211 protein-coding genes and 6 pseudogenes (2 of these 217 cut by a window edge) are annotated in these 230,686 nt (G+C 62.9%); 75 read left to right on the top strand and 142 right to left on the bottom strand.

Going from position 1 to position 230,686, the window contains the following annotated elements; all coding sequences use genetic code 11:
• The 20 genes from L0U81_RS18895 to L0U81_RS18800 form a co-directional block, all read right to left on the bottom strand.
• Positions 1-330, bottom strand: partial view of an outer membrane lipoprotein-sorting protein gene (locus L0U81_RS18895; RefSeq protein WP_233805053.1) — the 5' end (the start) only. It extends 495 nt beyond the left edge of the window; only the first 330 of its 825 coding nucleotides appear in the window; it begins with the start codon at positions 328-330; its stop codon lies off the left edge, out of view.
• Between the two features lie 39 nt (positions 331-369).
• Positions 370-840 carry a hypothetical protein gene (locus tag L0U81_RS18890; RefSeq protein ID WP_233805052.1) on the bottom strand — a complete coding sequence of 157 codons (471 nt, stop codon included), beginning with the start codon at positions 838-840 and terminating at the stop codon, positions 370-372.
• Positions 837-8,984: a choice-of-anchor Q domain-containing protein gene (locus L0U81_RS18885; protein WP_233805051.1), complete on the bottom strand. Its 8,148-nt coding sequence runs from the start codon at positions 8,982-8,984 to the stop codon at positions 837-839. Before L0U81_RS18885 ends, L0U81_RS18890 begins: the two co-directional genes overlap by 4 nt.
• A 19-nt stretch (positions 8,985-9,003) precedes the next feature.
• Complete coding sequence (locus L0U81_RS18880) at positions 9,004-10,545, bottom strand: multicopper oxidase domain-containing protein (RefSeq protein ID WP_233807834.1); 1,542 nt, start codon at positions 10,543-10,545, stop codon at positions 9,004-9,006.
• A 67-nt stretch (positions 10,546-10,612) separates the two neighbouring features.
• A complete protein-coding gene (locus L0U81_RS18875) occupies positions 10,613-12,154 on the bottom strand; it encodes a multicopper oxidase domain-containing protein (protein WP_233805050.1) in 1,542 nt (513 codons plus the stop codon).
• 282 nt (positions 12,155-12,436) lie between these two features.
• Positions 12,437-13,117, bottom strand: coding sequence for a winged helix-turn-helix domain-containing protein (locus tag L0U81_RS18870; protein WP_233805049.1), 681 nt, complete (start codon positions 13,115-13,117; stop codon positions 12,437-12,439).
• Between the two features lie 292 nt (positions 13,118-13,409).
• Positions 13,410-14,552 carry a porin gene (locus tag L0U81_RS18865; RefSeq protein ID WP_233805048.1) on the bottom strand — a complete coding sequence of 381 codons (1,143 nt, stop codon included), beginning with the start codon at positions 14,550-14,552 and terminating at the stop codon, positions 13,410-13,412.
• Positions 14,553-14,711: 159 nt separating this feature from the next.
• The gene (locus tag L0U81_RS18860) at positions 14,712-15,923 is read right to left on the bottom strand and encodes an MFS transporter (protein WP_233805047.1); all 1,212 of its coding nucleotides are present in this window, start codon (positions 15,921-15,923) and stop codon (positions 14,712-14,714) included.
• An 81-nt stretch (positions 15,924-16,004) separates the two neighbouring features.
• Positions 16,005-16,808 carry an amidohydrolase family protein gene (locus tag L0U81_RS18855; RefSeq protein ID WP_233805046.1) on the bottom strand — a complete coding sequence of 268 codons (804 nt, stop codon included), beginning with the start codon at positions 16,806-16,808 and terminating at the stop codon, positions 16,005-16,007.
• 58 nt (positions 16,809-16,866) lie between these two features.
• Positions 16,867-17,565, bottom strand: a complete 699-nt coding sequence (locus L0U81_RS18850; RefSeq protein WP_442793454.1) for a maleate cis-trans isomerase family protein — start codon at positions 17,563-17,565, stop codon at positions 16,867-16,869.
• Between the two features lie 130 nt (positions 17,566-17,695).
• Positions 17,696-19,126, bottom strand: coding sequence for an MFS transporter (locus L0U81_RS18845; RefSeq protein WP_233805044.1), 1,431 nt, complete (start codon positions 19,124-19,126; stop codon positions 17,696-17,698).
• A gap of 94 nt (positions 19,127-19,220) precedes the next feature.
• On the bottom strand, positions 19,221-20,516 hold the full coding sequence (locus L0U81_RS18840) for a LysR family transcriptional regulator (protein WP_233805043.1): 1,296 nt from the start codon (positions 20,514-20,516) through the stop codon (positions 19,221-19,223).
• A gap of 84 nt (positions 20,517-20,600) precedes the next feature.
• Complete coding sequence (locus L0U81_RS18835; protein WP_233805042.1) at positions 20,601-21,461, bottom strand: fumarylacetoacetate hydrolase family protein; 861 nt, start codon at positions 21,459-21,461, stop codon at positions 20,601-20,603.
• A gap of 12 nt (positions 21,462-21,473) precedes the next feature.
• Positions 21,474-22,253 (bottom strand): SDR family oxidoreductase, encoded by a 780-nt coding sequence (locus tag L0U81_RS18830; RefSeq protein ID WP_233805041.1) that lies wholly within the window; start codon positions 22,251-22,253, stop codon positions 21,474-21,476.
• Positions 22,254-22,300: 47 nt separating this feature from the next.
• A complete protein-coding gene (locus tag L0U81_RS18825) occupies positions 22,301-23,329 on the bottom strand; it encodes an amidohydrolase family protein (RefSeq protein WP_233805040.1) in 1,029 nt (342 codons plus the stop codon).
• Positions 23,330-23,384: 55 nt separating this feature from the next.
• A complete protein-coding gene (locus L0U81_RS18820; protein WP_233805039.1) occupies positions 23,385-24,323 on the bottom strand; it encodes a VOC family protein in 939 nt (312 codons plus the stop codon).
• A gap of 55 nt (positions 24,324-24,378) precedes the next feature.
• Positions 24,379-25,275 (bottom strand): phosphate ABC transporter substrate-binding protein, encoded by an 897-nt coding sequence (locus tag L0U81_RS18815; protein ID WP_233805038.1) that lies wholly within the window; start codon positions 25,273-25,275, stop codon positions 24,379-24,381.
• Positions 25,272-26,261 (bottom strand): ABC transporter substrate-binding protein, encoded by a 990-nt coding sequence (locus tag L0U81_RS18810; protein ID WP_233805037.1) that lies wholly within the window; start codon positions 26,259-26,261, stop codon positions 25,272-25,274. Before L0U81_RS18810 ends, L0U81_RS18815 begins: the two co-directional genes overlap by 4 nt.
• A gap of 19 nt (positions 26,262-26,280) precedes the next feature.
• Complete coding sequence (locus L0U81_RS18805; RefSeq protein WP_233805036.1) at positions 26,281-27,147, bottom strand: HpcH/HpaI aldolase family protein; 867 nt, start codon at positions 27,145-27,147, stop codon at positions 26,281-26,283.
• Between the two features lie 22 nt (positions 27,148-27,169).
• The gene (locus L0U81_RS18800) at positions 27,170-28,210 is read right to left on the bottom strand and encodes a WD40/YVTN/BNR-like repeat-containing protein (RefSeq protein ID WP_233805035.1); all 1,041 of its coding nucleotides are present in this window, start codon (positions 28,208-28,210) and stop codon (positions 27,170-27,172) included.
• A gap of 230 nt (positions 28,211-28,440) precedes the next feature.
• On the opposite strand from L0U81_RS18800, the gene L0U81_RS18795 reads away from it, so the two are divergent.
• The gene (locus L0U81_RS18795) at positions 28,441-28,590 is read left to right on the top strand and encodes a hypothetical protein (protein ID WP_233805034.1); all 150 of its coding nucleotides are present in this window, start codon (positions 28,441-28,443) and stop codon (positions 28,588-28,590) included.
• Here the strand turns inward: L0U81_RS18795 and L0U81_RS18790 are convergent, their stop codons facing one another.
• On the bottom strand, positions 28,591-28,878 hold the full coding sequence (locus L0U81_RS18790) for a hypothetical protein (protein ID WP_233805033.1): 288 nt from the start codon (positions 28,876-28,878) through the stop codon (positions 28,591-28,593). It abuts the gene before it with no gap.
• A gap of 269 nt (positions 28,879-29,147) precedes the next feature.
• Here L0U81_RS18790 and L0U81_RS18785 point away from each other — a divergent pair, with 269 nt between their 5' ends.
• Both L0U81_RS18785 and L0U81_RS18780 read left to right on the top strand, forming a co-directional pair.
• Positions 29,148-29,684, top strand: a complete 537-nt coding sequence (locus tag L0U81_RS18785; RefSeq protein ID WP_233805032.1) for a thioesterase family protein — start codon at positions 29,148-29,150, stop codon at positions 29,682-29,684.
• Positions 29,677-30,645 carry an alpha/beta hydrolase gene (locus tag L0U81_RS18780; protein WP_233805031.1) on the top strand — a complete coding sequence of 323 codons (969 nt, stop codon included), beginning with the start codon at positions 29,677-29,679 and terminating at the stop codon, positions 30,643-30,645. Before L0U81_RS18785 ends, L0U81_RS18780 begins: the two co-directional genes overlap by 8 nt.
• A gap of 41 nt (positions 30,646-30,686) precedes the next feature.
• On the opposite strand, the gene L0U81_RS18775 is transcribed toward L0U81_RS18780, so the two are convergent.
• A complete protein-coding gene (locus L0U81_RS18775) occupies positions 30,687-31,649 on the bottom strand; it encodes a response regulator (protein ID WP_233805030.1) in 963 nt (320 codons plus the stop codon).
• A 552-nt stretch (positions 31,650-32,201) separates the two neighbouring features.
• Between L0U81_RS18775 and L0U81_RS18770 the strand changes: the two genes are divergently transcribed.
• A complete protein-coding gene (locus tag L0U81_RS18770; protein WP_233805029.1) occupies positions 32,202-32,864 on the top strand; it encodes a hypothetical protein in 663 nt (220 codons plus the stop codon).
• A 12-nt stretch (positions 32,865-32,876) separates the two neighbouring features.
• On the opposite strand, the gene L0U81_RS18765 is transcribed toward L0U81_RS18770, so the two are convergent.
• The gene (locus tag L0U81_RS18765; protein WP_233805028.1) at positions 32,877-33,551 is read right to left on the bottom strand and encodes an HAD family hydrolase; all 675 of its coding nucleotides are present in this window, start codon (positions 33,549-33,551) and stop codon (positions 32,877-32,879) included.
• A 522-nt stretch (positions 33,552-34,073) separates the two neighbouring features.
• On the opposite strand from L0U81_RS18765, the gene L0U81_RS18760 reads away from it, so the two are divergent.
• Positions 34,074-35,234, top strand: a complete 1,161-nt coding sequence (locus L0U81_RS18760) for a porin (protein ID WP_233805027.1) — start codon at positions 34,074-34,076, stop codon at positions 35,232-35,234.
• A gap of 34 nt (positions 35,235-35,268) precedes the next feature.
• Here L0U81_RS18760 and L0U81_RS18755 read toward each other — a convergent pair.
• A pseudogene (locus L0U81_RS18755) lies at positions 35,269-35,448 on the bottom strand (LysR family transcriptional regulator); the annotation flags it as partial.
• 176 nt (positions 35,449-35,624) lie between these two features.
• On the opposite strand from L0U81_RS18755, the gene L0U81_RS18750 reads away from it, so the two are divergent.
• Positions 35,625-36,374, top strand: a complete 750-nt coding sequence (locus L0U81_RS18750; protein ID WP_233805026.1) for a TerC family protein — start codon at positions 35,625-35,627, stop codon at positions 36,372-36,374.
• On the opposite strand, the gene L0U81_RS18745 is transcribed toward L0U81_RS18750, so the two are convergent.
• The 4 genes from L0U81_RS18745 to L0U81_RS18730 are packed head-to-tail and all read right to left on the bottom strand — an operon-like array spanning position 36,371 to position 40,823.
• On the bottom strand, positions 36,371-37,006 hold the full coding sequence (locus tag L0U81_RS18745) for a DUF2894 domain-containing protein (RefSeq protein WP_233805025.1): 636 nt from the start codon (positions 37,004-37,006) through the stop codon (positions 36,371-36,373). The two genes, L0U81_RS18750 and L0U81_RS18745, sit on opposite strands and share 4 nt — an antisense overlap.
• A gap of 22 nt (positions 37,007-37,028) precedes the next feature.
• Positions 37,029-37,682 carry an OmpA family protein gene (locus L0U81_RS18740; protein ID WP_233805024.1) on the bottom strand — a complete coding sequence of 218 codons (654 nt, stop codon included), beginning with the start codon at positions 37,680-37,682 and terminating at the stop codon, positions 37,029-37,031.
• On the bottom strand, positions 37,679-40,036 hold the full coding sequence (locus L0U81_RS18735; protein WP_233805023.1) for a DUF802 domain-containing protein: 2,358 nt from the start codon (positions 40,034-40,036) through the stop codon (positions 37,679-37,681). Before L0U81_RS18735 ends, L0U81_RS18740 begins: the two co-directional genes overlap by 4 nt.
• A gap of 10 nt (positions 40,037-40,046) precedes the next feature.
• Positions 40,047-40,823 carry a DUF3348 domain-containing protein gene (locus L0U81_RS18730; RefSeq protein WP_233805022.1) on the bottom strand — a complete coding sequence of 259 codons (777 nt, stop codon included), beginning with the start codon at positions 40,821-40,823 and terminating at the stop codon, positions 40,047-40,049.
• Positions 40,824-41,077: 254 nt separating this feature from the next.
• Between L0U81_RS18730 and L0U81_RS18725 the strand changes: the two genes are divergently transcribed.
• Positions 41,078-42,310, top strand: coding sequence for an NAD(P)/FAD-dependent oxidoreductase (locus L0U81_RS18725; RefSeq protein ID WP_233805021.1), 1,233 nt, complete (start codon positions 41,078-41,080; stop codon positions 42,308-42,310).
• A gap of 105 nt (positions 42,311-42,415) precedes the next feature.
• Here L0U81_RS18725 and mctP read toward each other — a convergent pair whose 3' ends face one another.
• Both mctP and L0U81_RS18715 read right to left on the bottom strand, forming a co-directional pair.
• Positions 42,416-43,897 (bottom strand): monocarboxylate uptake permease MctP, encoded by a 1,482-nt coding sequence (gene mctP / locus L0U81_RS18720; RefSeq protein WP_233805020.1) that lies wholly within the window; start codon positions 43,895-43,897, stop codon positions 42,416-42,418.
• On the bottom strand, positions 43,894-44,091 hold the full coding sequence (locus L0U81_RS18715; RefSeq protein ID WP_233805019.1) for a DUF3311 domain-containing protein: 198 nt from the start codon (positions 44,089-44,091) through the stop codon (positions 43,894-43,896). The genes mctP and L0U81_RS18715 overlap by 4 nt, the downstream gene beginning before the upstream one ends.
• A 237-nt stretch (positions 44,092-44,328) precedes the next feature.
• Between L0U81_RS18715 and L0U81_RS18710 the strand changes: the two genes are divergently transcribed.
• The 7 genes from L0U81_RS18710 to L0U81_RS18680 all read left to right on the top strand — a co-directional run bounded on the left by L0U81_RS18710 (position 44,329) and on the right by L0U81_RS18680 (position 51,922).
• The gene (locus tag L0U81_RS18710; protein WP_233805018.1) at positions 44,329-45,744 is read left to right on the top strand and encodes a cache domain-containing protein; all 1,416 of its coding nucleotides are present in this window, start codon (positions 44,329-44,331) and stop codon (positions 45,742-45,744) included.
• Positions 45,741-46,394 (top strand): response regulator, encoded by a 654-nt coding sequence (locus L0U81_RS18705; RefSeq protein WP_233805017.1) that lies wholly within the window; start codon positions 45,741-45,743, stop codon positions 46,392-46,394. Before L0U81_RS18710 ends, L0U81_RS18705 begins: the two co-directional genes overlap by 4 nt.
• 50 nt (positions 46,395-46,444) lie before the next feature.
• Entirely contained in the window at positions 46,445-46,987 is a 543-nt protein-coding gene (locus tag L0U81_RS18700; RefSeq protein WP_233805016.1) for a hypothetical protein, read from the top strand.
• A gap of 217 nt (positions 46,988-47,204) precedes the next feature.
• Positions 47,205-49,085: an arylsulfatase gene (locus L0U81_RS18695; RefSeq protein WP_442793453.1), complete on the top strand. Its 1,881-nt coding sequence runs from the start codon at positions 47,205-47,207 to the stop codon at positions 49,083-49,085.
• Positions 49,086-49,092: 7 nt separating this feature from the next.
• Complete coding sequence (locus L0U81_RS18690) at positions 49,093-50,184, top strand: formylglycine-generating enzyme family protein (RefSeq protein WP_233805014.1); 1,092 nt, start codon at positions 49,093-49,095, stop codon at positions 50,182-50,184.
• The gene (locus L0U81_RS18685) at positions 50,181-50,975 is read left to right on the top strand and encodes a MetQ/NlpA family lipoprotein (RefSeq protein ID WP_233805013.1); all 795 of its coding nucleotides are present in this window, start codon (positions 50,181-50,183) and stop codon (positions 50,973-50,975) included. The genes L0U81_RS18690 and L0U81_RS18685 overlap by 4 nt, the downstream gene beginning before the upstream one ends.
• Entirely contained in the window at positions 50,969-51,922 is a 954-nt protein-coding gene (locus L0U81_RS18680; RefSeq protein WP_442793430.1) for a hypothetical protein, read from the top strand. The genes L0U81_RS18685 and L0U81_RS18680 overlap by 7 nt, the downstream gene beginning before the upstream one ends.
• A gap of 49 nt (positions 51,923-51,971) precedes the next feature.
• Here the strand turns inward: L0U81_RS18680 and L0U81_RS18675 are convergent, their stop codons facing one another.
• The 3 genes from L0U81_RS18675 to L0U81_RS18665 all read right to left on the bottom strand — a co-directional run bounded on the left by L0U81_RS18675 (position 51,972) and on the right by L0U81_RS18665 (position 53,897).
• Positions 51,972-52,478 carry a hypothetical protein gene (locus tag L0U81_RS18675; protein ID WP_233805011.1) on the bottom strand — a complete coding sequence of 169 codons (507 nt, stop codon included), beginning with the start codon at positions 52,476-52,478 and terminating at the stop codon, positions 51,972-51,974.
• A gap of 22 nt (positions 52,479-52,500) precedes the next feature.
• Positions 52,501-53,349 carry an H-NS family nucleoid-associated regulatory protein gene (locus L0U81_RS18670; RefSeq protein ID WP_233805010.1) on the bottom strand — a complete coding sequence of 283 codons (849 nt, stop codon included), beginning with the start codon at positions 53,347-53,349 and terminating at the stop codon, positions 52,501-52,503.
• A gap of 209 nt (positions 53,350-53,558) precedes the next feature.
• Complete coding sequence (locus L0U81_RS18665) at positions 53,559-53,897, bottom strand: hypothetical protein (protein WP_233805009.1); 339 nt, start codon at positions 53,895-53,897, stop codon at positions 53,559-53,561.
• Positions 53,898-54,308: 411 nt separating this feature from the next.
• Here L0U81_RS18665 and L0U81_RS18660 point away from each other — a divergent pair, with 411 nt between their 5' ends.
• Positions 54,309-54,560, top strand: a complete 252-nt coding sequence (locus tag L0U81_RS18660; RefSeq protein ID WP_233805008.1) for a hypothetical protein — start codon at positions 54,309-54,311, stop codon at positions 54,558-54,560.
• Between the two features lie 97 nt (positions 54,561-54,657).
• Here the strand turns inward: L0U81_RS18660 and L0U81_RS18655 are convergent, their stop codons facing one another.
• From L0U81_RS18655 to L0U81_RS18645, 3 genes are all read right to left on the bottom strand, one after another.
• Positions 54,658-55,731: a DUF6765 family protein gene (locus L0U81_RS18655; RefSeq protein ID WP_233805007.1), complete on the bottom strand. Its 1,074-nt coding sequence runs from the start codon at positions 55,729-55,731 to the stop codon at positions 54,658-54,660.
• A gap of 279 nt (positions 55,732-56,010) precedes the next feature.
• Positions 56,011-56,472, bottom strand: a complete 462-nt coding sequence (locus L0U81_RS18650; protein ID WP_233807832.1) for a DUF488 domain-containing protein — start codon at positions 56,470-56,472, stop codon at positions 56,011-56,013.
• 104 nt (positions 56,473-56,576) lie between these two features.
• Positions 56,577-56,927 (bottom strand): FKBP-type peptidyl-prolyl cis-trans isomerase, encoded by a 351-nt coding sequence (locus L0U81_RS18645; protein WP_233807830.1) that lies wholly within the window; start codon positions 56,925-56,927, stop codon positions 56,577-56,579.
• A 177-nt stretch (positions 56,928-57,104) separates the two neighbouring features.
• Here L0U81_RS18645 and L0U81_RS33845 point away from each other — a divergent pair.
• The 4 genes and pseudogenes from L0U81_RS33845 to L0U81_RS18620 form a co-directional block, all read left to right on the top strand.
• Positions 57,105-57,800 (top strand): annotated as a pseudogene (locus L0U81_RS33845) (hypothetical protein); the annotation flags it as partial.
• 489 nt (positions 57,801-58,289) lie between these two features.
• The gene (locus L0U81_RS33555; RefSeq protein WP_267957119.1) at positions 58,290-59,771 is read left to right on the top strand and encodes a hypothetical protein; all 1,482 of its coding nucleotides are present in this window, start codon (positions 58,290-58,292) and stop codon (positions 59,769-59,771) included.
• 1,133 nt (positions 59,772-60,904) lie between these two features.
• Entirely contained in the window at positions 60,905-62,293 is a 1,389-nt protein-coding gene (locus tag L0U81_RS18625) for an FAD-binding oxidoreductase (protein WP_233805006.1), read from the top strand.
• Positions 62,294-62,499: 206 nt separating this feature from the next.
• Positions 62,500-63,090, top strand: coding sequence for a BPSL1445 family SYLF domain-containing lipoprotein (locus L0U81_RS18620; RefSeq protein WP_233805005.1), 591 nt, complete (start codon positions 62,500-62,502; stop codon positions 63,088-63,090).
• A 160-nt stretch (positions 63,091-63,250) separates the two neighbouring features.
• On the opposite strand, the gene L0U81_RS18615 is transcribed toward L0U81_RS18620, so the two are convergent.
• Positions 63,251-64,810 carry a methyl-accepting chemotaxis protein gene (locus L0U81_RS18615; RefSeq protein WP_233805004.1) on the bottom strand — a complete coding sequence of 520 codons (1,560 nt, stop codon included), beginning with the start codon at positions 64,808-64,810 and terminating at the stop codon, positions 63,251-63,253.
• A gap of 125 nt (positions 64,811-64,935) precedes the next feature.
• Positions 64,936-65,475 (bottom strand): YbaK/EbsC family protein, encoded by a 540-nt coding sequence (locus L0U81_RS18610; RefSeq protein WP_233805003.1) that lies wholly within the window; start codon positions 65,473-65,475, stop codon positions 64,936-64,938.
• A 153-nt stretch (positions 65,476-65,628) separates the two neighbouring features.
• Between L0U81_RS18610 and L0U81_RS18605 the strand changes: the two genes are divergently transcribed.
• Both L0U81_RS18605 and L0U81_RS18600 read left to right on the top strand, forming a co-directional pair.
• Positions 65,629-66,882 (top strand): YhjD/YihY/BrkB family envelope integrity protein, encoded by a 1,254-nt coding sequence (locus L0U81_RS18605; protein WP_233805002.1) that lies wholly within the window; start codon positions 65,629-65,631, stop codon positions 66,880-66,882.
• Between the two features lie 448 nt (positions 66,883-67,330).
• A complete protein-coding gene (locus L0U81_RS18600) occupies positions 67,331-68,518 on the top strand; it encodes a porin (protein ID WP_233805001.1) in 1,188 nt (395 codons plus the stop codon).
• A 151-nt stretch (positions 68,519-68,669) separates the two neighbouring features.
• On the opposite strand, the gene L0U81_RS18595 is transcribed toward L0U81_RS18600, so the two are convergent.
• The 13 genes from L0U81_RS18595 to L0U81_RS18535 all read right to left on the bottom strand — a co-directional run bounded on the left by L0U81_RS18595 (position 68,670) and on the right by L0U81_RS18535 (position 82,583).
• Positions 68,670-69,542 (bottom strand): proteasome-type protease, encoded by an 873-nt coding sequence (locus L0U81_RS18595; RefSeq protein ID WP_233805000.1) that lies wholly within the window; start codon positions 69,540-69,542, stop codon positions 68,670-68,672.
• 101 nt (positions 69,543-69,643) lie between these two features.
• Positions 69,644-70,444: a transglutaminase family protein gene (locus L0U81_RS18590; RefSeq protein WP_233804999.1), complete on the bottom strand. Its 801-nt coding sequence runs from the start codon at positions 70,442-70,444 to the stop codon at positions 69,644-69,646.
• Between the two features lie 12 nt (positions 70,445-70,456).
• Positions 70,457-71,407 carry an alpha-E domain-containing protein gene (locus L0U81_RS18585; protein ID WP_233804998.1) on the bottom strand — a complete coding sequence of 317 codons (951 nt, stop codon included), beginning with the start codon at positions 71,405-71,407 and terminating at the stop codon, positions 70,457-70,459.
• Between the two features lie 159 nt (positions 71,408-71,566).
• On the bottom strand, positions 71,567-72,976 hold the full coding sequence (locus tag L0U81_RS18580) for a circularly permuted type 2 ATP-grasp protein (RefSeq protein ID WP_233804997.1): 1,410 nt from the start codon (positions 72,974-72,976) through the stop codon (positions 71,567-71,569).
• Between the two features lie 413 nt (positions 72,977-73,389).
• Complete coding sequence (locus L0U81_RS18575; protein WP_062131567.1) at positions 73,390-73,842, bottom strand: HU family DNA-binding protein; 453 nt, start codon at positions 73,840-73,842, stop codon at positions 73,390-73,392.
• A 378-nt stretch (positions 73,843-74,220) separates the two neighbouring features.
• A complete protein-coding gene (gene pdxR, locus L0U81_RS18570; protein ID WP_233804996.1) occupies positions 74,221-75,708 on the bottom strand; it encodes a MocR-like pyridoxine biosynthesis transcription factor PdxR in 1,488 nt (495 codons plus the stop codon).
• Positions 75,709-75,972: 264 nt separating this feature from the next.
• A complete protein-coding gene (locus L0U81_RS18565) occupies positions 75,973-76,272 on the bottom strand; it encodes a hypothetical protein (RefSeq protein WP_233804995.1) in 300 nt (99 codons plus the stop codon).
• Between the two features lie 75 nt (positions 76,273-76,347).
• Positions 76,348-77,283 (bottom strand): 2-dehydropantoate 2-reductase, encoded by a 936-nt coding sequence (gene panE, locus L0U81_RS18560; RefSeq protein ID WP_233804994.1) that lies wholly within the window; start codon positions 77,281-77,283, stop codon positions 76,348-76,350.
• A gap of 175 nt (positions 77,284-77,458) precedes the next feature.
• Complete coding sequence (locus L0U81_RS18555; protein WP_233804993.1) at positions 77,459-78,883, bottom strand: efflux transporter outer membrane subunit; 1,425 nt, start codon at positions 78,881-78,883, stop codon at positions 77,459-77,461.
• Between the two features lie 10 nt (positions 78,884-78,893).
• Positions 78,894-80,465, bottom strand: coding sequence for a DHA2 family efflux MFS transporter permease subunit (locus L0U81_RS18550; protein WP_233804992.1), 1,572 nt, complete (start codon positions 80,463-80,465; stop codon positions 78,894-78,896).
• 7 nt (positions 80,466-80,472) lie between these two features.
• Complete coding sequence (locus L0U81_RS18545; RefSeq protein ID WP_233804991.1) at positions 80,473-81,573, bottom strand: HlyD family secretion protein; 1,101 nt, start codon at positions 81,571-81,573, stop codon at positions 80,473-80,475.
• Positions 81,574-81,655: 82 nt separating this feature from the next.
• Complete coding sequence (locus tag L0U81_RS18540; protein ID WP_233804990.1) at positions 81,656-82,078, bottom strand: MarR family winged helix-turn-helix transcriptional regulator; 423 nt, start codon at positions 82,076-82,078, stop codon at positions 81,656-81,658.
• 82 nt (positions 82,079-82,160) lie between these two features.
• Positions 82,161-82,583 carry a MarR family winged helix-turn-helix transcriptional regulator gene (locus L0U81_RS18535; protein ID WP_233804989.1) on the bottom strand — a complete coding sequence of 141 codons (423 nt, stop codon included), beginning with the start codon at positions 82,581-82,583 and terminating at the stop codon, positions 82,161-82,163.
• A gap of 249 nt (positions 82,584-82,832) precedes the next feature.
• Here L0U81_RS18535 and L0U81_RS18530 point away from each other — a divergent pair, with 249 nt between their 5' ends.
• From L0U81_RS18530 to L0U81_RS18515, 4 genes are read left to right on the top strand one after another with little or no spacing between them, the layout of a single operon-like run.
• Positions 82,833-85,181, top strand: coding sequence for a TonB-dependent receptor (locus tag L0U81_RS18530; protein ID WP_233804988.1), 2,349 nt, complete (start codon positions 82,833-82,835; stop codon positions 85,179-85,181).
• A 21-nt stretch (positions 85,182-85,202) separates the two neighbouring features.
• Positions 85,203-85,826: a MotA/TolQ/ExbB proton channel family protein gene (locus L0U81_RS18525; RefSeq protein WP_233804987.1), complete on the top strand. Its 624-nt coding sequence runs from the start codon at positions 85,203-85,205 to the stop codon at positions 85,824-85,826.
• The gene (locus L0U81_RS18520; RefSeq protein ID WP_233804986.1) at positions 85,823-86,221 is read left to right on the top strand and encodes an ExbD/TolR family protein; all 399 of its coding nucleotides are present in this window, start codon (positions 85,823-85,825) and stop codon (positions 86,219-86,221) included. The genes L0U81_RS18525 and L0U81_RS18520 overlap by 4 nt, the downstream gene beginning before the upstream one ends.
• A gap of 31 nt (positions 86,222-86,252) precedes the next feature.
• On the top strand, positions 86,253-86,966 hold the full coding sequence (locus L0U81_RS18515) for an energy transducer TonB (protein WP_233804985.1): 714 nt from the start codon (positions 86,253-86,255) through the stop codon (positions 86,964-86,966).
• Between the two features lie 49 nt (positions 86,967-87,015).
• Here the strand turns inward: L0U81_RS18515 and L0U81_RS18510 are convergent, their stop codons facing one another.
• On the bottom strand, positions 87,016-87,981 hold the full coding sequence (locus tag L0U81_RS18510; RefSeq protein WP_233804984.1) for a GlxA family transcriptional regulator: 966 nt from the start codon (positions 87,979-87,981) through the stop codon (positions 87,016-87,018).
• Positions 87,982-88,091: 110 nt separating this feature from the next.
• Here L0U81_RS18510 and L0U81_RS18505 point away from each other — a divergent pair, with 110 nt between their 5' ends.
• Complete coding sequence (locus tag L0U81_RS18505) at positions 88,092-88,382, top strand: hypothetical protein (protein WP_233807828.1); 291 nt, start codon at positions 88,092-88,094, stop codon at positions 88,380-88,382.
• Positions 88,383-88,435: 53 nt separating this feature from the next.
• On the opposite strand, the gene L0U81_RS18500 is transcribed toward L0U81_RS18505, so the two are convergent.
• Positions 88,436-89,248: a DUF4377 domain-containing protein gene (locus tag L0U81_RS18500; protein ID WP_233804983.1), complete on the bottom strand. Its 813-nt coding sequence runs from the start codon at positions 89,246-89,248 to the stop codon at positions 88,436-88,438.
• A 273-nt stretch (positions 89,249-89,521) separates the two neighbouring features.
• Positions 89,522-90,055 (bottom strand): hypothetical protein, encoded by a 534-nt coding sequence (locus L0U81_RS18495; protein WP_233804982.1) that lies wholly within the window; start codon positions 90,053-90,055, stop codon positions 89,522-89,524.
• Between the two features lie 99 nt (positions 90,056-90,154).
• On the opposite strand from L0U81_RS18495, the gene L0U81_RS18490 reads away from it, so the two are divergent.
• Positions 90,155-91,087, top strand: coding sequence for a LysR family transcriptional regulator (locus L0U81_RS18490; protein ID WP_233804981.1), 933 nt, complete (start codon positions 90,155-90,157; stop codon positions 91,085-91,087).
• Here the strand turns inward: L0U81_RS18490 and L0U81_RS33550 are convergent.
• From L0U81_RS33550 to L0U81_RS18475, 4 genes are all read right to left on the bottom strand, one after another.
• Entirely contained in the window at positions 91,074-91,199 is a 126-nt protein-coding gene (locus L0U81_RS33550; RefSeq protein ID WP_267957106.1) for a hypothetical protein, read from the bottom strand. The genes L0U81_RS18490 and L0U81_RS33550 overlap by 14 nt on opposite strands.
• A 182-nt stretch (positions 91,200-91,381) precedes the next feature.
• Positions 91,382-92,272 (bottom strand): transglutaminase family protein, encoded by an 891-nt coding sequence (locus tag L0U81_RS18485; protein WP_233804980.1) that lies wholly within the window; start codon positions 92,270-92,272, stop codon positions 91,382-91,384.
• Positions 92,269-94,890, bottom strand: coding sequence for a circularly permuted type 2 ATP-grasp protein (locus L0U81_RS18480; protein WP_233804979.1), 2,622 nt, complete (start codon positions 94,888-94,890; stop codon positions 92,269-92,271). Before L0U81_RS18480 ends, L0U81_RS18485 begins: the two co-directional genes overlap by 4 nt.
• A gap of 29 nt (positions 94,891-94,919) precedes the next feature.
• Positions 94,920-98,405: a transglutaminase family protein gene (locus tag L0U81_RS18475; protein WP_233804978.1), complete on the bottom strand. Its 3,486-nt coding sequence runs from the start codon at positions 98,403-98,405 to the stop codon at positions 94,920-94,922.
• A gap of 282 nt (positions 98,406-98,687) precedes the next feature.
• Here L0U81_RS18475 and L0U81_RS18470 point away from each other — a divergent pair, with 282 nt between their 5' ends.
• Positions 98,688-99,758: a zinc-binding metallopeptidase family protein gene (locus L0U81_RS18470; RefSeq protein WP_233804977.1), complete on the top strand. Its 1,071-nt coding sequence runs from the start codon at positions 98,688-98,690 to the stop codon at positions 99,756-99,758.
• A gap of 16 nt (positions 99,759-99,774) precedes the next feature.
• Here the strand turns inward: L0U81_RS18470 and L0U81_RS18465 are convergent.
• A pseudogene (locus tag L0U81_RS18465) lies at positions 99,775-99,921 on the bottom strand (DUF3443 family protein); the annotation flags it as partial.
• Positions 99,922-99,978: 57 nt separating this feature from the next.
• On the opposite strand from L0U81_RS18465, the gene L0U81_RS33695 reads away from it, so the two are divergent.
• A complete protein-coding gene (locus L0U81_RS33695) occupies positions 99,979-101,406 on the top strand; it encodes a GNAT family N-acetyltransferase (protein ID WP_233804976.1) in 1,428 nt (475 codons plus the stop codon).
• A 103-nt stretch (positions 101,407-101,509) separates the two neighbouring features.
• On the opposite strand, the gene L0U81_RS18455 is transcribed toward L0U81_RS33695, so the two are convergent.
• Both L0U81_RS18455 and L0U81_RS18450 read right to left on the bottom strand, forming a co-directional pair.
• Positions 101,510-102,331 (bottom strand): TSUP family transporter, encoded by an 822-nt coding sequence (locus L0U81_RS18455; protein WP_233804975.1) that lies wholly within the window; start codon positions 102,329-102,331, stop codon positions 101,510-101,512.
• A 246-nt stretch (positions 102,332-102,577) separates the two neighbouring features.
• Positions 102,578-102,826 carry a hypothetical protein gene (locus L0U81_RS18450; RefSeq protein ID WP_233804974.1) on the bottom strand — a complete coding sequence of 83 codons (249 nt, stop codon included), beginning with the start codon at positions 102,824-102,826 and terminating at the stop codon, positions 102,578-102,580.
• A 242-nt stretch (positions 102,827-103,068) separates the two neighbouring features.
• Here L0U81_RS18450 and L0U81_RS18445 point away from each other — a divergent pair, with 242 nt between their 5' ends.
• The gene (locus L0U81_RS18445) at positions 103,069-103,767 is read left to right on the top strand and encodes a response regulator transcription factor (RefSeq protein ID WP_233804973.1); all 699 of its coding nucleotides are present in this window, start codon (positions 103,069-103,071) and stop codon (positions 103,765-103,767) included.
• Positions 103,677-105,626 carry a sensor histidine kinase gene (locus L0U81_RS18440; protein ID WP_233804972.1) on the top strand — a complete coding sequence of 650 codons (1,950 nt, stop codon included), beginning with the start codon at positions 103,677-103,679 and terminating at the stop codon, positions 105,624-105,626. Before L0U81_RS18445 ends, L0U81_RS18440 begins: the two co-directional genes overlap by 91 nt.
• Before the next feature lie 58 nt (positions 105,627-105,684).
• On the opposite strand, the gene L0U81_RS18435 is transcribed toward L0U81_RS18440, so the two are convergent.
• Entirely contained in the window at positions 105,685-106,158 is a 474-nt protein-coding gene (locus tag L0U81_RS18435; protein ID WP_233804971.1) for a YbhB/YbcL family Raf kinase inhibitor-like protein, read from the bottom strand.
• A gap of 950 nt (positions 106,159-107,108) precedes the next feature.
• On the opposite strand from L0U81_RS18435, the gene L0U81_RS18430 reads away from it, so the two are divergent.
• The 4 genes from L0U81_RS18430 (at position 107,109) to L0U81_RS18415 (ending at position 112,065) form a co-directional block, all read left to right on the top strand.
• A complete protein-coding gene (locus tag L0U81_RS18430) occupies positions 107,109-107,750 on the top strand; it encodes a YSC84-related protein (protein WP_233804970.1) in 642 nt (213 codons plus the stop codon).
• Between the two features lie 853 nt (positions 107,751-108,603).
• Entirely contained in the window at positions 108,604-109,893 is a 1,290-nt protein-coding gene (locus L0U81_RS18425; protein WP_233804969.1) for a paraquat-inducible protein A, read from the top strand.
• Positions 109,868-111,478 (top strand): PqiB family protein, encoded by a 1,611-nt coding sequence (locus L0U81_RS18420; RefSeq protein ID WP_233804968.1) that lies wholly within the window; start codon positions 109,868-109,870, stop codon positions 111,476-111,478. Before L0U81_RS18425 ends, L0U81_RS18420 begins: the two co-directional genes overlap by 26 nt.
• The gene (locus tag L0U81_RS18415) at positions 111,475-112,065 is read left to right on the top strand and encodes a PqiC family protein (protein ID WP_233804967.1); all 591 of its coding nucleotides are present in this window, start codon (positions 111,475-111,477) and stop codon (positions 112,063-112,065) included. The genes L0U81_RS18420 and L0U81_RS18415 overlap by 4 nt, the downstream gene beginning before the upstream one ends.
• A 268-nt stretch (positions 112,066-112,333) precedes the next feature.
• On the opposite strand, the gene L0U81_RS18410 is transcribed toward L0U81_RS18415, so the two are convergent.
• Together L0U81_RS18410 and phaP are read right to left on the bottom strand one after the other, a co-directional pair.
• Complete coding sequence (locus L0U81_RS18410; protein WP_326489838.1) at positions 112,334-112,609, bottom strand: hypothetical protein; 276 nt, start codon at positions 112,607-112,609, stop codon at positions 112,334-112,336.
• Positions 112,610-113,300: 691 nt separating this feature from the next.
• Entirely contained in the window at positions 113,301-113,723 is a 423-nt protein-coding gene (gene phaP / locus L0U81_RS18405) for a phasin family protein (protein WP_233804966.1), read from the bottom strand.
• A 352-nt stretch (positions 113,724-114,075) separates the two neighbouring features.
• On the opposite strand from phaP, the gene L0U81_RS18400 reads away from it, so the two are divergent.
• Together L0U81_RS18400 and L0U81_RS18395 are read left to right on the top strand one after the other, a co-directional pair.
• Complete coding sequence (locus tag L0U81_RS18400) at positions 114,076-114,528, top strand: hypothetical protein (protein ID WP_233804965.1); 453 nt, start codon at positions 114,076-114,078, stop codon at positions 114,526-114,528.
• Between the two features lie 663 nt (positions 114,529-115,191).
• Positions 115,192-115,983 (top strand): DUF4410 domain-containing protein, encoded by a 792-nt coding sequence (locus L0U81_RS18395; protein ID WP_233804964.1) that lies wholly within the window; start codon positions 115,192-115,194, stop codon positions 115,981-115,983.
• A 74-nt stretch (positions 115,984-116,057) separates the two neighbouring features.
• On the opposite strand, the gene L0U81_RS18390 is transcribed toward L0U81_RS18395, so the two are convergent.
• The 3 genes from L0U81_RS18390 to L0U81_RS18380 all read right to left on the bottom strand — a co-directional run bounded on the left by L0U81_RS18390 (position 116,058) and on the right by L0U81_RS18380 (position 117,258).
• Positions 116,058-116,195, bottom strand: a complete 138-nt coding sequence (locus tag L0U81_RS18390) for a hypothetical protein (protein WP_233804963.1) — start codon at positions 116,193-116,195, stop codon at positions 116,058-116,060.
• Positions 116,196-116,237: 42 nt separating this feature from the next.
• Complete coding sequence (locus tag L0U81_RS18385; protein WP_233804962.1) at positions 116,238-116,735, bottom strand: universal stress protein; 498 nt, start codon at positions 116,733-116,735, stop codon at positions 116,238-116,240.
• 205 nt (positions 116,736-116,940) lie between these two features.
• On the bottom strand, positions 116,941-117,258 hold the full coding sequence (locus L0U81_RS18380; protein ID WP_233804961.1) for a DUF1840 domain-containing protein: 318 nt from the start codon (positions 117,256-117,258) through the stop codon (positions 116,941-116,943).
• Between the two features lie 291 nt (positions 117,259-117,549).
• On the opposite strand from L0U81_RS18380, the gene L0U81_RS18375 reads away from it, so the two are divergent.
• The 4 genes from L0U81_RS18375 (at position 117,550) to L0U81_RS18360 (ending at position 121,892) form a co-directional block, all read left to right on the top strand.
• Positions 117,550-118,716, top strand: a complete 1,167-nt coding sequence (locus tag L0U81_RS18375) for an HPP family protein (protein ID WP_233804960.1) — start codon at positions 117,550-117,552, stop codon at positions 118,714-118,716.
• Positions 118,717-118,832: 116 nt separating this feature from the next.
• Positions 118,833-119,249: a MarR family winged helix-turn-helix transcriptional regulator gene (locus L0U81_RS18370; protein WP_233804959.1), complete on the top strand. Its 417-nt coding sequence runs from the start codon at positions 118,833-118,835 to the stop codon at positions 119,247-119,249.
• Between the two features lie 2 nt (positions 119,250-119,251).
• A complete protein-coding gene (locus tag L0U81_RS18365) occupies positions 119,252-121,051 on the top strand; it encodes a chloride channel protein (RefSeq protein ID WP_233804958.1) in 1,800 nt (599 codons plus the stop codon).
• Positions 121,052-121,376: 325 nt separating this feature from the next.
• Positions 121,377-121,892 carry a mucin-associated surface protein gene (locus L0U81_RS18360; RefSeq protein ID WP_233804957.1) on the top strand — a complete coding sequence of 172 codons (516 nt, stop codon included), beginning with the start codon at positions 121,377-121,379 and terminating at the stop codon, positions 121,890-121,892.
• Positions 121,893-122,100: 208 nt separating this feature from the next.
• On the opposite strand, the gene L0U81_RS18355 is transcribed toward L0U81_RS18360, so the two are convergent.
• Positions 122,101-122,412: a hypothetical protein gene (locus L0U81_RS18355; RefSeq protein WP_233804956.1), complete on the bottom strand. Its 312-nt coding sequence runs from the start codon at positions 122,410-122,412 to the stop codon at positions 122,101-122,103.
• A gap of 217 nt (positions 122,413-122,629) precedes the next feature.
• On the bottom strand, positions 122,630-123,532 hold the full coding sequence (locus L0U81_RS18350) for a glutamate/aspartate ABC transporter substrate-binding protein (RefSeq protein ID WP_233804955.1): 903 nt from the start codon (positions 123,530-123,532) through the stop codon (positions 122,630-122,632).
• A gap of 262 nt (positions 123,533-123,794) precedes the next feature.
• On the opposite strand from L0U81_RS18350, the gene L0U81_RS18345 reads away from it, so the two are divergent.
• Positions 123,795-124,418, top strand: coding sequence for a LysE family translocator (locus tag L0U81_RS18345; RefSeq protein WP_233804954.1), 624 nt, complete (start codon positions 123,795-123,797; stop codon positions 124,416-124,418).
• A gap of 18 nt (positions 124,419-124,436) precedes the next feature.
• Here the strand turns inward: L0U81_RS18345 and L0U81_RS18340 are convergent, their stop codons facing one another.
• Positions 124,437-125,852, bottom strand: a complete 1,416-nt coding sequence (locus tag L0U81_RS18340; RefSeq protein ID WP_233804953.1) for an aminotransferase-like domain-containing protein — start codon at positions 125,850-125,852, stop codon at positions 124,437-124,439.
• A 187-nt stretch (positions 125,853-126,039) separates the two neighbouring features.
• Here L0U81_RS18340 and L0U81_RS18335 point away from each other — a divergent pair, with 187 nt between their 5' ends.
• The gene (locus tag L0U81_RS18335; RefSeq protein WP_233804952.1) at positions 126,040-127,368 is read left to right on the top strand and encodes an aspartate aminotransferase family protein; all 1,329 of its coding nucleotides are present in this window, start codon (positions 126,040-126,042) and stop codon (positions 127,366-127,368) included.
• 142 nt (positions 127,369-127,510) lie between these two features.
• Here the strand turns inward: L0U81_RS18335 and L0U81_RS18330 are convergent, their stop codons facing one another.
• Positions 127,511-128,035 (bottom strand): DUF6496 domain-containing protein, encoded by a 525-nt coding sequence (locus tag L0U81_RS18330; RefSeq protein WP_233804951.1) that lies wholly within the window; start codon positions 128,033-128,035, stop codon positions 127,511-127,513.
• Between the two features lie 185 nt (positions 128,036-128,220).
• On the opposite strand from L0U81_RS18330, the gene L0U81_RS18325 reads away from it, so the two are divergent.
• On the top strand, positions 128,221-128,472 hold the full coding sequence (locus L0U81_RS18325; RefSeq protein WP_233804950.1) for a hypothetical protein: 252 nt from the start codon (positions 128,221-128,223) through the stop codon (positions 128,470-128,472).
• A gap of 66 nt (positions 128,473-128,538) precedes the next feature.
• Here the strand turns inward: L0U81_RS18325 and L0U81_RS18320 are convergent, their stop codons facing one another.
• From L0U81_RS18320 to L0U81_RS18295, 6 genes and pseudogenes are all read right to left on the bottom strand, one after another.
• The gene (locus L0U81_RS18320) at positions 128,539-129,747 is read right to left on the bottom strand and encodes an ABC transporter substrate-binding protein (protein ID WP_233804949.1); all 1,209 of its coding nucleotides are present in this window, start codon (positions 129,745-129,747) and stop codon (positions 128,539-128,541) included.
• A gap of 84 nt (positions 129,748-129,831) precedes the next feature.
• A pseudogene (locus L0U81_RS18315) lies at positions 129,832-130,074 on the bottom strand (c-type cytochrome); the annotation flags it as partial.
• Between the two features lie 36 nt (positions 130,075-130,110).
• Positions 130,111-130,824, bottom strand: coding sequence for an ABC transporter ATP-binding protein (locus L0U81_RS18310; protein WP_233804948.1), 714 nt, complete (start codon positions 130,822-130,824; stop codon positions 130,111-130,113).
• Positions 130,821-131,633: an ABC transporter ATP-binding protein gene (locus L0U81_RS18305; RefSeq protein ID WP_233804947.1), complete on the bottom strand. Its 813-nt coding sequence runs from the start codon at positions 131,631-131,633 to the stop codon at positions 130,821-130,823. Before L0U81_RS18305 ends, L0U81_RS18310 begins: the two co-directional genes overlap by 4 nt.
• Positions 131,630-133,582, bottom strand: a complete 1,953-nt coding sequence (locus L0U81_RS18300; protein WP_233804946.1) for an ABC transporter permease — start codon at positions 133,580-133,582, stop codon at positions 131,630-131,632. The genes L0U81_RS18305 and L0U81_RS18300 overlap by 4 nt, the downstream gene beginning before the upstream one ends.
• Positions 133,583-133,755: 173 nt before the next feature.
• A pseudogene (locus tag L0U81_RS18295) lies at positions 133,756-134,259 on the bottom strand (amino acid synthesis family protein); the annotation flags it as partial.
• Between the two features lie 295 nt (positions 134,260-134,554).
• Between L0U81_RS18295 and L0U81_RS18290 the strand changes: the two are divergent.
• The 3 genes from L0U81_RS18290 to L0U81_RS18280 are packed head-to-tail and all read left to right on the top strand — an operon-like array spanning position 134,555 to position 135,719.
• The gene (locus L0U81_RS18290) at positions 134,555-134,926 is read left to right on the top strand and encodes a tlde1 domain-containing protein (protein WP_233804945.1); all 372 of its coding nucleotides are present in this window, start codon (positions 134,555-134,557) and stop codon (positions 134,924-134,926) included.
• Complete coding sequence (locus L0U81_RS18285) at positions 134,923-135,312, top strand: hypothetical protein (protein ID WP_233804944.1); 390 nt, start codon at positions 134,923-134,925, stop codon at positions 135,310-135,312. Before L0U81_RS18290 ends, L0U81_RS18285 begins: the two co-directional genes overlap by 4 nt.
• A gap of 14 nt (positions 135,313-135,326) precedes the next feature.
• The gene (locus L0U81_RS18280) at positions 135,327-135,719 is read left to right on the top strand and encodes a hypothetical protein (protein ID WP_233804943.1); all 393 of its coding nucleotides are present in this window, start codon (positions 135,327-135,329) and stop codon (positions 135,717-135,719) included.
• A gap of 464 nt (positions 135,720-136,183) precedes the next feature.
• Here L0U81_RS18280 and pcaC read toward each other — a convergent pair whose 3' ends face one another.
• The 5 genes from pcaC to L0U81_RS18255 all read right to left on the bottom strand — a co-directional run bounded on the left by pcaC (position 136,184) and on the right by L0U81_RS18255 (position 140,424).
• Positions 136,184-136,585, bottom strand: coding sequence for a 4-carboxymuconolactone decarboxylase (pcaC, locus tag L0U81_RS18275; protein WP_233804942.1), 402 nt, complete (start codon positions 136,583-136,585; stop codon positions 136,184-136,186).
• Positions 136,582-137,373 carry a 3-oxoadipate enol-lactonase gene (pcaD, locus tag L0U81_RS18270; protein ID WP_233804941.1) on the bottom strand — a complete coding sequence of 264 codons (792 nt, stop codon included), beginning with the start codon at positions 137,371-137,373 and terminating at the stop codon, positions 136,582-136,584. Before pcaD ends, pcaC begins: the two co-directional genes overlap by 4 nt.
• Before the next feature lie 5 nt (positions 137,374-137,378).
• Complete coding sequence (locus tag L0U81_RS18265; protein WP_233804940.1) at positions 137,379-138,758, bottom strand: 3-carboxy-cis,cis-muconate cycloisomerase; 1,380 nt, start codon at positions 138,756-138,758, stop codon at positions 137,379-137,381.
• Between the two features lie 285 nt (positions 138,759-139,043).
• Complete coding sequence (locus tag L0U81_RS18260) at positions 139,044-139,703, bottom strand: 3-oxoacid CoA-transferase subunit B (protein ID WP_233804939.1); 660 nt, start codon at positions 139,701-139,703, stop codon at positions 139,044-139,046.
• A 13-nt stretch (positions 139,704-139,716) separates the two neighbouring features.
• Entirely contained in the window at positions 139,717-140,424 is a 708-nt protein-coding gene (locus L0U81_RS18255; RefSeq protein ID WP_233804938.1) for a 3-oxoacid CoA-transferase subunit A, read from the bottom strand.
• Positions 140,425-140,795: 371 nt separating this feature from the next.
• Between L0U81_RS18255 and L0U81_RS18250 the strand changes: the two genes are divergently transcribed.
• From L0U81_RS18250 to L0U81_RS18240, 3 genes are all read left to right on the top strand, one after another.
• The gene (locus L0U81_RS18250) at positions 140,796-141,725 is read left to right on the top strand and encodes a LysR family transcriptional regulator (RefSeq protein WP_233804937.1); all 930 of its coding nucleotides are present in this window, start codon (positions 140,796-140,798) and stop codon (positions 141,723-141,725) included.
• Between the two features lie 137 nt (positions 141,726-141,862).
• Complete coding sequence (gene folE, locus L0U81_RS18245; RefSeq protein WP_233804936.1) at positions 141,863-142,501, top strand: GTP cyclohydrolase I FolE; 639 nt, start codon at positions 141,863-141,865, stop codon at positions 142,499-142,501.
• 190 nt (positions 142,502-142,691) lie between these two features.
• Complete coding sequence (locus L0U81_RS18240; RefSeq protein WP_233804935.1) at positions 142,692-143,810, top strand: VTT domain-containing protein; 1,119 nt, start codon at positions 142,692-142,694, stop codon at positions 143,808-143,810.
• A gap of 10 nt (positions 143,811-143,820) precedes the next feature.
• Here the strand turns inward: L0U81_RS18240 and L0U81_RS18235 are convergent, their stop codons facing one another.
• Together L0U81_RS18235 and L0U81_RS18230 are read right to left on the bottom strand one after the other, a co-directional pair.
• Positions 143,821-145,416: a GGDEF domain-containing protein gene (locus L0U81_RS18235; RefSeq protein WP_233804934.1), complete on the bottom strand. Its 1,596-nt coding sequence runs from the start codon at positions 145,414-145,416 to the stop codon at positions 143,821-143,823.
• 105 nt (positions 145,417-145,521) lie between these two features.
• Positions 145,522-146,367 (bottom strand): CHAD domain-containing protein, encoded by an 846-nt coding sequence (locus L0U81_RS18230; protein ID WP_233804933.1) that lies wholly within the window; start codon positions 146,365-146,367, stop codon positions 145,522-145,524.
• A 210-nt stretch (positions 146,368-146,577) separates the two neighbouring features.
• Here L0U81_RS18230 and L0U81_RS18225 point away from each other — a divergent pair, with 210 nt between their 5' ends.
• Together L0U81_RS18225 and L0U81_RS18220 are read left to right on the top strand one after the other, a co-directional pair.
• The gene (locus tag L0U81_RS18225) at positions 146,578-147,171 is read left to right on the top strand and encodes a short chain dehydrogenase (protein ID WP_233804932.1); all 594 of its coding nucleotides are present in this window, start codon (positions 146,578-146,580) and stop codon (positions 147,169-147,171) included.
• A gap of 239 nt (positions 147,172-147,410) precedes the next feature.
• Positions 147,411-148,997 carry an inorganic phosphate transporter gene (locus tag L0U81_RS18220; RefSeq protein ID WP_233804931.1) on the top strand — a complete coding sequence of 529 codons (1,587 nt, stop codon included), beginning with the start codon at positions 147,411-147,413 and terminating at the stop codon, positions 148,995-148,997.
• A gap of 99 nt (positions 148,998-149,096) precedes the next feature.
• Here L0U81_RS18220 and ppk2 read toward each other — a convergent pair whose 3' ends face one another.
• Together ppk2 and L0U81_RS18210 are read right to left on the bottom strand one after the other, a co-directional pair.
• Positions 149,097-150,023, bottom strand: a complete 927-nt coding sequence (gene ppk2, locus L0U81_RS18215) for a polyphosphate kinase 2 (RefSeq protein ID WP_233804930.1) — start codon at positions 150,021-150,023, stop codon at positions 149,097-149,099.
• A 163-nt stretch (positions 150,024-150,186) separates the two neighbouring features.
• The gene (locus L0U81_RS18210) at positions 150,187-150,585 is read right to left on the bottom strand and encodes a VOC family protein (protein ID WP_233804929.1); all 399 of its coding nucleotides are present in this window, start codon (positions 150,583-150,585) and stop codon (positions 150,187-150,189) included.
• A 168-nt stretch (positions 150,586-150,753) separates the two neighbouring features.
• Between L0U81_RS18210 and L0U81_RS18205 the strand changes: the two genes are divergently transcribed.
• Complete coding sequence (locus L0U81_RS18205; RefSeq protein ID WP_233804928.1) at positions 150,754-151,806, top strand: S1C family serine protease; 1,053 nt, start codon at positions 150,754-150,756, stop codon at positions 151,804-151,806.
• A 30-nt stretch (positions 151,807-151,836) separates the two neighbouring features.
• On the opposite strand, the gene L0U81_RS18200 is transcribed toward L0U81_RS18205, so the two are convergent.
• Complete coding sequence (locus L0U81_RS18200; protein ID WP_233804927.1) at positions 151,837-153,240, bottom strand: MFS transporter; 1,404 nt, start codon at positions 153,238-153,240, stop codon at positions 151,837-151,839.
• Here L0U81_RS18200 and L0U81_RS18195 point away from each other — a divergent pair.
• A complete protein-coding gene (locus L0U81_RS18195; protein ID WP_233807972.1) occupies positions 153,182-153,427 on the top strand; it encodes a hypothetical protein in 246 nt (81 codons plus the stop codon). The two genes, L0U81_RS18200 and L0U81_RS18195, sit on opposite strands and share 59 nt — an antisense overlap.
• Before the next feature lie 123 nt (positions 153,428-153,550).
• Entirely contained in the window at positions 153,551-153,982 is a 432-nt protein-coding gene (locus L0U81_RS18190) for a hypothetical protein (protein ID WP_233804926.1), read from the top strand.
• 68 nt (positions 153,983-154,050) lie between these two features.
• Here L0U81_RS18190 and L0U81_RS18185 read toward each other — a convergent pair whose 3' ends face one another.
• Positions 154,051-154,587, bottom strand: a complete 537-nt coding sequence (locus L0U81_RS18185) for a hypothetical protein (RefSeq protein ID WP_233804925.1) — start codon at positions 154,585-154,587, stop codon at positions 154,051-154,053.
• A gap of 667 nt (positions 154,588-155,254) precedes the next feature.
• Here L0U81_RS18185 and L0U81_RS18180 point away from each other — a divergent pair.
• On the top strand, positions 155,255-155,764 hold the full coding sequence (locus tag L0U81_RS18180; RefSeq protein ID WP_233804924.1) for a hypothetical protein: 510 nt from the start codon (positions 155,255-155,257) through the stop codon (positions 155,762-155,764).
• A 140-nt stretch (positions 155,765-155,904) separates the two neighbouring features.
• Positions 155,905-156,417, top strand: a complete 513-nt coding sequence (locus L0U81_RS18175) for a metal-dependent hydrolase (RefSeq protein WP_233804923.1) — start codon at positions 155,905-155,907, stop codon at positions 156,415-156,417.
• Positions 156,418-156,452: 35 nt separating this feature from the next.
• On the opposite strand, the gene epsC is transcribed toward L0U81_RS18175, so the two are convergent.
• The gene (gene epsC / locus L0U81_RS18170) at positions 156,453-157,379 is read right to left on the bottom strand and encodes a serine O-acetyltransferase EpsC (RefSeq protein ID WP_233804922.1); all 927 of its coding nucleotides are present in this window, start codon (positions 157,377-157,379) and stop codon (positions 156,453-156,455) included.
• 150 nt (positions 157,380-157,529) lie between these two features.
• Positions 157,530-157,763, bottom strand: a complete 234-nt coding sequence (locus L0U81_RS18165) for a hypothetical protein (protein WP_008920927.1) — start codon at positions 157,761-157,763, stop codon at positions 157,530-157,532.
• Between the two features lie 284 nt (positions 157,764-158,047).
• Here L0U81_RS18165 and L0U81_RS18160 point away from each other — a divergent pair, with 284 nt between their 5' ends.
• Positions 158,048-158,500 (top strand): DUF3005 domain-containing protein, encoded by a 453-nt coding sequence (locus tag L0U81_RS18160; RefSeq protein WP_233804921.1) that lies wholly within the window; start codon positions 158,048-158,050, stop codon positions 158,498-158,500.
• A 149-nt stretch (positions 158,501-158,649) separates the two neighbouring features.
• Entirely contained in the window at positions 158,650-159,255 is a 606-nt protein-coding gene (locus L0U81_RS18155) for a short chain dehydrogenase (protein WP_233804920.1), read from the top strand.
• Between the two features lie 3 nt (positions 159,256-159,258).
• On the opposite strand, the gene araD is transcribed toward L0U81_RS18155, so the two are convergent.
• The 7 genes from araD to L0U81_RS18120 all read right to left on the bottom strand — a co-directional run bounded on the left by araD (position 159,259) and on the right by L0U81_RS18120 (position 167,337).
• On the bottom strand, positions 159,259-160,995 hold the full coding sequence (araD, locus tag L0U81_RS18150; RefSeq protein WP_233804919.1) for an L-arabinonate dehydratase: 1,737 nt from the start codon (positions 160,993-160,995) through the stop codon (positions 159,259-159,261).
• A 31-nt stretch (positions 160,996-161,026) separates the two neighbouring features.
• Positions 161,027-161,962 (bottom strand): ABC transporter permease, encoded by a 936-nt coding sequence (locus tag L0U81_RS18145; RefSeq protein WP_233804918.1) that lies wholly within the window; start codon positions 161,960-161,962, stop codon positions 161,027-161,029.
• On the bottom strand, positions 161,962-162,840 hold the full coding sequence (locus L0U81_RS18140; protein WP_233804917.1) for an ABC transporter permease: 879 nt from the start codon (positions 162,838-162,840) through the stop codon (positions 161,962-161,964). The genes L0U81_RS18145 and L0U81_RS18140 overlap by 1 nt, the downstream gene beginning before the upstream one ends.
• On the bottom strand, positions 162,837-163,916 hold the full coding sequence (locus tag L0U81_RS18135) for an ABC transporter ATP-binding protein (RefSeq protein ID WP_233804916.1): 1,080 nt from the start codon (positions 163,914-163,916) through the stop codon (positions 162,837-162,839). Before L0U81_RS18135 ends, L0U81_RS18140 begins: the two co-directional genes overlap by 4 nt.
• Before the next feature lie 72 nt (positions 163,917-163,988).
• Complete coding sequence (locus tag L0U81_RS18130) at positions 163,989-165,158, bottom strand: extracellular solute-binding protein (RefSeq protein ID WP_233804915.1); 1,170 nt, start codon at positions 165,156-165,158, stop codon at positions 163,989-163,991.
• Between the two features lie 248 nt (positions 165,159-165,406).
• Entirely contained in the window at positions 165,407-166,351 is a 945-nt protein-coding gene (locus tag L0U81_RS18125; RefSeq protein ID WP_233804914.1) for an SMP-30/gluconolactonase/LRE family protein, read from the bottom strand.
• The gene (locus tag L0U81_RS18120; RefSeq protein ID WP_233804913.1) at positions 166,348-167,337 is read right to left on the bottom strand and encodes a dihydrodipicolinate synthase family protein; all 990 of its coding nucleotides are present in this window, start codon (positions 167,335-167,337) and stop codon (positions 166,348-166,350) included. Before L0U81_RS18120 ends, L0U81_RS18125 begins: the two co-directional genes overlap by 4 nt.
• A 581-nt stretch (positions 167,338-167,918) precedes the next feature.
• Between L0U81_RS18120 and L0U81_RS18115 the strand changes: the two genes are divergently transcribed.
• Positions 167,919-168,623 carry a helix-turn-helix transcriptional regulator gene (locus tag L0U81_RS18115; RefSeq protein WP_233804912.1) on the top strand — a complete coding sequence of 235 codons (705 nt, stop codon included), beginning with the start codon at positions 167,919-167,921 and terminating at the stop codon, positions 168,621-168,623.
• Here L0U81_RS18115 and L0U81_RS18110 read toward each other — a convergent pair.
• Positions 168,607-168,924, bottom strand: coding sequence for a hypothetical protein (locus L0U81_RS18110; RefSeq protein ID WP_013092374.1), 318 nt, complete (start codon positions 168,922-168,924; stop codon positions 168,607-168,609). The genes L0U81_RS18115 and L0U81_RS18110 overlap by 17 nt on opposite strands.
• Before the next feature lie 156 nt (positions 168,925-169,080).
• On the opposite strand from L0U81_RS18110, the gene L0U81_RS18105 reads away from it, so the two are divergent.
• A complete protein-coding gene (locus L0U81_RS18105) occupies positions 169,081-169,674 on the top strand; it encodes an acyl-homoserine-lactone synthase (protein WP_233804911.1) in 594 nt (197 codons plus the stop codon).
• 57 nt (positions 169,675-169,731) lie between these two features.
• Here L0U81_RS18105 and L0U81_RS18100 read toward each other — a convergent pair whose 3' ends face one another.
• Entirely contained in the window at positions 169,732-170,421 is a 690-nt protein-coding gene (locus tag L0U81_RS18100; RefSeq protein ID WP_090807327.1) for a FadR/GntR family transcriptional regulator, read from the bottom strand.
• Positions 170,422-170,704: 283 nt separating this feature from the next.
• Between L0U81_RS18100 and L0U81_RS18095 the strand changes: the two genes are divergently transcribed.
• From L0U81_RS18095 to L0U81_RS18085, 3 genes are all read left to right on the top strand, one after another.
• Positions 170,705-171,172, top strand: a complete 468-nt coding sequence (locus L0U81_RS18095) for a universal stress protein (protein WP_233804910.1) — start codon at positions 170,705-170,707, stop codon at positions 171,170-171,172.
• A gap of 364 nt (positions 171,173-171,536) precedes the next feature.
• Entirely contained in the window at positions 171,537-172,193 is a 657-nt protein-coding gene (locus L0U81_RS18090; protein WP_326489859.1) for a helix-turn-helix domain-containing protein, read from the top strand.
• A 113-nt stretch (positions 172,194-172,306) separates the two neighbouring features.
• Entirely contained in the window at positions 172,307-173,599 is a 1,293-nt protein-coding gene (locus L0U81_RS18085) for an SUMF1/EgtB/PvdO family nonheme iron enzyme (RefSeq protein WP_233804909.1), read from the top strand.
• A 363-nt stretch (positions 173,600-173,962) separates the two neighbouring features.
• Here the strand turns inward: L0U81_RS18085 and L0U81_RS18080 are convergent, their stop codons facing one another.
• The 15 genes from L0U81_RS18080 to L0U81_RS18010 all read right to left on the bottom strand — a co-directional run bounded on the left by L0U81_RS18080 (position 173,963) and on the right by L0U81_RS18010 (position 189,271).
• Positions 173,963-175,093: a porin gene (locus L0U81_RS18080; protein WP_233807825.1), complete on the bottom strand. Its 1,131-nt coding sequence runs from the start codon at positions 175,091-175,093 to the stop codon at positions 173,963-173,965.
• A 361-nt stretch (positions 175,094-175,454) separates the two neighbouring features.
• On the bottom strand, positions 175,455-177,395 hold the full coding sequence (locus L0U81_RS18075) for an NAD(P)/FAD-dependent oxidoreductase (RefSeq protein WP_233804908.1): 1,941 nt from the start codon (positions 177,393-177,395) through the stop codon (positions 175,455-175,457).
• Between the two features lie 133 nt (positions 177,396-177,528).
• On the bottom strand, positions 177,529-179,136 hold the full coding sequence (locus tag L0U81_RS18070; protein WP_233804907.1) for a purine-cytosine permease family protein: 1,608 nt from the start codon (positions 179,134-179,136) through the stop codon (positions 177,529-177,531).
• 188 nt (positions 179,137-179,324) lie between these two features.
• The gene (locus L0U81_RS18065; protein WP_326489837.1) at positions 179,325-180,068 is read right to left on the bottom strand and encodes a maleate cis-trans isomerase family protein; all 744 of its coding nucleotides are present in this window, start codon (positions 180,066-180,068) and stop codon (positions 179,325-179,327) included.
• 4 nt (positions 180,069-180,072) lie between these two features.
• Positions 180,073-180,921, bottom strand: a complete 849-nt coding sequence (locus tag L0U81_RS18060; protein ID WP_233804906.1) for a GntR family transcriptional regulator — start codon at positions 180,919-180,921, stop codon at positions 180,073-180,075.
• 27 nt (positions 180,922-180,948) lie between these two features.
• Complete coding sequence (locus tag L0U81_RS18055; protein ID WP_233804905.1) at positions 180,949-181,212, bottom strand: hypothetical protein; 264 nt, start codon at positions 181,210-181,212, stop codon at positions 180,949-180,951.
• Positions 181,205-182,059, bottom strand: coding sequence for a carbon-nitrogen hydrolase family protein (locus tag L0U81_RS18050; RefSeq protein ID WP_233804904.1), 855 nt, complete (start codon positions 182,057-182,059; stop codon positions 181,205-181,207). Before L0U81_RS18050 ends, L0U81_RS18055 begins: the two co-directional genes overlap by 8 nt.
• Positions 182,060-182,091: 32 nt before the next feature.
• Positions 182,092-183,195, bottom strand: coding sequence for a hypothetical protein (locus L0U81_RS18045; protein WP_233804903.1), 1,104 nt, complete (start codon positions 183,193-183,195; stop codon positions 182,092-182,094).
• Positions 183,196-183,234: 39 nt separating this feature from the next.
• A complete protein-coding gene (locus tag L0U81_RS18040; RefSeq protein WP_233804902.1) occupies positions 183,235-184,248 on the bottom strand; it encodes a hypothetical protein in 1,014 nt (337 codons plus the stop codon).
• A 35-nt stretch (positions 184,249-184,283) separates the two neighbouring features.
• Positions 184,284-185,060 carry an SDR family oxidoreductase gene (locus tag L0U81_RS18035; RefSeq protein WP_233804901.1) on the bottom strand — a complete coding sequence of 259 codons (777 nt, stop codon included), beginning with the start codon at positions 185,058-185,060 and terminating at the stop codon, positions 184,284-184,286.
• 105 nt (positions 185,061-185,165) lie between these two features.
• On the bottom strand, positions 185,166-185,357 hold the full coding sequence (locus L0U81_RS18030; RefSeq protein ID WP_233804900.1) for a ferredoxin: 192 nt from the start codon (positions 185,355-185,357) through the stop codon (positions 185,166-185,168).
• Complete coding sequence (locus L0U81_RS18025; protein ID WP_233804899.1) at positions 185,354-186,625, bottom strand: NADH-ubiquinone oxidoreductase-F iron-sulfur binding region domain-containing protein; 1,272 nt, start codon at positions 186,623-186,625, stop codon at positions 185,354-185,356. Before L0U81_RS18025 ends, L0U81_RS18030 begins: the two co-directional genes overlap by 4 nt.
• Entirely contained in the window at positions 186,622-187,272 is a 651-nt protein-coding gene (locus L0U81_RS18020; protein ID WP_233804898.1) for an isochorismatase family protein, read from the bottom strand. The genes L0U81_RS18025 and L0U81_RS18020 overlap by 4 nt, the downstream gene beginning before the upstream one ends.
• The gene (locus L0U81_RS18015) at positions 187,269-188,717 is read right to left on the bottom strand and encodes an aromatic ring-hydroxylating oxygenase subunit alpha (protein WP_233804897.1); all 1,449 of its coding nucleotides are present in this window, start codon (positions 188,715-188,717) and stop codon (positions 187,269-187,271) included. The genes L0U81_RS18020 and L0U81_RS18015 overlap by 4 nt, the downstream gene beginning before the upstream one ends.
• 17 nt (positions 188,718-188,734) lie before the next feature.
• Positions 188,735-189,271 carry an aromatic-ring-hydroxylating dioxygenase subunit beta gene (locus L0U81_RS18010; RefSeq protein ID WP_233804896.1) on the bottom strand — a complete coding sequence of 179 codons (537 nt, stop codon included), beginning with the start codon at positions 189,269-189,271 and terminating at the stop codon, positions 188,735-188,737.
• Positions 189,272-189,541: 270 nt separating this feature from the next.
• On the opposite strand from L0U81_RS18010, the pseudogene L0U81_RS33840 reads away from it, so the two are divergent.
• Positions 189,542-189,943 (top strand): annotated as a pseudogene (locus L0U81_RS33840) (DDE-type integrase/transposase/recombinase); the annotation flags it as partial.
• Between the two features lie 253 nt (positions 189,944-190,196).
• On the opposite strand, the gene L0U81_RS18000 reads toward L0U81_RS33840, so the two are convergent.
• From L0U81_RS18000 to L0U81_RS17975, 6 genes are all read right to left on the bottom strand, one after another.
• Positions 190,197-190,691: a hypothetical protein gene (locus tag L0U81_RS18000; protein WP_233804895.1), complete on the bottom strand. Its 495-nt coding sequence runs from the start codon at positions 190,689-190,691 to the stop codon at positions 190,197-190,199.
• A gap of 340 nt (positions 190,692-191,031) precedes the next feature.
• Complete coding sequence (locus tag L0U81_RS17995) at positions 191,032-192,318, bottom strand: ABC transporter substrate-binding protein (protein WP_233804894.1); 1,287 nt, start codon at positions 192,316-192,318, stop codon at positions 191,032-191,034.
• A gap of 46 nt (positions 192,319-192,364) precedes the next feature.
• Positions 192,365-193,081 carry an ABC transporter ATP-binding protein gene (locus L0U81_RS17990; protein ID WP_233804893.1) on the bottom strand — a complete coding sequence of 239 codons (717 nt, stop codon included), beginning with the start codon at positions 193,079-193,081 and terminating at the stop codon, positions 192,365-192,367.
• Positions 193,078-193,842 carry an ABC transporter ATP-binding protein gene (locus L0U81_RS17985; RefSeq protein WP_233804892.1) on the bottom strand — a complete coding sequence of 255 codons (765 nt, stop codon included), beginning with the start codon at positions 193,840-193,842 and terminating at the stop codon, positions 193,078-193,080. Before L0U81_RS17985 ends, L0U81_RS17990 begins: the two co-directional genes overlap by 4 nt.
• A 46-nt stretch (positions 193,843-193,888) precedes the next feature.
• Entirely contained in the window at positions 193,889-194,533 is a 645-nt protein-coding gene (locus L0U81_RS17980; protein ID WP_233804891.1) for a branched-chain amino acid ABC transporter permease, read from the bottom strand.
• Between the two features lie 355 nt (positions 194,534-194,888).
• Positions 194,889-195,206 (bottom strand): hypothetical protein, encoded by a 318-nt coding sequence (locus L0U81_RS17975; RefSeq protein ID WP_233804890.1) that lies wholly within the window; start codon positions 195,204-195,206, stop codon positions 194,889-194,891.
• Positions 195,207-195,273: 67 nt separating this feature from the next.
• Here L0U81_RS17975 and L0U81_RS17970 point away from each other — a divergent pair, with 67 nt between their 5' ends.
• Both L0U81_RS17970 and L0U81_RS17965 read left to right on the top strand, forming a co-directional pair.
• Complete coding sequence (locus L0U81_RS17970; RefSeq protein WP_233804889.1) at positions 195,274-197,925, top strand: ATP-binding protein; 2,652 nt, start codon at positions 195,274-195,276, stop codon at positions 197,923-197,925.
• A gap of 215 nt (positions 197,926-198,140) precedes the next feature.
• On the top strand, positions 198,141-198,626 hold the full coding sequence (locus L0U81_RS17965) for a hypothetical protein (protein WP_233804888.1): 486 nt from the start codon (positions 198,141-198,143) through the stop codon (positions 198,624-198,626).
• 339 nt (positions 198,627-198,965) lie between these two features.
• Here the strand turns inward: L0U81_RS17965 and L0U81_RS17960 are convergent, their stop codons facing one another.
• The 7 genes from L0U81_RS17960 to L0U81_RS17935 form a co-directional block, all read right to left on the bottom strand.
• Positions 198,966-199,451, bottom strand: coding sequence for a hypothetical protein (locus tag L0U81_RS17960; protein WP_233804887.1), 486 nt, complete (start codon positions 199,449-199,451; stop codon positions 198,966-198,968).
• A gap of 461 nt (positions 199,452-199,912) precedes the next feature.
• Complete coding sequence (locus L0U81_RS17955) at positions 199,913-200,365, bottom strand: hypothetical protein (RefSeq protein ID WP_233804886.1); 453 nt, start codon at positions 200,363-200,365, stop codon at positions 199,913-199,915.
• A gap of 485 nt (positions 200,366-200,850) precedes the next feature.
• Positions 200,851-202,149, bottom strand: coding sequence for an ABC transporter substrate-binding protein (locus L0U81_RS17950; protein WP_233804885.1), 1,299 nt, complete (start codon positions 202,147-202,149; stop codon positions 200,851-200,853).
• A gap of 47 nt (positions 202,150-202,196) precedes the next feature.
• Complete coding sequence (locus L0U81_RS33835) at positions 202,197-202,532, bottom strand: ATP-binding cassette domain-containing protein (protein WP_442793429.1); 336 nt, start codon at positions 202,530-202,532, stop codon at positions 202,197-202,199.
• Positions 202,430-202,756 carry an ATP-binding cassette domain-containing protein gene (locus tag L0U81_RS17945; RefSeq protein WP_233804884.1) on the bottom strand — a complete coding sequence of 109 codons (327 nt, stop codon included), beginning with the start codon at positions 202,754-202,756 and terminating at the stop codon, positions 202,430-202,432. The genes L0U81_RS33835 and L0U81_RS17945 overlap by 103 nt, the downstream gene beginning before the upstream one ends.
• On the bottom strand, positions 202,753-203,730 hold the full coding sequence (locus tag L0U81_RS17940; protein ID WP_233807819.1) for a branched-chain amino acid ABC transporter permease: 978 nt from the start codon (positions 203,728-203,730) through the stop codon (positions 202,753-202,755). The genes L0U81_RS17945 and L0U81_RS17940 overlap by 4 nt, the downstream gene beginning before the upstream one ends.
• Complete coding sequence (locus tag L0U81_RS17935) at positions 203,730-204,593, bottom strand: branched-chain amino acid ABC transporter permease (RefSeq protein ID WP_233804883.1); 864 nt, start codon at positions 204,591-204,593, stop codon at positions 203,730-203,732. Before L0U81_RS17935 ends, L0U81_RS17940 begins: the two co-directional genes overlap by 1 nt.
• Positions 204,594-205,388: 795 nt before the next feature.
• On the opposite strand from L0U81_RS17935, the gene L0U81_RS17930 reads away from it, so the two are divergent.
• The gene (locus L0U81_RS17930) at positions 205,389-208,139 is read left to right on the top strand and encodes a winged helix-turn-helix domain-containing protein (protein ID WP_233804882.1); all 2,751 of its coding nucleotides are present in this window, start codon (positions 205,389-205,391) and stop codon (positions 208,137-208,139) included.
• On the top strand, positions 208,136-208,306 hold the full coding sequence (locus tag L0U81_RS17925; protein ID WP_233804881.1) for a hypothetical protein: 171 nt from the start codon (positions 208,136-208,138) through the stop codon (positions 208,304-208,306). Before L0U81_RS17930 ends, L0U81_RS17925 begins: the two co-directional genes overlap by 4 nt.
• Positions 208,307-208,447: 141 nt before the next feature.
• On the opposite strand, the gene L0U81_RS17920 is transcribed toward L0U81_RS17925, so the two are convergent.
• The 10 genes from L0U81_RS17920 to L0U81_RS17875 all read right to left on the bottom strand — a co-directional run bounded on the left by L0U81_RS17920 (position 208,448) and on the right by L0U81_RS17875 (position 217,649).
• Positions 208,448-209,407 carry an NAD-dependent epimerase/dehydratase family protein gene (locus L0U81_RS17920; protein ID WP_233804880.1) on the bottom strand — a complete coding sequence of 320 codons (960 nt, stop codon included), beginning with the start codon at positions 209,405-209,407 and terminating at the stop codon, positions 208,448-208,450.
• On the bottom strand, positions 209,404-210,411 hold the full coding sequence (locus L0U81_RS17915; protein WP_233804879.1) for a fumarylacetoacetate hydrolase family protein: 1,008 nt from the start codon (positions 210,409-210,411) through the stop codon (positions 209,404-209,406). Before L0U81_RS17915 ends, L0U81_RS17920 begins: the two co-directional genes overlap by 4 nt.
• On the bottom strand, positions 210,408-211,004 hold the full coding sequence (locus tag L0U81_RS17910; RefSeq protein ID WP_233804878.1) for a cupin domain-containing protein: 597 nt from the start codon (positions 211,002-211,004) through the stop codon (positions 210,408-210,410). Before L0U81_RS17910 ends, L0U81_RS17915 begins: the two co-directional genes overlap by 4 nt.
• A complete protein-coding gene (locus L0U81_RS17905; protein WP_233804877.1) occupies positions 211,001-211,810 on the bottom strand; it encodes a cyclase family protein in 810 nt (269 codons plus the stop codon). The genes L0U81_RS17910 and L0U81_RS17905 overlap by 4 nt, the downstream gene beginning before the upstream one ends.
• 2 nt (positions 211,811-211,812) lie before the next feature.
• A complete protein-coding gene (locus tag L0U81_RS17900; protein ID WP_233804876.1) occupies positions 211,813-213,006 on the bottom strand; it encodes an MFS transporter in 1,194 nt (397 codons plus the stop codon).
• 15 nt (positions 213,007-213,021) lie between these two features.
• Complete coding sequence (locus L0U81_RS17895) at positions 213,022-214,152, bottom strand: FAD-dependent oxidoreductase (RefSeq protein WP_233804875.1); 1,131 nt, start codon at positions 214,150-214,152, stop codon at positions 213,022-213,024.
• Between the two features lie 11 nt (positions 214,153-214,163).
• On the bottom strand, positions 214,164-214,523 hold the full coding sequence (locus L0U81_RS17890; RefSeq protein ID WP_233804874.1) for a Rieske (2Fe-2S) protein: 360 nt from the start codon (positions 214,521-214,523) through the stop codon (positions 214,164-214,166).
• Positions 214,523-215,476 (bottom strand): VOC family protein, encoded by a 954-nt coding sequence (locus L0U81_RS17885; RefSeq protein WP_233804873.1) that lies wholly within the window; start codon positions 215,474-215,476, stop codon positions 214,523-214,525. The genes L0U81_RS17890 and L0U81_RS17885 overlap by 1 nt, the downstream gene beginning before the upstream one ends.
• Positions 215,477-215,508: 32 nt before the next feature.
• Positions 215,509-216,669, bottom strand: coding sequence for an alpha/beta hydrolase family protein (locus L0U81_RS17880; protein WP_233804872.1), 1,161 nt, complete (start codon positions 216,667-216,669; stop codon positions 215,509-215,511).
• Positions 216,670-216,734: 65 nt separating this feature from the next.
• Positions 216,735-217,649: a SphA family protein gene (locus L0U81_RS17875; protein ID WP_233807818.1), complete on the bottom strand. Its 915-nt coding sequence runs from the start codon at positions 217,647-217,649 to the stop codon at positions 216,735-216,737.
• A gap of 329 nt (positions 217,650-217,978) precedes the next feature.
• Between L0U81_RS17875 and L0U81_RS17870 the strand changes: the two genes are divergently transcribed.
• The 6 genes from L0U81_RS17870 to L0U81_RS17845 all read left to right on the top strand — a co-directional run bounded on the left by L0U81_RS17870 (position 217,979) and on the right by L0U81_RS17845 (position 224,413).
• Entirely contained in the window at positions 217,979-218,908 is a 930-nt protein-coding gene (locus L0U81_RS17870) for a LysR family transcriptional regulator (protein ID WP_233804871.1), read from the top strand.
• Positions 218,909-218,931: 23 nt separating this feature from the next.
• Entirely contained in the window at positions 218,932-219,861 is a 930-nt protein-coding gene (locus tag L0U81_RS17865; protein ID WP_233804870.1) for a LysR family transcriptional regulator, read from the top strand.
• Between the two features lie 256 nt (positions 219,862-220,117).
• Positions 220,118-220,975, top strand: a complete 858-nt coding sequence (locus L0U81_RS17860; RefSeq protein ID WP_233804869.1) for an ornithine cyclodeaminase family protein — start codon at positions 220,118-220,120, stop codon at positions 220,973-220,975.
• A gap of 30 nt (positions 220,976-221,005) precedes the next feature.
• Positions 221,006-222,025 (top strand): dihydrodipicolinate synthase family protein, encoded by a 1,020-nt coding sequence (locus L0U81_RS17855; RefSeq protein WP_233804868.1) that lies wholly within the window; start codon positions 221,006-221,008, stop codon positions 222,023-222,025.
• Between the two features lie 11 nt (positions 222,026-222,036).
• Positions 222,037-223,506, top strand: a complete 1,470-nt coding sequence (locus tag L0U81_RS17850) for an NAD-dependent succinate-semialdehyde dehydrogenase (protein WP_233804867.1) — start codon at positions 222,037-222,039, stop codon at positions 223,504-223,506.
• Positions 223,507-223,696: 190 nt separating this feature from the next.
• On the top strand, positions 223,697-224,413 hold the full coding sequence (locus L0U81_RS17845; RefSeq protein WP_233804866.1) for a pentapeptide repeat-containing protein: 717 nt from the start codon (positions 223,697-223,699) through the stop codon (positions 224,411-224,413).
• Between the two features lie 92 nt (positions 224,414-224,505).
• On the opposite strand, the gene ilvD is transcribed toward L0U81_RS17845, so the two are convergent.
• The 5 genes from ilvD to L0U81_RS17820 form a co-directional block, all read right to left on the bottom strand.
• Complete coding sequence (gene ilvD, locus L0U81_RS17840; protein WP_233804865.1) at positions 224,506-226,368, bottom strand: dihydroxy-acid dehydratase; 1,863 nt, start codon at positions 226,366-226,368, stop codon at positions 224,506-224,508.
• A 221-nt stretch (positions 226,369-226,589) separates the two neighbouring features.
• Positions 226,590-227,735, bottom strand: coding sequence for a branched-chain amino acid ABC transporter substrate-binding protein (locus L0U81_RS17835; RefSeq protein ID WP_233804864.1), 1,146 nt, complete (start codon positions 227,733-227,735; stop codon positions 226,590-226,592).
• A 737-nt stretch (positions 227,736-228,472) separates the two neighbouring features.
• On the bottom strand, positions 228,473-229,189 hold the full coding sequence (locus L0U81_RS17830) for a hypothetical protein (protein ID WP_233804863.1): 717 nt from the start codon (positions 229,187-229,189) through the stop codon (positions 228,473-228,475).
• A 612-nt stretch (positions 229,190-229,801) separates the two neighbouring features.
• A complete protein-coding gene (locus L0U81_RS17825; protein ID WP_233804862.1) occupies positions 229,802-230,227 on the bottom strand; it encodes an NUDIX hydrolase in 426 nt (141 codons plus the stop codon).
• Between the two features lie 73 nt (positions 230,228-230,300).
• Positions 230,301-230,686 carry the final stretch of a substrate-binding domain-containing protein gene (locus L0U81_RS17820; RefSeq protein WP_233804861.1) on the bottom strand. It continues 595 nt past the right edge of the window, so the window shows 386 of its 981 coding nt (coding positions 596-981); its start codon lies beyond the right edge, outside the window; its stop codon occupies positions 230,301-230,303.

Genomic DNA, 230,686 nt, shown 5'->3' with positions numbered 1-230,686 from the left:
CCTCACCTTCCAGCCCTGCGTGCCGTCATACGCCTGGTACGCGATCTGGTTGTCGAAATTCACTTCGAAGCGGCTCTTGTGCGGCCGCTTCATCGTCATGACGAACGGCAGCTTGACGGGCTTCTTGCCTCCCACGTCAACCTGTCCGCTCAGCGACATCGTATTGACGGCGTGCCATGCCTGCAGCCCGCCGCGCGCCGTGACATTGCGCTCGACGATCTGTGCCGCGCTCATGCCGCCGCCTGACGCAGCGGCCAGCGCACCCAGCGAGGCGAAGCTCGCGGCCACCGCGGCCGTCATCGAAATTGCGGTCAGAAATCCCCGACTCATGTCGATCTCCTCTATGTGATGCCGCAGACGCCTTGGGCTTTATTCGACCACCAGCCCATCGATGTGGAACGAACCGATCAACACACTGACGCGGTCCCCCGCCTTCACCAGATTGCCCTTGTTCGAAAACACCATCCAGTACTCCTGCCCGGCTTCCAGTTCGCCCGTCTGCCGCAACTGGCCGATGTTGTCCATCACGGGTATTTCAAGCAGCACGTGATTCGCTGTGCCGTACAGATAGGGCGTCGCGTTCTTGTCGCCGAGCAGCTTCGCGTGCGCCGGGTCCGTCACGCGATAACTGAAGCGCAACAGGTTGCCCGACGCCGTGCGGCGGACGTGCATGTGGTCGATGCCCCCTGTCGACTGATAGAACTCGCGCTCATGCTGGGTGAACTTCATCGGCTCATAGCGCGAGACATGCTGCGACACCGGTTGAACCTGCTGGGCCGCCGCCGGCATCGCCGGCAGTGCGGCACAGCAGACCCACGCGACGATCGTTGCGCGTTTCATTGCGGCACTCCAGAGAGCGGCCCGAACAGTTGTTGCAGTTGTTGCAGCAACTGCGCCAAGGTACCCCCCACGTTGCCCGCGAACTGAGTGCTTGGCAGTTCCACTGCGCCGATGTCGTACCCTCCACCCTGCGGCCTCGGCGTGCCGAAGAAGTCATGATTCGGCGCGCCCGCAGCCGTCCCTGTATTGACCGCCGGCGAACCCTGCCGGATCGAGTAGTTCCCAAGCGGTACACCGTAGCCCGTACTGCCTGAGGTGATCGTCATGTTGAACAGCGAAAGCGGCCCGTACGACATGTTGATCCACTGGTTGCCTTCATCCGGTGTGGCCGACGGCAGCAGGCTGAACAGCGGGTTGGGCAGCACGGTATCCGCAATACCGGGCGGCACCGTGAAGCCAATACCACCAGCTTCGGGCGGCTTGCGCGAGCCGTTGCAGTACAGGCTCACCACGGCCGGATTCGTTCCGATGTTATGCGCGGCCGCACTGTTGTAATCGGCGATGTCCGTGATGATCGAATACTGCGGGGCAAGCGTCACGCCTGACGAGTGATCCGCCGGGCCCGTATCGCCATACGCACCGATGTCCCAGTACGCGGCGGCCGGATCGCAATAGCCCGTCGCATGTCCCCCCTGGTTCAACGTCGGGTTCAGCGTCACGACGTTCTGCAATCCCTGAATACCCGTGTCCAACCCGCCCACCGTGATGTGGAACGTGCGGTTATGCCAGAACACGTCGTTGGTCAGCACAGGTATCGAGAACTGGCTGCAGTTCTGTCCGGCCGGGCAACCCGCGTTTCCTGCCGTGAACGCCAACAGGAAGTTCTGCGTATGCTTCGCGGTCTCGAGTCCCGACGGCTGATTCGTCGACGTCGTGATCGGGCTGCACGTCGTTTCCGCACCGACGGTCGTGCAGTTCGGCGGACCGACGTTGGCCTGCGCAGCGAGCGCCGTGTTGAAGAGCACGCCGGCGGTAGCCGTCGAGTCGTTCGAGACCACGGTATTGTTGATGAAGCTCACCCGCACCGCGTCCTGCACCGACACGCCGCCACCCGACCAGCCCGCTACGTTGTTCGCGATGATGTTGTTGATCACGCTCACTGCGTACCAGTGGTTCGGATTGCTCGGACTGCGCTGCACGTCCGTGCCGTTGATGTTCTGCAGCCGCAGGCCACCGCCCTTGCCGCTTTCAGCCGTATTGCCGAGGATCAGATTGCCGTCGATCACGAGGCCCGGTCCGACACCATCTGGAAGCTCCGGCGCGCAATCGGTATCAATCGCCGCGTTCTCGCAGAACGTGCCGTCGGGCGGCACGCCCTGGGCGATCAACCCGCCACCGTAGGTCGGCAGCGTCGGGTTGTTGCTCTGGTTGAACAGGATCCAGTTGTGCGACACAGTGCCGTTGTAGCTGAAGCCGAAGTGCGCGACACCGCCGCCGTCGCCGCTGCTCATGTTGCCGCAGACCCAGTTGTTGTTGAATTTATAGTAGTCCGAGCCCGAGCAGAATGTCACACCCGCTGCCGACGAAGGCGTCGTCGAGTTGATCTCGTCACCGTACGATGCGTTCGACGTCACCGAGTTGTGATGCACATTGACATTCTTGTTGTACAGGTAGGGCAGCTGCGTAAAGCCGTCGGCTGCGATCGTCCCGTCGGGCACTTCCACCTGGCCCACCGTGATCCCGCCCGTCAGCGTACCGGCGTTGGCGAACACGCGGTTGTTCGACACCTCCGTAGAGTGGTTCCAGCCGTGCAGGAAGATGCCGCCGCCGCCCTGCGAGCTGTTCGTGAATGTGAGGCCGTCGATACGCGACGGATTGCACAGGAAATTGCTCGAGTACGCATTGCAGTCCGCATTGCTGTTCGTGAGCGGCGTGCAGATGCCGTTCGCGGTGCAGTTCGGGTCGGCCTGGCCGTTCACATCACGCACGCCCTTGGCCAGCACCGTGATGCCCGCGCCTTCATACGCGCCCATCAGCGCCGGCTCCTGCAGCAGTTCGCCCAGATTGCCGTTGAGCGAGTTGTCCCAGCCGAACGTCGGTTCCAGCGGAATCGGATCCACCTTGCGTTGCATCGCTGTGGTGCAGCTGTACGTACCCGTCGGATCGTACGGATTGCTCGCCGAGATCGCGGCGCCGTTCAGCGCGATGCCGAACAGGCAGTCGACCTGTCTGCGCCACGGGTCGAGCTTGCCCGACGGATGCGTGTTCGCGTTCACGACCACGGAAGGCGCACCCACGCCCTGCAGACGCACCGGCTTCCACATCAGCAGCATTTCGTTGTAGGTGCCCGGACCGACGATGATGAGGTCGCCCGACGTGGCCTTGTCGATGGCTGACTGGATCGCGTTGCTGGTCGCGTTCTCGCCGTTGACATAGGTCGGCGCCTTGCCGCCGATCGTGACCGTGACGGCATCGATCGACTGCTTGCCGTTGCTCGCCGTGACGACCAGCTCGCCGCACATCGGGATCGCGCCGACGCCGCGCTGCTGGATCGTGCAGCCGTTCAGGCCCGGGAACGGCAGCCCCACCACTGGCGTGTCGACGACAATCTGCGTATCCGACCACGAGCGGACGGTCGCATTCACCCCGCCGATCGTGACCTTGCCAGTCCCTTGCGTCGTCCCGAAGCCATAGTGCCGCGTGACGAACTTCTGGTTGTACGGCGCCGTCGTCGCCGACGGTCCACCGTACGCATTGTTCGGCACGGTCTGGTTGCCGAGTGACTTGATGGTCAGCCGGTGCTGGCCGCTCAACAAGGTCGCCTGGCTCACCCACGGACCCGCACCGCCACCGGTAATCGTATCGCCCGTCACCGACGAGATCGCCGGCGTCCCGTCCGGATACGCGCAATCGGGCGGGTTATAGCCGTCGGCGAAGGCGGATACGGGCACGACAGGCGTGTCCATGTACTGTGTCTGACCCGGCATGAACGGAATCTCGTAGCAGAACTGGCTATACGCAGGGTTGTAGAGCGGATCGCGGATCGTTTGCCCCGGATGTGCAGGGTCCGGCATGTCTGGATCGTTCATGCAGGCGACCATCATCGTCGGCGCGTAGCCCGTCGGGTTCGGCGGGTTCACTTGCCACGTCGAATAGTTCAGGCCGTTGAAGATGCCCCACGCATCCGAGTACAAGCGGCTCACTTCGTTGCCCGCAAAGTCCTTGATCGAGACAGGCACGTTCGGCACCGCGAACTTTTCGCCGAATTGCGGCGAGTACGGATCGAACTCGGACGAGAAGTCATCGAGCATGAAGCCCGTGAAATGCGCGCTCACGTGCGTCGAACTGAAGATCCAGAACTTGGCGCGTGCCGTCATCTGGTCGCTCAGCGTGACTTCCTTGCGATCGCACAGATGGCGCGAGGCACCCGCGAACGGCGCGACCTCCTTCGAGCCGGGGAACAGGCTGATGTAGTCCGGCACGACCCGCAGCGCACCCACGCACGGCCACAGCTGTTCATCGCCCTGCTTGCCGGAGTCGGTACGCGGCGGCGAGCCCAGATCGGTCGTCGAGTTCTGCGCGTTGTTGGCGTTGTACGTCGCGTTCACGGCTGCCTGGTCGGGCAGGATGAAAATGTTGCCCAGCGAGCCGAACTGCTGCGTGACGGGCGCGATGTAGTTGTCGCCGATCAGGATGTTCTTGTCTTCCTCCTTCACGAGTTCATAGCCCGGCGGCACGATGACTTCGACCACGTACTTGCCCGGCGGCAGCATCTTCGTGTTGTACTTGGTATCCGTAGGGTCCGCCACGCAGATGGTGCAGTTCGTGCCCGTCACCGCGCCGTTCGACGGATTGCGGCCCGTTACGCTCGGGAACTGGTACATGCCGTCGTACGGTGCAGGCTGCAACTGGTTGAACGCATGCATGCCGTCATAGCACTTGAACTGCGAGTTATTCGGCAGCGCGCGCTTGTTCGGATCGAGCCATTGCGTAGAGTTCTGCAGCGTGAAGAAGAACGGGTCCGTGGTTTCCTGGCCCGGGCAGTTCATGTTCGGCATGCCGTCCGAACGGAAGCCCTGTGCCCAGTCGTCCCAGCTGCTGGTCTTCGTCGTATCGACGAGCGTCAGGCTCTGCGTACCATCGGGCGCCGTGCCCTCCTGGTACAGATTGACCGTCACGCCCGGTACGTTCGGTGTCCAGCTGTTGTGAATGAGCAGGGTCGGGTCGTCGAACGGGCGCGTCGACGCGTACACCACTTCGCCCACAATCCCGCCGTTCTCGCCGGCGGCGAACGGCGCCTTGCCGAACTCGAGGAACGAACTCTGCCCGGAGAAGCCCTGCCAGCCCTCCGTAGTGACCCATGGCGGGTCGATGCGGCCCGTGGACGGATTGGTACCCGAGTGGTCGTTGCAGTCCGCGTCGTTGCAGTAGATCGCGCCCGGCACGCGCAGTGCGGTCGGCAGGTGTGCCGTCGCCGATTCCTGCGTGTTCGCGTAATGCGCGGCGATCGTCGAGCTGCCGCCGCCCGTCGTGCCATCCGGCGGCCCGCCCGCGTCATAGACGGCATGCACGCCCGTCTGCTTGTAGCGCGTCGTGTCGGCCTCTACGACGTACCAGTTGAAGAGCGGGAACACTTCGTTGAACGACGCATAGCCGTTCAGGTCGGTGGAGAGGAAGTTCGAATAGCTGCCGTCGCGGAAGCGGACGTTGGTCGGCACGAGCGCAAGCCCCGCCTCGCTGCCGTTCGACACGCCTGTACCGTTCGAATCGAGATAGGTGCGCGTGTACAGGTTCGTATGCCACTGCAGCACGGAAAGCTCGCCGACATCTGCTGTCTGCCCGCCCTTGACCTGCACCGCCGTCGCGAGACCATCGACGATCTGGTCATTCCACTGGTCGAACACGGTGATACGGTACGTGCCGTCCGGCAGTCCGCTAATGCTGAACGTACCGTCCGCATTGCACTTCGTGAACGCGATATCTTCGCCATCAGGATCGCCGACGCTCACGTAGCACTGCGTGAAGCTCAGCGACTGGCGCGAACCGGTGTGGTACAGGTTCTCATTAGGCGGACGGCTGTAGTGCAGGTTCGTGATCATGCCTTTGATGCCGTTGTTGCAGGTCACGCCCTGGCAGTAGCCCGGCAGCCGGTCGTTGATGATCTTCGGATTGGCGAAGCCGATCGTCACATGGAAGCCCGCCGGACCGAACTCCTGGAAGTACGCGGGACCGCCGACCTTGATGAACGCGTCATGCGCCTTCTGGCCGTCCAGCGTGTTGGTTTGCAGCCATTCCTCGCCGCGCGCGATACGATCGGCGGCCGGGTTCGCGACGACACCATAGCGGCCCGGCATCAGGTTCGCGATGATCGCCTGGCCGACCAGCGGCGAATACGTCTTGCCGTCGGACTCGAACTTCGGGCAGGTCGGAATCATGCCGACCAGACCATCAGTGCTCGTCGTCGAGATCGGGCACGCATTGAGGCCCGTGCTCGGGTCGATCGTGCCGTTCAGCGCGTTCGAGAGCGGCATGTTGAACATATCGTATGACATCTGGCCGGTGGCATCGCCCGTGCCGCCCGCATCGTCGAAGAGCTTGATTTCGAAGCCACCCAGGCCCGGCTCGCGCGCTGTGCCGAATGCATCGGTGCCGCCGCTCACATCCACTTCGCCGTTGACGGGCGCATCGTCTTCGAAGACGAACACGGAGATCTTCGCGGTCTGCAACGGCGTTTCCTGCAGCGGGACGTTGACGGCTGTCTGCGCAGGTGCGATCGGCGCACCGCCCATGGCGTGGCCGCATTTACCGGTGCCGGGCGCGAAGTCCGCGCCACCCGCACCCGACGGGCAATCCTTCGAGATATCGAACTGCCGCGTACCCACCGGCGCGCCCCCGCCGTTCGCGAAGGTATTACCCGCGTCCCCGGGCAGGATCGACAGATAGTAGTGCTTGGTCGGGTCGAGCGCGACCTGCGACGGATCGACGGGAGTCTGTTGGGAGGCGCTGAGATCCATGCGGCATTGGCCATCGCCGATGTCGCATACCGTGTTCACGTGGGCGTTCGTGGCCGGATTGAACACGGTCTGGCCAGACTCGCACGCGACCTTGCCGACGCATCCCGCCGCGACAACGGGCATATAGCTCGTATGGAAATTGGTGCCGAGGCTCGGCACGGGCAGCGGCGGACAAGTCGCCGGACGTGTCGCCGAATTCACCTGGCACGCCGGATCGATCTGGAAGGTACGGTCTTCCTCGATGATCCAGCGGTAGTCGGTGAGCTGAATCGCGGTTTTTCCCGGCAAGGTGCTCGGCGCATCCAGCACCTTCACAGCGAGCCCGCTGCCGCCCTTGAACGTAACGGTGACCGTGGCCGGATTGCTCGCGGTGTTCTGCGAGTTGACAGCCTTGTACTGGAACGTGACCGTCGCCGTCGCAGTGCCTTTGGGCGGCGCCGACGGCACGGCATTGAACGAGCCGTCCGCGTTGAGCGTCACCGTGCCGCCCGTTGCGCTGCCGACGATCGACGCAGTAAGCGGGAGACCCGACGGATCGTGGTCGGGGAGCAGCACACCAGGCGCGCCTTCATGGAATTGCGACGCGATGTTGCTCGTATAGGCGCCATTCACTGCAACAGGCGTGCCGGACAGGCAGTTCGCCGCCGCCGTGCAGGGCGCGAGCGTGACCAGTGCCGTGATCGCCGGATTGCCGTTGGCCTGATAGACGAAGCTGTCCGATGTCGTGCCGGCGTTCGGTACATAGGTGAACGTGCCATTGGCATTGAGCGTGAGTGTGCCGCTCGTCGGCGGGGTCTTGACCTGCACGCCATAGACACCCACGTCGTTCGCGATCACGCCCTTCGCCGGGTCCGAGACCGTGAGCGTATTACCAGCGACAAGGAAATACGTATCAGGATTGGCAACCGCGTTCGCACTGCCGGCAGCCGATGTCGGTGCCGCTGCGCCGTTCACGGCGATATAGCCCTGCATGCCGCCGTCGCGCTGGTTATTCGTCGACAGGCTCAGCTGACGGTCGAACACCGGCAGCGCGAGCGAACCCGTTGGGGGGGTGTAGATCAGGACGTCACTGGTTTTTCCGGCGGCCAGAAACACGGCCGACTGAATGCGCGGATTGCCGGGTAGTACGTTGCCGTCCTCGGCAATGAGCGCGACGCCGGACGTCGATGGACTTCCCGATTGCGCGCCGACGATGGACGGGACATGCATGCGCAGACCCGCGTTCACGAAGCGCACCAGGATCTGGCCAGTGCCGACGGGCGCCGTCGCGGGGAACGCCGAAACGGTCGGGTTCGTACGATCGAATGAAAGGCCGTTGATCAGGTAGTAGCGCGGGTCGTAGTTCACCGCGGGCGGATAGCAGGTGTTGTAGTTCGCCGAAGCGGGATTGCCGCATTGGTTTGCGAGGCCGGACCACACGCGCGTCTCGCTGAAGCCCGGGGTGGCGACGGCGGTTGCGACCGACTGGTTCTGCACGGGGTCGATTTCACTCAGTACGAGGGGCACGTCCGCGTCATAATTGACGCCCGGATAGGCCGTCCCTCTCGTGCTGGTACCGGGAGGCGTCGTGACGACGAGCACGCCATAGAGGCCCATCGGCCCCTGAATCGACGGATGCGTGCCCGATTCGATCAGGTAGGTGCCAGGGTTCAGATTGCTCCAGGTCAGTTGCACGGGCGTGGTATTGCCGTTCGTCACTTCCGTCGCAAACGACTGCACGCGCGGCGGCTGCGCCGGGGGCGTGAAGCTCGCGCCCGTGTTCGAGGCGGCTATCGGCCAGGTCGTCGTGGTCTGCGTCGCGTGAACGGGGCTCGCAGTCGACGTGGCCGTGTTGCCGAGACCGCCGCCCAGTTGCCCGACGATCACGAGCGACGTCGGCACCGGTGCAGGCAGGTTGTTCGTGAGGCTGATGGTCAACGAGCCGGGCGGCGTCGTGATCACGATGGGCGACCAGTTCGCGCCCGCGTTCGGGTTCGTCGACGCACAGGTCGCCGGCGCAACAGCCGCCGCGGAACAGGTGTAACCCCACATCGGCACGGTTTGCCCATCAGGGAGCGTTACCGTCTGCGCCTTCGCGGTCAGGGTTACGCTTTGCGCGGACACCATTGCGCTCGCCGTCATCAGCAACGACGCCACGACGCCCGCCTTCACGACGCGTGCAAGCGTCATTTTGAATTCGTTGGCTCTCATCGCGATTCTCCCCGCCTTCCTAGTTGCCTTCGTTGATCGTGAACGCCTGGGGATCGACGAGCATCATCATCATCATCCCGCCGGGGAACGTGTTGTTCGTCGTAATCTCTCGTTCATTGTGCGAATGCCACATGTAGGCGAATCCGGCTTCCGAGGTCGGCGGATTCGCGACCGTGCCACTCGGCGGCGTCGTGCCCGTAAATGACGTGGCACGCATCGTCGCGTCGGGACCGAGATACGGACTGCCGCCGTACCAGGCCCCATTCGTCAGAATCCGCGCGTCGGGCAGCGTCACCGGACCACCGCTGGCGACGTTGCCGAACGGATGCGCTTCGAGCGCCTTGTCGTGATCGGCGCACCACTCGTAGTAGTTGGGCGCGCTCGGATTGGACGTGTAGTAGCCGTTCGCATCGGGAATGCAGACGCTGCCATCGCCCGGCTTGTGGCCATACACATCCCAACCCAGCCCTTTACCCGTCCAGTAGAAGATGCCGTCCATCGCGATCCCGGGCGTCGTGGTCGTCGTGAAGAGCAGCGGGCCGGCGAGCTTCGTCGGGTCGGTCTTGCTCAGCAAAAGGTTGCCGTCACGAGCGAGCACACGCACGTGATTGCCGTGCTCGTGGAACGGATGCTGCCAGCGGCCCAGGCCAATCACGCGTAACAGCACGAGTTCACCCGGATGCATGTGCGGATTGCCGTTATACGGTTGGTGCGGATACTGCCCCGAGTAGTTCGGATCCATGTCGTCGGGCATCGAGCGGCCGTTGATCATGAAATACGCGGGGTGATACGGCTCGGTCTCGACGGTCATGCAGCCCGTCTGCTGCGTGCAAGGCTTGCTCGCTTCCGTTTCGGCCTCGCTGTGAATGCGCGAATCCATCTCGGAGAACTGGAACAGGTACTCGCGGTCGTAGCACGTCGCCGAATGGTCGTACGCCGAGGCGGCGTTGCGATAGTCTGGCTGTCCGTCGGGCAGGCTCGTCTGCACGGCGCGGCAACCGGTCGGCACCGTGTTCGGCAGCACGATGATCGCGCCCGACAGGCCCATTTCGACCTGCAGGTCGCCCTGTGTCCCGCTGTAGTAGCTATGCGTGCCCGGCGTCGACGCGATGAAGCTGTAGGTCACGGTGCTGCCGTGCGTCGCCTCTCGCGTCAGCAGGCCCGGCACGCCCGTGAGGGTCGTGGGGCATGTGCCGTCCGCATTGAGCACGGCGGCACAGACCTGGAAGCCCGGAAAGAGAATCGACGTATTGCCTGCCGCGACCGGCAGGTTGTTCGTCAGCGTGATCGTGACGACGGCGCCCTCCTTCACGATCAGCGTGGGCCCCGGCACCTGCATGCTCGGACAGGTTGCGCCCGTCACGTTCGCGGGCGAAAAACCGGTCGGGGCCGTGCTGCAGCCATAGCCCCACGCGTACACGCTCGACCCGTCAGGCTGGCTGATGCGGTTGGCTTCCGCGCTAAAGTTGAATGACGTGCCCGTAATGCCAGGCGCAGCGGCATGCGCGTTCACGCAGCAAATGATCGCAATGAGGATCGCGTAGAACAGCGCGAGACGCACGGCGGATCCGCGGCGCACAGGTGTAATGCGCCAGAAGTTCTCGATGATGTTGCCCACGGCTCATCTCCTAGGAACAGGACTTCGTGGTCGGGTCCACCGAATTGCAGATGTGGACCTCGGTCATCAATCCGCCGAAGTTCTCGGCATCGTTCGACAGGTGATCGAGGTTCGGTGTGTACAGGTAAAAGACTGAGCCCGCCGTATAGTTGGTCGCGTCGAGAATCACGTCGACCGATTCGCCGCCACCGAGCGTGACCGAGTTGGTCAGGTACGTCATGTCGTTACCCGCCATGTCACGCAGCAGGCGCGCGTTGACGCCGATCACATGCATCGGAATGCCCAGCGAGGCGAGCGTCTGGAATTCCGTGACGTCGAGATCCGAAATGCGCAGCAATGCCCTGCCGCCTGCCGGAATGTTGATGAGCGCAGGCAGCGGCTGCGAATAGTGCTCCGTGCCGTCCGCAACCGGCGTTTGCATCGGGCCGGGTGTGACGGTGTCCGGATAGCTGCGTCCGTTGAGCAGGAAGTACTTGTCCTTCATGTCGACGAACGGCTCGGGGTTGAACGTCATGCCCACGAAGTGGAAGTTCGGATCGAAGCCGTGTATCTGCACGGGATACTCGACGTCATAGGCCGTCGATCCGTCGCCGTCGTTGTACGCGTAGAGCGTCGGCGTGCCGCTCTTGTTGTTCACGTGAAGCACGCTGTTTGACGGCGGGATCGGCGTCGAGCAGAGAATGTCTGTGCCGCATGCCGTGCGCGGATCCTTCTGCTGCTGCAGCAGCGAGTTGTACAGCGAGGCGCCGCCTGCCACACGGTCCTGGCGCGGTCGCACGTAAATCTGGCCAACCATGCCCATCTGCAGGTGCTCCGGCGGTGTGATGTGGCAGTGCCAGAAGTAGGTGCCGGCATCGGGTGCGACGTAGTAGTACGTGAAGCTCCCACCGATGTTGATCGCCACCGACGCATCCGGCACCCCGTCATAGAACGACGACGCATTCGGATAGCCGTGGAAGTGCACCGTGTGCTGCTCGAACAGGTCGGGGCGCATGATCATCCCGACATTGGTCAGCGTGAGGAAGAACTCGTCGTCTTCGTCGATGGCCATCGTCGGCGCGGGGATGTTGCCGTTCATCACGCCCGTGTTCATGATCTGCCGGGGATCGACGTGGCCGGTTGTCAGCGAATTAGGCGGCGTCGATTCAGGATCGGGTACGAGTCCGATCGCTCCGTTGTTGGTGGACGTCCCCGGGACGTTGAACACCGACGCGAACTCCGTGCCCGGCTGACCATTTTGAATGTCCGCGAGGCCGGACAATGGGCCGAACGAGAACAGATAGGTTTGCGTCCCGTCGGCCATCGTGGCGTAGCCGTCGCCACCCGAGATCTGCTGGCACTTGATGGCGCCGTTGACGACGCCTGTAGACGTCTGCCCGTTGACCGATGGGCCCGTATAGGCAGGCTCGCCAGCGCCTGCCGGCAGCGCGTTCGGGTGCAGGGTGGTGGTCGGCGGGCATTGCACCCGGAACGACTGCGCGAATGATGGCAACGCGAACAGCAGCAGCAACAGTGCCGCTACGCCGTTGCGGTAGGCGAGGGTGCTGAACATAGGACCTCCGCTGAGGTGTCCGTCAGCGCCGGGAGTGCGCTGCCGTCAAGCTCTGCGATCACGAGACCGGGTGCATCGTTACAAATCCCGTATCTGAATTCTGGAGATCGCCTCTTTGGGAGGGAATGGGGCACCTCCCTACACTTGCGGTAGGATTGACCCAACGGGCAAGGGGAACCGTGGTATCGAGCGGTGGTATCGAGCGGTGGGCTCGGCGCAGTGTCAGAGGCTACGGGTTTGAGGACGTGGGTCAGGCTGATGGTTCTATGGCAAACGGAGCACCTACTCTCCCGGCGCCGTATTACGCACATCGTCCATTACGTAGCCGAAGCCCCGTACGGTACGAATCACATCCTCTCCCAGTTTTTTCCTGAGGTTTGCGACGTGCACCGCGACGACGTTGCTTTCGATTTCGTCGCGCCAGCCATACAGGTCTTGCGCGATTTCCGAGGAAGATTGCGGCGAGCCGGCTCGCGATAGCAGCAGCTCGAACAGCGCCCATTCGCGAGCAGTCAGATCCAGCAGCCGACCACCTCGCGTGACGGACTGACGGGCAAAGTCCACGGATATGTCACGCCACGTGACGCGCTCGCTGGCGCGTCCCTGCGCGCGGCGCAGCAAAGCGCGAACTCGCGATACCAGTTCAGTCGAATCGCATGGTTTGCACAAGTAGTCGTCAGCCCCCAGGTCGAGCACGTGGGCCTTCTCGGCCGCAACGTCGCGCACGCTCAGAACAAGAACTGGTATAAGACCCCTCGTTTTGCGAAGCGACATGAGCAACTCGACCGCGGAACCATCCGGGCGATCGAGGTTGAGCAGACACAACGAATACCGGGTCGTTTCCATCGCGATTCTTGCGTGCTGCAGATTCGCGGTTCTGTCGACGCTAAACCCCGCCTTGCAGAGTGCGCTTTCCTCATTGTCACCACCTGACCGGTCGGTATCGATAAAGAGAATTCGCATGGCAGCTCGTTGTATACCCGTATGCGTCGCAGATCAGCGCCCCGACCAGGTGCAGTCTGGCTGGCCCTCCTTGTACACCCTGACTGGGAACGGTCGGTTATATTGCGGCAAGGCGTTGCGCGACAATGTGCGGAACGACACGAACCGCCGAAAGCTCGATGAAGACCCTGAATCCTGCGGTGGTCCGAGTGCCCAATCAGCGGATTGCGGAACCGGAAAAATGGGCGGCTCAGGTGGGTCTGGGCGCAGCGCTCGCCGAATCAGCGGGCGACGCAAACCAGACCCAGCCAGCTCAGAACCGATGCCTGATGCCCGCCTCCACCAGCGTCTGCGATTGGCCGCTCGACGCCTGGGTGGTGTAGATCTGCGCAAACGCGCCGGGGCCGCTCGCGCGCTGATAGATGCCCACGAGGAACAGATCGGTGCGCTTGGACAGCAGGTAGTCGGTCGCCAGCGTCACCTGGTTGTAGTGCGGTGAACGGCCGCCGGAATAATCGCCGGCCGTGTACACGTACGAAACGCCGACCAGCCACGCAGGCGTAAAGCGCTTATAAACGCCCACTTCGCCGTTTTGCAGCCTCAGTCCCGACGAATCCGAGTAGTTGAACAGTACGTTCGTATAACTCGCGAGCATGTTGAAGATGCCGAAGTCGTAGCTCGCCCCTACCCCGATGATGCGCTGCTGGTCCGTACCCGCACCTGTCGGGCTGACCACGAACGGCGAGCTGAAACCCCAACCCGTGCTATCGACCGCGCCGCTCGTCAAGTTCGACGGCGTCGCGTTGCTGCGCCGGTTGAACTGCGTGAAGGCCACACCTAGCTTCAACGGACCGTTCGCGTAGTTCGCGCTACCGCTGAATCCATTGTTGTTCGAGAACTGCGTCGAGTTCGAGAACGCATAGCTGCCGGCGAACGTCAGCCCCGCGAAACTGGGCGATGCGTAGCGAACCGAGTTGTTGAACCGGTTGGTGAAGAACATGTTGTCGTTGTCGCCGATGTGCGCGCCGACACCTGCGAAGAGGTTGGCTGACTCCGCCCACCAGAGGCTTGCCGTCATCTCTTCATACTGACGGCCGGCAGTGATCGTACCGTAGCGTTGATTGCTCAGGCCGACGAATGCCTGGCGTCCGAACATGCCGCCGAGCGACGCGCCGTTGGTGATCGAAAAGCCATTCTCCAGCGTGAAGATCGCGTGCGTTCCGCCGCCGATATCTTCGTCGCCGCGCAACCCCCAACGCGGCGGCATCATGCCACCGTTGGCGAGCGCGAACAGGTGCGAGCCCTTTACGTTGCTCACATATTCGACACCGGTGGAAATGATCCCATACAACGTAACGCTGCTCTGTGCCTGCGCGCAACCGATGCCCGCCGTGCCCAGCGCGACGCAAAACCCCGCACGCCCTGCTGCCTTCCGTGCCAGCCTCCAAACCTTCATGACGTCTCCTTGATTGGCATGACTAATTTTTATTGACTATCCAACGCATTGAATCTGCTACACAGCCCCGTTTGTTTTGCGGGCTGCCGGTCGGTCCTCGCTATCCGGCTGAGCGGATCACGGCGCGTGACCGGCAACGCGCACTGCTTCGCACTGCAGTCAGTTTGGTTCCAGCGCCTGGGCCGGCCCATGCCGCCGCTCGTCGAGACTTTCGGGGCGCCCCCAGCCGAGAATCGGCGCGAGCTGCAACACCACGGCGATCACCACCAGACCGACCCGAACCATCCAGCCGCCTTCGTAGAAACTCGCGAAGATCGCCGGCGGTCCGAGCAGCACGCCGAGATAGGTGGCCTGAGCGACGAGGCCGCTGGTCGCACCCATGCTGCCGATGCTCGGCGACGACGACGGCACCAGGGTCCAGATGTACCCATTGACCGTGCCGATGCCCAGCGAAAACACGCAGACCGCGACGATCGCCGCAACGAGTTCGACCACCGGGAGATACAGGGCGACGCCGCCGCACAGCATCACGATGCCGCCGACGATCACGAGCCGCCCGCCGCGCACGCCGGCTTTCAGTAGATGGCCGACGCTCAGGCAACCGCAGGCGACGAACACTTCGGCCAGCGTGCCAATGCCTGCTGCCGCCGGAATCGGAATCGCGTAGCGCCGCGACAGGTAGACCGTGAGGGCCGCCATGATACCGGTCTGGATGAACGCGGATGCGCCCGACGCCAGCGCCACGCGATACGGCCGCGGGCTTTTCAGCACGAGCCAGATGTCGGCGAGCCGGCGGCTTTGCAGGTTGGCCTGTTTGGCCGGCAGCAGGATCACCGCACAGGCCAGCAGCGCCATCAGGATCGCGTGTCCGCCGAACGCCCAGCGCCACAGTTCACCGTGCTGCGCGAGCGGCGCGACGATGCTCAGCGTGAGGCCGATGCCGACTGCCGTATGCGAGGTCCACAGCCCCAGCGCGATACTGCGCCGCGAGCCGCTAGTGGTGCGCATGATCAGCGTCACCGCGCCGACCGTCAGCGACAGATACCCGACGCCCTGCAGCAGCCGGCCCACGAACAGCGTCGTCACATCGTGCGCGCCGACCACTACCAGATTGCCGACCAGCGCGAACAGCGAGCCGCCGAAAATGACCCGCTTGTCGCCGATCCGGTCGACGAGCCAGCCGCCGAACAAGGCTGCGATCGCAGTGATCAGCGACGGAATGGAGATCACCCAGCCGGCGTTCGCGTGAGACAGGTCGAAGTACTTCGCGATGTCGCCGATGACGGGAACCGACTGCGTCACCAGCGAGGTCGCGACGGTTCCGTAGATGTAAAGCAGAATGATGCAAGGCCAACTGCCTGGGGAAAGCATGGTTGTCTCCTGAAGTTCGCCTGATTTTTTTGTTTATGCTTTTATCAAATTCACATCTGCCGCACTAGCCCCGCAGTACCTCTACTCCCACTCGAGCAGCCGGCATAGATTGCCGCCCATGACCCGTTCGCGATCCGCCGCCGATAGCCATGACAAGGTCTCGCTAAAGTGCGTTACGCACTGGCGGTACGGATGGTGCAGCCGCGACAGCTCACTCGCCCACACGATCCGCTCGGCGCCGAACGCCTCAAAAACGCCGCGCAGCGTAGCGTCGAGAGAGCGGAACGGGTACGGGTCGAGTGCGTAATCGCCGACACCGGCCGCCTTCACGTGCACGTTCGAATGGTCGGCCAGCGCCAGCAACGCGGGCAGATGATCGAACGCGCCTGGACCCGACGCGCCACGCGGCACGCCAAGGTGGTCGACGATGATCTTCAGGCGTGGATGACGCCGCGCGAGATCATCGACGACGTGAAGCGCGTTCGGCACCAGCAGCGCCACCACCAGCCCGGTCTCTTCGGCGATCGGCCAGAGCCGGTCCAGCTCCCCGTCGATGAGCGGCGCGAGCCGCTCCTTCGTGTTGAACAGAAAGCGGACACCGCGCATGTTCGGCTGATCGCGCCACGTGCGCAGCAGCCGCTCGGCGTTGTCGAGCCGGCTGTCGAGCAGGCCCATCACCGCGAAGCGCTGCGGCTCGGCCTCGGCGAGCGCGAGCGAATAGGCGTTGCCATCGGGGTCCCACAGCGGCGGCACGAGCAGCGCGCGGTCGACCCCGGCCTGCGTCATTTCGGCCTTGAGAACGTCACCGGTAATCGGCGTGCGTCGATGGTGCCCGGTCGATACACCGTTGGACCAGGCATGGACTTGTGCGTCTACGATCGGCATGGAAATTCGTCGTCGGATTGTCGTGAAGGTCGGATAAGACTGGTTGGCGGCAGCGGTTTCACTGGCCCTGGAACAACCGGCCGGCGCCACGAATTTCGCCGCGCCAGCCTGCCGCGCCCAGCACCGACCACAGCATTGCCTGGTTGCTCGTGACGACCGGCAGATCCAGCGCGCGCTCCAGCTCGTCGGCGGCTTCGAACGCGCGCACGTTCGCGCACGACAGCAGCACCGCACGCGTATCGCCATCAACCTGCTGACGGACCACTTGCGCGATCTCGGCCGGTTCCATCTGGGCGGCCACTTTGGCGTCGGTGAAGCCCAGCGACACGGTGCGCAAGACGTTGAAACCCGAGTCGATCAGCGACTGCCGTTCCACGCGCGAGAACTCGTCGCTGAACGGGCAGACATGCAGGATGCTGTCGGCTTGCAGTGCAAGCAGTGCCTGCTTGATCGCCACCATCGTGTTGGTCGACGGAATCCCGAGTGCTTCCGACATACGTTGCGCGAGCCGCGCGTCGCAGTCTTTGCCATGCGCGACGCTCGCGCCCGTGCAGTTGAATGCGATCGCGTCGGGCGACAGGTCTTTCAGATAGCCGGCCTCGTCGATCGCTTCGAGGTAGGCTCGCGTGAGACCGTCCATCGTCACGCGCCCCGCTTCCTTGCGCAGACGGATGCGATGCACGTGATACGACACGCCGTCGGGGCAATAGGTGCGGAAGTCGTCCTCTGCAATGGTGTTCAAAGACGGGACAATCATCCCCACACGCAATTTTTTCATCAGTTCCTCACATCTTCCGTTCTGTACTGCTTTGCTCTGTTTGAACCCCGGTTGGTGAAGCCAGTCTATGGGCTTGCGCTTTGCAAGCCCAATCGAAAAACTGCCAGGGTCATCCGTTTTTGCTGTACTCGGGCGTCGGGTTCGACGCGCGCGACGCGTCCTCGGTGCCGTCCATCGACTCGAGCGGCTTGCCGCGTGCTTCAATGCCGATCGTCAGATACGTGATGCCGCACACCAGCAGGCAGAACGCGAGAAACTGAAACGCGGGGACGATCACGGTGACGGTGGCCGACGGCATCACGACATTGCTGGAGCCCGCGGTCAACGCGAGACCGAGCGGCCCGAGAATCTTGCCGACCGATCCGGCCAGCCCGGCGTAGCCCGAGCCGGTGCCACGCAGCCGCGACGGCCAGATCTCCGTCGAATACGCGGCGCAAACCGAAAAGCTGCCGTCGGCGAAGATGAACGCGAGCAGCAACGGCACCCAGAACAGCGAAGGCGTCAACAGATCCCCGTGGCCGATATAACCCGCTGCCAGCAGCGCGACGGCCGCTGCGATCGCGAAGTAGCCGCCGGTCTTGCGACGGCCGATCCGGTCCGCGAGTGCGGCGGCGGCGAGCCGCGACAGCATCCCGAGCAGGCTGAAGCCGATCATCGTTTTCGCCGCGGTCGCGGGCGAGAATTGCTGGATTTGCGCGAGCAGCGTCGGCGCCCACAGCACGATGCCGTAGTAACCGCCGATGAGTCCGACGTTGATCAGCGTGGCCGTGATCACGCTTCGCGGACAGCGCAACAATTCGAACCAGCCGCGCGAGGCGACCGGCTGCGGTGCGTCGATCGGCGCGTCCATCTGCGCGTCAAACGACGCACTGCCGAGCGCCCAGGCAATCGAGCGGCGTGCCTCGGCGTCGCGTCCTTGCAGGCTGAGCCAGCGCGGCGACTCCGGGATATACACCGCGCCGATCAACGCGATCACGGCGGGCGCCGCGCCCAGTGCGAAGGTCCAGCGCCAGCCGATCGCCGGAATCACGTACGCGCCGCTGAACGCACCGAGCAGCAGGCCGCCCGTCGTGATCGCCGAGACGATTCCGGTCAGCATGCCGCGCCGTCGCGGCGGTGTGAACTCGTGGACCAGCGCGATCTGGATGAAATAGCCCGCCGTGCAGAAGCCAATCACGACGCGCAGCACCGCCATGTAGATCCAGCCGCCTTCCGGGGTGAACGCAAGACCTACGCTGGCTGCCGCGAGCAGCAACAGCGAAATCACGAACACCGGCTTGCGGCCGAGTCGATCGGCCATGCTGCCCCACACGACACCGCCGACGATCGCGCCCGCGCCCGATGACAGCAGCACCGCCCCCATGATCCCGTACGTCAACCCCCAAGGCCTGATCAGGTACGCCATGATGAAACCGATCAGATACGCGTCCCAGAACTCCAGCATGCTGCCCACGCCGACCAGGCCCAGCAGAAGCCGCTGGTTACCGGACAAGCGGGTCTGTTCCTGAAAGGGGCTGCGCCCACTATTGAGTTGAAGCATGTTTGTCTCCGTCTCCGATGTTTATTGCTTTAATGTGCATGCCTAATCGTTTACCACTAACCCCGATCCTCCAGCTCCCTTAGGAGCGTGCAATTCAGGAACGCGCCCGGCGGCCGCGCGGCTGCGGCTGCGCCGTTGAGCCAGGCGCGCAATCCACGCCCGACTCGCCGGCGATCGCCGTCGCATTCCTCTTCAGATGATGCAAGAACGCCGCCTGTACGTCATTGGGGCGCCAGTCACGCTTGGTCGTGATGCCGACGATCGGACCGTCCCACGGCACCTCCACCGGCAGCGGCGCGATAAAGCCGAAGCGCCGCTCGCTCAGCACTTCGGTCCAGCTCAGCACCGTCAGCATTTCGGCGTCGTAGAGCGTGATGCGGATGGTCGATAGCGAGTAGGTTTCGATGCTCGCGGGTGGCGGCGTGGTTTCGGCGAAGATATGTTCGTAGGCTTCGCGGCGCGGCGAGCCCTTGGGCGGCAGCACCCATTGATAGCGCGCCAGCGCATCGACGGTGATCGCGTTCTGCCGTGTCAACGGATGCTCACGGCTCGCTACCACGCAATAGCGTTCGTGATACAGCGGCTCCTCGACGAAGTCGAACGCTTTGCCCGGTTGCTTCAGCAGTCCGAGCATGAAATCGATCTCGCCGCGCAGCAGCTTGTTGAGCAACGCCTCGTAGGTGCCGCTCAGCACCACGACACGCGCATCCGGAAACTGCGCGGTGAGCGAGCGGATCGCGTTGACGATCAGGATGGTCGGGTCGAGCAGCAGCACGCCAATCGTGACAGTGCGCTCCTTTGGGAATTCGTACGCGTTGACCGTTTCGACCAGCGCGGCGATCTGGCTCGACACGATTTTCAGACGGCGCGCGAACTCGCTGCCGATCTCCGTCGTGTTGATGCCCGTCGATGTATGGCGGTACAACTGGCCACCCAGATTCTGTTCGAGCGTACGCGCCGCCCGCTGCAACGAAGCCTCCGTAATGCCGAGCATCCGTGCGGCGGCGCGAAACGACCCGCACTCCTCGATGGCAATCAGACAGCGCATCTGCGTGCGCGTGATGCTGCTCGCCAACGCCAGCGGCGACACCTTGCGCGTACTGCCGACCAGTTGCGCGGCCTCCTCGGCGAATTGCAGGATCTTGCGCGTGCGAACCAGCGCCGCGACGCCGACCGGTGTCAGATACGTGCCGGTCGGCGAACGCTCGAACAGCGCGACCCCGAGTATGCCTTCCAGCGCCGCGATGCAGGAGGTCGTCGCCGGCTGCGAGCGCAACAACTCCTGCGACGCTTGCGTGACGTTCTCATGGCGCGCGACAGCCTCGAAGACCCGCAGTTGCCAGATGCCTGGCAGGTCTTTCTCAGTCGCCGTGGTCTCGATTCGTCGCATTGCAAGCTCGAGGGAAGAGTTCGTCACGTTGTTCAGTCGCGCAGTAGCGCCGGCCCGGATAGACACAAGCCGGCGCAGACGGTTTTATTGCCGGGCGACCTCATTGCGCAGCGTGCCGATACTGTCGATCGAGACTTCGCAAACGTCGCCCACCTTCATGAAGACCGGCGGCGTGCGCGAGAAACCGACGCCGCTCGGCGTACCCGTGGCGAGGATGTCGCCGGGGTACAGCGGCGCGATCGTCGACACGTATTCGATGAAACGCGGGATCTTGTGAATCATGCTGCTGACCGGCTCGTCCTGCATCACCTGACCATTCAACGTGGTGCGGATTCGCAGTTGTTCGACGTCCTCGATCTCGCGGCGCGGCACGATCCACGGTCCGATCGATCCGCTGCGATAGAAATTCTTGCCCGGCGTAATCTGCCGCGTGTGGAATTGCCAGTCGCGCACGCTGCCTTCATTCATGATTGTAAAGCCGGCGATATGTTCGAACGCTTCTTCCGCACGAATCCGGTAGCCGGGCTTGCCGATCACGACCACCAATTCGCCTTCGAAGTCGAACTGTTCGCTCACGCCCGGATGCAGCAGCGTCTGGCCATGACCGACCAGCGAGTCGGCGGCGCGCGCGAACAATGCCGGCGACTTCGGCAGTTCCTGCACGCGCCCGGCGTTCTGCACTTCGTTGTGATGCTCGGCGTAGTTCAGCGCGAGGCACCAGATGTGAACCGGCGCCGCGATCGGCGGCAGAAAGTGGATGTTCGCGAGCGGGTAGTCGGCAGGCTCGGAGGCGGCGGCCGCCACGTTTTGCGGAAAGCCCGCCGCGACCAGCGCCTTGAGGTCCGCGTATTCGTCGCCGAAACGCTTGCCGAGGTCCACCACACCATCGCCCACGACGGCGCCGTATGTCGTGCGTCCGTCGATTTCAAAGCTGCAATATTTCACGTCGATTCTCCTTTAGACCAGACCGGCGTATGAGCCGCCGTCCAGTTGCAAGTTTTGTCCCGAGATGTAGCCGGCCTGTGCGCTGCACAGGAACGCGCACGCGTCGCCGAATTCCATCGGGTCGCCGAGGCGCTTTGCCGCGATCGTCGCGGCGATCCGCTGCTTTGCTTCCGCAACCGTGATGCCGTCCTTCTTCACCATGCGCTCCGCCATGTAGCGCTGACGGTCGGTGTCGAAGCGTTCCGGCAACATGTTGTTGATCGTCACGTTATCGACGACGCTATCGCGCTGCACCGATTTGCTCAGTGCGGTCAGTGCCGCGCGCACCGCGGCGGACAGTCCCATCATCGCGCTCGGCGACTTGACCATCGCCGACGTGATGTTGACGATGCGGCCGAAGCGCCGCTCGCGCATGCCCGGCACGAACGCCTTGATCAGGAAGATCGGCGCGAGCATGTTGCCCTCGACCGCACCGAGCCAGTCCTCGCGGCTCCAGTCGCCGATCTTGCCCGGCTCCGGGCCCGCGTTGTTGTTGATCAGAATGTCCGGCTCGGGACAGGCTTCGATCAGGCTGGCGCGCCCCTCGTCCGTGTTCAGGTCCGCGACGACGATGCGCGGACGCCGGCCCGCCACTGCCTCGATCTGCGCGGCGGCGCTCTCCAGTGCGTCGCGATTGCGACCGTTGATAAAGACCTCGCAGCCCTCGCGCGCCAGCGCGGTCGCGCATGCGAGCCCCAAGCCTCGCGACGATGCGCAAACCAGTGCCTTTTTTCCGGCGATTCCCAAATCCATGACGTGTCCTCTGTGACTTCGTTGATTGCGTTGGCCTTTCGCCGTGTTCAGTGAGCTTTTTCGGCCAGCGCCGCGAAGCGTTCCTTCAGGCGCGGATAGAGCGTCAGCGCATTGCCTTCGAGAACCTGCTGGCGGTCGCGATCGCCCAGATGCGGCGTCGCGACGATATAGCGGCCGGTGTCGTCGTAGTGATGACCCGTCTCGGGATCGATACCCTTCACCGCGCCGATCATCTCGGAGCCGAAAATGATGTTGCGATGAGGAATCACCTTGGTCAGCAGATCGATGCCGGCCTGGTGATACACGCAGGTGTCGAAGAACACGTTGTTCAGCAGACCTTGATCCAGCGCCTCGAAGCCCATGTCCTGGGCGAGACCGCGATAGCGTCCCCAGTGATACGGCACCGCGCCGCCGCCGTGCGGGATGATGAAGCGCAGCGTGGGAAAGTCCTTGAACAGTTGCGGCGCGAGCAACAGCTGCATGAATGCCGTGGTGTCGCCGTTCAGGTAGTGCGCGCCGACGTGATGGAAGCACGGATTGCAGGAACTGCTCACGTGAATCATCGCCGGCACGTCGAGCTCGACCATCTTCTCGTAGAGCGGATAGTAGATGCGGTCGGTCAGCGGCTTGTCGGTCCAGTAGCCGCCGGACGGGTCCGGGTTCAGATTGCAGCCGACGAAGCCAAGCTCCTGCACGCAGCGTTCGAGCTCCTCGGCCGACGCTTCGAGCCCGTGTCCCGGCGATTGCGGCAACTGGCACACGCCCGCGAAGTTCTCCGGATACAACGTGCAGACGCGATGAATCAGGTCGTTGTTCAGCCGCGACCACTCGATGCTGTTCTCGAGCGTACCGAGGTGATGGCCCATCTGCCCCGCGATCGGCGAGAACAGCGTGAGGTCGAGACCACGCGCGCGCTGTTCTTTTAGTTGACCGTTTTCGAGCGCGGCACGTAGTTCGTCATCTGAAATATCGAGCGGTGCGCCGTAAAAGCCGCCGCCGTTTTCAAGCTGACGGCGCCGCCATTCGTGCAGTGTTTTTGGCACTGTCGTGAAGTGCCCATGACAATCAATGATCATCGTGATTTACCGTGTTGTTGGATGCGAAAGCCGATGCGTTCATCGACGCGGCGCGTCAGGCGTCAGCCGGCCACTCGACGATCTGCGTGGCCTGTTTGACGAAGCGCTCGGGTGGCTTTTCGCCGGTGTCGTAGCTCATGCCTTCGCCAATCTGGATGCGATTGAAGCGGCTCGCCGCGTTGAGCTGTTCATGCGAGATCCAATGCTCGTGCATCTGCTCGAACGGGCTCATCCAGTAGTCGAAAATCTGACTGCCGAGCGCATGACGGCCGATGCCGCGCACGTGATCGTGCGAACGGTGCGCCATGTGGTCGTATCCGAAGAAGATGTCGTCGACGCCCTCGACCTGATACGACACGTGATGCATGCCAGCGCGTTGCCCGCGCAGCAAAAAGATCACGTGATGATCGACGAGCTCGTCGCCGCGATCGATCCGATTGAACTGGCCGATCACGTTGTTCTTGTCGCCGACGAACAGCTCGTCGGTCGGCAGCAGGCCGAATGTGCGCTGATACCAGCCGATCGTGTCGGTAAGATTCGGCGTCGCGTACGCGGTGTGCGCGATGCGCACCACGCGCGCCGGACCGAGCGAACGGCTTTCGCCCTCGGGACCACGCACCAGTACGCGCGACGGCAGTGGTGTCACGCGATCGCGACCGGTCACGAGTTCGAGCCAGAAGCCGTTCGGGTCCTGCAGCCGTACGCGCTGGCCGCCGCCCGGCACGTCCGGCGATTCGATGCCCTGCGCGCCGGGCAACTTCGCGAGCGCGGCGAGGTCGGCATCTTCGCTGAGTTCGTAGCCGAAGCTGATCGCGCCGGGCGCGCCGAGCTCGGTCACGTGAAGAAATGGCGAGTCGCCGACACCGCGCATATAGAGGCGCTTCGCATCGCGATGCGCGAGCACCATACCGAAGTCTTCGAGAAACGCCTGCATGCGGCCGAGATCCGGCGCACTGAGCCGGACGTATGACATTCCTTTGATCGGTGAAGCCACCGTTGTCTCCTTGTTAAAGCTTTCTGCTCCGACTGCCCTGCTCGCCTGCGCGCTGTCAAGCCAGAATCTTCGCGACGTTGCCGTACAGTTCTTCGACGGTATAGCGCTGCGAGATCAGCTTCTGCTCGAACGCGTACCGGATGACAGTTTCGAGTGCCGGGCGCAGCGCATCGAAACCGACGGGCTGCAAGTCCGGGCCGTTCGCGGGCGGCAGTTCGCCGCTCGCCGCGCGGCTTTTCAGCAGCATATCGAACACTTCGCGCACGAGATCGGCCCGCGTCTCCGCGATTTCCTTGCGAATCGTCACGACGTGATTGATCGGCACGACGTGAGTGCGGCTGTACCATGCCGCGGCCGCTTCCTTCGGCTCAGGAATCAACGTGCGAATGCCAGGATCACCGGACAACGCGCCGCCCGCGATGATCGCGTCGACTTCGCCCGCGCGCAACATATCTTCGAGGCTCAGTGTCGAATCGATACGCGTGACGAACTCGGGGTCGCGAAACTCGGCGACGTGCGCGCCTTCCTGAGTGAGCCAGCGCACCTTGTCGAGTTCAACGCCGTATTCATCGGACAGAATGCCGCGCACCCACGTCGGCGTGGTTTGCGGATACGAGCGCATCGCGACGGTTTTGCCGGCGAGATCCTGCGGCTTCAGATCGTCGGCGGTGCGGCACAGGATGCTCTTGTGGTGGAACATGCCGTTCATCACGAACGGCAGCATCACGTAGGGCTTGCCCGCTTCGTACGCCTGCAGGAACGTGACGACCGCGAGTTCCGCGACGTCGAACTTCAGGCCGCGCACGACGTCCTTGAACGCCTTCTGCGCGGTGTCCACATCGGCGAAATCGAGGCGCACGGCAGGCGAAGCGACGCTGCCGTCCTTCAGCGGCGCGGTCTTCTTGTAAGTGCCCATCATCGCGGTGAGCGTGGTCATGTCGGTCCCTTTCATGTGCGGCTCGCGGTGGCCAGCGCCTCGTGTTGTACGTGGTCGATCGCGGTGTTGATACGCGGATCGTGGAATACGGCCTGCAACGGCGGCAAATTCGGAATCAGCCGCTGCTCATCGGCGTAGCGCACGAGCGCCGCAAGCGATGGCGCGTTTTCGTTGAAACCATACGGCAGTGGATCGCCAACCCATTGCGACAGTCCGCGGTAACGCTTGTCTTCCGCACCGTTCGCCTCGCCGCTACCAATCCGTTCGAGGTAGTTCGCCTTGGCTTGCGTGAATGCGTCGAATAGCGCCGTCGCCAGGGTGGGATGTCGTTCGAGCACATCGTTGCGTACGACGATCATGCCGTGTAACGGATAGATGCCCGTGCGTTCGAACCAGTCGCGCTCGCGCGCGTCGGCATCGTCGACGATCTCGACCAGTTCGTCTTCGAGATCACTGCCCGCGCCCGCCAGTCCGCCGAACGCGGCTTCGAGTTCGCCGCGCTTCATCAGCTCCGCGATTGACTGGCCTTCGGCGAGCCGCTGCACGTTTGGCGGCGTCGCGAAGCTTGCCACGTTCTCTTCCTCTTCGGTGACCCACGTGATCTTGTCGGGATCGACGCCGTATTCGTCGGCGAAAATGCCACGCGTCCAGACGGCCGCCGTGACCGAATACGTGCGCACGCCGACGCGCCGCCCTTCGAGATCCTTCGGTCCGCGAATCGCCGACGAACGCAGCCGTTGCATGCCAGCATGGCGGAAACGTCTCGTCATCGGCAGTGCGAGCGCGGTGATCGGCGCACCGGCCGCGACCGCCATCAGATACGAGGTCGGCGCCATTTCGCAGATGTCATACGGCTGGCTACGCGCCATCTCGCGGTAGGCGTCGGGCATGCGCTTCTTCTCGATGAATTCGAGCTCGAAGCCCTGAACGCCGACGATACCGTCACGCAGATCGCGCACCTGGCCGTGAGGCCCCAGCACGATGGACAGTTTCGCTGTCATGATTCCTCCGTGCTTCGCCTTAAGCCGCCGAACGGCCGGCGAGTTGCAGGCCCTTGTCGAGCGCGGAAAAATCGCGCTTCGGATAGGTCATCAGGAAGCGGTAGCCCTGTTCGATCACGCGGCCCACGTTCTGATTAGTCACATGCGGATGACCGACCGGAATGTCGTAAGCCTTGCCGACTTCGAGCACGTGATCCATCATGCGCAGCAACTCCGGGTTGTCGTACTGACGCGGACAACCAAGCTCCTGCGTCAGGTCGCCCTCGCCGATCAGCAGTACGCCGATGCCCGGCACCTGCTTGACGATCTCCTCGAGGTTTTCGATCGCACGCGTGTCCTCGATCATCAACACGACCAGCACCTCACCTTCCGGCGCGAGCGGCCATACGTCAGCCTTGCGGTAGTACTCCTGCTGCGACACGCCCCAATAGCGGGCCGCGGGCATCGGCGCATCGCCGCGCAAGCCCGCCGGCTCGTAGAGCGGCGCGCTCTTCAGGCGCGGATAACGGCACGCGGCGACCGCGTTGTACGCTTCCTCCGGCGTGCTGATGCGCGGCCAGACGATCCCGTATGCGCCGAGATCGAGCGCCTGCTTCGCGAACCACTGGTTCATTTCGCTGCCGCTGGGCGGAATGCGCACGAGCGGCGTCATCTGGCAGGCAACCGACTGCGCCTTCGCAATGCGCTCGCGCAACAGCAGGAATTGCATCGATTCGCGCAGCGAGCGAATATCCCAGGGGGTGTGCTCGAGCTCGAACACGACGCCATCGTTCGACGACTGCGCGAACGCCACCGCCGATTCCACTTCCGCCTGAATGAACGACGTGAACGCAATCCGGCGTCCGGTCTGCAGCGCGCGGATCACGCCGTTGAGTCTTTGTGTCATGGTTGCATCGTCCTTCGTTCGCTTACAGCATCGCCGCGCAGAACGCATCGCCGGCGCCTTGCGGAAGAGGTTTTTCGGTCCAGTTGTCGCCGCCGTCGGTCGTGAAGAACACCTGGCCGCCGCGCGTGACGCTGATCACGCCGTTCGGGTCACGCGGATGCACGCCGAAGCCGAGCATCGTGCTCGCCGGGTTCACCTGCGCGTCCGCGCGGTACCAGCTCTTGCCGAGGTCGTCGCTCGCGTACAGCGCGCCCGCGTTGCTGCGCGACGAAATGCTGAAGCACGCGTACATCTTCTTAGGATCGTCGCAGACGAAGCGGCAGTCGCGTGCATACGAGAACGGCGCGAACTTGCCGACTTCGAGATCGCGGAAAGTCTTGCCTTTGTCGCGGCTTTCGAAAATGCCGAGGCGGCAGATATAGAACAGCGCGTCCGGATCGGCGCTCGTCGTGCAAACGGAGTGCGCGTCGAACACGCCTTCGGCGTCGTCGTCGGTTTCGATTCTGCTTTTCAGATGCGGCAGTTTCGCCAGTTCGAGCAGGCCTTCTGCTTCGCCGCGCCACGTCTCACCGCCGTCCTCGCTGACGAGGAAACCATTGATCTCCGCGACCGCGTACATCACATCGGGATTGACCGGATGAAACGCGATGCGCATCACCCGCGAATCGCCGAACGAAATCTTGAAGCGCTCCGGATGGTCGGCCTTGCACTTGCGCCAGCTGTCGCCGCCGTCGTCGCTACGATAGATGCTGACCGGGCCGCCCGCCGCAAACAGCGTATCGGGACGCGTCGGATGAATCACCACGCTCCAGAACTGGATCGTCTCGTCGGTCACGTTCAGGCGCGACCATGAATCGCCGCCGTCCTTCGAGCGATACACGCCTTTGCGCGTCGCCGCGAACAGCAGATCGGGGCGCTCGGGATGCGGCGTGATCGCCTGCACCGAAGCGTCGTCGGGGAAGTCGGTCAGTTTTTCCCACTCGCCGCCCGGCTTCAGACGGTACATCGAACCAATGGCATTCGGGCGATTGGCGGCCGTGCCGACCAGCATCAATTCTTTCATAAGGTCTCCAAATGAATTTTTTGTCGAGCGCCGCCGCGTGATTCCGACTCGCACTCAACAGGAGTTCGGAAAGCAGTGTAAGTGCCACCGGCTACGCTTTGTTATTCAAAATATGCGGTGGCAATAGAAATTTGCTTAGTCGGGGAAAACGCGTTTCGCGGCCGTGAAAGGGCTGGCGAATGGGATGGGAAGCAGCTAGGGATTACCCGCAATCGGAGGTGGAGGGGGCGGTGAATGCCGCCGGAGCCGTGAGCGCCAAGGGGCTCGAGCTGATGGCGCCGGCAGCCGGTGCGGGCAAAACGGAGGAATTGATTGCCCGGATCACCGGGCTAGAGGCGGTGGCAGATATTCGGAAGTTGCGTTCGATATATACGGTGTAGTCACCGCGTGTAGTTGACCACCGGCGCGGAATACGAACTCGGCACAAAATCGGCGCGGCCACTGCGCTGCGACGAACCACTCGCGGGCGTTCCGTAGCCGCTATTTCGCGCAGCCTGGGTTTGCGACGCGCCCCTTGCTTCTGCCGCCCGGATATTGGCCGGATCGGCGCCTACCTGAGCACGCGTCATCGGCTTATCGGCCTGATTCGACTGGGCAAACGCCGCGAGCGGCGCGGCAATGAGAACAGCGATAACTCCCGCTTCGACCAGCGACCTGATGGACTTCATGATTCCCAACCTCCAGATATGGCTTCATGCGATTGCCGCGGCGCAACATGTAACCATCAGCTATGCGTAGCGGTGAGGGCAGTTTAGAAGTCGATCAGGCCGCGTATAAAGCCAGGAACCATGAATTCACTGTTGCTATAACGACCACAATCCGATCCACACCTGTCCATTCAATTGCGCCGCCGACGCAGCCTCATCGCGTTGAACTACACTGACGACGCAGTACGACTCTCCGCAGCCAGCGCATTCGATCGAGGAGAAACATGCTCATGTCGTATCCCGTTGCCCTACCCTCCTACCGCGACAGCGTGCGCGCCGAATGGGTCGACTACAACGGCCACATGCGCGACGCGTTCTACATGCTGATCTTCAGTCTCGCGGCCGACCGACTGATCGATCTGATCGGCCTGTCCGACGCCGTGCGCAAAGAGCGGCATCGTTCGATCTATACCCTCGAAGCGCACCTCAACTATCTTCACGAGATCAAACAAGGCACGCAGGTTCGCATCGACATGCGGGTACTTGGGCACGATGCAAAAAGAATTCATCTGTACTTCGAAATGTTTTCGCTGGACACGACGCCAAACCAACCCAGCGGCCCCGTCGCCGCGGGCGAGCAGATGCTGCTGCACGTCGATACCAGCGGACCACGTGGCGTCGCTTTCGATCCGGACGTCGAAGCGCGGATACACGAGCTCGCGCAAGCACATGCGGCGTTGCCACCGGCGCGTTTCGCGGGACGTGTGATCGCTCTGCCGTGCGCCGCGCAACCGGAAACACAACCCGAACGGAGTGGCCATGCTTGAGCCGGAAATCGCCGCCTTTATCGAACGAGCCAGCGCGCTCTATCCGTCGCATCACGCGGCGATGACGCCGCCCGAGCAGCGCGATCTCTACGACCGCTATGCCGCATCGTTGACGCCGCCGCTGCCCAGCGAACTGATCACAGAGGACGCAAGCATGCACATCGACACGGGCCATGCGATCCCGCTGCGGCTCTACCGGCATCCAGCGAAGGCGCGCGAAAACGGCGGTATCCGCGGCACAGTGCTGTATGTCCACGGCGGCGGCTTCGTGCTCGGCTCGCTGAACAGTCATCAGATGGTGACCGCGCGGCTCGCCGCCGACACCGGCCTTGACGTGATCGCGGTCGACTACCGGCTCGCGCCTGAGCATCGGGCGCCAGCCGCGCACGACGACTGCCTCGCGATCACCCGTGCCGCGTTGAACGACCGTCTGCCGTTCGACCTGCCCGACAACGCCACATTGCAGCTCGCAGGCGACAGCGCCGGCGGCACGCTCGCGGCAAGCATCGCGCTGCGCTTGCGCGACGACGGCGTGCGCGGGGTGCGCGGTATCGCGCTCGTTTATCCGATGCTCGGCACCGAGCCGCAATTGCCCGCGCGCGACACCGAGGCCCATGCGCCGATGCTGACGCTCGCGGACGTGCATAAGTTTCGCGACGCTTACTGGGGGAAAAGTGAGGACGGAGGCGAAGCCGCGCCCGCCCCCGCATGGACGATCCCGCTCGCCGCCACCCGCTTCGACGGACTGCCGCCGACGCTCGCCATCGGCGCCGAGCACGACCCGCTACGCGATGACGCGCGCGTGTTCGTCGAACGGATTCGCGCGGCGGGTGGAGATGCCCGGCTCGTGATCGGCACGGGGCTTGTACATGGATGCTGGCGTGCGCTTGAAACGAGCCCGGGCGTGCAGGCCATGCACCGGGCCGTCTGCGATTTTCTCTGCGAACACGCACGCGATTAGCGCGCCGGCACGAACCGCCGCGCCCGACGCGTGAGCGCAGCTCAGCGATTGCGGTCGCTACGCCATTGCGCGAACGTGACGAGATCGAGGCCGACTTCGGCCAGCTCGATGCGGGTCCAGCCGAAGAACGCGTCGTCCCAGCCGGGGATGCTTTGCGGCGTCAGCGAACGGAACTTCATGCCGGAGCGATAGGCGAGGTCAGGCCAGAACAGCGGCATCATCTCGCGCACGGCGAGCTGCCGCAGCAGGTCGGACGGCCCCCCCTCGTCGGCGACGATCTCGCCCTGCGAGATCCAGTCGTTCTCGGCCCACGCGACGAACACGCTCGGGTTGCCCGCGCCGTCGAACATCAGGATCACGTTCTGCTCGGGCCGCCAGTAATACTCGACGATGCCCTGCGCGGCCACTACTTCGTCGAGCACCTTGCGCGTGCGCGGATCGCAGTACGTCATGCCGTTTTCGCCGAGCGCGAGCCAGCCCGACTCCGCGCAATGGCGGCTCTTCGCGTCCCTCAGGAAATGCGTGAGGCGATTGGCCGAATCCGCGTCGGTCTTGCGCAGGTACAGATCGACGATGCCGGCGTTGAACGCCTTCACCGCGACGGTTTCATCCGCGACACCGGTGAGCAACACCTTCGCGCAGCGCAGGTGCGAGATCGACGACAGAAATTCGACGCCGCCGATACCCGGCATGTCATAGTCGACGACGACCGCCGCCACTTCCTCGAAGCGCGACGGCCGCGCGACGATGTCACGCTCCGCCGACGTCTCGACGAAGCGCTCGACGCCCGGCTCGCTCAGGCACACCGAGGCCGCCGCGAACTCGAGTGAATTCTCGCGCGCGTGCTGGCGGATATAGTTGAGCGCCGCTTGCGGACGCGTGAAAAACAGGTTCGAGTAGGTGCCCGGAAAAAACCGGCGCAGCGCATCGAGGTAGCTGTCGTTGTCGTCGACGAAAACCACCGTGGACGGATAAAAAACGGGAGGTCGAATAAAGTTGTTCATATCTTCACGTGTTTCTCACGCTCTCACGCCGCCGCGGCAAACGCCCCGGACCAACCGGTCCGTATGGCGTCTCGCAAAGCGACTGCCCAAGGAATGCCGGGCGATGTCTCGCCCGCGGGTCCGCATGATCAATGGGTTCTTGCCGCTACTTCCGGTCACAGCCTGCCGGCGTTTGCGTTGTGCGCGAGTCGCGGCAGGTCACTTCTACACGCCGGATAGTCGAACGGTGGCTGCCGGTAGTCTCCAACGGTTCGTATAGTACAGGCTCCGCGCATTGGCGGTCCAACTTATGTCGTATTGCCGTCTATGCCAGCCGCATAAATGCGGCGAAATTAATTGAGTCGAAAAAGAAAATCGCGGCGTGCGGAAAAATATCTATTTTCCATAGTGCAAGCGAGTCGCCATCACGGCAGGCGCGCCCTCTTTTGGTGCCAGCTCCATTCGGAAATCCGCCATCGAGAAGCGTCGCGGTATGCAGGGCGGGAAGCGTCGGTTGCGGATCTGTCGTTTATCATCCATTCATCACTGTTGTTGAATGGTAGTTGCTTAGATATGACGAATACCGGCAAGTTGTTGATAGTCGGGCTGCTCGTAGTCGATGCGGGCGTCGCCGGTTATCTGCTTTACCCCAGGGACGATCAGGCGCCCGCTGTGACGGGCACGGTGACTCGCAGCGTCACCGGCGTGGTGGACCCGGAACCGCAGACCGGCGCGACGCGCGCGCCTGGCGGCAGTGTGATGCCGGCGGAACCGGTGAGCCCGGCCGCGCCGCGTGCGGACATCGCGAATCATGTCGCGATCGCGCCGCAATCCGCGCTTCCGCGGACGGATGCGGCACCGACTCCGACTCCAGCTCCCGCTCCGGCCGCAGTCGCGCACGCACGCTCGAAGCCGCAGTCGTACGCCCAGCAAACAGCCCAACCGAAGCCGCAGTCCGGACGGCGCGACGACACGCACCCGAACGGCGCGAACCCCGTCGCCGCGATGCTGACGAACGAACTGGTCAGGGAATCGGCAAAGCCTGACCCGTCGCTGCCGATGCCGTCGGGCGTCACCGTGCCGATGTCGGCCGGCACTAACGCTGGCAATGGCGCTGGCACCGGCAGCGGCACGAATCCGGTCGCCGCGGCGATGACCAATCAGCTCGTCCGGGAATCGTCGAAAGTGACGCCGACGCCCCCTGCGGCGGCGCCGCCGCTCCTCAACAAGCCCTGATCACCGCCGGGCTCACGGCCGCGACGCCACTTCGTCGAGGTGCGCGAGCAGATCGGCCGGATCGTCGTAGACGCGCAACGCCCCCGCGCGCTCCAGTTCGTCGGTGCCGTAGCCGCCCGAGAGCAGGCCGACACCGAGTGAGCGGCAGCGGCGCGCGGCGAGCATGTCCCAGATGCTGTCGCCGACCACGACCGTGTGCTCGATCGGCACGCCGAGCCGCGCGGCAGCGGCGAGGAACAGGTCCGGATCGGGCTTAGCGTATTTGACGTCGTCGCGCGTGACGACGACCGCCTTCGCCGGATCAACGCCCAGCGCCTCCAGATTCAGCGCAGCGGTTTCCATTCGCCCGCTCGTCGCGACGGCCCACGGGGTGCCGGCCTGCGTCAGCGCGTCGAGCAGTCCGCGCGCGCCCGGCAGCGGACAGACCTGCGCGCGCATCCGTTGATAGGCGGCCGCATGCGCGAGCCGCAGTCGTTCTGCGCGTTCGGCATTGATCTCGCCGTGTGTCTCACGCAGCAACTGGTCCGTGAACAGCCCACCGCTCATGCCGATCTTGCGATGAATGCGCCACACGGACAGCGCGATCCCCTCGCTGTCGAGCGCCTCTTTCCACGCCAGCACGTGCTGATAGACGCTGTCGACGAGCGTGCCGTCGAGGTCGAATAGAAAGGATGTCTGGATACGCATGCCGGCCTCCGGTGATGATGAATTCAGCACAATGCCACGTGTCGATGAAGCCGCCAGGGCAAGCCCGACGCCCTCATAGCGCTCATCGCGTCTACTCGATGGTGCGAATCCGCGCAAATTCGGGCTGATTTGCCCCGATTTCGCGCGCTCCCCTCCCGGCGCGCACCGGAACAGGGTAAGCTTCGCCCCCTCGTTGTTTGCGTCGTCAATCGTTTTTCGTTAAATCCCTGCTTTATTCCCCGCTGGACGACCGAAGCGTGAATTCCGCGCCTCGCACCAGACATTGGCACGCCGCTTGCTTTCGACTGGTTCGCCAAATCATCCGAGCACCGGCTCTCTGCTCACGTGCAAAGACATTGGTACGCCGTTATTCGCAATGAAAAGCGAGGAAACAACCGACCTTTTTCGATTATCACAATAGCTCGATATCACACGCAGAACGCAAGCGCTACGGCATTCCGCAAATCGCGCAACGGGCTCAATTCAATCGAAAACACGTTTGTAAATCAAAAGGAACCCGCTATGAAAAAGACCCTACTCGCCGCCGCGCTGTGCGGCGTTTTCACCATGTCCGCACACGCTGAAAGCAGCGTGACGCTGTACGGCCTGTTGGACACCGGCCTCGTCTACACGAATAACCAGCTCGGCCACAGCAACTGGCAGCTCGCGAGCGGCACCACGCAAAACACGGTGTTCGGCCTGAAGGGTACGGAAGACCTGGGCGCGGATCTGCACACTGTCTTCAAGCTCGAGCAGGGCTTCCTGATGAACAACGGCGCGCAGGCATTCGCCGGCAGCGCGTTCGGCTCGCAGGTATGGGCCGGCCTGCAAAGCGATCCGTACGGCACGCTGACGTTCGGCCGCCAGTTCGACGTGTTGAACGACGCCGTCGGCCCGTTGACGGCCGGCTTCAACACGTGGGGCGGCAGCATCGCCGCGCATCCGTTCGACAACGACAACCTCGCGGCGAACTCGGTCGTGGTCAACAACTCAGTCAAGTACGCGAGCCCGGTGTTCCACGGTGTCACGTTCGAATCGATGTACTCGTTCAGCAACAAGGCCGGCAACTTCGCGAACAACCGCTCGTACGGCTTCAGCCTCGCGTACGCGCAGGGCCCGCTGAACCTGGCGGCCGGCTACCTGCAGTTCAGCAACGCGGGCAACGGCAGCGGCGCCGTGACCACCGGCGACACGAGCGCAAACTTCGTCGCCGAACGCCAGCGCATATGGTCGCTCGGCGGCAACTACACGTTCGGAGCGGCGACCGTCGGCCTCGTCTGGAGCCACACGCAGATCGACAACGTCTCGGGCGTGTTCTCGTTCGGCACCGGCACCTATCTCGGCGCGGCCGGCGACGGCACCGGCACGCTCGCCGGATCGCTGCGCCTCGACAACTACGAGGTCAACGCGAAGTACGCGCTGACGCCGGCCTTGAGCGTATCGGGCGCGTACACGTTCACGCATGGCGCGTATAACGGCTCGTCGCCGGCATGGAACAGCGCGATGCTGCAGACCGACTACGCGCTCAGCAAGCGCACAGACTTCTACCTCGAAGGCGTGTACCAGAACGCGCACGGCGCGCCTGCAGATTCGGTGTTGTCGCATGCGATGCTCAACACGCTGTCGCCGTCGTCGACGAGCACGCAGGTCGCTGTGACGGTCGGCATGCGTCACGCGTTCTGATGTTGCGCGGCGCGGGCGTGGCGGCGCGATACCCTCACGACTGCGCCGCCGCGATCACCTGCGACGCGAGCGCATGATGCTGGCCGCGTCGCGAGCGGATCGCGTGAATCTCCTCGATCACACCGTCCGCGCGGCCGAGCCAGCGCAAGCCCCGCAATAACGCAAGACTTTCGGCGCCGAGTTCTGCGAGCGGAAACACGCCGAGCCCGCGCGCGAAGCCGCCCTCCTTCACGACGATCCAGAAAAAGTACAGGTGACGATAGTTGGGCATGCGCAGCGACACTTCGAAAAATCCGAAAGGTCGTTCAGGTTATCACCGGTTCATTCGAACCGCGAACAGGCCCATGATGGCGGTTCCGCCGCCCGCGGCGCAACCGGTTCCGCCACGTCATGGACTCCCTGCTCGCACTCGTTGCCGATCCCGCCGCCTGGGCCGCGCTCGTCACGCTGATCGTGATGGAAGTCGTGCTCGGCATCGATAACCTGATCTTCATTTCGATTCTCAGCAACCGCTTGCCGGAAGCACAACGCGCGCGCACGCAGCGCATCGGGCTGCTGCTCGCGCTGGTGATGCGGCTGATCCTGCTCAGTACCATCGCGTGGATCGCAAAGCTGACCTCGGTCGCGTTCGAGCTGTTCGGTCATGGCTTTTCCTGGCGCGATCTGATCCTCGTCGCCGGCGGCCTGTTCCTCGTGTGGAAGGCGACCAGCGAAATCCGCGAGCACGTGAGCCCCGACGACGAAGACGCCGCGAACGTCAGCTCGGCCGTGCAGCTAACCGTGGCGGCGGCGATCGGCCAGATCATCGTGCTCGACATCGTGTTTTCGGTCGACAGCATCATCACCGCCGTCGGCATGACCGAACACCTGCCGATCATGTTCGTCGCGGTGATCGTGTCGATCATGGTGATGCTGTTCGCCGCGCAGCCGCTCGCGCGCTTCATCGACCGCAATCCGACCATCGTGATGCTGGCGCTGAGCTTCCTGCTCGTGATCGGCATGACACTGATCGCCGATGGCTTCGGCTCGCATGTGCCGAAGGCCTACATCTACGCGGCGATGGCGTTCTCCGCGTTCGTCGAGTCGATGAACATGCTGGCGCGGCGCGCGAAAAGGCAACGTGCGGCAAGCCGCTCTTAGCGCGCTTTCTTGCGAGCGCCCTTGCCGGTGGTCGCGGCGCGCGGCGCTTCCTTCTCGGGCGGCGCGCCGCCGTTCATCTGCTCGAGCCACGACAGCGTATCGACATACGACAGGAACTGCTTCAGATACCCCGGCGACAGCTCACGCATCAACGACAGCGCGCGATGCACGAGGGTGCTCGAATTGAGCGGCCCCGCGTTGCCGGGCACCTGCGCGAGCGACTGGCGCAGCTGCTTTTCGGTGCGGACTTTAGACCAGACTTCGCGGAAGTAGTCGACTGCGCGGAGTTCGGGGTAGGCAGCGGCGTGCGGTGCATCCGCGCGCGCGTGGTGGCGGGCGAGGTGTTCGATCAGTGCCGCGAGCGTGGCGTCGTTGGCTTCGTTGGATTCGTTGGCGGTGGATTGCGACGCGGCCTCATCCGCAGTCGCACGCTCGACCTCGACCGTATATTCGCCCAGCAGTCCCGACAATCTGTATTCGAGCACGCGTCGCGCCTCACCGCTGTGCTGCGCCGCGCGCCGCGCAAGCGCCTCGAGCAGATGAAAGCGCACGGGATCGAGCCGATCCGCACCGCGCGCGCGCCATGCATCGAGCGTCGCGCGAGCCGCCTGGATCGCGTCGTCGTCGGTCATGGCGTTGTCCTCGCGCGCGTCGTCAAGCACCGGACTTCTCCGCTGCCGCCGCGCTCGACGGCCGCGGCACCGGCGCAATTTCGACGCGGCGGTTTTTCGCGCGGCCCGGTTCGTCGCTGTTCGAACTGACCGGCTGCCCGGAGCCGAACGCAGCCGCAAACACCGACGACCCCGGCACGCCCTCATCGATCAGCGCGCGCGTGACCGTCAACGCGCGTTGTGCCGACAGCTCCCAGTTATCGGCGAAACGCCGGTTGCCTTCGCGCAGGCGTTGATCGTCGGTGAAGCCGCTGACCATCAGGATCTGGTCGCTCGCGCGCAGATACGCGGACAGCGGCCCGGCGAGACTCTTCAGCAGCGCGCGGCCCTCGGGCTGCAGCTGGGCGGAGTTCAGCGCGAACAGCACGTTGCCGCTAATACCGATGCGGCCATTGACGAGCGTCACGCGCCCCGCCGCCAGAGGTCCGGCGAGTGCCTGCTCGAGCGTCTTGCGACGCTGCGTTTCGGCCTGACGTTGCTTGACCTCCTGCTCGAGCTTGCTCGACAGCTCGAGTTGCACGCCTATCACGCTCACCAGAATCAGCACGAAGGCGCCGAGCAACACCGACATCAGATCGCCGAACGCGGCCCAGATCGGCGCGGACGCTTCCACGCCGCCGTCGATGTCCTCGCTCATACCGCATCGGCTCCGGCGGTCGCGCGCTGCGCGGCCAACAACTGCAGATCCTCGACGATCTGCTTCTGCGACATCACACTGAGGTCGACCACGTCACGCGCCTGCGCGACGTAGTAGGCGAGCTGTTCGTCGCTGCGTGCGAGCGATTTATCGAGCGCCGCTTCGATGCGTTCGAGATGCGTGACGAGCTTGTCGTTCGCTTCGCCGAACAGGCGCACGGCCGCGCCGAACGCTTCGCCGAGGCTCGCGACCTCGACCGCGCTGCCGGTGACCTGCGCGGCGACCGAGCCCAGCTTGCCGGTCTCGTGCTCCAGATGTTCGGTGAAGCGGTTGCCGACGCGTTCGAGCAGATCCGCCGACGTCGCGACGAGTGCATCGACGGCCGTGCGCTGTTCGGTCGACGCGTGGTTGACCGCGTCGAGCAGCGTCTCCAGCGTGGCGAGCAGACGGCTGCGCTCGTCGAGCATCGCGGTGTCGCGGACCATGCTGTCGGAGAGCTTCTGGCGCAGCTCCGCGACGACTTCGGCAGCGGCCTTTGGCGCTTCCGACGCCGCCTGCACGAGGCGCTCGATCTCGGCGATCGTCGCGTTGGCATGCGTTTGCGTCTGCGCGGAGATATCGCGCGCGGTTTGCGCAAGCGCGTCGCAGATTTGCTGCTGATGGGCCGCGGTTTGCGAACCGGTCTGCTGCCATTGTTCGCTCAGCCTGGTGGTCATTGCGCCGAGCGCTTCGGTCCATGAAGTGAAGCGCTGTTCGTCGCGCGCGGCGAGTTCGGCTTGCAGGTTTGCTGCCGCCTTCGGTGCTTCGGCCGCTGCCTGGACCAGTCGATCGATCTCGGCGATCGTCGCGCTCGCATGCGTTTGCGTCTGCGCAGAGATGTCGCGCGCGGTTTGCGCAAGCGCATCGCAGATTTGCTGCTGACGGCTCGCGGCTTGCGCACCCGTCTGTTGCCACTGCTCGGTCAGCTTCGCGCCCATCGCGTCGAGGGCCTCAGCCCAGGCGCCCAAACGCTGCTCGTCGCGCACGGTCAGTTCCGCCTGCAAGTTCGCATGCGAGCTGCCGACCGCGCTCAGCAACGCGGCCGCATGCTGCTCGAACGTCGCGGCGGCGCGCGCCAGCGCCTGTTCGTTGTTGGCGGCGAGCTTGTCGCCCGCGCTCTGCTGCTGCGCCAACGCCCCGCCCCAAGCCTGCGACATGCCGCTCGCCGTCGCTTCTAGCCGCGCGGACACGCCGTCGAGCAACGCGGCTGAGCGCTGTTCGAACGCTTCGGCGACACGTTCGATCGACGCGCGCTGCTGCGCAGCCAGCTCGTCGCTCGCGTCCCGATGTCCGGCGAGTGCGTTGTTGCAGATTTCGGCCACGTTCGCGCTGGTCGCCGCGAAGCCGCTCGACATGCCGTCGAGCTGGCGCTGCACGGCCTGCGTCACGGCGTCGTGCAACGCCGCGGTTTCGCGCGCAACACCCGCCATCGTCGCTTCGACGACCGGTTGCAGCGCTTTGCCCGCGGCCTGCGCGCTGCCGGCCACGCTGTCCTTCAGCGACTGCTCGATCACGCCGGCCAGGCGCAGATACGCAGCCTCGGTGCGGCCGTAAAACGCGTCGAGGCTCGCAATCTGCCGCTCGTTCGACGCGGCGCTCTGCTGTTCGAGCGCGCTCATCATCGTCTGCAGACGTTCGACCAGCAGCGGCGTCGCTTCGGCCTGGCGTTGCAGCAGCCGCAAGCTTTCCTCGCGCTGATGGCTCTGCGAGTAGACGCGCAACGTCGTCGCGATCTTCACGTCGAGATGTTGCGCTGCTTCGAGCCGCTCGCGGCGGCACAGCGCGGACAGCAGCCCGAGCATCGCCGACGTCGCGACACCCGCGATCGATGTGCCGAACGCGAAGCCCAGCCCCTTGACCGGCGCAGCCAGCGACGCGCGCATTGCCTGCAGGTCGCTCGCGCTCTCCAGCGCGAGGCCGGTGCCGCGCAGCGTCATCACCATGCCGAGCAGCGTGCCGAGCATGCCGAGCAGCACCAGCAGGCCGACCAGATACGGCGTCAACGCGGGTCCCGGCAACGCGACGCGCTCGCCTTCGACGCGCAGCCGCACGCTATTGCGCAAGCTCGGATGCACCGGTTCGAGAAACGCGGCGAGGCTCGGCGGCGGTCCCGACAGCGCGGCGAGCGCGCCCGTCAGCGTGGTGCTCGCCTGGCTGTAGCGGCGCAATTCGAGCGCGCCCAGCACGTAGAAGACGCCGATCAGCAGCGTAACGGCGAACGCGAGCGGATTGGAGACGGCATAACCGACGGCGATCCAGCACGCCGCGGCGAGCCCCGCGAAAAACACAACGAGATCGATACGATATCTGGACATGGGGTCCCGGTTAGCAGGTGCGAAGAGCCGCGAGCAGCCCTTCGATCGGTTGAAAACGAACATCCAGCTCGGCCAGCAAAACGCTCTGCATGTCCTTGCGAAACGCGTCGAGCCACGCGTCGGACGCGGCGGCGTTGGCGTGGACCGAGGCTGGCGTGGGTTGAACGGCTGCGGTTGAGGTTGTGGCCGCGGCTTCAGCGTCGGCTCTCAAGCGCTCGAAGTGTCCGCCGAGCAGCCCCGGCACCGCGCCGAGCAAAGTCCGCTCGCGCTCGCCGAGCGCACGCTCCATCACGGCATCGACGACCGCGAGCCGCGCGAGTGCCGGCGCTTGCGTCGCCAGCAGCGCGCGCAGCCGGCCGCGCAACGTGCCGATCGACGTTTCCATCGACTGCTGAAGCGCGAGATAGCGCTGCCGGAACACCGCATAGTCGGCTTGCGTGTCGACGGCCACGCGCGGCGCGGACATCTGGGCGGACGACGACGCCGATCCACGCCGCCGCGAGCCCGCGAGCACGCTATCGCTGCCGATCGCGCTCACCAGCGAGCGGCGCACGCGCGTGCACTCGTCCTCTTCCGCGCGGCCGAACGCGCGCGCGCCAACGGCGACGGCCGGCGGCTTGCCGTTCAGCGCCGACGACAACGCGATCGCGTCGGTCCAGCCGAGCCACTGGCTCAGGCGATCCGCCAGCGATTGCCGTGATTCGGCGACGTCGGCCTCGGCGAGACGGGCCAGTAAGCGAACGAGCGCGGGCCCGCTGAGGGCGTTGCGCTGAGGGGCTTGCAACATACCACCGGAAGCAAAAAAGTCAGCAGTTTACACGCTGAGGCCAGCGAGTCCGAAGTCGCCCGCTCGAACGCGGGTTTAAAGACAGCATTTCGTCCGAGCGAGCAGGACATTCGCGCGTTTTCCCGATCGCGGTTTTTTTGCCAATGGCGAAGCGGGCCGATCCCTGTATAAGATGAAAGCACGCGCTTCGCCTCCCGCTGGCATACGGCGGAGCGCCGACGAGACACAGAACACACGCAAGGCGGACAGGGAGCATGAAATTCGATACCGTGGTGCTCGGCGCCGGCATTGTCGGTGTGAGCGTCGCAGTGCATCTGCAGAAGCGCGGACGCGCGGTCGCGCTGATCGATCGCAAGCAGCCGGGCAACGAGACGTCGTTCGGCAACGCCGGGCTGATCCAGCGCGAAGGCGTCTATCCGTACGCGTTTCCGCGCGGGCTAGGCACCCTGCTGCGCTACGCGCGCAACCAGTCGCCCGACGTGCGCTATCACGCCGACGCGATACTTGAGGTTGCGCCGTTTCTGTGGCGCTATTGGCGCAATTCGCATCCGGCGAAACACGCGGAAATCGCAAGGTCGTACGCGACGCTGATCGAGCATTGTGTTAGCGAACATCGCGCGCTTGCCGCGGAGGCCGGCGCGAGCGCCCTGCTGCGGCCAATCGGCTGGATCAAGGTGTTTCGCCGTGCCGCTGCGCGCGACACCGAAACCAGGCTCGCGGAGCGATGGCATCGCGAGTACGGCGTCGAGTTCGAGACGCTCGACGCGCCGCGCCTGCAACAGCTCGAACCCGATCTCGACAAGCGCCTGCAAGGCGGACTGCGCTATCCGCAATCCGATTCGGTCAGCGATCCGAATGCGCTCGTCACCGCCTACGCGCGGTACTTCGAAGCGCTCGGCGGACGGTTCTTCTTCGGCGATGCCGATACGCTGCGCGAAGGCTGGCAGGTCGATACGCGGGAAGGGGCGATCACGGCCGGGTCGGCGGTGATCGCGCTCGGACCGTGGTCGGATCGCGCAAGCACGCGGCTCGGGTATCGGCTGCCGCTCGCGGTCAAGCGCGGCTATCACATGCACTACGCGCCGCGCCGGGCCGCACGGCTCAATCATCCGATTCTCGACGTCGAACACGGCTATGTGCTTGCGCCGATGGCGCGCGGCATCCGTCTCACCACGGGCGCCGAAATCGCGCTGCCTGAGGCGGCCAAGACGCCGGTACAGCTCGATGCGGTCGAGCCGATCGCGCGCACCCTGTTTCCGCTCGGCGAGCGGCTGGACGCCGAACCGTGGATGGGACGCCGCCCGTGCACGCCGGACATGATGCCGATCATTGGACCCGCGAAAAAACATCAGGGACTGTGGTTCGCGTTCGGCCATGCGCATCATGGCCTGACGCTCGGACCGGTCACGGGGCGGCTGATCGCCGAGATGATGACGGGCGAGGAGACGCTGGTCGATCCGCGGCCGTTTCGGGTCGAGCGGTTCTAGCGGAACAGTCGGCTACGTCGCTGGACCGAAGATTCCGAAGAAAATAAAAAAAACGCCGCGGGCCAACGGCCCGCGGCGTTCTTCATCGAACCGGACAACCGTCGATCAAGCCGTAACGGCAACCCGTCGCGCCGACACCGCCGACACCGCGAAGCTCACGACGATATTCGCGGCCAACGCGATCAGGCCGATATACAGCGGATAGTTCTCGTGGCCGAAATGCAGCCCATAGATCGGCTTGAGCCCTTGCGAAATCGCGAGGCCCGTGCCGAGCACGATACCGACGAGCCAGCCGAGGAACAGACCCTGCGTGTTCAGACGACGCGTGTACAGCGAGAACACGACAGCCGGGAAAATCTGCAGAATCCATACGCCGCCGAGCAGTTGCAGATCGATCGCGTACTGCGTCGGCAGGAACACGATGAACAGCAGCGCGCCGAACTTGACGACCAGCGAGACGACCTTCGCATTGGCCGCTTCCGCTTGAGGCGTGATATTCGGCGACACCAGCGGACGCCACAGATTACGCGTGAACAGATTCGCCGCGCCGATTGACATGATCGCGGCCGGCACCAGCGCGCTGATCGCAATCGCGGCGGCAGCGAAGCCGACGAACCACGACGGGAACAGCGTGTTGAACAGGGCCGGCACCACATCGCTGGCCGACTTCACGTTGATGCCCGCGGCGATCGCCATATAGCCGAGCAGCGCGATCAGGCCGAGCAGCACCGTATAGGCCGGCAGGAAGATCGCGTTCTTGCGCACCGTCTTCGCCGACGCCGACGACAGCACCGCCGTCATCGTATGCGGATACATGAACGCGGCGAGCGCCGAGCCGAGCGCGAGCGATGCGAACGCGGTGTACTGAGCCGGCTTCAGGAGGATGCCGGTCGCGCCGCCCTTCGCCTGGAAGTGCGCATCGGCCAGTTCGAACACGTGCCCATAGCCGCCGAGCTTCACCGGGATCAGCCATACCGCCGCGATCACGACGATATAGATCATGATGTCCTTGACGAACGCGATCATCGCCGGGGCGCGCAGGCCGCTCGCATACGTGTACAGCGCGAGGATCACGAACGCGACGATCAGCGGCGTTTCGCCACTCACGCCGAGCCCCTTGATCACGACCTGCATACCGACCAGTTGCAGCGCGATATACGGCATCGTCGCGACGATACCCGTCAGCGCGACGGCCGCCGGGAACCACTTGCCGCCGTATTCGCCGTGCACGTAGTCTGCCGCCGTGATGTGGTTGCGCGCGTGCGCGACCTTCCACAGCTTCGGCATCACCGCGAACACGAACGGATAGACGATGATCGTGTACGGCAGCGCGAAGAAGCCATACGCGCCCACCGAATAGACGAGCGCAGGCACCGCGATCACCGTATAGGCGGTGTAGAAATCGCCGCCGACGAGGAACCACGAAATGACCGTACCGAACTGCCGGCCGCCCAGGCCCCACTCGTGCAATTGCGTCAAATCGCCGCGTTTCCAGCGCGCGGCGAAAAAGCCGATCACCGTGACGAGCACGAAAAATGCGATGAAAACCGTCATCGCAACCGGGTTCACAGGATTCAGATCGCTCATTTGAGACCTCGATACACGATGTAAATCAGCAGCGAGGTCAACGGCACCCACAGAAACTGATACCAGTAGAAGAACGGAAAGCCCGCGAGCGGCGGATGCATGTCGTTATAGAACGGTAGCCACAGCAGCGCGATATAAGGGATGAGCAGAATGAGCCAGAGCCATGAACGGCCGGCCGGGGGGGAGGTCTCCACGAACGTCTCCTGAGTATTATCGACAGCACGCGCGAAGGCTCGTGGCCCGACGCGCGGATGCCCAGTTGCCTGAGGGCAGATGGAAAAACGGGGAACGCCGCACACTCGCCCGCCAGGCCTCGCGCAGTGCGGTATACGACGGGGATGTAGTATTCGCCTTCACGCGCTTCCTTACAAGCGCGCAACTACGTAAGCCGACTACGTAATAATACGTAGCCTGTAAGCCGGTTTTCGACGATGAAACTCAAAGCAAAGATAGTGTTGCTCGCGATCGTGCCCTTTCTGGTGTCGATCGTCAGCATCGAGACGGGCGTGCGCCACGAAGCCACGGCGCTCGCCGAGCGGCAGCACGCGACTACCCAGGCCGCGTACATGGCGAGCAAGGAGATCGAGCTCAAGCACTACGTCGAACTCGCAACCACCGCGATCGCGCCGCTCTACGAAGCCGGCCGCGACAACGCGCGCGACGACGCGCTGCTGCGCACGCGCGCGCTCGAGATGCTCGAAAAAATGAATTTCGGCAAGGACGGGTACTTCTTCGTCTACGACATGCACGGCCGCTCGCTGATGCATCCGCGCGAGCCGGATCTGGTGGGCCGCGATCTGTGGTCGTTGCGCGATAGCCAGGGCACGCCGACGATCCAGCAACTGCTCGCCGCAGCCGCGCGCGGCGGCGGCTACGTGCGCTATCTGTGGCATCGGCCGTCGACCGGCAAGGTCGAGTCGAAACTCGGCTACGTGGTGCCGCTCGAGCGCTGGGGCTGGATGCTTGGCACCGGCATCTATCTCGACGACGTGGACACGACGCTCGCGCATATCGACGCCGAGGCCGCGGCCAATATCGATCGGACAATGAAGTGGATCGACGCGATCGCGGTGGCCGGCCTCGCGGTGATCGCGCTGTGCGCGCTCGTGCTGAACGTGACCGAATATCGCAGCGCCGACGCGAAGCTGAAGCGGCTCGCGCAGCAGGTCGTCGAATCGCAGGAAAACGAACGCGCGCGCCTGTCGCGCGAATTGCACGACGGCATCAGCCAGATGATGGTGTCCGTGAAGCTGCTGCTCGAATCGGCACTCGCGCGGCTCGAACGCGGCGACGCGCGCGAGCCCGCCGCCGAAGCCGCATTGTCCACCGGACTCGCGCGGCTCGGCGAGACGCTGCGCGAAGTCCGGCGCATCTCTCACGCGCTGCGACCGTCGATGCTCGACGATCTCGGCGTCGCAGCGGCCCTCGAACAGCTGACGCGCGAATTCGGCGACGAGTCCGGCATCGCGATCGGCTTCACGCAGATCGCGCACACCCATGCGGCCACGTTGCCCGATGGGGTCAACACCGTGCTGTTTCGCATCGCCCAGGAAGCGCTGACGAACATCGTGCGGCATGCGCAGGCGTCGAGCGCGGCGCTGGCGCTCGAAATCTCGCGCGATGCGGTCACGCTGACGATCTCCGACAACGGCCGCGGCTTCGACGCGACCGACGCATTCGTCGGCGGACGCGAAGGTGTCGGGCTGCGCAACATGCGCGAACGGCTGGAAGCACTCGGCGGCACGCTGTCGTTGAGCTCGGAGCCTGGTCACACCGTCGTAACTGCGTGCGTGCCGCTGCCAACGACGCACGCAGCGGTGCCCCCCTTGCAGGAAATCACTTCATGAACGACACGTCCTCTTCTTCCATCGCGCGTCTGCTGCTCGTCGACGATCATCCGCTCGTGCGCGACGGTCTGCGCGCACGCCTCGAAGCCGTGCGCCATTTCGAAGTGGTCGGCGAAGCGGGCGACGCGCAGGAAGCGCTCGCACTGGCCGAACGACAGTCGCCGCATCTCGCGCTGATGGATGTCGGCATGAAAAGCGGCATGAACGGCATTGCGCTGGCCGGCCTTTTTCACGAGCGCTTTCCGGCGATTCGCGTGCTGATGCTCTCAATGCACGACAACCTCGAATACGTCAAGCAGGCGGTGCGCGCCGGCGCGAGCGGCTACGTGCTGAAGGATTCGCCGGCGCTCGAAATCATTCAGGCGATCGGCGCGGTGCTCGACGGCAAGACGTTCTTCAGCGCGGAGATCAGCGCGCGGCTGATCCAGGCGTCGGCGACGCAATCGCCGGTCGAACGGTTGACGCCGCGCGAGCGCGATATTCTCGATGCACTCGCCGAAGGACTGTCGAGCAAGCAGATCGCGCAGCGCACCGATCTGTCGGTGCGGACCGTGGAGACGCATCGGCTGAATCTGAAGCGCAAGCTCGATATTGAAGGCCAGGCCGAGTTGATCAAGTTCGCGGTCGAGAATCGGCGCAACAAGCGCTGAGGGTTGGGGCCGCGCGATAATAGGCGGTCCACGCCTGGAGCGACGACAGCATGAAACGCGTGTTCGAACTGAGCCTCGCCAGTCTGCTGCTTTGCGCGGCCACGGGTCACGCTTATGGCGAACCAGCGCGCGTCAATCGCGGCCACGATCCGTTCATGCAAATCTCCAAAGCAATCGCCAATTGCCCAACGCCGCTTGGTCCATTCGAAACCGAAAAGGAATGGCTCGACGATAGCCATTACCGGATCGAGCGCGGCAATAGCTGCTGGATCGAAGGACGTTGCCGTTTGCCGAACGCGTATCTGTACGACGCGGAAATTGCCGACAGTGTGCAACGGCGTCTTGCGAATCTGAACGTCACGACGCACTGGCGCGAGCAGTCCACGCTGTGGCTCACGCTGCAACGCCGCTTCATTTACGTCGAGGGCTGCATCGCGCCCGGCTTCGACAAAAAGACCTTCCTCACCGAACTCGCGAAAACGGCGGACGTCGAGCGCGTGATCGACAACACGATCAGCGATCCGCATGCCGCGCAACTGCCATACCGCACGCAGGCGGCACCCGATAAGCCCGTGCTGAACCCAGGCAATTGACGGGGTGCGTGAAGGCGTTTTCGCCAATGCAACCTATATCGACAAACGTCGATAGCAACGCAGAAATCGTTCGTTTGGCCTTGACAACGTCATTGCTAACATCAGCGGCCCAACCATACGGTCCGCAATAACAATGACAACATTTCGATTTCGCCGTCCCGACTTTCGCCCTTCATTTCGCGTTGGCCTGATCGGCGCCGCCGTCGCGAGCTTCGTCATGCTTGCCTCGTGCGGCGAAGACAACCTGCCGAGCGCGACCGCCGCGTCCACGGCGGTCGTCGCACAGAAGCGGCCGAACATTCTCTACATCATGGCCGACGATCTCGGCTACTCCGACATCCACGCGTTCGGGGGCGAAATCAACACGCCCAATCTCGATGCGCTCGTACAGAGCGGCCGCATCCTCACGAATCACCACACGGGCACCGTCTGCGCGATCACGCGTTCGATGCTGATCTCGGGCACCGATCACCATCTGGTCGGCGAAGGCACGATGGGCGTGCCGACCGACGAGCGCAAAGGACTGCCGGGTTATGAAGGCTATCTGAACGACCGCGCGCTATCGGTTGCGCAGTTGCTGAAGGACGGCGGCTATCACACGTACATGGCCGGCAAGTGGCACATCGGTTCGGGCATCGTCGGCAGCGCGACGGGCAGCGGGCAGACGCCGGACCAATGGGGTTTCGAGCACAGCTACGCGCTGCTCGGCGGCGCCGCGACCAATCACTTCGCGCACGAGCTGGCCGGCTCGAAGAACTACACCGAAGACGGCCAGTACGTGCAGCCGGGCCAGCCGGGACAACCGGGCGGCGCGGGCGGCAGCCCGGCGGTGTTCTATTCGACCGACTTCTACACGCAGCGCCTCATCTCGTACATCGATTCGAACAAGGGCGACGGCAAGCCGTTCTTCGCGTACGCGGCCTATACGTCACCGCATTGGCCGCTGCAGGTGCCCGAACCTTATCTGCACAACTACGTCGGCAAATACGATGCCGGCTATGACGCGATCCGCGATGCGCGTATCGCGCGGCAGAAAGCACTCGGCATCATTCCACAGGACTTCGTGCCGTACGGCGGCGCCTCGGAGACGCTGGCCGCGAGTCCGGCCACCGCGAACAACGGTACCGCGAACGCGAAATACGTGAGCGCCGTGCACAGCGCCGCCCAGGGTTACACCGACTACGGTCCCGGCTATGTGAACAAGAAGTGGGACAGCTTGTCGCCGGCCGAGAAGAAAGCGCAGGCGCGCTACATGGAAATCTATGCGGGCATGGTCGAGAACCTCGATCACAACATTGGTCTCTTGATCCAGCATCTGAAGGACATCGGCGAATACGACAACACGTTCATCATGGTCCAGTCGGACAACGGCGCCGAAGGCTGGCCGATCGATTCCGGCGCGGACCCGACCGCCACCGACACCGCGAACGCGACGGATCCGACCTACTCGCAACTCGGCACCGACAACGGTCTGCAAAACGCGCAACGCCTGCAATACGGCTTGCGTTGGGCCGAAGTCAGCGCGACACCGTTCCGCCTGACCAAGGGTTATTCGGGCGAAGGCGGCGTGTCGACGCCATTGATCGTGCACCTGCCGGGACAGACTTCGCAGAAGCCGACGCTGCGCGAATTCACCCACGTGACGGACAACACGGCGACATTCCTCGCGGTCGCGCAGATTGCCCCGCCGACCACCTCGGCCCCCGCGCTGATCAATACGCTGACCGGCGTCGATCAGAACAAGGGCAAGGTGGTCTACAACAACCGCTACGTGTATCCGATCACCGGGCAATCGCTGCTGCCGTTGCTCGAAGATCAGAGTACGGCGCCGGTGCATAGCGCGTCGTTCGGCGACGAAGCGTACGGTCGCGGCTATCTGCGCAGCGCCGACGGACGCTGGAAGGCATTGTGGACGGAACCGCCGCTCGGCCCCGTCGACGGTCACTGGGAGCTGTACGACATGAGCGCCGATCGTGGCGAAACGCAGGACGTGTCCACGCAGAACCAGTCGATCATCGACGGTCTCGTGCAGCAGTGGAACGACTATATGACGAGCGTGGGCGGCGTCGAGCCATTGCGTCCGCACGGCTACTACTGAGCACGAGATGGCGTTTTCATCCAAGCTCAAGGGCGGCGTGGCGCTGTATGGCGCATACGCCGCGATCGCGGCGGCCGCGTTCGCCGTCGCGTTTGCCGCGCCTTCCATCAATGCGGCGAGCGTGGCCGTATTTGGCGATGGCCCGTCCAGCGCATTCGACAACCTCAACCGCTCGCGTCCCCTCGCCGCGCTCGGCTCCGAACAACAATGCGAGCGTTACTCGGGCTTGCCCGCGCGCTGGCGCGACGACACACGAGCCGGCATGGTGCATCTGCATGGCGGCGACTTCGTGTTCGGCAGCAAGCTCGGCTACGAAGACGAACGCCCAGCCGGCGACGGCAAGACACATGTCGCCGGTTTCTGGATCGACCAGACCGACGTCACGAATGCGCAGTTCGCCGCGTTCGTGCGCGCGACGGGTTACGTTAGCGACGCGGAGCGCCAGGGCGGCGCGGTGGTCTTTCACACACCGACTCGCGAAGAAATGAATGCGCGCGATCTGGCGTGGTGGAGCTGGGTCAAAGGCGCCGCGTGGAATCATCCGACCGGCCCCGGCAGCAATCTCGACGGCCTGATGAATCAACCGGTGACGATGGTCACACAGGCCGATGCGCTTGCGTACGCGCACTGGCTCGGCCGCGATCTGCCGACCGAAGCTGAATGGGAATACGCGGGCAAAGCCGGCCATGACAGTGCGGATCTCGACACCGCGCCGCGCGACGCGCACGGCAAGCCGAGCGCGAACTACTGGCAAGGCGTGTTTCCGGTGCTCAACACCGGCGAGGATGGTCACGTCGGCCTCGCGCCCGTCGGCTGCTATGCGGCGAACGACTTCAGGCTCTACGACATGATCGGCAATGCATGGGAATGGACCAAGGACCTGTACACCGGTCCGCATCAGTCGCATACGAACGGCGATACCGCGGCCGTCGCGCCGCTCAGCCGCCGGCACGATACGCCGATGGTCATCAAGGGCGGCTCGTTCCTGTGCTCGCGTGACTATTGCGTCAGGTATCGCGCGGCGTCGCGCGAACAGCAGGAAGCCGACTTGCCGGCTTCGCATATCGGCTTTCGCACGGTGTCGAGGGATGCATCATGAAGCGACTTATCGTTGCCGCGCTTGCGCTCGCGGTGTTGCCTGCGCTGTTGCCTGAACGCTCACACGCCGCATCGCAGACGATCAGGGTCGGCGTGAGTTCGGGCGCGCAAGCCGAGATCATGAACGAAGTGCGCCGCGTCGCCGCGACCGAGGGTCTCGCGCTCGACGTCGTCGTATTCGATCAGCCGTCGCGGATCGATGCCGCGCTGGTCGCGAAGCAGATCGACGTCGCGAGCTTCGAAGACGAACCGACACTCGACGCGCAGCGCAAACGGCATGGCTATGCACTGACGAGCGTGGCCACGACCGTCACATTTCCGATCGCGCTGTACTCGCGCAAGCTGACGAACCTCGTGCAACTGCAACGCGGCGCGACGATTGCGATTCCCGACGACCCCGCCGGCATCGCACGCGCGCTAATCCTTCTGCAAAACGAAACGCTGCTGACGTTCCGCGACAGCGCGGGCCTGCATGCGACGCTCGCCGACATCACCAGCAACCGTCTCAAGTTGAAGATTCGTCGGGTGCCGCGCGCGCGTCTGTACGACACGCTGAACAGCGTCGCGTTTGCGGTGATCGACAGCGACACGGCGGCGCGTTCAGGCCTTCACCCCGCCCGCGATGGCCTCAGTCTCGAAGACGCGCGCTCACCGTACGCGAACGTACTGACCGTGCGCGACAGCGATCGCCAGGACGCATGGGTCGGGCAGCTGGTCGCCGCCTATCATTCGAACGACGTCGCGCATTTCATTCTCACGCGTTATCAGGACTCGGTGCGTCGGCCGTGGTGAACACGTTTTCGTTTTCCTGCTCCGCGTGCGGTCGATGCTGCAACAGCCCGCCGTCGATGACGCTGGCGGAACTGTTCCGTCATCCTGACCGGTTTATCGGCTGCATTGCAATCGGACGAGTCACGCGCAGGCGGCCCGGTGAACGGCTGCGCGTCGGCCGGTATGAAGCGTTGCTCGACGAAGCCGACTGCGCGGCGTTCGATGCGCTCGCCGATACGCTGCTGTATCGCTCGGGCGACACCTTCAGCATCGTCGCGCAAGGCTTCGACTATCCATCGCTCGCGCGCTGCCCTGCTCTCGCGGACGACGGACGCTGCGCGATTCATCTGCAAGGCAAGCCGCTGACGTGCGAAGTGGTGCCCCTCGACCCGCTCGTGCCGGACAACCTGCAACATCTGGTACTGGCGGAACGCGGCGACAGTGCCGTCTATCTAGGTAGTGCCTGCATCCAGGAAGGCAGGCGTGACGATGCGGCGCTTTTGGTCGACGAAGGCCGCATTGCCGATCCGCATGCGCAACATGCGCTGGCGCGACGGCGGCGTGCGCTCGAAGAAGAGCGTGCAATCTGGACCCAGGCCGTATTCGACGCATTGCGCGCCGAGCTATTCGATTCGCCCGCCGCGCTCGCACGCATTCCCGCGGGCGGTTTTCTGACCATCTCGCTCGTACCCGCGCTGCTGAGCGTCGCAGCGGCATCCGCGCGCTGCCGCGAGCTGTGTATCGACTATATCGACAGCCAGTTGGCGTTGATCGAACGCAGCATCGCGCAGGCGCTCACGCGACGCCGGCTGGACGACCGTCCGGTTACGCAACAGCTGCGGGGCTTTGCCAATGCCTATCAACACGCAAAAGTGCGGCTCGTCCTTGCGGCCGCCGTTGAACGCGACCACGGCAATCCGGCCGCGCGCACCGACATCGAAGCGTATCTGAGCGGCACCGTTCAGTGACGGCGTGTGCCCGTATCAGGACCGCACCTTGCTTCCCGGTTCTAATGCTTTATCTGACCAGTGCAAATGCCTCGCGACTGGCTATTTCGCCCGCGCCGAAAACGCCGATGATCGTATAGTCGGACGCCACGCATTCGAACGTTGACGCCTGAAACGTGATGACGAAATGCCGCCGCGCAGGAGCCGTGGGACCCATGGCCATCGAGCCTGCCGGCACCGAGGCAATCTCCGCGCACAATGACGAATTGACGACTTCATGCACCGCAAAGCCACTCAGGCCTTGCGCCGCGAGCGGATGAATGGGCAGATCGGCATCGCCCGGCGGCCCGAGTCGATGAAAGACGGCGTCGGCAAACAACACCGCGCAAAAGGGATCGTCGTCGGGATCGAATGGCCCGAACCGTTCGAAGTCCGACTCCGCGATCGGATAAGTCACGATCACGCGGCCATTGCTCGCGACGATGAACGGTTCGGCAGTATCGGCTGCCGGGCGAGGAGCGCAGTCCAGCAGGACGACCTGGTCTTCCTGCTGGGATGCGCCGAACGTGCTAGCCATCTACTTCACGATTCCGCGGCCATTACGCGCTTGCTTGCGCCTCTGGCGTTTGCGAAGCTGCCGCGACGGGCGCGGCCGTGCTCGTTGCAGCAGCCTTGCGCGCCGGTGCTTTTCTTGCGGTCTTCACAGCGCTCTTGCGGCCGGCGGTTTTCTTGACCGCGGCTTTCCGGCTTGCCGGGGTCGCCTTGGTGGCTGCGGCCTTTTTCACGGCCGTCTTGCCCGCTGCCTGTTTCGCCGTTGCTTTTTTCGCTGCGGTCTTCTTGCCTACTGCACTCGCGGTCGCTTTCGCCTGGCCGCTTTTTGCCGCCGCTTTTGCCGCCTTCGGAGCGGCAGTCGTCGCGCCTTCAATCAGGAATTTGCTGCGGTCCTTGACCGCTGCAAGCCACGCCGGTGCCGGACCGCGGCCGCTCCAGGTCGCGCCGGTTTTCGGATCCAGGTACTTCGGCGGCTGTGCGCCTTTCGGCTGACCTTTGCCACGCTTCGCAGCAGGCGCAGCCGCGGATTTGCTTTCGCTCGCAGCGTCGATCAGGAACGCCGTGCGGTCCTTCACGCCGGCAATCCAGCCAGGCGCGCGGCCGTGACCCGTCCATGTCGCGCCGGTTTTATGGTCACGGTACTTCGCCTGCGATGCCGATTTGGCGGCTTTGCTCACGCCGGCGGGTCTTCCCCGACCCTTGCTTACGCTGCCATTCTGACCTTTCGCAGCACGTCGTGCCTTTGCCTGAGCTTCGATATCGGCAGTCGTGAGACCGTGCTTGAGCATCAACTCGCGAATCTGATCGACTGCGGCTTGTGCTTTTCTGGCAATGAGAACGTCAGCCTGGGCCTGGAGCTTCTTAAGCTTTGCTTGGATCTGCTCTAACGAAGGCATTTGATTGCTCCTTATGTGGTAATCGTCGAACTATGCCATGAATGACGGAAGAAGGGCAGTCTATTTACCTATCCTGATCTTCAATTCATCGAAACGAGCGCTGAAGCCGCGTTGAAATAACAAAACTTTCAGGTCTTCTACCCTCTCATCGAAGCCTTCTTCCTTTTCCTTCCCCCCGGGATTCTACTTTTCAATTTCGGTTCCACCACTCAGATAGGCGTAAAAACGACAACCTGGCGATCGGCAATGTACCTCACACTCCGGATAAAGCGGTAGTGTTGACCATCCGCCGTTATCCGGTTCAAGCCAAGGCGGGTGAGCACCAGCATTTCATCTGCCTGAAAAGCATCGACGACACCGGAATCCGTTAAATCCTCCAATGCACCGGATGGATTTCCGACATAAACGCTGCGCAGTTGCGTGCCGATCCGCATCACGACCACGCTTGTTCCCTCGTCGAGCGCCAACTCGAGAAAGCTCGCCAGCGTCCGCAACGACTCCGGCGTGCTAGTTCTGGTCTGATAGATCGCTGCATCCGATGGCGTCATTTGCGTTTCCCCGTCATCCGCATCGGCGACAAAAAGGGCGCCGCCGTGCTTGCTGGCATTAGTCGCTTCTACTATAGGCAAGCATTTCAATATTCAAAGGAGAGTAGTCCACTTTTTATTTGAAAACGGTCGCTTTTCGCGGGCCAGCTATAGTGCACGGATTGCCGCGTGCGCGAAACGCCAGTGACAAACAGGCAAAGACACAGCCGCCGCTCCCGTAACGGGCCGTTACCGATCTTGCAGTACCTGTTGCGCCTGTACCGGCTTCGTCCATTTACACTTCGTGACCGTGCCCGGCAGCAGATGTTGAGCCAATAGAGCCCCTTTGCGAGCCAGCGTGCTCGTAGCGGCTATTGAAAAAGACGCCGGGCCACCCTATTTTCGATCCACTCAAACACGATGGTACTAACCATGAAAGCTGACTTTATTCGGACCGCCCTCGGGGCAATGGCAGTCTCTTTGGCAATGGCCGGCACCGCGAACGCGGCCGGTTGCCTGAAAGGAGCGGTTGTAGGTGGCGTCGCCGGGCACTATGCGGGTCATCATGCGGTGGTCGGCGCAGTCGGCGGCTGTATCGTCGGACGGCATATGGCTAAAAAGCATGCCCAGGAGCAGCAGGCGGCGGCTCAGGCGGCGCCACATCAGCAGGCCGGAATGCAGTAACTGGAGTCATACGGGCGCCGCCGCAAGCGTTCGCGCAAGCGGCGAAGCAAAGATGTTTGAATCCCCGCTCGCGGCAACGCGCCCTGCTCCGGATCGTTCACGCAATGCGCACTCCGCGAGCGGGCAAGATCTCCTGAGTGGTCACGAAACGGTGCTGTTTGACCGCGTCGTGAAAAAGGCGATAGTCGCTGTTCTCGAAGGCGATGGTCCACTCCGGTCTGTCCCCGGTGTCGTCATCGCACAACAAACCGGTGGCCTGGTGCTTCCATGAACCCGGTCCTTTGGCGATATAGCCGGGAACGGATTCTTTCAACCCCGGAATGCGACCGGCTTTCACCCAATCGCAAACGGTTCGCAGACGCAGGTTATCGTCGAGATCGCGGTTCGTATCAAGCAGTTCGGTCAGTGCGTCCTTGACGTCGTCCGGCATGCCTGGCTGGGTTTCGAAATCCTCGCGTCCGGCCAGATAAGCTCGCACGGCACGGCAACTCATGTCCGCCGCCTGCACGAAATCCGGCAAATTATGTCGCGAGATGAAGTGATTGCAGCCGTCGATGTAATGCCAGCGCGCCCATGGCTGGTCGGGGTAGTGCAATGCAGCGCCGTGACCGACCGGCAATGCGATCGTCAGAACATCCTCCTCGACATGCTGGAGTAGATGCGCGACGGCCACTTCCAGGCTCGCGAGCCAACCTTTGCGCGTGCAATCCTGCGCTTCGAGAAGATGCACGCGATTCCACGGGCTTTCGATGCCCGCGAATCCCTGGTGCGCCCATGTATCGACATAGGTATGAAGCGTTACGCCGAGCCGATGCAACGCAGTCTCCGAATCGCGCTGCCGGATCGCGCGACGCACGACCTCGCGCGCGACTTCACTATCGGGGCGACAGATCGCCTTTTCCTCGAGGCTTTCACCAATGCCTGCCGGCAGAAAATGGAACGGCGCCCACACGAGCCGATTCTGGTCGTTCTCGGTATTGGCGTAATCGAATAACTTGTGCGCGGTCGCGAAACGCTCGAATGTCTCGCCGCCTTTGAACCGCAGTATTCCGCTCGTCGTGGCGTCATCGACGTATTGGCACGCATGCGCGACAGTTTCCGCGTCACCGGCCGTCATGCCGCCGACGCGCGCGGCAATGTAGATCACGCCGTAATGGAAGTCGATATTCATGGCAGGCGCTCCTCGCGCGCGTAATCACGACCGGTCTGTTGCCGCCGGCAGGGCGAGACGAATACAGGGAGCTGCGGGTGAGTAGATAGTAGACGAGCGAGCAGCACGCGCCTTGAAAAAACACGCATTCCAGACGTGTTTTTCCACGTTTCGCGCCAGCCAAACGTTTGGGGTACTGAAGGAAGTGATGGCCTGGCCGGCCGCGATGCAACCTGCCGGCACGGAAAACCGCCCGGCAATCAGGAGGAAAAGAGCGTCAGCCGACCTGAGCGGCGCCGCTCAGGTCAGGTGCGTAATGGACAGACGACTATTCCAGTGCTGGTTCAGATATTCGAGCGCGAACATCCTGTGACAATGATGTGGTAAATGTTCACTGCAAAGCAGACACCCAGACTCGAATAGCGCGATATCCAGATTGCTTTCCACGCGGCGGCGCGCAATGAGGTCGAAATATTCCTCGCGAAAGTTCTCCCAGCTCAATTGCTTGCCCTGGTAGCGCTTGAGCAGCTCCGGCTCAGGAGCCAGTTCCGGTATTTCCACGTACGCCGCATCGCACAACTGCTCTAGAAAGTAAGGCAGGTCCTGCTTTTTCGCAAAGCCCGCGAGTTGCGACGTGTTATTGAGGCGAATGTCGAGCACCGTGCGCACATGGGCGTCCTTCAACAAACCGAAGAACTTCTGCGCGCTCTTGCCGGTAAAACCGATGCTTGCCACCTGGACGGCACTTTTGTCACGTTTCATGGTGAATCCCCTGTTGGACGATTGCGCGCCCATAAGAAAGCCTCGCTGCGATGGGCGCAGCGAGGCTCGGGTCTCAGTGCATCTTTAGCGCCGCTCGCGGGCTTTTACTTGACGATGCCGACCAGTTCGACTTCGAAGGTCAGATCGGTATTCGGCGGAATCGGGCCGACGCCGCGATCGCCGTATGCGGTTGCCGCCGGGCACGTGAGCCGCGCCTTGCCGCCAACTTTCATCTTCTGCACGCCTTGGGTCCAGCACGGAATCACGCGATTGAGCGGGAACGTGGCCGGGCCGCCATGCTTGGCCGAACTGTCGAATTCGGTGCCGTTGGGCAGCGTGCCGCGATAGTTGACCTTCACGACGTCGTCCGCCGACGGTTGCGGGCCCGTGCCTTGCGTCAGATGTTCGACGATGACGCCGGACGGCAACTTCTCCGTGGTCGGGGCGGCAGCCATCGCGGTCGAGGACAGAACGGCTGCGGCCAGCAAAGCAACGAGTGATTTCAAGGCGAGTCTCCAGTGGGGTAATCCGGTTGATTGTAACGGATCAGATGTCGGCCGAGGCTCCCGGGTATTGCCCGATGCCGCCGGTCGTTGCGCGCCGTTCCGGCACGTCACTTAACCGTCACGCGAGCCCGTGGTCCACGCAAACGTCCAGCGATCGTGCCGACGCATGCGCTCGAGTTGATCGAAGCGGCGGCCGGGTGTGATGTCGTCGACAAGCGGCAGATCGAAAGCCGCGCCACGTCGCAAAAGGCGTTCGACCTGCTGGTGCAGCACCTCGTCACCGTTGCGATCGGCGGTGGTTTCGACGCACGTGAGCTGCACCGTTAAATTCTGCACACCTATGCATATCACGATATGACTCAGGAATAGTTCGACTGGGCGCCGGGTTTTGTCGAAGGCGACGGCGCGACGCTGACGATGCTCGTGCCCGACGGGCCCGGCACGCTTTCCATTTCGATATACGACTACGGTTCTGAATTTCCGTGCGCGCAGGAATTCGATTGGGACGCGCGACTACAGAGTGGCCTGCTTTCCCCCTGAAGAACTCGATCACGACATTCTCGCGAGCCTCATTTCGTCTGTATTCTCGCTACACCGTTTTCGCGAGATTGCGCGCGCTTGGGGACTCGTGTTTCAGGTGCATCCGGGACAGAAAAAAGAGCGCGGCAATTGCAGGCATCGACCGGGCTAGTCTATGAGATCTTTCGTCAGCACGATCGCGGCAGTCTGCTGTTCGGCCAGGCCGATACCGAAGTACTGCTGCGGGAAATCGACGTGCTGCGCATTCGTATTGTGCTCGAACGAATGAACGCGAGTCGCGTTGCCGCGTTCGTCGGATGTCGAGTCTGTGCCCGAGCCGTGCTTTCGCTTTGGGATCGATCGTGGGGTGCTGCCGGCGTTTGGAAGTTTCACGGGGCCGCGCGTGAGACGGGCCGCGCTGCGGGGGAGCAGGTTTTTCTGGCGGTGCAGCAGAGGGTGATCGAGTTGCGGAGTTGAGTCGACGGTGGGGGCCGTCCACCTTGTTGCCTGGTTGGATCTTTGTTGGATGGTTCGCTTGCTGGTTCCCCGGCTGGTTTCTTCGCCGGCTTGTTCGCTGTCAGTTTCATTCGACGCTCGATCGTGGTCAGTGTGGAGGTCGGGCGGCGCCGGCCTCCACGTTTGGCGGGAGTCCCGCAAGCTTCGCGGCACTCCTGCGACCGGTTAGTGGTTGCCGCCGCCGTGGCCGCCATTGCTGGAGCCACCGCCGCCGTAGCCGCCGCCGTGGCCGCCCTGGCCACCCTGGCCTCCGTTGCCGGAGCTGCTGGTGCTACCGTGACCGCTCGTTCCGGAACCGCCATTGCCGTGACCGCCACCGCCGTCGCCGCCATGGCTGCCGTTTCCGGAGCCGCCCTTGCCTTCGCCACCACTGTTGCTCGGGCCGCCACTGCTACCGTGACCGCCGTCGCCGTGGCCGCTGACACCATGGCCGCCATCGCCGTGGCCGCTGTCACCGTGGCCGGCATCGCCATGACCGCTGTCGCCATGACCGCTGTCGCCATGGCCGCTGTCGCCGTGGCCGCCGGCACCATGACCGCCATCGCCATGACCGCCATCACCATGACCGCCATCGCCATGACCGCCGTCACCATGACCGCCGTCGCCATGACCGCTGTCGCCATGACTGCCATCACCATGGCCACCATCGCCGTGGCCGCCGTCACCATGACCACCGTCGCCATGACCGCCATCGCCGTGGCCGCTGTCACCATGACCGCCGTCGCCGTGACCGCTGTCACCATGACCACCATCGCCATGACCGCCATCGCCATGACCGCTGTCACCATGACCGCCGTCGCCGTGACCGCTGTCACCATGACCGCCGTCGCCGTGGCCGCCGTCGCCGTGGCCGCCGTCACCGTGGCCGCTGTCACCGTGGCCGCTGTCGCCGTGGCCGCTGTCACCATGACCGCCGTCGCCATGACCGCCATCGCCGTGGCCGCTGTCACCATGACCGCTGTCACCATGACCGCCGTCGCCGTGGCCGCCGTCACCGTGGCCGCTGTCACCGTGGCCGCTGTCGCCGTGGCCGCTGTCACCATGACCGCCGTCGCCATGACCGCCATCGCCATGACCGCCGTCACCATGACCGCCATCGCCATGACCGCCATCGCCATGACCGCCGTCACCATGACCGCCATCGCCGTGGCCGCCGTCACCATGACCACCGTCACCATGACCACCGTCGCCATGGCCGCTGTCGCCATGACTGCCATCGCCATGGCCGCTGTCGCCATGACCGCCATCGCCATGACCGCCGTCGCCATGACCGCCATCGCCATGACCGCCGTCACCATGACCGCCATCACCGTGGCCATGTCCATGGCCACCATCCCCGCCGTTATCACCGCCGCCATCGCCACTGGTAGCGCCGGTGCCGCCAGTTCCCGACCCATCACCGCCACCACCACTACCAGCACCGCCGTTACCGTTGCTGCCACCGCTACCTTTGTTGCTAGAACCGCCACTGCCGCTGTTGCCGCCGGTACTGCCCGAGCCCAGCCCGCCCGAGCCGGAACCCGCCGAGCTATTTCCGCCACCGCTGCTCGCGCTCGCGCCCGTCGACGACGTCCCGCTGCCCGCCGACGAGCTGGTGGACGACGTCGAGCCCGTGGACGACGTCGAGCTATGTCCCGCCGCCGCGACGCCGAAGCCGCCCGACCCGGTCTGTCCGCCTCTTTGCGATGTGCAGCCCGGACCGGCGCCCGACGGACATACGCCGTGCGCGCCCAACTCGGCGGCCACCATCATTCCTGAATTCGTTGCCGGCGCTGCGGAACTCCCCGAATTCGTCTGCGCACCCGCCATCGCCGCATAAAGACTGACTGCCACTGCCAAGGCCGCCCGTCGCGTTCCCAATGTCCACGCGTCCCCGTTTTGCCTTTTCATTACAATCTCCTAATTATTTCTTCCAGAACGACCGGCCCAATTAACGAGTGAATCTCCGCTCACCAAGAAAACGAAAATTCAAAGCCTCCGCCCTTCGCTTTATGCGAATTAAAATGAGATCGCATTGAACACTTCTCTCACGAAAAATCCCCGGTCGGATTTGGCGTGCTTCGAGAGAATCGGCTGGCCATGCGCGCACAACATCGTGAAACCCGCACAGCGAGGCTTTATGGACGTTGAAGTTATTCGCAGCGCAATCGCGCGACCGTGCGTTAGGTCACGTAATGCGATATTGCCGATTCGGCCTGCCAGGCGGCGTTGATCGATTAATCACCCGAAAATTCCGTCAATACATATTCTTCAGGCAAGCAGTGAAAACTTATTGCCATCAATGCAATCCGATCGGCACATGAAAATCAGATCATGGTTTTATCCGACAAATTCAAGCCATTTACACACCGGTGTTTTTATTCATGTGTTTATCCGCACATAAAAATAAAAATGCGAAAAGCCGAATGAGCGCAATGCCATAGACAGCGCAATGAAAATCACAGAAACGCGCGCGCGAAACATCGCGGGTCGTTACGCTGCGCGCATACGTCGCGAAATCGCTGTCGCGATGTGCGTTACCTCGCACTTCGTGAAACGCGTGCCTCAGGCGCCGGCAATCACAGCCCAACGCCACACGCAAAGTGTCGCGGCACAACCACCAGTGCGTCAGATAACCAACACATCAGCGCGCTCGCTTTGTCCGGAGCATTTCCACCATCTTCAGCGGTACAGCTTCGCGGCGTCGTTGCTGGGTTCGCAAAAGCCTGTCCTGCGAGCCACAGCACGGAATTGCCCCCAGGCGCGGGTAAACCTTTGTTTGCCTTCGACGCGCCACCCCGTTTACTGCACGCAGCCGAACCTCTCAATCCGCTTTCATTCCCCGCCCGCACTTTGTTTGGTCTGCTGAGCAGTGCTCTGCGAGCGCCTTCCCCTCTCCGATGAGGTACATCATGGTTTCTATTTCCAGCAGCGCGGTAGACGAATTCAAATCCGGCCTACGCGGCCAGCTTCTGCTGTCCGACTCGCCAGGCTTCGACGAGGCGCGCAGCGTCTGGAACGCGATGATCGACCGTTATCCCGCGATGATCCTGCGCTGCGCGGGCGTCGCCGACGTACGCCGCGGCGTCGCGTTCGCGCGCGACAACGGCCTGCCCCTGGCGATTCGAGGAGGCGGCCACAACATCGGCGGCAGCGCGCTGTGCGACGACGGCCTCGTGCTCGATCTGTCCGCAATGAAATCTGTGCGTATCGACCCGCAAGCGCAGCGCGCGTATGTCGAGCCTGGGGCGACGCTGCACGATGTCGATCACGAAGCGCAGGCATTCGGACTCGCGACCCCGCTCGGCATCAACTCGACGACCGGCGTCGCGGGTCTGACGCTCGGCGGCGGCTTCGGCTGGCTGAGCCGCCGCTACGGCATGACGATCGACAACCTCGTCGCGGCCGACATCGTCACCGCGGACGGCGCATTGCGTCACGTGAGCGACACCGAAAACGACGATCTGTTCTGGGCGATTCGCGGCGGCGGCGGCAATTTCGGCGTCGTTACGCTATTCGAGTTCGCGCTCCATGCGGTCGGCCCGACCGTGTATGGCGGCCTCGTCGTGTTGCCGCTCGCCGACGCGAAGAAAGCCCTGATCCAATACCGCAATGCCGCGCCCGCGATGCCCGACGAGCTGGCCGTATGGGCCGTCGCGCGGCTCGCCCCGCCGCTGCCGTTCCTGTCGCCCGACGTGCACGGCAAGCCCGTACTCGTGCTCGCGATGTGCTACAACGGGCCGGTCGAAAACGGCCCAGCGGCGGTGGAAGCCGTGCGGGGCTTCGGCAAGCCGCTCGGCGAGCATCTTGGTCCGATGCCGTATGAAAACTGGCAACAGGCCTTCGATCCGCTGCTCACACCGGGCGCGCGCAACTACTGGAAGTCGCACAATCTCGCCACGATCGACGATGGTCTGATCGACGCGCTGATCCACGCGATCGACACGCTGCCGTCCGCGCAATGCGAAATCTTCTTTGGACTGATCGGCGCGCAAACGCAACGCGTCGCCGTCGACGCGACCGCCTACCCGAGCCGCGAGACACAATACGCGATGAACGTGCACGGCCGCTGGGACGATGCGCGCGACGACGAGCGCTGCATCGCGTGGGCGCGCGAGTTTTTCGACGCGTCGCGGCCCTTTGCGCTCGGCAGCGTGTACGTCAATTTCATGACGCAGGAAGAAGGCGGCCGCATCGCGGACGCCTATGGGCCGAACTATGATCGTCTCGTCGATGTGAAGAACAGCTACGACCCGCGCAATTTGTTCCGCCATAATCAGAACATTCGCCCAACGGTGTAGCGACCAGGCGTGACGCAACGCGACGCCGCTCTGCGGTACGCTCCCGCAACGGACGCCCGCCAAGCGGGCGTTGCGGTACGCCTGCACCGCCAAGACATCCGCGCGCACGGAACCTCCTGCGCACAAATGAGAACAAAGCAAGCGGGCGACTCGTCGCACACTCCCATAACGAACGACAGGCGTGAGAAACGCAAAGGAAAACAGTCATGCGCAGACGACAATTCATCATGACCGGCAGCGCTGCATTGGCCGTCGCAGGCCTGAGCCTCACCGGTTGCACGACGACTTCGCCGTCCTCGGACGCATCGCCATCGGCCAACGCTGGCAAGCGCGACACCATCAACGCCGGCGTCGATCTGACGCTCGCGCGTCTCTACGAAAACGTGGACGGTTCGCGTGAACTCGTTTCGAAAGCGCGCGGCGTGCTGGTGTTTCCGTCGGTGATCGCGGCCGGCTTCTGGGTCGGCGCGCAGTATGGTGAGGGGGCGCTGCGCGTCGGCGGCCGCACGACCGGCTACTACAGCACGGCCGCGGGCTCGTTTGGATTGCAGATCGGCGCACAGTCGAAGGCGCTGGTGTTCCTGTTCATGACGCAGGAAGCGCTCGACGAATTCCTGCGCAGCCAGGGTTGGGCAGTCGGTGCGAATGCGACCGTCGCCGTGCTGAAGGTCGGTGCGAACGGCGCGGTCGATTCGTCGACCGCGACGAGCCCGGTGCAGGCTTTCGTGCTGACCAACGGCGGCCTGATGGCCGGTGTGTCGCTCGAAGGCACGAAGGTGTCGCGGCTGATTATCTGATCTGAGCGGAGCTTTCCGGGCGTCGGGCTCTTCACGCAGCTACTGCATCTGCCGACACCGGATCGCAAGGCGGGCAGGCAGTTGCGCATGAAGAACCTGCCGGAGCGCAACCGCCAATCGTTGAGGCCGCGCGGATATCGGCTCCGCGCGAGAAGTGCGGTTAGCGCTGCTTCGGCAACGTAAACACCGCAATCGCCGCCGACAACTGCCCGGTCTGCGTTTTCAGCACTTCGGCCGCCGCGCTCGCTTCCTCGACGAGCGCCGCGTTCTGCTGCGTCGTCTTGTCCATGCTCGCCACCGCGATATTGACCTGCTCGATGCCCGAAGTCTGCTCGGCCGACGCCGCGCTGATCTCGCCCATGATGTCGTTCACGCGACGCACCGCCTGCACGACTTCCTGCATCGTGTCGCCCGCGCGCCCCACATACTCCGAGCCGCCCGCGATCTGCGCGGCCGATTCCTCGATTAGTGCCTTGATCTCCTTCGCGGCCGCGGCGCTGCGTTGCGCGAGCGTGCGCACTTCGCCCGCGACCACCGCGAAACCGCGGCCTTCCTCGCCCGCGCGCGCCGCCTCGACGGCCGCGTTCAACGCGAGAATATTGGTCTGAAACGCGATCCCCTCGATCACCCCGATGATGTCGCCGATCCGGTGCGACGACTGCGAAATCCCACGCATGGTCTCGATCACCTGGCCGACCACTTCGCCACCGCGCGCGGCAGTGTCCGAAGCGTTGTGCGCAAGCTGGCTCGCCTGCTTCGCGTTATCGGCGTTCTGGCGCACGGTCGCGGTGATCTGCTCCATGCTCGACGCGGTCTCGCCGAGCGCGGCCGCCTGCTGCTCGGTGCGGCGCGACAGGTCCGAGTTGCCCGCGGCGATCTCGTTCGATACGGAGGAAATCAGCGTCGCGCCGCCGCGAATCTGCTCTATCGCCTGCGCGAGGCGCTGCTGCATGCGTTGCATCGCCGCGAGCAGGCTCGTGCTGTCGCCGGCCTTCGCGTCGACGACCACACCGAGATCGCCGTCCGCGATACGCGACGCGATCTGCACCGCGTACGCCGGTTCGCCGCCAAGCTGGCGCAGGATGCTGCGCAGGATCACGCCGATCACCAGCGACACGAGCGCGCACAGAACCAGCGCCGCAATCACGTATTGCACGAGGGTGCGGTAGAACGCGGCGTCGATGTCGTCAGTGAAGACGCCGGTGACGATCGTCCAGTCCCACGGCTTGTAGAGCCGCATGTAGTTGCTTTTCGGCGCGAGCTTGCCGGTGCCGGGCTTCAGGAACTGCAAATGGACGAAGGCCTCGCCTTCGCGCTGCGTCTGCTCTGAACCTTCCTTGAACACATGACGGCCGTCCGGATCCGTGACGTTGGTCATGTCCTTGCCAACGAGGTCGGCACGCGTGGGGTGCATCAGCACGTGCGCGTGGCTGTCTTCGAGCACGACATAGCCGCCGGCACCGTCGTAGCGCATCGCGCGCAGGTCGTCCATCGCGGCGCGCTGCGCGTCCGCGAGCGGCATCGTGCCGGCCGCGACGAGCGCGTTGTAGCGATCGAGCACGCTGTACGCGATGCTGACCACGTTTTTCAGCTCGCCCTCGCGATCGGCGATCATCGTGTCGCGCGTCTCGAACGCGCCCCACAGGCCGATCGCCAGAATGCCCATGCACATCACCGCGAGCGCGAGCCACAGCCGCACTTTCAGGCGAAACCGTTCCATCTTCCGTATCCCTTGTCGTGGTCGGCGGCTGTCCGCGCGAACGGACGCCGCAAACGTTTCATGTCGTAGTGGGGATTAACGGCGCGACGGAGGAAAACTTCAGTGTGGCTTCAGGGTTGCGGGGTTCACTCCGCCGGCAGCGTCAGCGCCGCCACCTCGCACCGCGGCCACTGCCGCAGCACGTCGGGCACGAGCAGCAGCTTCGCCGCGCGCACGCCGGCGCCCATTACGATCTGCGCGCGCTCCATCACCGCGGCGTCGACGAGGACGCGCCAATCGGCCGGCAGACCGAACGCGGTAATGCCGCCGAACTCCATCTGGCTATGCTCGACCGCCGCCTCGCGCTTCGCGAACGACAGCCGCTGCGCGCCGAGCGCCGCCTTGACGGCGCCGTTGATGTCGAGCCGCCGCGAGCCGAGCGACACCAGCGCCGCATAGTGCTCGCCGCCCTCTTTCTTGTAGCGGACCACGATCGTGTTCGCGCAGTCTTCGAGACCGAAGCCATAGCGCGCGCTGAATGCGGCGGTGTCGGAGGCGTCGTCGGTGACGGCGAACACCGTGATCCCCTGCGCCGGCAATTGTTCGATGACGTGCGCGGGCAGATGTGCGCCCCACTGGTCGCGGTCGATGACGTCCAGTTGCTGTACGAGTTCGTGCGAATGCATGATGAGTGGAAATGTGAGAGTAACCCGCTGCATTCTAGCGGCACGGGCGGCCGGTCGCGACGCGCCTCTTAGCTTGTATAGTGACGAGCACAAGCCAGGCGCCAGGCAACGAAGCAAACAACGTGAAGGCGCTGGCTCGATTCAGAGACGATCATGGACATCGACACTCTTTCTCGCGAGAGCCTCCAGCAGGCCGCGCGTCAGCATGCCAACTGGGCGATCGGCGCACTGCGCCAGTTTGCGGAGAATCGCTGCCCGGCGATGGCGGCGAGCATCGCGTTTTATGCAGCGTTCTCGCTTGCGCCGACGCTCGTGATGGTGCTCGCGGTGGCCGGCTGGTTCTTCGGCCCGGCGGCCGCGCGCGGCGAGCTGTTCGGCCACATCAACGGCCTGATCGGCGACCAGGCCGCGGCCGGCGTCCAGACGATCGTCGAGAACGCGCATCATGCGGGCGCCAAAGGCGGCATCGCGACGATCATTTCGTTTTCGCTGGTGGCAATCGGCGCGTCGGCGACGTTCTCTTCGCTGAACAGCGCGCTCAATATCGTGTGGCCGTACAGCGGGCCGCGCACGTCAAGCGTGCTCGCGCTGGTGCGCGTTCGGCTGATTTCGTTCGGGCTCGTGCTCGGTGTCGCGTTCCTGCTGATCGTGTCGCTCGTACTCGATACGGTGATCGTCTTTGTAGGCGACTGGCTGTGGGGCAGTTCGCGGTACATGATGATCGGCAATCTGCTGCAACTTGGCGTCGGGCTGCTCGTGCTCCTGTTCGCATTCGCCGCGCTGCTCAAGTTCCTGCCCGATGCGCCGGTGCTGTGGCGCGATGCGCTGGTGGGCGGCGTCGTCGCGGCCGTGCTGTTTACGGCCGGCAAGAAGCTGTTCGCGCTCTATCTCGCGCATGCGGGAATGGCCAGTTCGTTCGGCGCGGCCGGCTCGCTGGCGGTGCTGATGATGTGGCTGTACTTCTCGGCGGCGGTGCTGCTGCTCGGCGCGGAGTTCTCGGCAGCGCGCGGTCGCTTGCACGATCCGCGTGGCGGCTGGGGCATCCAGGGCGACCCGCCGCCGGGCAGCCGCGCTAAGCTCGCGTCGGTGCTGGCGGCATCGACTTTCACAGCGGATATCGCGCCGTTGGCTCCCACGGCTGTGAGCGTCGCTGGCCAGTCGAGCGCGGCGCCGGCGGCAGGAACAGGTGCGAGCGCGCGTGAATCCGCGGCGGACGTCGCACGCAAGGTGCTCGACGCCGAAGCGCAAGCCACCCGTCTCGCGGCATCGGCGCTGCTCGAAGCGCGCCGCCACGCGACGGCCGCCGACCGCTACGTGCGACGCAACCCGTGGACCTCAGTGCTGCTCGCGGCCGCCGCTGGGCTCACCGCCGCCGCCGTGGCGCGTCGTGTCACCGACGAACGCTGAAACGGGCGCTGCGCGCTGCCCCTCCTCGCGTCGGTGTTGTTATAGATGCGCCGCGGTTGCAACTTTCAGCCGACTGGTTACGCCTGCGCACAACACTCCGATTTCGTCCAGCCTGCCTAGTCATTTCGTCGGCCGTCGTCTCATGCTTTCGCTGCAAAGTCGAGCGGACGTGTAGACGACTAGATTACATTGCGCATTCAAATCGATGCCGATTGTGGGTTCACTGACCCAGTCACTATCAACAAATCAACAATAATGCGCATCAGGCCAATAAATATTGCGCAAATAGAAACAATTGTCGATGGGCTTTAAATACAAGGGTTTGCGACGATTGTCGGTTTTTGGCGACACTCTTTTTTTTCCGTTTCTACCCCGTAGAGCCGGTGAGCTATTCTGCTTCCCGAAACAACAAACAATCCAACAAACAATCATCTGCGTGGAGAATTGGATGAAACGAATCGCATTGTCTACCCTCTCGCTGGCGCTCCTCGGCGTCGCTGGTATCGCGCACGCGCAAAGCAGCGTGACCCTGTATGGCGTGCTGGATGAATCGGTCCAATACGTGAACAACGCTACGCCCAAGGGCGGCAGCCTCGTTCAACTGTTTGCGGGCAACCTGCAAGCTAACCGTTTCGGCCTGAAGGGCACGGAAGACCTCGGTGGCGGCTTGAAGGCAATTTTCCAGATTGAAAACGGCTTTGACCTCAACACGGGCAAGCTGGGCCAAGGCGGCCTGATGTTCGGTCGTCAGGCTTACGTCGGTCTGACGGGCGACTCCTGGGGCACGGTCACGGCTGGTCGTCAGTACGACCCGCTGGTCGACATGATCCAGCCGCTCACGGCTGACAACTACTGGGGCAGCACGTTCACTACGCCGGGCGACGTCGACAACAACGACAACAGCTTCCGTGTGAACAACGCAGTCAAGTACGTGTCGCCGGTCTGGTCGGGCTTCCAGTTCGAAGGCTTGTACGGGTTCGGCGGTGTCGCCGGTTCAACGGGTTCGGGCCAGACGTATGCAGGCGCGGCAACGTATTCGATTGGTGGGTTCAGTGGCGCCGCTGGCTACCTGCGCACGAAAAACGCGAGCACCAACGACCCCGCCCGGTCTGGCTGGAATAGCACCACCACGATCGGTGGGACGTTCGACTTGGCCTCGTCGACCGTCACCGGCATCAACAACGCTTACCAAACGGCAAGCTCGATCGGCATCGCTTCGGTGGTTGTTCAGTACGTGACCGGTCCGTGGACGGGCGCCCTGGGCTACAGCAACGCGCAGTATTACCAAGACTCGCAATCGACCTTCCGTCAGACGCAGAAGTACGAAGTGGGTCGCGCCTATCTGGGCTATCAGCTCACGCCGGCAGCGCTGGTGGGTCTCGGCTACATCTACACGAAGGGCCACGGCGACGCGTCCGCGACGTACAACCAGGTGTCGCTGGGCGGCGACTACAACCTCTCGAAGCGTACGGACGTGTACCTGGTCGGCGCTTGGCAGCATGCCAGCGGCGAACAGCGTGTACCGGGCGCCGGCGGCGGCCTCGAGTCGGCCACTGCTTCGATCGGTTCGTATGGCAACCAGGCGAGCACCAACAACCAGGTCATGGTCAGCCTGGGTATCCGTCACAAGTTCTAATCGGACTTCAAGTCGGACCTGCTACGCAGCTGACAAGCTGCGTAGCCCAAAAAAAACCAGCCAAAGGCGTTGCCGATGGCTGGTTTTTTTCGTCCTGAGGTTTTGCTCGTGGCCCCGGGAGAGCCTGACGTGCGGTCCGAATCCGCCGCAGCTAGCGCCGCTGCGCCTTCCCCTTGTCGGCCTGCGCGAGTATCTGCGCGGGCGGCACATCCTGCTCGTGCTCGATGCCATCGGCGCCAACCGGGGCGCGATACATCACCAGCGCCCGCTCCGCGTGCAGCGATGGCGCATCCTGCGACTGCTGCCAGTCCGGATTGGGAATCTCGGCAAAGATCTGGCGCAGACGCTCGCCCCACGTGCGGTGAATCATGTCGAAGTACGCGTTGTCGCGATCGATCGACACGAACCGCGTGACGCGCAGCGCATCCTTCTCGTACACGAGCAGGTCGAGCGGCAACCCCACCGACAGGTTCGAACGCAGCGTCGAGTCCATCGAGATCAACGCGGACTTCGCGGCTTCGTCGAGCGGCGTGGACGGCGTCAGCACCCGGTCGATGATCGGCTTGCCGTATTTCGACTCGCCGATCTGGAAATACGGATTCACGGCCGACGTCTCGATGAAATTGCCCGCCGCGTAGATCATGAACAGGCGCATCCGGTTGCCCGCGATCTGCCCGCCGAGAATGAAGCTGCAATTGAAGTCGACGCCGAACTTTTGCAGCGCCTCGGCCTCGCGCTGATGCACACGGCGCACCGCGCTGCCGACTACGCGCGCGGCGTCAGCCATCGTTGGCACGGTCCAAAGCGTGGGCTCGCTGGCATCGGCGGGCTCGGACAGTTCGTGCAGCACCGCCTGCGTGAGTGACAGATTGCCGGCGCCAAGCAGCACCAGCAGGCGTTCGCCGGGTTGTTCGAACACCGACATCTTGCGCGCGGTACTGACGTGATCGACGCCGGCATTGGTCCGCGTGTCGGACAGGAATACGAGGCCGTCATTGACGGCCATCGCTACGCAATAAGTCATGAGGAATCCGCAAAAGACAAATGGACGGCGCTAACTATTGTAATGCGGCACGCAGGCGCCCTTCATCCGAGTCTACGGCCTTTTTCGCAGCCTTTTTGCGGCTACTGCGACATCTGCGCGCTGACCCTCACCGCCACGTCGAGCTCCTCTTCGAGCCCGCCGATACGTCGGCCGCGCACCGGTGCCGCCGCTTCGTAATCGCGCGCGACCGCAAGCCGGCAGTAGATCTCGCTCGCAAACGCGGCATGCGTGACGTCGATAGAAATCCAGCCCTTGCCGTCGAGCCATACGTCGACCCACGCGTGACTCGCGCCATGCGGCACGTCGCCCGGTTCGATATAACCGCTCACGTAGCGCGCCGGCACGCCGCGCGCGCGGCAGCATGCGAGCATCAGATGCGCATGGTCCTGGCACACGCCGTTGCCAAGCGCGAGCGCCTCGGCGGCCGTGCTCGTGACCGCTGTCACGCCGGGCCGATATTGCACGCGTTGCACGATCTGCTCGCACAGCGTGATCAGGCTCGCCGGGCTCGCCAGATCCGGCACCGACGCAGCCAGTTCGCGGATCGCGCCGTCGGCTTCGGTCAGGCGCGTCGCGCAGGTGAAATGTTCGAGCGGGATCGGGCCCGGCGGATCGCGCAGCACGCCGTCCACAAGCGGTATCGTGTCCACCTCGCCCGACACGTGCAGATGGATCTCGTCGTGCGGCTTGTTGATGACGAGCGTATGCAGCACGTTGCCGTATGCGTCGAGCGTGACGTCGAGCTTGCCCGGCGCGTCGATGCTCCAGCGCCGCACCGTCTGCCCGGTGCCGCTCGCGGGCGTCAGGCGCAACTGCTGGATCGAATAGTGAACCGTCGCTTCGTAGCGGTAAGAGGTGTCGTGGCGGATCGTCAGGTACATGAGAAAACTCCGTCAGGCCACTGGCAGCATCAGATAGGTGCGCGCCACCAGATTGCCCAGCTCGAACACGCGCGCGAGGAACTGGGTCAGATAGCCATGTAGACCGCTTTCCAGGATCTGCCGGATGTCGGCATACAGCAGCTCGGCGCGCAGCTTGCCGGCGAAGCGTTCGCACTGGTTCGAGCCCGAGGTGCGCAGCATCGCAAGATTGGTGCAGACGCCGTCGAGCGAGGCGAGCAGCGAGCGCGGCATCTGCTGATTGAGGATCATCAGCTCGACCACGCGCGCGGGCGTGATGACGTCGCGATACACCTTGCGATAGATCTCGAGCGCCGACACCGAGCTCAGGATCGAGGTCCAGTAATAGAAATCCTCGAGCTGGCGCGCGGCATCGCGCGAATTCGGCTCGACATTGGCGAAACGCACATCGAGAATCCGCGCGGTGTTGTCGGCGCGCTCCAGATACGTGCCTAGCTGCGTGAAGAAGAACGCGTCGTCCTGCAGCGCAGTGCCCATCGTCACGCCGCGCGACAGATGCGAGCGGAATTTGACCCATTCGAACAGCAAACCCGGATTACTCGCGGCCTGGCCGCTCGAGAGCCGCTCGTTGAATTCGAGCCACGTGTCGTTGATGGTTTCCCACCACTCGGTCGTCAGCGTGCCCCGCACCGCCCGGGCGTTTTCGCGCGCGGCCTGCAGGCACGAATGAATGCTCGACGGATTGCTCGCGTCGGCAACCATGAAGTCGAGCACGTGGTCGCGCGTCGGTTCGTCGTAGCGCTGCTCGAAGGCGCTTTCGAGCTCGGAGATGCGCAGCACCGAGCGCTGCGCGCGGGCCTCCTGTTCGGGCGTCTGCGGCAGCAGTTGCGCCTTCAGGTTGATGTCGAGCATGCGGGCGGTGTTCTCCGCGCGCTCCATGTAGCGGGCCATCCAGAAGAGGTGATCGGCGGTTCGGCTAAGCATGACGGCGTTCCATGGCTGAGATCTGAACGCGCGAGGCCTTCGTCAGCGACGAAGGTCCGCGCTGGTTATCCGTTAAGCGCCAGCGGCGCATCAGGTTGCGTGCGTCGCGCCCTGCTTTGCTCTGTTGCGAGCGAGGCGAGAAACGCGGCGGCGATCGCGTCAGTCGACCATCCAGGTATCCTTGGTCCCGCCTCCCTGCGATGAATTGACGACGAGCGAGCCCTCCTGCAACGCGACGCGCGTGAGGCCGCCCGCCACCATCGTGGTGGTCTTGCCCGACAGCACGAACGGCCGCAGGTCGATATGGCGCGGCGCAATGCCCGACTCGACGAAGGTCGGGCACGCGGAGAGCGCTAGCGTAGGCTGCGCGATATAACCGGCCGGACGCGCGATCAGCCGCTCGCGGAACGCCTCGACTTCGGCCTTGGTCGACGCTGGGCCGACCAGCATCCCATAGCCGCCCGCACCATGCACTTCCTTGACCACCAGCTCCGGCAGATGCGCGAGCGTATAGGCGAGATCGTCGGGCTTGCGGCATTGATAGGTCGGCACGTTGTTCAGAATCGGCTTTTCGCCGAGATAGAACGCGATCATGTCCGGCACGTACGGATAGATCGATTTGTCGTCGGCGATGCCGGTGCCCATCGCGTTCGCGAGCGCGACGCGGCCGGCGCGATACGCGGTGAGCAGACCCGGCACGCCGAGCGCCGAGTCGGGGCGAAACGCGAGGGGATCGAGAAAGTCGTCATCGACGCGCCGGTAGATCACGTCGACGCGCTTCGGCCCCTGCGTGGTGCGCATGAACACGTAGTTGTCGTCGACGAACAGATCCTTGCCTTCGACGAGCTCGACGCCCATCTGCTGTGCGAGGAACGTATGCTCGAAATAGGCGGAGTTGTACATGCCCGGCGTCAGCACGACGACGATCGGATCGTCGACGCCTTCGGGTGCGACCGAGCGCAGCGTATCGAGCAGCAGATCGGGATAGTGCGCGACCGGCGCGATGCGGTTCTGCACGAACAGCTCGGGGAAGAGCCGCATCATCATCTTGCGGTTTTCGAGCATGTACGACACGCCCGACGGCACACGCAGGTTGTCTTCGAGCACATAGAACTCGCCCTCGTCGCCGGCGCGCACCACGTCGACGCCCGCGATGTGCGCGTAAACACCGAGCGGCACGTCGACGCCCTGCATCTCGGGGCGATACTGCGCATTGGTATAGACCTGCTCGGCCGGCACGATGCCCGCACGCACGATGTTGCGATCGTGATAGACGTCGTGGATAAACAGATTGAGCGCCTGCACGCGCTGCCGCAAACCCGCTTCGAGCGTCTGCCATTCGCCGCGCGGAATGATGCGCGGAATCAGATCGAATGGAATCAGCCGTTCGGTGCCTGACAGGTCGCCGTTCACCGCGAAGGTGATGCCGACGCGCCGGAACAGCAGGTCCGCTTCCGCACGCTTGCGTGCGATCGCTTCATTGCCCTGACTGTCCAGCCATCGCTCAAAGCGCGCGTAATGCGGCCGTACGCCATCGTCGTGATGACGCATCTCGTCATAGCATCGCATGTCAGCCCCTGTCTTGTTGTCAAATAGAAGGCGAATGCGCTGCGCATTCGGTACTCGACCTTCAATCTAGCAAGCGCTATGCCATTGAATTTGTCGTGATAGAGCGTGTTGACGTGCACGCTAACGGCGCATCCGCAGGGCAGCGCAATGCCTTGATCGTACTGCCGTGGATCATGATGCGCCAGTCAGGTGCGCACGCGCCATCAGGGAGCGCACTATCAGACGCGCGATGGCTGTTTCGCCAATGGATTCGACGGGTACTACGAAGCGTGCGCATAAAAAAAGTCCCCGTGGATTCGCCTCCACGGGGACTTCGATCACCTGCATGCAGGCGCTAATTCAAGCACTCAAACGTCAGGCATGGTTAAACGCAAAAGCGCCATGCCGACACCTGAGCGGAGCGAGCAACGCGCTTAGGCCGATGCTGCGTCCTTCAGCTTCTTCAGCGCGCGTGCCTTGATGCGCACGCTTGCCGGCTTGGCCGGGAACCAGCGCTCTTCACCCGTGAACGGGTCCTTGCCGAAGCGCTTCTTCTTCGCCGGCACAGCCTGCACGACGATCTTCAGCAGACCCGACAGCGTGAATTCGCCAGCGCCCTTCTTGTGCACCGTGCCGAGGATCGTGTCTTCGAGCGCGGCCAGCACAGCCTTGGCGGTCTTCGGTTCCACTGCAGCGCGTTCAGCGATGTGAGCTGCCAACGAGGCCTTCGTGAAGGTGTCCTTGATCGGCGACGGTGCGCCAGACGCCTTCACGGCGACCTTCTTGGCTGCGACGGCTTTCTTCGCAGGGGCTTTCTTTGCAGCAACCTTCTTGGTCGGTACCGGGGCAGCAGCCTTCTTGGCCACCTTTTTTGCGGAAGTCGGCATGTTTCTCCTACCTGTTGTGGTCAGTGAATTGCTCGAAGCGCACACCGCATGTGCACGCTTCAACGCCGGATTCTACAAGCGCTCAAGCGATTTGCGCGACTCTTTTATGTATTGGGATCAAGTTTTTTGCGCGGCACCGACACTGCCATACGTTTTAGCACCTGTTTTAGCGGGTGAAACGCACGCGGAGAGGTCTCTACTATGCATGCGTAACGCACGTTACAGTTCGTTTCGGCGGCGGCTTCGAGGCGGTTGCCGCGGAGCGGCCTGGCATTTTCGCCCCATGAATCAAGGCATTTTCTTCGTTTGACACGTCAAAGGACGCATGCCCCGCAACGCTTCGACGATGCCTGCGCCTCGCTTGCGGCCCGCTTCGTTTCAGCGTGCAATGCGCGGCAGGATGCCGGCGAGCGTCGTCAGAGCCGAGTCGATATGCTCGGCCGTGATGCTGCCATAGCCGAAGATCAGCCCAGGCTGCGGCGTCACGCGATAGTGAAAAGGCGCGAGTCCATAGAGGCCGATCGACGCTTGACGCGCCGCGGCGACGAGCGCCTCCTCGCCGAGCGAGGCCAACGGCCCCTTCAGCCGCGCGGCCAGATGGATCCCGGCAGTCGGCACGATCGGTTCGAACCAGCGCGCGAGGCCCCCTTGCAGATGCTCGAGCAGCATGACGCGCCGCGCCGCATACGCCTTGTGCATGCGCCGCAGATGGCGCGCGAAGTCGCCATTGAGCATGAACGACGCGAGCGCCGTTTGCGTCAGCGTGCAGCCGTGACCATCGGCGATCTGCCGCGCCTTCAGCAGCGGGCCGTGCAACGACGCCGGCGGCACCACGTAGCCGATCCGCAGCTCGGGGAAGATCGTCTTCGAAAAGGTACCCACGTATGCAACGAGGCCGGCGCGATCGAGGCTCTTCAGCGGCTCCATCGGCCGGCCTTCGAAACGGTACTCGCAGTCGTAGTCGTCCTCGATGATGACCGCGCCGCGCTTTTGCGCCCATTCGAGCAGCTCGACGCGACGCTCGAGGCTCATCGGCATGCCTAGCGGGAACTGATGCGAAGGCGTCACGTAGACGAGCCGCGCCTTGTCCGGCAGCTTACTGACGATCAGGCCTTCGCGATCGACCGGAACCGGCACCACCCGCGCGCCCGTCACCGTAAAGCATGCATGCGCGGGCGGGTAGCCGGGGTCTTCGATCGCCGCAATTTCGCCGGGCCGCAACGTGATGCGCGCCATCAGATCGAGCGCGTGCTGCGCGCCCTGCGTGACGATCACGTCTTCCCAGTTGCTCGACACCGCGCGGTTGAAGGCGAGGTAGCGCGAGATCGCGAGGCGCAGTTGCTGGTCACCGGCCGCCTCGCGATAAGTGCCGGGGCTGCGCGCCTGGCCGCGTAGCGCGTGATTCACGCAGCGGCGCCAGACGTCGAATGGAAACAGCGTCTTGTCGATCACGCCGCCGACGAAGTCGAGCGGCGACGGCACCGACGGCCGAGGCAACGGCAGGCTGTCGGGCATCCGCTCCCACAACGGCTGCGCACGCGCGGCGGCCTTCGCTTGCGCCGCGGCCCGCTCGCGGGTGCGATCCGCCGCGCGCGCCTGCGCGGAGCGCTCCGCGGGCAGGCGTTCGAGCCCGTCGGCGACGAAAGTGCCCGAGCCGGCCCGGGCGCTCAGATAACCCTCGGATAGCAAGCGCTCGAACACGTCTAGCGTGGTCTTGCGCGACACGCCGAGCTGCGTCGCGAGATCGCGCGTGGACGGCAGACGCGTGCCGCCGGCAAGGCGTCCTTCGAGGATGCCCGCGCGCAACTGACGATAAATCTGTCCGGACAGATCGTGATGACCTTCGACCGCGATGTGAATGTCCATTCGGGTGGTTACCTCAAAGAACGGCAAATGGTCATCTTTAACGACCAGTAGCGAACGTAAGCTTACCTCCTCGGACGCCCATCCGGGCGCCCCCGACATTCACGAGGACACTCCTATGCAAGCACGTTCAGCGCGTGCGAATGGACGACGCGCGAATGCATGGAAGCGGTGACGCTGCTGATCGTTGCGATCAACGGCTGGAACCGGATTACGGTGTCGTTCAGGAAGATGCCGGAGTAAGCGGCGCGCGCCTTCGTGGCAGCGTCAGAAGATCACGGAGACAGCCACCGCGAGCCAGATCGCGGTCACGCCCGAGAGAAACAGATGCCGCGCGATGCGCACGCGTGAGTCGCTGTTCTCCGGCTCGACGGGACTCGTCGCCATCCACGGCACGAGGCCGAGGCACGCGAAGCCGGCCAGCGCGAGTACAAAGACCACGATGTCGGCCTTGTGCCAGGCGGTCGGCTCGTACATGCCCCAGTAGCCGAGAAACACGATGCCGATCGAGAACACGGTCGCCGAAGCGGCACTGAGCGCGGGCACCGAACCAGTTGGAGTAGGCATGCTTGATCTCCGATCGTCAGGTTGCGGCGGCACGCCATCCGCCCGATCCGCGTTCGCGCCGGCCGCGGCGAGCCGTCAGGAAGTGCGGGTCTGGCGCGCTTCGTACGTCTTCAGATGACTGTAGGCGATGCGCAGCAGCGACAGGCCGTGCTCGCCCTTCTGCGCGTCGCCGCCGCGCGCGATCAGGTCGCCGAGAATATGATCCGCCTCGGTATGCGAGTGGTTTTCGACGTCGCGCAACATCGATGCGGTCAGCGGCGACGGCGTCAGCAACACCTGGGTGGCGCGCGCGTCGAAGTCCGCGTCCATCGTGAAGCCGTTGTGCTCGGCCACCGCGCGGCATTCGCCGAGCAGATTCTCGATCACGCGCTTGCCGTCAGGCGCAGCCAGAATATCGCCGACCGAACCGCGCATCAAGCACGTACTCCCGGCCAATGTGGCCAGAAACACCCATTTCTCCCACATGCGCAGCAGGATGTTGTCACTCACCGAGACGTCGAAGTTCGCGCCGGACATCGCATCGGCGATCGCCTCGGTCCGCTCCGACATGCCGCCGACGAGTTCGCCGAACGTCATCGCGTGCAAGTCGTTCAGATGCACGATGTGCTGCTCGGCGTTGAGCGTCGCGGCGATCACGCACTGGCCGCCGAGCACGCGCTCCTTGCCGAAGCGTGCGATCAGCACGTCGATATGGCGCATGCCGTTGAGCATCGGCAGAATCAGCGTCTCTTCGCCGACGAACGGCGCGAACGAATCTATCGCGTCGTCGAGGCTGTAGGCTTTGCAGCTAAGCAGCACGAGGTCGAACGGTTCGGCGGCGACACCGGCGAGAATCGTCTTCACGTCGCGCAACCCGAGATTGCCGCGCGGGCTGTTGATAACGAGACCCTCGCGCTGTAGCTTTTCCGCGCGACCGGCGCGTACGAGGAAGGTCACGTCCAGCCCCGCCGCCGCCAGGCGTCCGCCGAAATAGCCGCCTACCGCCCCCGCTCCGACTACCAGAATCCGCATCTTGAGCCTCTTGAAAGATTTCAATGTTGGCGATCATGCGCGTCGCTGGCGGACGCATCCTGAAGGCGCCGCGTACGCGGTGCTTGTGCAGGAATGTAGCAAAGATTGCGGATCGGTTCCGGATAGGATTCACTCCTTGACGCGCATGCGATCAACGCCGCATGTCCTGTTTGCCTCACTGCCCCGCCGCCACCGTTTCCCCCTGATCCCACCCGCCGCCGAGTGACCGGTACAACGCAATCGCCGAAAGCGCGTGCTCGCGGCGCGCCTGATTCAGCGACTCCGAGTCCCGCAGATACGCTTCCTGCGCGTCGAGCACATCGAGGAAGCTCGACGCACCGCCCTTATACAGCTCGGTCGACAAACGCAGCGCGTGATTCGACGCATCGAGCGCACCGCCCAGACGCTGCACCTGCACCGCGCCGCTGACAAGATCGCTGCGGTTGTCCTCGATTTCCTTTAGCGCCTGCAACATCGTCTGCTGCAAGCCGAGCTGCGATTCGCGCATGCGGCTCTCGCTCGCGTCGATGTTCGCGGTGATGCGTCCGGCGTTGAAGATCGGGCTCGTCGCATTCAACGCGGCGCTGAACAGATTGTCGGTCAGCGTCGGCAAACCGAGGTACGACGACGCGAGCAGTCCATTCGTCAGATTGATCTTGAACTGAGGATAGCGCTGCGCTTTCGATACCCCTACTTCCGCCGCGCGCTGCTCGACGAGCGCATACGCGGTGCGCACATCGGGCCGATGCAGCAACGCGTCGGACGGCAACACGAGCGGCGCGCTTTGCGCGGGCACCGGAATCTCGCGCGCGTCGGACAGCACCAGCGTATCGACGCTTTCCGGCGTTCGCCCCGAATACACGGCGATCAGACTCAGTTGATGCTGCACCGCCGATTGCACGCGCGGAATCTGCGCCTGCAAATCCTGTAGCTGATTCAGCGCACGGGAGACGTCGAGCTGCGTCGACAGGCCGTAATGCAGGCGCTCCTGCGTGAGCTTCAGCGCGCGGCTGCGAATCTGCTCGTTGTCGTCGAGGATCTGCAATTGCGCCTGCGCCCAGCGCAGATCGATATACGCGGCTGCCGCGTTCGCGGCGAGCGCGAGCCGCAACTGGTTCAACGCCGCTTCACTGCCCGACACCTGCGCCTGCGAGGCGAGCACCGCGAGCCGTTCGCCGCCGAACACGTCAGGCGTCCAGCTCGCGGCGAGTCCGAATCCGGCCTTCCGCACATAACCGAGAGGCGGCGGCGTGTTCTGCCGCTCAGTCGACGCGCCCGCGTTCGCATCCAGCTCCGGCACGAGCGCCGCGCGATTCTGCGTCACCAGGTCCTGCGCCTGCTTCACGCGCTCGGCCGCGGCCTGCACGTCGAGATTGCCGGTCAACACCGACTCGATCAGTTGATGCATGACCGGGTCGCCGAATTGCGCCCACCACGCGCCGGTGTTCACGCTGTCTTGCGGCGCGTCGACGCTCCACGCGGCCGGCGCGAGCGTCTGCACCGTATGCGGCAAATCCGCGTGCGTCGCGGGCTGCACCGCACAGGCCGCGAGCGTCAGGAACGCCGCGCTCGACACTAACTTCATCATCATTCGTTTCATGGGGGGTCTCCTAATGGGCATCGGGCGGCGGTGCGGTATTGCCGAACGGGCGCGAGAACAGGACGCTCAACAAGCCAACCACGAAGCACAGCGCAACCGCCAGAAAGGCGTCGGAGAATGCCTGCACCAGCGCTTCGCGCATCAATGCCGCGTGCAATTCGGCGAGCCCCGCATTCGCGGCGTTCAGGACATCACCACCAACGGCCGCCAGATACTCGGCCTGCTTCTGCAAGATCGATTCGACGACCGGACGGCCCGCATTCAAATGTTCGTCGAGCCGTTCGTAGTGGAGGTTCAGACGGTCGTTCAACATCGTGCTGCTGACCGCGATGCCAATCGCACCACCGAGATTTCGCATCAGATTGAACAGCCCGCTCGCGGAGCGCAGCCGCGACGGCGGCAAAGCGCCGAGCGCCATCGTCACGATCGGCGGAATACAGAATTGCTGGCCGATACCCCGCAGCGCTTGCGGAATCAGCAACTGCTGCCAGCCCCATTGGTTCGTCAATGGCACGTACAGATAGCAGCCGATGCCAAACAGCGCGAGTCCAAACACCATCAGCATGCGCATATCGACGAAGCGCGCGAGCGTCGAGTAGGCGGCGAGCGCGAGCAACTGGAAGCAGCCGACGGACAGCAGCGCAAGGCCGATCTGCAACGAATCGAAGCCGCGCACGCGCGCTAGAAACACCGGCGTCAGAAACACGGTGCAGAAGATGCCGATCCCGGTGATGAACGACAGCAGGCTGCCGATACCGAAGTTGCGCAACGCCAGTGCGCGCAGGTCGACGATCGGTTCCTTCGCGGTGAACGCATGCACGATGAACAGAAACCCGCAGATCGCCGCGAGCCACGCGCACAGCACGATCACATCGTCGCCGAACCAGTTCTTGCGCGGCCCTTCTTCGAGCACGTATTCGAGGCAGCCAAGAAAGCCCGACATCAGCAGAATGCCGAAGTAGTCACCCTTCTTCAGCAGCGACAGATCGGCCCTGTCGATATTTACGTACTTCGGCACCAGCAGCGTGACGGCAACGCCCGGCACGAGATTCAGATAGAACAGCCAGTGCCACGACCATTGCGACGTGATCCAGCCGCCGATCACCGGCCCGATCGTCGGCGCAAGCGACGCGAGCGCACCGATCGTCGTCGATGCAATCAGGCGCTGCTTGCCGGGAAACAGCACGAACGCGGTCGTGAAGACAGTCGGGATCATCGCGGCGCCGAGCGCGCCTTGCAGACCGCGAAACAGGATCATCGAGTTGATGTCCCACGCTAGGCCGCACAGCATGCTGGTGAGCGTGAAGCCGAACGCGGAGAACGTGAAGACCCAGCGCGTCGAAAACACGCGCGTGAGCCACCCCGACATCGGAATCACGATGATCTCCGCGATCAGATACGAAGTCTGCACCCAGGAGAGTTCATCCTGACTCGCGGACAGTCCGCCGCCGATATCACGCAGCGACGATGCGACGATCTGGATATCGAGCGTCGCCATGAAAAAACCGAGGCACATCAGCGCGAATGCGAAGACCTTGGTGCGGGTCGGCTGGTCGGCGGGGTTGTCAAAAGCGTGAGTCATGACCGGTTCATCCCTGCGCGGCCGGATGGCCCGCATCGACGTGCACTTTCACGGTCGCGGACAGGCCCGGACGCAGTACGCCCTGCATGTCCTTCGGCACGTCGAGGCGCACGCGCACCGGCACGCGCTGCACGATCTTCGTAAAGTTGCCGGTCGCGTTTTCCGCGGGCAAGACGCTGAAGGTCGCGCCGGTCGCCGGTGCAAGACTGTCGACCACGCCATGCAGCTTGGTGCTCGACGCGTCGAGTTCGATATCGACGCTGTCGCCCGAATGCATTTTGCGCAGCTGATCTTCCTTGAAGTTCGCGTCGATCCAAAGACCGCTCGCCGGCACGACGGTCAGCAGCGACACGCCGGTGTTGGCGAGCAGCCCAACCCGCGCAGTGCGATTGCCGACATAGCCATCGATCGGCGAGCGGATCGTCGTGTACTCGACGTTCAACGCGGCGACGCGCTGCGCGGCCTGCGTGGTCGCGATGCGCGCTTTGGCGTCGCCGATCTGCGCGTCGAGCACCGCGATCTCGCGTTGCGCCGCGAGCAGCGCCGCGCTGCTGCGATCGACCGCGGCGCGCGCTTTGGTCAGATCGGCGTCGGCCTTCTCGACGACCTGGTTCGACACCGCGTCGTCTTTCACGAGCTCGCGGTAGCGCGTCTGGTCGGCGGCGCTGCGCGTGAGCTCCGCTCCCGACGCGCGGACCTCGGCGGCCTGCTCGTTGATCGCCGCGAGTTGCAGTGATTTTTTCGCTTCAAGTTCGGTGACGGCGGCCTGCGCGCTCTCCACTTCGGCGTTGGCCTGGGCGAGGCGTGCGTCGTAGTCGCGGGCATCGAGACGCACGAGCACCTGGTTGGCGTGCACGAACTCGTTGTCGTGCACGAGCACGTCGGTGACGAAGCCGTTGACCTTCGGCGCCATCACTGTGACGTCGCCGCCGACGTACGCATCGTCGGTGCTCTCGACGAAGCGGCCGACGAAGAACCAGTACGAGGCGGCCAGCGCCAGCACGACGAGAACGGAGAGGATCGCGAGCAGCATCCACGGAATACGCCGCGCCTGTCTGGCGGGTTGCACCACGCTCGGCGGCGCGACGGTCGAAGGAGTTGTGGACATGATGTCGATATGTGCGTATGCACTCTTCAGATTGAAAAAAACGGCGCAACGCGCCGGCCCTCCGCCATCTTCAGCGTTTATGTCAAAGCGTATCTCGGGTGATCGCAAACAGCTCAGTGCGCAACGCAGCCGCGCGCTCCTCGCCGAAGCGGTGTTCGAATTCGGCCTGCGCGGCATACCAGTGCGCGCGGCCCGCGTTCAGCCGCGATTGCCCTTCGGCGGTCAGCGAGATCAGCAGCGCGCGCGCATCCGCGCCCATCGTCTCGCTCGACACGAGCCCGCCGCGTCGCAGCGGCTGGATCGTGCGGACCAGCGTGGTGCGCTGCATGCGCATGGCCTCGGCAAGCTGCTTCATCGTCATCGGACCGGTGCGCTTCAGGCGCCCCAGCAGCGAATACTGCGTGATGGTCAGCCCGGCATTCGACAGATGCCGGTCGTAGATCTGCGATACGTGACGCGCGGCCTGGCGGATCGCAAAGCAGTCGTCGTCTAAAAGCGCTTCCATTCGCTGCTCTTCCCTTGCTCGTTAGTGCATATGCACATTAAGCGTCGCAATAAACCCGCCGAAGCGGGTTACTACAGGCGATCTAGTCGGTGATGCTGAACAGCTCGGCGCGCAGGGTCTTTGCGCGGGCGCGGCCGAACTTCTTTTCGAATTCGTCCTGCGCGGCGCGCCATGCGACCGCAGCCTGATCGAACGTGGTCTCGCCCTTTTCCGTCAGGCTGAACAGCAACGTGCGGTTGTCGTGGTCCGCCGGTTCGGCCAGCACGAGGCCGTCGCGCTGCAACGGTTTCATCGCGCGGACCAGCGTGGTGCGCTCCATGACCATCGCGTCCGCGAGCTCCGCCATAGGCAGGTTCGGTGTGCGCGCGAGCTTCGCGAGGATCGTGAACTGCGCAGCCGTCAGCCCGACGCTGCCGAGATGGCGCTCGTAGATCTGCGTGACGTGCCGTGCCGCCTGGCGCAGCGCGAAGCAGTTGCATTCGTCGTAGGAGATAGGACGGTTCATGCAGCGAAGTTTATGTGTGCATATGCACGTCGTCAAGTTTTTCTGTTAGCAGCAGGTCAATGCCTCGCCCGTTGCGCTTCGGCGACGGACAGTTTCCGGCTTGCCAGCCGCGAATGATATGTTATAACATTTCTCGAAACTGATGCCCTGGTTCGCCTTTCCTTCCCCTGCCGTTCAGGGGCGAGGTGGGCGAGCTTTTGCCGAACATTTCTATTCATCGACGCATCCTGCACTGAGCGAGCAACAACAATGAAAAAACGCACCCTGGCCGCGCAGGCGGCGATCGTGTTCTGTGCCGGCGTTTCGAGCGCATGGGGAGCGCCCGGCGGCAACGCAGAATTCACGGGCACGGTCTCCGATCCCGCTGGACAGCCCGTCGCTCACGCGAAAGTGCAGGTACAGGACGCGAGCGGCGCCTCCGTCAGCACGTCGAGCACGGACACGGCAGGCCATTTCTCGATCGATGGCGTGGCGCCCGGCACGTACGCGGTCGTCTTCACCGCGGCCGGTTTTGCAAGCGGCAGCAGTATCGCGACCGCCCAGTCCGGCGCCCCGGCGAGCGTCAGCGTGCAACTGCAAAAAAGCGACACGCTCGACGTGCAAGTCAACGCCCAACGTCTGAACGCGGCGCGCAACGGCTTGCTGCCCGAGACGGGCAGCAGCGTCTACCGCTTCACGCAGGCCGATATCGACACGATGCCGGCGGGCGCGAACACGCCGCTCAATCAGGTGCTGCTGCAAGCGCCCGGCGTCGCCAGCGACTCGTTCGGCCAGTTGCACGTGCGCGGCGAGCACGCCAATGTGCAATACCGGATCAACGGCATCATCATCCCGGAGCCGATCAGCGGCTTCGGCCAGTCGCTCGACACGCGCATCATCGATCAGATGAACCTGCTCACGGGCGCCCTGCCCGCGCAGTACGGCTACCGCACGGCCGGCATCGTCGACATCCGCACCAAATCGGGCGACACGGGCAGCGGCGGCTCGATCGACGTATTCGCCGGCAGCCATCAGACCGTCAAAACGAGTGCCGACGTGTTCGGCAGCGAGGGACCGTTCAGCTACTACCTGAGCGGCTCGCTCGGCATGAACAATCTCGGCATCGAGAATCCGACCGCGAGCGCCAATGCGATTCACGATCACACGCGCCAGGGCAATGCGTTCGGCTATCTGTCGTATCTGATCAATCCGCTCACGCGCGTGAGCCTTTTGTTCGGCGCGACCAACAACCAGTTCGAGATTCCGAACACGCCAGGACTGACGCCGAACTTCGCGCTCGCAGGCCATAGCACGTTCGACTCGTCGCAACTGAACGAGACGCAATCGGAGCTGAACAATTTCGCGGCGCTCGCGCTTCAGGGCACCAACGGCGGCGCACTCGATTACCAGGTCGCTTTTTTCACGCGCTATACACGCACGAAGTTCAACCCCGATCCGATTGGCGACCTGATGTTCAACGGCGTCGCATCGGAGGACTTTCATAGCAACACGGCCAACGGCGTGCAGGTCGATACGACCTGGCGCGTCAACGACAGCCACACGGTTCGCGCGGGTATCTTCTTCCAGCAGGAGCACGCGGTATTCGACAACAGCGTGACCGTCTTTCCCGCCGACGCGGACGGCAACCAGTTCTCCAACGTGCCCTTCAACATCCAGGACAACAGCAGCAAGACCGGCTATCTGTACAGCCTGTACGCACAGGACGAATGGAAGCTGACCGACCGGCTCACGCTGAACTATGGATTACGCTACGACCGTATGGACGAGTACACGAGCGCGAGCCAGTTGAGTCCGCGCGTCGGTCTCGTCTACACGGCCACGCCGTCGACGACGCTGCACGTCGGCTACGCCCGCTACTTCACGCCGCCGCCGTTCGAACTCGTGTCCGGCTCGACGATATCGAAATTCGACGGCACCACGAATCAGAGTTCGACGACCCAGAACGATCCTGTACAGCCGGAACGCAGCCACTACTTCGACCTCGGCATCACGCAGAAGCTCGGCTCTGCCGTCACGCTCGGACTCGACGCGTACTACAAGAAATCGACCGACCTGCTCGACGAAGGACAGTTCGGCCCCGCGCTGATCTTCACGCCGTTCAACTACCAGTACGGCAGAACCTATGGCGTGGAATTCACCGCCAGCTACAAACACGACAACATTTCCGCGTATCTGAACCTCGCGTATAGCCGCGCGCAAGGCAAGAACATCAACTCCGCGCAGTTCAACTTCAGTGCGGACGAACTGGCGTTCATCTCGAACCACTGGGTGTTTCTCGATCACGACCAGCGCGTGACGGCGTCGTTCGGCGCGACATACGACTTCCACCAAACCACCTTCACGTTCGACGGTATCGTCGGATCCGGCCTGCGCAGCGGTTTTGCGAATACCGACCGCCTGCCCGTCTATGCGCAGTTCAACTTCGGCGTGATCCAGCACTTCAACGAGCCGACGATCGGCAAGGTCGACGCACGTCTGGTGGTGATCAACGCATTCAATCGCGTCTACGAGTTGCGCGACGGTTCGGGCATCGGCGTCGGCGCGCCGCAATACGGTCCGCATTTTGCCGTCTATGCGGGCGTGACCAAGTACTTCTGATCGACGGCTGGGAGAACCATCATGCAGGAATGGACAGACTTTATCGCGGCGATGCGCACCGGCGGATGGATCATGTATCCGCTCAGCTTGCTCGGCGTGCTCGCATTGACGATCATCATCGAGCGGGCCTATGTATTCGCCCGCTTCGCAAGCGCGCCGGCGCGTCTTTGGCAACCCACGTCAGGCGATGACAACCGTCTCGAAGATCTCGCCCCGCATCACGCGTTCCGGCGCATGGCCGCGCCGTGGCTGCCCGAGTCGGACTCGCCGCTATGGCTGCGCGAGGCGTCGGCACAATCTGTCGCCTCACAGATCGAGCGCGATATGGGCCGCGGTTTGTGGCTGCTCGAGACGATCGTCACGGCGGCGCCGCTGCTCGGCTTGCTCGGCACGATCGTCGGGATGATGAAATCCTTCCAGCTGTTCGGCGGCAATGGGCTCGTCGATCCGGGTGGTGTCACGGGCGGGGTAGCACAGTCGCTGGTAGCGACTGCGATCGGATTGATCGTCGCGGTTCTCGCGCTGTTCGCGTTCAACTATTTTTCACGGCGGCTTGAGCGTCTGATGGATGAACTCGAACTGTTCGCCAACGCGCGCCTCAGCGCGCTGCGCCTGCAACACGAGGCGCGGGGAGAGCGCGGATGAAACTCAAACGCTCGCGCACCTCGCGGCGCGGCCGCATCGAAATCATTCCGATGATCGACGTGATGTTCTTTCTACTTGCGACGTTCATGCTCGCCTCGCTGGCGATGCAGCGGCTGGACGCAGTGCGGATCAACCTGCCTTCGGGACGCGCACAGCCGATCAGCGCGAGCGAGCCGCTGACGATATCGGTAAGTGGCAACGACGAGGTCGCGGTCAATCGCCATGTCGTTCCCGCGGATCAGATCGAGCCCGAAGTAAAGCGCCTTCTGCGCGCGGACGGCAACGTCGTCATCACGGCCGACGATCACGCCGGTCACGGCGCGGTCGTGCAGGCGATGCTCGCGGCCCGACGCGCGGGGGCCGAACACTTTCTGATCGCCGTGCATCGTGATTAAAGGTTGCCGCGAGCCGCTAGAGGAGCACGGGGTGGGGACGCTGCGTACCGCCATCGCTGGTCTGGTCGCGCTAGGTATCTGGCTGCTGGCGCTGGCTGCGCTGTCTTCCGGATTGCTGAAGTCGAACCGGCCGGCCCCGCCGCCTGCCCCACTGGATATGCGCGTGGTCGTGCTCGACGAACCTGCGCCGCCTGACTCTCGTGGGCCGCAAACTCCGGCGGCGGCTCCAGCGGATCAGGCGCTACCTCATGCGCAGACGCCATCGCGCACATCAGGGCATCGCGCGATGGCGCCTGTGCCGACCAGGACACAGACGCTGAAGACGCCCGCCGCCGCGGCGCCGTCCGCGCCGGTCGCACCGGTTGCGAGTTCGACACAACGCCCGTCGCAAGATGAGCCGTCCGAACAAACGGCCATCGCAGGATCGCAGCAATCGACCGCGCAGAACGCCGCGGCGCCGGCGGCTTCGACAACCGCCAACACCGCCGCCCGCTCCATTTCGCAACCGCTACCGTCCCTGCCAGACGACTTGCGCGGGCAGGCCTATCAAACGGTCGCGACCGCGCGCTTCACGATCCACGTGGATGGCTCGGTCGATGTCGAACTCATTCAGGCAACGCCGACCCCCCGCCTCAATCAGCTTCTGCTCGACACGTTGCGGCGCTGGCGCTTTTTCCCCGCGCTGCACGATGGCCGGCCCGTCGAAAGCACGCAGGACATCCGCGTGCATTTCAATGTCAGTTGAGGAGCGTCTCGTGAAAGGATCTCAGCCAATGGCAGCGCGCTGCCAGCCTTCAACGCAAATCCGCACGCAGATCGCGCACGCCTTTGCCGAGCCGTTGGCGCAACAGCGTCCGCAACGTGGCTCCATCGACATAACCAACCTCGGCCGCAATCGCGTCGACGCCGAGGCCGCTGCCATGCAGCAGTGACCGCGCGTACTCGACACGCAGGTCCTGAAAGTAGGCCAACGGCGATTTGCCGAGCACGTCCTGGCAGCGACGCTGAAGTGTGCGCGCGCTCGTCGCCAATGCGGCCGCCGCGTGCTGCAGCGAGAACCCTTCCTTCAGATGATCGCGCGCCCATCGCTCGAAACGCTGAATCAGCGGATCGGCCTGCGCGAGATGGTTGGGGATGATGTACGGCGCCTGCGATGAGCGCAGGTCGGCGAGCAGGTAGCGCGACACCAGCGTGGCCAGCTCGGGGCTCGCACGGCGGATCAACCACAGCGCGAGATCGAGGTGCCCCATCGCCGCGCCCGCCGTCACACCGATATCCGATGGCACCAGCATGCGCGACTCGTTGAGCAATACCGTCGGATAGCGTTGCCGGAACAATGGACCCAGAAACCAGGTCGTGGTCGCTTCGCGATGATCGAGGAGTCCAGTTTCCGCGACGAGGAACGTGCCGATGCACGACGCGGCGATCAGCGCGCCCTGTGCGTGCCACGCCAGCATTTGCGCCCCGGCGTCGCGCACATCCGGCCGTTCGAGCGCCGGCACGAGTTGGTCCGGCGTGCCGGTACTAAGCGCGGGAACGATCACCCAGTCCGGCTTCAGGTCCGGGGTGATCGCTTGCACGGGTATGGCCAGCCCCTGCCCCGAGCGGACCTTCTTGCGCACGCCGACGACCGACAGTTCGAAGTGCGACCGCCCGCCCATCTTCGCGGCCGCGAACCGGTTGGCGAGGGAGAAGGCGTCGAGCATGACGGTGAGGCCAGTGTCGAACAGCCCCTGCAAGGCGAGCACAGCGATTCGCATGGCGTAAATGACCCTAAAGTTGTCATTTCCGACGATACAGCTTTTTCCGGCCGAGGGCTACAGTGAACCCCGTTGTACACCGCAACCGACGTCGACCCAGGAGGTCAATGATGAAAGTTTTCGCCATCGCATCCGCGCAACCGACCCTCACTCCCGACAAGCTCCAGCAGCACCTGCCCCACGAGGTGCCGGCCACGCTCCAGCTTTATCTCGACAGCAAGGTCGAGCAGTTCTGGTTCCGCGACCAGGCCGGGCCCATTTTTCTGATGAACGTCGAGTCGGTCGACGAAGCCAAGGCAATACTCAATGCATTGCCGCTCGTGGCTGACGGGCTGATGAAGTACGAGTACCTGCCGGTGGGACCGCTCGCGCCGCTCGGGCGGCTGATTCATAAGGGATGATGTCGCAGGCGGGGAGCCGTGCCGCCAACGTGGTTGGCGGCACGTTTCAAGCATTACTGCCCCACCTTCTCCGATTCAACGATCAGATCGAGCACATAAGCGATCGACGGCCCGTCGGCAGGCGGGTTCCTGATCGTGAAACGCTTCACGCGCACCACGTTTCGGATACCCGGCGTGTGCGTATAACCTTCGATATCCTGACTCAACGGTTGCCACGGTCCAGGCGTGCCGGTTGCGAGACCCTGCTCGTCGAAGAAGCGTTCGCGCACGAGCAGACATTGCGCGTTGGGCATCGACGGATGGTTGCACGGCACGGGCTGCGCCGCCACTTCAAGAAACGCTATTTGACCGGGACCGCCGTAGCGCATCTCGGCCGTAGGCACGCCGGTGAAGCTCAGCGTGTCGCCGCTATCAGTGACCAGTTGCAAGCTCGCCGCGTTGTCACGCGCAAGCAGGTTCACGTTGACGCTGCCCCGCACACGCTGCGAGATCGCATCGTCGAGTGCGGCTAGCGCGGGATCGGGGCAAGCCATCATCGTGCTGACCATCGGGCCGATCTGCAAATACCCTTTCCTGACGGTGTAACCCGCTCCCATGCTATTGCAGCCATTGACGACGGTGATCCGGTACGGACTGAAGTCGAGTTGCACTGGCTTGTCCGGGCGGACGAACAGCGCATCGATGTGCGTGCCATTGCTATCGATCGCGTTGTTCAGTTGCCAATGGTACCGGGTCAACAGATCGGTGCCGGTCGGCGACGCGGGGTTCGCGGCGGCCGTAGTCGCCGCTGGCGCCGGCGTTGTCACTTCGGGTGTCTGTGCGCAGGCGGCGAGAACGAGCGGCAGCAATAGCATCCAGTATTTCACGTCGGCACCTCGCTGGGTTCGGTGGTTGTTCCGGGCGTCTGCTCTCGTTGCCGGGTGAAGGGACGCGAGAATCAGGTCGCATGCTCGAAAGCCGGAAGTGCCAGTGAAGGGTACCACCCGGCCGCATCAGGCCGGGTTTGCGCACCTGCTTCGTTCAGGCCGCGAGCATCGACTCGACGACCGACAGCATAACGCAGGTGGAAGGCGTAAAAACGTCGCTCGATGTTGATCGGATTCTTCGTTAGGTGGCCGAACTGCGGCAGGTGAAGCAAGCTACATCTGGGAAACGTCACGGCCGAGGGAAGGAACAGCGTGCAACCGCTTCAGCCGAGGGCGCAACATCAGATAGAAGGCGGCAACATGCGTGATCGCCAGCACCGGCACATAAATGATCGGAATCGCGTACAAGGCGCCCAGATCGCCTGGACGTGCAGGCAGATCGACCGCTACCGCGTGGTAGTAGTCGACGACGAGATCGGTCGTACCAACAAGATTGAAAGCAACGACGAACGACCAGAAAAGCGGACGTATCCGGGCCGTCAGCAACGCCAGCAGCGCCAGCACGCCCGTGGCGAAATCCCCATAGGCAGCGAACGCGGCGAAGCTCGCGGACAGCTGCGGACTGACGACACCAGGCAACAGGAAGGCGAGCCCGAAGAAGCGGAAGCTGTGCAACGTGGCGATCGCGCGTTGCGCGTCGAATGGAGCCATCGACTTGAGCTTCGGCCACACGTAGGTGCCGAAGCACAGCAGCCAGGCGACATAGCCCAAAACGAGGTGCAACTGGAACAGAAGCCGCGGTGACATGGTGCCTCCTAATCAAATGTTGGACGCGCGTTGGACACGCAGGTGTTAGGTGTACCATCGTCTCGCGCGAGTGACTATTCCTCACAATGTTGACAGGCTATGAAGCAGAACTTCACGGTCAGGCAGGGCGCGCTCGATGGCGTCGAGGTCTTCCTCAGCGTTGCCGAGCAGCGCAGTTTTCGCGGCGCCGCCGCGCAACTCGGCGTGACGCCGTCGGCCGTCAGTCAGGCGGTGCGTGTGCTCGAAGCCCGCATCGGCGCGACGCTGTTCATCCGCACCACGCGCAGCGTCGGCTTGACCGAGGCCGGCGAGCGCTTTCTGGCTCGCGCCAAGCCGGCTTTCGAGGAACTCGTCGCCGCCAGCGAGGTGGCGCGCGGACTCGGCGAACGACCGTCCGGCCTGTTGCGTCTTTCCGTACCGCGTGCGGTCGTGCCGATCCTGCTGGAGCCGCTGATCGCGTCGTTCTGCAAGGCCAATCCCGAGGTCGAGGTGGAAGTCGCGGCCAGCAAGGAGTTGATCGACCTCGCGACGGAAGGCTTCGACGCCGGCATCCGGCTGGGTCAGTTCGTCGCCGCCGACATGGTCGCGGTGCCGCTCTCGGCGCCGTTCCGCTTTGTCGTCGTCGGCAGTCCCGGCTATTTCGCGTCACGCGGCCGCCCCGAGCACCTGGATGATCTGCGCGAGCATGCATGCCTTCGCTGGCGACGCTCCAGCGGCGCGCTCGCGTTGTGGTCGTTCAACGACAACGGCCAGCCGATCGAGATCGCTGTCTCCGGTCCTTTCATCGCCAGCGATTATCCGAGCATGCTGGGCGCGGCGATCGAAGGCATTGGCCTTGCCCAGCTACCCGAGCCGATGACCGCCGAGGGATTGCGAACGGGAAAGCTGGTGCAGGTTCTGGAGCCGTACGCGCCGATGGTCCCGGGCGTGTTTCTCTACTATCCGAGCCGCCGCCAGATCATGCCGAAGCTGCGTGCGTTCATCGATCATGTGAAGAGCCGCACGACGCGATCGATGCCTAGCGATAGTTGACGAAGTTGATGATGTCGTTGAGGAACCACGGCAGAATCAGTTGCGTGTCGGAATAGCTGGTGCCGACGGTGAGTCTCGGTGGTCTTGATGCGGAGTCGGGAGCGTGCAGCATGTAGGTGTCCGTAGCGTACGCCGTCTGTGGATTCGCCGGCGACGAGGTCGAAGTGCAGCCGGCAGTGAGAACGACGAGAACTGCTGCGAAGCAGAGGGACTTCATAGCGGGGTGAACTCCGGCGACGTTTTCGACATTATGGCCGAACTGAGTCGAATTCCGGGAACGAACCGCATTCGCCATCACAACTCCAGTACCGTGACTCCCACTTCCATGCGATGCGCGCCGCCGCCAAGAATCGTCCCGCGCAGCAACGACACATCGCTGTAATCGCGCCCGATCGCAAGCGTCACATGATCGACATCGGCGAGCACGTCGTTGGTCGGATCGAGATCGATCCAGCCGCTGGCCGGACAATGCACCGACACCCACGCATGCGAAGCATCCGCGCCAATCAGCCGTGGGTGGCCCGGCGGCGGATCGTTGCGCAGATAGCCGCTGACGTAGCGCGCGGGCAAACCGAGCGAACGCAAACAGCCGATCATCACCTGCGCGAAATCCTGACACACGCCGCTCTTCAGTTCGAACGCGCGTTCGGCCGGCGTATCGAACAGCGTTGCCGACGGCTTGTACGCGAAGTCCTCGTGAATCCGACGCATCAGATCGATCGCGCCCGCGACGAGCGGCCGGCCGGGCGTGAAGCTCGGCAACGCATAGGCGCGCAGCGCCGGCCGCAGCGTGATATTCGGCGACGCGAAGCAATACTCCGCCTCCGCACGGAACGCGCCGCCCACGCGAAACCGCAGCGCCTCGGCCACGGTTTCCCACTGGGGGGTGGCCTCGGCATCGAGGTCGGTCCAGCGCGGCGTCAGCGCGACCGTGGTTTCGCTGACGAGCTGCAGGCGCTCGTGCGGTGTATCGAGCGCGAAGTACAGCACGTCGTTGCCGAACGCGTCGATACGGCTATGCTGATACGACGGCTGCGGCTCGATCCGCTCGCTGCGCGAGATCACACGTTGCCACGGACACGCAAGCGGCCGGATCGTCGCCAGATGCTGCGCGGTTTCGACATACGTCGAGTAATGGTAAGTAGTGCGATGCGAGACCGACAGCACCGTCGACGCCTTCTTCATGCCCACACCTGCGAGGCGACCGTGGTCGCGTGACTGAAATAGCGCGCGCTGATCTCATGCGCGGCCGCGTTCGCGAACCCGCCGATCTGATCGCACAGCGCGATCAGCGTGGCATGCGATCCGTGTTCGTCGACCTCGCACAGCGACTCGAGCGACGGCATCAACTCGACGGACGGCAGCAGCTCCGCAAACGGCCGATGCCGCAGGCTGCCCGCCGCAATCGAAATCTCGTCGAGCTTTGTACGCAGCCGCTCGTACACGCCATAAATGCCGCGCGGATTGTGCGGTTCGATCACGAGCAGATCGAGCAGCGCGGGCACTTCGAAACGCCCTGGATACAGCGTTCGGTACGTGAGCGTGCTGTCGAACATTTGCAGCAGCAGATCGAAGCCGGCCGGCGTCGTGAGCTGGCCGTTCGCGGCGACGACGCGCATGAACGCGGCCATGCTCGCGACGCGTTCGATATGACGCCCGACGAACAGCAGCCGCCACGCTTCATCGCGCGTCATGCGGTCGCCCTGCGCGCCGCTGATTGCCGATAGCTGCACCGACAAATGCTCGAGCGCATTCACGAGCGTCACGCGATCGTAACGATCGAACGCACTACCGCCATTCGCGTTGTCATTGCCCGCGCCCACGGCCGGCAGCAACACCTGCAACGCGTCCTCAAAGTCGTTGCGCGCCGCGAGGATCATGCGCCAATGATCATTCGACAAGCGCCCGCGCACCTCGCCGTTCGCGCGCGCCTGGCAATTCAGGTTCTGGCTGATGCTGACGCTGCCCGCACTCTCGCCGAGATTCGAGACGAGCGCGCGCTCGAACGTCTGCGGCGACGCCGGCACGCGCGGCGACGTCAGGTCGCCCGCCTGCACGAGGCCGCACCACGTCGCGAGTTCGAGCAGCGTCGCGAACATCGCGTCGGCGTCGCTGCCTTCGAGCGAGCCGAGAATCAGCCGCAGCAGGCGCACGTTGTTTTCCGCGCGCTCGCCGTAGCGGCCCGCCCAGAACAGGTTCTCCGCGGCACGGCTCGACACCGTGCGATGCTTGCGCGTGAGGTCGGCGGGCTGCATCGGCGAAGGCAGCAGCGTGAACGTCGAGGTCGGCTGGCTCGACAGCACCCATGTATCGACGCTGCTGCCGCCGTACTGCATCGATACCGTGGTTTGCCGCTCGGCGGCCATCCGCGTGAAGCCGCCCGGCATCACGTGCCAGCCGCCGTTGACGTCGGCAATCGCATAGACCCGCAACACCGACGCCCGGCCGCCGATCGTGCCCTCCTCGTAGCGCGGCGTGCAGGAAAAGCGCTGCTCCTGCTGGATCGTGAACGCGTCGGGCACCGCCTCGATGCGCTCGCGCCATGCCGCGACCGGCTGCCTGCCGCCCTCGATGCCGGGCGGGGCGTCGCGTCCGGCGAGCGGCCAGGTCGGCACGATGAACGCCTCGTCGAGATGCGCGAACGCATGCTCGCGCGCGGCCTCTTCGCCGCACCACCAGGTCGGCACGCCGGGCAGCAGCAGTTCCTCGCCGAGCAAGGCTTCTGCGATTCCCGGCATGAAACCATGCAATGCCGGAGATTCGGCGAAGCCCGAGCCCGGCACGTTCGACACGATCACATTGCCCGCGCGCATCACCTGCAACAGCCCTGGCACGCCGATCGTCGAATCGGCGCGCAGTTCGACTGGGTCGCAGAACGCGTCGTCGAGACGGCGCAGCACGACATGCACGCGTTCGAGCCCCGCCAGGGTCTTCAGATAGAGCCGGTCGCCGCGCACGGTCAGATCCTTGCCTTCGACCAGCGTGACGCCGAGATAGCGCGCAAGGAACACGTGCTCGAAATAGGTTTCGCTGTACGGCCCCGGCGTGAGCAGCGCGATATGGGGCGACGCGTCGGTGCCTTCACCGTCGCGCATCGTCGCCTGCGCGGCCTGCACGTGTGTCGCGATCAGTTGCGAATAGAGCGGCGCGAGCCGGCTCACGTGCAGCGAGCGGAATGGCTCGGCGAGCAGCGTCGATACGATCAGGCGGTTTTCGAGCGCGTAGCCGAGGCCGGACGGCGCCTCGGTGCGATGCGCGATCACGCTCCACTCGCCGCCCGGCGTACGCGCGAGATCGAGCGCGACGACCTGCAGATACTGGCCACCCGGCGGCGTAAAGCCCTTCACCGAACGCAGATAGCCGGGATGACCGAACACCAGCGCGGGCGGCAGTTGCCCATATTCCAGCAGCGTCTGCGGTCCGTAGATATCGGCGACGATTGCGTTGAGCAGATGCGCGCGCTGCGCGACGCCGCGCTCGATCTGCGCCCACTCGGCCTCGCTGATCAGGAACGGCAGCAGGTCGAGCGCCCATGGCCGCGACTTGCCGTTGTCCGCGTAGACGTTGTAGCTGATGTCGTTGTCGCGGATCTGCTGCGCGATCGACGCGTGATGGTCCGCGAGCCGCGCGACGCCGCCTTCGCCGAGTTGCGCGAAGAACTGCCGCCACGGCTCGCGCAGCGCGCCCGACGCGTCGCGCAACTCGTCCCAATGTCCGTCATGACCCGGCAGCAACCGCAACATGGACGAAGCGTCCGCCGGCAGCGCGGACGCCTCGAAGGGCAAAGTCGATTGAAAGGCCAAGGTCGTGTGGTGTCAGTGATGCATGTTATTCAACTGTGCCGCAAATCGAGCGTGAACGGAAACTCGAGGCTGCGCTGCGGCGTGCCCACGGCGAGCGGCCCCGGCGTATGACCCGACGCGAAGAAACGCGCGCGCCGCCGGCTTTCCGCCTCGTAGGCGTTGACCGGGAAGGTCTGATAGTTGCGCCCGCCCGGATGAGCGACATGATACTGGCATCCGCCGAGCGAGCGGCCGCTCCATGTGTCGACGAGGTCGAACGTGAGCGGCGCATGCACGCCGATCGTCGGATGCAGCGCCGACGGCTGCGACCACGCACGAAAACGCACGCCGGCCACGTACTCGCTGACGCGGCCGGTGGGCTGCAACGGCACCGGCACGCTGTTGACGCTCAGCACGTGACGATTGCCGTTCAAGCCCAGCGCTCGCACCTCCAGCCGCTCGACCGACGAATCGACATAGCGCACCGTGGCGCCGCTAGCGCCCTCCTCGCCCATCACGTGCCACGGTTCGAGTGCGTTGCGTATCGTCAGATCGATGCCGCTCAAAGACATCTCGCCGACGAGCGGAAAGCGGAATTCGAAGTGCGGCGCGAACCACGCGCTGTCGAATGCGAAGCCCGCTTCGCGCAGCTCGGCGAGCACGTCGTCGAAATCCATTTTCACGAAGGTGCCGAGCAGGAAGCGGTCGTGCAGCTCGGTGCCCCAGCGCGTGAGGCGCTGCGTGTACGGCGTGCGCCAGAATCGCGCGACCAGTGCGCGCAGCAGCAGTTGCTGCACCAGACTCATGCGCGCGTGTGGCGGCATCTCGAAGCCGCGCAGTTCCAGCAGACCGAGGCGGCCGGTCGGCCCGTCGGGCGAATAAAGCTTGTCGATGCAGAACTCGGCGCGGTGCGTGTTGCCGGTCACGTCGATCAGGATGTTGCGCAGCGCTCGATCGATCATCCACGGCGGCAGGTTGCCGCTGTCGCGGCCGCCGAGCAGATCGACCTGCCGTTGCAGTTCGGCGAGCGCGATTTCAAGTTCGTAGAGCTGATCGTTGCGGGCTTCGTCGACCCGCGGCGCCTGGCTCGTCGGCCCGATGAACAAGCCCGAGAACAGATACGACAGCGACGGATGGTTGTGCCAGTACGCGATCAGGCTCGCGAGCAGATCGGGCCGGCGCAGGAACGGGCTGTCGGCCGGTGTCGCGCCGCCGAGCACGAAGTGATTGCCGCCGCCGGTGCCGGTGTGGCGCCCGTCGAGCATGAACTTCTCGCTGCTCAGGTAGCTGTGCGCCGCCGACTGATACAGGTACTCGGTGTGATCGACGAGTTCGTCCCAGTTCGCGGCCGGATGAATGTTGACCTCGATCACGCCGGGGTCGGGCGTGACCTGCAGCACTTTCAGGCGCGCGTCGCGCGGCGGCGGATAGCCTTCGAGCACGATCTGCATCTTCAGCTCATCGGCCGTCGCTTCGACCGCGGCGAGCAGGTCGAGATAATCGTCGAGATCGGTCAGCGGCGGCATGAACACGTGCAGCAGCGTGCGGCCGCTGCCGAACGAATGTGCTTCGGCTTTCGGGCCGGCCGCGCGTTTCGGGTCGCGCGCCTCGACGCACACCGCGGTGCGCAACGTCTCCGGCGACGACTCACCGCGCCCCGGCAATGACGCGTCGCCGCGCGGCGGTGCATACGCGAGCACACCGCCGTGCGGCATGCCGCTCAGCAGATCGGCTGCCGACAACGACAGCGCGGCCGCCTGCTGTGCGCTGGTCTCATCAGCGGCGATCTGCCGGTCCTCGCGCTCGCCCTGGTACTGAACGCGCAACTGCGCGGCCGTGCGCAGCGGCTCGGCCGGCGCGAACGGATCGTGCGCATGCTGATACGGATAGTCGGTCTTCGACACCCACGGCAGCGAATCGAGCGGTAGCCGGTAGCCCATCGGCGAATCGCCGGGAATCAGATACATGCGTTCGTCGCGGAAGAACCAGCGGCCCGTGATCCACGTCGGCGCGATGCCCGGCGCGGCGCGCTCGCGGCCGATCGGCAGCACGTAGCCGGCCGGACTCGCGAGCCCCGCGTCGAACACGCGCCGCAATCGCACGCGTTCAAGTTCGTCGTCGAGGCGCGCGTCGAACGGATCGACGTTGACCGGCAGGCGACGCTCACGCCACAGGTAGTACCAGGTGTCTTCGTAGCCGGGCTGGATGCAGTCCGCGTCGAGCGACAGCTTCGCGGCCAGGTGCGCGATGAAGCGTTGCGCGTCGCCGGCCGTGTAGCGGCCCGGCTCGCGTTCGTCGGCGAACAGCGCCGGGTTGTGCCAGCACGGCTCGCCATCGGCGCGCCAGTACAGCGACATCGCCCAGCGCGGCAACTGCTCGCCCGGATACCACTTGCCCTGCCCGATATGCAGGAAGCCGTTCGCGCCGTAGCGTTCGCGCAGCCGGTCCATCAGCGCGACCGCATAGCCGCGCTTGGTGGGCCCGAGCGCGTCGGTGTTCCATTCGGCGTCGTCGCGATCGCGCACCGACACGAAGGTCGGCTCGCCGCCCATCGTCAGTCGCACATCCATGTCGGCGAGTTCATAGTCGACCCGCGCGCCCATCTTCAGCACGTCCTCCCAGGCGGCTTCGCTATACGGCTTCGTGACGCGCGGCGACTCCAGCACGCGTTTGATCGACATTTCGTGCTCGAACTCGACCTCGCATTCGTCGACCGCGCCCGAGATCGGCGCCGCGCTGCCTGGCTCCGGCGTACAGGCCACCGGAATATGCCCTTCGCCCGCCAGCAGCCCCGAGGTCGGATCGAGCCCGATCCAGCCCGCGCCGGGCAGATAGACCTCGCACCACGCGTGCAGGTCGGTGAAGTCGACCTCGGTGCCGCTCGGGCCATCGATCGATCTGACGTCGGGCGCGAGCTGCAGCAGATAGCCCGACACGAAGCGCGCCGCGAAGCCGAGTTGCCGCAGCGTCTCGACCAGCAGCCAGCCCGAATCGCGGCACGAGCCCGATGCGCTGGTCAAGGTTTCCTCGGGCGTCTGCACGCCCGGCTCCATCCGGATCAGGTAGCGGATTTCATGTTGCAGCCGCTGGTTCAGCGCGACGAGAAAGTCCGAGGTGCGGGCCGGCGTGCGGTCGATGCTCGCGACGAACCCGGCGAAGCGCGGCGTCATCGGCCGCTTCACGCAGTAGGGCGCGAGCTCGGCCGCCAGCTCCGGCGCGTACTCGAACGGAAACTGCTCGGCCGACGGTTCGAGAAAGAAGTCGAACGGGTTGTAGACGGCCATTTCGGCGACCAGATCGACGCTCACCTTGAACTCGCGCGTCTGCTCGGGAAACACGAGCCGCGCCTGATAGTTGGCGAACGCGTCCTGCTGCCAGTTGATAAAGTGCTTCGCGGGCTCGACGCGCATCGAGTACGACAGGATGGGCGTACGACAATGCGGCGCGGGCCGTAGCCGCACAACCTGAGGCGAAAGCGTAACCAGCCTGTCGTAACGGTAATGAGTAACGTGATGCAACGCGACGCGTATGGACACTCCGGACTCCTCGACGAAAAGGGCAGCCTGCTAAAAAAGCAAGCTCTATGCCGTTGCTGGACAAACTCGCGTGAACCGCCTGATGTTGCCTGAGCTGCGTGTGCGTTTTGCGTACCGCTTGCCTTGCCGCTGGCCCGCGCCGGAGCGTGCACCAAAGCGGCGCAGCGTCGTTGCACGATCATGACCGTACTGTGCGTTAAAGCGGTGAAGTCTGGCAATCGCGGCATGAAGATTGCGGCAGGCTTTCGCCGACGACATCGCACTCCTCACGAGGCCCGCCCGATGAAAACCTTTCACTGCAATCGCTGCGCGCAACTCGTGTTCTACGAGAACGTCCGCTGCGAGCGCTGCGAGTCGCTGCTCGGCTATCTGCCTGAACAGCGGGAAATCAGCGCCTTCGAATACGCCGGCAACGGCCGCTGGCGCAGCCTGCATCCGCAGGCGAACGGCGCGCTGTTCCGTCAATGCCACAACTACGCGGTCGAGAACGTCTGCAACTGGATGATTCACGCCGATTCGCCCGACACGCTGTGCCACGCCTGCCAGCTGACCCGCACGATTCCGAACCTGAGCGAACCGGAAAACCGGCTCTACTGGTACCGGCTCGAAGTGGCGAAGCGGCGTCTGCTCTACACGCTGGCGGGGCTTGGCTTCGACGTGCCATCGCGCGACGCGGACCCCGAGCACGGGCTCGCCTTCGAATTTCTCGCCGACGGCGGCGACGGCGAACGCGTGATGACCGGTCACGACAACGGGCTAATCACGCTGAACATCGCCGAGGCCGACGACGCGCATCGCGAGAAAGTCCGCACCGCGATGGGCGAACCGTACCGCACGCTGCTCGGCCACTTCCGCCACGAGACGGGCCACTACTTCTTCAGCCAGCTGATCGAAACCGAGCCGCGCTGGCTCGACCAGTTTCGCCAGCTGTTCGGCGACGAGCAGGCCAACTACGGCGAAGCGCTCGACGCCTACTATTGGAACGGCCCACCGGCCGACTGGCAGGCGTCGTATATCAGTGCGTACGCGACGATGCATCCGTGGGAAGACTGGGCGGAGACCTGGGCGCACTATCTGCTGATCGTCGATGTGCTCGATACGTCGACGTCGTACGGACTCGCGCTGCTGCCCGACGATCCGAGCGAGCCGACGCTGACCGACCGCACGCCGGTCGAGGATGCGAGCTTCGGCAATCTGATGAAGCGCTGGTTTCCGCTGACGTGTGCGCTGAACAGTCTGAACCGCAGTCTCGGCATGCCCGACGGCTATCCGTTCACGCTCGCCGCGCCGGTGGTCGAGAAGCTGCGCTTCGTGCATCGCGTGATCGCGGCGGCGGGAGACAGGCGCGCATAGAAACAACAACGCGACCTCAGTAAGCCACGTAAGGCCCCATCCCACCCGGCGTCGACTGCTGCTCGATCGCTGCATACACGTTACGGCCATAGAAGAACGGGAGCCCCCAGTCGAACGCGGTCGACGTGACGAAGGCCGGTTACGCGAGCAGCGGCGATGCCGATACGGCCCGTCGACGCACGGCCTTCGCCAGATTACGAATTGTCAGGTTCGACACTTCGTGGACCTTGCAACTGCATTGATCCTGGCGGCAACCGTTTGCACTGAAAAGTGTGTCGGTTACCGAACGGACGCTTCCTGTCTCAAGCGTCAAATTCTCGCAAACCGCGAATTCGCACCCGGTAGCCCGCACGCCGAAGCGCGCCGAGCGATACCGTCAGGACAGAGGCGAGAAGACCCACTTGAGACCAGCCTGAGCTACGACATGCAGCGATCAGAAGAAAATGTGAGCAACCAGCAATCCGGCCTCGACATCATTACTGACCCCGATGCTTTCCTCGCGCTTCGAGACGCATGGAATACGCTCTGGTCGAAAGCCGACGGACGCCATCACGAGGCTTTCGACGTCTGCTGGCTGTGCTGGACTCAGGTGGCGAAGCCGCACGGTCGCCGGCTGCACTGCATCGTGTATCGGGAAAACGGTGAACTCGTGCTCGTCTGGCCGCTCGTGAGCCGCCGACAGTTCTTCTGGACCGTGCTCGAACCGCTTACGCCCGGCACCGCTGAATACACCAGCATCCTCGCCGCCGCCGACGCGAGTGGGGCGATCGATGCAGCCTGGCGCGCCGCGACCCGGTACTCCCACGCCGATATCTTCAATGTTCCGTACGTAGGCAAGAACGCGCCGTTCTACGATCTCGCATCGCGACACGCGGGCCTCGTCGCGGCGACGCAGAATGTCTCCGCGATGGCGTTACTGCGCAAGGAGCCGGACTGGACGGCTTACTGCCGCACGCTCGGCACGTTGTCGAAGAAGAAGCCTGGCGCGCGTGAAAGGCGCTTCGAAAAGGAAGGCACCCTGGAAATCCGCGCCCTCGAAGCCAAGGATACGCACGCGCACGCCCAATGGGTGGACTGGATGCTCGCGCGCAAACGCGAATGGGCGGAACGCGTCGAAAAACAAGGGGCCTGGCTTTATTCGCAGGATTATCGGGACTTTCTGATTAATCTCGTCGACGGCACGCACACGCAGCCGATGGGAATACTTTTCGTGATGACTCTCGACGGCACGCCGGTCGCTGCGAGCCTCATAGGCTTGGGGCATACGTGCGTGAACGGTCTGATCGCAGGCTTCGACCCGAAGTTTTCCAGGTTCGCCCCCGGTTCGATCATGATGGAGCGCTGCATCAAGTGGGCATGGGAAAATCGTATGGATGTCGACTTCGGCATCGGCACGGAAGATTTTAAGGCGTACTGGAGCCGGGGCAATGTCCTGCAGAACACCAGCTTTCAGATTGCTACCACGCGGTGGGGAAAAATGGCGCTTTACGCCAAGGGTCTCGCGAAAAAGCTGGCCGATATGCGCGCGGTCGGAGCACGCGCCAGCGCCGACCAGGCCATCACGACCGCCCAGACGGCTGATTCGGAATTCGCAGAGATGCGGCCATCTCTCGCCACCGCGCAACCGCTGGAACCTGGCGAAGCCTGAAACTGACCGGCCATCGGCCGCCACCATTCGAACGCTGCGCTGTTCCTTTTTTGCCGGATGTCGGATTACAGTGCGCTGCGGGCTGACAGTGACAGGAATTCGACTAATGTGCCAGCAGTGCAAGCGCTGCACCGATGCCTAGTGCGCCCAATCCTTTCGAAAAAATTGCGCAACCCGACGTGCCGAGTAGCGTGAAGCAGATGCGGCGAAAATTCATATCTGAAAGCGACTTGTAGATGCGCACCCCCAGCAATGTAGAAGGCAGGACGATCACAACAGCAGTGGCGAACAGGCTCCAGAAACGGGCGTCGAACGTCGAGGGATGTTGTACTGCCAGCAGGCAGAGCGAAACCAGCTGCATGGCAAAGATGTAAGGCTGCACAATGGCTCTTGACTCTTCCTTGGGCAGTCCGCTGCGACCGATCCAGATCACCACCAGTGCGCCAGGAAAGGCCGTGAATCCGCCAATGACGCCTCCCAGCAGTCCCACAAGAACGGATGTCGACCATCCGCCTGTGCTCGGGCGCTGTTTCGAGCGCGTGAGGATCGAGTAGCCTGCGTAAGTCACCAGGAAGGCGCCGAAGCAGACCATCAGCACAGCTGTCGGCAGGGAATGCAAAATCTCGAGGCCGAGAGGAACACCCAGCAGGCCACCGAGAATATACGGAGCGGGACCGTTCGGCCACCACTGCCGTAGCGGCTTCATGTCGCTCTGGATCTGCTTTAGCGACATCAACTGATTGGCCGACGACAAGGCCATCAGTAACGGAATCGCCAGGGTGGGTGGCAGCAGCCATAAGCTCGCAGCGCCTATCGCCGAAAACCCAAACCCCGACAACCCGCTGGTGACCGCGGACACGGAAAGGATAATCATGAGAATGACGACGCTGGTGTGGCTCAACTGAAATAACGCTGAAAGGCTCATTGCGGTCCTGATCTGCTTTTAAAAGTTGGTTCTGGAATCGGTGCCGTCAGGACCAATCATCGTGACGTCAAAAGGCGTGGAGGCGAGGCGCGCGTACTGTGAGCATGAGTGCGCCACAAGTCGTCGAGGATGCCGTACGTGATGGTTTCGGCAACGGCGGGTCTGCGGGTTCGTCTCATGCTTGAGGGCGTTACGGCGCGATGACCGTTCGCGCCGCATCGGCTGAGGTGAACCGACAGTGAAGCGCTAACCGGTCACGCCGCAAGAAAGCGTCGGTTCGGTATCGGCGGGCCTGAGCGCATGCAGCACCTCGATCTGCCGCAACTTCTCCTGCAGGCGATACCAGCGGCGGTGTTGCCCAGCGGCAAGCCTCGCCGTGCCAATCTCATTGACACGCGCGCGCCAGTACGACAACGGGATGCGGTCGGCCGCAGAAATGCGCGTGATCACCTGTTCCAGGTGCGCTATTTCTTTCTCGATGTAGTGATGGTCCATCCACGGCCCCCGTTGCACTGCGTGTTGTGATTTATCATCTGCGACCGGCCGCAGTGTAAGTCCCGCGGATGCGTGCCTTCAATCCCTGAAACCTGGTAACGTGGTGGCGTCTACCAGATTCCAGGTATGGCCCGGGCGCCACGTGCGTGTCATGTTCTTGTGTTCGGCGTTGCGTAGCCCGGCGGCGCTACCTCGGGTTTCGTTGCGGGTTCCATCAACTTTCCGTTTTCCGCATTCAGGTAATGTCCCAGCCTCTTTCACTGTTTCAGGAGCCGGTGCTGCCCGGTCCGGTCGCCATCGTGGAAGACGAGCCGATGATGCAGTTGCGCCTGCGCGCAATCCTCACGACGCTCGGCTACACCGACGACGCTTTGTCGTTCGCCGCGAGCATCGCGGAGGCTCAGGCTATGTTCGACGAGCAGCCGTTCGCGCTCGCGCTCGTCGACGTCGGGCTTCCGGACGGCAACGGCATCGACCTGATCCGTGCGCTGCATCAACGGGACGCCGCACTGCCCCTTTTGGTAATCTCCGCGTGGAGCACCGAGCAAGTGATCGTCTCGGCGTTGCAGGCCGGCGCGACCGGCTATCTGCTGAAAGAGCGCGACGACGTGGAGATCTCGCTGTCGGTGCGCAGCGCGCTACGGGGTGGCGCGCCGATCGACCCGTTCATTGCGAAACGTATTCTCGAGCTGCTCGGCGCCGCCGGCAGGAAGCCGCCCGGCCACGAGGGTCCGCAGGCGGCAGAGGCGCTGCTGACTCGGCGCGAGGCTGAAATCCTGACCTTCGTCAGCAAGGGGCTGACCAATCAGGAAATTTCCAGTTTGCTTTCCTTGTCCAGGCTGACGGTCGAATGTCACATCAAGAATATCTACAAGAAACTGGCGGTCAACTCGCGCACCCAGGCCGTGTTCGAAGCGCGTTCGCGTGGCTTGTTGCCCTGATCGTCGTCATCGGCCTGCTGCATCACGGCGCGGCACGTGCCGCGCCGGTGCCGCCGCCCGCAGCAGAAACCGACGCCATTTCAAGTCTGCATGTCGAAGCGGCGCGCTCGGACTGGCAAGCGCAAGTGCCGCCGCAGGATGGCTGGACCGCGGTGACCCTGCCGGATATCTGGACCCAGCGATGGCCGCATTTCGACGGCGTTGTCTGGTATCGCGTGAGGTGGAACCAGACGCCGGGATCGCACCCGGCCGCTGTTGCTCTCGACTATCTCAACATGGCCGGCGAGATCTGGCTGAACGGCGCGCTGCTGCGCCGCGACGAGCACCTCGCCGAGCCGATCAGCCGGATGTGGAATACGCCGTGGTATCGCGTGCTGTCTACGAGGGAACTGCAGCCTGGCGAGAACACGCTGCTGGTCCGCGTATCCGGCCTCTCTGCCTACCAGCCCGGTCTCGGCCCGCTGACGATCGGCGCTCCGGGCGTCGTGTGGGACATCTACCGGCACGCGCGGCTCGTGCGTCAAGATCTGCAGCTTTTCAGCCTTGCCGTGACCGCGACGCTCGGCTGCTTCTTCCTTGCTCTGTGGTCGATGCGACCCAGGGAGAGCGCCTACGGGTGGTTCGCGATCCTTTCGCTCACGTGGTGGTGCTGGGCCGTCGACGAGATCGTGACGACCACCTGGCCGTTCGCATCGAACGACATGTGGGAGGCGGCCGACGCGCTTCTCTTCTATGTCTTCTGCGTGTCCTTTTCGATTTTCGTGCTGCGCTTTTGCGATCGCCGCGCACCGCGCATCGAGCGCGTGCTGTGGCTCAGCGTGGCTGTGGGCGTCGCAGCGGTCGTCGCGCTGCCGCAAGCGCAACTGGTGACGCTGCGCATTGCGCTGATTCCCGCGGCGGCGTCGATATTTTTCGCGAGCTGCTTCACGTTCCTGTGGCTGGCCGCGAAAAGCCGGCGCACCGACCACCGGATCCTGTCGGTGTGTATCGTGATCTTCATCGCGGCCGGTATCCACGATCTGCTGACGGTGTTCAGCGTGCTGCGCGACAACCACTACTACACGGCATTCACGTCGCAGTTCCTGATGGTCGGCATGGCGTTCGTGCTCGCGTGGCATTTCGTTGCGAACGTGCGTCGCATCGAGCGTTTCAACGACGAGCTCACGGAACGGATCGACGCAGCGCGCGCCGACCTCGCGACCACGCTGCAGCGCCAGCATGAGCTCGAAGTCGTGAACGCGCGGCTCGGAGAACGGCTCGATCTCGCGCACGATCTGCACGACGGGCTCGGCGGCACGCTCGTCAGCAGCATCGCGATGCTCGAGCATACGCCCGAGAGCATTGCGCCGGGGCGCGTCTTGTCGATCCTCAAGGAGCTACGCGACGATTTGCGCATCATCATCGACACCGCATCGAGCCGTCAGCACGGCGAGCGTGCACTGGACGACCTGATCGCACCGCTGCGGCACAGGATGATGCGTCTGTTCGAAGGACGTGACATCGAGTGTGCGTGGCACGTGTCGGGGCTCGAGACCATCGGGCTCACCGCTTCGCAGAATCTCGACGTGCTGCGCGTGCTGCAGGAGAGCCTGACCAACGTGCTCAAGCACAGCGGCGCGACGCGCGTGCGGATCGATCTGCGCCATCTCGACGGCTCGCTGCAGCTCGTCGTGGAAGACAACGGCGCGGGTTTCGATCCTGCCGCGGCCGAGGTGCGCCGCGGCCTTGGCATACGCAGTATGCAGACGCGTGCTGCGCGGCTCGGTGGCAACCTGACCGTCCGCTCGACCGGAGGCGGGACGGTGTTGACGCTCGCCGTCGAGATCCGGCCATCGGCTGTGGCGGCCGAGTGTGTATAGGGTCGGCACCACCGGATTTACTTTGTCCTCAATCCCGACTCATGCGTCGACGCATCGCTCATCGCTTCTGATAGGTGCCGATTAGTTCCGTGTGTGCTATTACGTGCCCCTGCATAGCCTTTTCAAGCGCCGCCTTGCTGGGCCTTTTCAAATCGGGCAGTACAGTGTCAAGCGCATACAGCTTGTGGAAATAACGATGGCGTCCCACGGGCGGGCACGGGCCACCGTAAGCGGCACGCTTGAAGTCATTGATGCCTTCGAGCGTACCGCCCGGCAAAGCCTGCGCAGCAGCGCCATCGGGCAGCCGGGTTGCCGTGGGCGGGATGTTGTAGAGCACCCAATGTACCCAGGTCATTCTCGGCGCGGCCGGGTCCGGCGCGTCAGGGTCGTCGACGATCAGCGCCAGGCTTTTTGTGTTCGCGGGCACGCCGGACCACTCGAGCGGCGGCGACACATCAGCGCCTTGGCAGGTGTGCTGCGCGGGAATCTCTCCGTTCTGCCGGAAAGCTTGCGAGGTTAGGCTCAGGGTCATGGTGCGCTCCTCGGCAACAACGATGGATGGCTGTCGTTGATAAGTATCGCGCACGCGTCGCGCAAGTGCGATAAGCAGGAGAGCCATTGCCGATGAATGTAAGTTCCGACATTTCGCACGAGGCCCCGTTGGAATGCGGGGCGTTTCATTTTGCAATGTCGCATCAATGTTCGTGCCGGTGCAACCAACCCATATGGTACAAATCGAGCCACTGGGCCATCGCCTGTGCAGGGTGATCGCCCCTGTAACGTCGTGCCGCCATGAATCCGGTGACCAACAAGATTGCGAAGCCTACGAAGTGGCGTGCGGCGCCAGCGCGCCGCCGACGCGGAGCGCTGGCGTCCCAACTCGACCCGGGACGGACAGTCGGAAATACGTAGGTCAGTGGCAACTTTCGAGTAGGGAGCGGACAGCTGACCGCCTTGGCTGGCTCACTGCGGAATGTTCCCTCATACCGTCAGAACGTATAGGGAAGCTTCTTCTACAGTCTGAAGAACGAGCGGATGCGCAGCAAGAGATATCGTAGGATTGCGAGGCCGTGGCGGGCTTGTTCGAATACATTGAAATGGTTGATAACCGCAGTCGTCGTCATCCATCGCCGCTTCACGTCGCCCACTCAGTTTATACACGACTGGCCCGCGGTTCGGCGGGCTCAAGGATACGCCTGCATCACCGGGGACCGTCTGGGCGGCGAAAAACCGAGGGAACCTCAGGTGAGGCGATCTTCCTGCAGAGCACCTCACGATGCCAGTATCGCTCAATAGCCACGCGCCGTTTCTTAACAAAGCAGTCTGTGTCGATACTGGCGGGGCGTTGCTATAACCCAGTGCCTGCGTCTAAACGAATAAAGATAATGGATCGAAGTTGGAAGCGTACTAGACTATTCGATGTGAGAAGAGCGTTGAAATTGAGTCCGTGCCTTTCTCAGTTGTTAATTAACGGAGCGCGTCATGTCGAAAATTGGATCTGCGCTAGCCGCGATTTCTGGATTGGCAATCCTCGTGGCATGTACGACTGGTGGTTCGATGAGCGACAGTGTCACGCCGTCATCAACCGCGGCTCAGTCGTCGGAAGCAGTGCCGCCAGCGGTGGCGACGACTGCGCAGACGCAGGGGACAAGCGCGACACGTGTGCTTGACGCGGACTCACAAGCGGCCTTGTCTAGCCTTGCATCAACCCATCCCCAGATGGACGCCTTGGCCCACAAAGCGAAGGCAGTGTTGATATTTCCAAATGTGGTGCGGGCCGGCTTTCTTGCCGGGGTTTCGCATGGGAGTGGCGAATTAATCGAGAGCGGCAAGGTCACGGGATATTACGCCACGACGTCGGTATCCTACGGTCTCCAGGCAGGCGCGCAGCAATACGCATATTTAATGCTTTTCATGACTGATGCCGCGCTAAGTAGTCTAAAAACGAGTAGTGATTTCGAGATCGGCGTCGGACCAACGGTAGTCGTGGTAGATGAGGGAACCGCAAAAAACCTTAACACCGCGACGGCGCAGTCGGATGTCTACGCAATGATTTTCAACCAGCAGGGCTTGATGGCCGGAACAGCGCTGCGAGGAACAAAGATCTCTCGTATCAGTCCATGACGGTTAGGAAGACGAAGAGGTCGTCGCGACCGTTGGACCGGCGTTATTCGCGCCTTTCCATTCATTCAGGGTAATGGTGCGGCTTTCGGTGTCAACGGCGGGAGGGCATGACGTCGCGCCGAACTCTCGTGCCCGCAATGTCTGGTCGAGTACGGCAAGTGGCTCGCGCATCGGGCTAAATGAGACTCTTACCAGTCCGTCAAGTGGTGTGTTCATTTCAACTCAGGGAGATGGCAATCAATGTTGACAGTTTTGGTCCAGGAACGACGAGATAGCGTGCGACCGTCTCCCTGCTTGGATATCGGACCAGAGTCGCATTGTGCTTCATCCGAGTGGCGCGCAGACTTGACCAAGGGTGGCCGCGGCAGCCATGTGGGTTCGCAATCCGCTGACAAATGACACAAGCGAGCCGGCGCCATATTCCGGCCTGTTCGCGACCTGGTGATCTCGGCTCCCCTCGTCTCGTGCGCAGATCCCGGTGCCTCCACGCCGACGACTGAATGAGACGTTGAGTAGGGACGCGGACGGGCGCGCGCTCCGCACCTCTGCCGCGCCCGTGAACTCCTGAGTCAGACTAATGACAATGCGCAGCGCGTCCATTCGTCGAATGTCTGGAAGTCGACGAGCAGATGAACGGTGCAGACAACAAGATATGTAAGTATTAGTTGCGTACATCGATTGGCAACCTGACGCTCAATGTTTTCTTCGAGATTGGCGCGAATCAGGAACTCACGCAGGTGCACGTGCAGAATCGTGTGCCCTTCGCGTTGCCACAACCGCCGCAGCCGGGTCACTCCCACGGCATTCACGCCCAGAAGGGGTCGAACGCATTCATTGTTGTACAGGTACCGCAATGACTCACGGGAAACTCATCGCCTGTCACGAATGCGATCTCCTGCAGCGCGAGGTGACCGTGCCCGAGCGCGGAGCGTTGCGATGCCGGCGCTGCAACGCCGAGCTTTACCGCGAACTCCCCGACAGTCTCGACAGGGCGCTCGCGTTTTCTCTCGCCGCGGTTGTGCTCTTCGCGGTGTCCAACCTCTATCCGATCGTCGGCCTGTCGGTCAGTGGGAACGTCGTCGAAACGACGCTGCTAGGCGCCGTGAGCGTGCTGTATCTGGACGGGAAATGGCCCATCGCGGCGCTGGTATTTGCGACCACGGTCCTGATGCCGATCTTGCAGACCGTGTGCATGCTTTGGTTGCTGATACCCCTCAAGTTCAACCATGTGCCGTGGGGCGGTCCGGCCTTATTCCGGCTTTGCCACCTGTGCCAGCCGTGGGGAATGACCGAGGTGCTGATCCTCGGCCTGCTGGTCGCGCTCGTGAAGTTGTCCGCTATCGCGGGCGTAGTCGTGGGCCCTGCGTTGTGGTCGTTCGGAACCCTGATGTTCGTGCTGGCGGCGGCTGGTTCGGCTTTCGATACACGCAACCTGTGGTCGCGCGTCGCTGCCGTCGAGCACACCGGCCCAGATCCGGAACTGGACGAGGTGTCGCTGCGAGGCGCGGTTACCGCCGCGCAATGCGGCCTCGCGCTGTGTCACGATTGCGGACTGCTCGCGAGCGTGCCGGCTCATGCTCACGCGTTCAACTGTCAACGCTGTGGTTCGGCCATGCATCTGCGCAAGCCCGCCAGCCTGTCGCGCACATGGGCGTTCCTGATTGCCGCGATGGTGATGTACCTCCCGGCCAACATGTTGCCCGTGATGTACACGAATTCCCTCTTCGGGACCGAGAACGACACGATTCTCTCCGGTGTCGTCTATCTGTGGACATCGGGATCGTGGCCGCTCGCGATCGTCGTGTTCATCGCGAGTATCGCAGTACCCATGCTCAAGATCGTCGCACTCGGATACCTGACGATCTCCACACAGATGCACTCGCGCTGGTACGCCGCCGAGCGCACACGCATCTATCGGATGGTCGAGTTCGTGGGACGCTGGTCGATGCTCGACATCTACGTGATCACGATGCTCGTCGCGCTCGTGCAGTTCCAGGCGCTGGCGACGATCCAGGCCGGTAACGCGGCGATCGCATTCGGCGCTGTGGTGGTGCTGACGATGTTCGCGGCGATGGCGTTCGATCCCCGCCTGATATGGGACGAAATGGAGCGAGATCATGCCAGAACTGGAGAAAAAGCCTGATTTCCCCGACGCCGATGCGGTGCCGCGATCACGCTGGCGCCTGCAGGTCGTGTGGCTCGTACCTATTCTCGCGGTCCTGATCGGGGGATGGCTCGCTATCAAGGCGGTCGTCGAGAAGGGACCGACGATTACCATCAGCTTCATGACCGCTGACGGTCTCGAGGCGGGCAAGACGAAAATCAAGTTCAAGAACGTCGATATCGGGCTCGTCAAGACCGTCACGCTCACGCCGGACCACGAACGGGTCATCGCGACCGCCGACATCAACAAGAATGCGACGAACATGCTCGTCGACAGCACGCGCTTCTGGGTCGTGCGCCCTCGCATATCGGGCGGCTCGGTGTCCGGTATCAGCACGCTGCTGTCCGGCTCGTACATCGAGATGGATGCCGGAAAATCGAAGGCCGAACGTCGCGACTTCGTCGGCCTCGAGGTGCCCCCGGTGATCGCGAGCGGTGTGCCAGGGCGCGAATTCATTCTGAAAAGCACCAATATGGGCTCGCTCGACGTCGGTTCGCCGGTCTATTTCCGCAGGCTTCAGGTCGGACAGATCTCCGGCTACAAGCTCGATCCGGATGGGCATGGTGTGACGCTGCGGGTCTTCATCAACGCGCCGTACGACAACTTCGTGCTTGCGGACACGCGCTTCTGGCACGCGAGCGGTGTGGACGTCACACTCAGCTCGAATGGCATTCAGGTCAACACACAGTCGCTCGTGTCGATCATGATCGGCGGCATCGCATTCGAGTCGGCGCCGAACTCGCTCGACCAGCAGGTCGCTGCGAACGAGTCGACCTTCACCTTGTTCCCGGATCGGGCTGACGCGATGAAGGCGCACTATCACATCGTCGCCAAATTCGCTGCCGACTTCACCGAATCGGTCAGAGGATTGACCGTGGGCGCACCGATAGACTTCCGCGGCATCGTGGTTGGCGAAGTGACCGCGATCTATACACACTACGATCCCAAGACCGACCGGTTCACCATTCCGGTGGAAATAGAGCTGTATCCAGAGTTGTTCACATCGCGCTACGAGACCAACGGCGGCGGCCGCCTGACCAACGACCCTCACGATCTGGCGGATCGCCTTGTCGCAAGGGGACTGCGTGTCCAGCTCAGAACGGGCAATCTGCTGACCGGGCAACTCTACCTGGCCATCGACTTCTTTCCCGACGCGCCCAAAGCCACTGTCAACTGGGCGTCGTCGCCTCCCACACTTCCGAGCATTCCCGGTAACCTGCAGAGGCTGCAAGACAACGTCACGCAACTGCTGGCAAAGCTGAACACGATTCCGTTCGATGCAATTGGCAAGAACACGCGGCAGACGCTGGCGAGCGCGACGACGCTGCTCAATGATCTCGACACCGGGGTCGTCCCGCAGGCGCAGGGCACGCTAGCCGCGGCCCATACCGCGCTCGACTCGGCCAACAACGTGTTGCAGCCGGACTCCGCCCTGCAGCAAAACGCGAGCGACATGGTGCAGGAGCTTTCGCGCACTGCGACGGCCTTCCGTACGCTCGCCGACTATCTGGAGCGACATCCGGAGGCGTTGATTCGCGGCAAGCAGCAGGAGACCCACCCGTGACACGTGCCCTTGCGCCCCTCGTGATTGCCCTTCTGGCGATGTGGCTCGGCGGCTGCAGCAGTTCACCGGCCTCCAGCTTCTACCGCTTGAAGCCGGACGCGACACTCACCACCATGGGCGCTGCGGCGCCGCTGAATGTCGTCGTCAACCCGGTCACGATTCCCGCCCTGGTCGACCGGCCGCAGATCGTCGCCAGTCTTCCCGGCAACGAGGTGCGGCCTGAAGAGTTTCAGCGCTGGGCGGAACCGCTGAAGGGCAATATCCAGCGAACGATCGCGGGAGATCTCGCGGCGCTGCTCGGCACCGAGCATGTCACCGTGTATGAGGCGGTTTCGAGCGGCTTCCCGACGTGGCGAGTGCGCGTCGACATCATGCAATTCGATTCGGTACCGGGAAAGGCAGCAACGATCGACGCACAGTGGACGATCTGGCCTCCGGGAAAGGCGACACCGATCGTCGGGCACACGCTCGCGCAAGAGCCTGCGCAAGCGCAGGCCTACGACGCGCTTGTCGCCGCTCACGACCGTGCACTAGGATCCGTAAGCCGTGATATTGCGGCGGCGATCCTGAAAAACCTATCGCGATGACTGGCGCGGGCGCGGCGGCATTCGCGTTATCAAGGTCAAACATGGAATCATCCACCGGGGATCGTCTCCGCTACGACGGCCCGAACGACTCTCCTTCCCGAGTTTTTATCTTGCCGCACCCCCTTTGTAGCTTCAACCTAACGGGAGATCGGGTGCTGCGCTAGCCAACATTCCGCACGTCGAGCGACTCTTCACACCCGGAAAGGCACCGGATGCCTGGCGCATCGGTAGCATCTGCCGATGCCTGAAAGCGAGCGGACGGCGCGATTCACCGCGGCTTCGGTTCGACGGGCGGATCGGCGCGATAGCCGCCGCCCAGTGCCTTCGTCAACGCAATCTCCTGACTGAGCATCTGGCCGTTGAGCGTGAGCAGCGCGACCTTTTCCGCGATCACAGGCTGGCGCGCTTCGAGCGCCGCGAGCTCGCTCGTCAGTCCACGTTGGTAATAGGCCTCGACGCTATCCCGCGTGAACGCGGCCATGTCGATCCGTTGGGTGGCGGCTATCCTCAAGGTCCTGCGGGTAGCGCTAACAGGGCCAGCCAACAGCCCTCCTCCAATGACCTGAACCGAGAAATGCAGAATCGACAGCGAGGTGCAGTCTGGAGCCAACGCCGCTCTTTCTCGCTGTGATGGTCAGTGCGAAGTGGGGATAACCCGGTACCGTGGGCGGTTAAGCAGTTGTATCCGCTGGCCGGACCGGACAAGGGAGGACTGGGCGGCGACACCGGAGCGTTGAGTATGTTGAACCAGGCGTCGGTCAGTTGCCGCTCATTGCCCCAATTGGCGGGGTTTGTGCACGCGGTGGCGGTAGAGCAGAACAGTGCGAGATAGTCGGTGCCCTCGAAGCCGGCAGGTGTGTTCGTGTCGTGACGAAAGTCGTAGTAGGTCGCCGCGATCCTATTGCCGTCGCCCGACGCCACCACCGCAGGGATGAAAGCCTGCTGACGGCGGAGGTTCGTCGCGTTCGCCGGCGTCTTGTTGACCAGCGGCGGGCGGCGCCCCGTTCTTCAAGTTTAATTTCACCGGCCCGAGTTTCTTCTCGTTGACCGGGCCACGACAACCCTGAGCATGCGCGCTGCGCAATTGGGGGAAGAGGAGTCCATCGCATTGTTCATGGCCGATGACAGCCGTCTCCAAGCCGCCTCCCCCGAAATCCGCGAAGCCCCCACAAAAAAAACCGCGGATGGCTTGTCGGCCCTCCGCGGTATCGATCGTTTGGAACGCCTCGCGTGCGTTACTTCTTCTGCTGAAGAAGCGACTTCAGCTCCTGCACGTTCTCCTCGACGCGTTTCGCAATCACCGCATACGACTCCGCCTGCGTCTGATACGCCGCTTGCGCGAGCTGCTGCATGTCGGCAAGCGCCTTGTGCAGGCTCTGCTGGATAAGCTCCGCGGTTTTGCTCGACGGTGTGGCGCCGGCCGCCGTGAGCTGCGCCGTCAGCGACTGTAGCTCGCCCATCGTGGCGCGGAGCATGTCGGCCTGTTTCTGCGCGAGCGACTGCATCCCCTGGAATGCGGTCTGATTCGCCTGAACCAGCGCTTCCATGTCCTTGCGGCGCGCTTCCATGATGGCGGGCACGTCGAAGCCAGGGAGCTTGAACTGCTCCAGCATTTTGGTGAGATCGCCAAACGGATTGGCTGCTTCAGGTCGGTCCATGCGAAATCCTCCTTGCGGTTGAAGACTCATCGCCTCTGCGCCGCCCGGGTAAGGCGCGACGCCGATGCCGGCGGCGGCGTGTGCCGCGCGCGCCGCCACGGCGAGGTGGTTTTGGGGTCGCACGGCACGTCGGACCAATCATGCGCTATCCGGCCGCGTTGCGCCAGTGGGCTCGCCCTGGCGCGAAAGCGCTGCCATGACGTGCCTCGTTTCGACGACTGCGCCACGCGCCGCGCAAGACTCGGTAAGTTACTGAATGGCGTCTGTAACCCGCCGGCTCAGGGTGTCGACTATCGTTTGAAAGGAGCCGGCCCACCGTGGCGCCGGTGCTGTTTTCGATGGGAGCGACATCATGAGAAAAGCATTCTTCAGAGCGGCCGTGGCCGCGGTTCTTGGCATCATCGCGACGGCCGCGCTCGCCGACGACGGCATGCCGCCGCCCCCACCCTCCGCTCTGCACGGTGGCGGCCCGCGCGGCGACGGCCCGCCGGGGCATGGTCCGATGATGGACCACATGAGCCCGACCTTCGCGGTGATCAATGATCTCGAGCAACTGCGCCGTCTGTATGCGCTGAGTGGCCATCAAGGCGAGATCGTCGCGATCTACCACGACGTGTTGAACAAGACTCAGGACCCGATGCTGCGTCACTACGTATACGACTCGCTGGCGCGCGAGCAGCTGAAGCCCGCGAATCCCGAGCAGGCAATCGCGACACTGCGCACGAGTCTCGCCGAGGATCTCGCGACGGTGAACAAGGCGCCGCATGTCGTGCCCCCGGGTCAGCCGCCTGCGCAACCGCAATAATTTTCCATCGCGAATTGCGAACGAAGAGAAGCGTCGCGCCACCGGGCGCTTTTTTTACGCCGAAGCGGGCGGGCGCGCCCGGCGAACCGGCCAGCCGGTTCCGCTCGCCGACCACTGGAAGCGCTCACGCAGCCCCGCCCCGCGCGGCTTTCCGGGACTGCGTGGGCTGTCCCACATTGGCGCTTCACTCGCGCTTTTCATCTTCCGTCAGGAGATTACGATAAGGGCTTCGCAACATCAGGCCGGGGTGAAAGAATGCGCTATCCGATGGACATGGCCATTGCCGCCGCCCTGCTCGTGTTAGTCCTGTGCTGCATCGTCACGCTCGCTCTGAGCTGATCGGCGGCCCGACGTTCGCGTCGTCCCGCCCACGCCCTCTCCTTCGTCGCACTCCCTCGCTGTTTCGCAGCGCATGACGCCGCTCGCGCCCGCACTTCGCGCCTTCATTTCGCCGTGACATCACTCGAAATAATTGTTGAATGGAGTTCGGCGGGCGACTCACCCATACTTCGTTCGCTGCCGGTGCGTGACGAAACACAGACGCATGAGATCGAAAGGCTTCACGTGCGAATCCCTTCGCCGATGATCGACGATCCCACGGTTGCCCGATCATCGGCGATGGACTCGAACAGACTGGCACCGCGTGCCGACGACAGGATCATCATGTTGACTTCAGTGAACTTCATCAAAAAGAACGCCGCCCGTTTCACCTGCATCGCACTCGTCTGCGGCGGCGCGCTGCTGAGCGGCTGCGCTGGCGCCAGCGTCACGAATCTGAGCGCAGCGAGCACGTCCGCGAGCGCCGGCGCAGGCACGCAATCGACGATGCATCCGGACACGATCTACGTGTACACGTTCGATGCCGATCCGCAGCAGGTCAAGCTCGACAACGGCGGCATGCTGAAGAAGCTGAAAACGCAGATGTCGGGTTCGTCGGACGCGCAGAAGCAGGTTGCGGATGCCGCCCAGGTGCGCGAACAGGTCGCCGACGAGATCGTCCATCAGCTACAGGCGAAGGGTCTGCACGCGGTGCGCACTGACGCGCCGGTGCCCGCCGACCAGAACGTGCTGCTCGTGCAAGGCAGCTTCGAGACGATCGACGCAGGCAATCGCCGCCGTCGCACGCTGATCGGCCTCGGCGCGGGCAAGAGCGAGGTGAGCAGCTCGGTGCAGCTCGTCTACCAGCCCGCGGGAGGCGCGCCGCGCGTCGTGCAGAGCTTCACGGCCAACGCGGACAGCGGCAAGATGCCGGGCATGGCCGAAACCGCCGGGGTCGGCGCGGCGGCCGGCACCGTCGCGACTGCGGCCGCGGCGGGCGCGGGCCTGCATGGTGTGGCCGAAACGAAGCGCGCGAGCGTGTCGGACGACGCGAAGCACCTCGGCGATGCCGTCGCGAAGCAGATCGCGCGGTTTGGTGTCGAAGCCGGCTGGATGCAGGCCACGCAGAAGAGCTAAGCGGTTGAGCGGGGCCGGCTGCGAGCCCGGTCAGATAGCGCAGCGGCGTGGAACAGTCTCCACGCCGCTTCGTGTTACTCGACAGGCGGCTCACCTTCGGGTTTTTTCTTGAGCCGCTGCTGATCGTCGTCGCGCGGCGGTAGCTTGCTTTTTTCGTTATCGCTGTGCTTGACGGGCTGGGGATGCCTGAACTGCTCCTCGACGTCTTTCATGGTGTGCCTCCGTGCAAACGCAACACAACACGAACACGACGCTCATGAAGGTTCGGCGGACCGCGCGGTCTCGCCCGTGCCCGTGACCACGGCTGGTGCATCGGCTGCCGCGCCCATCGTCACCAGCACGCTGCACATCACGCGATCGAGCAGCAGCCCGTCGTGGCGGCCACTCCACCAGCGCGCGAGTCCATGACTGCGACGATGCCCGACGACGACCAGATCGGCCTTCAGATCGTTGGCGAAGTACGGAATCTCATCGAGCGGTTCGCCGATCGCGAGATGACCGGTCGCGCGAATTCCGCGTGCGGCGAGTTTCTGCAAGCCCTCGTCGAGCACCGTTTTGGCGGATTCGTTGATGAAATCGACCGGCACCGCGGAGGTGATGTCCGCGCCCTGCATCCAGGCCGTATGGTTGATCACGGAAAGCAGGTGCACTTCCGCCTGCAGATCTTGCGCGAGAGCGGCACCGTCCTTCAACGCGTGTTGTCCTTCGCGTGTTCCGTCGTAACAGAGAAGAATGCGCTTGAAGCTCGACATGAGAACCTCCCTGCGCGGGTGCGCGGCACATCGTTATCAAAGTATATGTCGATTCGCGATATATACCGCACCGCGCCACGCATGCTAGTACCTGCAAAAACGCCGTGGAAAAACGCACTATAAGCGGACCCACGCAAACCTGAATAAGCAGGATTGCGAAACGTGGCCGCGACGCACGTCGTTTCACCGCGACTCTTTCAACGAACTACAGTCCCCAGATAATGTCCGCGTCCGAGGCTCGCGCCGCGCGCATCATGTGCAGAAACGGCCACGCTCGCTGCGATAGCCGGTTCGGCGAATCGCGCTGATTGCTGGCCGAGCAGTGCAATGCTTCGAGCGTCGTTTCCGCGGCAGCGTCTTCGGTGATGGCGGCTTCGAGCCGATCGATCGCATGCGGCAACTCGTCATGGCTAATGACGCCGCGCTCGCTGAGCCGCTTGCCGATCAGGCCGAGCAGATATTGGGCGAGGTCCCTGAGCATGACGACATCCGGCGACGCCGTCGATTGAAATGTGATCATCATGATGGCTCCTTGATAGAAATATCAGACAACGGGCCAACGAATCCCCCTGTCATTATTTTATATCACGCCATGATGGAAAAGAACGCGCGGAAGTCGATCGCGGTCCATGCTGGACGACCTCGGCCGCACTCCCGACTGTCTACGATAGGCGACAGATTTCCCGCGCCGCGAGCCGGGTCGAGAACTTTTTATATCATATTGAAATATAATCATGACCAGAGTGTATTCGCGTTGCCAGGGTTTCCCCGGTAATGTCCGGCCCGGCATCATCGACTACTTTCTGCTCCTATCTTGTCCCGCACATCTGTTTCCGGCTGGCTTGCCAGCTTTCTCCCCGCCCCGGTCACCGTGAAATGGCACGAGCGTGCGCGTTCATGCCTCGGCGCGTTGCTCGGCATCGTGTTCACAGGCGGTCTGATGGTTCTGCTGCTCGGTCCCGCCGCGAACATTCCGCTGCTGGTCGCGCCGATGGGCGCGTCCGCCGTGCTGCTGTTCGCGGTACCCGCGAGCCCGCTCGCGCAGCCGTGGTCGATCATCGGCGGCAACCTCGTATCGGCGACGATCGGCGTGACCTGCGCGATGCTGATCAGCGATCCGACGCTCGCGGCCGCTCTCGGGGTGTCGCTGTCGATCTGCGGTATGTTCGCGCTGCGCTGCGTGCACCCGCCGTCGGGCGCGGTCGCGTTGACCGCGGTGCTGGGCGGCCCGGTCATTCACGCGCTCGGCTATCGCTTCGTGCTCGAACCTATCGCGATCCAGTCGGCCGCGCTGCTGTTCGCGGCGCTCGTCTATCACGCGGCGACCGGCCACCGCTATCCGCATGCGGGCCGCCAGGACCGCCCGACACCGAGCCAGGCCGCCGACGAAGCCGCACGCGTCGGCTTCACGCGCGACGACGTGACGGCCGTGCTCGCACGCCGCGATGAAATGCTCGACATCGACGCGGACGACCTCTATTCGCTGCTGCGCGAAACGCAGCTTCAGGCTTTCTCGCGCAGTTTCGACGAATTGCGCTGCGAAGACGTGATGTCGCGCCATGTCGTGTCGGTCTCACCGGACACGCGCGCCGCCATCGCATGGGAGCTGTTCAAACGCAACAACGTGAAGGCGTTGCCGGTCGTCGACGCCGGGCAGAAATTGCTCGGCATCGTTACGCGCGCCGATTTCGTCGACAGGAAAAGCTTCGGCGTGCTCGCGCCGATCTTGAACTATTTCGACGGCTGGCTGCGCGGCGATGCGCTTCGCCCGCCGAATGTCGGCAACGTGATGACCACCGACGTTTGCAGCGTCGCGGCAAACGCGCCGATCACCGAACTCGTGCCGATGTTCGCGAACTTCGGTCATCACCACGTCCCGGTGCTCGATCACGCGGGGCGCGTGGTCGGCATGATCACGCAGGTAGACCTGATCTCCGGCCTGTATCGACAAACCGCCACCCAAGCCCGCAAGGCGGCCTGACTTTCAATTAAAAGAGCAAGGAGACCTGCCGCGCGATGCCGTTGCGACAGCCGCAATTCACCCATATACATCACGACGTGATATATTTTCGGTTTCTTCACATCGGCGGATATCCCATGAAAGTACGGACTCGCAAGCTCGTCAAGAGCGATTTCGAGCAGTTGTCGAAGTTTCGCTACCAGATGCGGCGCTTCGAGCGCTTCTCGGAGCAGGCCGCGCAGAACGAGGGCATCACGCCGTTGCAATACCTGTTGTTGCTGCATATCAAGGGCTATCCGGAGCGCGACTGGGCAACCGTCGGTGAACTCGCGGAGCGTCTGCAGGCGCAGCATCACGGCGTCGTCGCACTGGTATCGCGCTGCGAGGCACTGAATCTGGTGCGCCGCCAGGTCAGCGAAACCGATCGCCGCCAGGTTGAAGTCCACCTTGAAAAAGCGGGGGAACGGGTACTCGAGAGGCTCGCGGAACTGCACCGCGCCGAATTGAGATCACTCGAAGGCTCCTTCCAGATTCCACAGATCGACCTCGACTAACCATGAGCATGGATTCCCACAAACGCGACTTCGCGGCGAACGCACGGCTGCCCGGCATTTTCGCGCTCGCCGCGTGCATCGGCGTCGTCAGCACATTTGCCGCCTTTGCTCTGCTGAACCTGATTCGCCTCTTCACCAATCTGTTTTTCTTCGGCACGCTGTCGTTCGTCGACCGCTCGCCCGCCACCAACACGCTCGGCCTGTGGGTGATCTGTGTGCCGGTGATCGGCGGCCTGATCGTCGGGTTGATGGCGCGCTTCGGCTCCGAGAAGATTCGCGGCCACGGCATTCCCGAGGCGATCGAAGCGATCCTGTTCGGCAAGAGCAAGATGTCGCCGAAAGTGGCGGTGCTCAAGCCGTTGTCGTCGGGCATCGTGATCGGCAGCGGTGGGCCGTTCGGCGCGGAAGGCCCGATCATCATGACCGGCGGCGCACTCGGCTCGCTGATCGCGCAATGCGTGAAGGTCACGTCGGCGGAACGCAAGACGCTGCTCGTGGCCGGTGCCGCGGCCGGCATGACCGCGGTGTTCGGCACGCCCGTCGCGGCCGTGCTGCTCGCGGTCGAACTGCTGCTGTTCGAATGGCGGCCGCGCAGTTTTCTGCCGGTCGCGGTGGCCTGTGCGGTCGCCGGTTTCGCCCGAGCGATTTTCTTCGGTACAGGTCCGCTGTTTCCGCTGCAGACCGCCGTGCCCGATGGCTGGTCGCTGCTGTCGTGCGCGGTTGCCGGCGTGCTGTCGGGCGCGCTGGCGTCGGGCCTGTCCGCCGCGCTCTACAAGGTGGAAGACCTGTTCGGCAAACTGCCGATCCACTGGATGTGGTGGCCGGCGCTCGGTGGCATCGTGGTCGGCATCGGCGGCTGGCTCGAACCGCGCGCGCTCGGTGTCGGTTACGACGTGATCGGCGATCTGCTGCATCAGCACATTGCGGTGCAGGTCGCGCTTGCGTTGCTGGCCGTGAAGGCGGTGATGTGGGTCATCGCGCTCGGCTCGGGCACGTCGGGCGGCGTGCTCGCACCGCTGCTGATGCTCGGCGCCGGGCTCGGCACGGTGCTCGCGCACTGGTTGCCCGGCAGCGAGCCGGCGCTGTGGCCGCTCGTCTGCATGGCCGCGACGCTCGGCGCGACGCTCGGCGCGCCGCTGACGGCCATCGTGTTCGCGTTCGGTCTCACGCACGATGCCAACGCGCTGCTGCCGCTGCTGACGGCGACGCTGATCGCGCACGGGTTCTCCGCAGTCGTGATGCGACGCTCGATCATGACCGAGAAAATCGCGCGCCGCGGTTATCACATCTATCGCGAGTACGGCGTCGATCCGCTCGAGCGTCACTATGTCGACGAAGTGATGACCGGCTCGGTCGAATCGGTCGATGCCGCCACGACGGTCGGCGCAACACTGCAGACGCTGTTCGGCGCGACCCAGCTGCGCCGCGCCTATCCGGTGGTACGCGACGGCGCGGTGATCGGCGTGGCCGAGCGCATGTTGCTCGAACGTTTCTGCGCCGAAGACCCGGAGCGAAAACACGCAATGACGCTCGCCGACGTGTTCGCGCAGCATAACCCCGCCTTTGCCTTGCCCTCCGAAACATGCCGGCTCGTGGCGACGCGGCTTGCCGTGCTGGGTCTCGAACGCCTGCCGGTGGTCGCCGATAGAAACAGCATGCGTCTGGTCGGTATCGTGTCGCGTAGCGATCTGGTCAAGCCGTCACTGGCTCACTTCGAGGAAGAACACAAGCGGGAGCGCTTTCGTCGCATCGGACCGTCGCTGGGCAAGCGGCGCTTCGCGCCAGTTCGCAAAACCGGCTAAAAAGAGGTTCCTCGCGGTTTTCCGGGGACGGCAACCATCGGCCCTCGAGCGGCGGCATACGGAATCTCGCCTGCGCTTCACCAAGCAGACGTTCGGGGGGAACACACGGGCTTTTTGCGCGAGTCACGCGATTTGTTCGCTTGCCAACAGATCCTAATCAAATGCGTCGATGCTGTGATTCATTGTCGGGCTACCCGTGTGAGACTATGTGCTCTCCCACGCCGGGCAAGCTGCCTGCGATAAAAAAGTCGACCGTTGGCGACGCACATTTCATTGGGAATCCCTGGGGGTTTCTACCAATAACTCGACCTTATGAGGATTTTCGATGACTACGAACGACGACGGCACGGCTGGCGTGCCAGATGAGGTTGTTGCGACGACGACGGAAGAGCCGATCCAGGAGCCCGATGCGTCAGGCGACGTTGTTGATGTGGCGGTAGCCGAGTCAGACGACGCTGCAGATGCGGCGGTAGCTGAGTCGAGCGACATTGCGGATGAGGCGGTAGCTGAGTCAGGCGACGCTGCAGATGCGGCGGTAGCTGAGTCAGGCGACGTTGCGGATGAGGCGGTAGCTGAATCAGCCGACGTTGCGGATGAGGCGGTAGCTGAATCAGGCGACGTTGCGGAAGAGGCGGTAGCTGAGTCAGGCGACGCTGCAGATGCGGCGGTAGCCGAGTCAGCCGACGTTGCGGATTCGGCGGAAGCTGAGTCAGACGACGCTGCGGATGCGGCGGAAGCTGAAAGTGCGGAGGCGGAGGCCGGCGAACCCGCGGATGAGAACCCAACGGCCGATCCAGTAGATCCGGCCGTCGACGAAGACGGCGAAGTCAAGGAAGATTGACGGTCGGCGCCCTGGGCAACCGTTATAGTCATCCGCCCGCAGTCTCGCAGCCGGCGCCGGGAGTGGCGCATCCGGTGCCGGAGCTACAATTGGGAAACCTTTCTGGATTCGCCTTTCCGCGAATTCATGTAGAACCAAAAATGAGCCACGAGAAATAATAAAAGGCCGAGGCCCGTGAGGGACTCGGCCTTTCTATTTGCACAGCCAGTTATTTGCCCGCCCCGCGCGGCTCGACGCAACCGAGCACGAGCGTATCGCCCGATTTCGCGCCGGGACTCAGCGCAGCAGTGTGAAAGTCCGCGTGGTCGCAATGCCATTCGACGTGGAAGTTGCTTGCGCACGCCATTGTCGTGCCGCCTTTGAGCAGGCCAGGCATCGCGTAATCGCAAGTCTCGCGTCCGTTGCAATGACGCGCAAGCTCGCGAGTCAGATTGCCGCGCGGCGCGCCGCAATTCTCGCCATAGGTGCCCGAGACGATCGTAATCGCGCGCATCTCCGCGCCACTGTTCGCAGACACCATGAAAACGCCTGCTAACACGAGCGCGCCGCTGAGAACTCCACTGAGAAAAACCCTTTTGTCCCGCGAAGGTTCGATCGGCCTCATCACTTTGCACCTCCGTTCCCGCCAATTCGGCGACGCGTTCAACCAGAACGCATCGCCTCTTCCTGGTATAGAGGAAAGAACAAAGGATTGCCACACCAACGCGAAACGCTTGCACCGGGCGCGATAAACGCTGCTATTCAAGCGCCTTGTCGTTCGGCTGCGCGTAAAGCTGCTTCAGCGAATCGCTCATCGGAAAGTCGAAGCTGATGTTCTTCGGCGGCACGGGCTTGATGAACCATCTGTCGTACATCGTGTGGATTTCCGGTCCTTTCATCGTCTGTTCGAGCGTGTCGTCGACGAGTTTTCTGAACTCGGGATCATCGCGGCGCATCATGAAGCCATACGCTTCCGACGATTGCGGCGTGCCCGTGATGATCCAGTCCGACGGTTTCGCGGTCAGCGTGCGCGTGCCGGCAAGCAACACGTCATCCATCATGTACGCGACGGCACGTCCGCTCTCGAGCGTGAGGCGCCCTTCGCCGTAATCCTTCGCGCTGATGATCTGCATGTTCATCTTTTTGTCTTCATTCATCTTGCGCAGGATGCGCTCGGACGTCGTGCCCTGATTCGTCACCACCGTCTTGCCCGCGAGATCCGGGAAGTCCTTGATGCCCGAATCCTTGCGCGTCAGAAGACGCGTCGTCGCGACGAAGAACGTGTCGCCAAACGTCACCTGGCTTTGCCGCGCGGCGAGATTGGTCGTCACGCCGCATTCGAGATCGACCGTGCCGTTCTGCACGAGCGGAATGCGATTCTGCGAGGTGACAGGGATGAAGCGCACCTTGAGGTCCGGACGCTTCGCTTTCGCCTTCACCGCATCGATGACCTTGTTGCACAGGTCCTGCGAAAAGCCGATCACCTGGTTGTTCGCGTCGACGTACGAGAACGGTACCGAAGTCTCGCGATGGCCAATCGCGATGACGCCGCTTTGCTGGATTTTCGCGAGCGTGGACGTCGCGTCCTGCGCGAACGCGCCCGGACTCACCGAGGTTGCCGCCACGAGCGCGGCAGCAGCGGACCAATTCATCACTTTCATGGGTTTCTCCGATCGTGCGGTAAGTTCTTGATTGATGGCGGGCATCGTCTTCGCCAGCCGTCTACATATGTTGCCATTAAAAAAATAATTGCAACATATGTTAACTACCGAGTGTTGAAACGCAACGCCGGCAAATGCTTTCCGTCCACTCAGTCACCGGCAATCCGTACCGGGCACCATTCTCAAAACCGTACAGGTACTGTACCGGGCCGTATCGCTAGAATGAGCTTCACCGTTTTCTGTTGGCGACACCGGAGCCCCCATGTCTTTCGTCACTCTCAGCGCGCTGCCAGCCGGCATCCTGTTCGCGCTCGTCACCTCGATCACGCCCGGTCCGAACAACACGATGCTGCTCGCGTCGGGCGTCAATTTCGGCTTTCGCCGCACGCTGCCGCATCTGTCCGGCATCAGCGTCGGGGTGGTGCTGTTGATGCTGTCGGTCGGTATCGGTCTCGGCGAGGCGTTCGTGCACTTTCCTGTCCTGTACACGGTGCTCGAAGTCGTCAGCGTCGCTTATCTGCTGTATCTCGCGTGGAAAATCGGCACATCGGGCGAGCTGAAGCTCAGGAAGGGCGAGCGCCGGCCGATGCGCTTTCATGAAGCGATCGCGTTTCAGTGGGTGAATCCGAAGGCGTGGATGATGGTGCTGACCGCCGCGACGACGATTCATGTCAGCAACAGCTTCGGCATCAACGCGGTCGCGATGGCGGCGGTGTTCTATGTAGTCGGCTTTCCGTGCATCTGCGTGTGGGCGGGTTTCGGCACGGCGATGCGCGAGGTGCTGTCGAGTCCGAAGCGGCTGCGCGTCTTCAACATCGCGATGGCGCTCCTGCTCGTGGCGTCGCTGTATCCGATCGCGCTCAAGCTGGTTGGGCTTGGCGGCTGAGCGCAGGCAAAGCGGCGTCTACCACATGCCCTGCCCGACCCGCTCGATGAAGCGCCATAACGCGTCGTCGGTCGAATACGGCGCGTTGAAGCGGAACCAGCCGCTCGGCGCGTCGTCAGGACGGAAGTAGGAGCCCGGCGCGAGCCAGATACCGTGCCCGAGCGCGGCGGTCGCGACCTCGGCGGCGCGCTCGGCTTCGATCGGCAGGCGCGCCAGCATGAAAAGCCCCGCGCGCGGCCGGTGAAACACTTCGAGCCCCAGCGCGTCGAGCCGTTCTTCGAGCGCCGTGTGCGCGAGCTTCAGCCGTTCGTTGACCGTCTCGACGTGGTGCGCGTAGCGCCCTTCCACCAGCACTTTGTCGACGATCCGCTCGATCGTTTCCGACGACGTCAGCCCCACCGCCATCTTCGTGCGCGCCAGCTCGCGCAGCACCGCCTGTTCGGCGACCACATAGCCGCAGCGCAGCGCCGGCGTCACCGTCTTCGAAAAACCGCCGACGTACAGCACGCGCTGCAGGCCTTCCATCGCCGCGAAGAGCGGCGCACCGGCCGGCGCGAGTTCGCGGCTCACGTCGTCCTCGATCACCCAGATGCGCTCGCGCTCTGCGATCTGCAGCAAGCGGAACGCGGCCGACATGCCGTACGTCGCGCCGGTCGGATTCTGCAGCGTCGTGTTGACGAAAATCGCCTTCGGCTTGTGCCGCTCGACCAGCGTGGCGAGCACATCCGTATCGACGCCGGCAGGTGTGCGCGGCACGCCATGCACGACCAGCCCCGCGAGCTTCAGGATCTGCAGCAGGTTGCAATAACCGGGATCCTCGACGATCACCGCATCGCCCGCGCGCAGCAGCGTACGCACGATCAGATCGAGCCCCTGCGTCGCGCCTTGCGTGAGCAGCACGTTCGCGACGTCGACGGGCAGGCCGCGCCGGTCGAGCTGTTCGGCGATGCGCTCGCGCAGCGGCGCGAAACCGTACGGATGGCCGTAGTCGCCAATGCGCGCGGCCGGCACCCGGCTCAGCGCGCGCAACGCGTGCTGCAGGCCGCTCTCGTTGATCCATTCGCTCGGCAACCAGCCGCAGCCGGCCTTGATCGGCACCGAATGATCGGCGAACACGTCGGACAGCAGCCACGTCGCGGTCAGGCTCGGCGGCTGCCAGTCGGCGACGGCCGCGCGCGTGGCCGCGAGGCGCGCCGCCACGCGATAGCCGGAGCCGCGCCGCGCGACCACGAGCCCCATCGACACGAGCCGGTTATACGCCTCTGTCACCGTGAAGGTGCTCAGCGCGTGGCTTTGCGCGAGCTGGCGCACCGATGGCAGCAGCGCGCCGGCGCGCAGCGACTGCGCGTCGATCGCGCGCGCGAAGCCTTGCACGACCTGTTCGACGAGGGTTGGCGCCGCACGCCGGTCGCGTTGAAGGTCCAGTTCGATCATGATTCGGGCAAAAAACCAGGGGCAAAAAAATGAACCGCGAACCGCCCACCTACCGGCACAGTTCGCGCGAATCCGCCAGCACAGTTGGCACCACACCTGGTCAACTGTTTATGCCGCCATTAAACCTCGGGCGCTACAGTTTTGGCTACGCCAAAAGCCCTCAGCCCCCCAACTTCGAGGAGATGCCATGACTTCGCGCCCCGTCATCGACGATCTGTCGTCATTCTGGATGCCCTTCACCGCCAACCGCCAGTTCAAGGCCGCGCCGCGCCTGCTGGAGTCGGCGAAGGGCATGTACTACCGCAGCACCGACGGGCGCGAGATTCTCGACGGCTGCGCCGGCCTGTGGTGCGTGAATGCCGGCCATAGCCGCGACGAGATCGTCGCCGCGATCACGCAGCAGCTGTCGACGCTCGATTTCGCGCCGACCTTCCAGATGGGTCACCCCCTGGCGTTCGAAGCGGCGACGAAGGTCGCGGAGCTGATGCCGGCCGGTCTCGATCGCATTTTCTTCACGAACTCGGGCTCCGAATCGGTCGACACCGCGCTGAAAATCGCGCTCGCCTACCACCGCGCGCGCGGCGAAGGTCAGCGCACGCGTCTGATCGGTCGCGAGCGCGGCTATCACGGGGTCGGTTTCGGCGGCATTTCGGTCGGCGGCATCGCGCCGAATCGCAAGACGTTTTCGGGCGCGCTGTTGCCGGCGGTCGATCATCTGCCGCACACGCACAATCTCGAACACAACGCGTTCTCGAAGGGCCAGCCCGCGTGGGGCGCGCATCTGGCCGAGGAACTGGAGCGCATCGTCACGCTGCACGATGCCTCGACGATCGCCGCAGTGATCGTCGAACCGGTGGCCGGCTCGACCGGCGTGCTGATTCCGCCGCAAGGCTATCTGCAGAAGCTGCGCGAGATCTGCACGAAGCACGGCATCCTGCTGATCTTCGACGAGGTGATCACGGGTTTCGGCCGCGTCGGCAAGGCAACCGCGAGCGAGTACTTTGGCGTCACGCCGGACCTGATTACGCTGGCGAAGGCGATCAACAACGCGTCGATTCCGATGGGTGCGGTCGCGGCGAGCCGCGCGATTCACGACACGGTCGTAGGTAGCGGCGCACCTGGCGCGATCGAACTGTTCCATGGCTACACGTACTCGGCACATCCGGCCGCGGCCGCGGCCGCGATCGCCACGCTCGACCTGTATCGTCGCGACAAGCTGTTCGAGCGCGCGGCCAGCCTCGCGCCGACGTTCGAAACCGCCGCGCATGCGCTGCGCGGCGCGAAGCACGTAAAGGACGTGCGCAACCTCGGCCTCGTCGCCGGCATCGAGCTCGAATCGCGCGACGGCGCGCCGGGCGCACGCGCTTACGAGGCGTTCGTCAAATGCTTCGAGGCGGGCGTGCTGATCCGCTTCACCGGCGACATCCTTGCGTTCTCGCCGCCGCTGATCATCGACGAAGAGCAGATCGCGCGGATCTTCCGCACGGTTGGCGAGGTGCTGGCGACGGTGCAGTAAAAACGCGCGAAAGCGCGCGATCCGGCGACAACCAAAGAGCGGCGGCACGCGTAGGCGTGCGCCGCTCTTTTCCTTTGCGGGCGTCTTCGCGAACGGCTCAGCAATACCGGCCTCTCACGAAGGCAATCCGCGCGCCCCAACGTCAGTGATGCGCGCGCGACGCGCGTGTTTGTGCGGCCTTCTTCGCGGCGGCGGAGCGACCAGCCGCGCCCTTCGTCGCAGCGGCTCTTTTCGCGGCCGCCGAGCGGCTCGCCGCAGGCCGTTTGGCCGCCGCCGACCTGGCCTGCTTCGACATCGCCGCCGGCGACGCCCCGGCCTTGCTCTCGCGCTTGAGGACGCTGGTGCTCACGCGCGAGCGTTTCGCACTCGACTCCGTGCTCGCGCTCTTCTTCGCGACGCGGTCCTGCTTGCCCGCCGCGCTGTCGTTCTGCGCTTTCTTGCGGGTCGCCTCGCTCGTCGCGCCTTTCTTCGGCGGCTTGACGTCGACGCCCGCGCGGCGCGCCTCGGACAGTCCGATCGCGATCGCCTGCTTCGGCGAACGCACGCCATGCTTGCCGGCGCGCACCTTGTCCACCTGTTCCTTGATGAACTCTCCCGCTTGAGTACTCGCTGATTTGCCGGCTCGTTTATCGGCCGCGGCACGCTTCAAGGTTTTCTGCTCTGGCATGACGATTCTCCGGTTGTGGGGGACTTTATCGTTCAGCAATGAGCGTGCCGGAGCGCCCACCCCGGCCGAAGTTCGGCGCGGCGCGGAGGGACTCGCGTGCATCGGCGGGACGGCGTATGGTTGTGGACAAGGGGCGGCGCAGGGTCTGCTCCGACAGCATTGCTTGCTGTGCAAGGGAGACAGCCATGAAGATAACCACCGTTCGCGCCGGCGCGCATATCGAAGGCGTGCACTGGGTCGCGGAGTACGCCGAAGAGGCCCACGAAATCCGCCTGTTTCGCGAGGGGCAGGAAGTGGACGTACACAACGCGCCCTCCACTCTGTTCGGCGATGAAGAAAACTCCGGCTCGAAAAACACCGCCGATCATCGCGCGATGGAGGCGGCCGTGCTCGCCTATCTGAGGCGCTTCGTCGCCGAGCACGACGCGGAAGAGTAGTTTCCGCCCCGCCAGCAGCAAAACCCATCGCGCGGCAGTCACCACGGACCGCCGCGCGCCACGTCCTCAATCCGCCGGCCGCAGCTTCTTCACCTCGGCATCCGACGGCTGCACGCTCGCGCCATCCACGTACCGGTACGACGTCATCACGCCCTTGCCATCCTTCAGGCCGGTGACCCCGACATACGCGCCCATCGTCGACTGGTTGTCCTGCGCTCGGTACATGATCGGCCCGAACGGCGTCTGAACATTCAGCCCCTTGAACGCGGCGGCGAGCTTGTCCGGGTCGGTCGAACCCGCCTTCCTGATCCCGTCCGCGATCGACATCAGCGCCGAATAGCCGACTACCGAGCCCAGCCGCGGATAGTCGTGATACTTCGCCTGATACGCGTCGACGAATTGCCGGTTCGCGGCTGTATCGATCGAATACCACGGATAGCCGGTCACGATCCAGCCGGTCGGCGCTTCGGCGCCGAGCGGATCGAGATAGTCGGGTTCGCCGGTCAGGAGCGACACCACCGCGCGATCCTTGAAGAGCCCGCGCGTATTGCCCTCGCGCACGAACTTGCCGAGGTCGGCGCCGAACAGCACGTTGAAGATTGCATCGGGCTTCGCATCGGCGATCGCCTGGCTCACCGCGCCCGCGTCGACGTTGCCGAGCGGGGTCGCCTGTTCGACGACGAACTGCACGTCGGGCTGCGCAGCCGTCAGCAGCTTCTTGAAGGTCGCCACCGCCGATTGCCCGTACTCGTAGTTCGGATACACGATCGCCCAGCGCTTTTTCTTCAGCTTCGCGGCCTCGGGCACCAGCATCGCAACCTGCATGTAGGTCGAAGGACGCAGACGGTACGTGTATTTGTTGCCATCGGCCCAGACGATCTTGTCGGTCAGCGGTTCGGCCGCAAGGAAGAAGATCTTCTTCTGCTTCGCGAAGTCGGCGAGCGCGAGGCCGGTGTTCGACAGGTAGCCGCCGAACAGCAGTTGCACCTGCTCGCGCGCGATCAGTTCCTGGGCGACGCGAATCGTGTCGCCGGGGTTGGCGTTGTCGTCGCGCGAAACCACTTCGAGCTGCTTGCCGAGCACGCCGCCCGCCGCGTTCACCTGCTCGAGCGCGAGATTCCAGCCTTGCTTGTAAGGCCCGAGAAAGGCAGGTTGTGCCTTGTAGCTATTGATCTCGCCGATCTTGATGGTCTGCTGGGCGCTCGCGCCGAGCGCGGCGAACGAGCACGCGATCGTCACCATAAGGCGAGAGATCCATCCTGCGCGTGTGGTCATGCGTTTCTCCATTATCAGAAGGAATGGTGGTTTTTGTCAGACGTGTGGACGTGCAAGCGTGCGGACAGATGGGCGATCGGCGGCTCATTGCTCGCGCGGTTGCGCACGAATTCTGGCCACGCTCGCGGCCACGTCCTGCCACACCGGCTTGCCGCCCGCGAACTGCGTGTGCAGGTACGACACGAGTTCGGCGACCTGGGCGTCGTTGAAGCTGTCGCGGTAAGCCGGCATCGTACCGAGTTCGGGCCGGCCAGGCGAGCCGATGCCGTCGAGAATCACGCGAATCAGGTTGTCCGGCGTCGCGCCGAACAGTTGCGGCCCGCTGCCACCTGCCTCTCCTTTCGCCGAGACTACCGGATGCATTCACACGCTCAGATAAGCGCGCCTCACTGATTCGTTCTGTGCGAGTTCGCCGATCGTGCCGCTGAAACGGATCTGTCCTTTTTCGAGCACATACGCGCGGTCGCTGACCAGCTCGGCGAAGTGCAGATTCTGTTCGGATAACAGAATGGACAGCCCTTCGCGTTTCAGTTCGAGAATCATGTTCGCCATCTGCTCGACGATCACGGGCGCAACGCCTTCGGACGGTTCGTCGAGCAGCACCAGATGCGGATTGCCCATCAGCGTGCGCGACACGGTCAGCATCTGCTGCTCGCCGCCGCTCATCTGGCCGCCGGGGCGCTGCGGCATTTCGCCGAGATTCGGAAACAGGCGGAACAGCTTTTCGGGGGTCCATTGCGGCGCGCCTTCGCGCGGCGGCTGGCGGCCCGTGTCGAGGTTCTCCATCACGGTCAGGTCCGCGAACACGCGACGGTCCTCGGGCACGAAACCGACCCCCATGCGCGCGATCTTGTACGGCGCCAGCGCGCTGATGTTCTGGCCGCGAAACGTCACTTCGCCGTGGCGGCGCGGCAGCAGTCCCATTACCGCTTTCATCGTCGTCGATTTGCCCGCGCCGTTGCGGCCCATCAACGCGACCACCTCGCCGCGGCCGACTTCGAGGCCGACGTCGAACAGGATGTGCGCGCGGCCGTAGAACGCGTTGAGGCCGGAGACTTTCAGCATCGGTTCGCTCATTGCAACGTCCCCTGGCCGTTCTGCGCGTTGTCCGCCGCGTCCTGTAGCGGCGCGTGCGGCCGGAATGTCTTCCCCGTGCCGAAATAGACTTCCTGCACGCGCGCGTCGTTGCGGATCGTGTCAGCGTCGCCCTCGGCGATCAGCTTGCCGCGCGCAAGCACGATCATCCGGTCGGCGTACGCGAATACGACGTCCATGCTGTGCTCGGTAAACAGCACGCCGATCCTGTGTTCGGTCACGAGACGTTTGGTCAACGCCATCAATTCGTTGCGCTCCTTCGGCGCCATGCCGGCGGTCGGTTCGTCCATCAACAGCAGCTTCGGCCGGTTCGCGAGCGCGATCGCGAGCTCGACGCGCTTCACGTCGCCGTACGCGAGCACGCCGCACGCACGCTTCGCGTGCGCGCCCATGCCGACCTGTTCGAGCAGCGCGAACGCTTCGTCGGCATAGTGCGAGCGCGCTGGCTTCCACAGGCCGAAGGTCTTCTTCTCGCGCGACACCAGCGCCATCTGCACGTTTTCGAGCACCGTCATCGAGTTGAACGTCGCGGCGATCTGGAACGTGCGGCCGACGCCGCGTCGCCAGATATCGCGCGGCCGCATGCCGACGAGTTCATGACCGTCGAGCAGGATCGACCCCGCCGACGGCTGCAACTGGCCGTTGACCATGTTGAAACAGGTGGACTTGCCCGCACCGTTGGGACCCAGCAGCGCCAGCAGTTGACCGGCTTCGAGTTCGAATGAAACGTCGTCGACTGCCTTCAGTCCGCCGAACGATCGCGACAGACCGCTTACGCGCAGCAGGCTCATAGGCCCTCCTTGACCGCGGCGGTCCGTTGCGACGGCGACGCGGCGCCGCCGTTGGTCTTGTCGGCCTGATCGCCATTCGAATCGCCGAAACGCTCGCGAATGAAGCCGACGATACCCTGCGGAAACGCGATCACCAGCAGCAGGATCGCGAAGCCGAGCAGCGCCTGCCAGTAGTCGGTCTGGCGCGCGACCGTATCCTGCAGCCAGGTGAACACGGCCGCGCCGACGATCGGCCCGCTCAGGGTCTGCAAGCCACCGAGCAGCGCCATCACGAGACCATCGACCGAACGGCTCACGCTGATCACTTCGGGCGAGATGTTGCCCTTCGAAAACGCGTACAGCGATCCGGCAAGCCCGCAGAACAACGCCGCGATCACGAACGACGCCCACTGCACCCGCTTCACGTCGATGCCGATCGCCTCGGCGCGCAGCGCGGAATCGCGCGACGCGCGCATCGCAAACCCAAGCGGCGAGAACAGCATGCGGCGCAGCAGCCACACACCGAGCACCGCGCACGCGAGCGTCAGGTAGTAGAACGCGACCGGCGACGACAGCCAGTTCGACGGCCAGAGGCCGAGAATGCCATTGCTGCCGCCGGTCACGTCGTCCCACTGGAACACGACCGACCAGACGATCTGGGCGAACGCGAGCGTCAGCATCGCGAGATAGACACCGGAGAGGCGCACGCAGAACCAGCCGAACACGAGTGCCCCCACCACCGCGAGCAGCGGCCCGAGCAGCAACGCGGCTTCCATCGGCAGATTCAGTACCTTGAGAAACAGCGCCGCGCCATACGCGCCCAGTCCGAAGTACGCGGCATGGCCAAACGAATGCAGGCCACCCGGGCCCATGATGAAATGCAGGCTCGTCGCGAACAGCACCGCGATCAGGATTTCGACGAGCAGCACCGGCATATACGGAAACGCGTTGGCCGCGAGCGGCGCGAGCACGAGCACCAGCAACGCGGAGGCGGCGAGCCACTTCAGACGCTTGCCCGCCGGGCGCAACGGCGTTTCCGGCGCGCCCATCGCGCGCACCGCGGCGCTCGCGCGGCCGAGCAGCCCCCACGGCCGCACCACCAGCACGACCGCCATCACGACGAATTCGGCCACCAGCGTGAAGCGGCTCAGCGACAAACCAATGCCGAAAATCGTCACGTGCCCGATGCCGATGCACAGCGCCTTGATCTCGGCGATCAGCAACGCCGCGACGAACGCGCCCGGAATCGAACCCATGCCGCCGACCACCACGACCACGAACGCATTGCCGATCGTCTCGAGATCGAGCGACAGGTTCGCCGACATGCGCGGCCCTTGCAGCGCGCCGCCGAGTCCCGCGAGAAACGCGCCGACGAAGAACACGCCGGTAAACAGCCACGCCTGATTGATGCCGAGCGCGCCGAGCATCTCGCGATCCTGGGTCGCGGCGCGCACCAGCGTGCCCCAGCGCGTGCGCGTCAACGCGTACCACAGCAGCAGCAATACGACCGGGCCGATCACGATCAGCGCGATATCGTAAGTGGGCAGCGGATGGCCGAGAAAATCGACCGCGCCCGCAAGATGCGGCGCGCGCGGGCCGAACAGATCGTCGGGGCCCCATAGCCATAGCGCGGTATCGCGAAAGATCAGCACGAGCGCAAAAGTGGCGAGCAGATGGAACAGCTCGGGCGCCTGATAGATCCGCCGCAACACGACGATTTCGACGAGCGCGCCGAGCACCGCAACCGCGAGCGCGGCGGCCAGCACCGACAACCAGAAGCCGCCCGCCGTGTGGCCGAAGCGGCTCGCGATGCTGTACGCGACGTAGATGCCGAACATATAGAACGATCCGTGCGCGAAGTTGACGATGCGCGTCACGCCGAAGATCAACGACAAACCGGCGGCGACCAGAAACAGCGTCGACGCGTCGGCGAGTCCATTGACCAGTTGTACCAGCAGATTCGAAAGCATCGCGACCCTCGGCAGCTCGCCGAACGGCGCTTGCGCAACACGCGCAGCGGCCCGATCGGCGGACGTTGCAGCGCGGACGGCACCATGCGCGCCCGCGTCAACGGCAGGACACTACCAGCGAAACAACCCAGGCAACAAGCGAAGGCAACACAGCGGCGGGACAAAGCGCCCGTTCAGCGCATACCGTCCTCGCCCTTGATCTCGCTCGCCTGCAGGCCGCCGATACGCGGCAGCGGCCGGCCCGACGCGGCCACCGCAAGCGCCACGACGATTTCGTTCGCGCGCGGCGCGTCGGCCACGCGCGTCTCGATCGCGTCGAAATGGCTGCGCACGCAGGCGGCGTCCTGGTGGCCGAGCGGCACGTCGATCGCGGTGCCCAGGGTGCCGATCTTCTTCGCCGACGGCACCAGCACCGCGCCCTTCTCGACCGCCGCGCGCAGCGGTGCGCCGAGCTTCGGATGCAGGATCGCGGCCGCATGTTCGAGCTTGCCCGCCTCGCCGACAATCGCCGCCTTGCCGTAACTTTGCGCCTGCCCCGGCACGATGCCGAGCGCCTCGACGCAGCGCTTGCCGAGCAGCGCGCCGAGTTCCTCGCCGTCTTCGATCAACGCGTCGAGCTTCGGCTCATGGCGGCCCGCATACGGATTATCGATCACCTCGATCGCGACTGCGCGGCGCTTCAGTGCAAGCCATCCTTGCCGACGATCGTCTCTTTCGCGAGGCCCCCACCCGCCGCCAATCGTTGCGGCGTAGTTCTGTCTTCCCCACGAATCGGCCCACCGCAAAGGACGAAATTGAATAACCACACCCTGTGATTTTGACCGTTCGCCGACCCCAAGCGGACCTCGGGAGACCGGGGGCCGTCACACGACACATGGGGATGCAGATCAAACTGACGCACATCTTAAAAATTGTGTGCAACCAGACGGTCTGGTGTAATCGTTGGCTCGTGCAACCAGCGAGGAAAGGACGATGGTGTGGATTTACAAGCATGAGAGCCACTTGTTGTATCACAACGACAAATTAATCACAGATAAGGGATATTCCGGCAAGGGAGAGCACAAGAATAAACACAGTAGCCAGTATGTCCGCGACTGGGGACCAATCCCCGTTGGCCTGTATGAAATTACGGCACCGTTTCCGCACCATAAAACTGGACCGTTCTCGATGCGGCTTAACCCTGTTTGCGGAACGTGCTTAGGCGAACGTTCCGCCTTCATGATCCACGGCGACAGTCAGACCGATCCCGGCAACGCGTCAAATGGATGTATCGTTCTGCACTTGCCATATCGCAAGCAAATCTGGAACAGTGGCGACAGAATGCTTAGGGTGGAACATCCATGAAACGCGCTCTTGCAGCCCTGCTGCTATCCCTCCCCGCGTTATGCCTGGCGCAAGGCAGACCGAACCCGCCATGCGACAGGTGGCCGACCAACATCGCCGAAAACAGCCTAAAAGACGCAGGCATGCTTGGCAATATCGACTATACGAAAACCCAAGCCGTGCAACTCGCGTCCGAAAAAATAGGAAAATATGAGGATGGCGAACAAATGTGGCGTGAGGTCTATCACATTACCTTCCATGAGAAAAACGGAAATAAGGTCAAGGTGATTACTGTGAACGACGCTGGCGAATTTGAATGCTCGATGAGTTCCGTGGAGGTCTTTGTCGTTTCGAAGCATTTGCTGCCAGGAGTCGAGAACGACAGAATGTTCAAGCAGATAGAGTGAGGCCCTTTGAACCCATGAAACACGCTTTTGCAGTCCTGCTGCTATCCCTTCCCGCATTATGCCTAGCGGAAACCGGACCATACCCGCCATGCGGCGACCGGTTCCCAGCCTATTTGGCTCAGATGGCGCTACGAAAAACTGACATCCTCTCCCTGGATTTCGATGCCTCGAAAACAAGGGCCGTGCGACTGGCGTCCGAGAAGATCGGTAAATATGAGGACGGCGAACCCATGTGGCGCGGGGTCTATCAGATTACATTTGAGGAGCGAAACGGAAATAAGATCAAGCTGGTTGCTGTGTACGAGATAGGCGAACGGGAGTGTACGATTAGTGACGAACAGTTTCTTATCGTTTCGAAACAGTTGCAGCGTGCCGGCGCGGACACTCGGTACAGGCAGATCGAATGAGCCGCGCCCGTTCAGACCCAGACCCGAATCGCGCGGGTCTTTTTTGCCTCCGAGCGGCGCGTCGTAGGGCCCCTGCCTCGCTATGACTGATCCCGAAGAAGGCGGGATATGCGGGAGCCTGGTCGCTGCTTGCCTTCATTCCGGTGGTGAACGTCACTCTACTGTGGTTCATTGCCCTGGCCCGCTGACCTGCATTGAACGCAAGACAGTCCCGACCTGTCGCAGCCGGTCGGAACGGACGAACTGAAATGGCCGGCCGCCACCGCAACCCTTCCTACCGCCAGTACCTGCCGCAGGAACTGCTCGTTGAACTGCGCGCGGTGTCGAAGGCGGCCCACTGATTTGAACTGCTGTTGGTCGCGCTGGAGGATGAGCGCGACACCATGCGCGTCGACGCTCACAGCGCGACGGAGAAGTCCGTCGCGCGTTTGCTGAATGAAGCGGAAAACTACAATGCGCAGTCTTTACGACTTCGCCGCCGCGGCCGCCGCATCGTCCTCGCGGAACAGCTTGTCGGCCAGATGGAACGCGGAGTTAGCGGCCGGCACGCCGCAGTAGATCGCCGTCTGCAGCAACACTTCCTTGATCTGCTCGCGCGTCACGCCGTTGTTCTTCGCGGCGCGCAGGTGCAGCGCGAGTTCTTCGCTGCGGTTCAACGCAACCATCATCGCGATTGTCAGCAGGCTGCGCGTATGACGCGGCAGACCTTCACGCGTCCAGATCTCGCCCCACGCATAGCGCGTGATCAGGTTCTGGAATTCCTCGGTCAGCTCGGTGCGGTTCGTGAGCGAACGGTCCACGTGCGCGTTGCCCAGCACCGCGCGACGCACCCCCATGCCAGCTTCGTAGCGGTCTTCGTCGTTCATTTTGTCTCCGTCAGGAAGTCGAGCACGGCCTTCGTGAACTCGTCGACCTTCTCGATGTTGGAAATATGCGAAGCGTTGAGCTCAACGTAACGCGCGCCCGGAATCGCCGCCGCGAGTTCGCGGCCTTGCGCGGGCGTCGCGGCCAGATCGTGCGTGCCGCTGATCACGAGCGTCGGCAGCTTGATACCCGGCGTTTCGGGGCGCAGATCGGCCGCGTCGATCGCGTCGCAGTTCGATGCGTAGCCTTCCTTGTCGGTATGCACGAACACGTCGCGGATCATCGCCAGCACGACCGGCTCGCGCTCAAAGAAGTCTGCCGTGAACCAGCGCGGCAGCACCGCGTCGGCAAGCGCGAACATGCCTTCCTGGCGCGCCTTCGCGGCACGCGGCACCCACACTTCCGGCGAGCCGATGCGCGCGGCCGTATTGCACAGCACGATGCGCTCGAAGCGGTCGCTGTGACGCGCGGCGAGCGCGATGCCGGTCAGGCCGCCCATCGACAGCCCGCAGAAATGCGCGCGCGCGATCTTCAGCGTATCCATCAGGCCGAGCACGTCGCCGCTCAGCTGCTCGATCGTGTACGGACCCTTCGGTGCTTCCGAATGACCGTGGCCGCGCGTGTCGTAGCGCAGCACGCGGAAGTGCTTCGACAACGCCGCGACCTGCGGCGACCACATGGACATATCGCTGCCGAGCGAATTCGACAGCACGAGCCACGGCGCGTGGCCATGACGATCGCCGTCGATACGATAGTGAAGCTCGGTGCCGTTGACTGCGGCGTAGGGCATGCCGGTTACTCCTTGGAATGGGCGCGCTGCGCGCGCGTGGTGTGAAGCGCCAGCGCGGCGTCGACATATGCGTGCGCCTGGCCGACGTATTGAGCGGGATCGAGCAGCTGCTTCAGGCGCTCGAGCGAAAGATGTTCGGTGACGGCCGGGTCGGCGGCGAGCACGTCGTACAGCGTCTTGCCGTCACGGATCGCCGCCTTCGACGCGCGCTCGACCAGATGATGCGCGTCGAGCCGGCCAATGCTGTCGCCGAGCGCGAGCATCACCGCTTCGCCAAGGATCAGGCCGTGCGTGACGTCGAGATTCGCGGCGAGGCGCGCCTCGTTGACGTTCAGACCCGCGACGATCTGTTCGATGTTCGCGAGCGCGCCGCCCGCGAGGCGCGCGAGATCCGGCAGCGCGTCCCATTCGGCCTGCCAGCCGCCGAGCGCGCGCTCGTGCTCCTGCACCATGCCCGCGAACACGGTTGCCAGCAGTCCCGGCGCGCGTGTCGCGGCCGTCAGCACCGCCGCGCAGCCGACCGGGTTGCGCTTGTGCGGCATCGTCGATGAACCGCCCTTGCCGGCCGCGGCGGGCTCGGCGAGTTCGTCGATTTCGGTTTGCATCTGCAGCGAAACATCGCGCGCGATCTTGCCGAGCGTACCGATCAACATGGCGAACAGCGACGCCGTTTCGGCGATGCGGTCGCGCTGCGTGTGCCACGGCAAGGTCGGCACCGCGAGGCCGAGTTCTTTGGCGAGCGACTGCGTGACCTGCGGTGCCGCCTCGCGCAGACTCGCGAGCGTGCCGGCCGCGCCGCCGAATTGCAGCACGAGCACGCGCTCGCGCAGCGCATCGAGCCGCTCGCGATGACGCAACAGCGCGTCGAGCCATTGCGCGAATTTGAGGCCTAGCGTAATCGGCAGCGCCTGTTGGAGCCACGTGCGGCCGATCATCGGCGTCGCGCGATGGGCGGCCGCGAGTTTCGCGATCGCGTCGCAGGTGGATTGCAGGCCGCTGTCGAGCAGCTCGAAGGTGTCGCGCAGTTGCAGCACCGTCGCCGTGTCGATGATGTCCTGGCTCGTCGCGCCCCAATGCACGTATTTGCCCGCTTCGGCATCGGCGGCTTTGACGCGCGCGGTCAGTTGTTTGACGAGCGGAATCGCGAGGTTGCCGCCGAGCGCCGCGTCGCGCGCGAGCGCATCGGCGTCGAGTTGATCGGCCTGGCAGGCGGCTTCGATCGCGGGAACGGCAGATTCAGGAATGACTTGATGAGCGGCCGAAGCGCGCGCGAGCGCGGCTTCGACGTCGAGCATCCGCTGCAGCGTGGCACGCGGCGCCCAGATGTCGTTCATCGGCTGCGTGCCGCAAAGAAGGCCAGTCAGACGGGCGCTGGAGTCGAGCATGGTGACGTCGATGTTCGAGGGAATCGGAAGTGAGAAAGCGGCGCGCGGCGGCTCGAAGCAGGTGCGGTGCAATGTGTGCCGCGGCACGTGCTGCGTATTGTGCGCCAAACGCCGCGGGCACGTCGCCGAAGTTGGCAGGCCAGCGCTGACGAGGGGTTTGCCCCATCAGCGCTGGCCTGTTTGCGCTACGGCGCGCACTGCGTGGATGCGACGTAACGTGTCGTTCAGACGAGGCGATCGGTGCGGCCGTCGAGCAGACCGCCACCGTAACGCCTCAGCCAACCATCAGGCCGCGCGCGCAGCCTGGGTGCCGTCGGTCATCGGCACGCCGGTCAGCTTCAGCAGTTCGTCGAAGCCGACGTCCGTGAAAATCTCGCGCACGACGAGACCTTCCTTCGTGACGTCGATCATCGCGAGGTCCGTGTAGATACGGGTCACGCAGCCGATACCGGTGACCGGGTACGAGCACTCGGCGGTGATCTTGCTTTCGCCCTGCTTGGTCAGGTGTTCCATCATCACGTAGACCTGCTTCGCGCCGATCGCGAGGTCCATCGCGCCGCCCACCGCCGGAATCGCGTCGGGCGCGCCGGTGTGCCAGTTCGCGAGGTCGCCCTTCGCCGACACCTGGAACGCGCCGAGCACGCAGAAGTCGAGATGGCCGCCGCGCATCATCGCGAACGAATCCGCGTGGTGGAAGTAGGCGCCGCCCGTCAACAGCGTGACGTGCTGCTTGCCGGCGTTGATCAGTTCGTCGTCTTCCTCGCCCTTCTCCGGTGCCGGGCCCATGCCGAGCAGACCGTTTTCGCTGTGCAGGAAGATTTCCTTGTCGGCGGCGAGGTGGTTCGCCACCAGCGTCGGCACGCCGATGCCGAGGTTCACATAAGCGCCTTCAGGGATGTCCTGGGCAACGCGCTTGGCCATTTCATCGCGGGTCAGTTTCTTCATGTCGGTCTCCGGGTCAGGCAGCAGCGTCGTGAGGATTGGGTGTCGGGGCATGCGCCGCTTGCGGCACCTCGATCACGCGTTGCACGAAAATGCCGGGCGTGACGATTTCTTCCGGATCGAGGCCGCCGAGCGGCACCACTTCCGACACTTGCACGATCGCCGTCTTCGCGGCGCTCGCCATGATCGGCCCGAAGTTACGCGCGGTCTTGCGATAGATCAGGTTGCCCCAGCGGTCGCCCTTGTACGCCTTGATCAGCGCGAAGTCGGCATGCAGCGGCGCTTCGAGCACGTAGTGACGGCCGTCGATCAGGCGCGTTTCCTTGCCTTCGGCGAGCTTGGTGCCGTACGCGGTCGGCGTGAAGAAGCCGCCGATGCCCGCGCCCGCGGCGCGGATGCGCTCGGCGAGGTTGCCTTGCGGCACGAGTTCGAGTTCGATTTCGCCGGCGCGATAGAGCGCGTCGAACACATACGAGTCGGTCTGGCGCGGGAACGAGCAGATGATCTTGCGCACGCGCTTGGCCTTCAGCAGCGCTGCGAGGCCGATGTCGCCGTTACCTGCATTGTTGTTGACGATGGTCAGGTCGCGCGCGCCCTGCTCGATCAGCGCGTCGATCAGCTCGGACGGCATGCCGGCCGTGCCGAAGCCGCCGATCATGACGGTCGCGCCGTCGTGGACGTCGGCAACCGCCGATTGAAGTGTCTCGAAAATCTTGTTGATCATGTCGAATTTCCTTTGGGGGCGCTACGTGCCGCTGGGCTGACAGCCTTAACCGGCAAGGCTCGCGAGATGGTGAGCGGGCTGGCGCCTTCGATGGGTTCGCGGCTGAATTGTTCGCACTGTGAACAGTGATTCGTTTAGCGAACGATCTCGCGATTATGGTTGTCCATTGGCCGGGTTGTCAAGGCGGGGAAATCCCCTTCATCATAGGTCGCTCTGCGCAGCGGCGGCGGCCTGCGTCGCGCTCGGCCTGCGCGCGAAAAAGCCGGCCACGCAAAATCCCACTATGCTTGTGGGCGATATCTCAACTAGGCTCTATAACGACATGGGATAGGCACCGCCTTGCCTCGCCCGCCCCGCAAGCCATAACAAGCATGTCCGAGACACCTCTGGATCTGAATCTGATCCCCTATCTGGTCGCGATGGAAGACACGCGCAACGTGAGCCGCGCCGCCGTGCAGCTCGGCGTGAGCCAGCCGCGCGTCAGCACCGCGCTCGGCCGCCTGCGCGAGTACTTCGACGATCCGCTGTTCGTACGCACATCGAAAGGCATGGAGCCGACGCCGCGCGCGCTCGCGATCCTGCCCGCCGCGCGCGACGCGCTGCTGCGTATCGAGAAAGGCATGCTCGACGTGCACGACTTCGATCCGGCGACGAGCACGCATACGTTCTCAATCGCGCTGTCCGACGTCGGCGAGATCGTGTTTCTGCCGCGTCTCTTGCAACTGTTCGCCGAGCGCGCGCCGTCCGCGAATCTGCGCTCGGTGTCGCTGTCGCCGGCGCAGGTGGAACGCGGGCTCGAATCGGGCGATGTCGATCTCGCCGTCGGCTATTTTCCGGATCTGTCGGGCAACAACTTCTTTCAGCAGCGGCTCTTCACGCATCGCTTCATCTGCCTGATGCGCAGCGGGCATCCATTGTCGAAGGAACCGCTCACGCTCGCGCAATACGTGGCGTCGGGGCACGCGGTCGTGCGCGCCGAGGGACGCAGCCAGGAAGTGCTCGAGCAGTACCTAGAAAAGAAGCGCATCAGGCGACGCGCCGTGCTTGAAACACCGCATTTCATGAGCCTGCCGTTCATCCTTGCGCGCACCGATCTGCTTGCGACCGTGCCGCATGCGATCGGCTTCGCGTACGTGTCGGAGCATGCGTCGATCATGCTCGTGGAGCCGCCGCTGCCACTGCCGCGCTTCGATCTGCGGCAGCATTGGCATCGCAAGTTCAATAACGATCCGCGCCTGAGCTGGCTGCGCGGCGTGGTCGCCGAGCTGTTCAACGATGCGATGGACGAATGGCCGAAGTAGTCGATTGAACCAAGCCCGCGACTGCCCCGGCAACACAGGGGACATTGGCACCCTCGGGTGCAAAACATGGAACAATGGCCTCAGTTACTGACCCCGCGCGCCGTGCAGCGTCGACGCGCGATCCAGGAGGACGACGCATGACCAGCAGCAAGGCAAAGAAAACCAAACCCGCAGCGGCCGCCGAACGCCCGAGCCGCGAAGAAGCTGAAGCGGCCGTGCGCGTGATGCTGCGCTGGGCCGGCGACGATCCCAGCCGCGAAGGCCTGATCGACACGCCGGCGCGCGTGGTGCGCGCTTACGAGGAGTTCTTCGCCGGCTATCAGATCGATCCGCGCGAAATCCTCGCGCGCACTTTCTCCGAAGTGGACGGCTACGACGAAATGATCGTGCTGAAGGACATCCGCTTCGAAAGCTATTGCGAGCACCATATGGTGCCGATCATCGGACGCGCGCACGTCGCGTATCTGCCGAATCATCGTGTGGTTGGCATTTCGAAGCTCGCACGTCTCGTCGATGCGTTCGCGAAGCGGCTGCAGATCCAGGAAAAGATGACGGTGCAAATCGCCGATACGCTGAACGACGTGCTGCAGCCGGCCGGCGTCGGCGTGATTCTCGAAGCCGCGCATCAGTGCATGTCGACGCGCGGCGTCCATAAGGCCGGCGTCACGATGGTCACGTCGCGCATGCTCGGCACGTTCCGCACCGATCCGTCGACACGGCGGGAGTTTCTGGCGATCGTCGGAAATCCGGGCGTGGTGGCGATGCCGAATGCCTGACGGGGTGAACATCGGCGGGGCTGTTTGCGGTTCGCTGACGATGCCGCCCCCCGCCCTTGCGAATCGACCTTGCGCTTCGCGCGCACTCTGCTCAAGCTCACGGGCAATGTCGCGGTGAGCACGCGGGATTGACAGTTAGTTGCGTAATTGCAGGCACGCCGGCTCAATAGCAGCAAAGGGAGCGCCTCGATTGGTCCAGTTTCCGTTGTCGGCGGTTTCAACCTGGGGTAGCGCGATCGTATTCGCCAACGTCCTGCTGACGCGCCTCGGCGTACCGATTCCGGCCGTGCCGATGCTGCTGTTCGCGGGCTCGGCGATCGCCGCGGGCACCCTTTCGTTCTGGCCGATTCTCGGCGCGGCGGTGCTGGGCGCATTGATCGGCGACGGCACCTGGTTCGTGGCCGGCCGGCTGTTCGGCCGCAAGCTGCTCGCGTGGCTCGGCCGCCTGTCGCCTGCCGTCGATGTGAAGCTCGAAACGGCGCGCTCACTGTTCGAACGCTTTGGTGTTTCGCTCGTGTCGATTTCGAAGTTCGTCCCCGGGCTCGGGCTCATCACGCCGCCGCTGATGGGCACGACGGCCGTCGATTTCCGCATCTACGCGCTGTGGGATCTGGCGAGCGTGGTCGCGTGGGCGACATTCTGGCTGCTCGGCGGCGCGGCGGTGGAACGCGAGCTGCACATGCTGCGCGCGTTCGTCGAGCAACGCGGCGGCACGCTCGCCGACATTATTCTTACGGTGGCGCTCGTCTACCTGCTCTACCGGCTGCATCTGCGCTATCGCGAACGGCGTCGCTTCGCGCGAGCCGCGTCGGGCCCATCCACGCCGATGCTGGCCGCGCCGACCTACGCCTCACCGGCGAGCGCCGCGTCGAGAATGTCGTGGCGCTGGCGACGCCTCAGTCGAATGAGCCACATGGCGCCGTCCCGGGTGCTCGATGCGCGGCCCGGCGCCCCGCTGCTCGACCTGCGACACCGGATCCCCAATGCACTCGCGCTCGATCCGCATTCGCCCGAACAGATCGACGGCGCGCTGCGCGCGCACGACATGGTGATCTATTGCATCTGCCCGGACAGCGCGACCGCGCTCGAAGTCTCGCAACATATGCGCAGCAACGGCTACACGCGGATTCGCGCGCTGCGCGGCGGACTCGATGCATGGCAGCGGCGCGGCTTCCCGGTGCAGTTGCTGGCTTACACGGACGGTTCGGCTGCTGATCCGCAGCCCTCGGCGTTGCGGGACGCAACGTCAGCGGCGGTGACGTTGCGCGGGTTCGCGCCATCGGGCGAGCAAAGCGCGCCTGCCCGGTGAGTGCATAGCGTTAAAGCCCGGCCCCCGCACGAGAAGCCGCCTGCTCCGCCGCCCCCTCCTTCCACTGCGCCGAGCTGGTGCGATTGCGCCCCTGGTTTTTCGCCACATATAGCTGTTGATCGGCGGCGGCCAGCAGATCGAACCCGTTCGCGGCGTCGGCCGACGCCGGCAGCGCCGTCGCGCAGCCGAGGCTCACCGTGACTCCGAGCGGCGCACCCTGTCCCCTCACGATGACCTGGCTTTCAACCTTGCGGCGGATCCGCTCCGCGACCGCGAACGCGCCCTGCGCCGTGGTATCCGGCAGCACTACCGCGAACTCTTCGCCGCCATAGCGCGCGACCAGATCAGCCGAGCGTCGCGCCACCGACGCGATGCAATCGGCCACCGCGATCAACACCTCGTCGCCGCTCTCATGGCCGTAGGTGTCGTTGAAAATCTTGAAGTGATCGATATCGATGAACAGCACCGACAGCGGCTTGTTCTCGCGTCGCGCGCGCCGCCATTCGTCGTCGAGCCGCTTGTCGAGCACGCGGCGATTGTTGAGCGTGGTCAGCGGATCGGTGGCGGCCAGACGCTGTAGCGCAGCCTGCGCGCGCTGCTTGTCGCGCAGCGCGAACGCGAGCAGCCACGATACGAACACGAACACCGCGCCGAACGCGATGGTCAGCGCAGCGGCCACATGGCTGCGACGCTGCCACGGCGCGAGCACGTCGTCGACGGCGGGCGCGACCACCGCGATCAGCGGCGTGCGCGGCACATGCGCGTAGGTGTAGATGCGACGCACGCCGTCGACCGGCGAGATCGACTCGTAGGTGCCCGAGTCGTGCGTGGTCATCTCGTGAAAATTCGGCAAGTTTGCGATGTTCAAGCCGACCTCCTGCGCGGCAAACGGCTTGCGCGCGAGCAGGGTGCCATCCGTCATCACGATGAAGACCGAACCTTGCGCACCCGTATCGATCCGGTCGAGCAGATGCTGGAAGTACTCAATGCGGATCGCGAGCAGCGCGATGCCGGCAAAGCGGCCTTGCGCGTCGTCGATGCGCCGTGTGAGCGCGATCGACAGCTTGCCGCCGCGCAGCCGCGACATGAACGGATGCGAGAAATACAGGCCCGCCGCCGGATTGCTCAGGTGCACCTGAAAGTATTCGCGGTCGTCAAGATGGACGGTGGTGTTCGCGCCTTCATACTGGGCGGCAGCCACCTGGCCGTTGGCGTCGATTACGTAAGCACCGCCGAGATAGGCCGCGGTCGTGGCGCGATCGAACAGCATCGCCTGGCGAACGGGGACAGGCAGCGTCCACGTGACCGGATCGCGCGCGCCATCCACCATCGACTGCAGCGACAGACTGTAAATCTCGACGTTGCGCCCGAGATCCGCGGAAATGATCGACACGAGGTTTTGCGAAGTCTGGCGCGCATGATCGAGCGTCTCACTGCGGCCTGCGCCGACCTCCAGCGCGATCAGAATCGACATGGCCAACGCGACCAGCGTGCCGGCGACGCCGGCCACCCAAGGGCGGTTGCCCACATAGCGGGTCATCTCGACTCGGACGACACGCAGCGTCTTGTGAATCCGATGACGCAGCGAAAGCGCTTGCTGTGCCACGCTCATCGCCTCCTTTCGCGGACTATTCTTGCGCACCGGCAGCACGGTGCATCGTGCATTCCAGGCTGGGCATCCTCTGCACTAGCGAGGATCGGGCGCGCCCGATCAGCCCAGCAGCCCCGACGCCGCGCGCAAGCGGCGTTTGCGTTTCCTGTCGAGCCACTGCAAGGCGGCCTCGATGTCGCCAGCGTTGGCAAGCGATGGGGCATGGTCACGCAACAGCGCCTCACTGGCGACTGTATCGTTGAGCATGCCGAACCGCTTCTGGATTTTCTTCAACCGTCTAAGCATGCGCTTATGACCGCTTCTCAGCACCGGCCCGAAAAATTCGAATAGATAGCGCAGTCTCTTGCCCGCTTTTCTGACATCGTGAAAGGCTTCGTAGTGCGAGCGTTTCGCACGGCGTGCACGTTTGATGCGCTTTTTCAACGAGCGCTCCGACGCGCCTATGCGTTCGGCAGCAAATTTACGCAGTGCAATATCCGATTCGTGCGCGGCGTTCAGTTCCTCGGAAGTGGCGGCCAACGCATCGCGCAGCAGGCGTTTGACGTCGGCAGTGGTGAGCGTTTCACGGCTGGTCGCCAGTGTGTCGCTGCGCGCCTGCTCGAGCTTCGGCAGCAACGCTTGTGCGCCGCTGTCTTCCTGCGCGAGCAATTCGATCAGGATGTCCCAATCGCGCGTTTTACCCGCCGCTGTGGCGAGAAACTTGTAGACAGCCCGTTGGCGGGCATTCTCGCCCTTGTCCAATAGCGGCGCGAACGCCCACCACAACGAGCGCAGACGTCGCAGCGACACGCGCAGTTCGTGCAGCGTTTCGGCTGATGCGTCGTCGCGGATCCCCCCGGCGAGTTCGATCGCCTCGTCGACCAGCGGCGCGGCGTAGGACGCGAAGGCCTGCTGCGCCGTTGCTCCGCCGGCCGGCTCGTTGACTGTCTCGCTGTCTTCCTTCATCGACGCTCCAGGAAACCTGACGTTACTTCCAGCGCAGCAAAAATAATGCTCACGGGGGATTCGCGGCGCATGTCAGCCGCTTTGCCGATCACGCGATGGCAGGTCGCATCGCCAGCGTCTATCCTCGACCGGTAGGACCGCGCGCATCGCATGACTCGACGATGCGATGTGCAGTGCGGCAAACATCGCAAACAGATCCTGGGAGGATGTATGCGCATACTCGTTGTCGGTGCAACGGGCCTGCTCGGCTCGCACATCGTGCGGCTGCTCGCGGCCGAGCATGACGTGGTCGGCGCGAGCCGCAAGGGCTCCGAACTGCATGTCGACCTGTCGGACAAACGCAGCATCGAAGCGATGTATGCACAAGGTGGCAGCTTCGATGCAATTGTTTGCGCGGCGGGAGCGGCGAAATTCGCGCCGCTCGCGTCACTCGCCGACGAAGACTTTTCGTTTAGCCTTGCCAACAAGCTGATGGGCCAGGTCAACCTGGTGCGCTGCGGCATTGCGCATGTGTCACAAGGTGGCTCGTTCACGCTGACGAGCGGCGTGCTCGCGCAACAACCGATGGAAGGCAGCGCCGCGGTCAGCATCGTCAATGCCGGTGTCGAAGCGTTTGCGCGCTCGGCCGCGCTCGAGTTGCGCGGCAAGGCACGCGTCAATGTGGTGAGCCCGGGCTGGGTCGCCGAGACGCTCGAATCGATGGGCCGTGATCCGTCGCAAGGGGTGCCGGCCGAAATCGTCGCGCAGGCTTATAAACGCAGCCTCGTCGGCAGCGCGAGTGGTGAAGTGATCAGCGCATCGTAAACGTCATTTCAGGGTGTTCGCCGCCTCGCTTTGTTCGCAATTTGCTTCACCGGTCGATTCGGACATCTTGCTAACCCAATCCGCCATCCGGTGTAGTAATTACCGGCGTAAGCCGGGTAGGATAGGCCGCGCCGAGTCTGTTTTTCTGTACCCCATGGCCGTCACGCGGTCGTCATCATTCCGACACACAGCGAAAGCAGCATCCAGAACTCTGCGACCACTTTTTCGGGGCTCACGTCATGCCGGAACTTTCGTATCCGCAACCAGGCGCCGCCAGCGGCAAAGGCCGTAGTGCAGGCCTGGTTATTTTCGTCGCCCTGCTCATTGCCGGCGCCGTGTATTGCGCCGTGCATCTGATAGACGATCTGCAGCCCGTGCGCGAAAGCTCCGTGATGCCGTATTTTCTGCTCGGCGTCGCACTGCTGATCGCGCTCGGCTTCGAGTTCGTCAACGGCTTTCACGACACGGCCAACGCGGTCGCCACCGTTATCTATACGCACTCGCTGACGCCGAATCTCGCGGTCGTCTGGTCCGGCGCGTGGAATTTTCTCGGCGTGCTGACGTCGACCGGGGCAGTCGCCTTCGGCGTGCTGCAACTACTGCCCGTCGAGCTGATCCTGCAAGTCGGCAGCAGCGCAGGCTTCGCGATGGTGTTCGCGCTGCTGATCGCCGCGATCATCTGGAACCTCGGCACCTGGTCTTTCGGCCTGCCGTCGTCGAGTTCGCACACGCTGATCGGCTCGATCATAGGCGTGGGTCTGATGAATCAGCTGATGCATGGCACGAACGGCACGAGCGGCGTCGACTGGAATCAGGCGCTCGGCGTCGGCAAATCGCTGCTGTTTTCGCCAATCGTGGGCTTTCTGCTCGCGGGCTTGCTGCTGCTGATCATGAAGGCCGTCGTGCGCGTGCCTGCGCTGTATGCCGAGCCGAAGGGCAAGGAGCCGCCGCCGTTCTGGATTCGCTGCCTGCTGATTCTGACCTGCACGGGCGTGTCGTTCGCGCATGGCTCGAACGACGGCCAGAAAGGCATGGGCCTGATCATGCTGATCCTAATCGGTACGGTGCCCACCGCCTATGCATTGAACAAGGCGGTCACGCCGGCGCAAACGCAGAACTTCGTCGCGGTCGCGCATCAAACCGCGGCGATGCTGTCGCGCTACACGCAGGGCGTGGCGCCTTCCGCGGATCCGCGCGCCGATGTCGAGGCCTTCGTGCGCACCCGTACGCTGACGCCCGCCACACTGCCGGCACTGCAGCAACTGACCGAGCAGATCGGCCGCCAGGTCGGCGAATCGGGCTCGATGGCCGCGGTGCCGCAAAGCATCGTCGATAACGTGCGCAACAACATGTATGTCACGTCTGAGGCGATCCGTCTGATGCAGAAGGCCAATGAGCCGCAGTTCTCGCCCGAGGACACGAAGATCATTGCCAACTTCAGAACACAGATCGATCATGCGACCAAATTCATTCCGCCGTGGGTCAAGGTGGCGGTCGCAATCGCACTGGGGCTCGGTACGATGGTCGGCTGGAAGCGCATCGTCGTCACGGTGGGTGAGAAGATCGGCAAGCAGCATCTGACGTACGGCCAAGGCGCGGCGGCGGAAGTCGTCGCAATGGTCACGATCGGCGCCGCCGACGTCTACGGTCTGCCGGTGTCGACGACCCACGTGCTCTCTTCCGGCGTGGCCGGCACGATGGCGGCCAACGGCTCGGGTCTGCAATGGGCCACCGTGCGCAGCCTCGCGCTCGCCTGGGTGTTGACGCTACCCGCGTCGATCGCGCTTGCGGGCGGGTTGTACTGGCTATTCCGTACGGTGTTCTGAGTTCGCCGGCGTGGCAGAGCGAAGCCCGAAAAAAAGCGCGGTACGTTCATAGACGTACCGCGCTTTTTCGTTGGCGAGCTATGACGTGCAATCCGCTCTCTAATACACCTCGGGCACGATCATCGACTGAGGCACCGGCTGACGGCTGTAGTCTTCGTGATAGACCCGCGACGGCAACTCGATATGCGGATGCTCGATCTCGTGATACGGCACCTGGCTCAGCAGATGCTGAATGCAGTTCAGACGCGCGCGTTTCTTGTCGACGGCCTGCACGACCCACCACGGCGCCTCGGTAATATGCGAGCGCTGCAGCATCACTTCCTTCGCCAGCGTATACGCTTCCCAGCGTCGCCGGCTCTCCAGATCCATTGGGCTCAGCTTCCACTGCTTGAGCGGATCATGAATGCGGTTCTGGAAGCGGAGTTCCTGCTCTTCGTCGGTGATCGAAAACCAGTACTTGAGGATCTGCACGCCGCTGCGCACCAGCATCTTTTCGAACTCCGGCACCGAACGGAAAAACTCTTCGTACTCGTCGTCAGTGCAGAAGTTCATCACACGCTCGACGCCCGCGCGGTTGTACCAGCTGCGATCGAATAGCACCATCTCGCCGCCCGCCGGCAGATGCGATACATAGCGCTGAAAATACCATTGAGTGCGCTCGCGGTTATTCGGCGCGGGCAACGCGGCCACGCGGCACACGCGCGGATTGAGGCGCTGCGTGATGCGCTTGATCGCGCCGCCCTTGCCGGCCGCGTCGCGTCCCTCGAAGATCACCACGAGCCGATGCCCGGTCTGGACGATCCAGTCCTGCAGCTTGACCAGCTCTCCTTGCAGCCGGAACAGTTCGCGGAAGTACTGCTTGCGCGCCTCACGACGCTCGGGCGTAAAAGCGGCTGCGCCGTCGATGATGCGGTCATCGACTTCCATTTCGAGTTCTTCGTCATAGGCATCGATGAGGTCTTCCTCGAACCGGCGTTGCCGCTCCGCCATCAGTTCGGTATGAGACCTCGGATCCGGCTCTTTCATTGCGGCTCTCCTCGCAACAGGAATAAGTTGGCGCGCGGCGGCTGGCGCGACGCGGACGCGTTCGATTATCGAAGCGCGAGGTGTCAGGCGTGTTACCGCATGGGCGAGCGCTGCACAAGCGTGGTAACACGCATGATAGCGAGTTTTGCACGGACCCCCGCCGTTAGCGCAACGCTCGCGCGAAGCTCAATTCGTGGCCGTCCGGATCGGTGATATGAAAATAGCGCTCGCCCCACGGCGCATCCGACGGCGCGAACGACGGCTGCAGACCCGCCGCCAGTGCCTTGTCGTAGATCGCATCGACGTCCGACACATAGATGATCACGCGCCCCCACCAGTTGACCGGCGCGCGCGGATCGGCGATCAGGTTCAGATATGAACCGCCGAACTCAAACGACGTGAACGCCTCGCGCGAACCGCCGAACTTGAGTGGGAAGCCGAGCGCCTGGTAGAACGCGACGGCGCGCTGCATGTCGCCGGTAGCGAGCGTGATCGCGCTGAGCGACTCGATGCGTGGATCCGGCTGCGGGGATTGTGGTGCTGAAGCGGTCGATGCGGACATGAAGGGGATCTCCGTGGCGCGCGGGTAGCAGCGTGCGGCGGCGCGCCCGGGAAAGTGTCTCACACGCGCCGACAGTCAGTCTCGCACCGCGCCCCGCAGGCTCCCGGATGCCCTTGAAAACCCGCGAGGCGCCCCGCATCTCGCAGCCCGTCTATCCGGAGCATCGTTATGGGAAGCCGCCCACGCTTCATCGATGACCTGTCGAGCGCCGCATCCGACGCCCCCGGGCCCCAATCCACTGACCTTTTGACTCACAACGACGACGCCCTGCTCGACGCCTACTCCCGCACCGTGATCGGCGCACTGGAGCGCGTGCAGCAGGCGGTCGCGTTTATTGCCGTCGAACGCCAGCTGCCCGGCGACACGTCCGCGCATCATGGGCGCGGCGTGCGCGGCGGCACCGGCTCGGGTTTTCTGTTCACGCCCGACGGCTATCTGCTGACCAATAGCCACGTCGTGCATGGCGCGACGCATATCCAGGTGACGCTAGCCGACGGCGCGAAGTTCGACGCCGATCTGGTCGGCGACGATCCCGGCAGTGACCTCGCGGTGCTGCGCATCGGCTCACCGGAGGCGCTGCCCCATGTCGAGCTCGGCGAATCGTCGAAGCTGCGCGTCGGGCAGATCGCGATTGCGGTCGGCAATCCGCTCGGGCTGCAGCAGACGGTGACGACCGGCGTCATTTCGGCGCTCGGCCGATCGCTGCGCTCGAACTCCGGCCGCATGATCTACGACGTGATCCAGACCGACGCGGCGCTGAATCCGGGCAACTCGGGCGGACCGCTGATCAATTCGGCAGGTCAGGTGATCGGCGTGAATACCGCGATCATCCCTGGCGCACAGGCCATCTGTTTTGCAACCGCGATCGATACCGCGAAGTGGGTCATCATGCAGATCTTCGCGCACGGTCGAGTGCGGCGCGCGTATATCGGCGTGGCCGGCACGACGACGCCGCTGTCGCGGCGCGTGCAGCGCTACTTCGGGCTCAGCGCGCAAAGCGGCGTGCATGTGATGGAGATCGTCAAAGGTAGTCCGGCCGCGCTCGCCGGCTTGCGTACCGACGACACGATCGTCGCGATCGACGCGCAACCGGTGCAGGATGTGGATGGCTTGCAACGCACACTCGACGCATCGCGTATCGACAAGCCGGTCAGCGTGACGGTGTTACGCGGCGCGCGGCGGGTGGATCTAATGGTGACGCCGGTGGAGCAGGCGGGGTGATAGCAGTGCGGGATAGGCAGCGAGGCGTGCTTACGCCCGCCCGCGGCTGCCGCGCGCGATCTCATCGCCCGCGTCTCGCGGCAGGCGCCGTGTAATCGGAATCGACAGACACGAGAACAGGCCGACCACGAGAAACGCCGGCCAGAAATCGGAGAACACGATCGTCGGATGCCCCTGCAGGCGATGCGAGATCTGCAACACGATGCCCGCGATCGTCACGCCGAGGCCGAGCGACATCTGCTGGATGACGCTCGCGACGCTCGTCGCGCGGCCGACCTCGCTGCTCGGAATATCCGCATAGGCAAGCGTATTCAGCGACGTGAATTGCAGAGACGGAAAGAAGCCGCCCGCCAGCACGATGCACCAGATCACCCAATGCGGCGTGCCGGGAAAGAACAGCCCGTACACGGCGATCGCAAGACCCGCGCATGCGGCATTGACCATCAGCACGGTGCGAAAGCCGAAGCGTTCGAGAATGCGCGACGCCATCGTCTTCATGAAGATCGAGCCGAACGCGGACGCGCACGTGATCGCGCCGGCTCTGAACGCGGTCATGCCGAGCCCTTCCTGCAATGCGAGCGGCAACAGGAACGGCACGGCGCCAAGACCGATGCGGAACAGCGAACCGCCGACCACGCTCGCATGAAAACTCGGGATACGCAGCAGACTCAGATCGAGCACCGGCAGCGCGACGCGGTTCGCGTACAGCACATAAGCCAGCAGCAGCACGATGCCGGTCACGCACATGCCGACCGATGCGCGCGTAGATACCAGCTCGCCACCGACCAGCGACAGCCCGAGCATGAACAGCGAAGCCCCGCTCGCCGACAGCACGAAGCCGAGCCAGTCGAGCCGGCCCGGATGCGGCTCGCGCGTATTGGCGATGTATTTGTTGGTGAGCCAGATGCCGAGCAGCCCGATCGGGACGTTGATCACGAAGATCAAACGCCAGTGCAGATAGGTCGTGATAAAGCCGCCGAGCGGCGGGCCGACCACCGGACCGAGCAGCGCCGGTACCGTCAGATAGTTCATCGCGCGAATGAACTCCGACTTCGGCACCGAACGGAAGATGATGATGCGGCCCACCGGCACCATCAGCGCGCCGCCGATGCCCTGCACGAAGCGCGCGAGCACGAAGGTATCGAGCGAAGTGGAGGCCGCACACAGCAGCGAGCCCGCCATGAAGATGCCGATCGCGGTGCGGAACACGGTGCGTGAACCGAAGCGGTCGGCGACCCAGCCGCAGATCGGGATAAAGACGCCCAGGCCGATCACATACGCGGTGACCGCGAGCTTCAGCGTGATCGGATCGTGGCCGAGGTCGCGCGCGAGAACCGGCAGCGACGTCACGATGACCGTTCCGTCCACGTTTTCCATGAACATCGCGCACGCGACGATCAGCGGAACGATGAAAGCGCCTAAAGCAAGCAGCATTGTCGTGGCGACGGGCGGCCAGCCATCTATGGAAAGCGTCGATTATGGCATCGCGGCGGCAACAAATGTTGTTGCGCGAAGGGAACCGATCGTGTCGTACTCCAGATTGACCGCGAGCTGGTTGCGCAACTCGACCGGCACACCGTCCAATGGAGCAAAGAAAGCGGACTTCGCCGAATCGCGATAAAGTGCGAATCCAGTTGTGCCTGTCACGCGGAGTCCGATCGATGCGCAGCACCGTTCGTGTCGTCACGGGATGGCGCGGCCGTTGCTGGCCCGCGACATCGACTGCAGACGACCGCCCACGCTCATGAACCGTCTTCTCGTCCTTCTGCTGTTTGCCGCAGCCGCCGTGCTGCCGCTCTCTTCGTTCGCAGTGGAGCTCGACGCGCCCCTGGTGTGCAATGAGAGCGGCCACCAGTTCATCGCTGATCTCGTGCGGCAACAGCTGATCAACCCGAAGCCGACGCACGTCGAAAGCAACTCGATCAACGCGTTCTCGCCCATGCCCGATGTGCATCTGACCGCGTTTGGCTTCCGCGTATTCGCGGTGGTCGGCTTCGAAAAAGACGACCCGCTGTTCCGGGTCGGCGACGGTGAGCCGGTCGCCCAGTCCGCGTATGGCGTCGTCGTGTTCGGCAGCGACGACAAGGTGAAAAGCGCGCTTCAGAACGCCGGCAGCACGGCGATCGTGCATCACGTCGCACCGCTCATCACCGCGATTTTTTGCAAGCGCAGCTAGAGTTTGGTGACATCCGCGACCCGCGCTGCATGCGGCCTTCGCTACGCAACGGCGCCTGCCACCGTCGCTCACCCCGGCCGACGAAACTCGTTTGCAACCCATGCCGCGGCGCTCGCCTTGCTGAGCTTGAACGTCGGCGCAACCTGCACTTGCGCGATCTGCTCGCCAAAGATATCGAGCGCGCTCAACAGCGCGTACGGCTCGTCTTCGTCGGGGATGATATCGAGCGTGATGTCGAGCTCGTCGTTGCCGTCCGCGCTCGGCACGCGCACCGCCTTGTGCAGTTGTGCGCGCAGCTGCTGCTCGTGACGACGCAGCACCTCCGACGCCGTTTTCACGAGCGTGTTGAACGCCGATACGTCGAGCGGCTTCGGATCCTTCTTGTTGCGGCCCATCGTCCAAGGACCAACGAGCGCGGGCTCCGCCTCGCCGTCCTTGATCATTTCGACGGCCCAGCCATCGTCGTCTTCGTTCTTGATAATGCGCGCGGTCCAGCCGCTGTCGCGCCACAGCCGGTCTTCGTGCACGCTGTCGTCCACTCCGGACGAGTCGTCGGCCAGAAACCCGGCATTCGTGTCGGACGAGGGAAAGGGCGTGTCGTTCATCACAGGTTCACTCACTTCGCGGGGGCGCAAAACAGATTTCGAACCCGCGATTCTACCTGCCCGGCCGCCTTCGCCCGGCTCACTCTGACGAACGGACAAGTCGCGTTCGCAACGACGAAGCCGCCCCAACGATCGAAAAGTTCTATTTCCCTCTACGCGAGAACGTATAAATCCGATTTAAAAATTGCACAAAAAAAAACGCGGCCGGAAGGCCGCGAGTAAAAATGAAAAAGACACCCTTTGGTCGAAGGGGTCTCTCATCATTATAAGAGGCATCCCACCTCGATTTAAGGCGTTCTCTGGAAGACTGCATTGCGCAAAACAATGGGAATCATCGGACACGGCGCCATTCGGGTTCCCCAGCCCGTCCCGGATCCCTGCTCCGTAACCCTCTGACGACCTCGTCGGGCTTGACAGCGCATCCGCCCACTCATCGCTAAAAATCGCCGCATTTTGCGAACCTGCATTTACACGATTAATTCACATAATCCCGCATTCGAGAATGAATTATTGCAAGGTGCGTAATTAACTGTCCGCATAACGCGAATAACACTTCGCCGCGAATCGACAGCCGACGGTCGACGGGCGCAACTCGGATTTTTCATAGGCCTTACGGTTTGCCCTCGGACTTATAAGCGCACGGCCGCGCTAGTGACGACGTCAACGCATGCTCGGTATACTGCCCCGGCCGCCGTGCGACATCGCGAGACCGCGACGCCTGCACGGCAGCTTCGTCGCGAAGCATCGTGTTGTACGCCAACGCATCGCGCTTCGCCCGCGCCTCACTTTCCCATGCGTGAACGGAAACGCCGACGATCGGATCATGAAAACACTTCTCCTGCTTGCCCCCGCTGTCGCCCTTACTGCCGCCCTCGCCGCTTGCGGTTCGTCGGGCGGCCCCGCGCGCGATGCGTCCGCGCCGCTCGTGTACGTGTCGTCGCCACGCCCGACCGCGTCTATCGCGGCCTGCCTCGAAGAGCGTCTGTCGCGCGTGCGTACCTCGCACGCCGGCGCCGCGACCGAACTCGCCGTCGGCGCCGATTCGAACAACTCGTACTTCATCACGTTGACGCCGCTCAACGGCAACACTGTGATCAAGGTCACGCATCCGGCCAACGCGCCCGACGATCCACCCGAAGAGGAAATGCGCTTCGATATCGCGCGCTGCGCGACCTGAGCGGCGCGTCGCACGTGAACGTCGTGCGCTATCGGCCGATGCGCGAATTTTTATCTCGCGCATCGGCTATTTTTTTATCCGCTCATCTGCGAACATAGCCGCCCTTTGTTTTTCGCGCGGCACGCGTGCCGCGAGTTTCGATGGCATCCAGCAAAGCGCATCATGCGACCGGTTTCGCGGCCGGCGTCATCGCGGCGGCGATCGTCGCGCACAACGGCGGCGGTCCATTTCATCCGGGCGTGCTGCTCAGCTTCATCGCCGGCGTGGCCGGCAGCACCGCGCCGGACTGGCTCGAAGTCGCATGGTGGTCGCGCGCGCGGCGGCTGTGGATCACGCATCGCACCTTGACGCATTGGGGCATCGGCTGGCTCGCGTTGCTCGCCGTGTCGTATCACGCGCTCGGGCATTCGATCTACGCGGCGCCGGCGTTCGGCTTCGCGTGCGGCGGCCTGATGCATCTGTTCGCCGACTGGCCGAATCCGCTCGGCGTGCCGTGGATCGCAGGGCGGCATTCGTTAAATTTATGGAATAGCGGGCACTGCGATCTAATCGTCGTCGCGGCGTCGTGGGCGGCCGCGTGGTTGATCGGCGAGCATGTGTGGCTGCATGGCATGCATGCGTTGCCGTGGTTGCGGCATTGGCGAACGAGGTAGGCGCCGCGCTGCATCCTGACGCGGCCTTCATTGCATCACTGCCGCCCGTTATCAGTGCGATCTCCTTCGCGGACCTTGCCTTGCGACACGCTGCTGCCCGGCGGCACGCTATGCGTGAGCCACACGTTGCCACCGATCACCGAGCCTCGCCCGATCGTCACGCGTCCGAGAATCGTCGCGCCCGCGTAGATGACAACGTCGTCCTCGACGATCGGATGCCGCGCGTTGCCCTTGATCAGTGTGCCGTCCTCGTCGGCCGCGAAGCTCTTCGCGCCGAGCGTCACTGCCTGGTACAGGCGCACGCGCTCGCCGATGATCGCGGTCTCGCCGATCACCACGCCGGTGCCGTGGTCGATGAAGAAGCTCGGCCCGATCGTCGCGCCCGGGTGAATGTCGATGCCCGTCGCCGAGTGCGCGATCTCGTTGATGAAGCGCGCGAGCAGAGGCACGCCGAGCCGATGCAGCGCATGCGCGATCCGGTGATGCGTCATCGCCCAGACGCCCGGATAGCACAGCAGGATCTCGGTGATGTGCTGCGCGGCGGGGTCGCCGGTGAACGCAGCCTGGATGTCGCTGACCAGCAGCGCGCGTATGCCCGCCAGTTGCGTCGCGAACTCGCGCGCCACCGCGAACGCGCGCTCCTGCAACTCCGAGTCAGGCGTCGCGCCGAACTCGGGCAGGAAGCGCAGCGCGCGGCGAATCTGTTCGGCCAGCAGCCGCAACGTGCTTTCGAGCGTATGCCCGACGTAGTAGTCGACAGTCTCGTCGGTTAGATCCGGCGCGCCGTAATGCGTCGGAAACATCGCGGCGCGCAGGCCAGTCACGATGTTGACCACTGCTTCGCGCGACGGCAACTCGCGAATGCCGAGCGGATGGCGCGTGCGATGCAGTTGTTCGCGCGAGGCGCGCAGGTCGGCGACGATCTGTTCGAGGCCCCAGTTACGGGAAGGCGCGTTGGGCATAAGGGACGGCGGCGCGCACGGCGCGAAGTGGTTATGCAGCAGAGATTACCGCGTTTTAACGGTGCCTGCGCGGCACCGCGCAGGTCGGCTCGGGTTGAGTGCGTCGACTTGCGTTGGCACGCAGCGACGCGCGCACATCGTTTCCTGACGTCAGATAGTCAGGCTGCTCGCGTCGATCCAGCGCACGGCCCAATCGCGCGCATGCGCGATCGCGGCGGCTTCGTCGGAGAAGCGCAGTTCGGTGGGGAAGAAACGGTTAGCGACCAGTTCGCCGTCGCTCGAGCGCGAGATCACCACATACGGTTGCCAGGAGCCGTCGCCTGCGCGCGCCGGTTCGCAATTCAACAGATAGCCGCGATGTGTAAATGCAGCATCGAAGTGCATGAGTCACCCGCCCCTGAAGCCCCGTAACATGTATTCAGTCGCGCGGCCACTTGTTTGTTCGTTATATACGACCATGATGGAACAGCCGGAGCATGACGTCAATTTCACCGCGCATCGCTCGCCGGAGTAAGATCATACTCTGTAGAGAATGCGCGTCCATTAAAAAAAATCGAAAAGAATCGCGGACGTCATACGCATCGCAAGTCCCGCGCATAGCAGCGCGGTTTCAGTCGGAACGGCTTTTGCTCCCTTCTTCGACCATGTCCTCTTCAGGAGAATGCACGATGAACAGCGCGATCCGCAAACCCGAAAATGCCGGTACGAAACCGGACCCGAAGGACCCACGAACCACGGACTTGCACAACGACCGCACGCACGACAGCACGGTCGACACTGACGGCAAGAACCGCGAAGCGGCGCGTCTCGCGGGCCACGGCGCAATCTCTCCCGACGAAATCACCACCAGCAATGCGACGCTCGAGAACAGCGTGCCCGAGTCGCTCGACGGCATGGCCGGCTTCGACAGCCGGGTCGGCGGCAATCATCTGCTGCTTGCGCTCGAGCCGGGCTACACGGTGATAGACAAGGGCATGACCGAGCCGCTTGCTGTCTACTCGGCCGACCTTCAGTACGACGACCCGCGTCCCGTCGGACAGCGACAGGATCGCGGCCGCATTCATTACGCGGTCAATCATTTGCGGCCCGCGCGCGTGATCGAATTGCATCGGCTGAAATAAGCGGGCCCGCGTATCATCCCTTTATACGCGCGCGTTTGAATTAACACGTTTATTCCTATTAATCAGGCAGAAACGTGGCAGGCGCCGTTTTTTTAATTCTGGTGCGTGCTTTGCTTTGTTTAACGTTGATTCGTTTAGCGGGGCTGCGGATGAAAAGAATCGTCGTCATCGGTGCCACGGGCACGCTGGGCCAGGCCATCAGCGCGGAGCTGAAGGCGCGTCACCAAGTGATCGAGGTGGGCGCGACGCGCGGGCAATATCACGTCGACAGCACGGACCCGGCGAGCGTGGAGCGGCTGTTTCGCGATATCGGCAAGGTGGACGGCGTCGTCACCGCGACCGGCAAGGTGCATTTCGGACCGCTGGCGCAGATGAGCGTCGAGCAGTTCTGGGTCGGGCTACGCGACAAGCTGATGGGTCAGATCAATGTCGTGTTCGCGGCGCTGCCGTACGTGAATGACGGCGGTTCGTTGACGCTGACGAGCGGCATTCTCGGCGACGAGCCGATCCTCCAGGGCGCGAGCGCGACGACCGTCAATCTCGCGCTCGAAGGCTTCGTGCGCGGCGCGGCGATCGAACTGCCGCGCGGGCTGCGCATCAACGTCGTGAGTCCGACCGTACTGACCGAGTCGATGGAAGCCTACGCGCCGTTCTTTCGCGGCTTCGAGCCGGTCAGCGCGCAACGCGCGGCGCTCGCTTATCTCCGCAGCGTAGAAGGTGCGCAGACGGGACGCGTGTATCGCGTGGGGTATTGAGCCTCAGTGAATCTCCGGCTCGACCGAACTGTCGGGACTCGCGCCGCCGCGCTGCAGGAAGTCGAAATCGCAGCCTTGATCCGCCTGCACCACGTGGGCCTGATGCAGCGCGCCGTAGCCGCGCTCGAACCGCGCCGCCGGTTTGACCCACGCGGCCTTGCGGCGTGCGAGCTCTTCGTCCGATACCAGCAGATTCAACCTGCGGCGCGGCACGTCGAGTTCGATCAGATCGCCGCTTCGCACCAACGCCAGCGGCCCGCCGACGAATGACTCGGGCGCCACGTGCAGCACGCACGCGCCGTAGCTCGTGCCGCTCATCCGCGCATCGGAGATACGCACCATGTCGCGCACGCCTTTTTGCAGCAGCTTGCGCGGAATCGGCAGCTGGCCCCACTCGGGCATGCCCGCGCCGACCGGCCCCGCATTCTGCAGCACGAGCACGCAGCTTTCGTCGATGTCGAGTCTGTCGTCATCGATGTGCGCGGCCATGTCGTTATAGTCGCTGAACACGACCGCGCGTCCCGTGTGCACGAGCAGATGCGGCTCCGCCGCGCCGGGCTTGATCACGGCGCCGCCGGGCGCGAGATTGCCGCGCAGCACCGCGAGGCTGCTGTCGCGCAGTAGCGGATTGCCGCGGCGGCGGATCACGTCGTCGTTGACGATGCGCGCGCCTGCGAGGTTCTCGCCGAGCGTGCGGCCGTTCACGGTTTTCTGCGAGCCGTCGATCAGTTCGCCCAATTCCGCGAGCAACGCGCGCAAACCGCCCGCGTAGAAAAAGTCCTCCATCAGATAGGCGCCGGTCGGCCGGATGTTCGCGAGCACCGGCGTGCGGCGCGCGATTTCGTCGAAGCGATCGAGCGTCAACTCGATGCCCGCGCGCCGCGCAAGCGCAATCATATGCACGACCGAATTGGTCGAGCCGGACAGCGCGACGCAGGTCGTCACCGCGTTATCGACCGATGCCGCCGTAATCAGGTCCGACGGCTTCAGATCCTCCCACACCATCTCGACGATACGCATACCGGTTTTCGCGGCCATCTGCGCATGACGTGAATCGGGCGCGGGAATCGACGCGAAGCCGGGCAACGTGAAGCCGAGCGCTTCGACTGCGCTCGTCATCGTCGACGCGGTGCCCATCGTCATGCAGTGCCCGGGCGAACGCGCAATGCCACCCTCGACGCCCTGCCAGTCGTCGGGCGTCAGCGTGCCCGCGCGCAGTTCGGCCCAGTACCGCCATGAATCGGAACCGGAGCCGAGCGTCACGCCGTTCCAGTTGCCGCGCAGCATCGGGCCAGCGGGCAGGAAGATTGCCGGCAGATCCATCGAGATCGCGCCCATCAGCAGCGCGGGCGTGGTCTTGTCGCAACCGCCCATCAACACGACGCCGTCGGCCGGATACGAGCGCAGCATCTCCTCGGCTTCCATTGCGAGGAAATTGCGGTACAGCATCGTGGTGGGCTTCTGGAACGGCTCGGCCAGCGTCTGCACCGGCAGTTCGATCGGAAAGCCGCCGGCTTGCCAGATGCCGCGTTTCACTTCCTCGACGCGCTGGCTGAAATGCGTGTGGCACGGATTGATCTCGCTCCACGTGTTCAGAATCGCGATGACCGGCTTGCCCGCGTATTCGTCGCGGTTGTAGCCCATCTGCGCGGTACGTGAGCGATGGCCGAACGAACGCAAATCGTTCGCGCCGTACCAGCGATGACTGCGCAACTCCTCGGGGGTCTTTCTCTTCGTCAACGTCTACTCCACGATTGTCGCCGACCATGCGTCAGCGCCTCTGTTCCTTCACGCGAGAAACGATCTGCGTTGGGCTCACGAATTGTAGAGCGATCAGCACCCAGATCAGCGTAATGGCCATATAGATCATGGCCATTGCATCGATCGATTGCGGCGCGCGCACGCCGGTCGAAAACACAGCGTAGTACAACGCGACCACCAGCGTTTGCGTCGCCGGACCGGCCGTAAAAAACGTCAGCTCGAACATGCCGATCGTGCGCACCAGCACGAGCAGCCCAGCCGCCAGCATACCCGGCACGAGCAGCGGCAGCACCACGTAACGGAAATAGCGGAACGTGTTCGCGCCGAAAATACGCGCGGCCGCTTCGAGATTCGGATCGATCTGCTCGATGAACGGCGTCATCACGAGAATCACGAACGGCAGCGCCGGAACGAGGTTCGCAAGAATCACGCCCCATAGCGTGCCGGCGAGTCCGACCTTGTACATCGCGGTCGCCATCGGAATACCGTAGGTGACGGGCGGCACCATCAGCGGCAGCAGGAAGATCAGCATCGCAAGGCGCTTGCCGGGGAATTGCACGCGCGCGAGCGCATACGCGGCCGGCACGCCGAGCAGCACCGACAGCAGCACGACCGCGCCGACCACCTGCACCGTCACCCACAGCACGCTCGCGAGCTGGAAGTCCCGCCATGCCTGCGCATACCAGTGCAGCGTGAAGCCTTGCGGCAACGCGGTGCCGAACCAGCGCGTCGCGATCGAATTCACCGCGACGGTCGCGATCAACAGCACGACGTTGATCAGGAAGAACGCCATCACGGCCCACACCAGCGCCTGCCAGACGAGGCCCGGCAGGTTCGCGCGCTGACGCGCGTGTTGCGCGGGCTCACGGGCACCATCGCCCGGCTCTTGCGATGCGGACGTGGACCCGGACCAGTCGGGCTGCGCCGCGCGACGATCGGTCGTCATCAGCCTTTGCCTCCGGTTGCGGGACCACGATAGAACCAGCGACGTGCGCCGAGCAGCGCGGCAACCACCAGCAGTTGCACGAAGCCCATCACCATCGCGATCGCCGACGCGAGCGAATAGTCGTAGCTCTCGAACGCGGCTTCGGCCGCGGCAATCGACATCACGCGCGTCGGACCCGCGGGCGCGCCGAGCAGCACCGCCGACGGAAACACCGAGAACGCCTGCACGAACGACAGACATGCGGCCATCGTCAGCCCCGGCACGAGCAGCGGCAGATAGATGCGGCGAAACTGCTGCCACGGATTCGCGCCGAGCGTCGCGGCCGCGCTCGCGAGCGTCGGGTCGATGCCGGTCACGTACGACAGCGTCAGCAGAAACGCGAACGGGAAACCCGACACGATCAGCGACAGCAGCACGCCCGTGAAGTTATGCGTGAGCCGCATTTCTTGCGTGTACAGATGCAGCGCCTGCAACGCCTGCGGCAGCCAGCCGTGCGGACCGAAGTAGGTGAGCATGCCGTCGGCGATCAGCACGGTGCCGAGCGTCACCGGAATCACCAGCAACGTCGTGACGATTTTCTGATAACGCGAGTAGCGGCGCAGCGCGAACGCGACCGGCACCGACACGCCGACGTTGATGAGCGTGGCCGGCACCGCGAGTTTCAGCGTGACGAGGATCGTCGGCCACATCGACGTGTCGGTGAAGAACGTCAGATAGTTGGCCCACACGCCGCCGCCGTTCATCGGCTGGAACGACAGCGCAAGACCATACGCGAACGGATAGATGAACAGCGCGACGATGAAGAGCAGCGCGGGCGCGACGAGCCACGCCTTGGCGTCGCGCTGTCTCAATGGCGGCGACAGCGTCGGCGTGTTCATGCGGCCTCGGCGTCATAGACGAGCACGCAAGACGGCCGCACGCGCAGCGTGATGCGCTCGCCCTCGGCACATTCGCCGGTCACGCGCGCCCACACGTCGCCGAACGCCGTCTTCGCGCGCAGCAGCGAATCGTGGCCGCCGTATTCGACCGCGTCGATCAGCGCATCGAACGCGTTGTCCGCGCCGGGCTCGGCGCGTTCCATGTCTTCGGGACGCAGCGCGACGCTCACGCGTTTGCCGTCGAAGCCCGCCATCGGCGTGCCGACGAGCCGCACGCCGTTCACACTGACCACGACACCATCGCCCTGCATGCCCTCCAGCGTGAACTCGGCGACATTGCGATAGCCCATGAAACGCGCGACATGCAGATTGCGCGGCCGCGTATAGACTTCCTTCGGCGTTGCGACCTGCTGCACGACGCCCTCCTTCATCACGACGATGCGATCGGCCATCGACAGCGCTTCGTCCTGATCGTGCGTCACGTACAGCGTCGCGCGTTCGAGCTGCGTATGGATGCGGCGAATCTCCGCGCGCATTTCGATGCGCAGCTTCGTATCGAGATTAGACAGCGGCTCGTCCATCAGAATCAGCGGCGGCTCGATCACGATCGCCCGCGCGATCGCGACGCGCTGCTGCTGGCCACCGGACAGCTGACCGGGCAATTTCTGCTCATGACCCGTCAGTTGCACGAGTTGCAACGCCTCGCGCGCGCGCCGCGCGATCTCGCTCCTGCCGACGCCGCGCATCTTTAGCCCGAAGCCGACGTTGTCGAGCACGCTCATATGCGGGAACAGCGCGTAGTTCTGGAACACCATGCCGAAGCCGCGCTTTTCCGGCGGCAGCACGTCGATGCGCCGCTCGTCAAGCCAGATCCCGCCGCCGGTGAGCGGCTGCAATCCGGCGATGCAGTTCAGCGCCGTCGATTTGCCACAACCCGACGGTCCCAGCAACGCAATGAACTCGCCGCGCCGGATCGTCAGATCGAGCCCCTGCAGCGCGGCGATTGCATGGCCTTGCGCGTTCGTGAAACTGCGGCTCACCGAATCGAGCCGCAACTGCTCAAAGTGATGCTTCATAGCGGTTTCCTGATCCGCGTGAGGTACCACCGCGCTGCGTTTCGATCCGTTTGCCGTCGCATCGGCGAAGGTCTAACGGGTCTTCTGCGCGCCGACGTCGCTATCCCACTTCTTGAAGGCCGCGACCATCGCCGCTGCATTCAGCGGCAACGCATGCGGATGATCGGTCAACATCTTCGCGTATTCGGGGCGGCCATACTTTTGCAGTACCTCCTGGCTATGCGCGGGCGCCTGCTCGATGGTGACGCCCTTGATCGCCGGGCCCGGATAGAAATAGCCGTCGTCGTAGGTCAGCGCCTGCTGCGCGGGCTCGAGCATGAAGTTCATCATCTTGTACAGCACGTCGAGCTTTTCCTTCGGCACGCCCTTCGGAATCACCATGAAGTGCGCGTCATTGACCCATGTCATGTTGCCGAACGGCTGCACGCGGAATTCGGCCGGCACGATGCCGAGCGCGCGTGGATTGATGTCCCAGCCGGTCACGGTCACGGTCATGTCGCGCGTGCCTTCGCCCAGCTCCTTCATCACCGCCGAGGTGCCGCCGGGATAGTAGGGAATGCAGTCGTTCAACTGCTTGAGGAACGCCCACGTCTTGTCCCAGCCGTGCACCGGGTCCTGCGGGTCCTTGTCGCCGAGCACGTAGGGCAAGCCCATCAGGAACGTGCGGCCAGGTCCGGAATTCGCCGGCCGTGCGTAGATCAGCTTGTCGGGATGGGCCTTGCACCATTGCAGCAGTTGCTCTGGCGTCTTCGGCGGATCGCTGACCTTGGCCGGGTTGTATTCGAGCAGCGGACCGGCCGGCATATACGCGACCTCGAGGCCGTAGCCTTGCGCGAGGTCCTGCATCTTGCGCGGGCCCGGTGCGTACTTGTCGAGTACGCCGGGGAACTGCGCCGCGTTGTCGGGCAGCAGCTTGATCCACAGGTTCTGTTCGATGCCGGCCGCGAGCGCGTCGGTGCCGGTCAGCACGAGGTCGATGTCGGAGCGGCCCGCGGCCTGCATTGCCTTGATCTTGCCGGGCAATTGCGGCGCGGGCGCGTTCGTGTACGTGATGTTCGCGACGAGATTCGGATACTTCGCCTTGAACGCCTCGAAGCCCTTCTGTGTGAGTTGGAGATCGCCGGCCACGTCGACGATATTGATCGTGACCGCGTCGGCCGCATGCGCGGCAGGGGTGAAGGCAGCGCCCGTGGCGATACAGAGGGATACCAGCTTGAGCGACAACCTGTGCGATACAGTCATTGCGTCTCCTCGCTTCTTGGTATGGAAGCCCGCCGATCGGTGCGCTGCGGGCGTTGTCTTTCTACCAATGGAACATAGCGAAGCGCAACAGCCGATGTCAAGCAAATAGTCATGACGGCGCAAGCCGCGCGCAAACGGCCACTTTGACGTGGAATCCCTGTCGTTCAACGCCTGGCGACGCGCGTTAAGGGCAAACCCGACCAGCCGATGCAGTTGCGCTACGTGTTGTCTGGTAAGCGGACGACTGCTCAACCGCCGCGCACACCCTGCGTATTCACGAACAGCGCGTACAACCCGTGGCTCGCTGCCATGAACAGACGGTTTCGATGCCGTCCGCCGAAACACACGTTCGCGCAACGCTCCGGCAACGCGATATGGCCGAGCGGCTCGCCTTGCGCGGTGAACACGCGCACGCCGTCGAGCTCGTCGGTGCCCATGCCCCAGCCGCACCACAGGTTGCCGTGGACGTCGACACGAAACCCGTCGGGCGTGCCCGGGCCTGCGTCGATCAGCACGCGATTGTTCGAGAGCGTCGTGCCTTTGCCATTGGCGTCGACATCGAACACGCGGATCTTGCGCGGCTCGCCGCGCGATTCGACGACGTACAGCAGCGATTCGTCCGGTGAAAACGCGAGACCGTTCGGACCGAGCACATCATCGACGACCATCGACACGTCGCCCGATTGGCCGTCGATCCGATATACGCACGCCTTCAGTTCGGACTGCTGGTGCTCGCCCTCGTAGAAACCGTCGATGCCGAAGGTCGGGTCGGTGAACCAGATCGAGCCATCCGACTTGACGACCACGTCGTTCGGCGAATTGAAGCGCTTGCCCTGATAGCGATCGGCGAGCACGGTGATCGAGCCGTCGTATTCGGTGCGCGTCACACGCCGTGTCAAGTGTTCGCAACTGACGAGACGCCCATCGCGATCACGCGTATGGCCATTCGCGTTGTTCGACGATTGACGGAACGTGCTGACCGCGCCCGTCGTTTCGTCCCAGCGCAGGATGCGGTCGTTCGGAATGTCGCTCCACAGCAGATAACGGCCGTCGCCGAACCACACCGGCCCCTCGGACCAGCGCGTGCCCTGATACAAACATTCGACCGACGCCGACGCGAGAATCAGCGACCTGAAACGCGGGTCGAACACGCGGATGGAGGGATCGGGATAGCGTCGGCTGTTGTCGGTCATAGGGTTGCCTGCGTGTCGGAGCGGATCGGGTGGGTTGACACGAACTCGCGCTCGAGGGCGAGCAGCGTGCGCGCGGTCTGCGTGATCTTCGCATGATGCTCGCGCGGCGTCGAACTGAGCAGCGGTAGCAGCGGCCCCATGTCGGCGAGGCCCGTGAATGTGATTGCGTCGTGCAGCACGCGGATGAGCGAGATGTCGTTGCGCAGCGTTTCGAGCGGCATGAACGCATCGTACAGACGTTCGGCGATGGTGTGATCGGCGCAATCGGGGCTAGCGGCGCTGCGGCCGCTCTGCACCGCGCGCAGCAGCGCCATCACCATGCGCGGCGCGATGCAGCCGCTACCGGTCGTCCAGGCGGCGAGTCCAAACTCGCGCAGATGCACGAGCGCCGGACGTTCTCCCATGCCCGACACGATCTTCGCGGCCGGCACGATTTGCAGCAGCCTGCGCAGATAGGGATCGTCGGCGGGATTGTCGCGCGGGATCGCATATTTGACCGCGCTCAACGTACCACGCTCGACGAGCCGCGCGAGCGTGTCGACATCGACGTAGTTTTCGCTCTTGATGTACAGCGTGAGCGGCATGCCGGCCGTGTCGGCGATCCGCGTGATGCCCGCCTCGACGCCATCGGACGTCGTAAAGCCGCTGAGCGGCAGCACCATCGCGGTACGGTAACGCGTCTGCGCGAGGATGCGCGCCTGATCGAGCATTTTGCCGTAGTCGGGACCGAGCGCCGGAATCACGCGCGTCCCGGGGCTCGTGGCGTCGGCGAGCAGGTCCAGCAGCTCGCGGTATTCGCTGACCGCGACGTGATAGAGGTTAGCGTTGCCGCCATACAGTAGCGTGCGCACGCCACCCGCTTCGATATGGCGGATCAGCGCGAGATTCTGCGCCGGGTCGAGCGTGTAGTCGGCGCGGCGCGCGAGCGGCGGCACGGCCATAACCGACGCGGCGAACTCGCCGACGCTGAGCGGAGATTCATTCATGATGATTGACGCGGAAACGGGCAAGGCGGGAATTTCACGGTAGCATCGGCATCACAATGTTGTCAAACAACCTGCGTGCGACGATCGCCTCAGCATGCTGTTGGCGCCGGGCCGTCCGGGTTCAGATCGCGAAATTTCCTCTTGTACGACAATAGAGTGTCTGCGCCCTATGTGGCATCGGCGCAGGCTCTTTTTTGGGCAAGAAGGCAGCGGCGAGCAATAGCCCGCTTTCCCAGATAATCGGGAAAATGCGATTAATTTAAAAGCGCTGCGGAAATAATTCTGCCAATGAACCGCATTAAAATACGGTCACCGGGGGCGGATTGGTCGCATTATTCACTTGCGAATCCCGGGCGAGCTAAAGATTTATTTCAGTCAGCATAATGATGAGCAACGCCGCCCTGGCTATCGCGCGGCTGCTATCGTTTACCCCGCAGAGCAGCGGCGCATTGCGTTTGAGTTTTTAGTGATAGATTAGGCGGGCCAAAAGAGCGGACCGAAGTTTACCCGCCATTAACCGCGAATGAGATGTTTGCGAGCCTGAGAGAGTCAAAAAATTGTCGCTACACTTTATCGAGCAGATGGCACCGCTACTGGACGCCGCCAACGAGGCGGAATGGTTCGGCGCGATTACGGGCCTCGCCGAAACGTGGGGCTTCGACAGGATTCTGGTCGCGATGGTGCCGCGGCCAACCATGCGTCTCGAGGACGCTTACCTGCGCAGCACTTACGCACCGGCATGGCGGCGGGCGTATGACGAGCAAGGCATGGTTCATTTCGACCCGACGATCGCGCACTGCCTGTCTCGCTCCGGGCCGCTGATCTGGACGCCGGAGATTTTCGGCACCCCGGCGCAGCAATCGCTCTACGAGGAAGCTCGCTCGTACGGCCTGAGCGCCGGTGTGTCACTGCCGATTCATGGGCCGAATCAGGAAGCCGGCATGATGTGTTTCGTCAACGACGACAAGCCCTCAGACGGCTTTCGGCGCCATGTGAACGCCGCGTTGCCGAATCTCGTGCTGTTGCGTGACCTGGTGATTGACACCAGCAAGCAGCATCTGAATTCGCATGCGCAGGCCTTACTGCCGAAGCTCACGCCGCGCGAGCGCGAATGTCTGAAATGGACTGCACGCGGCAAATCCACCTGGGAGATATCCCACATCCTGAGTTGCTCGGAAGCCGTGGTGAACTTCCACATGAAAAACATCAGGACGAAATTCGGCGTGAATTCGCGGCGTGCCGCAGCCGTGATTGCGGCGCAGCTCGGGCTTATTGACCCGGGTTGAGCAGCGCGGCGGCGTCGCGGCTGTACATCACGCGTTCGGCGCGGCCCAGATCGGCGTCCGAAACGGTTTTCATGAAATACAGACCCAGCAGGATCGACACCGGCGCCGGGATCTCCGCGCCCGACTCGAAGCGGCTGCCGCGCGATTGCGTGACGCCAAAGCGAGCCCAGAAACGGCGCTGGCTCTCTTTTTTCTTCTTGCGGTAGGCAATGATCAGAACGCGATCCACTGCCGAAGAGACCTCCGAGGGACGCGCCTGGAGGTGGGTTTGCGGTTGCCAGTGATTGTCGAGCAGTTCCATTTTAGAGCCTTGTAGGTTGTGGTCGGATACGTGTTTGAATTCTGCGTTACCCGATAAGCATGCACACCTATCCAGGTAGGTAGGTGGCGCGAAGATTCAGAATGCATAAGTTTTCCTGCGTATTTGGCAACCGCCCAATACGTACAGGAGAACGTCATGCACACCACGATCCGAATTGGAATGCGGCAAGAATTCGACAACGAGCTGATCAACGAGATGTACCGCCTGCGAGCGCGGGTCTTTCACGGCCGGCTCGGCTGGGAAATTCCGACCATCGCGGGGATGGAGATAGACGGCTACGACGCGCTCGGGCCGTACTACATGTTGATTCAGGACGAAGACCAACAGTTGCGCGGCTGTTGGCGCCTGATGCCGACCGAGGGTCCCAACATGCTGAAGGACACGTTCCCGCAGCTGCTGCATGGCGCGGCGGCGCCGGTCGGGCGGCACATCTGGGAACTGAGCCGCTGGGCGATCGAAACCGGCGGTGAAGTACAGTCGTTTGGTTTCACGGATATGACGATCCGTGCGATTCAGGAAGTGATGCGTTTCGCGCAGCGGATGGGGATCACGCAATACGTCACGGTGACCACTACGCCGATCGAACGCATGCTGCGCCGAGCCGGACTCGACATCAGCCGGCTTGGGGCACCGCTGCAGATCGGCGTCGAGCGGGCCGTCGCGCTCGACGTCGCGGTGAACGCGAAAACGCTGACCTCACTGTTCGGGCCGGTCGCCGTCGCGGCCTGAGTCGCGCCGCAACCCAGCGTCACGAAAGTCGCGACGCCCTCAGCCGCGCGCGCAGACTCAGGAGCCGAACATCCGTTCGAGCGCGTTCTCGAGATGCGCGCGCATCGCCGCGCCCGCGCCCGCCGCGTCCTTGCGGCGGATCGCGTCGAGCACCGCCATGTGCTCGGCCTGCACGAGCCGCTGTCGCTCGACCGTTTTGACGAGCGACAGATTGCGCGACAGGTTCATGCTGAACAGGATCTGTTCCTCGATGAACGACATCACCGTGATGAAAAACGGGTTCTTCGACGCGCGCGCGACCGCCTGGTGGAACAGGAAGTCGTCCTTCGCGCCGATCCCCTGCGCCTCGATGATGCGCTCGAGCTCGTCCCACGCATGCTGGATCGCGGCGATGTCGTCGGCATCGGCTTTCAGCGCCGCCTGCGCGGCCGCGCCCGCCTCGGTCACGATGCGAAATTCATAGCAGCGGCGGATATCAGAGAGCGTCTCGAGCGGAGCGAAGCGGCGCACATCCGGGTCGGGCCGCCGCGCGACGGTCGTGCCGGAGCCGTGCCGCGTCGAGATAATGCCGTCGGCCCGCAACCGCGCAAGCGCCTCGCGCACGGTCGGCCTGGATGTGGCGAAACGCTCCGCCAGCGCGTGCTCGGTCGGCAATCGCTCGCCTTCCTTGTACTCGCCTTCGAGGATGCGGTTGAGAATGTCGCCGTAGATCTGGTCGGGTAAGCCCTTGGTTTTTCGATCGTTCATCAGCGGACTGGGCAGCTTGTCTGAATATGCCCTGATTGTAAGGCCAACCCTGTTCCGGCTTCAGGAAACTTATGCGGGCTGTACGCACGAGACGCCGCTCGCGCGCGCCGCAGCGTCGGCCATGACGTCCGCGCAAGGCCCCGAATATTTGGCAAATGTTTGATTTACATCCAGGTCGGGTACATCTTTTCCGGCGATCAACTAAGCTTCATTGGTATAAAAGATCAATAAAACCCTGCCCAGGCTAGCATCGTGGCAGACGCATCTTTGACGCGGAGTCGATATGTACAAACGCATCCTTGTAGCGGTCGACGGCAGCAATACCTCACGCCGTGCGTTCGAAGCGGCGCTCGATCTCGCCAAATCGAATGGCGCGGTGTTGCGGCCGTTTTATGTCGTCGAAAACACGCCGATGTACTTCGAGGCGCCCGGCTATGACCCATCGATCCTGCGCAACCGTCTGATCGAGGAAGGCCAGGAGCTGCGTGCCGAGTTTTCGAAAGCGATGGCCGAGCAGGGTGTGAAGGGTGACCCGGCGGTCTCCGAGGCTTCGTCGCTCGGCGATGTCGCCGAGATCGTGCTGCAGGCCGCGGCCGAATTCAACGCCGATCTGCTCGTGATGGGCACGCACGGCCGGCGTGGCTTCCAGCGGCTGATTCTCGGCAGCGTCGCCGAACGCTGCGTGCGCCAGGCCACGCTGCCCGTTCTGCTGATACCGTCCGCCGCGGGCACCGACAAGGAAGCCGCCTGACTCTTTCATCGCTCGCAAGGCGGCGCGCCGCGCGCTGCCCTGCCGGAACCGAGCCGCGATACCCGTCGACGTAACCCGCTACGGTTCACCTCCCTACCTTTGCAAGAGTTCGCCCCGTGACTTCGGAAATTTTGAGCAGCGCACGCGTCACTTTGTCGCCGGCTGCACGTCATAGCGGGTGGGACAATTTCACTACCAAAATAATCGCGCGCACGACATGCTGAATCCCACTGCTGTGACCCGTTCCTCGACCCGCTCCGCCGGCAACGCCGAGCGCGCGGCCGGCTCTCCCGCGCGCGGCAGCCGCGAGGCCATGGTGGAGCGCGCAACCGCACGCACCGCCGCGCGCTGTTCGAGCTGCTCGATGCGCCAGATCTGCATGCCGCAAGGGTTGTCGACGGAGGAACTGCCGAAGCTCGAAACGCTGATCTGCTCGGCGCGCTCGGTGCCGCGTGGCGAAGCGCTGTATCGCAGCGGCGACCGCTTCGACAGCATCTACGCGGTGCGTTCCGGCTCGATGAAGACCGTGATGATCCACCGCGACGGTCGCGAACAGGTCACCGGTCTACGGCTCGCCGGCGAGCCGCTTGGACTCGACGGCATCAGCACAGACATGCATGCGTGCAGCGCCGTCGCGCTGGAAGACAGCACGGTCTGTATCGTTCCCTATAGTGCGCTGAAGCTGCTGTGCCGCGAAATCAGTTCGATCCAGGAGCGCATGCACAAGCTGCTGGGCGCGCAGATCGTCAGCGAGGCCGCACAGATGATGGTGCTCGGCTCGCTGTCCGCCGACGAACGCGTCGCCGCCTTCCTGCTCGACGTGTCGCAGCGCAATGCGCAGCGCGGCTACTCGTGGTCGGAATTCAATCTGCGCATGACGCGCGAGGACATGGGCAGCTACCTTGGCATGACGCTCGAAACGGTCAGCCGTACCCTGTCAAGATTTCAAAAACGCGGCCTGATCGACACACAGGGCAAACATATTCGCATCGTCGATCTCGAAGGGTTGCGGCAGGTCTGAGCGGCCTGGCGGGTCGAGCGGAGGCGCTTTTCGCCTTGGCACGGTGCCTGCGAGGGGGTAGAGTTTTCAGACCGTCCCCTCACGGCAACCGTGTTGCATGGAGACCCGGCGAAATGAATCGCGACCCTGCCCCCCATCACCCGCTCGTGCAGCGCCTGATCGACGCGCGTCAAGTCACCGACGCCCTGTTTGCGATCGTCAAACCCGACTATCTGTATGAACGGCCGATCCGCGAGCGTCACCGCGTCGTGTTCTACATCGGCCATCTCGAAGCATTCGATCGCAATCTGCTCGACCAGCGTCTGTTCGATCTGCCGGCTTTCGCGCCGGAGCTCGATCAATTGTTCGCATTTGGCATCGATCCCGTTGGCGGCGGCTTTCCTACCGATCAACCCGGCGATTGGCCCCCGCTTGACACCGTGCGCGAGTATGTAACGCGCGCGCGCCGGCAGATCGACGCCGCGCTTGACGAGCCTGGCAACCCGGCGCACGAACAGGCGGCCACGCAGTTGTTGAACGTCGCGATCGAGCATCGCTTGATGCATGCGGAAACGCTCGCGTACATGCTGCATCAGTTGCCGCTCGCGCAGAAGAACACCGCACTGCGCGAGCCCGTGGTGACGCGCACGGAACGGCGCGACGCGTTGGTGTCGATGGTCAGCGTGCCTGCCGGCACGGCCGTGCTAGGGATGTCGCGCGACGCTGGCCGTTTCGGCTGGGACAATGAGTTCGGCGAACTGGACGTGGAGGTACCCGCATTCGAGATCGATCGGTACATGGTCACGAACGGTGCGTTCCTCGAGTTCCTCGAAGACGGCGGTTATCTCGAGCCGAAGTGGTGGTCGCCGAAGGACTGGACATGGAAGCAGGCGGAACACATCGAGCATCCTGCCGGCTGGTCGCAACGCGCGGCGCAAGACGGCCGCGCCGCATGGACGCTGCGCACGATGTTCGACGACCTGCCCTTGCCGCTCGACTGGCCCGTCTACGTGAGCCACGCCGAAGCGAGCGCGTACGCGCGCTGGGCCGGCAAAGCCTTGCCGACGGAGGCGCAATGGCAACGCGCGGCGCACGGTGTGCCGCAAGCAGCGTCGGGCAACTTCGATTTCCGGAACTGGGACCCGCGGCCGGTGGATGAGCATCTGGATAACGTCAGCACGTTCGGCGTGCAAGGGCAGTTTGGCAACGGCTGGGAGTGGACTTCGACGCTATTCGAAGCGCTGCCGGGTTTCGAAGCGTTTCCGTTCTATCCCGGCTATTCGGCCAACTTCTTCGATGGCCAGCACTACGTGTTGAAGGGCGGCTCGGCGCGTACCGCGCTGTGCATGCTGCGGCCGGAATTTCGCAACTGGTTTCAGCCACATTATCAGTATGTGTATGCGGGGTTTCGGTGTGTGCGGGGTTGACGGATAAAGCATAAGTTGAGCGGTAAGCTGCCCATATGCTTTATTGCAAATACCTGCAGCACTGTGCGGGCGTTGTCACATTACCCAGATAGAGCGACGTCGACCATTTCCAGTTCAGCAGTGGCCGGCTGGCGGCTCACGGTCGCAACTGAGCGTTCGAGCATCGGGACCATGGCCCCGATGCTCGAACCCATGCAGGTGCAGGCAATCAATCGTCAGCCGCTCCCCAGGTTGGAGCTGATGGTACTGTTTTCTTTGGCAACACCTTATACGAGTCAAGGTGTTGCACTTCAGAACTGAGAGCGCTCCTACAGATTGATTAAATTCCGTTAGGTCAGTGGGTTCCCTTGCCTGAACGGCGTGTCAGAACACCGTGCGCATGCCAATACGTGCAATCGCCTGAGTTGACGTGGTTGAGGCGCCCAGGCTCTCAGGTAGTTCGACGCCGTTGATCTGCGCACGTGCGCCGTCGCTGCCACGCTGATAGACACCCTGCACATAAACCATCGAGCGTTTCGAAAGCAGATAACTCAACGTTGCGCCAAACTGATTTGCATGGACATTGTTCAGTTCATCATTGCCCTTCATGTACAGATATGCGCCACCCAGTGATACAGAAGGCGTGATCATCCAGTTCGCGCCGACCTCCGCCGCGTAGACCGATGCCCCGGAACTGACATTGCGCGTGTTGGTAAACAATGCGGCGGTCGTGACCGCGCCAAAGTCGTAGTGCCCCCCTACGCCCCATGTCCGGAACGGCCTTACATCATCTGTCGTGACAGCTCCCTGATACCTCACGTCGGTATAGGCCGCTGCCAATCCTAACGGCCCTGATGCGTACGTCAGCGTCGCGCTGAACGTTGAACCTTGAGTAAACGCCCCGGGCACGCCACCCAAGCCATAAAGGACTCCCAACGAAATACCATGAAAAACAGGAGATTTGTACTTCACTGCACTGAACACCTGTTCACCCGCACCACGGTCCCAGTCAGTCGATCCGCTTGGGTTCGCCGCGCCGTTCGAATTACTGGACGGCAAGCCTAATGCCTGAAATGGACCACTGCGGAAATTGTAAAGTCCACCCGCCAAGACAGCCGGTTCATTGTTGCCGCCAGCGAACGAATCGTACATAAAATCAAACTGATTACCGAAGGTTAGCGTCCCAAGACGCGCGTCCGAGAGTCCGACATACGCCTGCCGTCCGAAAATGCCCTGACCTGGGATGTTGCTACCGCTGCCGATTACGATTTGAGACTCCAGCACGAAGATCGCCTTCGCTCCACCCCCCAAATCTTCCGATCCACGCAACCCAATAAAACTCGGTGCGTTGATTCCGTCGTCGAATTTTGTTACGGAGTGGCCACCCTGATTGCTAACCCACGAAATGCCGGCATCCAATATGCCGTACAACTGCACACTGCTCTGCGCTAAAGCTGCGGGCGCGGCCAGACTCGCCGCAATCAACAATACCGAGTGCTTGATTTTCAGTCTCATCGCTTCCAACCTTTTTAGTGAAGAAAACTTCGTGATGTTCGGTAAGGCGTCAAAACCATGCCTGCTCAAAATGCCCAACGAGAGTTGCCCGATCACGGGCAATACCAGGCAACGAGGGGTTAAGACATCAGACTGCAGGCGCTTTTTATACATAGTTCTACACAATAAAATCGTGCGGCCGCATCCAGTGACAAGCGCAGCCGTCGCTTTCAGCATCCCCACGCGTGCCGCCACTACTGCCCGTCGGCTACAGCTTTAGTCATTGGTTTTGATCGAACGAATTCGCTCTCACCAACTCCATCAGGCATCCAGGACTGTCGCGCCGCCCCCAAAACCTGGCCGCGCCAGCCCTGCGCGGGCTTTACAAGAGCCGTGTCGCAAAGAACGCATCGTGCAGTGCATCGAACAATCGGGATCCAGCACGTGCAGTGCCAATCCTGATTGCCTCGACGCCGGGCAGTTCCCGCTGAAGCTGCTCAAGCAGCGCACCGTCCGGCTCGTAACCTGTAGCCAGCACCAGCGTTGCAGCGCCGATATGGCGTGGCTCAGCCTCCCCTTCTCGCACCCAGACACCATCCGTGTCCTGACCGCAAACCGTCGCGCCAAGCTCAACCTTCACCCCGGCCTGATCGAGCAGACCGGGCATGCCCATTACGTCGGTGAACACTTCGCCGTGCGACAGCAGACCGGATTCGGCTTCAACCAGCGTCACGTCGGCGCGCCCAGACTGGGCAAGCCAGAGTGCGGTATCGCATCCGGTCAAACCGCCACCCACCACGACGATTGGGCCTTGGAGCTCGTCCGCCGTTTTGAGGCCCGCAGCCAATACAGTCGGGAGCTTGCCGTCAGCCTTCCAGTCCGGCTTACGAGGCTTCGAGCCAGTGGCGAGCACCACACGGGCGAATCCGCCTTGTCGCAACAAATCGACCGTGGCCCGCGCCTTGACCACTTCGATGTTCGGGTGCTTCGCCTGGTGCAATAGATGCGCGAGCAGCGCCGCCGCGTCCTGCTTGCGCGGCGAGCGCGTCGCGACTCCAAGCTTGCCGCCGAGCTCCTCTGCCTCGTACAGCGTCACGCGATACCCGCGTCTGGCAAGCACAGTGGCCGCATTCAAGCCAGCGGGACCACCACCGACCACTGCAACGCGCTGCGGCGCTTTCACGGGCTCGAGAGTGAACTTGTACTCGTTGGCCATCGACGGATTCACCGTACAGCCGGTGCTTCGCCCCTCGTTGAGGCCACGGTGCAGACAGCCGTCATTGCAGCGAATGCACGGCACGATGTCGAGCGGGCGATTCTCACGTGCCTTGTTCGCCCAGTCCGGATCGGCGAGCATCGCGCGACCAAGTGACACGAAGTCCGCTGAACCCGAAGCCAAGATTTCCGATGCGACACCCGGAGAGACCAGCGAACCGGATGCAATCACGGGAATCTTCACGGCCTCGCGGATCTTTTCCCAGCCCCAGCGGTGCAGCGCACGCGGCATGTACCACGGACTCACCTCGTACTCCATCCCGGCATGGTGACCGCCGGACGCGTGAATCGCAGTGACGCCGGCCTGTTCAAGCAGGCGGCACAGTTCGACGGTTTCCTCGATTGTGATGCCGTCCGGCTCGTAATCGACCACCGACAGTCGGACATTGAGTGGCACCCCATAGCCGATCCGCAAGCGGATCTCGCGCACTATCGAAAGCAGCAGTCGCGCACGATTCTCGAAGCTGCCGCCGTACTCGTCAGTGCGGCGATTTGTATGGGGCGACAGGAAGTTAGTGATCAGATAGCCGTGACCTGCGTGCACTTCGACCACATCGAAGCGCGCAGCCACCGCACGCGCAGCAGCATCGCCAAACGCGTGCACGACACCATCAATTTCCTCGCGCGTCATCGGCGTCGGGCGCACGCCGTACTGACGCTCGATCTCGTCCCACGACACGTCCGACGCGCTCTTGATCGGCGCGGTCGCGAGGAATTTCTGGCGACCACCGTGCGCGATCTGCAGTCCGATCTTCGCACCCGCCGCATGCACTTCGTCGACCAGCCAGCCGAGGCCCGCGACATGCTCGCGCCGGCTCACGCCTATCTGGTTGTGAAGCGCTTTCGCTGCGTCGTCGTCGACATAGCTGTACTCAACCATCACAAGGCCAACCCCGCCCTCGGCAAGGCGCTTGTAATGATTAACGGTTCGCTGCGTGACGGTGCCGTCAGGGTTCGCGGTCGCCGTTGCCTGCGACGACTTCACTATACGGTTCTTCAGTTCGAGATTGCCGATTCGGCCGACACGGAACAACGGGTCGAAACTCATGAAGGATTCCTATATGAACGGAGGAAATACGTGGCTCGCCATGCATGTCTTCAGCGGGACAGCCGCCGCGCGGATAGGCATATCGCGTTAAACGCGGCGTGCGAGTAACCGCGAAATGATGACGAGACAGCGCTTACTGCACGTCGCTCACAACCGTGGCCCCGGATGCCTGCGGCAGGCAAGCCAGCCGGAACGCACCATGATTCATCGCACACGCCGCACAGATACCCGCACCACCGGCGCTCGGATCGCTGTCCATTTCCATGACCAGATACGAGCGATCACACACATGGCAGGCGATGTACGCACCCCAAGGATCTTTCACAGCATCGCGCGGATCATCAACGCGATCCAGCACAGACTTGAGCACCTGACGACGTACCAACAGGTACAGCACCACGCTCGCAACCAGCGTAATCAGCGGAGCAAGATTCGAGGCAACAGGAAACGCCGCCTTGTTCTCGGCAATGACGATGCCGATCACCGATGCCGCCAGCCAGGCAGCCAGTCCAGCACTCACGGACGGCAAGCGGCCCGGACGGAATTCAGGCCCGTTCTCACGATCCTCGCGTGTCAGGATCAGGTGTGTCATCACGATACCAACCCAGCTCACGATAAATACACCCTGCCACATCAGCGCACGCTGCAGATAGCCAAACACGTCCGTCAGCATCAGCCCGAACACGACGACACCGGTCAACAGCACCCAGGTCAGACGCGAGAAATCAAGCCGGAGGTAGCGCTTCGCGAGACGCTGCCAGTGCATCGATGCGAGGTAATAGTTGAGCGTGTTGATGCGAACCTGCGTGACGAGCACGAACAGCAGGCCCCATATCCCGAGGGCCTTGAGGATCGCGCTGACGACACCCGCCTCGTTGACGGCCACATCGAGGCCTGAGGCCTGAACCAGGAAAATGCCAACGACGCCATTGATGAAGTAGGAGAACGAGAAGAACACGAAGCCGAACGACACGCCTCGATGAAAGCCGAGATCCTGAGGACGGCCAAAGCGGGAGAAATCAAGCGTGAGCGGCATCTGCAACCAGGTGCCCATATAGAGCACAAAGGCAAACAGCCATCCAGGAATGCCGAGCACCTGCGGTGGAATCACGCCCTTCGTGGAGGTCCAGTTCATGTTCCAACCGCTGTTCACACCGGTTACCACCACCGACGCGACGAGACCAGCGAGGAACAAGGGCAGCAGGATGCCGTTGAGCTTGCCCATCCAGGTCTGCACGCTCCCTCGCATCAGCGGCAGCATCGCAGCGACCACGATCAGGTACCAGATGCGCAGATCCGGTCCGCCCAAATAGCTCTTCATGGCCGAAGCCACGACGCTGCTCTCGAACACGGCGTAGTACGTCACATTTGCAGCGGTCAACAACGAGATCAACGCCGCACCCGAATAACCGAATACACGCCGGCTCATCAGCGTTGCATCCAGACCGTGCCTGGTGCCCCATTTCGCGAGCGGCCAGTTGATCACGATAAACGCGGCCAGCGAAACCAGCATGCCGATCAGCGCCTCGTGTGTGCCGACCAGACTCGCAACCAGAGCGCCATAGAACAGCCACACCAAACCGCTAATCAGCGACGACGCAGACAGGGCCAGCGCACCACGATTGACACGTGCACCAGGCGGCACGATATGGCCACTGTATTCGGTGTCGCGTTGTTCTTCAGCTACCCGCGGATCCTCCTGATAACTCACTTTCAGCGGAGACTGCCCGCTGTTCTGCACAGTACTCATGGTCACCTCTTTTGCGTTAATTGATCGACAAACTCACGGAACCAGCACACGCCTAGATATATTCATTTGTTTATCCAAAACTGTATACACATCAAAAATCCGGACTAACCCTGAAAAGATGGTTCATGCTTGGTGGGGGCTGGTTCCGTTGTCGTCGCGCAGGGGACGACCCAGGAGGGTCAAGCGAGAAGGTTGCCTGCCTGAGGAACGCGCGGCTCAAGTCCGAGCTGCTTGAGAATGCGCCAGGTCGTTGCGACCGATGCCGACAGGACTGGAATGTCGAAGCGATCCTGCACGGACTGCACAGCCGGCAGGGAAGGCATCTGCACACAGGCGCTGATCACGAGTGCATCGACGCCATGGGTACTGACCTTGCTCGACAGATCGACGAGATTGAGTGGATTGAGGCGTCCGACTGCGAGGTTATCCGACACTTCGAGGCTCAACGCATCGTGCACTTCGAAGCCTTCCGCCGCGATGTAATCGCAGACGAGGCCAGTTAGTGGCTTCATGTAGGGGGCGATTACCGAGATGCGTTTGGCGCCAAGATGCTTGAGCGCCTCAACCAATGCACCGGCCGAGGAAACGACCGGAATGTCGCGGCCGGTATCGCGCTTCGCGACATTGTTGAGGTTCTCCTGACTTACACGGTGATAACCGCGGCCCTGCGCCATGATCGCGACGAGACACGCATACGCCAGCACGTCGACCTGGGCGTCCGCAAGCTCCTGCGCGCAGCGCAGCGAATCGGCATCCATGGCCTTGAGTTCTTCGGCAGTCACATGTTTCATGCGCATGCGCGAGCCATGGAACGTGAAACGCTCGTCCGGATAGAACAGCTCGCGCGCGCGCAGCATGGCTGGAATTTCGGTTTCCATGGTGGTGTTGGAACTCGGCACCACCATACCGATACGATAGTTCATCGTCTTACCTCCCTTTTGTCGCTGTATGTTTGCCCTTGGGACGAGCCGTGGACGGAGCCACGAACTCGAGATTACTGGTGCGCAGAGCGGGCAAGACAGCCGATTCGCGGGCAGTCCATGTCACTCTGGCCGGCCGCTTCGGTACCCCCGCGTCATCGCAGTCGATTTCGATGCCGAGACCACGCGAAATCATGAGCAGAGACTTCGGCACATAGTCGTGATCGACGTCATAAAGCAAGCCAAGCGCAGCATCGATCAGATGGAACTCGAGCAAGTGCCGCGCACTCACCGCATCCCCTTCGCACAGCGCATCGAGAAATAGCCGGTCGACATCGATGAAGTCTTCCGCCGCGCGAGGACGGGAAAAATAGGCACGCTGGTGCCGCATGATCTGCTGATAGATCGATTCGATCATCTCGTGGATCACGTTCGGATAATGCTGCAGCGCCACCGCGTGAAAGCGGTGGTGTGCCTTCTGGTAGTCCTTGGTGCGCTCGCGACTGTGATCCATGTCATCCAACGCGCTGCGCATCGCCGCGAGATCGTCCTTGGACAGATCACCGCAGATGCCGGCGATCACGGTGGGCTCCACCATCAGACGCAGTGCGTACCACTGTTCGGTCTCTTCGGGTCGAACGGCCGCGACCTCGACACCCCGATTGCTATTGCCAACCACAAGTCGATTCGACTGCAAGCGGTTGAGCGCCTCGCGCAGAGGCGTGCGGCTCACCTTCAGGTCTTCGGCAAGCTCGAGTTGGGACATCTTCAGGCCCGGCGGATACACGCCATTGATAATCCGTTCATGCAAAGTCTGATATATGGCGTCAACCACATTACCTGGACGTTTGACCAAGATCTTCCCCTTCTGTTATTTATCGTTTCAATCCGGCCCTTCCCGCTCCATCACCAAGGCCAGGAATTCCGAAAACCGTTCAGCCTTCAGCGTGGCGATCGCTTCGAGCTGCATCGGGTCAAGCTGGACACGCTTACCAAGGCTCGGCACAAACAGCTCGAGCCGCTCACCTTGCGCGGTCCGTACCTTGCTCACCCACACACCGGTAAACTCATTCGCAATGCCGAACGCTTGATTCGGCTCGCCGGTGGCACCCGGCGAGCCCGTGCGGTCAGGCCCGGATTCAGGCATTGAGGTCTCCTTCGGAGATCACAGCGGATGCCGGCTGCTGACCATAAACGTCATGTCGACCACCGGCTAGCACCGGTAGGCTGGTGCGTACCCGTTCCACCTCGCTCGGACGCAGCGGCACGATCTGCACCGCCTGCCCGGCCGTACCGAGATCAGCAAGCACGGCCCCCCACGGATCGACCGCAAGCGCATGCCCCCAGGTCTCGAAGCCTTCCTGCGCACTATGATCCCCGCGAATTGTCGCCGAGGCGATCACATATGCGCCACTTTCAATTGCACGGGCGCGCACCAGGACTTCCCAATGCGCCTGCCCCGTAGTGTAAGTGAATGCCGCTGGAATCAGCAGCACCTGAGCGCCCGCGCGGGCGAGACTGCGGTACATCTCGGGGAAGCGGATGTCGTAGCAGATGCTCAGGCCGACCTTCACGCCCTTGACCTCGACGATCTGCAGGTGATCGCCCGCCTGCTCGACTGCCGAGGCATTGAAGACCGTGCCAGCAACCGTAGCATTGAACAGATGCAGCTTGTCGTAGCAGGCGGCGATCTCGCCTTGCGCATCGATCACGAGCGCCGAATTACGGATCTGGCCGTCGCTGCCGAGACACTTTGCGCCGCCCAGCACCACGACTGCCCGCACCTCCCGGGCAGCCGCCCGCAGCGCGTCGAGCTCGGGTCCGTCGAGACGAACGGCCGCTTCGCGCATTTTCTGGTTAGTGCCAATGCACAACGCGTTCTCGGGAAGCACGATCAGGTCGGCCTCCCGCTCACCTGCCTCGCGCACCAGTTCGAGCGCGATGCGCAGGTTGCGTTGAACATCCAGAGACGGCTGCATCTGCGTCAGGGCCACACGCAACTCACGGCCCGCAACATTCCCCCCACTCATACCGCCACCTCTTCTTCAAGAAGCATGTTGACGACTGTCCAGCCGCCACCTGATGCCTGCATCGACTCATACGCGTAGACTTCCGCAGGCACTGCGTCACCGACCACACCGAGCATGATCAGCCAGTTCAGAAACTCGTACTGGCCATGCGAGAGCAACGCGAACGGTTCGAGGTTCGCGAGTTCAAGGCCGCGGCCGCTCTTGAGCATTTCGAGGATGTACGTGTCGAATTCGGTGTCGAAGTGACCGTACTTGCCCGGATCGAGCCAGTGGGACAATCCCCCCGTCGCCAATACCGCGACACGCAAGCCGCTCGCGTCAATCATGTCACGCAGCGCTTCGCCGAACATTCGTGCATTGAACGGGGAGAAACCACGGGCCGGCTGCGTGATGATCGGAATCACAGGCAGGTCGGGACGCGGCAGCAGCTGCCGTAGCGGCACAATCTGGCCATGATCGAGATCGACGCGCGGCGCCGCCTCGACTTCGAGGCCCTTCGCGCGCACCGCGTCGACAATGGCCGCAGCGAATTCAGGTGCGCCCTTGATGGTCAGGTCGATGTCCGAACGCTTGAAAAAGGCCATCGAGCCCGTGTGTTGTGCGGCCGTTCCGACCACGAATGCAGCGGTGTTGAAGCTCTGGAAGTGGCAGTCGGACGTAACGAGCACCACATCGGGGCGCGCCGCTTCGAGCTGCTCGCGCAAGCGAACATAGCCGGCCTTCAGGCGGGCCACGGCGTCGGCTGGGTCGATCTCCGGACGCGCGAGCAGGTCGGGGACATGCGAGCAGCCGCCCGCGAATACCAGTTGCTTCGGCACATTGCGCGGCGAACTCGCGAGCGAGGGCTCGACGTGATACGCATCCGAGCTGGTCGAGTCGGCAAGGTCGTCCTTAAACCAACGGCTCACGAGAATCGTGATGCCGTCGTTCACGCCAGCCGCGCGCAAGCGACTACGATCACCGCGGAAAATAACATCGGCCCAGTATGCGTCGAGCGAAAGCGTTGCACCAATACCTGGTGGATCAGCCTTGAACTGTTCCAGCAGCGTAGCGGACTGCCCAAGCGCCAGAATGGCCGATTCGAGAGTTTTGCGATCCATGTCTTGTTCCAATAGATCCAGGCCGCTGCCCGGATGGAATTAAAGGCGCATGAGCTCCCCGTCCGACACGACCTTGAGGTCGTCGATACGCACGGTGCAGCTATGCATCGGCACGTCGAGATGAGCCGGCGTCTCACGGTTTGCGAAGCGATTCGCACCTGTCGACCACATGAAGTTGCCTGACACTGAGCGCAGCTCCTGGCCATAGAGCGAACGGGGGTCGTAGACTTCGAGCGCTGCCCAGCTTGCGAGCGGATGCAGACCCCAGCCTGCGTGTGAAAGCGCGTAGACCTCGGGGTCGTCCCAGCGCGCGAAGTAGTCACGCAACTGAAATGCTTCAAGTCCACTGCCATCGATGCGCGTGATGTAGCCTCGCTCGATGGTCAGCTCGACACGGCTCTGCAGTGCGCGCTGCCATGGAATGATCACGTCGCCCGGCTGCAGCACAATCGTGCCCTGTGCGCTGCGGTCGCGCGGAAAGCACGCGATGAAGCCGCTCGGCCAGTGATCCCAGCGGCCGGGTACGTCGACATAGCCCCACTGGCGCGTGATCGGCAGGTCGGTCCCCGAAATGTCGTAGCGCAAGTCGGTGCCGGCACGGCTTGTCACATGCATGACCGAACCGGAGCGCAGTACTTCGCCCGCTGCGTCCACCTGCCCGCGAAGCGTGTCGTTGCCCATCAGTCGCTCCAGAACCGGCGCCGGCTCGGCCACGAACAGCATACGCTTGCCATTGCCCGTGATGCGCGTGCGCACGTCGGAGTGTATGAGCCCGCCCACGGTCACATCGATCACCAGATCGCATTCGCCAGCAGCGGCGAGCAGCGCACCCACTTCGCGACCGTCGGATTCATATGGCGGCAGCGACGGACTCGACAGGCTCGAGGCAGTCAGCACGAGCGATCCCGCGCCGATCTGGCGGGCTGCGCCAACGGCTGCATCGACATATTCCTGCTTCCGGCCGTGTTCGCTGATGATGGCGACCATCTCAGTCGGCTGCAGCTTGCAGAGCCGAAACTGGCGCGTGAAGAGTTCCAGAAGTGATTGACTCATAGAGGTACTGTTATTCGTTTATCGGTCGAGGTGGGTCAAATGGTCGTGCGCGTCGCACCACCGTCGATTTGCAGCGTCGCCCCGGTGATGAAACCCGCGCGCGGCGAAACGATAAAGGCAACGGTATCTGCGATCTCTTCCGGCTCGCCCCAACGACCCATCGGAATCAGCTTGACGATCTGGCCGATCTCTTCCCCTTCACTGCTGCCGTTCTTCTGCGCCTTCATCTTCACGATGTTCTGCATCCGGGCGGTGGCGGTCGCGCCGGGTTGAACCTGGTTGACGCGTACCCCCTTCGGCGCGAGTTCGAGTGCCATCTGTTTGGACAGCGCCGAGACCGCCGAGCGCATCGACGACGACAACGCACCACCTTCGGCCGGCTGCTTGACCCAGGTAGAGGTCAGGAACACGATGTTGCCGCTACCTTGGCCGACCATCTGCCGGCTCGCGGTGAGTGCGAGCTGAGTCATCGGGCGAACGAGCATCTCATGGGCCGCGGCCCAGTCGGCATCGGTTGTATCAAGGAACGGCTTGATTGCGGGCCCCGGGGTGTTCAGGACGGCGATGTCGAGACGGCCGAATTCGGCCACTACACGCGCCACCAACGAGCCGGTCGCGCCGGCATCGGCGAGATCAGCCTGCCACGGCACGACCTTGCCCGGAAACGATTCGCCCTGGGTGTCGCAGACCCCGCTGCGCGATGCCATCACGACGATCGCGCCCTCGGCCGCGAGCCGCAGACCGACCGCGCGACCGATGCCCTGGCTCGCAGCCGTCACAAGGGCGACCTTTCCCTGCAGTTGAAGATCCATTCATCCTCCTTCTCTGTGCGTCAGATCGTCGATCTGCACAGCTTTTGCCGGCGTGCGCCGCCGGCGGTTACGTTCATCCGTTTGCGGACTGCAAGGCCGCCGCGCTCACGCGGTCGTGATCGCCTTTTCCGGGCAGCGGCGGGCGGCTTCGAGCACTTTCTCCTGCTCGCCTTCCACCACCTCGCCATTTCCGATCACGGACGCGTAACCGAATTCGTCGAGCTGGAAACGGCTCGGACAGATCTCGGCGCAGGTGCCATAGCCCGCGCATTTAGTAGCATCGAGGAAAACTTTCATGCTTGAGTCCTTTCTGAATGATCCGGCGTGGAGCTCGCTTCGGACGAGGGTGCCGGTGGGATCTGGGGAAGTTCATGAGCAAAGTGGCCGACGAGCGAACGGCTCAGTGTTGCGGCGCCGTCAAGGAAGGCACAGGCGCCACGCCCCGGGAACGTCGTGCCCCAGCGCTGCAGATTGCTCACGTCGGCGGGCGCGCCGCGTCCGTCACGAATCGAAACGATGGTCTGAGCGATCGCGGCCGTACCTTTGACGCAGACGCCGCACTGGCCCGCGGTCTCGCGGCCGTACCACTGCGCGATCTCCGCCGCGAAACCGATAGGGCTGTCCTCTGCGCCGAGCGCGGTAATCGCGCCGCAGCCCCAGCCGCTGCCGGCCTCCTTGCAGGCCTCGAAGCAGCAGACGAGTCCGGCATGCTCCGGGCTCAGCAGGCCTGCAAACCAGCCGCCCATCGCGAACGCCCGCAATTGGGAACTAAGTCCGCCGCCGAGCTGCTCGAACAATTCGCTCACACGCATCCCGAACGGAATCTCGTAAACACCCGGCCGACGGCAAGCGCCCGCGAGCGTGACAAGCGTCGTGCCCGGCGAAGTCTCCGTACCATAGCGACGATATTCGGCCGCGCCATGACGGCTGATCCAGGCGGCATGGGCCAATGTTTCGACGTTCTGAACCAGGGTCGGCGAGCCATCGACGCCGCTTTCGAATGGCCGTGGCGGCTTCGCCTTCGGCAGAGCCGGCCCGCCACTGATCGCCTGACATGCCGCCGTTTCTTCGCCCGCGACGTAAGTCGGCGAGACGCAATGGATGTCGATAACCGGCAATTCCGGGAACAGCGCGGCGGTGCGCAACTCGTCGATCGCGCGGCCGACCGTCTCCGCAGTTTCCGGATGCGAGAGGTAAGCGACGACTCGTTCAGCGCCGACTACCTCAGCGGCAAGCAGCAGCCCGTCGAGCACAAGGTGTGGCCGGTGTGTGAGTAGCCAGCGATCCTTGAACGAAGCGGGCTCGCCCTCCTCGCCGTTCGCCACGACAACTTTCGCTCCGGCCCTCTCGGCTACCGAGCGCCATTTGATATGCGCGGGAAAGCCTGCGCCGCCGCGCCCACGCAGCACTGCCGCCTCGATCTCAGCAAGCGGATCGAGAGCCGTGCGGGCATAAGTGCCAAGCGCTCGCTCCGCCGCAAGACCCAGCGTGCCGCCCTTGGCTTCAGGCACGATCAGACGCGGCTCGATGCCGGAATGCGCGGTAGCGTATGGGATCATCTTCATGCCGCCGCCCGTGCCGCGCTAATCACCTTGAGCGCTCCATCCAGCTCGATGACGTCGCCGTACTTTGCCTGAATATCGAACAGGTTTGCCTCATGTGGCCCGACTGCGCGATCGCCCACGCATTCGCGTGGCACGAGGCACGTATAGCCGAGCATGCACCCGTCCACCACCGTTGCGCGCACGCAGCCGGAAGTCGTTGCGCCACACACGATCAGTGTGTCGATACCGAGTGCAGTCAGCTGGTTCGCCAGATCGGTTCCGCTGAACGCTGACGCGCCACGCTTGGTGATCACGACCTCGCCCACGGTCGCCTTGAGACGGGCATCCACTTCGACCCAGTGCGACCCTTCGATCAGCCCGAGCATCGCTGGCATCTTGCGCAGCCAGACGCTGTTGGCCTGCATGGGCCTGGTCCACGCAATGGTCGTGTAAAGCACCGGCACACCCGCTTCCCGCGCCCGATCCAACAGCGTCAGCGTCGAATCGACGACCTGATCGAGATTACCGCCGGCCGGAAATGTCGGATCAGTGAAGCCGTAGATCAGATCGACGACGATCACGGCGGGCCGCCCCCCGGCCTTCAGCACACCACCGAGCCCCCGCTCGGCATACAGCGCCAATACATCCGCCTGCGATCGCGTGCTCATGACCGATCTTCCTTCGCGGAGCCTGCCGGCACCGGCGAAGTCGAACGATCGGCATCGAGCTCGGTTGAGGGCCATTCGCCTTGCGGCGTGCGCATCAGATCCCCGTAGAAGCGGTACATATTGCGCATCACACCTTCCTCGAAGCGGCTGTCGTACACAATGCCGGGCCCAGGCCATTCGCCCTCCGGCACTCGTTTTGCGATCCCCACGCCCGGCAGCCCCATCTGATAGTTGAGCGTGAAACCGAGCCGATCCACCGCGGAAGAACGGCCGTTGCGACAGATCGAGGCCATCGGTTCGGTGTCGTCCATCTCGAACGCCCCGCCCATCGAGAATGTGCCGAGACCCGCCTTATAGACGCGCTCCTTTTGCTCAGGCGTCATGTTGCGGTAGGTCGCAAACCAGTTCCACACCTCGACCTTGCCCGGGCCCTTCGGCTGCCATGTGCGAATTGTGATGATGCCGGTAGGTGCGTGTTTCGCACCATCTTCCGTCATCGGCAAAGCAAGGACAGCAAAATTCGGAAACACGTTCGCGATAAACACGCGCGACCGGCGAGCAACCTCAAGCTGCTCCTCGGAAATGCGGCTAGTGTTGAACGTCTTGGCGAACTCCTCAGGATAGCCAAAGAAGTTTGGTCCGGACTCGTCACCCTTGGCTGCCATCGAAAACGACAGGGAATGGCCCGGCGCGGCCTGGATGTGATACCCCTTCATGTTCTCCGCGAACGAAAGCGGAAATGCACCGATCTCCCACACCGAGCGATGCAGAGTACCGAGATGGTAGTCATCGCCCGAGAAGTTTTCAGAGCCGGTCTTCCAGTCAGCATCGAACACGAAGCGCTGCGGCGCGGCAAGCATCTCGAGCCCGTGCTCGTTCAGGCCGAACACGAGATCCAGGTACCACGCCATGCCGCCGAGATATTCACGCAGCGGCGGCGCATTCTCGTCCAGTGTCGCGAAGATGAAGCCGTGGTAGCTTTCGACCTGCGCCGCGCGGGCGAGACCGTTGCAGGACTTGTCTACGCCGCTGAATGCCTGCTTCCACATTGGCGCGCCGACGAGGCGCCCCTTCGAATCGTAAGTCCAACCGTGATACGGACAGCGGAAATGCGAGGTATTGCCCGCATCGGCTCGACACACCTGTACGCCCCGATGACGGCACGCATCGAGCAACACATTGATCTCGCCGTCTTCGTCGCGTATGACGATGAAATCGTCCTCACCGATCTTGCGCAGCACGTAATCGCCCTTCGAAGCGATCTCGGACTCATGTGCAAGGAATACCCAACAGCGTGCAAAAACGCGGTCGAGTTCCATCTCATGCAGCCCTTCGTTGCCGAACAGGGCAGCTGGGATACGCCCGTGCGCGACACCCGCGTCGAGGTCGTCGAGCAGTTGATCGGGATTCGTCTTCCAGCTGATTTTCTTGTATTCGTTACTCATGGTTCGCGCTCCAACCGTCAGAAGAACATCGCCAGGTTATGCGAGGGAATCGCGGTCGCGTCGAGATAGACGATGCGTTGCTTCAGCTTCCAGCCGCCATCCTGACGTTCGAGCAAATCGTGGCGCTCGCCCGAGAACAAATGAGCCACCGTCTGCTCCTGTCGGGTACGGTAAATAAGCAAGGACGTACGCACCGCGACCACGCCGTCTTCTCGCGGCGCGCTCACACGCACATTCGACACGAAATGGCGGATACGCGAGGGCGGGTCCTCCGCCCAGGCATAGCCAGTCTCATTGCGCGCGACGCGCGCCAGCAACGAGCCGTAGTTTTCGTCGAGATGAAAGCTGCCCTTGACGAAACCACTACCGTGCGCGCGAGACACGGTGTTGCGGATCGGCACCTGGTAGACAATTTCCCGACTGACCATGTGATCGATCCAGTCTCGCTCACGCAGACCATCGAAAAGTTCAGCTTCAAGGTTCATCCAGTTAACGATCTCGTAGTACAGCGCGAGATCAGCGACAGTATCGCGCCCTGCCTGCAGGGGATTCATGTGCACACCCTCCAACTCCTCGTGTTCGATCACTTCGGATCCAATATTGCATACATTTTTTTCGGGAGCAAGTGGGTGACTACCCTGTGTGACAGAGGCGACTTCATGCAGGTCAGATGAAAGGCGCCAAAGGCAGGGACTGGAACGGATCCAGCAGTTGAAGACAACTTAGGTAGATGCCTCCTGACTGCAAGCATAGGTTTGCATGCTGGTTGACAGGTTAAAGCGGCACTGTAAGGTTGCTGGTGGGGGCGGAGGTAGATTGAAGTGATGAAGAAAACGAGCTCGCTTTATCACGGTCACCGCTTCCCTGCCGTCGTCTTCAGCCGCGCAGTTCGGTGGTATTTCAGGTTTAGCCTGATCCTGCGCGATATCGAGGAACTGCTGCTCGAGTGGGGCGTAACGGTGATCTACGAGTCGATCCGTTGCTCGGGTGACCGGTTTGGCGCGCCGTTCGCACGCCGAGAAAAAACGGCCCGGCACAGACCGGGTTCGACATGGCACCTTGATGAATTGTCCGTGAGCTTTCGCGGCGAGCCGTTCGTCCTGTGGTGCACCGCGGATGAGCACGGCGCTGAACTGGGCGTGCTACTGCAGCAGCGCCGTGACGAGGATCCGGCAAAGCGTCTTTTCAAACGGGTGCTGCATTCAGCGCCCGTGTCATCTTCCATCGAAGCATACGCGGTCTCCGCTATCGACTCCCACCGCCTGAACTGCACCTCAAAAGTCGGACACCGATCCAACCTTTGGGTGTTTTTCATGACGAAGTACAGCGAGCAGTTTAAGCTGAAGATGGTTAAGCAACGCCTCGCTGACGTAGCCGGAACAGAGATGCTTGCAAGGCAGCATGGAGTAGGCCGGTCCGTGTTCCCGGCCAGGGCATCGGCCTACGAGTCGCAAAGCGTGTTGAGGTCTGCACCGTCGATCATCGGTTCCTGTCGGACAAACGGCCGATGAACTTCCATCCCTGATCGGCCACCCAGACATAGGTGAAGCCCGTGGGACCGTCGATGAAAGCAGTCATGGGCCGCTCGAAGCTCGACGCCTCCTGTTGTCGCTCAGCCGATGCGGGAGTAATTCGCGCTTCGTCCTGCCTGGATGGCGCGGCGTGGTCTTCAAGCCACCAACCGTCTTCGTTGACGTAAGTGAGTCGCGACGTCCCGCCGGACGGTGTTTTCAGCGTGAGAACAACCGGACCACCGTCGACGTCGGCTGGCCGGGTGCCATGGAAGGCCATGTTCGCCGTCACAGATGCGTCCGAACCGGCCACGGCGACACGCTCTCCAGACGATGCAGCCAGGCTTATGCCGCATGCTGCTTCGAGCGTCGTGAACACTGCGAATGCAAACGCCGCGCGTTTAATACGAGGACTTTTCATGTTGAGGACCTCCTTGCTGACCGCACTGTAGGCGCCGTCCATTCGCGCTATTCGCGGGTATTGAACGGCCGCATTCGTTTTTGCGGGTACGGCGTCAACTGAGATCAGACTTTCTGCGTGACATTCGTTCGAGGAGCGGCCGCCTTTTGACGAGTTTCACTATCGACCGAACCGTCGTCGAGCAAAACATGCAGCCTTTGGGGGTCGTCCGCAGGCGGAGCCGTTTCAATGGCAGGCACTGGCAATCCCAGCATAGGCATAGGGGAGTCGGGTCGCACGAAGGTATCCCGAATAAGCGCCGAAATTGTGCCGAAAAGCAATCGGCCGTGAGGGCATTCGCCTGACGCGATTAGAAGTGGATGCTGACGGAGTCTCAGACACGTCAACCGCAGCGCTGGTTGCCTGTGTATCGTGGAGTTATTGTCAGCTCTTCTTTCGCAATTCGGGTCGACCTGCCGATATAGGGGAAGGCGTCGCCGTAGTAGCGGATCTCAGCGGGTATCTGTTCCGGATCGAGTATCTCTGATATGAGCCCCGGACTCTGCATCTGATGATCGCATGCTCGCATTTCTACGTCGCCCAAAATTGCTGCAAACCTGGCTCCCTCCCAGGTCTGAATCAACCTGGCAGTATCCAGAGTGCCTGCACGCTTTATCACGTCACCGAGCCAGAGAATCGCGCTTACCGTGTGAATAACGGCGGCGTTCGGATATTTATAACTGATCGGCGCGTCAGGATAGTATTCTCGCCATTCCCGGATGAACGCTTTGTTTTCAGGTGTGTCGAGTGTCACCTGGTAAGCGTCTGCGGTTATATGACCGACGGCTGCCCCCTGTACTGCTTGCAATACTATCGGGTCGTTGAGATAGAATCCACCCGTCTTCACCTTCCACCCCAAGGACTTCCCCTGTTGAAGCAGCAGACGGAGATCCTGGCCCGAGTCCCCTGTGATGACGACTTGGGCGCCGGAAGCCATGATTTTGGTGACGTACGGAGCGAAATCCTGCACGTTTTGAAGCGGGTGATATTCCTCCCCGACAATGCTTTGATTGGGCGCCTTCAACTTATCAAAAGCCTTCTTGAAGCCCTCCGCGCAAGCGCGTCCGAAATTGTAATCCGCGTTCAAAAGATAGAATTTTGTGGCCTTCAGCTTCGCCATTCTGGTGAAGTACAAAGCGAGCATTCGCGAGTGCATGTCGGTATTCAGGCAGCAGCGAAAAGTCGTGTCCAGGAACTCTTCTCCCGTAAGCTCCGCCGCCTCAGAAGCGCACGTGACGAATATTTTCCGATTCCGGTTTGCAACCTGGGCAACTGCCCTTGCTATTGCCGATCCCTCAGCAGAAAGCATGTCCACCTTCTCACGATAGAGCAAATCGTTCGCGCGGCGAATAGCGACGTCAGGTCTGAGTTCACTATCCGCCGGTACGATCTCCACCTGCCGGCCGAGCACCCCACCGGCCCGATTGAGTTTGTACGCACCAAATTTGGCGGCCGCGACGAAAGATTCTCCAAGATATGCTATCGGACCCGACAGGGGTTCGATCACACCAATTTTGATGGAACTACCCTGACTCCAGGCAGGGCGCACGGCAATCCACGGTCCCACAGCAACGGCGCAACCCGCAGCTACGCCTTTGACAAATGCACGCCGACCAGTTCGAATGTTCATGCTTAGCGTCTCTGCAGACCAGCCACCTAATCCCAAGTGCGCGTTTTCACAATTCCAAATATCGTTTTCTGACTTGATCGTTCTCCATCAACTCCACTGCGTTACCGGAAAAGACGATACTTCCCTTCGACATCACATAAAAGCGGCTTCCGAGCGACAGCGCGAGACCCATCGTCTGATCGACCAGCAAGATGGCCGTGCCGTCATGATGTACCGCGCGCAATATTCCCTCAACCTGCGCGACGATCGCGGGAGCGAGCCCCTCCGTTGGCTCGTCAATCAATAGCACGCTCGGGTTGCCCATTAGCGCGCGCCCCGTGCAGAGCATTTGCTGTTCCCCACCGGACAACGTACCGGCGCGCTGTACCTCACGCTCGCCAAGCAGAGGAAAGAACTCGTAGACGCGCTCCAGTGTCCAGGGGCTCCCGCTTCTCGGGCAGGTTGCTGGTAGCGCATGCTTTATTCCCATCAGGAGGTTTTCTTTCACGCTAATAGTAGGAAAAATCCGACGCTCCTCCGGCACATATCCAAAACCGAGTCGCGCAATATAGTGCGGCGGCAAATTGGTTATGTTGTTCCCATTAAAGAACACTGCGCCTGACGCCAGTTTGACGAGTCCCATGATGCTCTTAAGTGTCGTCGATTTGCCGACACCATTGCGGCCCAAAAGACAAACAACTTCCCCATCCTCAACCATCAGAGAGGCGCCTTGAAGAATGTGCGACTTTTCATAATAGGCGTGCAGCCCGGTGGCTTGCATCATGACCTTCTTCCTACGTACAAATTCGTTCCGAGATATGCTGACTGAACTTCCTTACTATTGCGGATTTGATCCGGCGTTCCGCACGCAACCAACACGCCATAATGAAGCACGCTAATCCGGTCGGCCAGCGCGAAAACAACCTCCATGTCGTGCTCGATCATCACGAGCGTCTTGTTTTTGCTTACCTGATGGATCAACTCAATGGCCTTGCGCGATTCGTCAACGTCGAGACCTGCGGTTGGCTCATCCAGCAAGACCAATTCGGGAGACGCCGCGATGGTGAGGGCGATCTCGAGTTGTCTCTGTTCGCCGTATGAAAGCGCACATGCTGGTGTATCGCGCCTCTCGAGTAGCCCAAGCAATCGAAGAACATTGGTTGTCTGCCGGGTCACAGACTCCTGGTGGTCGACGACATGCCAGACATCGAGTCGCCTGCCGATGCGGGACAACACGGCGCTTCGCACGGAGTCAAAGACAGTCAGCCGTGGAAAGGTGTTGATAACCTGGAAGGAACGAGCGACGCCAAGACGAGCGATACGATAGGGAGACATCCGCGTGATGTCCTTCTGCCTATAGATGACGCACCCGTGCCGTGGATGCAAGCGCCCGCTGATTATGTTGAGCAAAGTCGTTTTGCCTGCGCCATTCGGTCCGATGATGGCGTGCCGCTCACCCGGAAAAACGCTCAGGTCGACGCCTGCCAGCACACGAAGTCCCGAAAAATCGTGATGAATTTCTCGGAGTTCAAGCGTCGGTTTCATGGCTGTTCTCTCCTGGGTGCACGCCATATGCCGATCAGGCGCCGGATTAAACCAGCTTTCCCGACGACGCCCACAATACCGCGATAGCGGACAAGGCCGCACCCATGGCAAAGACTCCGGTCATCACGAGGAAAGTATTGACGCCCAGCGCGCTTACCATTTCCCGATCCGAAACAGACGAACGAATAATGACCCCAAGCCGCGTACGTTTGAGGCCAATTCCCAACAACACGCAAATCAGAGCTGAAAAGGCAAGGATGAAAAGGCGATATAACGGGTATCGGCAGCCCAAAACTGGAACCGAGCCAACCAGAAGGGAGGGGATTGGGACCTCTAACGTATAGTTACCCCAGATCCAGCGCATTGCTTCGGACATCATGTAAAACAGGCCGAGAGTCAAAAGCATCTCGTGTTCGTATCCGCGACTGCGAATACGCCGCAACAGCCCGTATTCCACTGTGGCGCCACGCAATCCCGCGACACTTGGCGCGATGAACAATGAAAGCCAAAAGCTCCCTGTGATCGCGACAGCGGTATAGGAGAGATAAGCACCCAACATATAGAATGCAGCATGAGCGATGCTTAAAACGCGCAGCAACCCAAAGACGAGCGTTAGTCCGGACGCAACCAGAAACAGAAGCATCCTGTAGACCAGGCGGTGCAGCGCCTGCATTGTGTACAGACTGATCATGTCATCGGTGACTCGTCTTCAACCGGTCACCCTGCCGATGAAGCGACCAGAGTTATCGCTTCCTGAATAAAGCGTATGAACTGAATCGAGTCGATTAACCGTAATGTCCAAAAAGGCATGAACGGTTCGCATGCCCTGCAAGTTCGGGATTTAACTCGAGCCCCAAAGACCTTGTTAGTTTCCTACCGGGGCACCGCAAGCAACGGACGGTTTCTACCCATGATAGGCGAAGGACTCGTCAACGTTACGGTTTGGAAGACGAAATCCGCCAATACGGTCAATCGCTTCGCGGTCGAGGACGCGCTCCGTCGCACTTCGCCTTCAGGTACCGTCATCGCTTAGGCAAGGATATCCGTCATCGAATATGAATCATGTCTTCCACTAAAAGGCGCTTGTTTGCGACGGAATTCAATTGTTGCGTAGCTGTGGTCCCCTTCTTCATCGCATAGGTATCGTACTTGCGGCCATGTTTTTTTCCTGGGTGTCCGATGAAGCTTCTTCGCAAGATGGCCCATACTATAGAAGATTTAGCGGCGATCGAATTCACGTTTGCAAACATGCTTGTCCAACCGACAAGCCGATCCTGGGCATCGGAAGTCAACGCCTGACAGCACAAGCAACGCAGCGCGTCCGAGAAGACGTCAAACACCGGCGGATAGATCGTTGTCCCCATATTCCATCAATGGATGACATGGATCAGGGTAGTCAGGGAGGCGTCGACTCACACGACGATTGGCCGAATGAACGCCGAAAATTCCGCGAAATCCATCACCACGCCGAACCCGGTCGACGTAGCCATATTGCACTACCCCGGATTCGACCTCGATATAGGGCGCGGCGAACTGCGAGTCGAAGGACGGCCTGTCGCGCTCAGACCGAAGACCTTTGCGCTATTGCAGCATCTGGCGCGCCATCCCGGTCGCCTGCTTGGCAGAAACGAGCTCATCGAGGCCGTGTGGCGCGACGTTATCGTCACCGACGATTCCCTGGTTCAGTGCATCAGCGAATTGCGCGCGGCGTTGGACGATCGGAGTCAAAAGTTGATCCGGACGGTGCCGCGCCGAGGCTATATTTTTGACCTCCGGCCCATCGAGTCAATTTCCGGCGAAGGCTCGGACCTGACAGCACCTTCACAATCGCTGGCGTTCGATGGTCAAGTCTACATGCCGGAATCGCTTCACGAAGCGGTGCCTGAGCAGTCTCCCTATGATTTCACCAATGTAGCCGCAACCAATAATCTGCCGGTCCAGATGCCTCCGCTCTATGGGCGTGCGGAAGACGTCGCCGCGCTGGCGCGTTTGCTGGAGGTTTCCCGGGTCGTCAGCGTCGTAGGCCCCGCAGGTATCGGAAAGACACGGTTAGCGCAGGCAGTGGCGTACGAGCTGCGTAATGACTATGCGGACGGCGTCTGGATTGTCGAACTGGCGTCGCTGGCGGACGGCCTGTTGCTCGTGCCGACCGTGGCGCGCGTGTTGGGGCACCAGATAGCGCTCAGGGAAGGCGGACTCACATCGCTGGTGCAGTTGATCAAGGATCAGAGACTTCTGCTGTCGCTGGACAACTGCGAGCATCTGCTGGAACAGGCAGCGGACTTGATCACGCAGATCGTGGCCGACGCACCGGGCGTGCGGGTGCTGGTCACAAGCCAGGAACCGTTGCACATCGATCAGGAGCAGATCTTTCGACTCGACGCGCTGGCAGTGCCCGCGAACGCAGACGCGGCCTCTGCCCCCGGTTTCGGCGCTGTCCAACTGTTCGTCGCGCGCATACAGGCCGCCGATCCGAAGTTCACGGTCGATAGCGGGAACGTGAGCGATGTGGTCGAGATCTGCCGGCGGCTCGATGGAATTCCTCTGGCGATTGAGTTCGCCGCAGCGCGGGAACCGCTCCTCGGCGTGCATGGTCTGCTGCGGCGGCTCGACGAGCGGCTGAGGCTGCTGGCGGGCGGAAATCGAACTGCGCCGCCCCGCCATCAAACTTTGCGGGGGGCAATGCAGTGGAGCTATGAGCTGTTGAGTGCGCCCGAGCAAACGGTGTTCGATCGGCTCGGCGTGTTCATGGGCACCTTCTCGCTTGAAGCCGCACAGCGCGTGGCGAGCGACCAGACAATCGATAGCTGGGCAGTCATCGATCACCTCGCCTCACTCGTGGACAAATCGCTCGTGATGGTTGAACGGGGGGAGATGCCGCGCTACCGGCTTCTCGAAAGCAGCCGGGCCTTCGCATTGGAGCGGCTAGCCATCACTGGCTCGCTCGACGCGACGCGCCGGCGCCACGCCGAAGCACTGGCGCAGATCCTGACCGGAGACGATCTCTTTGAGGAGCCCCTGGCGCGGATGCGTCGCATCGCGCCTGACCTCGACAACGTACGCGCGGCCGTGGCGTGGGCACTCGGGCCGACGGGCGATCGCCAGATCGCGGTCGAACTTGCGGCGGCCACCGACATGCTATGGGATGCGCGAGGCGTCAACGACGAAGGCGCGCGGCTGTACCGTACGATCGAGCCCTGGGTGGACGAGTCAACGCCGCCTCGACTGGCAGCGCGCTTCTGGTTTGCCGTCGCTGGTCTGCGCATGCGCACGGAGGCGAAACACCAAGCCGCTTCGGCCCTCAAAGCCGCTCGACTATATCAAGGCCTGAACGACCGATTCGGCGTATTCCGGTCCTTGACGTTTGCTGCGCTTTACTTTGCCGTTATGGCCGATCGCGACGCGGCGGCAGCAGCCCTTGCTGAGGCGCAAGCCCTGTCCGACGACACGTGGCCGTCGTGGTTGCAAACGTCCCTCGCTTATTGCAGAGCACTGTTCGCAAACCTCATCGACCGCAAGCCGGATGAAGCGAGAAGTCTTGTCAATGCGGCGTTGCAGGGCCATCGTCGCGGCGACAGCTACTTCGGAGACCGCTGCGAACTCCTGCTTCCCAGCCTCGACATCGCGCAGGGTGACTATGCGTCGGCGTTACGGCGATGTAACGATATCCTTGACAGTTCGAGTGTGAGAGAGAGTGTGCAACTGCGATCGCAAATCCTGCTTATGCGCGGCGCGGCGCTCGTTCATCTCGGTGACGTCAAGGCAGCTGAACTTGCATTGGCGAGCGCTTGCACGCTATTGATGCATACATTCGGTCCGACTACCTATCCCTACTCCTATGTGGCGCTTCTACTTGCGCGGCAGGGCCGTCTCGTCGACGCCGCGAGGACACTTGCCTGGATCGACAACCGCCAGCTACAGGCAGTCCGCGATTGGTTTCCGCCGATTGCGGTATCCAGCTACGAGGAAGCGCGAACCATGGTCGACTCGGCTTTCACGCGAGAAGAATGCGATCGACTTGCGAGCGATGGGGCGCGGTTAAGCTTCGAACAAGTGACTGCAATGGCATTTCCGGGGCGATAGAGCGAAAACGGCGCACATGAATGTCGGCAGGCGTCGAACAACCCTCACCGCCAGTCGCCGTCGTCGCTGCCGCTTTCGGGGAATTTTCGGATTTCATTCGGCCTCTGGTCGTGCAACCTGACGACCTCCTCTTCTAGTCTTCACATTGGATCTTCATACGCCACTTCTACGCGCGATTGTCGCAACGGACTTCGCCACTTCAGGAGCTAATTGAAATGAAGGCAAACTTAAGCGCATTGGCACTGGGCGCGTCCCTGACAGTTTCTGTCAGCCCGGCATTGGCCCAGACGTTCGATATGCCCAAGGCAGGTAGCACGACCTACACGTCTTACGCGCTCAATCACGAACTGGCCACCGTCGACATGGGCGATCAAGGCTCCGGTTCGTTGATCGAGGGGTTCGGTATCACGCGTAATTCAATCGGCCAAAAACCGTTCGATCGTATGTCGGTCCACTGTCTTTTCTATGAGGGCGCACGAGGCGACAAATACGATCTGAAAGGTGCTTGCACCGAAACCGACGTGGACGGTGACAAGATCAACGTCACCTTCGAAACAGACACTTTTACGTTGACTGGAGGTACTGGAAAGTACAGCGGAATTAGCGGTACAGGGACGTTCTCGGGGAACGTATTGCACGCGCCCGCCACCGGCACGCATGCGGTCGAGGTGACGAACAAAATCACCTGGAAAATGAAGTAAGCGTCGTCGAGACAAATAGCTAAGGAACTGGTAACAGCCCGCGCGGAGGCCAGCCGGCTGCTCGATCCCGCTACTGTCAGCAATCCGCCAGGCTTGAGCAGCAGATCACGTGTCCCGGCCGCAGCGACAGTACCCAAAAAATGCACAAAGACTAAACGGATGCTCCAATAGTTGAATCTCCTTAACAGATATCTCTACAACGCAGACCTCTTCCCAAGCCGGTCAGACGCCGATGGGCAACGGGTCGTACGTGACCCTGGAACTTGGTGACAAATTCCGGCGAGCGCCATCAGCGACCGCGTGCTCCGTCCCGCTTTGCGCATCGACCGCCGCGGGCCGCTACTTATTAATCTTCCAGCTCACCTTGTGGTCCACCACATCTGCGTGTGTGCCCTCCGCCGGCGGCCTAAGCATATTTACCGTGAAGCTGGCAGCCCCGGTGATGCCCGTATACTTTCCAGTCCCGCCGATCAGCGTGTGTGTGCCCACCACGAATGTTGTGAAAACCTTATCGCCGTCGGCATCCATTTCAGTGCAGGCTCCCTTTGCCGCATCTGTGCCTCCGTGCATGCCGTAATAAAACACACAATGGACCGACATGTTGTCGAAGATCTTTTGGCCGCTCGTGTTCCGCGTAATTCCGAAGCTTTCAATTATTTCATCATTTCCTTGGTCATCCATGTCAATGCTCGATATCACGTGATTGATATAATATGTGACATAACTCGTACTGCCTTGTTGTGGAATTTCAATTTTCTGCGCCGACGCCGCACTGGTGAGAATTGATAGGATGACTGCCAAACCTTTCTTGCAATTCGTATTCATCTCAGGCTCCCTTTGTTCACGTAATCGCTTATTGCACGCCTGCTTCGTACCGCGGTCCGGAGCACTAAATATAGTGCCACTCCTTGGGTGAAGACCAACACGTTCACGTTCGTCGAAATCTCTCCCGAACACTTATGTAAAACACGCGTGGTCTCCTATATGGAGCGAGGCTGATGATTCATCGCTGCGTTTGTCCAGTCAGCGGAGCAGCGCGTGGACTGGCTGACCGCCTTTGCCTCTGCTGCTCCCGCGAATGGCTTAAGCCGCCGCTACTTGAGGGCGCCTGACGATACCTGCATATCGTCTTCGCCGAACGCACGCATCAACGACGTGCGGACGTTGCCGAGTCCGGCCAGTACGAGCCTGATGCGGGTCGCGGTTTCGCTTGCGGTTGGCTTCCCTGTACCCGGCTAGCTTATCGACCTACGAGTCGCACTGCCTGTTGAAGCCCGCAACGTCGATCATCGCTTCCAGTCGGACAATTGGCCGACGAACTTCCATCCTTGATCGGCCACCCAAACATAGGTGAAGCCCGTGGGGCCGTCGATGAAAACGCTCATGGGCCGCCTCGAACTTGACGCTTCCTGTTGTCGCTGCGTCGATGCGGGTGTGATTCGCGCTTCCTTCTGCTTCGATGGCTCGGCGTGGTCGTCAAGCCGCCAGCCGTCTTCGTCGACGTAAGTAAGTCGCGACGTCCCACCTGACGGTGTTATCAGTTTGAGGGTAAGTGGGACGCCGTCGACGTCCGCTGGCTGGGTGCCGCGCGATCCGGTACTCACCGTCACAGATGAATCTGAACCGGCCACGGCGACGCGCTCTCCGGACGAAGCGGCAACGCCTGCGTGGCATGCAGCTTCGAGCGTCATGAACGCTGCGAAGGCAAACGCCGCACGGCTAATTTGAGGGATTTTCATGTTGAGTACCTCCTGGGCGCTCGCGCTGGAGGGACAGTCCATTTCTGTTATCTGGACGTTGAACGGCCGCGCGCATTTTGTAGGCACGGCGTGACCGGAGATCAGACTTTCTACGTCCTGTTCAGTCCAGGAGCGGCCGTCCCTTGATGATCTTCACTATTGACCGAGCCGTCGTCGAGCAAAGGCGGCAATCTGGGCGGTGCCCCACGAGGAGCCGTCTCAGTCGCAGGCATTGGCACGACCAGCATAGCCATGGGGGAGTCGAGCCGCACGAAGGTATGCCGAATAAAAGCCGAAATTGTGCCGAAAGGCGTGCCCTCGACGATGGCATGTGGAAGGCAATCAATTCGATTGATCAAAGATGATCTGCCCTTCAGGCGGGAGCGCATATCGACGTCGAAGACGACGCTAATCCGCGCATACGGACCCGCTTTGACAGCTTTCGCAAGCCGACCATCTACCCTCTGCCGGTCGTGCAGCACATGTTAGCCCCCTCTAGCGCAGCGCGGGTTGCCGGTGTCCTTTGGAATTACTGCCAGCTCTTCTTTCGGAATTCGCGTGGGCCTGCCAATATATGGAAAGGCGTCGCCGTAGTAGCGGATCTCAGCGGGTATCTGTTCAGGATCGAGTATCTCTGATATGAGCCCCGGACTCTGCATCTGATGATCGCATGCTCGCATTTCTACGTCGCCCAAAATTGCTGCAAACCTGGCTCCCTCCCAGGTCTGAATCAACCTGGCAGTATCCAGAGTGCCTGCACGCTTTATCACGTCACCGAGCCAGAGAATCGCGCTTACCGTGTGAATAACGGCGGCGTTCGGATATTTATAACTGATCGGCGCGTCAGGATAGTATTCTCGCCATTCCCGGATGAACGCTTTGTTTTCAGGTGTGTCGAGTGTCACCTGGTAAGCGTCTGCGGTTATATGACCGACGGCTGCCCCCTGTACTGCTTGCAATACTATCGGGTCGTTGAGATAGAATCCACCCGTCTTCACCTTCCACCCCAAGGACTTCCCCTGTTGAAGCAGCAGACGGAGATCCTGGCCCCAGTCCCCTGTGATGACGACTTCGGCGCCGGACGCCATGATCTTGGTGACGTACGGAGCGAAATCCTGCACGTTTTGAAGCGGGTGGTATTCCTCCCCGACAATGCTTTGATTGGGCGCCTTCATCCTATCAAAAGCCTTTTTGAAGCCCTCCGCGAAAGCATGCCCGAAATTGTAGTCCTCGTTCAGAAGATAGAATCGCGTGGGCTTCTGCTTCGCCATTCTCGTGAAGTACAAAGCGAGCATTCGTGAGTGCATGTCGGTGTTAAGGCAGCATCGAAAGGTTGTATCCTGGAACTCTTCGCCCGTAAGTTCAGCCGCCTCAGAAGCGTACGTGACGAATATCTTTCCATTCCGATTGGCAATCTGAGAAACCGCCTTCGCTACCGCCGACCCCGGCCCAACAGCGAGAACTTCCACCTTTTCACGATAGAGCAGATCATTCGCGCGGCGAGTGGCGACGTCAGGTTTGAGTTCACTATCCGCCGGCACGATCTCCACCTGCCGCCCAAGCACCCCACCAGCCCGATTGAGCCTGTAAGCACCAAATCTGGCGGCCGCGACGAAAGTTTCTCCAACATATGCTATCGGACCCGACAGTGGTTCGATCACACCGATCTTGATGGAACTATGCTGACTCCAGGCAGGGCGTGCGGCAATCCACGGTCCGACAGCAACGGCCCCAGCCGCGGTTACGCCTTTGATGAATGTGCGCCGACCCGTTCGAATGTTCATGCTTAGCCTCTATGAAGACGCAACTACCCCACCTGAAGTGCGGACTGTCATAACTGCGGATATCGCTTTCTGACTTGATCGTCCGTCATCAAATCCACTGCGCTACCAGCAAAGACGACCCGTCCTTTCGACATCACGTCAAATCGGCTCGCTCGAGACAGCGCGAGGTCCGTCGCCTGATCGACCAGCAAGATGGCCGTACCGTCATGATGTGCCACGCTAAGTATTCCCTCAGCTTGAGTAACGATCGCGGGAGCGAGCCCTTCGGTTGGCTCGTCCACTAGTAGCAAGCTCGGGTTGCCCATTCGCGCTCGACCAGTGCAGAGCATTTGCCGTTCGCCGCCGGACAACGTACCGACTCGCTGTGCATCACGCTCTTGCATGCGAGGAAAGAACTCATAGACGCGCTCCAACGTCCAGCGGCTCCTGTTTTTGACGCAGGTTCAAGGCATCCGATCAATATTTTGAACAGCGTCGTCTTGCCTGCGCCGTGCAGTCCGATAATGGCGTGCAGCTCACCCGACAAGACCTTCGGGTCGATTCCTGCCGACACACGAAGCTCCGAAAAATCGTGATGAATATCACGAAGTTCGAGCGAGGGTTTCATGGCTGCCCTCTCCTGGGTGAACGCCGCAGGCCGATCAGGCGCTGGATTGGACCTGCTTGCCCGACAATGCCAACGATACCGGTTCGCATGAACAAGGTCAGAAGAACGAAGAGCAGACCGATCACGAACGGCCAGTGCTCGGTGATACTCGACAGCCAGTTTTGAAGCAGAATATATGCGGCTGCGCCTAGTAGAGGACCAGCGAGCGTTCCTGTACCACCGAGAAGCGCCATCAACACCACCTCCGTACTGGTATTGAAATCCAGTGCTTCAGGCGAAACTAGTTGTTGAAAACTCGCAAAGAGTCCCCCCGCAACCGCTGCTAAAGAGGACGCAATGGAAAAGACGATCAACCTTGTCACGAAAACGTTGTAGCCAAGGAACGCAGACCGCTCGTCGTTTTCACGCACCAACACGACGGAGTTTCCCAATGGTGTGCGGGTGATGTGCCATATCGCTACAATGCAAAGAATCACGACCGTCAGTTCAAGCCAATAAAAGTGCTGCGGCTGGTTCATGTGCAAGGCGAATCCACCGGGCAAGCGAAAATCCGGTGGGCGGACGCTCAGACCGTCGTCGCCCCTCGTCACCGTTCGCCATTTCAGTGCCACTGCAAAGAGAAACTGGTTGAAGGCCAGTGTGAGCATCGAGAAAGACGTCCCTCGAGCACGCACACAAAAGACTCCCACAATCATCCCTAAGCATGCTCCAGCGAGCGCGCAACCGATCAAAGTAAGCGGAACTGGAACGTCACCCAGGAACTTCCATGTCAGACCGGCTGCGTAACCGCCTACTCCAAATGCGGCCGCATGGCCGAAGGAAAGCATTCCACCATAACCGAAGAGAAGATTGAAGGATGCAGCAAAGAGGCCAAGGTAAAGTATCTCTATGACAATTCGCAGGGAAGTGATGTCCAGAATCAGAGGTAAAAGATAGAGCGCCACGAGCGCTGAGATCCATCCGACGAGCAACATCACGGCTTGTCCCCGAGGAGACCTTGTGGCCGGACTATCAGCACTGCTGCCATAAGAAGAAATTGAAAAATGAGCGCAAACTGTGGAAACAACAGTATTCCGAAAGACTTTAGCTGACCGATCATTAGGGAAGACATCAGCGCTCCAGCAAGCGACCCGAATCCACCGATAACGACAACCACGAAAGTATCGACAAGAATTGCCTGGCCCATCGACGGATCGACCTGCAGAAACGGCGCGGCGACAACTCCAGCGATAGCAGCCAAAGCAGAACCCAGGCCAAAGACGGCAGTCATCACAAAGGAAGTGTTGACGCCCAAGGCACTCACCATTTCCCGATCCGAAACAGACGAACGAATAACGATGCCAAGCCGTGTACGTTTGAGGACAATTCCCAACAGCACGCAAATCAGAGCTGAAAATGCCAGGATGAACAGGCGATATATCGGGTATTGACCACCCAACAGGGGAATCGAGCCAACTAGAAGCAAAGGTGTTGGAACCTCTAACGTATAGTTGCCCCAGATCCACCGCGTTGCTTCGGATACCATGTAAAACAGACCGAGAGTCAAAAGCAATTCGTGTTCGTGTCCATGACCGCGAATACGACGCAATAGCCCAGATTCCACTCCGGCGCCAAGCAATCCCACGGCGGTTGGGGCGATGAACAATGAAAGCCAGAAGTTCTGCGTGACCGCGACAACGGCATAGGTGAGATAAGCGCCTAACATATAAAAGGCAGCATGTGCGATGTTTATAACGCGCAGCAGCCCAAAGATGAGTGTCAGTCCGGACGCAACCAGGAAGAGAAGCATCCCGTAGACCAGACCGTGCAGGGCCTGCATTGTGTAGAGACTGACCATGTCACCAGTGACTCATCTTCAACCGGTCATTATGCGGATTAAGCGACCAACGTCGTGGCTTCCTCCGTTCAGTGACGCTTTCTCTTGTATTGGTCGAATGTCACTCAAAAGTTAAAGCGCAGGGACTGAAATGATCCGGTTAATCGCAGTGTTAAAGATCGCACAAACGGTTAGCAGTCCCGCAAGATCGGTCTTGCGAAAAATCCAACGACCTTTTGTTTCTTGCCAACAGCACCGACAAGCAACGGAAGCTATCTACTTATGATAGGCGATGGGACTTGGCAACGAGTACGGTTTACAAGTTGAAATCGGCCAATCCGCTCATCGCATCGAGATCGGGGCGTTTTGCCATTCTTCGTCGTCCAGTTACTGTCATCGGTTGGGCAGTGGTCTCCATCTGCGAATCTGAAGCACGTCTTCCACTAATAAATGCGTTTTCGCCGAACCGACTGCAATCGTCGCGGCGTTGTTGGTCCTGTCCTGCGCGACGTTCGGTTCAGGGCGGAACCCAGCGCGCTGCCTGTGAAGGGAACGGGCACGCCAGTCAAATGCGAGCTTTGCGGCGATGAGCGGGGAGTCGAAGCTTGCTCGGCTCGAAGGTTGCAGTGACGATCGACCGGGCGCTTGAGTCGGTCGCCGACCGACACATCATCGAGGAATCGGAACACAACGCTCGAGAGCGGAAGCGACGCGTCCGAAAAGGCATCAAACACTGGCGGCGAAACTCTCGGCATCATATGCTCCACCAATGAAAGGGTAGTCAGGGAGGCGTCAACTCACACGACGATTGGCCGAATGAACGCCGAAAGATCCCCGAAATCCATCACGACGCCGGATTCCGCCAGCGGCGACGTCGTGGCTGTGCTGCATTACCCGAGATTTGACATCGATAAAGCGCGCGGCGAACTGAGAGTCGCGGGACGGCCTGTCGCGCTCAGACCGAAGACCTTTGCGCTATTGCAGCATCTGGCGCGCCATCCCGGTCGCCTGCTGGGCAGAAACGAGCTGATCGAGGCCGTGTGGCGCGACGTTATCGTCACCGACGATTCCCTGGTTCAGTGCATCAGCGAGTTGCGCGCGGCGTTGGACGATCGGAGTCAAAAGTTGATCCGGACGGTGCCGCGCCGAGGCTATATTTTTGACGTCCGGCCGATCGGGTCAATTTCCGGCGAAAGTTTGGATCTGACAGCACCCTCCCAATCGCAGGCGTTCGATGAAGAGGACTGCGTGCCGGAATCGGTTCACGAAGGGACGCCTGAGCAGGCTCCTTGTGATTTTGTCGATGTGGCCGGGAAAAGACGCGCGGCTTCGAACACCGGAGAGGCCGGAGAAGAGCTCACTTCCCTCGCAAGATCGACCAGGGCGACCAATAATCTGCCGGTCCAGATGCCTCCGCTCTATGGGCGTGCGGAAGACGTCGCCGCGCTGGCGCGTTTGCTGGAGGTTTCCCGGGTCGTCAGCGTCGTAGGCCCCGCGGGCATCGGAAAGACACGGTTAGCGCAGGCAGTGGCGTACGAGCTGCGTAATGACTATGCGGACGGCGTCTGGATTGTCGAACTGGCGTCGCTGGCGGACGGCCTGTTGCTCGTGCCGACCGTGGCGCGCGTGTTGGGGCACCAGATAGCGCTCAGTGAAGGCGGACTCACGTCGCTGGTGCAGTTGATCCGGGATCAGAGTCTTCTGCTGTTGCTGGACAACTGCGAACATCTGCTCCAACAGGCAGCGCATCTGGTCACGCAGATCGTGGCCGACGCACCGGGCGTGCGGGTGCTGGTCACAAGCCAGGAACCGTTGCACATCGATCAGGAGCAGATCTTTCGTCTCGACGCGCTGGCCGTGCCCGCGAACGCAGACGCGACCGCTGCCCCCGGTTTCGGCGCTGTCCAACTGTTCGTCGCGCGGATCCAGGCCGCCGATCCGAAGTTCACGGTCGATAGCGGGAACGTGAGCGATGTGGTCGAGATCTGCCGGCGGCTCGATGGAATTCCTCTGGCGATCGAGTTCGCCGCGGCGCGGGAACCGCTCCTCGGAGTGCATGGTCTGCTGCGTCGGCTCGACGAGAGCCTGAGGCTGCTCGCGGGCGGCAATCGAACCGCACCGGCTCGCCATCAAACCTTGCGGGGAGCGCTGCAGTGGAGCTATGGGCTGTTGAGTGCGCCCGAGCAAACGGTGTTCGATCGGCTCGGCGTGTTCATGGGCACCTTCTCGCTTGAAGCCGCACAGTGCGTGGCGAGCGACCAGACCACCGATAGCTGGGCAGTCATCGATCACCTCGCCTCACTCGTGGATAAATCGCTCGTGATGGTTGAACGTGGGGAGGTGCCGCGCTACCGGCTCCTCGAAAGCAGCCGGGCCTTCGCATTGGAGCGGCTAGCCATCACTGGCTCGCTCGACGCGACGCGCCGGCGCCACGCCGAAGCACTGGCGCAGATCCTGACCGGAGACGATCTCTTTGAGGAGCCCCTGGCGCGGATGCGTCGCATCGCGCCTGACCTCGACAATGTACGCGCGGCCGTGGCGTGGGCACTGGGGCCGACGGGCGATCACCAGATCGCGGTCGAACTTGCTGCGGCCACCGACAGGCTATGGGATGCGCGAGGCTTCAACGACGAAGGCGCGCGGCTGTACCGTACGATCGAGCCCTGGGTGGACGAGTCAACGCCGCCTCGACTGGCAGCGCGCTTCTGGTTTGCCGTCGCTGATCTGCGCATGCGCACGGAGCTAAAACGCGAGGCCGCTTCGGCCCTCAGAGCGGCTCGACTATTTCAAGGCCTGAACGACCGATTCGGAGCCTTCAGGTCCTTGACGGTCGCTGCGCATCAGTTTGCCTTCCTGGCCGATCGCGACGCGGCGATAGCAGCGCTGACCGGAGCGGAAGCCCTGTTGGACGATGCGTGGCCATCATGGCTGCAAACGTCCGTCGCGTATTGCAGAGTGGTTTTCGCCTATTTCATCGACCGCAAGCCGGATGAAGCGAGACGACTGGCCAATGCGGCGTTGCAGGGCCTTCGTCTTGATCACAGTTTCTACGGAAACCGCTGTGAAATTATGCTTCCCGCCTGCGACTTGCTGGAAGGCGACTTTGCTTCTGCATTGCGGCGATGTAACGATATTCTCAACAGATCGAGTGTGACAGAGAGTGTCCAACTGCGGTCGCATATCCTCAGTTTGCGCGGCGCGGCGCTCGTCTATCTCGACGACTTCAAGGCGGCTGAACTTGCATTGCGGAGTGCTTGCACGCTGTCGATGCACGCACGCGATCCGATGGCCTGTCCCTACTGCCATGTGGCGCTTCTACTTGCGCGGCAGGGCCGTCTCGTCGACGCCGCGAGGACACTTGCCTGGATTGACAACCGCCAGCTACAGGCAGTCCGCGATTGGATACCGCCGATGGCGGTATCCAGCTACAAGGAAGCGCGAGCCATTGTCGACTCGGCATTCACGCGAGAAGAATGCGATCGACTTGCCAGCGAAGGTGCGCGGTTAAGCTTCGAGCAAGTCACTGCAATGGCATTTCCGGTAGTTCAAAGCGGAGTCGCCCGATGAATCACTGGCTCGATCATGGCCATGCCGTTTGTGGCCGCGCACTAGTCACCCTTGACTTCAACCTCGATGTTGTTCAAAACGCCATTGAGCGAAAAGCGGTACGGCGTTGCCGGAAACAGGCGGCGAATCGCTATCACAGCGTCCCATTACCTTTCGTCTCGGGTTGACCCGTCGCGGTCGATGGAAGAGCCGCAGTTGCAGGAGCAGGTATCCGCCGGCGGATTCAGCCGGTCGCACGGGTGCTGATCTCGCATTTCGGCTTCTGCCTAACTCTTTGTCCTGCAACGTTTTGAGAAGCATTGTTGCTATCAACCGTTTGATAGCGCCTCGATAGCGCACTCCACAAGGTTCTCAATAGTCCCGTCGTTCAGAAATCCGTCCTTGATCGCACGATGATCGACAAGCGGCGGTTGTCGCCCGAAAAGCCGTTCGATCCATTCCACAGGGGCGAAGTCGATCCCAATCCTGCCGAATCGCTTTGCAAGTGCGTCGACGATCTGATTCACGCGCAAATGCAAAACCGGAGGTGTCCAGAAACGTCCAGCATGCAAGCCGTCCGACGGCAGCCGCGCCGCATGCAGCAGGTTTTCCACGCAACAGGCTCGCGACATCCACCACGCCGTTGCCGTTGGCGACACCGGACACTTATACGCCTCATGTGCCTGCGCAGTCCGGAAGATCTCACTCATGAAAGCCGAGCCGTGTCCGACGGAGCGCTCCTTGCGCGCTACGATTCCAGGCAGGCGCAGCGAACGGCCGTCCAACTTGCCGCGCCGCGTCCAATCAGCGAGGACCAGTTCGCCGGTCAGCTTGTGTACGCCATAGCTGATCGTCGGACAGGGCGCGGTGTGCTCGTCAATGAACGCCGGCAACGATTCACCATAGACGGCCACGCTGCTGGCAAAGACAACGCGCGCCACACGACCGTACTCCTCTGCCTGCATTGCGAGCCGGTCGAACAGCCTCAACGTACCCCATAGGTTCACGCGGTCGCCTTCGTCGGGGTTACGTTCCGCCTGAGCGCCAGGCATGCTCGCGAGATGAAAGACGACATCGACGGGCTTCAGAAGCAGTCTTTCAAGCGTCTGCGAATCGCTAAAATCGCCGGCAAGCGACGTAACACGGGCATCGTCACGCGTCAGGCCAGGAGACTGATCGACCAGTACCAGCTCCGACACATCGCCCGCTGCTGCGATGCCCTCGCGCAGCAGCCGTTCGACAAGCGCGGTCCCAACGAATCCGCCCGCCCCCGTCACCAGCACTCTCAAGTCTTCTCTCCTCGTTCCTCACTGCGCGGCGCACGCACCACCCGCTGATCGATCGCCCCGAACGGTGCGTTACCCGCCTCGTCGCGAGCCACCATCCTCACCCGCTCGCCGAAGCGCATGAAGCCCGTGCGCGCCGCGCCCTCGTCGATCATCTCGATCACGCGCCGCTCGGCGATGCACGCCGAGCCCGCACGGCGATCCACGTTCGACACCGTGCCGGACCCGACGATCGAGCCCGCGGCGAGACTGCGCGTACGCGCGGCGTGGGCAATGAGTTCGCCAAAGCTGAAGTTCATCTCGCGGCCATGTGGTTGACCAAACCAGTTGCCATTCCACTCGACATGCAGGCTCAGATGCACGCGGCCGTCGCGCCAGCCGTCGCCGAGTTCATCAGGCGTGATGGCGACGGGCGCGAACGACGTAGAGGGCTTGGCCTGCAGAAACCCGAAGCCCGTTTTCATTTCGCGCGGCCCGAATGCCCGCAGACTCCAGTCGTTGATCTGCACGAGGAGGCGGATACGCTGCATCGCATCCGAAGCCGAAGTGTCCATCGTCACGCGATCCACGACGACGCCGAATTCGCCCTCGAAATCGATGCCAGCGGCCTCATCAGGCAACGGCACATCGCATGACGGCCCGAGGAAATCGTCGCTGGCGCCCTGGTACATCACCGGCACGGTATCGAACTCGGGGATCGGTGGCGTGTTGAACGCCTGCTCCATCAGCCGGCCGTGGTTGAGAAAGGCGGAGCCATCGCACCACTGCGGGCTGCGCGGCAGCGGCGCAGCGCACGCGGCCGGGTCGAAAGGGCGCGCTTCGGGCACGCGCGCGCCGTTCAGATCGTCATAACGCGCCTGCAAGGCTGGCGCCACGTCGGCCCAGCGTTCCAGTGCGTCGAGCAGCGTTCCCGCTATCGGCGCGGCCTCCACGGCATGGCGCAGGTCGCGCGACACCAGTAGCAAGCGGCCATCCTTGCCGCCATCGGGCAGGGTTGCGAATTTCATCGTGGTCCTCGTTGTGTGGATGCTTCGAGCGCCGCCGCGATTTCCGGGGCGTAGGCGCCGTCGACGAGCACGAACAACATCCGGCACGGACGGCCGGACCGGTTCGCCCAGGCATGGTTCGTCCCGCGCTGGATCACCACACTGCCGGGCGCGAGCGCGACCTCGGCAGCGTCGAGAACCAGCGTCATTTCGCCTTCGATCACCACGCCGTAGTCGATCGACTCCGTGCGGTGCATCAGCGGATGCGGCGAGTCCGTGCTTACCGTTGACGCTTCAGCGTCGCCAATCTGGCTGAACGCGTCGTGCATTCTAGCCGCACCATGCGCAAGAAACTCGGCCGTATCGGGCGGAATATCGACGAATCGCATCCGCGTACCCTGCTTCGGCGGCGGCAGCATCAGCGCGCCGACGGTCGGGTCCGCGCCGTTGTCCAACCGCGCAGGTGTTGCCGAGGTCGACCACACTTCGTGGAATACGGTGCCGGGAATCGCGGCGATCTGCGCCACGTTCGGCAGTGCGCCATCCGACACGACAACCGCCTGGCCGTTGGCGTCGTGGCCGGTCACCACGCGGCGAATTGCACGAAAGCTCACGGCATGGCCTCCGTGGCTTCAAAGATCGCTACGGCGCGCGTCCAGCCGGCAGAAGCGCCGCGAATCTTGTGAGGGAAGCAGCTGATCACGAAGCCGGTCGCCGGCAGCACTTCGAGGTTGTGCAGCTTCTCCAGGTGGCAATAGCCGATATCCCTCCCCGCCTTGTGACCTTCCCAGATCAGCGACGTATCGCCAGTTTCCGAAATCTTCTTCGCTGTGTAGGAGAACGGAGCATCCCAGCTCCACGCGTCGGTACCCGTCAAGCGCACGCCACGCTCCAGCAGGTACATGGTGGCCTCATAGCCCATGCCGCACCCGGAATTGACATAGTCGGCATGGCCGTATCGCGACCCCGCACGCGTGTTGACGACGACGATATCGAGCGGTTGCAGCACATGGCCGATGCGCGCGAGTTCAGCTTCGACGTCCGCGGCTGTCACGACATAACCATCAGTAAAATGTCGGAAATCCAGCTTCACGCCCGGTTGAAAGCACCATTCCAGCGGCACCTGATCGATCGTAATCGAAGGTCTCGCTTCGCCGAGGTCCGCATCCATGGTCGAATGGAAATGCCACGGCGCGTCGAGATGCGTGCCGCTATGCGTGGTCAGCGTGACCCATTCCGCAGCGGCGGCCTCGCCATCGGGATAGTCCTCGGGTTTCGTGCCCGGCAGCATCGCCATGAATTCCGGCAGCGTATCGGCGTGCTTCTGGTAGGTGATCTTCGGCGCAAGCGGCGGCGGATCGGAGAGTACTTCGTTCTCCAGATAGATGGATAGATCGATAAATCGGCGTACTGGCTTCATGCTCAGACTCCTGCGGAATTTGGACGGCGCTCGAGACGCGAGAAGCAATACACTGCAGCGGCGGCGACCAGTATTGCTGCCATGCCGAGGCTGCCGTAACCGGATTGCTTGACCAGCGTGCCGCCCAGAACCGGGCCGATTGCCGCGCCCGTCATCAGCATGGCGGGTGTCGCCGCGACAGCCCGGCCAGTGCTGTCGATGCGGGCCAGCATGCCGAACGCGAAGGTGTGCGTGAAGATCATGACGGCCGCAAAAACCGAGGTGGCCGCCGCATACGGCGCGAACGCCGCGCTTTGCGTGATGATCAGTGCGAGCGCCGCCTGCACCACGGGCCCCGCCTGCACGACCCTGCGGCCCGGCACGCGCAACTCCAGCAGCCCGGCTACCGGCGCGGGAAACAGATTCACGACGCCCAATGCGATCAGCGTGGTCGTCACCGCCGTCAAGCCGAAGCCACGATCGAGGCCGATACGCTGGACGAAGCTGAATAGCATGGCCTGAGTCAGCGCCATGCAACTCACGCCGGCCATGCCGAACCACACCGCGCGGTCGATACGGGGCTCGTCGGCTGTCGCTTCGCCCCGGCCCGCACGGAGCGACGGAAACGCGAGCACGCACGCGATGGCCGCCACTGCCATGACACCGGCGAAAACGCGAAACAACGTGGGCCCGCCGTGCAACGCGATCATCCCCGGCGTGAGCCCGAGAAATGCAATGGCAAACACGCCAAGCGCGAGGCCCGCGATCGCAAACAGCCGATGTGGATTCGCGCTGCGTCCGATCGTGCCGTGCGTGAAACTGAGCCCGCAGCCCACCGCGATGCCCGCGACGGCATGCAGGAGCGCCATCACCGCAAAGCGGTCTGTCGATATCATGCCGGCAAACGCGAGCGCCGCGACACCAAAGCCGATGGTCGCCGCCGCCCTTGCACGCGAGCGGTTCAGGCGCGGGGAAAAGAACAGGCTGCTCGCCACGGCACCGGCGAGAAACAGCGTGGCAAGCAGTCCCGCCTGTTGCGGGTCGAGATGGTAGGCGCCAATCAAGGTGCCAACCCATACCGGCAACGCGACCAGATCGACCATGCCCGCGCAATGCGCAACCATCAGAGCGAGCGTGCCCGTCACGCCGAGGCGTGCCGACGCGCCGTCCGCGGTGTGCTGGTCCGTCGGCGTCGAGGTGGAGAGGTTCGTTTGCATCGTGCCTCCGCCTGGTCAGATCGGCTGCGCGAGACTCATATGCGTCTCGTGCATGATGCGGGCGTGTTCCGCCTTGTCGCCGCCGGCAATTTCGATCTCGCCAAGACGCCCCGAATTCTCGACCACCATGCGGCAGCGTTCCCAGCGCCGCTCCCCGAACGCCCGCAAGGCAGTATCCACGGTCGATGCCCGCGCCAGTTCTTCGGCAAGCACGATCGCATCCTCGAGACCAATGCCCGCGCCCGCCGCCATATGCGGCGTGGTGGCGTGCACGGCGTCGCCGACCAGCACCACGCGTCCGCTGTACCAGGGCTGCGCCATCAGCATGCGTTCGAGCGGACGATAGTTGACGCGCGATTGAAGGCCGATCTGCGCGCGCAGCGACTGGATCAACGGAGCGTCAAACGGCGCCAGCAGATCGGCGAGCATGCGCGGCCAGTGGTCGGGATCGATGTGCTCGTTCGTCGGGCGGTTCTCCGTGACGAAGAGGTACATCTCCTCCTGCGAAACCGGATTGACGCCAACCTTCACCTTCTGCCCCATCCACATCGTCGCGCAGACGATGTCCGCAGGCCGGGGCAAGACTGCGCGCCACACGCCTTGCCCGGTGTAACGCGGCTTTGGCGCGTCGGGGAACACCACTTCGCGCACCTTCGAATACAGGCCGTCGGCCCCGACCACGAGGTCGTAGCTGCGCTGCGTGCCGTCCGTCAACGACACGCGCACCCCGTCGTCGTGCTGCTCCATCCGCGAGAACGTGCTGCCAAGGCGAACCCGCACGCCTGCCGCTCGCGTCGCTTTCGCGAGAATATCGGCGAGCACGGGACGCATGATGGCGCCGCCGCCGGGCACATCGGCCCCGGCGACGCGCGGTGTTGGCAGCGTGCGAAGCGGCTGGCCACCGGCGGTGAGCAGGTTCACGCCGTCGCCGCCATAGCCGCGCTCGAAGAATGCGTCGAGCACACCGATCGTGCGCAACGCACGCAACGTCGGGCCGCCGATGCTGATGCCCGCGCCATACGAGCGCCAGCCCTCGTCGATCTCCACCAGGTCGACCTGCAGGCCGAGCTTCGCGCATTGAATTGCCGTCGCCATGCCGGAGAAACCTCCGCCAATGACGAGGACGTTTTGAAGTTGAGTGGTCATCCGGGTGTCTCCTAGTCTTTTAGTGGGCGGGTCAGCATGATGTCGCCGTCTTCCGTCACGTCGATATTCAGGCTAACTAACCGCTTTCCTTCACACGGGCCGATCAGGCACATTCCTGTCTCGATGTCGAACTGCGCGCCGTGCGCATGACACACGATGCGGGTTCCATCGCCATTCAGGTAGGCGTCCTTGCGCCAGGCCATCGCGGTATCGCCGTAATGGGGGCACGCGTCGCGGTATGCAAAAACTGCCTCGCCGCGGCGAACGACGAATACCGTGTCATGCCCGGCGCCTTCGGGATCGAAGCCGCGCGCGCCAGGATCCGGCAGTTCATCGATGCGCGCGAGGCGAACGGGCGTGAAGCGCGCCATTAGTTCGTTTCGGCCTTCGCTGCGGGCGGCGGCCCGCCCGGGGCCCACTTTTCCCGCGCCTGGAAGAGAAACAGTTGCGAGGTATCCGCGCTCATTGGTGCAACGCGTGACGTCCATGCATCGTCGTGCAGGTCCATGTCGGCGTCGTACTCCACATGGCAGCCAAGCGGGCTGTTGAAGTACCAGAACCAGTTCGACCCGAAGCGGTGACGGCCCGGTCCCCAGAACGACTGATAGCCCTTCGCGACGAAGCGGCTGCCAGCCTGCAGGACCTCGCTCGGCCCGCCCATATGAAACGTGAAATGCTCGCAACCCTTCATGAACGGCGGCGTTTCGATCATGAACAGCGTGTGATGTTCGAGCGTGCCCGCCGGCCGCAGGAACGGGCCCACGCCCGTGAAGCGGTCGGTGCAGCGAAAGCCGAGACGATCGACGTAGAACGCTTCCGCCTTCACCGCATCGGGCACGAAATAGACGACATGCGAGAGCGTGCGTGGCGTGAGCGTGACGTGTTCGTCCGCGCCGACCACGTTCGGCGCGCGTTGCGCGGGCGCGCCCGGCGCGTTCAGCGGTTCTGCCGGCAAGACCAGCGTGCGGCGTTTCGTGACCTGAAAGCCGATGGCAAAACCCATGTCGTCGGCTGATTCGATCGAGCCGTCGGCAAGCTTGCGCACCTCACGATCGCGCTGCAGTTCATGTGCGATGGCGTCGAGCGTCGCCGCGTCGGCCACGCCATAGACCGTCTTGCGCAGCATGCTCGCCGTGCCGAGTGCGGGCGGCAAGGACGGCGCGTCGCGGTGAGCGATTTCGATGCCCGTCCCGTCGAGCGCCTCGAAGCGCCCGCCGGCCTCGTTCGCGTGCGCGGGCAGCAGGCCGTAGTCGAGCAAATACTGTTTGCAGCTGGCGACGTCGTCCACGCCGAAGACCAGCGTATCGGGTCCGATGATGTTCATGAGAGGTGGGTTCGTTTGAAAGTGTGGATGTGTCAGAGCGAGGTGTGGCCGCCGAGTGTTTCGGCAATCCAGTCGGCAATCCAGTGCCCTGCGTTGATCGAGTTATCGAAGCTCGAGTGCTGAACCCCGCCTTCGCGATCGGTAAAAATCTTGAGTTCGCGCTTCGGGCTGTTCACGAGTTGTTCATACGTGCGATGCGCCCAGGCGACGGGAATCTGCGAATCCTTTGCGCCATGCGTGACGAGAAACGGCACCTTGACGCGATCGAGCACGCCGTCGAGGTGCACGTTTTCGGCGATGCGCATGAAGTCGTCGATGTCTTTCGCACCCCAGACCCAGCAAACATGCTTCCAGTAATGCGGCACCGGAAAATTGCCCTCGCGTTGCAGGCGCTTTTTCTGCACGTCGCGCCAGTCATGGTTCGCGCCCCAAACTACCCCGCAAGCGAAGCGCGGCTCGAAGGCGACCGCACGCGGGCAGTAGTAGCCGCCCAGCGACACGCCCTCCATGCCGATTCGCAGCGGATCGACATCGTCGCGCGTCTCCAGCCAGTCGACGATCTCGCTCGCCCACGCCTCGGAGTTGTAGATCGCATGCATGCCGTGCAGACGAAGCGCCTCGCCGGTGCCGGGCTGATCGACGATCAGCGAGGAGACGCCGCGTGCGCCGAGCCATGCCGGCAGGCCCACGAAGTACTTCATCTCCTTGGTCGAATCGAGCCCGTTGACCTGCACGAGTAGCGGGCTGCGGACTCCGGCATTCGGCGCCTTCACGAGCAGCCCGGAAAGGTGCGCGTCGCCGTACGGAATGCGCACGCGTTCGCAGTTGTCGCCGCGCAGCGCGACGCCCTGGTCGAATGTGTCGAGCGAACGCAGGTAAAGCTCGATGCGCCCCGGCTCATCGTGCGCCAGCATGCGTTCGGCCGTGATCAGATAGATGGCCGCGCGCCGGTATTTTTCACCGGCCGAGAGCATCCGCCCTCTCGCTTCGTCCTCCACCGCTAGCTCGCACAGAAGATCGGCCTTCCTGACCCACGCCTCGCGAAACGCGCGCGTGCCCTCGGCGTCCGGTTGCCTGGCCGCCTCCTGCAACGGGCCGCACATCTCCTCGATTTCGCCGATGCGCGCGCCCATTTCAATCGCGAGATTGACCGACAGATCCCAAACGTAGTTGGTTGGAAAATAACGAAACATGCCGATTACCTTGATGGAATTAACGTATTGCTCGATGGATGGCGCGACGCATCGAACGACAGTGCTCAGCCCTTGCGCCCGAAACCAGGCCACAGCGGAATGGCGATGTTTAGCCACACGCTGTTGCTTTTGGAGGTGTTCGCCGCATAGACGCCTTGCTGATAATTGAGGTTGACGTTCCAGCTTCTGGCGTCGTAGACGACTGAAGGACCGATACCAAAGGTCCTCATGCGATTGCCCACGTTCACACCATCCGCTTTGTCGTCGCTGAACTGATTCAGGTATGCGCCAACCACGCCGAGCTTCCAAGGGCCGAAATTCCAGCCGGCGGTGAACTCGGCAACGTAGCCGTCGCCCGATCTGTAGTTCGTCGTGCCATTCTTCTGGTTAAGCAGGAAACGGTTTGCCAGCGCGACATCGATGCCGTTGGGCACGTTGTAGCGAATCGAGATCACCGGCTGCACCGAGGTGTAGCCTACCGCCACGCTCGATTTGACTGGACTATAGGAGCCCGTCTCGAATGCGACGTCGATGCCCGACGCGATCGCCAGATTCTGCGAGAGCTGCCATTGCAGCAGCACGGGCGTGAGCGTGATGTTGGAAAGACCGTTCTGCGTGCTCGACTCGCCGAAGACACTGGTGTGCAGGGACACGACTGGAATGACAAGCTGCGTGTAGACTTTCGCGCCCAGAAGCTGAAACGGATACGCCAACAGTAAGCGCGTCGTTGCCGAATACGCATCCAGGTGGAACGGAATTGGCAGCTTCTTGCCGTCGTTACCGTAAAGGCCATTGGCGAAGCTGTAATTGAACTGCTCCAGTGCGAACAGGCCGGGTATCGGCGGCAGGTTGGCGATGTTCGTGCCAACGGCGCCGGCCGGATAAGGGGAAACACCTCCTTCAAACGCATTTGCGTCGTTCACCAATCCTGCGGCCAGCACGGCGCAGCCGACAGCGGCTGCGGTCAGTCTCTTCTGCATCATGTCTCCTCAACCAGGGCGGGCACACCACCTTGTGTCTCATCGTCATGGCAAGCGCGGCAAGGTTCGGGGATGCAACAGCGACGTTGCCTACTGAACCCACCGGCATGCGGTTTTTCCCGGAACGTTCGTCTTGCTGCCGTCACTTCGGGATGCGTCGTAGATTAAGATAGGCTCAGGTATCCCCATAAATGAATTCGATAGATGGGAGATATCCGCGACATCGATACTTTCAGGAGAAACCCTGAAATTGCGCACAAGAAGAAGCCATGCAGCGACAATGCAACGCGCGCCAGGTCGCAAGGAAAAGGAGAAGGGAGACAGTACGCATGCGGTTTAACAAGCTCGACCTCAATCTGCTCGTCGCACTCGACGCGCTGCTGACTGAACAGAACATCAGTCGCGCAGCCGAAAAAATTTATCTGAGCCAGTCGGCGATGAGCAGCGCTCTCGCGCGCTTGCGCGACTATTTCGGCGACGAGCTGCTAGTCCAGGTGGGCCGCAAGATGGAGCTGACGCCACGCGCGCAGGCGCTCCAGGACCCCGTACGCGACATTCTGGTGCGAGTCGATTCAACGGTCTCCGCGCAGCCCGATTTCGTGCCCGCGCATTCGGACCGCGTCTTCCGTCTGCACTTGTCCGACTACACGATGACGACGTTGATGCCGCATGTGCTTGCGCTCGCCTACCAGCGCGCGCCCGGCATTCGTCTGGAGCTGCGCGCGCAGATCATGCACCCCCACCGCGTGCTGGAGCGCGGCGAAGCCGATCTGCTGATCATCCCCAAGGAGTATTGTTCGGTCGACCATCCCGCGGAGCTGCTGCTCACGGAAACGTTTTGCTGCGTGCTGTGGGACCAAAGCCCGCTCGCGAAAGGCGAGATGACGGCCGAGCGGTATCTGGCGGCGGGCCACATCATCGTCCAGCCCGGCGCAGTCCACTCGGCGCTGGAAGACGGGTTCATGCACAAGCTCGGCATCGAGCGCAAGGTGGAAGTGACGACCTACAGCTTCCTGTCGCCGGCGCAGTTGTTGCCCGGCACGAACCGGATTGCCACGATGCACCGGCGGCTCGCACAGGAGGCGGCGCGCAGCCTGCCAGTCGTGCTGCGCGACGCGCCCGTCCCGATGCCTGCGATGGAACAGTCGATGCAATGGCACAAACATCGCACATCGGACCCGGGCCTCATCTGGTTGCGCGGGCTGATCAAGGAAGCCGTCGTCGTGATGGACCACGCTCACGATGACGAGCGCCTGTAAGCCGCTGCGGGAAGAGGACTGTCATGTCGCATGAGAGGGACAACTTCACGGCGACCCCGACCATCGTCGACCCACGCTGGCTTATTTTCATTCAGGTGTCGGCCTCCGGCAGTCTGAGCAAGGCGGCGGCCGCGCTCGACATGCCGCAGTCCATGGTCAGCCGGAATGTCGCGCAACTCGAACAGCAGTGCGGCGAGCGCCTGTTTCGTCGCACCGGCCGCGGCGTCGTCCTCACCGAGTTCGGTGAACGCATGCTGCCACGCGTCGCACGCCTTGCCGCCGAAGCGGATGCGCTTGCCGACGACATTCGCAGTGCCCGCGGGCAGCCCGCTGGCGAAGTTCTGTTCGGACTGCTGCCTTCTGCCGTCGGTCAGTTCGCAGGCGCGCTCTACGGCGCCGTGCGCGCCCAGTTTCCAGGCGTGCGGCTACATCTGGCTGAGGCAGCCAGCGCGCAACTCGAAGAGCATCTGCGCGAAGGGCGCCTCGATATGGCAATCGTGCTGCGCGAAGACGAAGCGAGCGTAGGCGACAACCACGTGCTGGCGAGGGTTCCATTGCATCTCGTCGGCCGGCTCGGGGACCCCGTCGTCAAATCCGCGCATGTTGACCTCGCGCAGTTATCTGAACTGCCGCTCGTCATCCCGGGCCGGCCTCACCTCCTGCGCGCGCGGCTCGACCGGCTGGCCTCTCAATACGGGCTGGATTTGCATATAGCCGCCGAGGTGGACTCGGTCAGACTGCAATACGAAGTCGTGGCCGCCGGTGGCGGCTACGCCATCGCCTCGGTCATGCCGGGAAAGCTGGACGAGCGGCTTGCATCCTCGCGCATCGTCCAGCCTGTACTCGAGCGCTTCGTCGTGCTCGCGGAATCCCCTCGCCGCCCGCATACGCGCGCCACCCGCGAGGTGCGCCGGCTGGTCTGCCGTCTCGCCGAATCGCTGGAAGCCGGCTAGCCGAGCCATCGATTTACGTCATAACTGCTTTCGATGCCGGGCAGTGCCCGAAACAGGCCATGCTTTCTATAGTTCGCTGGTCGTTCACTCCAACGCCAGCACCATGCCTGACAATTCGCACACACCACCGCCTTCGCATACCCTCTTTCTCAGCGACGCCGATGTCGCGTCACTCGCCGATTGGCCTTCGGCCGTCGCCGCACTCGCCGATGCTTATGCACGCCCCGTCTCCAACGCAATGGTGCCGCCGCGCGCGATGGCACGCGGCGACGGCATCTGGTTACGCAGCCTGAGCGCGGTATCACCCAACGGCGGCCATCTGGGCTGCAAGCTGATTGCCGCCAACACGCGCGCGCGCCGCGCCAGCTACCTGATCTCGCTGTTCGATCAAGGCTCCACGGAACTGCGGGCGCTGATCGACGGCAACCGCGTGACCGGGCTGCGCACCGCAGCCACGGCGGCGCTCGCCGTCACGCTCCTCGCGCCGCAGCGCCCGCTGCGCGTCGCGGTTATCGGCTCGGGCTTCGAGGCGCGCAACGCGCTCGATTGCCTGCGCGCCGTGCGCGAGGTGCAAAGCGCACGCGTCTTCAGCCCGACGCCCGCGAGCCGCGAACGCTTCGCCGAAGGCTTCCGCGAGACGCTGGACATCTTCGCGGCCGACAGCCCCGAAGCCACTGTTCAGGATGCCGACGTAGTGATCTGCGCCGCACGCAGCCGTGACGAATCGCCAGTGTTGCAAGGCGCATGGTTGCCGGCCGGCGCCACCGTGGTCTCGCTCGGCTCGACGTTGCCGGAACAGCGCGAAGTAGACGAAGCAACGATGGCGCGCGCCGTCAGCATCGTCGCCGACATGCCCGATGAAGTGGCGCACGACACGGGCGACGCGATCGCCGCGACGCGGGCCGGCGTCGCGCTCGCCGACAAGCTCGTGGCACTCACCGCGCTCGCAGCGGGCAGCATCGCGGCCCGCCGCGCGGACGATGACATCGTCCTCTACAAGTCGGTCGGCTCCGCACTGCAAGACGTCGTCATCGCTGAAATGCTGCTGGCGCGCGCACAACAGCAAGGTCGTGGCGTGACATTGCCCGCCACCATCATTCCCGTCGCGAAATGACGCACGAATCACTCAAGGAGACAGCAACTCATGGCTAGTTACAAGAAGTCCGACGCCCGCGCATGGGCCCGCGAAAACCTGGTCGGCTGCTCGGCCGTCACGATTCCGAGCTATAGCGCCGACCTCAAACGGCTGAACGAACGCGGTATCCGGCACGACATCGAACTCGCCAAGCGCTTCGGCTTTCGCTACACGCTCCTGTGCAGCGAGGTGGCCATCACGCCCGAAGAAAACGCGCAGTTCACGGCATGGGCACGCGACACCGCCGGCAGTCAGTTCGGCCTCTTTTTTCACGCCGCGTTCGGCACGCTCGCGGAGAATATCGAAGCGGTCAAGCTCGCGGAAAAAGCGGGAGCGGACATCGTGCTGCTGTCGTACCCGCCGCAATTCTGGCCAACCACCGAACAGGAAATCTACGACTACACAAAGGCCTTCTGCGACGCGACAGAGTTGGCCGTCATGCTGTTTCCGATTCCGCTGTGGGGCTTCGAGCGCGTCCACCCAGCCGGCATGCCGGTGGAACTCGTGCGCCGCCTGCTGAACGACTGCCCCAACATCGTCGCGATCAAATCCGAGCAAGGCTTTCCGCTTCCCGCGGGGATCTGCGAGATGTACCACCACTTCCGCGACGACGTCGTAATCAGTTGTCCGATCGAAGGCGACGCCATTCCGCTGATGAGTCTCATGAAGCTCCAGTTTTCCGGCACGAGCAATACCGCATGGATGAGCGATTACTACCCGAAGGCGTTCGAACTCGCGCGCAGCGGGCAGTGGGAGGAAGCGATGGCGATGTACTGGAAAGTCAATCCGGCTCGCAACGCCAACGGCGCAGCGGCGCAGACGTATGCGGGCGGCACCGGCGTGCTCAACCGCACGATGTGGAAGTACCAGGACTGGCTGGCCGGTTTCAACGGCGGGCCGCTGCGCGCACCGGCGATGCGTGTGCCCGACCGCCTGATGAAAAGCCTGCGCCAGGGGCTCGTGGCTTCAGGCTTGCCCGTCACCGCGGACCCGGATGCCGATTTCATGGTCGGCCGCTTCCCCTGCTAACGGAGCAAACGATGAAACACCTTCTCAAAGACGCGTCGCTGTGGCGGGAGCAGGCATTTATCGGCGGAGCATGGATCGCCGATACGCCGAACGGAGCCTATACGCTCAGGAATCCCGCCGATCAATCGCGGCTCGTCGAATTGCCGCGTTGTGGTGCGCCGGAAGTACGGCGCGCGATCGAGGCCGCGCAGCAAGCCTTCGGCTCATGGCGAAACGCTACTGCCAAACGACGCGGCGAAGTGCTAAGACGCTGGTTCGAACTGGTGATCGAGCATCGCGAAGACCTCGCGACGCTTATCACGCTGGAAGAAGGCAAGCCGCTCGCCGAAGCGCGCGGTGAAATCGACTACGCGGCATCCTTTCTACGCTGGTTTGGCGAAGAAGCGACGCGCGTACGCGGCGACGTAATACCGGCTGCCAGGGAAACCCAGCGGATCATCGCGCTGCGCGAGCCTATTGGCGTTTGCGCAGCCATCACCCCGTGGAATTTCCCGGCCGCGATGATTACGCGCAAGGCCGGGCCGGCCCTTGCGGCGGGATGCACGATGGTCGTCAAGCCAGCGAGCCAGACGCCGTTGAGCGCACTCGCCCTCACGGTGCTTGCCGAGCGCGCCGGAGTGCCGCCTGGTGTGTTCAACGTGGTGACCGGCACCGACACCCGCGCAATTGGCGGCGAGCTGACGAGCAACCCGCTGGTGCGCAAGATCACCTTCACAGGCTCGACCGAGGTCGGCCGCACGCTGCTTGCGCAGGCCGCGCAGACCGTGAAGAAGTGCTCGATGGAACTGGGCGGCAACGCGCCGTTCATCGTGTTCGACGACGCGGACCTCGACGCCGCCGCCGACGGGATCGTCGCCGCGAAATTCCGCAATACGGGTCAAGCCTGCATCAGCGCGAACCGCGTGCTCGTGCAATCCGGTGTCTACGATGCGCTGTCTGCGCGCGTGGTCGAGCGTGTGGCGCGTCTGCGGGTGGGCAACGGCCTGGATGCAAACGTGGACCTTGGGCCGCTCATCGATGACACCGCCGTCGCGAAGGTCGAGGAGCATATCGGCGACGCATTGGCCAGGGGCGCCCGTCTGCTGCATGGCGGCCGCCGCCATGCGCGTGGCGGCACCTTCTTCGAGCCGACCGTGCTGCGCGACGTGACGCCCGCCATGCTCATTGCCCACGAAGAAACGTTCGGACCGGTCGCGCCGCTGATCCGCTTCGATTCGGACGACGACGCTATCGCGATGGCCAACGACAGCGAATACGGCCTCGCCGCCTACCTCTACAGCCGCGACGCGGCGCGCATCTGGAGGAACGCCGCGGGACTCGAATCGGGCATGGTTGGAATCAACTGTGGCCTGATATCGAACGAGGTCGCGCCGTTCGGCGGCGTCAAGCAGAGCGGGCTCGGACGCGAGGGATCCCATCTCGGCATCGACGAGTTTCTCGAGGTGAAGTATCTCTGCTGGGACGGGCTCGGCGCCGCCTGAAGAAGGCCTTGTGTGCGTAAGAGCGGGGGAGATAAAATCTTGTCCGCCGAAAATAGAGTGGCAGGTTGGTATCTCCTGCGCCCAGCTGCTGGGTTCTATGTATTCCGCGGCGTCAACCTTACTTCGACCAAGTTGGGGGGACGCGCTGTGGACTGCACTCCGCGCCCCTCTATAAGAGGAGTCTGCTCAGATGCGCACCAACACAATGGAACCATCATCCGGAGAGGAAGCAGTGTTCAGCGGATTGACATTCGACCGCGAAGAACTGGCTCGCGTACTTCGAGAATGCCGTGATGGACCGACTTTCGAGAACTGCACTTTCGACGGCGAAGATCTTGCCAATCTTGATTTTCGTGCCGCCCGATTCACAAGGTGCAACTTCGAGCGCACGCTCTTTGAGCACAGCGACCTCGCGAGGAGCCGTTGGTTGGCGTGCAAGGGCGCTTCCGCAAATTTTCGGTATGCCAATCTAACGGAAGCTCGTTTCTGCCGGAGTGATCTGAACAATACCGATTGGTCGGGCTCAAAACTCGCATCCGCGGTATTTACGGAGGTCAAGCTGACAGGAGCCCGCTTCGTGGACGCCCGCACGCTGGGGCTTAGCTTCCACGATTCGCTGCTCGTTGGGGCCGATCTGAAGGGGCTTTCGTTTCGGAAACAGACCCTCGAGGCATTGAATTTCTCCGACGCGGATCTATCTGACTGCGACTTTCGCGACGCCGTGTTCGAAGGTGGCAGCCTCAGCCACGCCCAACTACGAAACAGCCGCTTCGACGGTGCTGACCTACGTTCCGTAGATCTGAGTGGCCTGCGACTGTCCGACGTGCTGCAGCACCTCAAAGGCACGATACTCTCCGTCGACCAGGCCGTTATGCTGGTTGGAGACTGCGGCGTGCGTGTGATGTAGTTGAAAAAACCGGTATGCAGTCGCCCGCATACCGGTCTCCGTTCGGCCCCACTCGCGTCACCGCGAACGGAACCCGCGCACTGATCCGCGCTTTACTTGCGCTTCAATTGCGAAATATCGCGCACCGCGCCGCGATCGGCCGAGGTCGCGAGCGCCGCGTACGCCTGCAATGCCTGCGACACCACACGCTCGCGATTCGTCGGCTGCCATGCGTCGTCGCCGCGTGCTTCCATCGCCGCGCGACGGCGTGCGAGCTCTTCATTCGACACCGCGAGGTGCATCTTGCGCTGCGGAATGTCGATCTCGATCACGTCGCCGTCTTCGACCAGACCGATCGTGCCGCCTTCGGCCGCTTCCGGCGACGCATGGCCGATCACGAGGCCCGACGAGCCGCCCGAGAAGCGGCCATCGGTAAACAGCGCGCAGCTCTTGCCGAGGCCCTTAGACTTCAGGTACGAAGTCGGGTACAGCATTTCCTGCATACCCGGACCGCCCTTCGGACCTTCGTAGCGGATCACCACGACATCACCCGCCACGATCTTGTCGCCGAGAATCGCGTCAACCGCGTCGTCCTGGCTTTCGAACACGCGCGCGCGGCCCGAGAAGATCCACTGCGATTCGTCGACACCCGCGGTCTTCACGATACAGCCCTTCTCCGCGAGGTTGCCGTACAGCACCGCGAGGCCGCCGTCCTTCGAGTACGCGTTCGTCTTGCTGCGGATACAGCCGCTCTTGCGGTCCGTGTCGAGCGTCGCGAAGGTCGCTTCCTGGCTGAACGCGACCGTGGTCGGAATGCCGCCCGGCGCCGCGCGGAAGAACTTCTGCGCTTCCTCGCCCGCGCCGCCGGCGATGTCCCACTTCGCGATCGCATTGCCGAGCGTGCCGCTATGCACGTTGCCGCACGACAGGTCGAGCAGCTCCGCGCGCGCGAGCTCGCCGAGAATACCGATGATGCCGCCCGCGCGATGCACGTCCTCGATGTGGTACTTGTCGGTCATGGGCGCGGCCTTGCACAGGCACGGCACTTTGCGCGAAATGCGGTCGATGTCCGACATCGTGAAATCGACGCCCGCTTCCTGCGCGGCGGCCAGCAGGTGCAGCACGGTGTTCGTCGAGCCGCCCATCGCGACGTCGAGCGTCATCGCGTTTTCGAACGCCTGCTTCGTGGCGATGTTGCGCGGCAGGACCGAGGTGTCTTCTTCCTGGTAGTAACGGCGGCACAGATCGACGACGAGGCTGCCGGCCTGTTCGAACAGGCCCTTGCGCCATGCGTGCGTCGCGACGATCGTACCGTTGCCCGGCAGCGCGAGGCCGATCGCCTCGGTCAGGCAGTTCATCGAGTTCGCGGTGAACATGCCCGAGCACGATCCACAGGTCGGGCACGCGCTGCGCTCGACTTCGGCGACTTCGGCGTCGCTGATCTTCGGATCGGCGGCCTTGATCATCGCGTCGATCAGATCGATCTTCGCGATCACCTGGCCGTCGGTCGGCGCCTTGACCTTGCCCGCTTCCATCGGACCGCCCGACACGAACACGACCGGAATGTTCAGGCGCATCGCGGCCATCAGCATGCCCGGGGTGATCTTGTCGCAGTTGGAGATGCAGACCATCGCGTCCGCGCAATGCGCATTGACCATGTACTCGACCGAGTCGGCGATCAGCTCGCGCGACGGCAGCGAATACAGCATGCCCCCGTGGCCCATCGCGATGCCGTCGTCGACGGCGATCGTGTTGAATTCCTTCGCCACGCCGCCGGCCGCTTCGATCTGCTTCGCGACCAGCGCGCCCAGGTCGCGCAGGTGCACATGGCCCGGTACGAACTGCGTGAACGAGTTCACGACCGCGATGATCGGCTTGCCGAAATCGTCGTCCTTCATGCCGGTCGCGCGCCACAGCGCGCGGGCGCCGGCCATGTTGCGGCCATGAGTCGAAGTGCGTGAGCGATAGTGGGGCATCTGTATCCTCAGGAATGGCTGTTATCGGTTTTGATGAGCGCCCGCGCGGGCGTGGGGATCGCTGGGAACGAATAGTGCAAGAACGCCAGTAAGACGTCCAATATATTTTTTCTGCGTAATTAGGTCGAAAAAGATATTAATGCGTGCCGCGACCGTTGAAGAAAAGGGCCGATGAAGCAATGCTTCATCGGCCCTTTGTGTCTTTACCGCCTCTACCGCTCTTACATCTTCACGACGTCGAGCAGCGTCTTCTTGCCGTCCTTGTAGTCGTACAGCGAGATCACGCCGTGCTGAAGGTCACCCTTCGCGTCAAACGTCGTTTGGCCGGTTACGCCCTTGTAGTCGGTGCCCGACACCTTCGCGAGGACCTTCGCCGGGTCGGTCGAGTTCGCGCGCTTCATCGCGTCGACGACGATATACACCGCGTCGTACGTGAACGGTGCGTCGAATTCGATCGGATGGCCGAAGCGCTTCGCGTACTTCGCCGCGAATTCCGCGCCGCCGTTCATGCGCTCGACCGCCATGCCGGGTTGTGAGCACACCACGTTACCGGCCGCCGGACCGGCGAGGTCCGCGAGGCTTTCGGTGCACACGCCATCGCCGGACAGCAGCTTCGCACGCAGGCCCAGTTGACGCGCCTGCTTCGCCAGCGGACCGCCGGTCGCGTCCATGCCGCCGTACATGATCGCGTCGGGATTCTCGCCCTTGATCTTCGTCAGGATCGCGCGGAAGTCGACGGCCTTGTCGTTGGTCGCGTCGTGCGACACGACCTTCAGGCCGAGCGACTTCGCGGTCTTTTCGAATTCGTTCGCGAGGCCCTGGCCATAGGCGGTCGAATCGTCGACCACGGCCACGGTCTTCACGTTGAGATTCTTCGCGGCGAAGGTGGCGAGCGCCGGGCCTTGTTGCGCATCGGTCGCGACGACGCGGTACGTCGTCTTGAAGCCCTGCAGCGTGTATGCCGGATTGGTCGACGACGGCGAAATCTGCACGATGCCCGCGTCGCTATAGATCTTCGACGCCGGAATCGACGCGCCCGAGTTCAGGTGGCCCACCACCGCGACGACCTTGTCGTCGACGAGCTTCTGCGCGACCTGGGTTGCCTGGCGGGGGTCGCCCGCGTCGTCCTGCGCGTCGAGCACGAGCGTGATCTTCTGCCCGTTGATCGTCAGGCCCTTCGCGTTGATTTCCTCGATCGCGAGGCGCGCGCCGTTTTCATTGTCCTTGCCGAGGTGGGCGGAGCCGCCCGTCAACGGACCCACGTGAGCGATCTTGACCACCTGATCGGCGTTCGCCGTGCCGGCGAAGCCTGCGAATGCGACGACTGCCGCGCTAACCGGCAGCAGTTTGTGAAGCTTGAACGACATACGACACATCTCCTCTTTACTTACCTTGCCAACCGGATGGTTGGAGATTCCTGATACCACTGAGACATTGCCATTCATCCATTCAGGATGAGTAGAAATAGGGCCAATCCGGCAATTCGCCGGGTCCGCCAATTTTGGTGCAGAACGATAACGCAAAATCGCCGCATGCGACAGATTCCCGCGCAATCGGGATCGGCACCGCTGTCGAGTGACGCGGCAAGTGAAAACCGCGACGCTGATTCCAAAGGGCTTTTTCACTAACGGTGGCGCGCATGTCCGGGCCTGTGCCGTGGAATGTCAAAATTCCCTTTGGTTACCCCACAAATGGTGAAAATTCCCAACGTAGGGCAGCAGGTCTAAATCGACCGGGCAGATTGCAAATCTATGCAAGCGGTATGCGGCAATATGCGGCCACAAGGCGACAGTCACCTTTTCGTACGAATGGCCGAACTGCATTCGAAAGCGGGCCGCAGTGACAGAAGATCCGTCGTGCCCGGGCGCACTATCCACGTCCGGCGCCATGTCGCTGATTCTGGATATGAATACGCCACTCAATGGGGTGGTCGCGGTCTCGCTGTCGCCGTTGCGCGAGGCGTTTGCCGTGCTCGGCCATTAGGTGTATGAGCGGCCCTCACATGTACCAAACGAAGAGGCCGCTTTCAGCTACAAATCGGGGATTCAGAGCGCTCGAGTCGGTGGAAACCGTCTGCCGTTTGCGCTCCCCCGGGAACAACGAATCAAGCGTTGCCTTTCCTGTCAGAATCACTCGCGCCGGCCTTGGGCGATACGCCGAAATTGTCAAACAGGATGTGCAGACTGAGAAGGAGAACCCAGAGCGGAAAAACCAGCACGATCCAATCTATGTGGCGGCCAGCAAAGAGCAACGCAAGTGCCGCGGCGTATCCAATAAACGCGATCCAGCGCGAAACAAAGCCGGTGCGAAGAGCAAGCGTACAGGTGGCGATCGTAAATACTGCGGCCATGCGGACCGCGTAGACATTCATGATTTCGTAGGCAACCGCTCGTGCGACGGTGAACGTAGCCGAACCGACAAGTCGATCGAAGTCGATGCCATACGCGATCACAATCCCGCCGACGAACGCGGCAGCGGCAAAAAACATCGCCAGGAACAGGAGGCCGCTCCCCATAAACACCGTGGCAAAGAAGCGATCCTCGTGATCTCCGAGACGATCCCGCAGCACGCCAATGAACCAGAGAAAGGCAATGCCGGCGAACGGCACCAGGCTAACCGCAACAGATACGGTACTCGATTTTTCTCGAAGCCAAGCGCCCGCTTCTGAATGGACAACAGGAACAGATTGCCGCAGCAGCAAAAGGCTCGTAATCAGTAAAACAGAAAATATGATGCCGGCGATGGCGGCACCGCGGGGGGCTCTGAAGCGCGTGCCTGGCTCAATCCGCTGCGGTCGCCAGTCCTTCGTTGACGGATTCATGTTCAGCGTCCTTCGCACCCTGTCGCGATCTTTGCGGGCACTCGGTTCATGCTAGGCCAGGCAGCGGTCAACTGAAAGTATTGGCAGGGATCAATCCAGCAAGCCGTCAAATCAAGCCGACGCGCGATGTCTGTGAGGACGGTTGCCTGCCTTTTTGATTCACGCCGCAGTGCCGATTTCCGTGCCCTTCGGGAAATCGTTGATGGCGTCAGGCACCGAGACGCGGCGCGCCCGAGATGGCTGACGCGATCCTGGATATCCAGCACCTCCGCGTGCGCCACGACACGCAGCAGGCGTATTCCTTAAGCCTGCAATGTTGCTTGCCAGTGTCTCATGTCGGTCGGCGATCGGACGCTCGTCGGCTTCGTCCATGTGGCTCAAGTGGGTCGAACTGAGACGGGCACGGGCCGCGCACGCTCGGATTGCACGCCGCCCGCCCGAAACTTTTCACCGACTGTGTCAGCTGTTTTTCACTTACTTGGCACAGTTTTCACTTTCTGTGGCACCCGACAGCCGCGTCTTTCGCGTCACCGTTCTATCGCTCTCTTCTTCCCGCCCAATGAGCAAGGCGGTAAGAGGGGCGGTTGAACCCTTACGGTCCTGGGACTGCGCTCAGGAAGGCTTGAAATCGGCCAGCATCACGCCCTCGCGGATATGCGCGAGGGCGGCCGCCACATAGTCGACGATCGGTGCCGGCGGATGGTCCGGCTTCGCCCACACGAAGCCCGAGCACTTGTGCGGCTCCATGTTCGCGAGTTCGCCTTGCCATGAGCGGCACGCGAGAAAGAAACTGATGCGATTCGTATCCGAGTCGCGCCGCATCACGAGCTTGAATTCGAGCGCGCCGGGCGCGATCGTCACGCCTGCTTCTTCTTTCGATTCGCGAATCGCGCACTGTTCGATCGATTCGCCCGGTTCGAGATGACCGGCAATCAACGCATACTGGCCGTCCTTGAAACCGGTATTCGCTCGCTGGATGAAAAGGCACTCGCCCTGCCCGTTCAGAAACAGCACGTTGACGTCGACGACGGTTTGCATTCGGCTCATATGTGTGGGCATCCCAAGGGACTATGCGCGTTGCGCGATCAGCAGCTTGACGCCGCGCGCCACCTCAACGCTTCGAGGCCGTCACCAGTTGCAGCGGTGTCTCGATCACCGGCGACAACTCGCGCTGCTTGCGCCGCTCGGTCACGGCTTTCAGCGCGAAGTCGATGCCGAATACCGCTTGACGGTCAGCGAACTGGTTCATCGTCGCGAGCACGCGGCCATCGGCGAGCAGCGGCTTGATCGCATCGATCGCGTTGTAGCCGGTGACGTAGACGCCGCCCTCACGGCCCGCGTCGCGAATCGCGTCGACCGCGCCCATCGCCATGCTGTCGTTGCCGCATAGCAGCGCGCGAAGTTGCGCATGCTCGGCGAGCATCTTCGCGGCCACGTCGCGGCCCTTGCCGTACTCCCAGTTACCCGACTCGACCGCGACGACCTCCACGTTCGCGG

This window comes from Paraburkholderia sp. HP33-1 (genome assembly GCF_021390595.1).
Taxonomy (GTDB): Bacteria; Pseudomonadota; Gammaproteobacteria; order Burkholderiales; family Burkholderiaceae; genus Paraburkholderia.
Note: the sequence above shows the minus strand (reverse complement) of the source record. Positions and strands in the feature narration are given on the sequence as shown.

Coding starts and splice junctions, on each gene's coding strand:
- L0U81_RS18540 (WP_233804990.1), bottom strand. CDS start 82,078: ATGGAAGCGCTTTTAGACGACGACTGCTTTGCGATCCGCCAGGCCGCG.
- L0U81_RS18510 (WP_233804984.1), bottom strand. CDS start 87,981: ATGCGAATCGCTGTGCTCGCCTTGCAGGGGCTGTTCGACACTGGCCTC.
- L0U81_RS18455 (WP_233804975.1), bottom strand. CDS start 102,331: ATGAGCCTTTCAGCGTTATTTCAGTTGAGCCACACCAGCGTCGTCATT.
- L0U81_RS18855 (WP_233805046.1), bottom strand. CDS start 16,808: ATGCCGATCGTAGACGCACAAGTCCATGCCTGGTCCAACGGTGTATCG.
- L0U81_RS18810 (WP_233805037.1), bottom strand. CDS start 26,261: ATGACAGCGAAACTGTCCATCGTGCTGGGGCCTCACGGCCAGGTGCGC.
- L0U81_RS18775 (WP_233805030.1), bottom strand. CDS start 31,649: ATGAACAACTTTATTCGACCTCCCGTTTTTTATCCGTCCACGGTGGTT.
- L0U81_RS18140 (WP_233804917.1), bottom strand. CDS start 162,840: ATGAACACGCCGACGCTGTCGCCGCCATTGAGACAGCGCGACGCCAAG.
- L0U81_RS18010 (WP_233804896.1), bottom strand. CDS start 189,271: ATGAATCCCCTGCAGGCAGGGCGCGATACTGTCGCTGATCTCGCGCTG.
- L0U81_RS18650 (WP_233807832.1), bottom strand. CDS start 56,472: ATGAAACGTGACAAAAGTGCCGTCCAGGTGGCAAGCATCGGTTTTACC.
- L0U81_RS33550 (WP_267957106.1), bottom strand. CDS start 91,199: ATGCTGCACGCTCCCGACTCCGCATCAAGACCACCGAGACTCACCGTC.
- L0U81_RS18210 (WP_233804929.1), bottom strand. CDS start 150,585: ATGTCCGCATCGACCGCTTCAGCACCACAATCCCCGCAGCCGGATCCA.
- folE (WP_233804936.1), top strand. CDS start 141,863: ATGACCAGCAGCAAGGCAAAGAAAACCAAACCCGCAGCGGCCGCCGAA.
- L0U81_RS18525 (WP_233804987.1), top strand. CDS start 85,203: ATGCAGGAATGGACAGACTTTATCGCGGCGATGCGCACCGGCGGATGG.
- L0U81_RS18130 (WP_233804915.1), bottom strand. CDS start 165,158: ATGACTGTATCGCACAGGTTGTCGCTCAAGCTGGTATCCCTCTGTATC.
- L0U81_RS18265 (WP_233804940.1), bottom strand. CDS start 138,758: ATGCTCGACTCCAGCGCCCGTCTGACTGGCCTTCTTTGCGGCACGCAG.
- L0U81_RS18425 (WP_233804969.1), top strand. CDS start 108,604: ATGACTCACGGGAAACTCATCGCCTGTCACGAATGCGATCTCCTGCAG.
- L0U81_RS18565 (WP_233804995.1), bottom strand. CDS start 76,272: ATGCCTACTCCAACTGGTTCGGTGCCCGCGCTCAGTGCCGCTTCGGCG.
- L0U81_RS18420 (WP_233804968.1), top strand. CDS start 109,868: ATGCCAGAACTGGAGAAAAAGCCTGATTTCCCCGACGCCGATGCGGTG.
- L0U81_RS17945 (WP_233804884.1), bottom strand. CDS start 202,756: ATGAAACCCTCGCTCGAACTTCGTGATATTCATCACGATTTTTCGGAG.
- pcaD (WP_233804941.1), bottom strand. CDS start 137,373: ATGCCCTACGCCGCAGTCAACGGCACCGAGCTTCACTATCGTATCGAC.
- L0U81_RS17835 (WP_233804864.1), bottom strand. CDS start 227,735: ATGTCGTTCAAGCTTCACAAACTGCTGCCGGTTAGCGCGGCAGTCGTC.
- L0U81_RS18815 (WP_233805038.1), bottom strand. CDS start 25,275: ATGAAAGGGACCGACATGACCACGCTCACCGCGATGATGGGCACTTAC.
- L0U81_RS17995 (WP_233804894.1), bottom strand. CDS start 192,318: ATGAACATTCGAACTGGTCGGCGTGCATTTGTCAAAGGCGTAGCTGCG.
- L0U81_RS18840 (WP_233805043.1), bottom strand. CDS start 20,516: ATGCGACGAATCGAGACCACGGCGACTGAGAAAGACCTGCCAGGCATC.
- L0U81_RS18090 (WP_326489859.1), top strand. CDS start 171,537: ATGCGCCAGATCTGCATGCCGCAAGGGTTGTCGACGGAGGAACTGCCG.
- L0U81_RS17825 (WP_233804862.1), bottom strand. CDS start 230,227: ATGCAAACCGTCGTCGACGTCAACGTGCTGTTTCTGAACGGGCAGGGC.
- L0U81_RS18770 (WP_233805029.1), top strand. CDS start 32,202: ATGACGAATACCGGCAAGTTGTTGATAGTCGGGCTGCTCGTAGTCGAT.
- L0U81_RS18075 (WP_233804908.1), bottom strand. CDS start 177,395: ATGAGTTTCGACCCGTTGTTCCGTGTCGGCCGAATCGGCAATCTCGAA.
- L0U81_RS17905 (WP_233804877.1), bottom strand. CDS start 211,810: ATGAAGCCAGTACGCCGATTTATCGATCTATCCATCTATCTGGAGAAC.
- L0U81_RS18695 (WP_442793453.1), top strand. CDS start 47,205: ATGCTTGCCTCGTGCGGCGAAGACAACCTGCCGAGCGCGACCGCCGCG.
- L0U81_RS18120 (WP_233804913.1), bottom strand. CDS start 167,337: ATGAATGAATCTCCGCTCAGCGTCGGCGAGTTCGCCGCGTCGGTTATG.
- L0U81_RS18765 (WP_233805028.1), bottom strand. CDS start 33,551: ATGCGTATCCAGACATCCTTTCTATTCGACCTCGACGGCACGCTCGTC.
- pdxR (WP_233804996.1), bottom strand. CDS start 75,708: ATGGACATTCACATCGCGGTCGAAGGTCATCACGATCTGTCCGGACAG.
- L0U81_RS18015 (WP_233804897.1), bottom strand. CDS start 188,717: ATGAGTAACGAATACAAGAAAATCAGCTGGAAGACGAATCCCGATCAA.
- L0U81_RS18865 (WP_233805048.1), bottom strand. CDS start 14,552: ATGAAGGTTTGGAGGCTGGCACGGAAGGCAGCAGGGCGTGCGGGGTTT.
- L0U81_RS33835 (WP_442793429.1), bottom strand. CDS start 202,532: ATGCAAGAGCGTGATGCACAGCGAGTCGGTACGTTGTCCGGCGGCGAA.
- L0U81_RS18065 (WP_326489837.1), bottom strand. CDS start 180,068: ATGAACTATCGTATCGGTATGGTGGTGCCGAGTTCCAACACCACCATG.
- L0U81_RS18780 (WP_233805031.1), top strand. CDS start 29,677: ATGCTTGAGCCGGAAATCGCCGCCTTTATCGAACGAGCCAGCGCGCTC.
- L0U81_RS18165 (WP_008920927.1), bottom strand. CDS start 157,763: ATGCACTTCGATGCTGCATTTACACATCGCGGCTATCTGTTGAATTGC.
- L0U81_RS18385 (WP_233804962.1), bottom strand. CDS start 116,735: ATGTCGAGCTTCAAGCGCATTCTTCTCTGTTACGACGGAACACGCGAA.
- L0U81_RS18870 (WP_233805049.1), bottom strand. CDS start 13,117: ATGCGAATTCTCTTTATCGATACCGACCGGTCAGGTGGTGACAATGAG.
- L0U81_RS18160 (WP_233804921.1), top strand. CDS start 158,048: ATGAACAGCGCGATCCGCAAACCCGAAAATGCCGGTACGAAACCGGAC.
- L0U81_RS17980 (WP_233804891.1), bottom strand. CDS start 194,533: ATGATCAGTCTGTACACAATGCAGGCGCTGCACCGCCTGGTCTACAGG.
- L0U81_RS18610 (WP_233805003.1), bottom strand. CDS start 65,475: ATGCATTCGCACGAACTCGTACAGCAACTGGACGTCATCGACCGCGAC.
- L0U81_RS17990 (WP_233804893.1), bottom strand. CDS start 193,081: ATGATGCAAGCCACCGGGCTGCACGCCTATTATGAAAAGTCGCACATT.
- L0U81_RS17895 (WP_233804875.1), bottom strand. CDS start 214,152: ATGACCACTCAACTTCAAAACGTCCTCGTCATTGGCGGAGGTTTCTCC.
- L0U81_RS18485 (WP_233804980.1), bottom strand. CDS start 92,272: ATGAAGAAGGCGTCGACGGTGCTGTCGGTCTCGCATCGCACTACTTAC.
- L0U81_RS18730 (WP_233805022.1), bottom strand. CDS start 40,823: ATGTTGCAAGCCCCTCAGCGCAACGCCCTCAGCGGGCCCGCGCTCGTT.
- L0U81_RS18790 (WP_233805033.1), bottom strand. CDS start 28,878: ATGAAGTCCATCAGGTCGCTGGTCGAAGCGGGAGTTATCGCTGTTCTC.
- L0U81_RS18505 (WP_233807828.1), top strand. CDS start 88,092: ATGAAAGTTTTCGCCATCGCATCCGCGCAACCGACCCTCACTCCCGAC.
- L0U81_RS17925 (WP_233804881.1), top strand. CDS start 208,136: ATGAATCACTGGCTCGATCATGGCCATGCCGTTTGTGGCCGCGCACTA.
- L0U81_RS18600 (WP_233805001.1), top strand. CDS start 67,331: ATGAAACGAATCGCATTGTCTACCCTCTCGCTGGCGCTCCTCGGCGTC.
- L0U81_RS18535 (WP_233804989.1), bottom strand. CDS start 82,583: ATGAACCGTCCTATCTCCTACGACGAATGCAACTGCTTCGCGCTGCGC.
- L0U81_RS18760 (WP_233805027.1), top strand. CDS start 34,074: ATGAAAAAGACCCTACTCGCCGCCGCGCTGTGCGGCGTTTTCACCATG.
- L0U81_RS18890 (WP_233805052.1), bottom strand. CDS start 840: ATGAAACGCGCAACGATCGTCGCGTGGGTCTGCTGTGCCGCACTGCCG.
- L0U81_RS18340 (WP_233804953.1), bottom strand. CDS start 125,852: ATGATCGAACTGGACCTTCAACGCGACCGGCGTGCGGCGCCAACCCTC.
- L0U81_RS18035 (WP_233804901.1), bottom strand. CDS start 185,060: ATGGATCTTCAACTGCAGGGAAAGGTCGCCCTTGTGACGGCTGCGAGC.
- L0U81_RS18725 (WP_233805021.1), top strand. CDS start 41,078: ATGAAATTCGATACCGTGGTGCTCGGCGCCGGCATTGTCGGTGTGAGC.
- panE (WP_233804994.1), bottom strand. CDS start 77,283: ATGCGGATTCTGGTAGTCGGAGCGGGGGCGGTAGGCGGCTATTTCGGC.
- pcaC (WP_233804942.1), bottom strand. CDS start 136,585: ATGAACGACGAAGACCGCTACGAAGCTGGCATGGGGGTGCGTCGCGCG.
- L0U81_RS18690 (WP_233805014.1), top strand. CDS start 49,093: ATGGCGTTTTCATCCAAGCTCAAGGGCGGCGTGGCGCTGTATGGCGCA.
- L0U81_RS18220 (WP_233804931.1), top strand. CDS start 147,411: ATGCCGGAACTTTCGTATCCGCAACCAGGCGCCGCCAGCGGCAAAGGC.
- L0U81_RS17860 (WP_233804869.1), top strand. CDS start 220,118: ATGGCACGCGGCGACGGCATCTGGTTACGCAGCCTGAGCGCGGTATCA.
- L0U81_RS18705 (WP_233805017.1), top strand. CDS start 45,741: ATGAACGACACGTCCTCTTCTTCCATCGCGCGTCTGCTGCTCGTCGAC.
- L0U81_RS18350 (WP_233804955.1), bottom strand. CDS start 123,532: ATGAAAGTGATGAATTGGTCCGCTGCTGCCGCGCTCGTGGCGGCAACC.
- L0U81_RS18320 (WP_233804949.1), bottom strand. CDS start 129,747: ATGACCACACGCGCAGGATGGATCTCTCGCCTTATGGTGACGATCGCG.
- L0U81_RS18445 (WP_233804973.1), top strand. CDS start 103,069: ATGTCCCAGCCTCTTTCACTGTTTCAGGAGCCGGTGCTGCCCGGTCCG.
- L0U81_RS18700 (WP_233805016.1), top strand. CDS start 46,445: ATGAAACGCGTGTTCGAACTGAGCCTCGCCAGTCTGCTGCTTTGCGCG.
- L0U81_RS18400 (WP_233804965.1), top strand. CDS start 114,076: ATGAGAAAAGCATTCTTCAGAGCGGCCGTGGCCGCGGTTCTTGGCATC.
- L0U81_RS17965 (WP_233804888.1), top strand. CDS start 198,141: ATGAAGGCAAACTTAAGCGCATTGGCACTGGGCGCGTCCCTGACAGTT.
- L0U81_RS18580 (WP_233804997.1), bottom strand. CDS start 72,976: ATGCGATGCTATGACGAGATGCGTCATCACGACGATGGCGTACGGCCG.
- L0U81_RS17900 (WP_233804876.1), bottom strand. CDS start 213,006: ATGCAAACGAACCTCTCCACCTCGACGCCGACGGACCAGCACACCGCG.
- mctP (WP_233805020.1), bottom strand. CDS start 43,897: ATGAGCGATCTGAATCCTGTGAACCCGGTTGCGATGACGGTTTTCATC.
- L0U81_RS18000 (WP_233804895.1), bottom strand. CDS start 190,691: ATGGACGGCGCCTACAGTGCGGTCAGCAAGGAGGTCCTCAACATGAAA.
- L0U81_RS17955 (WP_233804886.1), bottom strand. CDS start 200,365: ATGAAAATCCCTCAAATTAGCCGTGCGGCGTTTGCCTTCGCAGCGTTC.
- L0U81_RS18255 (WP_233804938.1), bottom strand. CDS start 140,424: ATGATCAACAAGATTTTCGAGACACTTCAATCGGCGGTTGCCGACGTC.
- L0U81_RS18490 (WP_233804981.1), top strand. CDS start 90,155: ATGAAGCAGAACTTCACGGTCAGGCAGGGCGCGCTCGATGGCGTCGAG.
- L0U81_RS18025 (WP_233804899.1), bottom strand. CDS start 186,625: ATGAAGATGATCCCATACGCTACCGCGCATTCCGGCATCGAGCCGCGT.
- L0U81_RS17845 (WP_233804866.1), top strand. CDS start 223,697: ATGCGCACCAACACAATGGAACCATCATCCGGAGAGGAAGCAGTGTTC.
- L0U81_RS18750 (WP_233805026.1), top strand. CDS start 35,625: ATGGACTCCCTGCTCGCACTCGTTGCCGATCCCGCCGCCTGGGCCGCG.
- L0U81_RS18620 (WP_233805005.1), top strand. CDS start 62,500: ATGCGCAGACGACAATTCATCATGACCGGCAGCGCTGCATTGGCCGTC.
- epsC (WP_233804922.1), bottom strand. CDS start 157,379: ATGCCCAACGCGCCTTCCCGTAACTGGGGCCTCGAACAGATCGTCGCC.
- L0U81_RS18615 (WP_233805004.1), bottom strand. CDS start 64,810: ATGGAACGGTTTCGCCTGAAAGTGCGGCTGTGGCTCGCGCTCGCGGTG.
- L0U81_RS18685 (WP_233805013.1), top strand. CDS start 50,181: ATGAAGCGACTTATCGTTGCCGCGCTTGCGCTCGCGGTGTTGCCTGCG.
- L0U81_RS18205 (WP_233804928.1), top strand. CDS start 150,754: ATGGGAAGCCGCCCACGCTTCATCGATGACCTGTCGAGCGCCGCATCC.
- L0U81_RS18675 (WP_233805011.1), bottom strand. CDS start 52,478: ATGGCTAGCACGTTCGGCGCATCCCAGCAGGAAGACCAGGTCGTCCTG.
- L0U81_RS18085 (WP_233804909.1), top strand. CDS start 172,307: ATGAATCGCGACCCTGCCCCCCATCACCCGCTCGTGCAGCGCCTGATC.
- L0U81_RS18110 (WP_013092374.1), bottom strand. CDS start 168,924: ATGGAACTGCTCGACAATCACTGGCAACCGCAAACCCACCTCCAGGCG.
- L0U81_RS18575 (WP_062131567.1), bottom strand. CDS start 73,842: ATGCCGACTTCCGCAAAAAAGGTGGCCAAGAAGGCTGCTGCCCCGGTA.
- L0U81_RS18390 (WP_233804963.1), bottom strand. CDS start 116,195: ATGAAAGACGTCGAGGAGCAGTTCAGGCATCCCCAGCCCGTCAAGCAC.
- L0U81_RS18380 (WP_233804961.1), bottom strand. CDS start 117,258: ATGATGATCACATTTCAATCGACGGCGTCGCCGGATGTCGTCATGCTC.
- L0U81_RS18305 (WP_233804947.1), bottom strand. CDS start 131,633: ATGAGCCTGCTGCGCGTAAGCGGTCTGTCGCGATCGTTCGGCGGACTG.
- L0U81_RS18190 (WP_233804926.1), top strand. CDS start 153,551: ATGAACCGTCTTCTCGTCCTTCTGCTGTTTGCCGCAGCCGCCGTGCTG.
- L0U81_RS18250 (WP_233804937.1), top strand. CDS start 140,796: ATGTCCGAGACACCTCTGGATCTGAATCTGATCCCCTATCTGGTCGCG.
- L0U81_RS18655 (WP_233805007.1), bottom strand. CDS start 55,731: ATGAATATCGACTTCCATTACGGCGTGATCTACATTGCCGCGCGCGTC.
- L0U81_RS17985 (WP_233804892.1), bottom strand. CDS start 193,842: ATGAAACCGACGCTTGAACTCCGAGAAATTCATCACGATTTTTCGGGA.
- L0U81_RS18450 (WP_233804974.1), bottom strand. CDS start 102,826: ATGGACCATCACTACATCGAGAAAGAAATAGCGCACCTGGAACAGGTG.
- L0U81_RS17950 (WP_233804885.1), bottom strand. CDS start 202,149: ATGAACATTCGAACGGGTCGGCGCACATTCATCAAAGGCGTAACCGCG.
- L0U81_RS18100 (WP_090807327.1), bottom strand. CDS start 170,421: ATGAACGATCGAAAAACCAAGGGCTTACCCGACCAGATCTACGGCGAC.
- L0U81_RS18105 (WP_233804911.1), top strand. CDS start 169,081: ATGCACACCACGATCCGAATTGGAATGCGGCAAGAATTCGACAACGAG.
- L0U81_RS17880 (WP_233804872.1), bottom strand. CDS start 216,669: ATGTTTCGTTATTTTCCAACCAACTACGTTTGGGATCTGTCGGTCAAT.
- L0U81_RS17940 (WP_233807819.1), bottom strand. CDS start 203,730: ATGTTGCTCGTCGGATGGATCTCAGCGCTCGTGGCGCTCTATCTTTTA.
- L0U81_RS18055 (WP_233804905.1), bottom strand. CDS start 181,212: ATGCCTGAATCCGGGCCTGACCGCACGGGCTCGCCGGGTGCCACCGGC.
- L0U81_RS18155 (WP_233804920.1), top strand. CDS start 158,650: ATGAAAAGAATCGTCGTCATCGGTGCCACGGGCACGCTGGGCCAGGCC.
- L0U81_RS17870 (WP_233804871.1), top strand. CDS start 217,979: ATGCGGTTTAACAAGCTCGACCTCAATCTGCTCGTCGCACTCGACGCG.
- L0U81_RS18095 (WP_233804910.1), top strand. CDS start 170,705: ATGTACAAACGCATCCTTGTAGCGGTCGACGGCAGCAATACCTCACGC.
- L0U81_RS18125 (WP_233804914.1), bottom strand. CDS start 166,351: ATGACCGACAACAGCCGACGCTATCCCGATCCCTCCATCCGCGTGTTC.
- L0U81_RS18290 (WP_233804945.1), top strand. CDS start 134,555: ATGGTGTGGATTTACAAGCATGAGAGCCACTTGTTGTATCACAACGAC.
- L0U81_RS18830 (WP_233805041.1), bottom strand. CDS start 22,253: ATGGATTTGGGAATCGCCGGAAAAAAGGCACTGGTTTGCGCATCGTCG.
- L0U81_RS17850 (WP_233804867.1), top strand. CDS start 222,037: ATGAAACACCTTCTCAAAGACGCGTCGCTGTGGCGGGAGCAGGCATTT.
- L0U81_RS17970 (WP_233804889.1), top strand. CDS start 195,274: ATGAACGCCGAAAATTCCGCGAAATCCATCACCACGCCGAACCCGGTC.
- L0U81_RS18605 (WP_233805002.1), top strand. CDS start 65,629: ATGGACATCGACACTCTTTCTCGCGAGAGCCTCCAGCAGGCCGCGCGT.
- L0U81_RS18435 (WP_233804971.1), bottom strand. CDS start 106,158: ATGACCCTGAGCCTAACCTCGCAAGCTTTCCGGCAGAACGGAGAGATT.
- L0U81_RS18740 (WP_233805024.1), bottom strand. CDS start 37,682: ATGAGCGAGGACATCGACGGCGGCGTGGAAGCGTCCGCGCCGATCTGG.
- L0U81_RS18175 (WP_233804923.1), top strand. CDS start 155,905: ATGGCATCCAGCAAAGCGCATCATGCGACCGGTTTCGCGGCCGGCGTC.
- L0U81_RS18885 (WP_233805051.1), bottom strand. CDS start 8,984: ATGAGAGCCAACGAATTCAAAATGACGCTTGCACGCGTCGTGAAGGCG.
- L0U81_RS18665 (WP_233805009.1), bottom strand. CDS start 53,897: ATGACGCCATCGGATGCAGCGATCTATCAGACCAGAACTAGCACGCCG.
- L0U81_RS18145 (WP_233804918.1), bottom strand. CDS start 161,962: ATGACGACCGATCGTCGCGCGGCGCAGCCCGACTGGTCCGGGTCCACG.
- L0U81_RS18135 (WP_233804916.1), bottom strand. CDS start 163,916: ATGAAGCATCACTTTGAGCAGTTGCGGCTCGATTCGGTGAGCCGCAGT.
- L0U81_RS18430 (WP_233804970.1), top strand. CDS start 107,109: ATGTCGAAAATTGGATCTGCGCTAGCCGCGATTTCTGGATTGGCAATC.
- L0U81_RS18440 (WP_233804972.1), top strand. CDS start 103,677: ATGTCACATCAAGAATATCTACAAGAAACTGGCGGTCAACTCGCGCAC.
- L0U81_RS18030 (WP_233804900.1), bottom strand. CDS start 185,357: ATGAAAGTTTTCCTCGATGCTACTAAATGCGCGGGCTATGGCACCTGC.
- L0U81_RS17975 (WP_233804890.1), bottom strand. CDS start 195,206: ATGGGGACAACGATCTATCCGCCGGTGTTTGACGTCTTCTCGGACGCG.
- L0U81_RS18860 (WP_233805047.1), bottom strand. CDS start 15,923: ATGCTTTCCCCAGGCAGTTGGCCTTGCATCATTCTGCTTTACATCTAC.
- L0U81_RS18330 (WP_233804951.1), bottom strand. CDS start 128,035: ATGCCAGAGCAGAAAACCTTGAAGCGTGCCGCGGCCGATAAACGAGCC.
- L0U81_RS18495 (WP_233804982.1), bottom strand. CDS start 90,055: ATGTCACCGCGGCTTCTGTTCCAGTTGCACCTCGTTTTGGGCTATGTC.
- L0U81_RS18285 (WP_233804944.1), top strand. CDS start 134,923: ATGAAACGCGCTCTTGCAGCCCTGCTGCTATCCCTCCCCGCGTTATGC.
- L0U81_RS18745 (WP_233805025.1), bottom strand. CDS start 37,006: ATGACCGACGACGACGCGATCCAGGCGGCTCGCGCGACGCTCGATGCA.
- L0U81_RS18355 (WP_233804956.1), bottom strand. CDS start 122,412: ATGGTGTCTGCGAACAGTGGCGCGGAGATGCGCGCGATTACGATCGTC.
- L0U81_RS18850 (WP_442793454.1), bottom strand. CDS start 17,565: ATGATTGTCCCGTCTTTGAACACCATTGCAGAGGACGACTTCCGCACC.
- L0U81_RS18200 (WP_233804927.1), bottom strand. CDS start 153,240: ATGCTGCTTGCTTTAGGCGCTTTCATCGTTCCGCTGATCGTCGCGTGC.
- L0U81_RS18185 (WP_233804925.1), bottom strand. CDS start 154,587: ATGAACGACACGCCCTTTCCCTCGTCCGACACGAATGCCGGGTTTCTG.
- L0U81_RS17885 (WP_233804873.1), bottom strand. CDS start 215,476: ATGAACATCATCGGACCCGATACGCTGGTCTTCGGCGTGGACGACGTC.
- L0U81_RS18280 (WP_233804943.1), top strand. CDS start 135,327: ATGAAACACGCTTTTGCAGTCCTGCTGCTATCCCTTCCCGCATTATGC.
- L0U81_RS17935 (WP_233804883.1), bottom strand. CDS start 204,593: ATGGTCAGTCTCTACACAATGCAGGCCCTGCACGGTCTGGTCTACGGG.
- L0U81_RS17875 (WP_233807818.1), bottom strand. CDS start 217,649: ATGCAGAAGAGACTGACCGCAGCCGCTGTCGGCTGCGCCGTGCTGGCC.
- L0U81_RS18180 (WP_233804924.1), top strand. CDS start 155,255: ATGCTCGGTATACTGCCCCGGCCGCCGTGCGACATCGCGAGACCGCGA.
- L0U81_RS18710 (WP_233805018.1), top strand. CDS start 44,329: ATGAAACTCAAAGCAAAGATAGTGTTGCTCGCGATCGTGCCCTTTCTG.
- L0U81_RS18045 (WP_233804903.1), bottom strand. CDS start 183,195: ATGGATCGCAAAACTCTCGAATCGGCCATTCTGGCGCTTGGGCAGTCC.
- L0U81_RS17890 (WP_233804874.1), bottom strand. CDS start 214,523: ATGGCGCGCTTCACGCCCGTTCGCCTCGCGCGCATCGATGAACTGCCG.
- L0U81_RS18805 (WP_233805036.1), bottom strand. CDS start 27,147: ATGACACAAAGACTCAACGGCGTGATCCGCGCGCTGCAGACCGGACGC.
- L0U81_RS17855 (WP_233804868.1), top strand. CDS start 221,006: ATGGCTAGTTACAAGAAGTCCGACGCCCGCGCATGGGCCCGCGAAAAC.
- L0U81_RS18470 (WP_233804977.1), top strand. CDS start 98,688: ATGAAAACCTTTCACTGCAATCGCTGCGCGCAACTCGTGTTCTACGAG.
- L0U81_RS18585 (WP_233804998.1), bottom strand. CDS start 71,407: ATGCTTAGCCGAACCGCCGATCACCTCTTCTGGATGGCCCGCTACATG.
- ilvD (WP_233804865.1), bottom strand. CDS start 226,368: ATGCCCCACTATCGCTCACGCACTTCGACTCATGGCCGCAACATGGCC.
- ppk2 (WP_233804930.1), bottom strand. CDS start 150,023: ATGAAAGAGCCGGATCCGAGGTCTCATACCGAACTGATGGCGGAGCGG.
- L0U81_RS18550 (WP_233804992.1), bottom strand. CDS start 80,465: ATGACTCACGCTTTTGACAACCCCGCCGACCAGCCGACCCGCACCAAG.
- L0U81_RS18020 (WP_233804898.1), bottom strand. CDS start 187,272: ATGAGCACGCGATCGCAGGCGGATGTATTGGCGCTGTATGCCGAGCGG.
- L0U81_RS18230 (WP_233804933.1), bottom strand. CDS start 146,367: ATGAAGGAAGACAGCGAGACAGTCAACGAGCCGGCCGGCGGAGCAACG.
- L0U81_RS18530 (WP_233804988.1), top strand. CDS start 82,833: ATGAAAAAACGCACCCTGGCCGCGCAGGCGGCGATCGTGTTCTGTGCC.
- L0U81_RS18825 (WP_233805040.1), bottom strand. CDS start 23,329: ATGATCATTGATTGTCATGGGCACTTCACGACAGTGCCAAAAACACTG.
- L0U81_RS17915 (WP_233804879.1), bottom strand. CDS start 210,411: ATGAAATTCGCAACCCTGCCCGATGGCGGCAAGGATGGCCGCTTGCTA.
- L0U81_RS18670 (WP_233805010.1), bottom strand. CDS start 53,349: ATGCCTTCGTTAGAGCAGATCCAAGCAAAGCTTAAGAAGCTCCAGGCC.
- L0U81_RS18310 (WP_233804948.1), bottom strand. CDS start 130,824: ATGAGCGAACCGATGCTGAAAGTCTCCGGCCTCAACGCGTTCTACGGC.
- L0U81_RS18370 (WP_233804959.1), top strand. CDS start 118,833: ATGAAAGTACGGACTCGCAAGCTCGTCAAGAGCGATTTCGAGCAGTTG.
- L0U81_RS18735 (WP_233805023.1), bottom strand. CDS start 40,036: ATGTCCAGATATCGTATCGATCTCGTTGTGTTTTTCGCGGGGCTCGCC.
- L0U81_RS18335 (WP_233804952.1), top strand. CDS start 126,040: ATGACTTCGCGCCCCGTCATCGACGATCTGTCGTCATTCTGGATGCCC.
- L0U81_RS18325 (WP_233804950.1), top strand. CDS start 128,221: ATGAAGATAACCACCGTTCGCGCCGGCGCGCATATCGAAGGCGTGCAC.
- L0U81_RS18040 (WP_233804902.1), bottom strand. CDS start 184,248: ATGAGTCAATCACTTCTGGAACTCTTCACGCGCCAGTTTCGGCTCTGC.
- phaP (WP_233804966.1), bottom strand. CDS start 113,723: ATGGACCGACCTGAAGCAGCCAATCCGTTTGGCGATCTCACCAAAATG.
- L0U81_RS18800 (WP_233805035.1), bottom strand. CDS start 28,210: ATGAAAGAATTGATGCTGGTCGGCACGGCCGCCAATCGCCCGAATGCC.
- L0U81_RS18260 (WP_233804939.1), bottom strand. CDS start 139,703: ATGAAGAAACTGACCCGCGATGAAATGGCCAAGCGCGTTGCCCAGGAC.
- L0U81_RS18875 (WP_233805050.1), bottom strand. CDS start 12,154: ATGTTCAGCACCCTCGCCTACCGCAACGGCGTAGCGGCACTGTTGCTG.
- L0U81_RS18595 (WP_233805000.1), bottom strand. CDS start 69,542: ATGACTTATTGCGTAGCGATGGCCGTCAATGACGGCCTCGTATTCCTG.
- L0U81_RS17930 (WP_233804882.1), top strand. CDS start 205,389: ATGAACGCCGAAAGATCCCCGAAATCCATCACGACGCCGGATTCCGCC.
- L0U81_RS18645 (WP_233807830.1), bottom strand. CDS start 56,927: ATGGCTGCCGCCCCGACCACGGAGAAGTTGCCGTCCGGCGTCATCGTC.
- L0U81_RS18545 (WP_233804991.1), bottom strand. CDS start 81,573: ATGTCCACAACTCCTTCGACCGTCGCGCCGCCGAGCGTGGTGCAACCC.
- L0U81_RS18225 (WP_233804932.1), top strand. CDS start 146,578: ATGCGCATACTCGTTGTCGGTGCAACGGGCCTGCTCGGCTCGCACATC.
- L0U81_RS18520 (WP_233804986.1), top strand. CDS start 85,823: ATGAAACTCAAACGCTCGCGCACCTCGCGGCGCGGCCGCATCGAAATC.
- L0U81_RS17960 (WP_233804887.1), bottom strand. CDS start 199,451: ATGAATACGAATTGCAAGAAAGGTTTGGCAGTCATCCTATCAATTCTC.
- L0U81_RS18360 (WP_233804957.1), top strand. CDS start 121,377: ATGACTACGAACGACGACGGCACGGCTGGCGTGCCAGATGAGGTTGTT.
- L0U81_RS18590 (WP_233804999.1), bottom strand. CDS start 70,444: ATGTACCTGACGATCCGCCACGACACCTCTTACCGCTACGAAGCGACG.
- L0U81_RS17830 (WP_233804863.1), bottom strand. CDS start 229,189: ATGAATCCGTCAACGAAGGACTGGCGACCGCAGCGGATTGAGCCAGGC.
- L0U81_RS18660 (WP_233805008.1), top strand. CDS start 54,309: ATGAAAGCTGACTTTATTCGGACCGCCCTCGGGGCAATGGCAGTCTCT.
- L0U81_RS18395 (WP_233804964.1), top strand. CDS start 115,192: ATGTTGACTTCAGTGAACTTCATCAAAAAGAACGCCGCCCGTTTCACC.
- L0U81_RS18345 (WP_233804954.1), top strand. CDS start 123,795: ATGTCTTTCGTCACTCTCAGCGCGCTGCCAGCCGGCATCCTGTTCGCG.
- L0U81_RS18080 (WP_233807825.1), bottom strand. CDS start 175,093: ATGAGACTGAAAATCAAGCACTCGGTATTGTTGATTGCGGCGAGTCTG.
- L0U81_RS18365 (WP_233804958.1), top strand. CDS start 119,252: ATGAGCATGGATTCCCACAAACGCGACTTCGCGGCGAACGCACGGCTG.
- L0U81_RS18625 (WP_233805006.1), top strand. CDS start 60,905: ATGGTTTCTATTTCCAGCAGCGCGGTAGACGAATTCAAATCCGGCCTA.
- L0U81_RS18115 (WP_233804912.1), top strand. CDS start 167,919: ATGGCACCGCTACTGGACGCCGCCAACGAGGCGGAATGGTTCGGCGCG.
- L0U81_RS18300 (WP_233804946.1), bottom strand. CDS start 133,582: ATGCTTTCGAATCTGCTGGTACAACTGGTCAATGGACTCGCCGACGCG.
- L0U81_RS18555 (WP_233804993.1), bottom strand. CDS start 78,883: ATGAAACGAATGATGATGAAGTTAGTGTCGAGCGCGGCGTTCCTGACG.
- L0U81_RS17865 (WP_233804870.1), top strand. CDS start 218,932: ATGTCGCATGAGAGGGACAACTTCACGGCGACCCCGACCATCGTCGAC.
- L0U81_RS18195 (WP_233807972.1), top strand. CDS start 153,182: ATGAACATCGCGCACGCGACGATCAGCGGAACGATGAAAGCGCCTAAA.
- L0U81_RS18785 (WP_233805032.1), top strand. CDS start 29,148: ATGTCGTATCCCGTTGCCCTACCCTCCTACCGCGACAGCGTGCGCGCC.
- L0U81_RS18845 (WP_233805044.1), bottom strand. CDS start 19,126: ATGCTTCAACTCAATAGTGGGCGCAGCCCCTTTCAGGAACAGACCCGC.